Source organism: Aliifodinibius sp. S!AR15-10, from assembly GCF_031569985.1.
In the GTDB taxonomy this organism is placed as follows: Bacteria; Bacteroidota; Rhodothermia; order Balneolales; family Balneolaceae; genus JAMQKA01.
In genome coordinates this window covers 1-230,686 of the sequence record NZ_JAMQKA010000002.1, presented here as the reverse complement: position 1 = coordinate 230,686, position 230,686 = coordinate 1, and the positions used below count along the sequence as shown (strand labels likewise).

Here is a 230,686-nt window from a genome sequence, read left to right as displayed (position 1 = left end):
GTTGAAGATCAACTGTAAATGAAGATTTGATCCATATAACAGTTGGACAAAATCAATTTTAAAACCTGAACTAAAAAAGGGCACGTGATGAACTTTACAATATACACAACCGAAAATGCACCGAAGAGATCAAAATCGTTATTGAAGTCAGCTAAAAAGTCTAATGGCTTTCTACCAAATATATTGGGGGTAATGGCTGAATCCCCCGCTGTGTTGGAAGGGTATTTGAAACTCAGCAAAATAGTCAGCAGGTCTGATTTTTCGCCACAAGAGAAAGAGCTCGCTATATTAGCTGTAAGCGAGGAAAATAAATGTGAGTACTGTACTGCCGTCCATTCAACAGCTTTAAAAAAACAATTGAATGCCGATGAAGGAATTGTAAACGCCGTTTTTAAAGGTGAAGAATTAGCTAACCCCAAACTTAATATTTTGGTGAACTATGTCCGAAAAGCAGTGAGGAGCCGTGGACATGTTCAGGAGGAAGACATTCAGGAATTTCTCAAAGCAGGATATAGTAAACAAAATGTATTGGAAATTAACCTGATCATAGCCCTGATGACGATCAGCAATTATACGAACCATCTGGCTGATACACCCCTTGATGAGGTTTATAAGTCCGAAAAAATTGAGCTTGAATCAGCCTAATGTTAGGCCAGAGTAGTTCTCTGTTTTGGAGTCTTGATCAATATCAAGGCTATTTCTTATCAAATGTCAATGTATTACGGTTGTAATTCAGATACATTACTTAAAAGCTTGAAAACACAATTAAAAAGTGAGGTAAATATTATGTCAGCAATAACAAAAATAGCAAATGAAACAAATGTCGATATTGGAATCAGTACCGAGAATCGGGAAGTGATTGCCGAGGTGTTATCAAAAGTATTGGCAGATTCCTATGTGTTGTATTTAAAAACGCATAATTATCACTGGAATGTAACGGGCAAACTGTTTCACTCATTGCACGAGCAGTTCGAAGAGCAGTACACCGAATTAGCCGAGGCCATTGACGAAATTGCCGAACGGATACGGGCACTGGGGTTTCACGCGCCAGGGACCTACAAAGAGTTCCAACAGTTGGCCTCCATTGAAGAAGAGGGCGGTCAGCCCGATGCCATGGATATGGTTAAAAGACTGGTTTGGGATCATGAACAACTGTTGCGTACGGTGCGCAAAGCATTGAAACCAGCAAAAATCGCTGATGATGAGGCGACCATTGATCTGCTTACCCAGCGACTGAATACCCATTCCAAAACGGCGTGGATGTTGCGAAGTCATTTGGAATAGATTATTGTAAACTCATGACCAATTAGTAAAAGCCTGTGTAAATTTCACAGGCTTTTTTTATTGTTGCTACAGTAATCGCTTCGCATACCTATTCGACAGATAAACATTTGGATACGGATCATAACATTCTTCGCAAATGATTACCACTTAATGTTGAAAAATGTGCCAAATCAATCTGGAGTTAAGTCTCCTATTCAGTAGCCGAGCGCATAGATGACCGGTCGGGAGAAACAGTACGGGTGCAGGGTCATAGGAGCGAAGAAAACGTGATAATTGAAGGGACTCATTTGCTTGCTGCCACCGGGCGAATCCCGAATACAGACGACATCGGGCTCGATGTCACCGGGGTGGAAGTGAATGAACGTGGATACATCCTGGTCAACGAGCATTTGCAAACTACCGCTGAAGACGTGTAGACCATTGGTGAATGCGCGGGAGCGTGATATCCCTAGCTAGTCTAACGGGTGCTCCCGGTCATACCCTTTATGGAGCAAGCAAAGGTGCAGTGCGCGTAATGAGTAAAGATGCCGCAGCAGAGTATGCTTCTAAAGGAATACGAATAAATTCAATTCACCCGGGGTATATCACAACGGGTATGGTTGATGCTTCAGAAGTAACAAATCTGTCAAAAGAAGAACTTGATTCTACTTATCCACTAGGCCGAATGGGTAAACCATCAGAAGTAGCAAATATGGTTTTATTTTTGGCCTTAGATGAATCTTCATTTTCTACAGGAGCAGAATTCGTCATAGATGGCGGGTCTTCTGCTATTCAGTAAGAATAGCATCCCGCTGCTTTAAAATTATTAAAGCAAAAAGCCTGTGAGTAAAAAGCTCACGGGCTTTTTTATTGAGAAATATCAAGGGGTTTTCTTACCAAAGATCAATGAGTTTACTGCGGCAAAAGAGTTAATTAAAGTAGTGAAAGAAATTAACCCTAAATAAAAATAACAGGTGACTATAATGAAACTATTGGAAAAGAAAGTGGCATTGGTAACAGGCGCAGCTTCGGGAATTGGAAAAGAAACCGCTCTGCTGTTTGCCAAAGAAGGAGCAAAAGTATTAGTCTCAGATATTGATGCCGATGACGGCCGCAAGGTAGTAGAACAAATCAAAAATAATGGTGGAGAGGCTTCTTTTTTTAAAGCTGATGTTTCAAAGCCTGAAGAGCAAGAAGCACTGGTTGAGGCCGCCAGGAAGAAATATGGAGCGCTTCATATCGCATTTAACAATGCCGGAATTGTAGGACCAGTTGGACCGGTCGCCGACATACCGATTGAAGAATGGGATCAAGTAATCAGTATTAATCTTTCTGCAATTTTCTACGGTATGCATTATCAGATACCGGCCATAATTGAATCAGGAGGTGGAAATATTGTAAATACCGCTTCCATCATGGGGCAGGTAGCTGCCGCAAATCAGTCGGGCTACAACTCTGCAAAACACGGAGTGGTTGGACTTACCAAATCAGCCGCTCTCGAGTATTCCGACAAGAAGGTTCGAATCAATGCCGTAGGTCCGGGATATATCGATACCCCGCTACTGGACTTCCTGGATGAGGAGCAAAAACAGCATCTGGTAGGTCTGCACCCAATCGGCCGGCTGGGTAAAGCCGAAGAGATCGCCGAGCTGGTACTGTGGCTGGCTTCTGAAAAATCCTCCTTTGTCACGGGTGGCTACTATCCCGCCGATGGGGGGTACCTGGCGCAGTAGCGGCAAAGACAGCCATCAACCTTCTCCCCCTCCTGGACCGTCCGGTGAGGGCCGAAGGTATTCAAAATCTCAATACTCATTGATCATCCCAAAAAATAGAAATAAGAAACCAAAGTTGGGAGGTAAGCCATGAATAAAGAAATTGTCATTATCGGCGGCGGATTTGCCGGGGTAAACTTGGCAAAACAGCTGAAAGATAAAAAGGAATTTTACATCACACTGGTAGATAAAAACAACTACAATTTTTTCCCACCCCTGCTGTACCAGGTGGCTACCGGTATGCTTGATGTTTCAAGCATCAGTACACCTTTCCGTACCATCTTTAAAGGTGTTGATAACATAAGTTTTAGGATGGGTGAGCTGCAGAAGGTCGAGCCGGAATCCAATAAGGTGCAGCTTTCTACCGGTGAGCTAAAATACGATGGGCTCGTCATCGCCACAGGCACCAAAAGCAACTTTTTTGGGATGGAAAACATCGAAAAAAATGCTGTGCCCATGAAAACGATCAACGATGCGGTAAAAATGCGTAACTATCTGCTGCAAAAAACTGAAGAGGCAACATATACTGATGATCCTGTAAAGAAAGCCAAGTTGCGCAATGTTGTTATCTCCGGGGCGGGTCCCACAGGGGTGGAGGTGGCCGGTATGCTGGCCGAGATGCGCAATAATATGCTGGAGAAAATTTACCCGGAGCTCGCTAATCAGGAGCTGAATATCTTTTTGGTTGATGCCGCTCCTACAGTACTTCCTCCTATGCGAGAGAGATCACAGAAATATACCCATGAGGCATTGGAAGAAATGGGCGTCAAAGTAAAGCTTGAAAAGATGGTGGAAGACTATAAAGATGACACCGTTTATTTCAGAGACGGTGATACCATCGAAACCGAAACCCTGATCTGGACAGCAGGGGTAACGGGTCGTATGTTTGAAGGGATTCCTGAAGAGAGCTACGGTCGTGGAAACCGCCTGCTGGTGAATGAATTTAACAAAGTGAAGGGTACCGAAAATATCTATGCCATCGGTGATGCCTGCCTGCAGAAAACCGATGAAAACTTTCCCGAGGGGCATCCCCAGTTGGCAAACGTAGCTATGCAGCATGGAGAACACCTGGCTAATAACTTTTTAGCAATGTCCAATGGTGAATCACTGGAACCCTTCCACTATTTTGACAAGGGTTCCATGGCTATTATTGGCAGGAGCAAGGCCACTGCCGACTTGACAAATCCCTCTAAAACTGTGACTGGCTGGTTAGCTTGGGCCATGTGGTTGTTTGTGCACCTTTTCCAGTTGATTAATTACCGAAATCGAGTAAAAACGATGTGGAACTGGACTACGGCCTATTTTATCCAGGATCAATCACTGGGGATGATCATACGACCATCGGAAAGGGTGGGCACTGCAACGATCGAAAAAGAAATGGCCCGAGATGAGGAATGGTTAGTAGAGCTTGGAAGTCGGCATATAGAATTGCAAATTAATGGAATTCCAACAAGGGGTAGTGATTATGGCTGACAATGAAAAAGAATCAGCACCTGAAATTCGTAAGCAAGATCAGGCGGCGTCGGGTGCCCCTCATTCAGGCTGGGCAATTGGTGATCGCTTCTCATGGCAAGAAATTCAGGACCGCTTACTTGCTTCTGCCAGCGAAGAAATTACCAGTGAAACTCAAGAACTTATTCTCAGTGGAATTACTGCCGGTATAGCTATTACACTAACGCTGATAGGCTATGCAGTGGGTACCAGCCATTTCCCAGACAATGCATTTATGGCTGCGATATTATATCCACTAGGATTTATCTACATTATTCTGGGCCGATTTCAACTCTATACAGAAAACACTCTGCCTCCGGTGACGCTGATTCTGACGCGGCTTGCCAGTATTCCCTTATTACTTAGAGTTTGGGGGCTCGTGATTATTGGCAATCTCATAGGGGCAATTGCAGGGGGATACGTTTTGGCGAAAACCTCTGTTCTATCGCCAGATGGCATGGAGGCAGCAACAACTTTCGTTAGCCATGGACTAGAACTGGAGTGGTGGGACGTGTTTTTTAGGGCTATGTTTGCCGGTTGGCTGGTAGCTGGTGTAGTATGGCTCAATATTGCTGCAAGGGATACTATATCGCGTATCATCATTGTCTATCTTGTGTTTTTTATGATTTGTGCCAGTAATTTATTTCATGTGGTAACGGCTGCAGCAGAAGTTTCCTTCTCTATTTTTCACACAACCGAATATGAAATTTCGTCTCTAATCATCAATTATTGGATTCCTGTTTTGTTAGGTAATACGGCTGGAGGTGTACTGCTTTTTGCAAATATGGCTTATTTTCAATCGGAACGTAAGCGTTATCCTGAATTCAGAATACTGAGTATCCGTGACTGGTTGTTTACAAAAAAAGGAGGGCGCCAATTTGGAACGCCTCGTCCGCGTCCGCCACGAGATAGTGATTAACAATGTTGAGTGGAATAAGTATCATTAAAAACCAGTTTAAAATGAGCAGAATCAATAAACAAAATCCCTTTTTCCAAAAATTGCTGAAAGATGGGCCGGTAACAATTCTCAAGGTACAAGATCAGCAATTCATCTTGGAAATAGTCGAGGTTGGCGAACCCGAAACCCTTGACACAATTACGGCAGGTGATATTCAAACCATTCTTGTAAATCTGAAACGCGAACCGGCTGAGACTATAGAGCTGGAAGCTGCTATAGCGGATATCGAAGATCAGTTGATGCCCATCATCAGTGAACTGCCTAACCGCCGCTGCCTAGCAACATACGAACAGGCATTTTGGAATATTGCCAAGGTAGCGGGTTTTGGCTCGGACGATAAGCTCCAATTGAATGTTGATACCGTTGAAGAGGTTTTTAATCGATTAGTTGATGTAGCCTATGGCACTCCCGCTCACTGGCTTGATGTACCAGAAGACCGTGAATTTGCTGCTACCGTTCTATTTCTTCGCGAGTTGATGCACCATGCCAGCTTTAATTCTATAATTCTCAGACATTAAGTTTCGCTATGGCACATTCACACAGCCATGCTAATCATGAGGAACATCACAACCACAAAGAACATACTCCGTCCTGTAGACACGCTGATCACCATGAGCATATGCTGGATTTCAAAAAACGCTTTTGGATCTCACTCATTGTGACGATTCCGATCCTGGCACTGTCTCACATGATCCAAAGCTTCCTGGGATTTGGGGATTCGCTGCATTTTGACGGTGATCTCTATTTATCATTCGCTCTTTCTTCGTTTGTGTTTTTCTACGGCGGCTGGCCTTTCTTGTCAGGACTGATAGATGAGGTGAAAAAGAAAGAGCCGGGAATGATGACTCTCATCGGTATCGCTATTACTGTGGCTTATGTCTATAGTACGATTGTCGTGTTTGGCGTGGAGGGAGAAGTCTTTTTCTGGGAACTGGCTACTCTGGTGGATATCATGCTGGTGGGGCACTGGATTGAAATGCGCTCAGTGATGAGTGCTTCTCAGGCCCTCGAAGAGCTGGCCAAGCTGATGCCCAGCGAGGCACATCGCATAAACAATGATGGATCTACCAAAGATATACCTCTGGAGGATATCCAAACCGGAAATCAACTGTTGATTAAACCGGGAGAAAAAGTACCGGCTGACGGCATTGTCGCTAAAGGTAATTCTTCGGTTAACGAATCACTAATGACTGGTGAATCTAAGCCGGTTTCAAAAGAGCAAGGCGATGAAGTGGTTGGCGGCTCGATTAACGGAGAAGGCTCACTGACTATTAAGGTTTTAAAACGGGCGAAGACTCTTTCCTGTCGCAGGTTATTGAGCTGGTGAGACAGGCGCAAGAGAGTAAGTCGAGAACGCAGGACCTGGCCAACCGCGCTGCTTTCCGGCTGACCTTAATCGCACTGGGAGCCGGCGCTCTTACTTTTTTCGGATGGACATTTTGGTCAACCCAAAGTTTTGTATTTGCCATGGAGCGTACGGTTACCGTAATGGTCATTACCTGTCCTCATGCGCTCGGGCTGGCCGTGCCGCTTGTCGTAGCTGTATCCACATCGCTTGCCGCTCAGAACGGTTTCCTGATTCGAAACCGGGCCTCCTTTGAACAGGCACGTAGCATAGATGCGCTTATCTTTGATAAAACCGGAACGCTCACCAAAGGTGAATTCGGAGTTACGGATATACTTGTTTTTAGTGAATCCTATAAAAGGGAAGAATTGTTAACAATCGCTGCGTCAGTTGAACAAAACTCAGATCATCCACTTGCAAAAGGGATTCTGAATGCTTCTGAGGAAACCTATGGGGTTGATGATTTCAAGTCCCTCACCGGCAAGGGAATAAAAGGAATTGTGAAGGGTAAACAGGTACTTGTAGTAAGCCCCGGCTACCTGCGTGAACAGAAAATTGAGCTACCGCGCAAGCAGTATGAGCAGCTCTCTGAACAAGGCAAAACAGTGGTATTTATAATTATAGATGATCAGTTGGAAGGCGTCATAGCCTTGGGCGACCAGATTCGTAAAAGCTCCTATGATGCTATTGAGCAACTTAAAGAAATGGGCATCCGCTGCATGATGTTGACTGGCGATAATAAACAGACTGCAGCATTTGTGGCTAATGAATTGGGCCTCGATAATTTTTTTGCCGAGGTATTGCCCGATGAAAAGGTTGCTAAAGTAAAGGAAGTACAATCACGTGGGTTCAAAGTGGCTATGACTGGTGATGGATTAAATGATGCGCCAGCGTTGGCCCAGGCTGATGTTGGTATTGCTATTGGTGCCGGTTCAGATGTAGCAGTAGAGACAGCCGATATTATTTTGACGGACAGCAATCCCAAGGATGTGGCGGCCGTTATACAGTTGGCCAAATCGACGTACCGGAAGATGACTCAAAACCTGTTTTGGGCTACCGGCTATAATGCTTTTGCCATTCCGTTGGCGGCTGGTGTATTTACGGGTTATGGTATTGTACTCAGTCCGGCGGTTGGTGCAGTACTGATGTCACTAAGTACGGTAATTGTGGCTATCAATGCCCGGTTCCTTACGGTTCAGCGCTAACAGAAATATTCGTACTTCAGTGCAAAAGGTTAATACACTATTCTTCTGAAACAGGTTCTGCAGTTTTTTCTCCGTTAGTAGTTTTAGCCAAACCCAGCTGAAAATCCTCCATCGGCTTATGATAGTCATAAGGACCATGGACTATCACAGGGGTATATTCGAAATTATGGGGAGGTGCTGGGGAAGGGATTTGCCATTCGAGTGCCCGACTACCCCATGGATTAGCTCCTGCATTTTTTCCTTTATAAATTGATCTAATCAAATAGTACACAACCATCAAAAAGCCAATTCCCAGTATAAAAGAACCAACGGTTGAGACTTGATGGTAAGCTGTAAATTGCTCAACATAGTTGTAATAACGACGAGGCATGCCCTGCGCACCCATGACGAATTGGGGTAGGAAAGTTACGTTGAAGCCTACAAAAATGAGGAAGCAGGCAATCTTGGCTAAAGTTTCGTTGTACATAACGCCAAACATCTTTGGCCACCAGTAATGCAAGCCTCCTAAAAAGGCCATTACCATACCGCCGACCATTACAAAGTGAAAGTGGGCAACTACATAGTAGGTGTCGTGAAGGTGGATATCGAGTGCAATTGTTGCTAATACGATGCCTGTTAGTCCACCAACCGTAAACAAAAAGAAGAACCCCAAAATATATAATAATGGTGTATCCAGTTTAATGGAACCTTTATGCATGGTAGCCAGCCAGTTGAACATTTTTATTCCGGTAGGGATACCCACCAGGAAGGTCAGGAATGAGAAGATCGTGGATGCCAGTGAAGCCTGACCTGAGGTAAACATGTGGTGTCCCCAAACTAGGAAACTAATGAAGGCAATAGCTAGGGATGAAAGCGCAATGGCCCAGTATCCAAATATCGTTTTTTTGGAGAAAGTGGAAACGACCTCGGAGACAATTCCGAAGCCAGGTACAATCATAATATAAACGGCCGGATGTGAGTAAAACCAGAAAAAATGCTGATAGAGTACGGGATCGCCGCCAAGTGCAGGATCGAAAATACCGATTCCAAGGATGCGCTCCATTCCGACTAGTGCGATCGTAATAGCGAGAACCGGGGTAGCCAGAATCTGGAGAATGCTTGTTGCATACAATGCCCAGCAGAAAAGAGGCAGCTTACTCCACGTTAGGCCGGGAGCACGCATTTTATGAATCGTAGTAATAAAGTTGACACCGGTAAAAATAGATGAAAATCCAATAATAAAGACGCCAAACGTCATGGCGGTTACAGCACCGCCAGTTGAGGAAGAATAGGGCGTATAAAAGGTCCAACCTGTATCTATGCCACCAGCGAAAAGCACATAAATAGATAAAAGCGCCCCGGTCATAAGAAGATACCAACTAGCTAAATTAAGTCTTGGAAAAGCTACATCTTTGGCACCCAGCTGGATAGGTAAGAAAAAATTTCCTAAAACTGTTGGAACCGAGGGTACAAGAAACAAGAAAATCATAATAGTTCCGTGCACCGTGAAGAGTTGATTATAAATATCGGCTTCAACAATTGTTTTGACTGGAGTCCAAAGCTCAGCACGTATCAGAAGGGCTACTAATCCAGCAAATAAAAAGAAAATCGTAATACTTATGAGAAAGAGAACCCCGATCCGTTTGTGGTCACGGGTGTTCAACCATGACCAAATCCCCTTTTCTGCATTAAGATAATTATCCTTAAGATATTCGACCGGTATATATCTTTTAACTTGAAGCGTTTTAAAACTAGGCTTTTCCCCTACGTCAGCCATAACAGTAGGATGTTTTTTACAACATGCTTAATACATCTTCATATTTATGGTAATAAATATTGAGTTTAATAACTATTTTTACAGAATTTAATTGATATCCCTCAAGGATATAAAATATGGAGGGAAGCTTGGACTTCCCTTTAAAAATTAATTATCTCCAAATAATTTATTGTAAAGTGTCCGTATTCCTCCTATACGAATCAATACTTTGCCACCAAATTGGTTAATAACAATTCGCAATTCATGGAGAAAAAGATCCAAAAGGCGTTCTTTTTCTTCTGGAGAAAGTTTGCTCCCTTCTTCACTTTTGGGATCGGTGTATTGAGCATATAATCGCAGTATATTTTGGATTTTTTCAATTAGCCCGTGGATTTGTACTGAAGATGTTTAACCAACTGTCCATATTTTTTTATAGCAATTCCAGTAATCTAACTATGTCTATGAGACCATTATTCCTATCTATGCATCGTCGTTGGAATTATTCTGAAGGGATGCACTACCAAAAGAGCAACGGATGATTCTGCAAAAAAAGACAAAATCATTAGTCAAGAACGTCACTGAAAGTTGGTCCGGAGTTATTCCCTGTGCCGACTGCCCCGGTATCAATTATAAGCTTATCCTTAATTCTGATTACCACTATACCGAACGCAGGCGCTATCTCGAAAAAGCTTTTACGGAAACTGGTCAATGGGCGATCACTGTCGACTTCATTGTTAAAATCATCCATAAAGAATTAGGGTTACTTTAAGTTTACCAGCACGCAATTGAAGATGCTCGATCAGGAAGCCCAATCGATCACTTCTCAATTAGCCGAGCACTATATCCTGAAACGTCAACAGTTTCAGTTATACAGGCTTGATGACGTATTTTTAATGAACCAGCTTAATCAAAAGAAAAGAAATAATAGCTTTGTCAGATGTAATAGAATGAATAGTACGGCAACCGATGGCCTCGACTTTCTCCAAGTATCAAAAAGCCTGTGGATTAACCCTCACGGGCTTTTTGATTAAGATATATCAAGGGGTTTTATTAGCAAAGATCAATGAATTTAGGAGGTATAAAGAGTTACTTAATAGTAGCACAACAAGGAACACTCAAAGAAAGACAGGTGAATATTATGAAACAATTAGAAGATAAAGTCACTTTCGTAACTGGAGCAGTTTCTGTAATCAGATTGAACTATTTAAGTTAACAAAATATTTGAATAGACATGGATTTTATAACTACAATTATAGGTATCGCTGCATTATTAATCTTTTTTATCCCCATAGCCTATGACTATTGGAAAAATAAAAAGAAGGACGTTATACAATGATTTTTTTGCTTTCAAGTAATTTTAAACTACCCAAACAGTTTATTGAATACCTTCCGAATAATGCCACCAACTCGTATCAAAACTCTTCCGCCAAATTGATCAATAACAATTCGTATCTCATGGAGAAATAGATCCAAAAGGTGTTCTTTTTCTTCTGGAGAAAGTTTTCTCCCTTCTTCACTTTTGGGATCAGAATACTGGGAATATAATCGAAGAATATTCTGGGCTTTTTCAAATAGACCACGGATTTGAACCGATGCCGACAGGACGATCATGCTGAGGATAACTACACCAATTTCAGCTAGGTTATTCGGCGCCAAAAACCCCGTTAGCCAATCGGTACTTAGTAGAATTAATACTGTAGAGGATATAATTGATAGAAATGTGATCATGGGTCTTTTTCTTTGGTTGATGGTTTATATATTTGGAAATATTTTTAGCTTCGATTTTTGAGATCTGAGTAGTCATCATCAAACAAGGAGTTTGCGGAAAGCTTATAATCGTTGTTCTTTTGGATTTGTTTAAGCCACCCTTGCCCTAACACCTTAGCTTGCTGATCTGATAATCCTTCCCCCTTTCCTTTAGCAGGTCATTAACAGGATAGGTCTGCGTGGCCCCCGATGAGATGGCAACCATTCCGTAGAGATATCCGACCATTTCCAGGATGGAGAGAAGGATCAGCAGGGTCGACTCAATACCAAAGGTAGATAGCCTGCCGGTCGACAGGAGCCCGGATATGGTGAGGCTTGCGATCCCGCTTTTTACAATGCCCCTCCCTTTTTCAGAGGTTTTGCTTTTCAAAAGGCCAAGTAAGGTTGGGACAGCCTTAATAATCGGCGATAGTATCTTTAGCATCAGTGGTGTCTTTTTTGGTTTGAGATTGTAATCGGTTGATTTGGCGGGGAATAACTTCAAATTCAATCGACCGGATTCGGCTGTTATGATCTTTGAAACGCTCGTCCGTACGCAGGGCATGAGTTTCCAAACTCTTTTCCAATTTGTTTAGGTTGTCAGCCTGAACTTTTACTTTTTCATTGATACCAACCATCAGCTCATACCACTTCTTGATCTCAGCGGTCTGGTTATTGATAGAATCGTAGATGCCGGTCAGAAATAGACAGATGATCGTGGTGACGATCAGCTCCTTGTACTTTTTAAAAAAGCCATCTGTTTGGGAGTTGCTCATGGCCCATACCTCCTGATCGCCTCATCCAGCATTATAGATTGCTTGTTCGATTTGCAGTAAAAGTGGCCACTGGCAAGCGATTGGTAGTAATACTGACCGTCAATCCGGAGCCACCGGAGCGGACGCTGGGAGTGGGTGTTCCCGGACCATCCGTCCACATGCAGTCCAATGGCAGGTACTTTTTCTCCTTTCTTGTTGGTAAAACTCCAGTCGAAGTACAGGCCTACGCCCCGGAATCCCCAAGTAGTAGCCAGCAGCCAGTGCTGGAGGGCGGATGGTTGTTTGACCAGCCACTGGTCAAACAGCAGCACATCCAAGGCAAATCCATGGCCGTGGGCTTTGGGGTCTCCTTTGCGCCAGGCCGAGCTGATCAGGGTGGGTAGCCCATGCCATCGGCGCCAGGCCAGGAAGGACCGCAAGAAGCCGACATCCATCCGAATGATGGTAACTGGGCCTTGGATTTCAAATTCGGATATGGAAAAGTGGTTCCCATAACTATCTAAAAGAGCGGTATAATCGTTTTTGTTCATATCAGTTTCCTCTGGTGGCTATGGTGAGAAGGAGAATGAGGGCGATTCCGCCTGCAATCTTATAGCTGGTCGGGATCTCCCCATTGATGTATTTCTTGGCCTCGCTGATGAGGTCTTTTTGAGTCTGGGGGGCTTTAGCTTCTCCCAGTCCCCCGGTGCAACCGCATCCACAGGACTCTTGGTGTGTATATGAGGTTTCCATGTTACTTATCTTTTCTTGTTAGTGTTGTTAAAAAAATATTTTCCAAAGTAGCAGGCTTCCTATAATTCCGCCTCCAGCTACAGCCGCATGTGTTTTCTTTACTTCCAGGCCGCCAACGGAAAAGGTTCCTTTAAGGGTTGGCAGGTGCCCTGTTGCATTGTCCCCTTTCGGTTTGGTTGGCTTTCGGGGTTTACTTTTCAGGGTAGCTTTGGGTTTGGGTTGCGGCTTGGCCAACTTCTTCGGAGTTTTTACCACCGGAGTGGCTTTGTTTGTAGGGAGCAGGCGGGATCTATTAGTGATCTTAAGCTCTTGCTCTACCCTTCTTCGTTTGGTGGGTTCGGCCGGCATCAGTCGCAATGGAATACGACCTAACCCTTGGTGGGTGTTGGGAGTATCACTAACGTAGTGAGAAAAGGTGTTCATCGGGGACGGGTGGTTAGGTAGTTATAGGTTAACAGGAGAAGGAGACCTGCGGGAACCAGGTAAACGGCTTGGGAGGCGGCTGCAGGCATTCCGAGCCATCTACGTATCAGGTTCGCTCGCTTTTGGATATCACTAGCGTAGTCCCCGCCGGTGGTAACCACATCCGGCGGGAGGCCAGTGTGGACTGCCTTTCGGACATTGGCTGGTCCCGCGTTATAGGCTGCAACTGCTTGGAGGATATCTCCGCCAAAGTCACGCAAGAGCACCCCCAGGTAGCGACCACCGTAGTCAATGTTGGCCTGGTGGTCGAACGGGTCATGGGCCCGGGTAAAGCCGGGATGGTAGCGCTTGTCGATCTGCATAACCCCGATCCCATGACCCCGGTCGCCGGTGCCATCGGCCGAAAGGGCAAGCCCCATCCGGCTCTCGCGGGAGGCCACCGCCAACAGCAGTGCGAGCGGCAGGCCGTACTTTTTAGAGGTTGCCTGGAAATATCCCATCAGCCCCCGGAGGCGCACGTAGGTTAACTCCACCGATATCGAGAGCGGGCTACTCATCAGATCACCGCTTTTACGCTGTAGATGATCTTGATCATCTCCCCGGGTTGAATGGTAAACTCCTCGCCCGCATCCAAGGCCGTTCGGGCGATAAGGACCGGGCTCGGATTGACCATACTTTTGGCGCCATTGGCAAAAAGCCCAATCTCCCGGACGGGCAGCGCCACGCTTCCCCGGTTTTCCACAATCCGTTCAATAGGAAACCAGGCCTGGTTCGCCAGGTCATCAATGGCCAGTTCCCCGATACTGGTGCCATGGTAAAACAGCGTGCCATCGGTATCCCCCTGGGAGTACCCATTGTCGGTGTCGTCGGCCGGGGCCAGACTGTTGTCGGTCATGGAAACGAACTTATTGGAGCTGCCCAGGCGAATGCCGTATTCCCACCCAAAGGAGGACTCATCATGCTCCCCTGCCTTGCACCATCCCCCTCCGAAGGACACCAACAGCCGGTAGTACTGCTCATACCACCCGTTACTGTCATGGGCGGCATTGGCCCGAACATAGGAAAGAAACTTTTCGACAAACCCGCCGTTGGTTCCGTTGGCAAGAGTGTCCTGGGAGAAATTCTCGATGTCGGTACGCACCTCATAGTCCAGGGTCAGCGTCTTCCCGTCGGCCAGCGTCAGGGGAGCGCCGAGTAGGTCACGGGCCATCAGCGTGTATTTTTCATGTCCGTCAAACCCTGTTTCAATACCGATTTCGGTGACCTCAACCGAGGATCCCCGCTGGTTGGTAAAGCTTCGGGACAGGTTGAACTTGGAGCTTTGCTGGTCGGTGATCAGGGGAGCAATCGTGGTCCCGCCCAGAAAAAACCCCGCCTTCAGGGCCCCTTTCAGGACCAAATCAGAGGCCTTCACCGGGTCGGTGCTATCGCCGATGACCGGATTCCAATACCGGCCGGGGGCGTGTTGGTTGAAGGTTTGCGGGCTGTAGATCCCGTCACAGACCCACCCGGTGCCGGTGGTTCTGCCCGGATACAGCGTGCCGGCCCCGATGATATCAAAATACTCGTAGTCCCGGCGAATAACAGTTAACCCTTCGGGATTCCTGGGGTCCTCACCCTGGTGCCAGATTCCATTGAGTTCCGGTATCCCCTCGAGGCCAAGCAGCAGGATGACGGAAGCATCGGAGCTCCAAATATTAGGCCCTCCATTTAATCCTACCCGTATGTTCTCGTCGCTGCCCACATAGGTTACGCTGGTAATGGCGGTGGGCTGGTACCCATAATTAAAATCATAACGGGGAAGATCATAGCGCCCGGACATCTGATGATAGAGAGACTGGACAAAATGGCCGACCAGGCTTTCGCATTTCATGCGGTACAGGGTCTGCCCGGAAAGCCCCACGCTGCAATACATATCGAGGCCTTTTCCTGTTTTTCCAATAGATAATTCGCTGGCAATAGTTCTCATGTAATGGTGATGGTATTAGCGGTGGATATATTTTTTGATTCGATAGGTCTGGTTTGATCCGGGGCTGCGGCCGGGCCGAGCTGAAGGGCCAGCGCGGGGCTCCCGACCCATTCGGGCTCGGTGCTGACTGAGAGCAGTTGCGCCCGGTAATTGCTTGTGCCTTCCTGCTTTTCCCCTGCGGGCGTGACGTTCAGCCACGCAAACGGGGCAAGCATCTTCCCGGCCAGCAGGGTTCGCAGTTTTTCGGGGACAATCACCGAATAGACGGGGCTCTCCCCGGTCCTGCCGGAAGCGGTTCGCGATCGCACCCGGAAAAAATGCTCGGTGTCGGTCAGCGTCTTTGGAAATGGCAGGGTGTGATAGCGCACCATATCCGGAGGCTCCCTGTGGTATTCCGGGGTGGTAAACGGCACCGAGGGGTCATAGCCCCAATCCAGCTGGCTCGAGGACTTCTCCCCGGTGGCCCAGCTAATCTGAATGGATCCGCCCACCAGCATGCCACTTACGACGCGCATTTTAAAAGCCTCACGAAATTGTTTACCGGTGATCTCGCTCATGCTACCTACTCCAGAAGAGTTCGGTTACGAGGGCTTTTGAGGTTTCTCCGGCACCTGTAGCCTCATCCCAGAGCCCCATCATGCCGCCCTTGTAGAGTTCCTTGAAGTGGCGCTCGTCCATGTGCAGGGTTTCGCCCGGCTTCAGCCGGAAGGTGTAATAGCGCTCGTCGATGCGATTCTCGTCCAGGGCGATCATGAATTCCCCGTCGCTGCTATTTTGGATGATGACGCCAAGGCGCATGGGATTTGGGTTAACCAGCTTTACGGGGTCGGCAGCTTGTTTCAAGACCGGTGAAATCGATGTTCCAATCCGTCTGCCTTGTTGCGAAGCCATCGAGGTAGTACTACCTCGGAGTTCTAACAGCAGGGCGTCCATTTTCTGGGTGAGCTCGCAGAGGGCCTGAATGAGGCTATTCCACATAACGTTACACCTCCAGTGGATTCGGTTCAGACTGCTGAACCACGTAGGCTTCACACAGAAAACTTACGTTGGCCTGAGAGGGGCCTTTGTTGGACGCATACACCTGAAACGGCATGTTGGAGCCAATGATAAAGGGGACGTTGGCATAGAACTGGCCGAACTCATCGTTAATCTGCTCCAGATACACTTCGTTGCGGATGGTCGTATTATAGACTTTCAGGCTGGCGGTAATATCACCGGGTCGGTCACTGCTCATGGCCACCCGCCGGGCCTCCACGTCAATGCTTTTGGTTTTGACGCCCATATCGATATTGACCGCTCCAGCCGCCAGCGTGGCTTGTCCGTAGAGGAAACGGGGCTGTGGCATCGGACTGCCAATTTCAGAGTAGATGTTTATCAGTTTGGTCAGGCTATAATGATCGTAGCCAACCAGCTGGATGTTCACCGTCTGGGCCGCGTTGTGGGTGTTGGTCAGCTCGAAGACCAGGCTGTTACTTTTTTGAATGATGAACGGGGCTAACAGACCATCAATACGGCGGAACAGCTGATGAACAACCGATAATTGGAGGTCGCGAAACAGATACAAGTCTTCATTAAGTCGAGCCGAAACAAATACCTTGTTCATGTCAGCGGCATAGGGCAATACTTTTCGGACGCCGAAACTTTCCCCGCCCATGCCATTCATCATGATATGGCCGGTGCCGCCAGCTGGGATTTCAATGGCTTTGGCCGGATTAAAGGGCGTAGACTCGGTAGGTGGAATAAAATTGGTTACAATTTTCATATTGGTCAGCTAGGAGTTAGGTCAATAAAAAGCCGGCAACGGCCCGATGGCCGCTGCCGGATCTAGGGATTATTTTTCGGGCTTCATTTCAGCCACGACGATGCTGGCTCGCAGGTACAGTAGGCCCTGGCCTGAGGTCGTCCAATTTTCGTCACTCGGGAACACCGAGGCATCCTCAAAGTGGACCGACAGGGACAGGGTCTGATTGACCGCCAGATCAAAGGGGTCGGCCAGGCGGTACTCGTCCGCTGATTTCAGGGAGGCAATGCGCTTGAAGACCACCGGGGCATCTACGGTATTGGCCGTACCGGCGACCATATGCATGCCGGTTCCCGAAAAGTTGGAATGCTTGGAGATCGGCACCCGCAGGAACTCTTTGTTGTCATTATCGGCCTGCAAAATGACACCGGCATCTTTCAGGGAGTTGACGATCCCGCGGGCATCGATGCCGTTGGCCTCATCGTCCTCGATGAACTGTTTGGTCACCTCGAAAGAGAGAGCTAAGACACGTCTTTTTAACTCACCCGGAAAGGGATTACCGACGTAGTTATTACGGGTGATTTTACGGGTCGAGTTTGCCGGAAAGAAGTTGACGACAGCGCCGTTTTGGGTGACTTGCTGGGTATCAAAATAAGTTTTGATGCGCGCGCTGGCGGGGACAATAGCTTTTTTAGAAATTTGGTTGCTCATAGCTTGTTATTTGTTAAAAGGGTTGTAGGTGGGGCCGTTGTGGCCTACTGCTTGTTCCCGCAGGCAGTCCCTTGGCCAGTAAGAGCTATGAGAAGAATGGTATGCCAGTTACACCTCCACGGTATCTTCAAACAGGGTTTCGATTTGAGAGACGTGGCCGGTTTCTTTTGGTAACTGGACCGGTGGCGCTGGCTCAGGGGATAGGTTCTGCTCATTCCACAGGTACTCGCTGCCTTCCATCAGGCCCTGGGAGGGGGTCCAGTCGGGCATGACGAACTTGATCAGTTCCATTACGCCTTGCACGCCGAGCCCCATGGCCAGACCGCGAAGGTGTTTGTTTTTGGTGAACATGGTAAAGGCCATGCCGAGGGTGAGCGGGAGGCCAACGCGGGCCGCTTGCTGGACGGTAGCCGAGCTTCCGCCAAGGATAGCGGGTACGGCCAGCCCGTTAAGCTGCGCACCAATTGCCTGGCCGCCCACAATATATCCGGCAGTGATAAGCTGCTGCTTAAATTCGCTGACAGCTTTTTCGGTTGTTAGTTGTTTTGCCATAGTTGCAGGTTTTGGGGTTGTTGGGTTTTCGATTACATCCAAGTGAGTTGGATTTTTTGCAAATATTCGTTGGGTCATAAGTCGGTTCGGTAAGGGTTAATTAAGGATGCCTCGGCCGTCAATATTCAGGTTGGTGACGATATACACGTCCCCATAGGAGAATACAGGACGCTTCCCGTCGTCGAAATAGTGGTAATAGTGATGGTCGTCTCCTTTCTGGTCGCCGGAGTAGATCACTTTGTCGCTACTGTACATGATGCGTTCGGCGTGACCGATGGTAACCAGCTCGGTGCCGACCGGTGGAAACAGCTCGTAGTCGTAGCCGTCGGCCGGGAAATGGTGGAACTCCTCATACATTTGTTCGGCCTCGCCGCTGGCGTAGGCCCCTTTGATCAGTTTCATGCAGGTGGTCGGAAAGGCAAACAGCGTTGTGCCTTCGGCGTCGATAATCATCGCCAGATCCTCATCCTCCGAGTCGATGCGCTGCATAAATCCCTTAGCGTCGATGAATTCTAGTTCACCGACGGTGCCAGCGTAGACCAATGGCTGGCCGTACAATGTTTTTAACGGCGATGGGAGTTTGTCCAAGGGTTGCTTTTTCTTTGGGCCGGTAGAACGGTTGGGACGAATATCATCCCCCGCCGGTTGGTCGCGATAAATACCGACCTCACGGACGCGAACGGTTCCTTTTACCCCATAGGTGGGCGCAATGCGGTTGAGTTCCTGGTAGAGCTCCGAGCGGTCGGAAAATTTGGTCTTGACCAGCTCGTTGACCACATCTTGCAGTTTGGTTACGGTGTTTTGGTTGGAGGAGAGGTCCAATTGAGCCTGCTCCAATTCTTTTTGGGTTTGCTGGTGGGTAGCCTCCAGTTCCCGCAAGGTTTTCTCCGAGCGTTTCAGCTCGGAGGTAATCTGCTGAATACGGGCATCTGCTGATTGTTGCCACCCTTGTTCCAAGGCCAGGAAGAGTTCGGCCAGTTTGCTTCGGATGATCGGCAGCCAACGCTCGGTGCTGTACATGCCGAGCTGTTGCTTGATCTGATCGTAGGTTACTTCGCTGCCGTCCGGGCTAGTTTTGGCTTTTTCTTCCTCAATATCAATTCCGTAGTGATGGTAAAAGTCAGATTCATCGGCGATGATATTGCCTTTGTTGCCCGCCAAGCTACGGCCCGATTGAACCGACTCATTCATGCTCCAGCCAAATTGCCCGTTCAGCTGGTCACCCGCCATCTGTTTAATTGAGCTCCACTTAATCTTGTTGTAGAAACTACTGCTCGGAGCGTTCGGGTCAGGGATAAGGTTAAACAGCACCCGTCCGTTCGCATTATTTTTCGGCACTTCCAAGGTAAGCTCGTGGCGGAATCGGGGGATGCGCTTACCTTCGGAGGAGAGGTTGTTTTCGATGGTCCCAACCTCTCCGCTGTAATCCAGCCAGCCGATGCGGATGTATCCTTCGCCGAGGGCCTGTTGGGCCGATGCCGGCAGCTCCGAATCAATAAGGGATTGCTCTCGGGCAATAGCGGACTCCATACGCTCGGAGCGTTTGGTTACGTCCCCGCTTGCTTGCGCCAGGGAGGACTCCAGTCGCTGGGTCTCGCTAAGTAATGAATCAATGCGAGCCTTCAGCACCTTGGTTTGGGCTTTGGATTGGAAGAATTCTTTGACTCGGGGATCGGAATTGGTGGCGGCCACCATCTGCTCGTATTCCAGGGACTCTCCGTCCGAGTCGGCCGAGGTTTCCCGGCCGTCGCCAAAGAAAAGCTCATCAATCCAGCTTTGTTTCTTGCTGACCAGCTCCAGGCGGTACTGATCGAAAGAGTCTTTCATCAGGTAGAAATGAATATTGACCTTTCCGTGCTGGTTGCCCTGCCGGAGCCCGCGCCCGTTGCGCTGCTGAATTTGCGAGGGCGTGTAGGGCACGTCCATATGATGTAGATCGGTGGTCCATTTTTGCAGGTTCATCCCTTCGGCAATGGATTGATTGCCAATAAGCACGCGGTATTTGCCGAGGTTAAAATCGTCCTGCACCTGTTTTTTAAGGGCTTCTTTGTCATCAGAGGAAGAGACAAAATAGTCTTCTCCTTTAGAATCTGTACCAATAATCGAGCCGTTAATAATGGCGATTTCGATGGCCGGAATACCTTTTTTTACTAATTCCTCCTTAATCAGCTGGTGATAACTGCCGCCTTTTTGTCCTTCTACCGAGATCCAGTCGCAGAAGATGATTTGATTGCGGAAGGTTCGGGCAGTCGGGTTTTCGCGGTCCCCATACAGAGCCTCGACAATCAACACCGCTCGGTCGAAGGTTTCTTCCAGTTGGTCACTGCCACCCGAGAGCTTTTCGCGCTGCTTCTCGATTTTATTCAATAGGAACTGCTTGCCTACCGGTACCGCGTGGAGGTCGCCTTCGGTGGCTTCTATTTCACGGGCTACTTCCTCGAAGTATCCCAGGGATTTGAGCTCCTTAATAAGTTTGGGGCGGGACTGGCCATGGTATGGGTTCGGGTTTTCTCTTACGGGGGATACTTTTGAAAAGTAATCGCCATAAATACTTTCAGGTACCCTGCTTGGAGCAGGATTTTCGCGGTAGGCGTAACTTACCGCAACGTTATCGACCAGGGCTCCGAGCTTCAGGAACCTCCCATCTACACCCGCGAAACTACTGTCATAGACGCGCAGGTCGGTCGCAATCTTGCTGCCATCACCGGTAATCACCAGGAAATTGTCTTTGGTCTGACATCCGCGCTGGCGCATGCAGTCCAGGATGTTGTCCGCCCGGAGGATAATATCGTCGAATAACAATTTGTGGATTTCGCTGGGTTCAATAACCTGCTGTTTAGTCTCGGATTCGGGGCGCTTAAATCTCGGCTTTAGCGCTTGGGGATCACCATCTTTGTCGGTTACAATTTCGCCTGATTTATCCCGGAGGTAGTCCGGAAACTTCTCGTAGAATCCCACTAGCTGGTCATAGCTTTTGATGTCCATGACTTCATCAATGATGGCCCTCATTTCAGGCAGGTTGTAATAACCGGCCACTACGCGCTCGGTCCGGTACTCCCCGTTGGTCTTTTTGACGATTTTTTCTTCCTCGCGGACAAACTGGTTGATGAAGTTATCGAGGTTGGCAATCTGGTATTTTTCGAGCAGGTCCGGAGCACAGAGGTTGAGCATGTGCCATACCTCTACCGGAGAATTGACGACCGGGGTAGCGGTCAGTACAAAGACATTTTTAAAACCTACTTTTGAAAACAGCCACTTCGTTTTTTGGAGGGCGTCTTCGGCTCTCTGAGAGGGTTTGTTTACGGCGATGCCCAGTTTAGCGGCTTTGGCGCTGCCCAGTGCATTTTTGTAGAAGTGTGCTTCGTCAAAGAAGAGGGCGTCCACGCCGAGCTCGTCAAAAAAGATATCGGTATCCAGGCGTTTGGCACTGGCTACGTTGCGCAGCTTGGCTTCCCACTCTTCTTTCATCTTCTCTAGGCGCGTGACCATCGACTTTTTGGCCGTGGAGCTGAGGGCATCATCTTCTTCGATGAGCTCGTCGAAACTATCAATCATTTGATCGAAGTATTCCACGCGCTCAGAATACATTTGCTGTTGGACCGCCGGGGACAATGGCAGGCTCTTGAAGGCGTGGTCAGCGATGAAGATCGCATCCCAGTGGTAAAGCTGGGCCATAGTGAGTTCCTTGTGGCGTTCGGAGCCCGTCATTTTCATGTTGAGGATTTTAGCTTCGGGGAACAGCATGGCATATTCCTCAACCCACTTTTCCTGTACTTTGCCAGGCACAACAAACATGGGCTTGTTGCAGGCTCCCTGTTGCAGGAGAATCTGGGAAGTGATGATAGCCGAGAGCGTCTTACCAGCGCCCACGTCGTGGCAGTTGGCTCCGCGCCCGTTCCAGACCAGCTTCTCGGCGACCGCGCGGTTGTGTTTGTATACTGCAAAGTCTTTGACGCCGTAGAAGGTGTCGGACATGCCGCGCACGCGAAGGGTACTCCCATCGAATTGCGGGTTGATATGAGCATTGTACTCGTGGTTGTAGGCCTGCTCGATGAGCTCGCGGATTTCCGTAGAGGCTTTGGTACGGACCCACTGGTTGAATTTTTGGGGCACGCGCGTGAGCATCTGGTCGTTATGGGTGCGCTGTTTGGCGCGGGCCCGTTCGATAAGCGCTTGCTGGCCGGTTTGCTCGGCTCGTTTAAGCGTCATATTCGGGAGCACGTTGTCGTCCTCATCGTAGAAGACGAGCGGGAAACTGGAATCTTGAATATAGTTATTAATAATCTTGCTAAACGGCGTCTCGCCCCAACCTTGGTTCCAGTCGTCGGCCGTTTCCTCGCCATTTTTGATGTATCGCCCGCCTTTGCGGAGCTTCATATAGAACCGGTTGCCGAGGTCGGCTTTATCTTTGACGAGCCCAATATGTACATCCCGGTAGCCCAGCTCATCTTTTATCCACTGGGTAAGCACTTTTGTGGGCAAGTAGGTGAAAATGTGGCGGGGATCTACGGTGATGCTGTAGGCATCAATCCACTCAGGGAGGACGGCCTTCAAGGCCTCAATATTTTTCTCCAGCTGGTTGTCTTCGGCCAGCTCCAGCTTGCGCCGGACATTGCCGGACAGGTACTGATAACGAAACTCATAGCGGTTGGACTCAGGACTATAGAAGAAATCCGGGTGCCGGGTAATGGCTTTTAGCAGCTCGGCACGACTGGCGGTCCCGCCTTTGTAGGTGGACCCGTAGAAATCAAGCGACAGCTCTTCGCTGATGGAGCGACCGTACATGGCAATTTCGGCCAGGTCATCGGAGTCGGAAACCGCCGGTACGTAGTTGCGGTTAAATAGGGAGTCCGCATCAATGATATCGGCATATACGAGCTGGCCGCTAATAGGATCGCGCTTCGCAAAGGTCGTAAGCTTATACAACCGGTTGTCGTAGCGGAATATCTCGCGGATATCCTCGTCTTCATCGGGAATGCCGTAGGCGTCGATATGGCTCGTGAGTAACTCTTTAAACTCTCCGCGGAGCGGCTCTTTTTGCTTGCTGTCTTGAGCCAGCGCCGTGACGAAATCATCGTATTTGTCCAGCATCTGGCAAGCTGAGCTGATCTTGGCACGTAACCCTTCGCCTGCTTTGTCGGCGCTTCCTACAGCAACGGGTTTAAAATAGTGGCGCTGTTTTTCGTAGAATTTCTTCCCGTGCCAGACAATATTTCCGGCGTGGTAGTCGCGGGTCGTCTCCAGCCGCACGCCCTCATCGGGGATCCGGTAGAACGGCATCTTCCCTGGAAGCGGGTATGGGAAGCGAAGACCATCTCCAAGAACCTTACCGGTCAAAGCCTCATCAACTTGACCTTTTACGCCCATGCGGGTCAGGAATTGCATGTCATGCCCTTGAATATGCTCACCTAATACCTGTTGGGGATATTTCTGATAATAGGGGTTATAATAGGCCCCGTAGGATTCGCCGTTATGTTCAGTGATACTGACAGCCAGTTCCTCATAGGCAAACAGCTGGTTTAATCCACTGCTTACGTCAGGATGGGTTTCCCCGTCAACATCGGGATATTTCTGAAACAGGATGAGATCCGTCGTGACCAGCGTATCGGCATTGTCCTTGAATGCGGTCGAGGGCAACCGGTAAGCACCTACAAATCGGGCCCGCTGGACCATGGCCTGTCGGATGGCCGGATCCTTCTTGTCCATGGTACCGACCGAAGTAATCACGGCTAAAAATCCGCCGGGCTGAAGGGCGTCCAGGGATTTTAGGATAAAGTAATCATGGATGCGTGGATTTAGGGAAGCCAGCGGGTCGCGCTGGGTGTGAATTTTGATATCGCCAAAGGGGACATTGCCTATGGCGCCGGTCAGATTATATAGCGACAGTTCGGTCTGGGCAAAGTTTTCGTGCCGGACCAGCTGGCTCGGGTATAACAGCCCCGCAATGCGGGAGCTTACTGCAGACCGTTCAACCATCAGCATGCGATAAGCATCACGGTTGGGAAGAAAGCCTGCAAAATTGCCGACGCCTGCCCCTGGCTCTAAAATGTTGCCACCATCCACGCCCATGGCTCCGAGTTTATCCCAGATGAGTTTCACCAACGGGTAGGAGGTGTAATGTTCGTTGAGCAGGCCACGCTCAGTTCCGGTTGCGTCTTCGCCATATCCGAGCCCGCCGGCGCCGGTGTATTGTCGGAGTAGATCCAGGTCCGATTCGGTAATCGCGCGGTCCTCTTTTTCCAAGACGGCCAGTGCCGCCTCGTTGGCTTTCCGGCGTTCGGACTTCGATAGTTTGACAGGCTCAAAATTCTTCAGATTGATGCCGGAAAAACGGCTTCCAAATCCCGCTTCTCCCGGCCGATCTCCGGAAGGTTGGTATGATTGATCGTCTTCTTTTTCAGGTTTTTTTGCTTCCTGTTGGGCCGCCGAGAAAATCTGGTTAAAATCGACACCGATGACTTGCCCGTGCCCCCGAAACAGTTCCAAGGCTTGCTCGCGATGCTCTGTGGGAAACTTATCAAGCGAAAAGGCCAGGGCCAGTTTCTTTACGGTTTCAGTGAATAACTCCTGGAGCTGTTGCAGGTCGCTCGAAGGATTCTCACGGGTCGTCAATTCGCTGGTCAGTTTTTCTGGATTTCCAAGGAGGGAGTCGATACTACTGGCTGCCTGCTCATCACCTTGATCAGCTTGCCAAGCCAGGTCAGTGAGCTGGTTCATTCGCTGGGTATTGAGCTTGCCATTTTTGTACGGGGTGTGGGCGGCAGTTGCGATTTGTGCCATCCGCTGGGTTTTTACCTGAATTTCGACGGGAATATCACCGGCGGTGCCAGCCATCACGATAAAATGGTGCGCTCGGTAGCCACCAACGGGTTCGGCGTATTTATCTTCATGTTCAAATACTTCTCCGATTGCTCCTGATGCAATTTGTTTTACCACCTGGTCCAGATCCTCTTGCCCAGATAGCACGATCATGCACCCCGCCATATCGGTTAGGCCTTGGGTATAGAGCTCATCTGCATTAGCCTGCTTGATATCGGTTTTAATGCGCTTGCGACGCAATTTGTTGATGACCGAGTACGGAGATTTTACACGGCCCTTTATGGTGGCTTTCGGATGCGACTCTTTGAGTTTGTTGGTTACCTCGTCCAAAGCCTGCTGGTAGTCGCCTCGTAAGTCGATCAGCTGTTTGATTTCGTCGGTAAGCTTGGTCTCTTCGACGGTATCGATGTCGCCAGCCAGTTGTGGGTTGGGGTCGTCAGCATTGGGGATCCCGTCCCCATCAAAATCGCCAAAAATGCCGGGGTAGTCCTCAGTTGTAATTTCTTCAAAAGGAGTAACAGTCGGATTGTCTCGCATGGGGTTAGCCTAATAGGTTGGTTAGGAAGGCGTCCAGCTTAGCCTGACTTGCTTTGGCCGCTTCAATGTCTACCTGCTGCTGAGGTTTTTCGTTAGATGAAATATTCTTCGTCGTCGGTTGTTCTTTCGACGACGTTTTTTCTTGTTTAGTAGAAGCTGGCTTGGGTTTAGTAGCTGGTTTCTTCTTGGTCTTTGGCGTAGGTGAGTTGGTCGCAGTAGATTTCTCCTCTTTCCCAAGCGCGCGTTCCTGGCGTTTGTACTCTCTAGCGCCTAGCACGACTTTGGCGTGGTCTTGTTTGTAAATCCGTATTTCCAGGTCGCCATATTTGTTGACTAACTTTTTCCAGCACGCTTTTAGCCCGCCCCCTTTGCCTTCCGTGCATGCTTGATATTCCAGATGGCCGTCCAGCAGTAAGTCCATGATGTACCGCTTCTTGGGATAGTCGGCTGTGTATCGGATAGACAGGTGGGCGTTTTCAGATTCCCCGGAATGCTTGGGCGCGTAACATGGCATTTTGCTTCCAAACATGGAGTTGATGCGTTTCCAGGATCGAATCTTGTGGAGCTTGTCGATCTCTTTGAGGGTAATCTTAAAAGGAGTATCTACGGGATTTTCTCGGGTGTCCGATTCGCTTTTTTCTTTAGTGGCAGGATTAGCCGGTGCCACCTCGCGGTCTTCCGCTGAAAAGGGCACGGCGATAGCGGTAAGTTCGCGGTAGCGGTTCTTTTCGGTTTCAGCCCCGCCTTCTTTGGTGACTTTAATCTCGATGTCACACTCATGGGCGATGCTGGTGTTGCCTTTGTACTGCCCGTCCTTGGTGGCATGGGAGACCATGACAAACATGATCCCGTTTTCGCGACACCATTGGGCTAGCTCGACCGTTTCCTTCGCGTTGGCATCAATCACTGAAATGGAATCCAAGATGCAGGCGAAGGACCGGTTTTTAAGCAGAATTTCTTTGAGGGCCTGAATTGATTTCCATTTGGTAAAATTCAGGTTCCGGTGGGTGGCTCCGAGTCGCTTGACGCGGTCGACTAGCGTTTTCCCAAAATGCTCTTCGGCGGGGATATATTCGATACGGCCATGTTCGGCTAAGGCATCGGCCAGTCCCAGGCTCATCGTGGATTTTCCGGAGCCTTTTTCGCCCCAGATAAAAATAACGGCATTCTTCTCGGGTTCGCCGAGCAGTCGCCCGTAGGGTTGGACTATTGTTATGCCTTTGATATTCAGTTTTGCAAGCTGCTGGGCAGTCATGGATTCCATATTACTTCTGTCTGGTTTGTTTAATTGCGATTCCAATTCCAATAATGGCGATGATCCCTAGTGCAAGGAGTGCTGTTTTGGGCAAAGTGCTTTTCGGAGTTACCTGAAGAGAATGCTGGTTAATACCGAGCCTGCTTAATAATACCTCGTCAGCTGTTCCGCTGGTCGGGAGTCCCAGTTGTTGCTGGGCTTGCTTGACGGCTGCCTGCGTTTCTGGACCAAATATCCCATCGACGCCATATTTGGGAAGCCCAATACCCAAAGCTTTCAGTGCTGATTGCAGGTGCATCACCTGGGGACCTTTGTCGCCTATTTTGAGTATCATTTTGAAGATCGTTTCCTGTTATATAAGGAGAGGCCGGCAACACCAATGGCAATACCGACTGAAAAAATACCTGCATGTTTGATTATAGACACAGTTTTGCTTTTAGCGACCGAGTCCTGGAGTCCAATCATATCGCTTACTGCCTGCAGATCTACGTGCTCGAAGTACTGGTTGATGACATCGGCGTTTCGGTTGAATATCTGCTGGAAAGAGCGCCTGTCTTTAGTGAGATCTGCCAAGACAAGGGCTGTAGTAACAGCTTGTCCTTTTCGACCGCTCAGGGCGCGGTCGGCAAGGCCGATGGCTTTCTTGAATGCATTGCGACTGGTCTGGCGTAGGTAACTGCTGAGGTTGCCCATCCCGTCATCAACGATCTGGTAGTCTCGGCCTTCAATAAGCTCATCCATTGGGCTGCTCCTTTTGTTTCTTGTTGCGCCCGGCCAACTGCTTTACGCTGTCTCGAAGTCCGGGCATGAGGGGAGCCAGGAAGTAGGCTCCGGCCCCGAGGCCGATCAGCCATAATACCTTGGAAAGCGTGCTATTGACCCCGCTTAGTGCACCCTGGGGGTCCGGCAGGTTGATTTCATACCAGGACTCGGTGGGCTGGGCGTACACGCCACTTTGCTGACCTTGCTCGATATCCAGATCTAACGTCATCACCTTCGAGGAGGCCAGCGGCGTAGCTTGAGAGACATTCGCTTCGGTAACGTTGCTGTAGTGAAGCTCAAAAATGACAGGATGGTTTCTGTCCGGCCGAAATGAGCGCCCGAAAACCAGTCGAGCTTGACCGCGACAGCCGTCCCACATGCTGGTAACGATGCGTGAAATAGCTAAGACTTGTCTGGACTGGGGATCCAGCGCTGCGACAACCACGTCCGGGCAGACGACAAAAAGGAACGAGTTCCAAAACGTGCGATAGATATCCACTTCCACATCCACCGAAAAGGGTACTCCGGATTTCGGCAGCCCGCGCTCAGGGTGTCGTCCGATGATGCGCAGCTCTCCGGCCTCCGAGCTTATGATGTTGCCGGATATGGCTGGGGAGCCTAACCCGGTTCCGGTATATATAGAATGGCTCACTGGTTACCTCTTTCTGGTTATGATTCGCAGCGCCAAGTATCCACCAGCGATCCATCCCAGCGTAGCTTTGTTCTGGTTAAACCACGCGCGAATTCCTTTGGTGGGATCCTCTTCGGCCAGGCGCCCGCAGAGGGTTTGTTTGGGTTGATCCGTTATCTCCGCACCCTTCGCTACTTCTTGCAACTGGACGGTGGGTTGCAGATACACGGTCTCTTGCGAGGTCGTTGGATTGGGATACCGTCCATTAGGGATATGCCCATCGATAAAGTGAGAAATCCCAACGGGATGGGTTGTTGTTTGGATGGCTTCTGTCATATCAAGACTTCTTTTTTAACAGTGTGTACATAACAGCTCCGCCTACGACGACAACGCCGCCAATGAGCAGGAAGGAGGTCATATTTCCGCCCGACTTTTGGGATTGCATCAGCGCCATCTGTTGCTCGGGCGTCAGGCTATGGCCCCCAGATTGGGGTTTCCCGCCATTGATAATCCCATCCACGGTAACGGCGGTATCCGCCGCAGTCGTCAGAAAACTGGACAGATCATCAAGGACACTGCCAAACTTGGTTTTCTTCGAGGAGGCAGATGATTGCACTGGGGGAAGCAAGGGATTGGTTAAGCTGTAGTTAAACGGCCGGGTTGTTTGCAAGAAATCTAACTGGTCGTAGGAACTGCTGTTCATAGGGAGGGGCTTAAGCTGTTTTGGATTTGGCTTTTTTCTTTTTGGCGACCCGAGAGACTAGAGCCCCCAAGATGGCTACCCCGCCAATGGCGGCACCCGCAATCATGGCGGTGCTGGCCGTTTGCTGTTTGGCAGCAGTATCGGTCACGTTATGCTGTAGGGCCGTCAATAGCAGCTGTTTTTCCTGCTCCATCTTTTTGGTCTCGGCAAGCTTGCGATCGTGTGCCTTGCAGAGCGCCTGGGATTTTTCTCGTTGCCGGCGGCAGCTTTTGAGCTTTCCGAACATCTTGCCCTTACAACTCTGGTTGGCATACCGGCAGGGATCATTCTCCTCCCAGCCTTCTAATCCACTAGGTGATGTCTGATTAAAGGAGATGACCAGTTGATCGTCTCCCATTTCTATGGCTAGGGGGCGTAGATAAGAGCTACTCATAAAATTATCAGTGGTTTAAGGCCCAGTAGCTGATTCCGCCAAGCGTAAGGAGCCCGGCCGAGAGTCCGCCATACAGGAGCCATTTTTTGTGTTGGGATTGTTGTTGGCTGGCCAGAAAGCTGCTGTCCAGGCTTCCGAACCGGTTCAAGTAATCGATGGCCGGTTGCCCATGCTCTTGGATAACTTGGGCGTATTGCTGGAGGATGGCGTTATCCTTTTGGGAAAAGGATATCACATCCGAGCGGACCCCTCGCGCCATCAGGTAGTCCCGCCATTGCCCGCGTTGGATGCGCTCGCCTTTATCTTTGGCGCCAAACCACTTGGAAAACAGGGGTTTCATAGCGGCTCCCGTTTTTAGGGCCGTCGTGGCAGCCGCCGTCAGGGTAATCGGGTCGATACCTAAGCCATCTGGCATCCGGTTGGGCAGGTGCTTGGACTTTTTGATCAGTCGCTCATCAAACCCGAACCCGGGATATTTGGCAACAGTCGTATCAAAGGATTTCCACCCTTCTGGGGATCGAAAGACCGTATAAATGTGATCATAGCTGCGTCCGGTGCGGCTGACAATACGAAAACCCGTTTGGATACCCAGGCTTTGCAGCAGGGCCGCCGACAAGATCGCGTGATCGTCACAATCTCCGGCTTTTTGCCGAATGGTCACGTCCGGCGACTGGATCCGCTCGATATTCCATGGGTCGCGAACGTAGTTGATGTTGCTTGTTATCCACTTGTAAATAGCCGCGGCAATTTGGTCTACATTGCGCAGGTCAGGCAGCCCCGTACGTATATTCCTGGGAACCCGGCGGGTAATTTTCAGAGCAAGGCTACGAATGTCCTCACGACCGGTGTAGGTGGTGACCAGCTGAGAAGCCAGTTCCAGCACGCCTTCGATTCCCGGGTAACGTCGCCGGTGGGCAATAATAGAGGCGGCAGCATCTCCACGGGGGGAGCCTACTACCGCCTTATTGCTCATCACTGAACCATGGGTCGTGACTGCGTTGCGGGAAATCGGTATAGTGGGGTAGCTGCTACTCAATTGTTTACGGTAACCCTTTGGATTAGGAGTTGTATGCCATACTGAGGATTATGCTTAATGACTTTGTGCAGGTGCTTGGCTCGTCTGGAATCGACATTTCCCAGACTAATGAATACACCTGCAAACCGCCCGGACCGGGTAAAGCTGGTCACCCCGGGTCGGGATACTTCATCGTAGATGTTGTCCCGGAGGTTGGTTATTGCTTGCGTTTTAACATTCGACATGGCAAAGGGGGATAAGTTACCGATTTGCTTTGACAAGCTTTTGTAGCTCGTCGATGACATCGGTGAGCAGTCGCCGGACCTGCGGGCTAACGCTGGTGCCCGTAAAACTCAGCAGTTGGTTGCAAGCGAGGTGGGCAGGGATATGGGATACCGCAACAGCGTATTGCCCTAATCCATCCACAAGGGGATATATCGTTTTTGCAATGCGTGCGGGGCCTATATCCCTGCTTATCGCCTCTACCGAAAGTATCTTTGCCATCCGTACCCAGTCGCCCATGGTGATCGGCTCCCCGCCAGCCTGCATTAAAGCCACCTGCGATTTAATGCGTTTGGCATAGCACCCATAGCCGCAGGGCTGGTCGGCCAGGTATTCCAAGGCCATTTTCAGGAGCGTAAGTTGTCCGGAGTTCATCGGGATCTTTTAAAGGCTGATGGTTGGTTCAGTGTGGCCGTTGGTGTGGGGTGGGCCGAACATGCCATTCAGGGTTGCATGTGTTTCAAGTTCATGGAGATCTTCCGAGTTATCGTCGGCGGGAAGGTGCCGGGGAGTCCCCTCCGCGGCACCTTTGGGATGGTTGTCTTTGTTGAGGTGGGCATCAGGTTGTTGGGGTTGGGGAGAGGTCGGTTCTAGTTGGTTTTTGAGAGACTCGGCCAGGGCTTGGGCCTCCTCTTCACTGATATCAAGGGCGGCAGACGGTTGATTTAATTGTTGATTTCGAGCTGTTTGACCAGCAAACAGCTGAGAAACCACGGTGAAAAACATGGGGGCATTCTCCTGGAGCATATCCAGCATGCGACTGCCGGCATCACGGCCGCCGGCCCGCTGCTCCATCTCCATGCGGAATTTCACCTTTTCCAGTTCTCCGAGCTCTTTTTCGAGGGCCTTGAGGTCACTTCGTTGAATTTCTTTAAGGCGGTCAATTTCGTTGCGATGGGATTCCTTGAGGTCGGCCAGCTCTTTTTGATGGGTTAGCAGGGTGGCCGTTTTGTCCTCGGAGAGTTGGCGCTTGAGGCCCATGATTTCATCGACGAGCTGGCGAATCTTGCGGTCCCCGTCATGCAGCTCGCCTTCCAGCCGGAGGGCCCGTTGCTGGTAGTAGTTTTCAGGAGCGGTTCTACTAGCAACAGATTCTTCTTTAGCTTGAGCATCTGGCTGCTCCCCGGGTCCGTCAATGCGAAAGCCAATAACAATATCTTCGTCGATGCCGGTGTGAAGGGAGTACAGCCCGGGTTCTAATTTGAAAATAGCTTTCACCACATTAAAGGGCTGCCGGAAATTGAACGGAAGCTCCTTCTCTACTTGCTTGAGCCCGTCGGTGGTGCCGCTGATGCGGCCAAAGATGGGCAAGCCCTGCTCCAGCTCTTGCAGGCAGGTGGCGTAGTCCCGGTCTTGGGTTTCGTTTGGCTTATTTTCCAGCGTTTCAGGCATCGGGGTAGCGTTGGTTAGCGTAATGCAATAGCACCACTGTGAATAACAACTGATGCTAACGTAACACTAATTCAAATCAGGGAAAATACCCCGGGATGGGCTGGGATAGGGTGCAATGGGCTGCCAGAGGATGGGACGGATTGGGATAGGTTGTTATTGTATAGTCTTGCATAGAATTGCTACAAAATAAATATCTGAGTTTCCATACATTGATTTGAAGCTTTTTTAAATAAGTAAAGATAAGCTCAGTAAGGTCATTAAAAGTATGCTTAGCGCCATATAGACAGACATTTTATGGGCCGTCATAATTGGTTTGTTGGCCGGAGGCATTGCTACAATCTATTATTTGGTTCTCAACGTCGGACTATACCTCGTATGGGATATCATTCAACCTGCGATGAAAGATATTTTAGGTTGTTCTTTGGCAGGTCTAATCTCAATTGCTCTATTAACAATAGTCGGATTACTAGCTGACCTTTTAATCAAATTTTTGCATCCGCCGCAGAGAAATTTCTGTGATCGTTAATAACATGAACGGGATAAGCAGAAGTTGATATGAAATCCATAAACCCGGCCTTTCGAAATTTTTGTTGATCAAGAGAGTGGAACCGGAGGGTGAAGAAACCATTTCTGTTTGAGGTCCGCGTAGTCCAGCGGATCGAGTTAAATGGTTTTAGCAACAAAAAATTCACCAGCTTGTGCTATGAAGCCTCGCGCGAAGTAGTGCCGGCGATTTTTTTGGTTCATTTTTTCATCGGTGAAAAAATGAACACCCCTAAATCCTTAAATTCAGTAAATGAAGTACTATTTTGGCAATTCCTTAAACCGAGCTGACGTTAAATAATAATATTCATGTTAAACAAGGTCATATTGATTCTAAACAGAATCCTTCTATGTTTTAAATCGTCTACGAGTATAGTATTTGGCAGTCAGTGCTGGACCGGAAGCTCCACTGGTCAATTTATAGGAAAATTAGGAGAAAAGTTATGACTTCATGGTGATCTAACTCGAACGTTTACTTTTTGTGGAATAGCTGTGGTATTGGGAGCTTTCTTTCTCCAAAAATGCCCTGCCCTATTCTAATCATATCGGCGCCCTCCTCGATGGCGATCTCAAAATCGTAGGTCATTCTCATCGACAATATCTCATTTCTATATATCAGCCCATAAGAGATCAAAAGAGAATTATGAACATACCATAAGCTAAATTTCTGACTTTCTTTGAAAATATAATTCATGACCATTGTTTGTTGTTTGTGTCCAACTAATAATAGATTCATTATTTGTTAACTTAGATAAGTATGGCGCATTAGCTTCGACACTAACAGAAGTTATATAATTTATAAATATTTTTCCCTCCGAACTTATATGGCCAAGTTTTATTCTTCTATATACATTCTCTTCAGTCTTGTATCTTTCATCCCATACTGCAACTGTTGTAGAACCAATTGAACCAACATATGGATGCATTGCAGATTCAGCCAACTTTTTTCTAGCAGTAAAACTATCCCCATCGTCTTCAGACGCGGCATAATATAGCCCTTCTTCCCCGCCTTGGGTATACCAGACTATATAGAGTTCGCCATCACTTTCAGTAATAGAGGGGCCATTATGAGGACATCCCATTATCTTCCAATTATCTTTGCTGATTCTTGTAGGTTTTGAAAAACTAGCTCCATTATCAGTTGACTTGAGATGCATAATATCTCTGATATTATTTTGGCTTAAGCCTCGATAAACGAGATGTAGTATTTTGTCACTATCCACATACATATCAAGTTTGCAGCATTGGCAAGTTGGGCCACCAATTCTTTTATCCTCGCCAAACCCAAGTTTTCCATCTGTTTTAGAAAAATAGATGACCGAATGGTCCAAATGATGACGTCCATCTAACCAAATCGCCCCAACCTCCCCATCTGGTAATAAAATTACGTCAGGGAAACCATGACTATTATCTTGATCAGTATCGGTATGTATCAATGCAGGTTCAGACCACGACTTGCCCTCATCAAAAGATTGTGAATAAAGTACACTACTGGCAAACTGAGCGTTAGAGTCCTTATTCCGTATGGCAAATACTAATACATAGGTTCCATCTGCCTTGATGACCAGTTTAGGCATATGTTCACCGCCAGCATTTACACCTTCACTAGCGGGTATGATATTTTTACTATTAAAGTTGAGGTTAGAGTTTCTAGATCTGGAAAAATAGACATACTTTACTCCACTCTTTTGATCAGTTTCTACCCACCAGGCGATGATATTTTCGTTTTGCCTACTTGTTAGCTGTAAATAATCGGCGGTTTTATTGGCCACTGATATTCTTTGAGTACTTTGGCCCACTTTACTGTTATTTGAACAGCCGGCCAGTAATACAAATAAAACAGGTATGAAAGTTAATTTTCTCATTACTAAAATAGTGTCCGGTTAAAATATGTAGGTCACTGCAAGGCCCGTGAAAAAGTTACGATCAGGCGCGGGGTTAAAGTAGGCAGGAGGTCCATTCCCAAATGATCGCGCATTTAGTGCTGCATGAGAAGTGTACATTTCATTCAGCAAGTTATTAATACCCGCAGTTAGATTTACCTTTAGGAAACTTCTGATCTCTTTCTCAAATCCAACTTTAGTATTTAGCAATGAATACGCTTTTTTATATGCGGTATTACCATCAGTTAAAGGAGCTTTGTCATTAAAGAACCATGTCGCATTAAGAAATAGCCCCATTTTTGTGGTAAGATCAATCCCCGCTGAAAGGACGTGTGGCGAAATGCCGGTTAGATCGTTACCCGAGAAATCCGAAACTATCTCTCCAATTGGGCTAAGGATTTTATAATCCTCAAAGGTGAAATTAGAGTATGCATAACTGATAAAAGGCCGTATGGTATTGATAGAAGATGTTTCGCTCGACCAGAAGTACGATATGGCGACCTCTAAACCTTGTCGCGAGGTTTTTCCCGCGTTATTGAAAATGGTATTATTCTGGCTCACTGATTGCGGTATTAATTGATCCTTCATTTGAAAAGAGAACAGGGCAATATCATAATTGAGGTTTCCACCTGCGATATTTCCCCGAGCTCCTAACTCATAATTAACGCCTTTTTCGGCTTGCACTTCCTCCCGAATTTCCCCATTGGCATCTTTTATCTCACTAGTCGTAGGTGGTGAAAAACCAAAACTGACTCCAACTCGCAGAGCAACCATTTCGTTGAACACATGACTTAAAGCTAATCGAGGGGTAATTTCAGCATCGAAATCTTTAGAACCACTTGCAGTAGCATTCATGAAGTCGATAACTTCGTATTCTACATCATTCAGGCCTACACCAACTGTCAGCGTTGTTTTGTTACTAATATTGGTTTCTGACTGGTAAAAGATAGAATATTGCGTATTATCTAATTCCTGGTTAACAATCAGCTTCCCCTCAGTTCCTTCAACATTTGCAAATCTTTTTGCATCGGTTCGTCCATTTAAAAATTCCGCACCCACAGTGAATTTTGTTTTTAAAAAATCCATCTTGGGAATAAACGAAAATCGCGTGCGCCCGCCGTAGCTTTGATATGGTTGTCTCAGATATGCAAAGCTTAGAGGATGATCCAGATCATAAAATGAAGTATACAGGCTCGTTGAATTATTTATTTGATCTGAGAAATTATATTCATGCGCAACCCCAATTCTTGTCCAGGTCTGAAACCTCCCGGCTTGTTGAGTCACATTACCTTCACTGGCCTGACGTGGATCATTTTTTAGTTGTTCTGCATTAATATTTCCCGGTATCAAGGTTTCTTGTCTGGAGCGGTTTAATAGAAGCGTTAACCTTTGTTTCGCGGAAGGGAAAAACTGCAATGAGCCCGTAAAGAACTTACGTTCATCCCTATTGTGCCTTCTATAGCCATCATATATTTGTTGACCAGCTGTTATCGATGCGTTAAAGCTATCTGTTCCAGTTCGGAAGGTGGTTGATAACCTGCCAAGTCCGTAGGAGCCAGTCAAACCATTTGCTTCAACACTGCTTTGTCCGTATGGGGCTTTCTCAATTTGGAAATTAATAACACCGCCAGTCCCGGCACCGTAAATGCTGGATGCTGGCCCCTTAATGATTTCAGCACGGCCTAACGTAGATACGTCAAGACCCTCAATACGCGTAAAGCCGTCCGCCTCTGTCAACGGGATATCATTAATATATACCTTTATATTTCTGATCCCGAAGTTTGACCGTATGCCTCCACCCCTTATGGAAATACGAGCGTCTGTCAGGTTGCTTTGATCCATTTGCACCCCTGGAATAGTATTTAGAACCGGTTGCAGGCTCATCTTGCTAGTTCTGTCAAATTCTTGAGAGGTAACCAGTGCAATAGACGCAGAAGCCTCTTGGAGCTTTCTGTTAGTATCAAAGCCAACAACGTGGACTTCATTTAAAGCAATGTTATCTGGCTGTAATAATATATTGAGAAAGCCCTGTGATTCCTTTAGGTTAACTCGTTTTTTAACATAGCCGATATGGCTGACATGTATTTGAGAAATTGCCGCGATAGATTTTAGCTCAAAGAAACCGTTATTGTTGGTTGAGGTTCCAATCTTTGATCCAGGTATGAGTAAGTTAACTCCACTAAGCGGTTGGTGGGTTTGTTGATCCACAACACGTCCTTTAATAACCTGTTGTGCAAATAAGGTTGTAGCAGTTAAAAGAAATGCAACTACTACTAAAGTAAATTTGGTAATGTTCATAATGTTCTCCTTCGCTCCAATTTATAAACAAAATTTACAAGGAGCTTTTGTTTCAATTTTAAACGAAAATGAAATCGTAGAATATGTGCTGAGCACTTCTAACAGAAGTAAACTTATCTATACTTTTAAAAGCATAGTTTGCTCTGCAAAAGAAATTAAACAAGTACTCTTTGAGGAGGTGGAGAAGGGGGCTCCTTAGACCAAACCGAGTTCATCCTGTCAACATAATTGAAGAATCCGCTAAATGATGGGATTGAACCTGAATTGAAAAAAGTATCACTATAGAAAAATAAAACTAGCTTGTATTCTTGTATCGAAGGAGCGGCTGGTTTATTACGATTTTTCTCTTGTTCTTGTACCTTAATTTTAAGTTGACATACCCCATTACATTCTATTTCAGAATTTTCCCTGTTTTCACATAGTTCATTGGCTATATGATGATAGTTTGAATAATACCAAAGATAGGGTAAAGTAAATTTTATCTGTGTTCCCAGAATAGTACATATAACTAATATGAAAACTGATTTTTCAAGCATGTAAAATTGAGGTTTTCATATCCTTAGTAAATCAGTTATTAGATCAATTTGCATTAATTAGGTTACATAGAACTTTATTTTTATTGAGGAGAATCTTAATCATCTGATTCATACCTATTCAAAAATTTCCCTTTGGTTGTTGAATAAGTGAATAAGTTTTATAAGATTTATCCTAAATTAAGGATGAACTTGTCTTAAACAGTTTATTCTGTAGAAACGAGTTTAAGCCCAATTATTCCAACGATTATGAGTAGAATACAAGTGATTCTTAGTAAATCTTTGGATTCATTGAATAAGATGATTCCCAATATGGCCGTACCTACTGCTCCAATACCAGTCCAGACTGCATAAGCAGTACCAACTGGAATAATATTCAACCCCTTCGATAAAAAATAAAAGCTGACAATCATTGCAATGATTGTTCCGATGCTGGGGTAAAGCCTGGTAAAGCCTTCTGAATATTTTAATCCTATAGCCCATATTATTTCAAATAATCCGGCAATAATAATGTAAATCCAAGCCATGGTTTCCAAAAAAGTAGTAAGGTTGAAGTTAAGGTTACCAATAGATCGACATAAACCTCTAAAAGGCAGTTGTACATATTACTACTGTAATTTAGAAAAAATAGAGGTACTGGAAGGATAACATGCAAATCTCATATCTTGGACGGTATTGCACAAATACCCTAAAGATTATTCCACCTTTCCATCGGATCTACATCCAGTGTTGAAGCTAATTTTCGAATGGGTATAGATTGCTTATCGGTATCTTTTTTAAGCTCTTCATAGATATGTGAAACGCCTAATCCCACTTCCTCTGCTTCTTCTAATGTGCCAGTATAATACACCTCTTGGATGTTAGCCAGATAGATCGCTGATAAGCACATTGGGCAGGGGTGCCCACTGGCATAAAGTGTGGCCCCATCCAGCATATCTGCTTTCCCAGCCAACCCTGCCTCTCGAATCGCTTCGATTTCGGCATGAGAGGTTAAATCTCCACTTTGTGTAGCCTTATTAATACCCGTGGCAACTATAATACCTTCCTTTACAATTACGGCTCCAAAAGGTTTACCACCCTGTTCAGCATTTTCATATGCTAGTTTAACAGCTTGATCAATGTAGTTTTGATGATTCATAAGTTAAATCCCAAGAAATTATAGAATCCTATATTTCAAATATATTGAGTATATTCATATAGACAAGATTCCTTTCTAACTTTACAAATAACCACAAATAAAATCGCTTTTTATCAAGCAAGATTATCAGAAATAAAGTTATGAACGCAATTACAATAAGCACGTTAGATTATCAACGAATTTACAAAAGTATTAACGAAGCTGAAGACTCCAATTCAATAACTGAAAAAGAGGCTCAAGCTTTAGCTGGCGAATTGGAAAAAGCAAAAATTGTAGAACCTCAGGAGATGCCGAATGATGTAATCACAATGAATTCAAAAGTTAAGATTACTTTTGTGAAATCAAATAAACAAATTGAGCTAAAGATTGTGTATCCACATGAGGCTGATATCAATCAAAACCTAATTTCGATTTTTTCTCCTATTGCGGCAGCGTTGATAGGATACAAAGTCGGGGATACCATAGACTGGATTGTCCCCTCAGGTCCAACCAGCATTAAGATCGATGAGATTATTTATCAACCTGAAGCTGAGGGACAGTTTGATCTGTAATTCGCCTATTTATTATTTGTACCCTGATAATCTGAGGCAGATCTTATACAGGTACTTGTAATTTGTTATCCGCTATCCTTGAAAAGACATTTTGCAAGTACCTGTAATCAATAATTCTACCGCTTTGTTGTGCTGGCTGATACTGTATTTACAAGTTTCATTGATATATTAGAAATGAAGATATAATTGCAAATCATTTAAAGTAGTACTACATTAGACTTAGCAAATCTACCAGCTACTAATTAAGTTAAGTTTACGGAGATGACACCAACAGAGTAGTTCTTCACATATGAGAAATGAGCTGAGATATAAATCCTTCCTATGATTTAGCTCAAGTAAATTTGTTATCTGAATACAAATTTATACTACTCTATTGCAGATTTGTGTGAATCTCATTTTAAGAAGCTTAACAAATAAAAGTGGTTCTACTTTTCTATTAGTTTGTGAAGTGAATTTTAGTTGGTTCCCCATTTCTCATGAGTCAGTTAAACTATTATTCAATAGCTAAATCTACTTAGCAAGGGTTTACTACAAAAATGGGTGCAGGATAGCCTCGGTGTATAAACACTCCAGTAGTTTAAGCACTAGTTAGCTTCCTCATTGAAGATGATGAGGCTTTACATAGTGTTTAAATAAATTACTCCAGGCTACTCTCTGCACCCTTCAATAAACAATTCTATCAATCAACCCTTGGCCCGTGTAAGAACTATGTTTAAATCAGGTGTGTATAGAAATATATCAACTGAAATAAACTTGGCATTTTTACTTATGATCATTGCTTCAAGTTTATTTGTCGGTTTAGTTTTCTACCAATTAGAACTATTACTTTATGGCTCAGTACGCCTAAGAGCAGATATCATATTAATGATTAATCTTGGGGTGGGAGTATTAGTTAGCCTCAGAAATTCATTAACCCTCAATGAAAGTTGGACCTGGCTGGCACCTCTTTTTATGGTATTCTCCATAATTTTGATCTTGTTAGATTACTCGATTCTGGGGAAATATTTATCAGTAGTGGCAAGTATTTTCTTATTTTTTGTAGCTACTAGAAAGTTCCAATCTGAGGTAAGGTTGGGCACCTTGATTTATGTTTTAAGCTCATTTTCGCTATTTATTGGAAATGTATTATTTAAAGAGGAACTGCCTTTAAATGAAATAATTGTATGGTGGATCGGCTTTTCTATTTTATCAGTATGTGCTGAAGAATTATTAAGTGATCGATATTCTCGATATAAAAATAGACAGCCATTCTTAGCCATACTGGTTTTCATGTGGCTATCGGGAGCAGCACTAACACACATCCTACACACTTCTGGATGGGTAATTGTCTTTTACATTCTATTAATCCAAGCTCTATATTTATTAAAAAAAGAGCTGCAAACCGACGGTATCGGGCTATACTCATATAGTAGTTTATTTAGCATGGCCTCATATTTCTGGCTTGCTATTAGTAGCATTTCTGGGCTTTACTTTAAATATCCTGGAAATACTGATTTTGAGGCCGTGTGGATTGAAATGATCTTTCTGGGATTTGTATTGAATACTTTAGTTGCTTTTTGGAATAGATGGTATCCTACAAGTAAAGGCCAAAGGGTAAGTTTTAGCGAGTATCTACTCATTCCTTTCGTATTATTTCAAGTTTCCTTGATTGCTAATGTTATAGGAAAGGTATGGGATGTTCCAATACTGGTTGTACCAGGGGCTTATGGGATTACCGCTTCTATAGTAATATTATTTGCTGGATCATTTATAAGCTTTATTAAGACCTTTTTTAATGCAGATCCAATAGTTTTTTCCAAGAGAACTCGGTAAGCGGGTTTACAACAGCACCTCTCTTAAATATATTCTCAATACTTATTTAATACCTATAAATTATGCCAATACGAATATCTAAAGCTACTTGGTCATATGACCTCTATAATGGAATTGGGTTTGCAAAGTTGAATAGCAATTCTGACGGAAGTTATTATACACATTCATCACGGTTTAAAAATGGAAAAGGCACTAACCCTGAAGAATTAATAGGGGCTGCTCTGGCAAGTTGTTTTTCTATGACATTAGCAAATGTGCTTGAGGATGAATCACATGAACCTCACAATATATTAGTGAAGGTTTTAGTAAAATTTGAAGTAATAGAAACTGAACCTACTATTAGTAGAATTGGAATGTTTATTGAAGCTGAAGTTCCAAATGTAACTGATAATAAATTTGATGAATGCATCAAGATAGCTGAAGAAAAATCACCAATCATCAAATTTTTTAATAAAGCAATGGTAATGACAGATGCTAAGCTAATATAGCTGGGTTAAATTAATCAACTTGGCAATATAATGGTTACATGTAGCATCGGTGAACATAATATCGAGCGTTTCCAGAATGTGGGTGTCTATATTAGCAAATTAAAATGGCAGAGAAATAATACCATCAAAATTTGATCTATCGCCCCAATTCAATTATATCCTCCCATACTGACGCAATAACCGGAATGCCATGCTCCAGATGATCCTTCCGGGTAGCCAGCGTACGCTCCCCGGGATAGTAGGTACGGTCTCCTTGATTCATCGGAGACACATCGTGAACATGATGAATAATTTCATCCAATAATAGATCCTTTACATTAGGATTCGAAAACGTTGAAGGGTCGATACAGATAAAAATCTGAGAAATACCGATCTCCTTATCTTCATCAATTTTATGGGTTGGTTTCCCATCAGAAAGAAGGGCGGCTAACATGTCCAATACGATTGTCAGTGCTGAGCCCTTCCAGTAGCCAGTTGGCAGGGCATGGCCCGTGTCAAGTATTTTTTCTGGATCTTTCGTTAGATTCCCATCCTCATCCCAGCCGCCAGCAAAGGGAAGCTGTTTGTTGTTGAGCTTATAGGCATTCATTTTCCCCAGTGAAAATTGAGAGGTAGCCATATCCAACACTACATGTCCTTCTGTTCTAGGAATGGCAATAACGAAGGGATTATTTCCAATCCGGTTTTCCCGGCCTCCCCAGGGGGGCATATTGGGTTTTGTATTTGTGAAGCATACAGCAATTTTCCCTGCATCAGCTGCTTGCCATCCGTAGGTACCGCCGCGCATCCAGTGGTTGGTATTCCGAAGTGCAACACAACCCAATGTATAGTCCTTTGCAAGTTCCATTGCACGCTCCATACACTGATGGGCATTAGAAACACCGGGGGCCAGTTTTCCATCCCATCGCTCAAGGGCCCCAAAAGAGCCCATTTTTTCCGGCTCGGCAGCTATGTTGATCAGTCCACGTTCAACATAATCTATAAAGAGTGGAAAGCGATTGAGTCCATGCGAATAGACGCCATCACAGCTCGATTGGGTATGCGTATGGGCGATCAAGCGGGCTCGGTCTTCAGGGAAATCAAATTCCCTTAAAATTTGGAAAAGCTTCTCGTAAATTTCTTTAAAACTTCGTCTCATAATAGAATGATTGGATTTTACAATAGCTTATACTCAAATGGTTAATCGCTACTTAAGAACAAAATTTAGAATAGAGAACGCTACAGCTAATCTTTAGGTGGCTTGGGATTTAGCGGCCGCATTGTAACTTCATTTATCAACATATTATCTGGTGTTTCTAAAATATGTATAATTGTGTTGGCTATATCCTTAGGCTGAAGCATATGTTTATGAGGCGTAATTCCTGCATCCTCGAAAAAATTAGTATCTATAGATCCAGGATTGATGCACGTAACTTTTATCCCATTGTATCTAAGCTCTTTAAAAAGTGCTTCGCTGAATCCACGAACTGCAAATTTCGATGCGCAATAGCCTGACTTTCCAGCATTACCCAAAATGCCCAAAACTGAACCAATATTAAGGATATGCGAGCCCTCAGTACTTCGTTTCATTAAAGGAACAATACAAGAGGTCAGATCAAGTATACCATTGATGTTTGTATCGATTAGCTGGCGCCATTGTTCAGAGTTCATTTCATCGACCTTTCCGAAATGACCGCAACCCGCATTATTGATCAATATATCTGGTAGTAAATCATCAGAAAAAGTCTTATCCACCCAATGCCTGATTGACTTCGGGGCAGTTATATCCATTTGAACAGGTATAAATTGGCTGCCAAGCATACTTTGAATATTTTTTAGGGATTCAAGGCTTCTGGCCAATCCAAAAACGGTAGTTCCTTTACGGACTAGAGCTTTAGAACAGGCCGTCCCCAGTCCTTTACTGGCACCAGTTACAATAGCTGTATTTGACTTTAGATTCATAGTAAGATTAGGGTTGTCTTATATTCTTTTAAATTTCCCATAACATCTGGTAATAAAATAAATGATCATGAATCAAGATGTTCTTTTCTACGACGATACGCCTTTAAATACCGCTCATCTTCATCATAGGTAGAAGGATATACTTTGGGCACAGGTTGTGGTTGCATATTCTCATCTACATTTACAAAGGTAAACACGCAGGTATTCGACAAGGCATGCGTCTCCTCATCCATACTGGTACGCTCTATATCAATTTCTACTGTCAACGAGGTATTGCCCGTATAGACGATGCGGCTGGTAAAGTCCAGCTTGTCGCCAATACGAATGGGTTGCAGGAAATTAATTCGGTTCACACGTACAAAAACCGGACGATCAGGTGCCAGATTCTCAGCATGCATTAGTGCCAGTTCAAACGCACGGCGTATAACATATCCACCAAATATTTTTTGGGGTACATTCTCCTGTTCGGGATACATACGTTCCCAGTTGCTGCGCACCAGCTCCCCCGCCAGGAGTCCATCAAAATCTTCTTTCTGCTGAGCATTATGTAGGTCCCGCAGGTGGTTGAATTCTTCTTTACTCGGCGGTTCTTGAAGGGCATTCATCTGGGCACGGTAGGCCTCGCGCCGCTGAATAGCTCTTTCATAGCGTTTCTTCTCCAGCTTACTTTCATAATTAAGCGAAGGTATTGGCAAGCTTTTCGCCGCCTCACCATGACCTTTCCGGGCAACCATGGTAAAATAGCAAGCTGCCAGCGAGTGTTTGGCCTCTTTATCTTGGTCCACACGAATACCTACCTCCATGGAGGTGCGTCCCACATAATTGATGCGGGCACGCAGATAGGCATCTTCATTTATATCACCCGGGACGTGCAGGGCAATATCATCAACCGCTGCGGTAACGACCCGACCTTTGGGATCGAACTGGCGTACATATTTTAAGGCTACATCTTCGGCCATTTTGTCCAACTCTTCGAGCAGGCGTCCCCATCTGATATTTCCCGGAATCTCTTTATCCAGGATCATAAATCTGCGCCGAAGCTTTGGATCTTTGCTAAATGGAAGTGTTCGTTCCATGGCAGTGTCAATCGGTCTCATCGCTTTATCTTTTATCTTATTCGTCATAATAATATTGGATAGAATTATTCCCCATATTTATAGAATTACTGAACAAGTTCAGGCTTATAACTACCGGGGATATTCCGAAAGCTAATGGTTAATCGATTCCAGCCGTTAATAGCGATAATCACCATTGTCAGTGCGATAAGATCGGATTCAGCAAAATATTTTCGAACCGACTCATACAGTTCATCAGATACATCTGTTTCTGAAATTCGAGTCAAGGCTTCAGTCCATCGTAGGGCAGCACGTTCACGGTCACTAAAGAATGAGGTTTCCCGCCAAACATTCAGGGTATAAAGTCGCTGTTCAGTTTCTCCAGCTTGTCGTGCCTCTTTGGTATGCTTGTCAATACAATAGGCACATCCATTAATTTGTGAGGCTCGTAACTTTACTAGTTCGACGAGTGGAGTTTCTAGCTCTGAGTTGGCGATATATTTTTCTATTTCGTACATACCCTTCAGTGCTTTTTGTGCAGTTTTCTGATAGTTAATTCGCTGTTCCATTATATTTCCTTATAAACCGTCTATTTTTTCAATTTCTTCGATAGCTAGTGCTGCATGCGCATATGAACCACCTGCTCTCATTTCTGCGGCCACCCATAATGCTTCCATGAGCTCTTCATTCGTGGCTCCTTTTTGTTTTGCCTGCTTTGTATGTCCTTTAATGCAGTAGGGACATTGGGTGACATGGGCCACTGCTACAGCGATAAGCTGTTTGGTTTTCTCATCTAATGCTCCTTCTTGAAATACTACTTTACTAAAGTTTCTGAACGCTTTGACCTGGTCAGGGGCGAGGTCTGCACGCTTTTTAGACATTTCCGGTGTTGCGGGTGGAAATACTTGGTGATTATTACTCATTGTTTTTAATGTTTTGAATTATTCAGATTAGGATTTGTGAATGACACATACTCGCGTTCTTGCGAGATTCATTTTATACCTTGGATAGTTTTTCACGCATCTTTATTGCTGCTCGTACCATGTTCTTAAGAGATGGAAGGGTTTCTTCCCAACCACGCGTTTTAAGGCCACAGTCTGGATTTACCCACATTTGTTCGGGTGGAAGAACATTTACAGCTTTTTCTAACAGGGCTACCATCTCTTCGGTAGAAGGTACACGGGGTGAATGGATATCATAGACACCAGGACCGATTGCATTGGGGTAATCAAAGTCTACAAATGCATCCAGCAGCTCCATCTGGGAACGTGATGTTTCCATGGAAATGACATCCGCATCCAGGCGGGCGATATGTTCAATAATGTCATTGAACTCTGAATAACACATGTGGGTATGGATCTGCGTGCGATCATCCACTACGGTTGATGCCAGACGGAAGGCATCAACAGCCCAGGTCAGGTAATGATCCCAGTCAATGCGACGTAATGGTAGCCCTTCCCGAAACGCAGGCTCATCAATTTGAATAGCTGAAATACCTGCTTCTTCAAGGTCGGACACTTCGTCACGGATAGCCAGCGCAATCTGTTTAGCCGTATCAGATCGGGGCTGATCATCCCGCGGAAAAGACCACTGTAGAATAGTTACCGGACCGGTCAGCATTCCTTTTACCGGTTTATCTGTTTTTGACTGCGCATATGTTGACCACTTTACCGTAATCGCCTCAGGTCGATTAACATCACCATAAATAATAGGAGGCTTTACACCCCGGGTTCCATAACTCTGAACCCAGCCATTTTGGGTAAAGGCAAAGCCGGAAAAGTGTTCGCCGAAATATTCGACCATGTCATTACGTTCAAATTCCCCATGGACTAACAAGTCAAGCCCTAGTTTGTCCTGTTTGTGAATGAGATCCTTCGTAGCCCCTTTAATTTTTTTTTCATATTCTTTTTGAGATAAGTGCCCTTTACGATAATCAGCTCGCCACTGGCGAACCTCTTTTGTTTGCGGGAAAGATCCTATGGTGGTAGTCGGGAACTGTTCGGGGAGATTCAGATGTTTTTGTTGTTTCCTTCTGCGCTGTTTGTAAGGACTGTTGCGATGCAGAATATCCTCATCAAGATTCTCCATCCGCTGTTGTACATCGGGATTATGAACCAATGTTGAATTCTGCTTATTTGCTAAATCAGTTTGATGTTCTCGTACTTTACTTCGCTCCTGATCCGTCAAGTCTTTTGCGACTATTTTTTTCAGGAGAGCTAACTCCTCCAGTTTCTGATCAGCAAATGCCATCCAGCGCTTCACTTCAACTGGTAGCGTTTTCTCGTCAGTCTCTTTCTCTAAATCTATCGGACAATGAAGAAGTGAACTGGAAGGTCCAATCAACAGGCGGTCACTTCCAATCACTTTTTTTGTCCGCATAATAACGCCCACAGCTTGTTCAAGGTCAGTTTTCCATATATTCCGACCATCAATCAGCCCAAGGGATAGGTTTGTCGAATCACCAATATTCTTCAGTACGCTATCCAGCTGGTTGGGAGCTTCTACCAAATCGATATGAAGTCCTTCTACTGGCAGCCCACATGTTAGATCAAGGTTATCGCCTAATCCTTCGAAATAAGTTGTTAGCAGCAGTTTGAGGGGTGTTCTATTTTCAGCGAGTTTTCTGTAAGCTACCTCAAAAGCATTCTTAATTTTATTATCCAGATCTAAAGACAGGAATGGTTCTTCTATTTGAACCCATTCTGCTCCGATCTGTTGAAGTCTGGATAATATGTTTTGATAAACAGGCAGTAATTTTTCCAACAGATCCAAACGGTGAAAATTGTCAGCGTTGTTCTTCTCTTTGCCCAACAGTAGAAAACTAACAGGACCAATAAGTACTGGTTTTGTTATGATTCCTTTTGATTTTGCCTCCTCATATTCATCAAAAATTTTGGTCGAGATTGGTTTGAATTCTTGATCAGCCGTAAATTCAGGCACAATGTAGTGGTAATTTGTATTGAACCACTTGGTCATTTCCATCGCAGATAGATCATGAGCATCGTCTTGAATCCCGCGAGCCATAGCAAAATAGGTATCGATAGGATAGCCTTGGCCTTTATCATCCTCACCACCCAATAGATCCTGGAAACGATCTGGAATAGCACCAACCAGCATTGCTGTATCAAGCACCTGGTCATAGAGTGAAAAATCGTTTGACGGCACTAAATCAATTCCGGCCTCCTTTTGCCGGGCCCAGTGTTCAACCCGAAGCTGTTTAGTAGACTGGACTAATTTTTTCTTCTCTATTTCACCCTTCCAATATGATTCAACTATTTTTTTTAATTGTCTTTCAACGCCTATGCGTGGATATCCTAGGTTATGAGTTAGCATATATTACTCTAAATATTATCTGATTGAGTTGTTCAAATGTATCCAGATCTACCAGATAGAAGTGATCTGACAGATCTGAGAGTTAAATTAGAGACCTAAATAGGAAAGAGTGGGGTTAGTCTTTATATGTTAGCACGCGGCCCCACAGGCTCTTGGCACCCCAAATGCCGCGGCGCAGCGTTTCGAGCTGAACAATCTGACTGTGATCGACAAAGATGTTTACCTCTGGCCCATAGTTTTTGATGTACCATGCAAATACTTCTGGATCAGCTGCCTCAAACATTAATTTCTCAAGGCCAATCTCATTAATAAACTGTGCGGGAACGTCTGTTCGCCATGGATCCGCATTCTCTGTGATTCCCTCTGACTCGATCATGATCATGTACGCTCCGGCATCCACAAAGCGCTTAGCCTGCTTGATGGCGTAACCGGTATCCAGTGTGCCTTCGGATTCCAATTCTCCTTTGGCTGTATCTCCACCGGCACCAAACTGAATGCCAATCTCAGGTTTGGCTTTAAGTCCTGCTTGTTGGACTTTTTCAATCAGACGAAGCCAGTCGTCTGTGGGAAGGGTTATGAATCCTGCCGAAAGTTCGATGATATCAAAACCGTAATCCTTACAGGTATTGATGTACTTGTCCACGGCCTCTTTGCCCTGCGTAAGCACGTATTCCATAAAACCACCGGTAGAAACCAATACATCATGTTTATGGGCAATACTAATAAGCTCGGTAACGGATTCTTTCGGCATGATGGAAAATGATCCACCGGAGAATTTCAGCGAATCCACATGTTCACTCATCGTCTCCATAATATCTTGAAGATATCGTTTGCCCATGACGGCATAGTATGGACCGCGTATTTCAGTAACACCGGTTGTCCGGGGTTTGGAAGCTCGTTCATTTTTGTTGAGAAAGTCGAATGTCTTTTCTTCGCTCAAAATGCTACCTCTTTAATTCTTCTTTTTGATTTGTGGAAACGTGGGATACGAGCTCAACTTTTTGCAGTAAATTTGTTAGTTCCCTAATTGAATGATTTTCGAGATCCTGGACGGTGTTAACAATCCGTTCTCTCAGCTTTTGAGAGGTATAAGGTTCGGCAAGACCAATAAATTTTTGGGTGACCGTATCCCAATTCATTGGACGCGTGTGAAAGCCTTCATAATCTTGCTTTTCTATCTCATGTTTCTGACCATTCATCAAGTGCACGGTGATTTTTACAGGCATTTCATCGGGAAAACGATCACTATATTCCTGCCTGGGAGTGACCTCTACTTTTTGCAGCAGCGACTGGATGTCAGCGGCTTCAATGCGGTTTGGTCGATATTGTTCAGGCAAAACCTGCCCATCCAACAAGGCGGCAGAAACCATGTACTGCAGGCTATGGTCGGCTTCTTCTTTAGTCCGGACAACAGTCTTGTCACCTTCTTCTCCGCCGCCGATGATGTGATAGGCCACATCAAAGATCTCGATATCAATTTTCATGACTTCCTCAGCCGTAAAGCAGTGCTGCTTTTTCAATTCTATCATTCCCTCAATAGATGATTGGGAATGAATCTCGGCGTTGTATTTTTTAATAATCGTATTGGTAACACGCTCCAGGTCCTCATTTTGCCAATCAATGGAGAATTTGCCGGCAATGGAATCCATAAAGCCCTTGTTGCCTTCAAATACGGCTGGTGGTCCGGTAATCCCGTGCTTTGCCATCAGCGCTGCATGGGTTCCCCCGAAGGCGGTATGCGGGTACGCCAGTCCTTTCCAATTGGAGAGTGCTCCCGTGCGGGTTACCCGCAGGGCATTTAGTGCCGTTCCGGCTATCGCTATGGCATTGGCCGTTTGCTCTTCATCCAGTCCTAATGCCCGGGATACTCCCGCGGCCACGGCATAAGATCCTTGCGTGGTGTGATCAAAGCCTTTGTCCCGGACCGGTGCCTCATCACTTAACCGGCATTGTATTTGGTATGCTATAGCTAACGATGTTAAGAACTCTTTTCCGATTATATCTGTGTTTTCTCCAGCCGCCAGAATTGAACCGATGTTATCACTGGGATGGCATGTTTCCCCTTTGGCCAAATAACTGTCGTTAAAATCCAGGTAGCGCACGAGAGCGCTGTTGTATAGCGCCGCACGTTCAGGGGTTGTTTTTCCTCCTCCGATAAGCGTAGATAATTGTGTACCGCCCAGGTAGTCATCGATCATACTCCGTATAGCTTGAACGGGAGGGCCTTCTATTGCTCCGATTGCAGTGCCAAGGGAATCGAGCAATCTTATTTTTAGCTGTTTAACAGCCTGTTCGGATAAATCTTCGTAGTCTGCGTTTTTAACAAATGTTGCTAAATCATGTACCACCATGACTTCACCTTTGCCAGTTATCTGATTAGAATTACGTTAATTTTCTTGGTCCGATTTGATAGTATTATTATACTATTCAGCCATTTGCGTGCTTCAGCAATATTTTCAGGGGTAAAAAATTTAATTTCGGAAGAGGTAAACGAGCTAATGAGAGTAGTCAGCCAAACCTTCCATATTCGATCTCCAATTAAAGCGATCCTTTGAAAGCCCACATTGCAGTCGCATTCGTCATCCAGTTTTAGATCACTCCACCACGGACCAGCTCCATACCAGCCCTGGAAGTCAGTTGCAGTTAGCAGAAGACGGGGCTTAACCGAGTTCCGGGCATACTTCTTAAGCGTTGGAGCAAGTTGATCTATATCTCCACGGCTGAATATTTCGGAGAGGTTTACTTCCAGTACTTCAGAGGACTTTTCATCAATCGCAATCATCGTATTGGATATTTATTATTGGTTTAAAAGGATCGCTAGAATTGCTAAACCAATCCCTGTTGAAGCATGGCATCAGCTACTTTAATGAAGCCCGCTATATTGGCCCCTTTGATATAATTGATAGACCTGTCTGCTTCACCATGGGTTATGCATTTCGAATGGATATTGCTCATAATCTCCTGGAGCTTGATATCTACCTCTGCCCGTGACCATTGCGTATGCATACTATTTTGAGCCATTTCTAACTGCGAGACGGCTACGCCGCCAGCATTAGCTGCTTTTCCCGGTCCGAACAGCAGATCATTTTTCAGGAATACCTGCACGGCTCCCGGCTGGCAAGGTTTGTTGGCGCCCTCTGCTACACACCGGCAACCGTTTTCGACCAGCGCAATGGCATCTTGCTCATCAATTTCGTTTTCCGTAGCACAGGGCAGGGCAATGTCACAGGGAATATTCCATGCGGTTTGATTCTCCAGGTAGGTGACATCGTATTTTTTGGCATATTCGCTTATGCGACCGCGTTTCTCATTTTTAAGATGCTTGACAAACGTCAGCTTCTCTTCATCCAGCCCTTTTGGGTCATAAATGGTTCCATCAGAGTCCGAAAGCGAGACCACTTTTCCGCCCAGGTGAAGCGATTTCTCTGCTGCAAATTGGGCAACATTACCAGAACCGGAAATGGCAACTGTTTGCCCCTCTAAACTTTTATTATGGGCTTGAAGCATCTCATTAACAAAATAGACCAGCCCATACCCTGTAGCCTCTGGGCGCAGCAGGCTGCCGCCGGACTCTGCACCCTTGCCTGTCATAACGCCGTTAAACTCATTGCTCAACCTCTTGTACTGCCCAAACAGATATCCTATTTCGCGCCTACTGACACCGATATCTCCGGCGGGTATATCGGTGGCCGGACCAATATACCGATACAATTCCGTCATAAAGGACTGGCAAAAACGCATGATCTCTGCTTCTGATTTTCCCTTTGGGTCAAAATCGGCACCACCCTTGGCGCCCCCGATTGGGAGCGTAGTTAAACTGTTTTTGAAGGTCTGTTCAAAGGCAAGGAACTTGAGAATGTCTAGATTTACTGACGGATGGAAGCGCAACCCACCCTTGTACGGCCCAATGGCAGAATTAAATTCAACCCGGTAGCCACGATTGATATGAACATGTCCCTGGTCATCGGTCCACGGCACGCGAAACATGATTACCCGTTCGGGCTCGGTAAGTCGTTCTAATATATTTGAATGCAAATATTTAGGATGCCTTTCCAACAGCTCCCATACGGAATCGATGACTTCCTTAACCGCTTCATAAAATTCAATTTCACCAGGATTTTTTTCTTTTACTCTTGTCAAGAAGGTGCCTATAGAATTGTAATTTACCGTCCCATTTGTTTTAAGCGCTGATTTATCTAAAATATTGGTCTTGAATTTGTCTTCCATCAGGAGAAAGTGATCTTGGGATTATGTATTAGTAATTAGCTAGCTTGCCTTCAAAGAAATATCATAGGTACAAGAATTATCACCTTCTGCGATGTAAGAAGTGCGTTCGACATCGCCTTCAAACAATTTTTTGTAAAACATTGCCTCTAGTTTGCATGGCAGTTGGGTTTCTTTGACGACCTCACTAAAAGGACAATTGCATTCCTTAACAGTAAGCGCTTCATTTTCCTCATCAATATCGAATTCGGGCATAAAACCTTCCTCTTCCAAGATTTGCTCTAAAGCCTCAGCCCTTGATTGGATGTCAGAGGCTTCATCCATAGATTTCCTAGCTTTCTCGATTCGTTCTTGCCAAAATTCCTGGAAGAAATTTTCTATGGTTTCATCATCCCCTTTCGATTTGAGATATTTAATCATTTTCCTCATCATAACTGACTCATAAGACGGGTACAGGCTATTTCCTTTTTGTGTAATCTGGTATTGAAGACTTGGCCTACCTGGGCCGGAGCGAACATAATCCCGCTGGATATACCCATCTCGTTCAAGCTGCAAGAAGTGCTCTCGAACTGTTGTTTTTGCCAGCTCAACCTGATCAACCACATCATCAATAGAGATAGCTCCTTCTCGTTTAATTAGATCTAACAATTCTTTTTTTGAGCCGGTAAACATGATAATCTTATTTGAGTTATAAGTATGATTAAGAGAGGCTAAATGGAATTTAGCCTCTCTTTAATAAGCGGGATGATAATCTCCTGCTCAATGGCAAATTCCTTTCTAAGGGTAGAAAATAGTTTTCTTAAGTTGTAATTGAGGATACGCAGTGTTGAACAGGCCCCCACTGGATTTTCTAGATGATTTCCTTTCCGTTCAATGGTATTCATTAAGTTCAACAGAACCTTCTGGTCTTCCTTAACTATCTCTATGCCACGCTCTAATTTTTGTATAGTACCATCCAAGATATCCCGTTTCCCACCACTCAGACTATTAAAAATTGGAAATAATTTTTTGTGCTCGAAGTAGGTATAGAACTGAAGTTTATCATCAAAATTCTCAAGCGGCCATTGCATATATTTCAGCCAGATGTACTGATTGCCGTGCAACTGGCTAATTCGGGGGAAATCACTGGACACCTCACCAAGCAGAGAGAGTAGTTGGGGATGATATTCATCCACGAGGTAATTACACCAATGGTTAATGTCTTCACCAAAATCTGGTTTATCATCAGATATCTGTTTTTTATTCTGATCCTTTCTTGAAAGTCGGTTTTTCTTAACCCAGTTTAACACCTCTACTTCGCTCCATTTCAGCTGCTGACACACCGAACGTAACGTTTCTTCTTTGTGGCTTGCCGGCTCCATACCAATGGATGCCAGCAACTGACCTGCCTCCTGATCTGCTGAAATAATTTCCGCAATAGTGGCATCAGGTGTCAGGCTTGCTAGGGTAGAATGTGTATTCATAATGATCGGATTCATTTCCGTTGCTTTCTTTAAGACAATTGGAAAGTAGGGATAATAGAGTATTAAATCAATAAAATTGGTTTAAACCGTTTTTATAGTTGAAATTGAGTTGGTAGGCCACTACCTTTCCACTGAAGCAATTGAGAATCGTTTAATACTTACTGAAATGGCGTACGTTGTTACCGACCCATGTGTCCAGTGCAAGCACACCAATTGTGCTGCCGTCTGTCCCGTGGACGCCTTCCGCGAGGGGCCTAATTTCCTGGTGATCGATCCCTTTGATTGCATCGATTGTGATGCCTGCGTGCCGGAATGTCCTGTGGATGCCATCTATCCCGATGACGAAGTGCCGATGAAGTGGGAGGAATACATCGAACTCAATGACCGTCTTTCTGAAGAGTGGGCAGCCCATATTATCAATGAAGTAAAAGACCCCTTGCCCGATGCCGAAGAATGGGGCCAACGTAAGCATAAGCGTGAGTACTTGGTCGAAAGCTGGAATGGTGAGGCAAAGCCCGTAGACTAAAAATATACTCGAAGCTTCCTAGCATACCATATCGTATTCTAATCGATTAAATTCTAAACCCTAAAACAATGATAATAACCAAAGAAGAACTAGATATACGTACAATTCCACTTCGGGAAAAATATTCTACAATTTCTAAAAGATTCAAAGACCTAAAAGTGGGAGAGTCTTTTGTAATTATCAGTGATTATGACTCTAAACAGTTTCGCAACCAAATGGATACTGAATATGGGGAGGCTAAATTTAGCTGGGAATACTTGGAGGACGGTCTCGACAAATGGAAAATACGCATCCATAAAAAGGCTGGTTGCCACCAATGACCCCCGCGGCGGGTACTTTTCCAGATAGAGGTCAGCTTTTGCAAAGGTGCTCGCTCAGGGGGTTCCTCCCTTCTAGTCAATACTGTTAGAAAGATTATGGATTTATCAGCTTTAGATCGAACGACAATTGTTCTTCACGGATTCCTATTGGCCCGAGTGATTGGAGATCTGATTTGGTGGCCGGTAGTCCGAAAAATCGGGAGCAAGGGTAACGTGCTGGGGATTCTGCTTTTCCTGGGGGCGTCCTCTTCCAATTGATCCTTACTATGCTTAAGCAAAAGCAATCCGTTATGCAATCATTATAGAATCTAACTCTTTGATGATAATAGTTTACCATTATGAATAAACCGTCTGCAGTACTTTCAGTTGAACGACCCTTAACGGTTGAAAAAGCCAAGGCCGGTGAGCGAATTGACACCTCGCTGCAATCGATCCGGCTCATTTTTTCCTATGTTGCTTTTTCCGCCTTCTGGTTGGTATTCGGAACACTCGTTGGAGAATATGTAGGATTTAAATTCGTCTGGCCGGAAATAGATACTATTTCCTGGCTTTCCTTCGGAAGACTTCGTCCCGTACATACCAACGTTTTGTTCTGGGGATTCCTTTCTCAAGCCATGATTGCACTAGCCCTGTATGTAGTACCCAGAACCAGCCAGCGTGAGCTCTACAGCTACCGGCTGGGGTGGACGAGCCTTGGCCTTATGAATATAGCCGTGTTTTTTGGCGTAATCAGCCTGATGGCCGGTATTAACAACGGCGCGCAGGAGTACCGCGAGATCATCTGGCCCATTTTTGCGTTCTTTGCATTCGGGCTTATCCTGGTGGCTTATAATTTGTATAAGACAATTGCTGATCGGAATGTGAAGGAAATTTACATTTCCAACTGGTATATCCTGGCCGCCTGCCTCTGGACCATCATCCTGGTGAGCATTGCCTACCTACCGGGTTATCAAGAGGATGGGATAAGCCAAACGGTGATCCAGGGCTATTACATGCACCAGGGCGTGGGACAGTGGTTTACCCCGATGGTGCTGGGCTTGACCTACTACTTCCTTCCCAAACTGCTGAACCGGCCGATCTATTCCTACTCGCTGGGTGTGCTGGCATTCTGGACGCAGATGGTATTCTACACGATGATCGGGTCACACCACTTTGTCTTTAGCCCCATCCCCTGGTGGATCCAGACCGTGGCCATAGTATTCAGCGTAGGCATGATCGTTCCCGTTACCGCAGGTACAGGGAATTTCCTGTTGACGATGCGCGGCAAGTGGCGGTCCATCGCACGAAGCTACTCACTTCCCTTTATCCTGGTTGGGGTCATATTCTATGCAATTGTCTCCTACCAGGGAACCCTGGAAGCATTTCGATCCCTGAATAAGGTCTGGCACTTTACCAACTTTACTGTTGCTCACTCACATATGAGTATGTACGGGTTTGTCGCTTTCCTGATTTGGGGAGGAATCTATGGTCTTATCCCCAGGATGACCGGCAACGAACCTCCACAATTTGCGGTTGGGGCTCACTTTTGGCTGGCCCTTATCGGCGTGCTGGTGTACAGCATCCCCCTGATGATCGGAGGTACGCTGCAGGGACTCAGCTGGATCGCCAGTGAATCATTTATGGAGTCGGTCACGCTGATGACCCCGTACTGGGTGTGGAGAGCCGTAGGCGGCACCATGATGTTTATCTCTCACCTGATATTCGCCTACAACGTCTGGAAAATGCGACCTACCGCCCAGGGCGAAATCGCAGAAACTACCGAATCGAAAACTGCCTAACTGATTATGAAGCTCAATTTCCATAAAAATCACAAGCTATTGTTTGGTGTTGTATTCTGGGGATTCATTTTCCTCAGCCTGCTAATTGCCGTATTTCCCGCCCTGTGGGTGCAGCAGCAAAACGAGCCTCTGCCGGCCAGCGAACCGATGACCGAGCTCCAGCAGAAGGGCCTCAACGTATTTATCAGCGAGGGGTGTGTGTATTGCCATACGCAGCAGGTGCGCCCTATTGAAATGGATGAAAACTGGGGACGCCCTTCGGCTCCCGGCGACTATGCCCGTATCGGTCGGCAGGACCTGTGGCGACAGACGCCCGCCGTACTGGGGAGCGAGCGAACCGGTCCCGACCTGAGCAGTGTGGGGCAGCGCCAGCCGAGCGCTGTATGGCACTATATGCACCTGTACAATCCTCGGTCGGTCGTCGAGGAATCGATCATGCCATCCTATCCCTGGCTGTTCAGTATTGAAGAGAATCCTTCCGAAGATGCGACGGTGATCTCCATGCCGGGCAGATATGGCCCGGAAGAAGGTCAGGTTGTCGCCACCGAACGTGCGGAGGCGCTTGTTGCCTATCTGCAATCCCTGGATCAGGTACCAATGGATGCCGAGCCAAGCGCAGCGCAACAAGCAAAGGCAGACTCAGTTGCAGCCCAGGCAGCAAGAAAGAAGATCGACGGAGCAACGATATACGCCAATAACTGTGCATCCTGCCACCAACAGAATGGGCAAGGCGTGCAGGGGGCCTTTCCCCCGCTGGCCGGCGATCCGGTTGTTACGGACGAGGATCCCACCGATCATATTCGCATCGTGCTATACGGCATGCAGGGGGTACCTATCGAAGGGACAGAGTACCAGGGCATCATGCAGCCATTCGGTGAAATGCTGTCCGACGAAGAAGTAGCGGCCGTAATCAACCATGAGCGGACCAGCTGGGGGAACAACGCCCCGACCATTACGGCCGAGGATGTGGCAGAAGTGCGCAATGATGAAGACTTAAACCAAATACAAGCTGACGAATAACCGATGATACCGCTGATAATAACACTCTTGCAGAAAGCCACAGAATTTTCCACTTCCAGTGAAGGCCGGGAATATGCCCCGCCGGACGGACCGCTCTATTACCTTGTACTAATTATCTCTTCACTAATAGTGATCGGAGTCGTGTACTACACTATCAAATGGTTTATCTGGCCGGGGGAACAATCGGAAGATCATATAAAGCGCAAGATTTTAGAAGATCAATCCAACTGAAGATACTATGGCTGAAGACAATAGTAACTTGATTCATGTATATCTGGATGACCAGGAAGAACCCATTGTCTCCTACCGCCCCCCGGTGCGGTTTGAGCTAGACACCACGCAGCTGGAAGATGGGCCACACACCCTAAAAGTGGTGGCCACCGACGCCACCGGCCACAAGGGGGTTCGAACCATACCGTTCGAAGTGCGGAACGGCCCCGGTATAGATGTTGAGGGACTGCAGGACAATGACACGCTGGATGGAAAGGTCCCGATCCTGTTAAACGCGTATGGAGGAGCCAAAGAGCCCTACTGGGAGCCCTCGCGCGCCGAGACACCGGCCCCGGTCCCGACCTGGGCGTGGGTACTGCTGCTTGTGGTAGTGGCATGGAGCACCTTTTATATCGCCCAGCAGTGGAATGCCCCCGATGAATTTGCCAATTCTCCCACGTACAGTCTTTTTTACGGGGATCAGGCGACTCCCCAACCATCCGGTGAAGTGGCCCCTCGGTCAAAAGCCAATATTGGAGCCACGCTGTATCGTACCAGTTGCTCCAGTTGTCATCAAAACAATGGAGAGGGAGTAGCCGGAGCCTTCCCTCCGCTGGCGGGCGATCCGGTCGTGACCGACGAAGATCCGACGCGCCATATCGAAATCATCCTATTTGGCATGCAGGGAGAGCCCATTGATGGAGTGGAGTATTCGGCCGCAATGCCGCCCTTTTCCGAGCAGCTTTCGGACCAGGAAGTGGCTGCTATCGTAAATCATGAACGGACAAGCTGGGGCAACGATGCTCCAACGGTAACAGCTGAACAAGTTCAGAAGGTAAGAGCAGAAGGAACTTCAAACTAGTTATTACAGACTTATAACCTCAATTATTAACTCTAAATAAATAGTACTATGCCTACAAGTAAAGCAAATGCACAATGGAACGGAGATCTGAAAAATGGAAACGGCGTCATGCAATTTGACAGCGGTTCCTATCAGGGAGAATACACCTTTACCTCTCGATTTGAGAATGGTAAAGGGACCAATCCCGAGGAGTTGATCGGAGCCGCCCATGCCGGGTGCTATTCGATGGCCCTCTCCAACGAATTGGCAGAGGCCGGTCACGATCCACAGTCAGTTGACACGCGAGCAGAAGTCACCTTTGAAGTTACCGGCGATGGACCAGCTATTACCGGGATAAAATTAATTACTGAGGCGAATGTCCCTGGTATCGACAATAGCACATTTCAGCAATTTGCTGAAGGTGCCAAAGAAGGATGCCCGGTATCGAAAGCGCTAGCCGGAACGAATATTACACTAGAAGCGACATTAAAATAGGTGCTTAACTTCTTATAGATAAGCTCCTGATACTAAGTGAAATTCTAATTTCAAATCTATCTCATCACATTATGCGTTATCTGACTTATCTATTCCCACTTGTTTTATTGTTTGTTACTGCTTGTGGGGGCTCTGAGAACCAGAACCAAACCCAAGAGAGTCAAACAGCTACAAATCAATCATCCGATGTTCGTACGATTAATATTGTCGGTGTTAATCAAATGAAGTATGTCGTCAAAGATGAAAACCAGCAAGGGATCACCACCGGTACGGAGGTGGGCAGTGACGGCATGCTTGAGCTGGAAACGATATCGGCAGAACCCGGCGAAACGATTCGTATTCAACTGACAACCCAAAGTCAGATGCCGGCTACCTCTATGGCACACAATTTTATATTGCTGACACTCTCGGCAGATGTTGATGCTTTTAATAGTGCGGCAATTAAAGCTAAAGACAACAGCTATATTCCTTCCGATTTGACCGATCAGATTATAGCTCAAACTGATCTGGCTGCCGGTGGCGAAACCGTTAAAGTTACCTTTACGGTTCCAGAGGAAACGGGTGATTATCCGTTTATATGTTCATTCCCCGGCCATTATGCAGCCGGCATGGAAGGTACTCTAAATGTTGAGTGACTATCGAAATAACCACGACCGGGTGATCGGTTATTTATCACCCGGTTGTGGTCTTTATAAATGAAAAGGACAAACCATGAACCAACTAAAAAATCAGACCATTGGACAATTGGTTGCGGAAGACTATCGCACCGCACAAGTGTTTCGCTCTTTTAATCTCGACTTTTGTTGCGGCGGCAATAAAACCGTTAAAGAGGCTTGTAAAGACCGCGGTGTAGATTACCAGGAAGTACAGCAAGCCCTGCGTCAGCTAGATGAAAAACAGAACGGGGCACAAGACAATTACAACCAGTGGTCGCTTGACTTTCTAATCGATTACATTGTCAATAATCATCACAAGTTTTCCCGAAATAAGCTACCCGAGATTGGAGCATACACGAAGAAAGTAGCCAGTGTACACGGTGAGAACCATCCCGAACTGAAGCAGATCTACCACGAGTTTACCATGCTGCACGGCGAAATGATCAACCACCTGGACAAGGAAGAAGAGATCCTGTTCCCATATGTAAAGCAGCTTGTTGAGGCAAGACAACAAGGGCGAAAGCCGGACCGACCTGACTTTGGCCAGGCCGCAGATCCTATTGCCATGATGGAGCAGGAGCACGACGATGCCGGCGCTGCCATGAGGACGATCCGCGAGCTGAGCGATGATTTTACTCCGCCGGAAGATGCCTGTACCACCTACCAGCTGCTGTTTGAAAACCTGGAGGCCTTCGAAAGGGACCTGCATAAACACGTCCACCTGGAGAATAACATCCTGTTTCCAAAGGCGCTTCAATTGGAGAAATCGCTTTATCAGAATAGAAACTAACGTTGACTCTATATTATGGATGACATCCAAAATGAACGGGACGTAGAACGGCTCGTCCACAGTTTTTATGAAAAAGTGCGAAATGATGAACGGCTGGGATATATCTTCAACGATTTTGCCGAAGTTGACTGGGACAGCCATCTGCCCAAGATGGTTGCTTTTTGGTCAAACCTGCTGTTTCAGACAGGCCGGTACACCGGACGCCCATTTCGTCAGCACCTCCCTTTGCCCATCGAGGAGGGAGATTTTGACCGGTGGTACCGATTGTTTGAAGAAACCGTAGATAACCATTACCGGGGAGAAAAGGCCCGACATGCCAAAAAACTGGCCCACAATATTGCCTCATCTTTTGAGCTGCGTATGAAAAGAGACGGGCTTATAAATCAAAAGAAGGAATAAAGGAATGGATAGTAGTGATCAGAGGGATTTTGCAGATCGAATGGAGGTCGCGAAAAAGGTCCGCAACGCATGTATTAAAGCCGCGCAAGAAGGGTTCCGGGATGCCTCGATGAGCGGGCTATGTATGGAAGGGGCCATCGAATCAGCGGTTGGATCCATACAGTCGCTCAACCTTGAGAATATTTTGAAAAAGCAGGACTAAAAAGGAGTGGAGCAACCAATCATAGGATATCATACCGACGAGGAGGACCACTGGGTTGCCCGATTAGGGTGTGGCCATAACCAGCATGTACGGCACGATCCTCCATGGCAGCTACGTCCCTGGGTCACGACCAAGTCGGGAAGAGAATCTCATATTGGAGTAAAATTGGATTGTAAGAAATGTGACCGCGGTGAACCAAAAGACCATACAGGATAATGCCACACGTAGCACGAACGTTTATCAAAACCGGATTTGTCTTCTTCATGGTGGCCCTGATCCTTGGTGTTGCACTTGAAATAAAATCGTTACCCCTTCCACGCCTGATGCCGCTATTCTGGCACGCCCTGATGGTAGGATGGATTACTCAGATCATATTCGGTGTTTCGCTCTGGATGTTTCCCGGGCGTACCCGGGAGGAGGGATTCAAGGCCCAAATCTGGGCATGGCTCACCTACATTTTTTTGAATACTGGTTTGGTGCTACGCTTTATTGCTGAACCGATGCTCCTCTATTCCACACTCACTATTTGGGATATTCTGGTAGTAGGTTCTGCCATCTTGCAAGTAAGCGGCGGGGGGACCTATGTGATTGAAATGTGGCCGCGCGTTCAGTCAAAGAAGCAGCGCATGCGTAAACGCAAACAAAAACGAAACCGATAGTGTTATGCCTGCTCCAAGCCGATGGCTCATTCGTTCTTCTTTTGGGTGCCTCTTGGTTGGGATGATTATTGGAGCCCTTCTGTTGATACACAAATCATACCCTCTGCATCCGGCTATGTGGTCCCTGCTTCCCGTTCATATTGAGCTGCTTATCTTTGGATGGATTATTCAGTTCACAATGGGTACCGCCTACTGGATATTGCCCAGGTACCTGGAAGATTCTTCGCGTGGTAATACAAAAGTGGCAAAGCTAATCGTCGCTATATTTAATATTGGGATATTTTTAATGATTGTAGATGCCATCCTACTGACTAAATTGCCATTGGCACTGGCGGGTAGAGGATTTGAAGCTGTAGCTGTACTTCTGTTTATAATGCTACACTGGCAGCGTGTTTTAAGCTATAATTAGTATTCGTATAGTCTCAATAGGGTGGTTGAACTACCACTTTCGCATCTCTTCAAAATAATTTCATTTTTTTTGTAACCCCACCATTAAAATTCAGATCTATTAAATAGCTCACAAATGAAAAAGTTGGGTGAACTCAACAACTGACTTCTTCCCCGCCTTTTCTGCATTCAAAATTTACAAGATTATGAAAAAGATAAGTACCTCTATTTTACTATTAGCTGTAGCCATATTTTTGACACAGTGTGATGTTTTTGACCCATCTGAGAAAGAGACTGAAACACTTGACCCTCAACTTATTGAAGAAGGCCGGGAAATATTCAGGTACGATACTTTTGGAGACGAGGCCTTTTGGAGTGGAATATTGCATATAGATAAAGCGATCCTTGGCAAAGATAATGGGGGATACGGGCCGGGGGTAAGTCCAAATACCGCTTTAAGCGTAGGCCTGAAAGTAGATTCAGAGGCTCTGCCCCCTGAATTGGTAGCAGCCATTAATGCTGGAAAAGTTGACTTGGATGATCCCGCAACTACGGTGGCGCTTTTGAAATTAGATGCTGTTGTAGGAGTTAAAGGAACATTCAGTGAGCAGGGTGAAATGACTAAACTGGGTATAACCTGTGCGGTCTGTCATTCCAGTGTTGACAATTCTTTTGCCGCTGGCATTGGTAAACGTCTGGATGGTTGGCCCAACCGGGATTTAAACGTTGGTGCCATTATAAGTTTAACCGACAATGCCCAACCAGTTGCAGACCTTCTGCATGTGGATGAATCTACATTACGAACCGTTCTGAGCTCGTGGGGCCCGGGTAAATTTAATGCAGGTCTTATGGTAGATGGTATCGCCCTTCGACCCGACGGAAGTGTTGCGGCCAACCTGTTACCGGCAGCTTATGGCTTGACAAAGGAAAGCCGTGCAACGTACACAGGCTGGGGAGATGTTAGCTATTGGAATGCATTTGTAGCCAACATTGAGATGCACGGCATTGGGAATTTCAATGATCCCAGGTTGAATAATTCGGAACAATTTCCGATAGCTACTGAAAATCAATTCTATGATATCCAAAATGATGAAGATCTGATCACTTCAAAATTGCCAGCTCTTCTCGAATACCAAGTTTCACTGGATACCCCGGTTCCTCCTGAAGGAAGTTTTGATGTACAGGCTGCCAAAAGAGGGAAAGGCCTATTTATCGGAAAAGCCGACTGTGCTTCATGTCATACAGGACCCACGTTTTCTGATTCTGAAAGAAGATTGCATAGCCCTGAAGAAATTGGCATAGATTCATTTGAAGCTGACAGATCACCCACTGGCATGTATAGAACTACGCCTTTAAGGGGAGTCTGGGCCCGATCAAACGGTGGTTATTATCACGATGGACGTTTTACAGATTTGCTTGAGGTAGTTGATCACTACAACAATCATTTCGATTTGAATCTATCAGCCAAGGAGAAGTCTGACTTGGTTGAATACTTAAAATCACTCTAGGAATAAACATGAACGGGGGTACTCTGGGTTACTAAGGTTCACTACCCTGGCTTTAGCTAACCTTGGGTATCTCTATATCATCTCTGGGTCATTCCATTTTTCATCTCTCCTTCCCTGAATAATAATATACCGTGATGACGAAGAGACTTTTATCGCTTTTTATTTCTACCCGTTTAATGGCATTGCTCTTCATTCTCTTTGCAGTAGCAATGGGATACGGGACCTTCATAGAACACTGGTATAATACGGAAACTGCCAGAAAATTGGTCTATAACTCTTGGTGGTTCGAGGGTATTATGGTCCTGCTAATAATAAACTTTATAGCAAATATCGGGCGTTACAATTTACTAAAAAAAGAAAAATGGCTGGTCCTTCTCCTGCATTTAGCTCTTATGCTAATCATTGTTGGAGCCTCTTGGACAAGATATCTTGGATTTGAGGGAACAATGTCTATAAGAGAGGGAGAGACAACAAACCGTGTGTTGTCAAAAAAGAATTACCTGATAGCCGTTGTTGAAGGAAAAACCAACGATCAACTCCAACGGACAACCATTCGACGACCTATTCTATTATCTCCAGTTACAGATAATCATTTCAAAATACAGGAGCAGCTCGGGGATAAATCATTTCGGATCTCATTAAATAGATATGTAATGAATGCCAAGCGTATCATACAGAAAAATCCGGATGGTGATTTATACCTAAAAATGGTTATCGCTCATAATGGTTCATCTGGCGAGTATTTTCTGCAAGAAGGAGAGCCACAGCTTATTAATAATGTGTTGTTCTCATTTAGCAAATATGTCAATGGGGCAATCAACATAATTAAAGATGGAGATTCATATTCAATAAACTCACCAATTGAGGGGACCTTTACTCGCATGTCTGATGAACTGCAGAAGCATCTGCATAGCAATGAACCAGCTAGACTTATGTACAAATGGGTGTATGACTTAGGCGAAATGCAACTGGTTGTGCCGCAATTGCCCAAGCAGGGATTTCTGGATTATGAGTCGAATAATGATTACACGGATAATGAAACGGAAGATATACTCATATTAAATATCGAATCAGGTGATAGTAAAAGGGAAGTAGTTGTAAAAGGCAATAAGGGAAAGAGGGGCTCTCCTATAATTTTTGAGCACAATGGGCTTACATTTACGATCTCCTTGGGTAGTAAGGTGCATGAACTTCCCTTTAAACTAACACTTCGTGACTTCACCGCGAAGAAGTACCCGGGAACCGAAAAAAGCTATTCGTCCTTTGAGAGTGAAGTTACTGTTATAGCTGGTGCAAAAAGTTTCGATACCAAAATATTCATGAACAATGTGCTGGATTACGATGGATACCGCTTCTTCCAGGCATCCTTTCATCCGGACGAACGTGGTACCATTCTTTCAGTTAATCATGACTTTTGGGGTACATGGATTACCTATACTGGTTATTTCCTCCTTTACATCGGGCTAATATCAATCTTATTTGACAATAATTCCAGGTTTGGCAGGATTCGTAAGAAATTAAAGGTCCTGTCTTCAAGAAAAGTCGGCTTACCTTTATTCTTTATTGTTCTGTCGAGTTCAGCTCTGGGAGCTCAAACGCCTGGTGATTTCAATATTGAAGATGATGGACTTAGATCATCCCTTTCAGAACATATTGTTAGTAATGATCATGCGGAGAAATTTGGAAGATTGGTCATACAGGATGGCGGAGGCAGAATGAAGCCTGTTAACACCTTTTCATCCGAACTGCTGCGCAAGGTCTATAACGCCAGCTCTTTTAAAAATTATGCTGCTGACCAAGTATTTCTGTCGATTATTCAATTCCCAGAGTTTTGGTACGAAGTTCCCTTTATCAAAATTAAAAATAAAAACCAGCAGCTGCTGCGGATGCTGGGACTATCCCCTCAAACCGAATATATAGCCTTGGAAAATCTATTTGATGAGGATGGGCGCTACAAATTATCAATGCTTTTGGGTGAGGCTTATCAGGCGTTCATACCAAATCAATTTCAAAAGGATGTCATTGACTTAGACAGAAAAGCAAACCTACTACATTTCGTCTTGAGTGGTAAAATTTTGAGAATTTTCCCCATTCCAGAAGATTCCAACAATAGGTGGGTTTCATTCTCCGAACTAGAGCAGTCTGCGTTGAATAAGTCCGATTCTCTATTCATAAAAAACATTTTACCATTGTACCTCTCTTCACTTTCTGAAGCCGTCTCAACAGGTGACTACAATGAAACCAACAATTTTCTTCAAAAGATCGTGAATTATCAAAAAAAGTATGGATATGAGGTACGCCCAAGTGAAAGCAAAATATCGGCTGAGATAATATATAATGAGTATAACATTTTTGAGAAGCTGTTCCTTTGGTACCTGTTATCCGGGGCAGTAATGATAATCATGGGAGTACTGCGTGTTTTTTGGCGTAGCAAATGGGTTACAGTTAGCACTACAATACTGCACTGGAATATAGGGCTCCTGTTTTTATTGCATAGTATAGGTTTGGTTATGCGCTGGTATATAGCAGGACATGCCCCATGGAGCGATGCGTATGAGTCCATTGTATATGTAAGCTGGGCTACGATGCTGTTTGGATTGTATTTGGGGCGGAAGTCACCTCTCACGCTGGGGGCAACAGCATTCGTATCTTCAATAATACTAATGGTTGCCCATTGGAATTGGATGGACCCAGCCATTGCAAATTTACAGCCGGTTTTGAACTCCTATTGGCTGATGGTCCATGTGGCGATTATCGTCGCAAGTTATGGCCCTTTTACATTGGGAATGATCCTGGGATTGATTACGCTGTTTTTTATGGTTTTTGCCAACAATAAAAATAAGGCCAGGATAAAAGTTGGAGTCACCGAGCTTGTTTACATTACTGAACTATCCCTTACTATCGGGCTGGTTATGCTTACAATTGGGAACTTCTTAGGGGGACAGTGGGCTAATGAAAGCTGGGGACGTTATTGGGGTTGGGATCCCAAGGAAACCTGGGCACTGATAAGTATCATAGTCTATGCCTTTGTTATTCACATGCGCATAGTGCCAGCACTAAAAGGTAAATGGCTGTTTAGTTTAATGAGTGTGTTGGCCTACTATTCTATTTTAATGACTTACTTCGGAGTGAATTTCTATTTAACCGGTCTCCATTCGTATGCAAGTGGTGATAAAATCGTCACTCCTAACTTTATTTACTATTCCATCGCAGCAATAGCACTGCTTGCTTCATTTGCCTATCTAAAAGATAGAAAGTACTTGAGAAAAGGGATCTACGGTACCAGGTGAATAATTAAATTTTAAACTTTAAGACAAATATTATGGAGGTTTACCACACAATACTTTTGGTCGATAATGATATCGAACAAGCAACAGAACTTTCTATTTTTCTTGCGAAGTTCCATTACAATGTATTGCATGCCCCAACTGCACGCAGTGCTTTAAAAATAATAGAGAAACACTCTGATGAAATACATTTGGCAGCACTGGATGCGCTACTACCAGATGCAGATGGCAACAGCATCTGTAGGTTTATTAGAAAACATACTCGACTAAAGCATATTCCGATACTATTTGTCTCCTCCTGCACTCAGGAGAACAATGAAATTGAGGGACTAAAGTCTGGAGCAGATGCCTATATCACAAAGCCTGTTGGTTTAAAGCTGATAAAAACACGAATTGATGTACTTCTCAGGAGACAAAATCCTAATAAGACCACGTGGTTGGAGTATGGAGATATCTATGTAGATCTTTACTCCAAAAATTTGTTTATCAATGATGACAGAGTAGCACTCACGCACACCGAATTTTACCTAGCCGAACTGTTTTTCAAGAATCCTGGAAAAGTTTTTTCCAGACAGAAAATTTTAAACTCCGTTTTTCCCGAAGACCGTTTTGTCTTTGATCGTACTGTAGATGCCCATATTAAGAATTTGAGACAAAAACTGGGCGATCTAAGCAATATTATTAGAACATATCGTGGTTTAGGCTATGGATTGGACAAGAGTAAGTTATAAGATAAATTACACATTGTTAGTGCATTGAACTGTATTGGAATAAAATATTTATCCATATACCAAAAAGTTTGTAACCGGGGCCCCTGTTCGGAGATCAAACGAAAAGATAAACAGGAATAATGTCTAAAACCTTTCAATTTCCAGGGTAGTATCATGCTTAAAAAAATAGAAGATGATTCAGGATTTAGTGATCATACATTTGTCTCCGCTGCAAAGTATAGTCATTTAACAGATTCCGAAATTGTTAAAAAAATTATTGGTGGCAGAAGCCAACTTTTTGAAGTATTAATGCGCAGGTATAACCAGCGCCTGTTCCGAGTTCAACGATCGTACATTTCCGATGAAGAAGCCATTAAAGATACCCTTCAAATTACCTACATGAAGGTGTACGAGAATCTCAATTCTTTTCGTGGAGAGGCCCAGTTTTCGACGTGGATTACACGAATAGCTATTAATGAAGCGCTCAAATATCTTAATAAACAGAAACGCTATTCTAACCTGCAATTAGTAAATAGTGATATGGCTATAAATGAGTATATGGTAAACGAAAAAAATACACCAGAAAACGATACCATTCAGAAGGATTTCAAAAATCTTTTGGAGAAAGTGATAAGTAATCTTCCGCCTAAATATCGTTCTGTATACCTCATGCGGGAGATAGAACAAATGGATACCAAAGAGACGGCTGAATGCTTGGAATTGACCCAATCAAATGTAAAGGTACGGCTTCATCGTGCCAAGCAGATGCTCCAGGAAGAAATTGAACGGAAAGTTTCAGATACCGAGATTTTCAATTTCCTTGGAGAACGATGTGACAGGTTGGTATTCAGTGTTATGCAATTAATCAATGAGGCACGTAGTAATAAGTGATTACACAGGCATAACTCTCACTCCTGCTTGTCAATACCAAGTTTTTTTGAATAGTATGAAATTCCGGCAAACACGACACTTAGTAAAATAAGAAGCTTTGGTGTCCCACCTGCCAAAATGATATAAATGAAGATATTTTAAGAAAACTTAAAAGTGTTGATCCTAAATTATTTATTAACAGATCGAAAGAATTAGAATACCCGTCAACGTCTGATAGTGAAAATAATTTGGAAAAGCAGGATACTTTAACCCACAAGAGATTAAAATTTTATAGCAACTCATCACACTGATTTGTGGTGAGGCCTTTTTTATTATAACCTCAACCAAAACATGAATACTATGTCTGGTACATGCCAAACACTCGATATCGAAACCTATTCTCAAACCAAAGAAGCTGTTTCTGAGGATCCTGAAAAAGGGAAAGGTAAATTTGAATCCGTAACCATCTGGAAGGATGGGGCGGTGGCCGTCAACAAGGCCCGCAGCTTTGAAATAACTACGGATGAACCAAAGCCCCTGGGCGGCGGTGACACCGGCATCGACCCGATGGAGCTGTTGTTAGCCTCCCTGGGCTCTTGCCTAACTATAGGCTGGGTTACCAATGCCAACTTTCACGACATCGACTATAAAAACCTCAAGATCAAGGTGTCCGCACCGTATGACCTGAGAGGATACCTCGACATTGACGATGGGGTCCGTCCCGGATTCCCAGAGATCAACTACGAGGTAGAAGTAGAAACCGATGCGGATGAGGAGACCCTGCAGCAAATCAAAGCGGCAGCCGAAAAAAATTCTCCCATGTTCGATAATGTCGCCAATGGGGCTCCCATCTCCGGCACCGTCAATCACTCGAAAGCCGTTTCCAGCTGACTGATGTCCTCTATTATCCTGTCCGGATATATTAGATTTCGGGCAGGATAATTTTTTGTACAAAGGTAAGTAAGATCTGTACTACTGAAGCCATCAGTAGTACTTTCATCGACAGGTGAAGAACTGAACAGATTCAAACACCATATATAAACATTAATAGATCTATGATCATAGGACAACTCGCTTTAATCTACCCTGGGTGCTGGGGATATAGGTGATGTCGCTTACCCAAACCTGACCTAATCGGCGGGGGGGCAAACTCCTGATCCAACCGGTTTGGGGCCACCGGCAGGGTGTGTTTCGAATCGGTGGTAGTTACCCATTTCGGGCGAATCTGGCTCTGGATGCCTTCTTTTCTCATCAGCCTAGCCACTCTTGGGCGGCTGGCGGTTTCCCCGTTCCGCAGCAGTTGCTGGTGAGTACGGGGACTACCATAGGTCTTCCCGGAATCCAGCCAAATCTTCTTTATTTTCTTCTTTAGACGCTTGTTTTCTTTGGCGCGATCAGAGGGCTCGCGGCCCGTCCAGCTGTAATAGCCGCTTCTGCTTACCCCGAATACCTCGGACATTCCCGCAATGGGGAATATGTTCTTGCAGGTAGCCATAAATCCGAAGATTACCCGTTTTTCTTGGTGAAGATGCCCATCGTCTTTTTTAGGATATCCCGCTCCATCCGCACGTCAGCCAGCTCTTTCTTTAATTCGGCCAACTCCTTCTTTTCGGGCGTTCGGCTGGGAATACCTTTGCCCGGAAAGGACTGTTGGGGTTGTTGTTTATATTTCGATCTCCAAGCGTAGATAAGCCCCGGGTCAATTCCTAACTCATCAGCCAACTCGCGTATATTGTCCCGTTGGTAACTTTGCTGGATCACGTCCAGTTTAAACTCTTTACTGTAACTTCGTCTTTTACTCATAATGGTTATTGGTCATAAATTGCAGCTGACAATCTATGGCTTAACGGGGTGTCCACCAAAATGTAGCAGGTTCAAGTTCAGTATAGCTCTTAGGATAGCTCTTAGGCCTAAGAGGGAAACATGCTAACATTTGGCTTTAAGCATAAGATCTATTGCTACCCCTTATACATAAAAATGGCCCCGACAAGTGCGGGCTGCCGGGGCCGGGGACCTTCACCATGGAGTCGAGGTGAAGGGAGGTGAGCTGTCGCATGGGAAATCAATCACCTTTCAATATTATTCTACCTGTCATTACGGGATGTAGTGTGCATAAATAGGATTCAGTGTTATTTACTTGTAAAGTGAATGATTCGCCTATTTTAAGATCTGGCGATTTCCAGTCGGTTGAGAACTCCTCTGTAACATTATGAGCAACAATATCCCTATTGATCCATTGTACTGAATCACCGGGTGCCACCGTTATTTCGGAGGGGATAAACTTCATCTTCTTTATCTCCACAATATGTGTTTTACCGGCTTTATCAGGGGAGTCCCCTTTTGTCTTTGAGCAACCAGTCAGGGCAATGAGCAATATCCAAATTGTTAACAATACATAAAATCGCATACTATAAATCATCCAACTATCTTCTTTTGAACTGACTCCGCATGTTCCAGATGGGTTTCAAGTGCTGGTAGCACCACTTCAAGCAAATCTTTCAGCTCTTTATTTTCGGTGTCCGGAATTAGAACATTTCGCACGGCATTAATTACCGCTTTGTGATAAGCCACCTCATTTTCTATGTATGCCTTGTCAAATGCCTTACCAGATTTACCTTGTAGCATTTCCCTGGTCTTTTGGGCGTCTTCGTTTAATTTTTTGCTCAAAGCGTTGGGCTGTGGTTCCACTCCGAGCTTTGTTACCAGTTCCACAGCCTGATTTATAACCGCTGTGTGGTCATTGACCATCGTATTCGCAAAATTCAATATCTCTTTATTGCTGCTTTTATCCTTTGCTATTTCGGCATACTTGATATCTATATCGTTGGCAGCTACAGCTATGGCAGCAATTTCTGCATCATTAAACTGTTCACCATTTTGTGCATTCGTATTTAAAGTCAATACGAAAAAAAGAATTGCTATTAATGAGGGAAGACGGTTTAGTACTTTCATTATTGGATTGGTTTTAATTGAGCTTAAAATTCACCCATTAGATCTAAGTAAATTCAGATTGGTTACAAAAAAGATTGGATTTTATTTCAATACTTAAGACAGCGGAAGAGAAAGCGCTAAAAGGTTACCCTGATAAACCAGCATGACTTTAAGCTGGGAATAATAGACTGATGGCCATACTAGTTAGATAAGCCGTTTCGACTTTTAGAGATAGATATGATTTATTTACAAACCAACTACGATATGATCTAGAAAAATATTTATGTCAATAAATAAGTTGAGGTAAAAATTTGGACATCATTCAGAGAAAGAACCCATTTCTGTTATTTTTTTAATTTTTTCACGAAGAATAGATAAAATGAGATCTACTTCTTCACGATGTGTTCTAAAATTCAATACGGCAACCCTAAGATAAAACCTCTCTTTTAAATGCGTTGATGAGAGGAATACACGTCCATCCCTATGGATTTCATCAACCAGTCTTTTATTGAATTGGTCAGGGTCGCCTTCACCCGGTATATATCGAAAATACATTACTGAAAGTTCAGGTTCAGGCCCAACTTCTATGCCGCTGATTTTCTGTACTTCTTGATAAAAATAGCGCGTCAGCAAAAGCTTTTCCTTCAGCGCTGCTCGAAAAGGTTTAATACCAAAAAGTTGCAGAGGAAGCCACATCCGTAACCCCCGGAAATGCTTAGATAATTCTGGTGATAAATCAGCAGGCGATACTTCTTCAGTAGCCTTGTAAGCATCCTGCATATAGTGTGCTGTCATATGCTGGGATTTATATAACTTTTCTCCTTCTTTAACGAGTAGTGCACCAGATCCATAGGGTAAAAACAATCCTTTATGTGGATCAATAGTGATAGAATCTGCTCTTTCGATACCTGCCAACTTTTTTTCTCCATGTTCTGTAAGCAGAAAAAAACCGCCATAAGCTGCATCCACATGGTACCAAATACTTTCTTTTTCAGAGATATCAGCAATTGCATTTATTGGATCAACAGCCCCAAGGTCAGTTGTACCTGCAGAAGCAAAAATAACTAACGGTATTAATTCTTCGTTACGGTCAACTTTGATCTGTTTTTCGAGTTTCTCGACCCTCATTCGAAATTGTTCATCCATTGGAATATTATGCACAATAGCATCATCAAGACCAGCGAATTTAATAGCTTTCATTACACAGTGATGCACTTGTCTCGTAGTATATATCACAGTACGGGCAAAGTCTTTAGCCTGTATTTCAGCATTGTCTCGGGCCATAACCAATCCGATTAGATTGGCAATTGACCCTCCTGATGTCAGATTTCCAGATGCCCCCTCAGGATATCCAACAAGGTCATTCATCCACCGAATACACATATTTTCGAGGCGTACGGCACCAGGGGCGGAAAAGAAAACACCAGCATAGCGGTTCGTTACTGCCGCCAGATAATCGGCAATAGCTGAAGGGTAAAGCCCCCCACCTGGGATGTAACCAACATGCTTGCCGGATGCGGGATTCAAACCGGGTGTATCTACCTCCGATTTTAAGACATCGAGCAGGGTATCCATATCCTTGGAATGTTCCTCAAACGGCAAGTCATAAATATCACGCCCCATATCTTCTGATTCTACATAGGCTGGAAGAGTGGAAATATTTTCGATAAAGCTTTCTCCATATTTTCGAGCCTTTTGTAAAATATTACTCTGTTCTTCAGCCCTATATTCAAGTTTGCGAGCTTCATATTCCAATTTTTTTAGCTGTTGATCCATATTTCTTATAACAGATTAGTTTTAATTGAACTCGAACTTTACAAAGGCTGTCGGGAAGCAGTTTAATATCAAAAAAAAAGTAAATCCCACAAAAATGGGAAATGATACTTTTAGAATGGGCTTTCAGACATTCCGCGCATTATAATAGCCCTTTAACAATTTTCGAATACATTGAGAAAGTTTGTAACCATAGGTTTGGTTTTCCGATCTAATGGGCTAGATTAGTCAAATTTATAATACAAGCGACCATGTCATACACACTTCCCATTTTAGATATTCAGACAATTACTCACGATGTAAAGCAATTTACCCTGTCGAAGCCCGATAACTATTCATTCATCCCAGGTCAGGCAACCGAAGTTTCAATAGACAAGGATGGATGGAGAGAGGAAAAGAGGCCGTTTACATTTACTTCTTTACCTGAAGATGAGAAGCTGGAATTTGTTATTAAGACTTATACTGATCATGATGGTGTAACAAATCAATTGAGTACTCTCACAACTAATGATTATCTTATCATTAATGATCCTTGGGGTACTATACAATACCAGGGCAAGGGCACTTTTTTAGCAGGCGGTGCCGGCATAACTCCATTTATCTCTATCATCCGTCATCTTTATCGACAAGATAAGTTAGACGGGAATACGCTTGTTTTTTCAAATAAAACAGAACAGGATATCATCCTCAGGAATGAGTTAGAGGAGATTCTGGGAGATAATTTCATCAATGTCATTACAGGGAATGGAAGAAATAAAAACAACGATTCTACATTTTGTTACCTGGATGGATTCATCGATCAACAATTTCTGACTGAGATAATCGACGATGTAAGCCAAAAATTTTATGTATGTGGTCCTCTTCCTTTCAATAGGTCCATGTTGAAGTACCTCAAAGCACTTGGTGCCAATCCAGAGACCCTTGTTTTTGAACAGTAAGAAGCATTATTCAGATAAATATTAGCTATACCCTATGGAAGCTATTTCAAAAAATATTGATAAAAGTTTTGACGACTTAACTGAGAATGAAAAAATTGAGCATATTCAATTCTATTTTCTGAGAATCATGCAAGTGCTTGGGCTGAATTTAAACGATAGCAGCTTAAAGGACACCCCACAGCGAGTAGCCCAAATGTATGTAAATGAGATCTTTAATGGCCTTAATGAGAACTCATTTCCTAAGATGACAGTATTTGAGAATGACTATGGCTATGACCAAATGTTAATTGAAAAGGATATCACATTATACTCCTATTGTGCCCATCATTTTGTACCGATTATAGGCAGGGCCCATGTTGCTTACTATCCTTCTGATTATGTTGTTGGCCTGTCAAAAATAAATCGGCTTGTTCAGCATTTTGCCCAGAAACCTCAGGTGCAGGAAAAGCTGACCATGGAAATTGCCGATGCCCTGAAAGAGTCCCTGCATACTGATGATATTGCCGTGTTCATTGAAGCGGATCATTTATGCGTAGCTTCCCGGGGTATAAAAGATACCAACAGCACTACTCAGACCAGTTTTTATGGAGGGAAGTTTAAGCAGGATCAATACAAACGGGAATTCCTGGAATCGATGCGATAAATTATCAATAACCCATTTATTGCAAGATATCATGATATTCTGTCTTGAACGGAAAGCCAATTCTACAATTTGTGCCCAAAAAATGTGGCTTAAATCAAACCTACAGGGAGGATTTAAACATGTTAGCTAAGATCAAGCTCTCATATCTAGTCTCCATATCCCAATCACAGAAATTAGACTACCTGACCTTTGTAGAATCTGATGGTTACTAAGACAACTACGATTACACAATCTGGTTTCAAGAGATTTACATTAATTGCCGGAATAATTCTTATTGCTTTAACCCTGCGTGCACCGCTTGCTGCCGTAGGCCCTCTGACTGGAGCTATTCAGAAGGCAACCGGCCTCTCTCATGGGATGGTCGGCCTCATCACTACTCTTCCATTACTTTGTTTTGGATTCCTTTCCACACTTACGCCGCTTTTTACCCGAAAATGGGGCATTGAAGGCACATTGGGCATAGCTCTCTGCTTACTTTCTGTGGGTATTGCACTACGATCAATTGTTTCTATATCCGCTTTATATGCTGGAACCCTACTGTTGGGTATAGGAATTGCGTTGGGTAATGTATTGCTACCAAGCCTGGTAAAACGCGACTTCCCGAACTATAAAGGATGGATGACCAGCCTCTATTCAAGTTTAATGGGAGCTGGTGCTACACTGGCAGCAGGTATTAGTGTACCACTGGCAAACGATCTGGGTTGGGGCTGGCGCTATTCTCTTGGTTGTTGGGCAGTGCTCTCTATAACTGCATTTTTATTCTGGATACCCCAATTGCAGGATCATACGCTTCCAAAGCGAACAATAAGCATTCGAAAGTCGCTGCGTGACTTGGGGCAATCACTTCTAGCTTGGCAGATCGCATTATTTATGGGGCTGCAATCCTTCATCTTTTACGTCGTGCTGGCCTGGCTTCCCGAAATGCTGATAGGTCAGGGCATGGATGTCAATACGGCCGGGTGGATGCTTGCACTTTCTCAGGGTATGGGAGTACTGGGCACCATTGTACTACCAGCCTATGCCGAACGCCTTAAGGATCAACGAGGTATCGTTTGGATAATTGGCATTATTGAACTGGTAAGTATAGCAGGTCTTCTGATGCCTGGAACAAGGTTCGTACCCCTTTGGGCAGGTCTGATCGGATTTGCATTAGGATGCAGCTTTGGCCTTGCACTATTATTTATGGTCCTACGAACACAGAACTCAGAAACGACTACTGAACTTTCAGGAATGTCACAGTCACTGTGGTACCTAGTGGCCGCAACCGGGCCAACGTTATTTGGGTGGATTCATGATGTAACGCAAAGTTGGACTGGTCCCATTATCCTCTTGCTGGCAGTTGCCTTTTGCCAATTGTTGGCCGGGCTTGGAGCTGGGAGGAATACAACTATCTCGAAATAAGAACTTTATTCAATCATTAAGTTGCCAGTTCGGCATCTATCATCTCATTTTAACATCTAAAACAATACTTATTTATGAAACCAAATATTGGAATTGTAGGCGGAGGTGGATATGCAGCAGGCGAACTCATTCGCTTGTTGGTTAACCACCCGGGAGTAACTATCGAATTTGTCTATAGTCGTAGCCAGGGAGGGAAACCGATCACATCGGTCCATCAGGATCTGGTCGGCAAGGTAGAAATGGACTTTGCCGAATCTGTGAACCCAGAGGTTGATGTCATCTTTCTATGTATGGGGCACGGTAATTCACGGTCATTCTTGGAAGATAATCCCTTACCCGATGATACTAAGATTATAGATATCAGTCGCGATTTTCGTCTATCAAAAGATGCTGAGTATAAAGATGGAAAACGGTTTGTATATGGATTACCCGAACTAAATCATGAAAAAATTAAAACAACTGATCTAGTTGCAAATCCCGGTTGTTACGCCTCTGCCATAGAATTGGCACTGCTTCCCCTTGCCAGTGAGCAACAACTAAAGCAGGATATTCATGTACAAGCCATAACCGGCTCTACGGGTGCCGGTCGGAAACCGAGTAAGTCGTCACATTTTAGCAGGCGTGACGGTAATATTTCGATTTACAAGGCCCTGAACCATCAACATGAAGGGGAGATCAAAGAATCTATTCGATCATTACAGAATGACTTCGATCAAAAGTTAAACATCATCCCAATGCGTGGGAATTATACCCGGGGCATTTTTGTGACAGCTTACACGAAAACTGATTTGGAAGAAAAGCAGGCTATTGAGCTGTACAATGATTTTTATAGCGATGCTCAGTTTACCTATGTGAGTTCAGATCGAATTCATTTAAAACAAGTCGTAAATACGAATAGATGTATGCTCGATCTTCAAAAATTGGGCGATAATCTGCTAATAACCAGCACTATTGATAACTTGCTGAAAGGAGCATCCGGCCAGGCTGTACAAAATATGAATCTGATGCTTGGCCTGTGTGAGGATGCAGGATTACAACTTAAAGCGAGCTATTTCTAATTGTATAGATAATTCTAAAGTGTTCATTTAAGGAACATAAGAACTACCAACCTAACGCAGTCATCCCAGACTTGTTTAAGGATTTCGTAAATAAAAGCATTGATATAAATAGAAGCTGAATAAGCGCTACGATGCTAGACGAGATCCCTCTCCGAGCAATGTTTGGGATGACCAATTGGCTTTGCTCACCTCTTAATACGCAACATTTTAGATTAGATAACCGATAGCTTATACAATCCTAATAGTTGGCTTTTCTTTATTATATTTTGTCTCAAAATTTGTTTTATGGAACCAATTAGTTGGCTTTTATGCAATTAGAGACACGAACGCTGCGAAAAAGTATTAACAAAGCTTTTCTCAAGGAGACGGTCGATCGGTCCTCATTTAATCATTTCAAAACAGAATTGGGCCAACTACTTAAAGCTATTGAGGTATCCAAAAAGAAGGAGGAATTGGAAGAGCACTATAAAAAGCCATTAATCTCTTTTTTGGAAGAGGTTGGATTCAAAAATTATAACATCAATACGAGTGATCGTATAGATCTGGCAATACATACCGGACCTAAGGGTAAAGATCCTGTTGGGGTATTATTTGAGGTGAAGAGCCCCACTAAAAAGCAGGATATGGTTACCAAAACCAGTTTTAACCGTAAAGCCTTGCACCAAGCCGTTCTCTATTATTTAGTGCAGCGACTTGAAGTGGAGAACACGGATCTAAAGCATGTCATTGTCACCGATATGTTGAACTGGTTCGTATTCGACGCCCAGGAGTTCGAACGCTGTTTCTACAAACCCTCTGCGCTACGTAAAGTCTATAAAAGCTGGAAGGAGGACCAGAAGGTCTCTTCCAACAAGGATTTTATGTATGAGGAAATTGCAAAATTTATTGATGAGCAAGACTCAACTATTAGGGGCCTGCATCTATATCTTGCCGAATATAGCCAACTGCTTGAGGCTAGGGAAGGCAGCGACCATGAAAAGAAACTTATCCCGCTTTACAAGTTCTTTTCTCCCATTCATCTGCTCAAAGAATCCTTTGCCAATGACAGCAATACACTGAACCGGGAATTTTACCGCGAGCTGCTCTATATCCTTGGGCTGGAAGAGACCAAGGACGGAAGTACCCGATACATCGAACGGGCAACTGAGGAGAACCGGCAGGCCGGGTCAATGATTGAGAATACGATTCGTATTCTGGATACGGAGAATCACCTGAGCACCGTACGGGAGCCGGAAGTCCGGTATGGGAAAAACAAAGATGACCAGCTATTCAATGTAGCACTGGAACTGGGTATCACCTGGATGAACAGGATCCTGTTTCTGAAGCTGTTGGAAGCCCAGTTGTATCGGTACCATAGGGAGGATAACCATTTTAAATTTCTGGAGTACCAAACTATTGATGAGTTTGACGAGCTCAACAAGCTCTTTTTCCAGGTACTGGCCCGGAAAGAAGACGAACGCACCGAGGATATAAATGAGAAATTCGGGCATATCCCCTACCTGAATAGTTCTCTTTTTGATCCAACAGCTTTGGAGCACCAATCTGTGTTCATATCCAACCTGGATGATAAGAAAACCATCCCGGTGTACAGCCGAAGCGTGCTCACCGGAAAGCGCGGAGATGAGCTGAATACCCTGCAGTACCTGTTTGCGTTTCTGGAAGCCTACGATTTTGCAGCCGAAGGGGGCGAAGAGATCCAGCAGGAACGCAAGACGTTGATTAATGCCTCGGTACTCGGGTTGATCTTTGAGAAGATTAACGGCTACAAAGATGGATCCTTCTTTACGCCGGGATTCATTACCGAGTACATGGCCAGAGAAACACTTCGTAAAGCGGTAACCGACAAGTTTGCCGAGCATTGGGATGAGGAAGAACTGACATTCACCGATATTTATAACCGGATTGGCCGCAAGCAGGCCAATATCGAGAAGGCCAACGAGATTGTTGATAGCATCACGATCTGTGATCCGGCCGTGGGATCCGGGCACTTCCTGGTTTCGTGTTTGAATGAGCTGCTGGCTATTAAGTCTGACCTGGGGATTTTGTGTGGCCGGGAAGGTAAGCTCTTTCATCACGTGAACATAGAAATTGAGAATGACGAGCTGATTGTGACCTGGGGCGATGAAGAACTGTTTGAATATGAGGTATCTCCCACCTGGCAGGGAACAAGCCTGGCAAAGCGAAAGATCGCCTCGGACCGGCAGCGCATCCAAAAGGCCCTGTTCCATGAGAAACGGCATATCATCGAAAATTGCCTGTTCGGAGTGGATATCAATCCCAATTCAGTCAAGATCTGCCGCCTGCGACTGTGGATTGAACTGCTCAAAAACACGTATTACACCGAACGCAGCAATTACCGGGAACTGGAGGTGCTGCCCAACATCGATATCAATATCAAGACGGGGAATTCCCTGGTCAGCCGGTTTGAGCTGGACAGCGACCTGAGCTCGGTGTTCAAGAATAGCGACCATTCCCTGGAAGATTACAAAGGGGCAGTCCGAAACTACAAGCATACCGGCGACCGGGAAGAAAAGCAGCGGCTGCAGAAGCTGATCGATGATATTAAAGAAGAATACAGTACTACCCTGCTCAATAACCGCCCCATTAACAAAAAGCTGAGCAAGCAGCGCGGCCGGCTGGAAGTGATGCAGAATTCCGACCTGTTTGGAGATAAGAAATTCACTCAGAAAGAGATCAAAAAGCAGAAAAAGAAGGTCAGGAAACTGGAGGAACAGAAGGCAGAGGAAGAGAGTGGGGTTTTTTATAACCAGGCGTTTGAATGGCGATTTGAGTTTCCCGAAGTGTTGGATACCGGTGGCGGGTTCACTGGCTTTGATGTGGTGATTGGCAATCCGCCGTACATACGGCAGGAACAGTTGAAAGATCTGAAAGAGTACTTCAAAACCAACTATGAGGTATATCAGGGTACGGCTGACCTGTATTCCTATTTTATAGAACAGGGCATGCGGTTGTTGCACCAAGGTGGGCTGTTCCACTACATCGTATCCAACAAGTGGATGCGGGCCAATTACGGGAAACCTCTACGCGAGTGGATGCAGCAATTCCAAATTGAGTCGATTATTGATTTTGGAGACCTGCCCGTTTTTGAGGAAGCTACGACGTACCCTTGCTTATTACAATTAAGAAAAAATGACCACCATTATGATTTCAAAGCAGTTGAAGTAGAAAATTTAGAGTTTGATGATCTGGAGCTATTAATAAAGGGTTCCTTCTTTGACGTTGATCAGTCGATGTTAGTAGCTGATGGTTGGACCCTTATAAATAAGAGAGCTCAAACTTTACTAGAAAAAGTTAAGAACCAAGGGGTTCAACTTGCAGAATATGTGGATGGGAATATATATAGGGGCGTATTAACTGGGTTAAACAAGGCATTTGTAATTAACAATCAGACAAAAGAAGAGTTGATTTCTGAGGACTTATCGAGTAAGGAATTGATTAAGCCCTTTTTAGCAGGAAAAAACATAAAAAGATATCAACCTCCATCATCTGATTCATATCTTATTTTGATTCCAAGTGGTTGGACTGACAAGCAAACGTCGTCAGAAAACAAATGGGAGTGGTTTGAATCTAATTATCCAGCTATAGCAAAGCATTTATCACCATACGAAGAGAGAGCACGAAAAAGATATGATCAAGGAAAGTATTGGTGGGAATTGAGGCCATGTGATTATTACGAGGAATTTGCAAAGCCTAAAATTTTATTCCCAGATATATCAAAAGAAGGGGATTTTACTTTTGACAAGGAAGGAACATATTACATGGTTAATACAGCCTATTTTATTCCCAAGGATGATTTATATCTATTGGCTTTGTTGGGATCAAATTTGATAGAATTCTATTATCGTGGAATACTTGCAAGTTACAGAGGGGGCTATCTGAGATTTTTTACTCAGTATTTGGAAATGATTCCAATTGTAAATGCAGAAGACGACGAACGAGAAAAAATTGAATCGCTTATCTCGCAAATTCTTACTGCAAAAAAAGACAATTCTGATACTGATATTTCAGAGTTGGAGTCGAAAATTGATAGGTTGGTATATGATCTATATGGCCTTGATGAGGATGAGATTGCGATTGTAGAAGAGAGTGTAGGGTAGATCTAATTCAAAGATAAAGTCGACCAATCATGCATTTAATAGATACAATTGAAATCTACTATTTTCGGTCCATATATCAGCAAACAATATCAAATATTAATGAACTGAATATTTTTAGTGGTAATAATGATGTTGGTAAATCGAATATTTTAAAAGCGCTAAACTTATTCTTCAATAATGAATCTGAATGGAATGAACCTTTTGACTTTTATACTGATTTTTCTAAGGAAAGATTAGAGATAGTTAGACAAGAAACAATTAAGGGGAAACAGCAAATTTGGATAGCCATTACATTCAATAGGCCAGACTCCTATAGTGGAAGTTTACCCGAAAAGTTCAGAGTTAAAAAAACATGGACTAGAGATACTGAATATCCTAGTGAAACCGATAATCTTGATACCTATGATCGTAAAAACGAATTACCAAGTACATTAGAAACTTCAAGAAGATTTTTATCAAAATTCCTTAACAAAATTCATTATGAATATATACCGGCGGTTAAGGACAAAAGATACCACAACAACTTATTGCTAAGATTGCAAAAATCACTACTTAATATTTCAACCGATTCGGATCATGACATATTGAGAGTAAGTGATAATCTAGCAGAACACATCGAAGATAGAATATTATCTTTAAAGAAGGATTTTGAAAGAGCTACTCAATTAGAGTCTAAAATAAAACCACCCGAAGAACTCGCATCCTTATTTCAATCATTTTACGTATCAACAAATTCCCAAAACATATCTATTCCATTAGAGTATAGAGGAGATGGAATACAAGCCAGATTTATTCCTTCTGTTCTTAAATATATCTTTGATAACAATTCCAATTATTTCATTTGGGGATTTGAAGAACCTGAAAATTCCCTCGAATATAGCTATTCAACTAAATTAGCTAATGATTTTATACAGGAGTATACAAAAAGAGCACAAATTTTTATTACTTCGCATTCCCCTGCATTTATCTCATTAAAGAGTGAGAAGAATAATACCTACCGTGTTGTAAAAGAGGATAATAGATCAGATTTACTTCAAGTTTTTCCAGAAAAAGAAGCACATTCTGAACGTGAGATATTAAACAATGAACTGGGTATATATGATATCGCAGAAATAGTCCATGAAAATATAAGTGAGAGGCTAGCCGAGTTTGATAATCTCAAAAAGAACCTTAATGAAATTGAGAATAAACTTGAAGAAAGTGAGAAGCCATTTGTATTAACAGAGGGAAAAACAGATGCAATGATTTTAAATATGGCTTGGGAAAAATTATATGAGGACGAAAATCCTTATAAAATTATGCCTGCTGATCCTGTAATGGGATTTGATGAATCCGGTGCAGCAGGTGCACCAACTTTAAAAAAAATGATAGATTCTATTCATCCAGAATTAAACAAAAAAGTTATTGCAGTATTTGATAGAGATGACGAGGGGATCAAACAATTTAATGACTTAAGCAATAATTTTAACAAATGGGACAACCGAGAAGATGTAAAGATGCACAAAAATGAATTAGCATTTGCTCTACTACTGCCCCCAATAGATGATCGTCAGAAGTATGCAGAAAATAATAACCTAACAATTGAATTTTATTTCTCTGATGAATTACTGAAATTAACGGATGGACAAGGGCATGGCTTAAAATTTGAGGATCCTCAAATTTTGTTCAAAATTGGAGGCAAACGATATGACTCGGATCAACTAGATTTGTCTGAAAATATTGATTCTGAAGAAATTGATTCTCAAAGGAAGATTTTAAATGGTAAAACAACATTTGCTGAAAATATAGTCCCTACAATCGAACAAGATGGTTTTGAAAACTTTATACTGATATTTGATTTAATTGATGAACTTTTAACGGATTAAACTCCTAATTAAACCAATAAGTCTATTTCTGAATGTGGTTCTTGTCTTTAACTTTATCAGTTAAAATGTTCTAAAATTCGGTTCCTGTCTTCATTTTGTTTCTCTCCCTTAAAATAGAGTTCGACAAACACAATTTTCTCATCTCCTTCAAAATGGGCATAAACAACACGTAAACCGGTGTTAGCTCCTCTTCCAGGGAGAGAACGACACGCCATTTTCTTAACTTTAATTACACAGGATTCGATTCCAAGCCCGCCGATTTCAAAGCTAAAAGGGGGACGAGCCTCAGGGGAAACACGTAGCACTTTCTTTAAAATTTCTAAATCATCTCTCAGTGTTCGGTATCTTTTGGAAAGTTTTTTTAAATCTCTTTTGAACGGTTTTAGCTCCTCAAACGTCACTGTTCTCCGGTTTTTCGTAATCATAAGTCTTAGCAGAGAAAGGGGGCTCGCGATAAAAAGCCAACTCGTAATCTATTACTTCTCCATCAGATGTAGCTTTCCAAGGTATATCTTTATGAGAAAAATCGCTTATCGAAGAAGCTGACCAATCAGAGAATTGTTCAATGACTTGATCGAGTGTTTCCTTTTCTGCACCACTTATTTTTTCTAGATCGGCTTTATTAAGTGGTAGATAGCGTGTCTGTGGATAGCCGTAATATTCGGTTTTTATCCTTTGGAGTTCGCCTTCATCAATCATTTTATCGAAAATCTGATCAAGATAAAGGGGTACTGGCCCATAGGGTAGTTTCCGGTAGGTTGCACCTGTTAAAAATGATTCTCGTTTTTCGAAATGATTGAAATCAGCAAAATAAAGCAATTTGTAAAGTACCGTTTCACCTACATTGGGCTTGCCCGCACACTTTTCAAGAATGTAGAGTAAGATATTTTTAAACCTCTCATACCTAAGTTCATCCGAAGGTACAGAAACTCGCTCTTCAATTTCTGGTTCTTCATCACTCGATAAGTCAATATTTGACTTTCCGGAAGAAGGCTGGTCAGAAAAGAATTCAGCTACAGGAAATTCCAATTTTTTTGAAAATTGGAACAATTCTACAGCTGTAACATTTCTTTTACCCTTTTCTATTTGAGTAATTGAACTTCGGGACATATCCATGCAGTCGGCCAAGTCTTGCTGGGTCCACTCTTTGCGTTTTCGGTACTCCTCAATTCGTTTCCCAATCTCAATATTATCAAACATGTATTCCCATATTTGTTATTTGGATTAATTCAAAATTAACGAAAGTTAGAATAAGGCACAACAAAATGTTTGAAATTACACCATAAATGTTATAAGTTCTAACATAATATTGATTTAAATTCTAACATTTAGTTGAAAGGAGCCTCTTATGGGGTCTAAACAAGACAAATCAAAATCTGACAAAGCATTGACTTTAACTGTCATTACAACTCGGGGTGAGTATGAAGATACTTTTCCCAAAACTACAAAAGTTCAGGAGGTCATCGATAAGATAAGGGATCATTTTGATCTTACCGGGACAGGTACATTTGAGCTTATTATTGAGGGAAGTGAAGAAGAATTAAATCCTAATCGTCCCTTAGTGAGTTATGGCTTGGAAGACGGCGATGAATTAATTCTCACCAACGACGGTAAAAACGTATAAATGTCGGTTTCAAGTGAAATATCACTGGATCACATTTCGAGAGAACTGGAGGAAGCTTCGTCTTTCTTAGAACGGACGAACATTCAGTTGGATGATTCAATGCTAAATGAAGACAACTTGGTATTCCGAATTAATATTCGGGCTACAAAGGATGATGAATTATACATAGTTGAATTCAAGTGCGAGAATTATCGGCATGTCCCCCCTTATGTTGAAATGATTGATCCAAATACTGAGGAAGCTGGTGTTAAGAGTGCATATCCAAATGTTTTTCACTCCCATCCCTGTATTTGTGCCAGGTTCAATCGGAAAACTTATGGAGAGCACTCAGGCCTCCACAAAAAGTGGAGTTATGGTGACTGGCAAAATGAAGTTTCTACAAATCATCTTGGCGGCATGATTTCACATATTTACAACGCCATCCAAGGTAGAATGAATGGCAAACCTTACAATGGTAGAATGCAATGATTTTTGATTATTTGCGAAGATTGTGGGATTCAATATTTAACCCATCTAGTGAAAGTGTACAGTCTAACGGTATAGAGAATAACTATTCTCTATACCCTGTATACCTTCCGGAGAATCTAATGCGGAAAACACAGGAACTGCTACGATCCTTTTCCAATGGTGAAGAAGAATGTGAAGGATTGGTTTATTGGGCTGGTTTTAAGGATGGAAACGGTGGAGTAGTCACCACATTGATAGTACCAGATGCCAAAGCTACTCCCGGTAGTGTTGAGACTACTGCCGTTGAAAATGCTAAAATTGTCAAGCTGCTTAATACAAATGGGCTTGTGCTTTTGGGGCAAGCTCATTCACATCCGCCAGGCTCGGGGAATCACCATTCACAAGGTGATGATATGCTTACATTTTCACCGTTTGAAGGTCATATATCAATAGTAGCTGCTAATTATGCCCGTCCACAAGAGAAAATATTAGAAACATGGGGTGTCCATAGGTTTTACAATGGTCGTTTCAAAAAAATTGATCATGCTCTATCGAAAAAACATTTAAGGATAATCCCACCAGTAGTTAACCGAAGAATGAAGCAGAATTAAGTTATGATAAGTGAAGAAGAGTTTTATAAAAGACGTGGAGATCGCACAAGAAGGATAGCAGGTACCGACGATTATACTAAAGTAACGACAGGTATTACTACTGATAATCAGTTGGCCTCAACCTATGCCGGTCAAGTCATGTTGATAACGGCTGCGAACCTACTGTCACGATGGTCTAGAAAGATTGAAATTGATATACCAAACGTTGAGTTAGTTAATCAGCTGAGGGGAAATATCTACAACAGTTTAATCGATCGGATCCAAACTGAATGTAAAGAAGCAAATCCATTTTGTGATTTAAGCTTTAAAGAGGTGAACTCAGATACGTTAACTCTTTTTATTGGATCTGAATATGAAAAATCGCTTTCCCCCACCTATTGTATAACAGCTGATGGTTGGGATGTTGTCGGATGGAAACCTGAAGATTATAAAAATATCATAAGGTATTCTGACACCAATTTTGTTCCTTCTGCTCAGTTAGCATCGTGTTTGGGAGTCGCGCAGTTGTTTAAGATTACAGTTGGTCAAAAAGAAGATAAACTATTGGGAAGTTTTAGATGGTCATTATGGGATTATAGCTTGGGATCTTTAAATCGAGGACCAAATGACACTCCTTTGATACTACAGGATCAAAAAACTATTGGAAATATTTTACAGGTAGGTATAGGAGCCGTCGGATCAAATGTGCTATACTTTCTATCTATGGTGAGTCCTAGTGCACATGTTGAAATAATAGATTACGACAAGGTTGAAGTGGAAAATTTAGACCGAACGTTATTGTTCGGTATATCGGATGCTAGTCCATCTCAGGGAGATAAAGTCTATCGTGCCAAAAAGATATTAGAAAAAATTGGATTAGTAGGTGTAACTCCTTTTAAAGGTAGCTGGAGTGAATTCGCTGAAGATAAGTTGGATGGGAATGGTTTTGATGTATGGCTTGCATTAGCAAATGAAAATAATGTATGGCAGGCAATGGCAGAAAACTTGCCTCCATTGGTTATTCAGGCAACAACAAATGATGATTGGGGGATTACGTTAGGTAGACATATACCTTTTAAAGACTACTGCCTGCGTTGCAGATTTAAACCGGATAACGGTAATATCAAAACACTTTGTAGTCAAGGTGACATTGAAATTCCTCAAAAAGATGATGAATCAGAGAATAACAGAGTCCATGCCTCTCTTCCATTTTTGTCGGCTTCTGCTGCTGCCCTCATTGTTTCTGAATTGTGCAAGTTAAGTTATATGAACTATGCGGGCCTATCCAATTATGTTGCGGCGAACTTAAAGTTTGATTTGTCTCATATATTAACCCTGACAAAAAAGCCAAAACAATCATGTCCTGTGTGTGGCTTTCAATCAAGATCATTGTGGGAAAAGCGAAATAGTAATACAAAATATTCTTATTTGAGTAACTAAAGTTATTAGTATGAATGATACCAATAACTATAATCACAGTTACTAATTATGGCTAGAAGAGAAAACGCTAAACAATCTAAACATGATTAGGCAGTATGGGCAGCAAAGGACACATATAACAAGAAGGGAAAGAATGCCAACCGAAATAGATGTTTTTACATTTTTTCCGTTATATTGAATAGCAGTTACTTCATTAATAAATAACGCTATGAAAACAAAAGAGTTAATAGAAGAGATATCCTCCCTGCCCGTGGAAGATCGGGTCCTGGTGGCCGATTCTGTCCTGCGCTCGCTTAATCCTCCAGAAGCGGAGATAGATAAGAAATGGGCCAAAGTGGCTCAAAAACGTCTAGACCAGTTGCAAAAGGGAGAGGTTGAGACTATTCCAGGGGACCAGGTATTCAAGAAAATTAGCCAACGGTATTCTAAATGACCTACCAGTTTCACCCTGAGGCAGAGCGGGAGCTGTTTGATGCTGTTGACTATTATGAGGAGCGCGAAAAAGATTTGGGATACGACTTTTCTAATGAGGTGTATTCCGCCATACAACGTATTCTAGCTCATCCCCAAGCATGGCCCTTTATCGCAGAAAATATTCGCCGGGCTCTCCTAAAACGCTTCCCTTACGGCATCTTATATCACTACGACATGCAGAAAGAGCAAGTGTTTATCGTTGCCGTCATGCATCTTCATAGAGAACCTAGGTATTGGCAGGATCGCTCTTAAACTAATTGTTTAAAGTACATCTTATTGGAATTGCCTGAATTCCTATCTGTTTTGCCATGAAGTAGGTCGAATTCCCATCCAAAATAGAAAACTTCCCGTTTTCATCTATCCCTGGAATCACTTCCAAGGGTTTTCTCCTAGGCCTTTTCCCGTAGTAGGTTGCCCTCATATTGAAGAACGCCCTCGTAATCCCACCTCGTCGCTTTCTGGTTGGGGTAAGCATTTCAATGGGCAGAATGATCGAGGCCTCGGACAGCTCAAAAAACCGGTCCAAACGGGCCGGATCCAGGCAAAACAGCTGCTGGAAATTGTGCAAGTACCGTCTTGTCTCAATCGGTTCCAACCAATCCGTAAGTGGAGCCTGGTGGCCGTTTTCATCGGTATAGCACACTTTAACTAGTTGTCCAGTCTCATCGAGTCTCAGATGCAACTCGCCATAATCATGATACTGGCGGTTAATGCGGGCCAGCTGTTTGGCAAATAGCCCCATCGATATCGACGGTTTACTCACGGTCACCACCGGTAAAGAAGCTCTAAAGGTCTTCGGCATGGGGATTCTCCCGGATGGTCTGAATGATATAATCCACTTCTGACTTTCGGCATAGCTTAACGGCTTCACGCCCATTACTCTTATTCCGCCCGTAACTGCGCACCGTCATCATTTTGCGATAGCCGCACCGGTAAAAGGTGGTCCGGGAGATACGCCCCAGCTGCTCGCACATATAGCTGATGGCTTCTCCGATAGTCATAAGTACCTCATCCGGTGGTTGGCCGGTTCCGCTTGCCAGCGGGGTGTTGGTCGGGTTGTGTTGCGTGTTGTTTTCCATGATTTTGTGATTAGAAGTTATCTTTCTTAGAATCTTATGAGCCCCTGTCAAGTTTCGTAATTTCAGTGGGTTAACCTGCTAAGAAACCTCATAAGATCGTTCTTAGTTTTCTTAGCAGGTTCTTAGGTTTCTTATGGTGTTCTTATCGTTTTTCTTAACAGTATTATTATTAGCTAACTAACTAATTATATTATATATAGATGGTGGTCAATGCGGGCCGTTTTTAGCAGCTAAGAACATAAGACGGTTTCTTATAGTTGGCCGGTTTTGGCTTATTTCCACCAAATAAATCTAAAATGGCGCATCCCCTTCCTCCGTGGTATAGGCATCTCCATCGGCTGCTTGCCCGGACTGGGCGTTGGCCTCAGCCCGCCGGCCGAATGCCCGTAGCCAAGCCCCGTTAATATGATGCTGCGGGATGCGGTATCCGTGCCGGACCGCCTTCTGGGTGCCAGCGATCGGATCATCGTAGTTGTAGTAATGGCTTTGGGCCTTCCCGTTGATATCGATGGCTTCGATCTCCTCCCGCACCGCATCTTGGCTAACATATTCCCGTCCTTTGTTGTAGTTGGTATAGGCGTCCCAGATGCCACTCCAATAGATGATCAGCTCTCCTTTAGCCTCGTTCCACCCGTAGTACCGCTTGGGAAGCGCCTTGTTTTCTTCCATGACTTCCAGGCTGGCTAGGAACTGCTGCAGGGGCGTCTGTTGGACTTCCCGTTCGGCAGAGTTGGCCAGGAACTCGACCCCATACCGGAAGATTTCCGGGGCCATGCGGGCCTCTTTGAGCAGCTGGTTCATTTCCGTCAGGTCTTCATCAGATATTCTGCCCGCCTGTTGCCCCTCGCCCCTGGATTGGTGGACAAATTCGGCGAACTCCACGTCACTCGGTCGGCATACAAACAGATCCACCGTCAGCAGGGCCGCCATATTTTCGATCTGCCGGTCCTTCACCTGAAATCGGATGCCTTCCTTGTCGCTTCGACGCTGCAGCTCCTGCTCGACCGCCTCGGTGAGTAGTCGCTTGGTCCACTGAAGCTCTTGCTTGAACAGGGCCCGGTTAAAGTCATTGAATCGGAATAGCAGTGAGAGGAACAGCCCCTGCATGTCGGTTTTATGGCCATCAAACCACCACAGGTGATGCACTTCCCCCCGCTTGTCCTCGGCATATTCGATCATGATACAGCGGGACCGAAAGTGGTCTTCGGTGGGTTTGTAGTTGGAGATAAACATCAGCTGGGAGCGGACCGGACTCCAGGCGTTCTTGGATCGGTCATGGGAGGCACTCACGCCACGTTGCCGCAATTCGTACCACATGTTAAATACCTGGGGCGTAATCTTGCCTTTGCCAGGAACAAACTCATCCATGATGACGGGAATCTTGCTGTGGTTGGCCAGCTTGTTTTCGGCGGATTTTAGCGTAGGATTGGAATCCACATCGTTAAACGACTGACCGAAAAAGTTCAGCATGATTTGCGAAAGCTGTCCCTTACCGGTGGAGGGATCCCCGTACAGGTAGAGAAACACCACGTGCTTGAACACATCATAAATTTCATCGAAGAACAGGAACGAACACATAAAGGCAAAGATCAGGTAGCCTTCGGCTTTCTTGTCCGGCTGCTGGCCGGCTACCAGCTCCCCGAACTTTTCCCGAACCGTATCGATAAAATATCGCAGTTGGTTCCCGGTTAGGATGTCTGCTTCCCCGGTGGGATAGAAGCCGCCAGCAGGCGAGGGAAGGGTCAGCATGGGGGCCGGTTCGATGCGTCCCGGCTTGACGTAAAAGCTCGTATCGGCCGGGACCATTGGGAACATCCCTGAGCCCGCCTCAGGAGCAATAATATACTGCGGCTCCTGCTGGTGGTCCTTCGGGATGGTGATGAGCGCATTCCGGGTCAGGTAGAACCGGAAGCCGTGGTGCTCGATGAACCCGTAATAGTCGAACTCATAGACGGTCCGCGGCTGCCAGCGGTTGCACAGAAAGCTCATAAAGTACAGGATCTCATCGTCGCTCTTGAATCGGGCCGACTGGTAGGAGTGTTTAAAAATTTGGACCTGGAAAGCTTTCTTCGAGAGCAAATCCTCCGGCTCCAGGATAAAGTATTCACTGCAACGCTCTTTGCCCGTTTCGGGTGCCAGCCACATCACCTGGCACTCATAGAGGGTCTGGTCCCACTTGAGGCTTTCCGGGTTATAGCGGATGATCTTCGAGTGAATCAGGATGTCAAAGGCCCCGATCCGGCGGCTGGTCCCGTCGGTCTCATTGCGGTACCAGCCGTAGCTTCCACCGAAGAGGGTATCATCAAATTCGAACGGGGCATGCCCGCTAGTGTTTTCTATGAGGTCTTGGCCGGTCGAAGGTTGAACCTTTCCACCTCTTATGGGAGATCCTGCAACCGATCCATCTCCGTTTACTGAATGGTGCATGCCTTCCGGGTTTTGGATTTCAGGATATAGTGTTCGCTCACGTACCGGGGCTTGTACAGATCGCCGTATCCGTACATGACCCACAGGCCAAATCCTTCCACCAACTGGGTTTCGATAAGTTTGACCGTTTCCCGGCGCCACTCTCCATCCACGTCGGTGAATTCAATGGTATCACCCAGGGTAAATTTTGTTTTGATGGTTGCCATGATCTCGTCTGTTAAGAAATTTGTGACTGTGCCGGTTGGAGTTGTATGCCTTTGACGGCCTGCAGGGCCTGCGAGGAGAGTCCGAACGCTTCTTCCAGGCGGGCCTGCAGCTGGCCGGTGGTGATGCCAAGGGCCTGTTCCATCGCGCACAGGCGCCCGTCGGAGATGTAGTAGGGCTTTTTAAACCACTGGCGGAAGGCATTGAGCCGGACGTCGGGGAACACCTCGCTACGGAACTCATTATAGGAGTCGTGCTGTCGAAAGATTTCTCGTTTGATGAGTCCCAGGCGTATGCGGTTGATTTCGAATTTGGTTATCGGTCCGTTCATCGGTTAATACTCTTTTAAAGTTTTTAGGTAAATGGTATAATTATGGGGGGCATCGGCTCGGAAAACCGATACCCACAGGGGTAAGGTAGTGACGGGATAACATCAAAAACAATTAAAATTGTTGCGGTAGGAACTATTGCGAGAGGGGGCTTGTTCCATTTGCAACAGAAACAACCACTTGCGGAAAGGAAAAAGTTGAAAAAAGATTCAGGCGAAATACTGCAGGAGAATGTCCAGTATCTGCTGGAGGAGTATTACGAGGGCAATGTCTCCAAAATGCAGCGGGGCACGGGCGTCAACCGGTCGGTCCTTTCCGAGCTTAAGAACGGGACCAAGACCGAGGTCAACAGTTCTACGCTGGTCCGCTTCGCCCAGTCTGGAATTAACCTCAATTGGCTGCTGACGGGAACGGGAACCCCATTCACCGCCAGCGACCAGGAGGAAGCCGCCGAGCTGGGTGCCCGGCAGCTGCTGGGTAATCGCACCACCCAGATCAAGAAGCTGACAGGTGAGATTGAAGCCTTGCTATCGGCCGAAACAGAGCTCCGGCTCGATCGGGATGTTCAGACTGCACTTCTTGAACTACTGAAGACAGCCGTTCGATAAGAGCGAGGAGTTCTTGTTTACGCTTCACCGGCCGTGGGCCGGTTACTTGGTTTACTAAACGAGAGGATTTGACACTGTTAGTCATTGCCATTTGCGCTCCTGTAAATTTACTTTTTGTCTATTGTTGTACCCACTAACAAAATTAAAGAAAGAGTAACTCAACTGAGGTTTGTTACACACTTGGCGAAAATATTTTTTCTATTACTTTACGTTCAAAATATTTTCTACGGCCACCAAATCTCACGCTTGGAATATAATTTTTATTGACGGGAGAAAGGTTGCTACGGTTGAGAATAGTCCGTTGATCAATGCCAATTTCTTTATCTACATCTTGGGCAGTCATAAATTTAGAGCGATCCGGCGTGGCATTGAGGGCACTTAATACAAAGTCCATCTTCAATTCTAACGTGGCAATTGATTCTAACAGATTGGTTTTTTGGTCTTGTGGATTCATGCGAGGTTGTTCTATTGAGTTGAATTCTTTTTAGACGCCGACAAAGAAAGGGCAATTGGGAATAAAATTCACTTAAATGGAAAATCAGATTTTGGAAAATCGAGGCTAAAAACGTGGGGTAAATCCAAAATTTGTGATAATAGAGCAAAAATGGTTATTAGAGGCTGGAATAGGATATATTATCGCTCAAATTTTAGCTTTAAATAAATTAATTTCTTAGATATATGTCAGGAACACACAACATTTTAATGATAATGAGTAGAGTGCTCATAGATAATATGGGCCACGGAAAGGGAATCAATACTATCACATAGGTACCCTTACTTGGACAGAGTACCCAGCGGAAGTGGGATAGCAGCTAGTTCCACTGCTAGCAATTTAGACAACAATGATTATCTTTCTGAGTGAATTCTTTTCACAGTATTGCTTACCTGTTGTAACAAATGATGTTACATTTTCTCTCAAAATCCTTATTTCTGGTGTGAATGCCTAGATATCATCATGTCTTCGGATCAGAAGGTTGAGGGTTCGAATCCTTCCGGGCGTACTCCTCATAAGCCCATGACTCGCAATGAGTTATGGGCTTACTTATTTTATAGAATCCTTATCTATTTAGATTTTAAATTCTAATTTGGGTAACATTTGGGTAACATAACTACTTGCTAAAGACATTCATTAATTAATTAGTCGATCCTTAAAAACTTGGTTTTAAGATTATTCGGTGATTCATCGGGTTGACACATCGCAGCAAAATCCTGAGCCAACGAAGCAGCTGGCGCATCCACAGCTGCAGGTTCCAAGCGGTCGCCGCCAGCAGCAGGTTCATTTGGCTCCCGGCGGAGCCTTTCAGGTAGCTGCGGGACAGCCCATAGTCGCTCTTTAGGTGGCCAATGATCGGTTCGATGGCGGTACGCTTGCAGAACCAGCGCCGCAGCCGGCGCTTCTTGTTGCGATCGTTGCCTGCCTTGAACCGATCGGGATACCACACCTGCACGCCCAGCACCTCCGTCAAGCCCCAGTAGCCGCGATCGACAATGGTTTTTTCCGGCAGGCGACCCGTCAGCCTCTGGTATTGCCGGAGGGTGGCCTCCAGCGTTTTCGAATCATGGGCATTGCCTTCGGCCATGGTGGTGCCCACCACCTGCAAATTAGCGGTGATGGCCAAGCTCACCTTTCGGCCAAACTCACAGGTTTGTGGGCCTTGCCTTTGGCAATGCAGGCGGTATGCGGCTCGTGGAGGCTGTAGACTTTGTTTTTGTCGTGACGACGTTGCCCGAGCACCTGCTGGCACAATTATAAGACAGGCTGACAGGTGGCGGTAGCCTCCTCAGGTAGTTTCCGTTGGACCTCCCGCAGCAGCCGTCCGGCGCAGGCGGGGAGCTTGCGAGTGGACTTGCGAGCCGCCTTGGCCCGCTTGGGATGAGATCCGTTATGGGTGGCTCGCAACAGTTTCTTCCCCACAAACCGGTACGACTGCTTGAGCTTGATGTCAGCAGCTTTTGCAATCCCCCGCAGCCGCTCCATCACTTTCCCGTAGAGCTTGGCGTCGGTGGGAAACGTGATATTGGTTTCCTCCCGCGGTCGTGTCCACACACAAGATCTTCTCGTGGGCTTTTTTCCCATGCAGGGCCACCGACCAGCCGAAAATTTTTTCCATCCCGCACGGGCCCAGCCGGCCCCGGAAGTGCAACAGGTCGCTCGGGGCAACCGGAAACCGCCACTGGAACCGATCCATGCCCGAAAAATACTGGTAGTACGGATTCTGGACCCATACCCCGGGCAGGCTCTCATCGCCATGCCCATACATCTGTTTGAGCAACAGCAGACTCACCATCAGCCGGATCGGGTAGGCCGGGCGGCCGGTCTCGGAATACAGCTCGGCGAACTCGCCCTCCAGGAGGCTCCAGGCCAGGCGATCAGCCAGCTGTACTAAGGGATGCTTCGGATCGGTAAAACTTTTTAAAATGGGACTGAACATATCCCATTGCGATTGGTCTCGGGGAGCTGAAAGCATGGCAAAATCCGTAAGGTTTTAAGTGTATTTCGTCCAGAATCTAAGGGATTGTACCATAACCTTATCCACAAAATGCTGTGAAGAACGATTATTTTCGCCGATTTTTATAGTTTATAAGGAGCGAGTATTTAATTTGTAATCGGATTATTTCATACTACAGTTTAAAAATTTAGTGCTCATTAAGTGAGATAATCCATTCGGCAATTTTGATTGCCTCTTTCTCCGGAACATTGGTCATCGGTGGCATTGCCGTGGCAAAATCAGGCCAGTTGGAAAGGTCCGGGTTGTAAATCAGTTCTACCATCTCCTCTTCGGTATAATTTCGCTGCGCTATTTCGGAAAATGCCGGTCCGACCTGGCGGACGTCCCTGTTATGACAGGCTGTACAGGTATATTTTGTCAATAATGGCTTAACAGATTCATAAGTAGGTGCTCCCTGGTTTGATCCCTGATCCTTAGTTTCCCTAACCATCTGCTCGGTCTCTGAGCCGGAATCATATATACTCACTTCGGTCATTGATAATTCAGGGCCATCAGGAATTTTCTTCAGTGTATAATAGGCTGAATTATGCAATAATGGCTGACCGTCTACCACCGATCGAACCCCATCGACTACTAGGTAATGAATGTAGTTTTTCTTCAGGTTCTCCACTTTCAGGCGAATGGTAGTTCCATCTTCTGATACTTTTACCCCTAACACTTCAGATTCTCCCTGGTCAACCATCGGGCTTCCATATACCGGGTGGTACTTGTAGATAAAGGTCGAAACCGAGTAGGATGCCAAATCTCTTGCCGTCTCCGGATCCACTGGTTTCGTAAAGGCGATTTCAAACCCGTCTGGGGTGGCCCAGATGGTTTTCATCTCAAACGGGATCTGCCCGTTCCATACCAGCCGCTGTAGGCCTTCGTTGGACTCTCCGGCTGATCCCCACCCACGGTTCGTTTCACCAATAAAAAGAGATCCGTCATTGGCCCAGGCCATCCGTAGGACTCCCGACTTGAAGCCACTTCGGAAATCAAATGCAGCCCCTTGATAGGTTCCTTTGACCTTTTCCAGGGCGATTCTCGATATTTTGCTCTGTCCCTGATCACCAACCAACAGCTGCCCTTCAAACGGGCCAAAGTGACCTTCCGGAATTTTCTGGATATCCGAATTTGAGATTCCCAAGATACCGTGCGGCAGCCAAACAGCCGGTGTTTTCAGGGCCGGAAGTTCTTTCTGGAGTTCGAACATCGTCTTATAATCCTCCTCGTCCTGGATATTCTCAGGCTTTATATATTTGCCTCTTTCATTCTTGTTGATGCGGGGATCAATATGTTTGTACAGGTCCTCGGTGGTCATACTCAACGGCGAGTTGGGTTTATCCGTCCATCGCAGCCCGGCGGGGTGCCCAGTGAAATCTCCTTTTTCCACATGCCAGATTCCCCCGGAGCCTATCCAGTCCCCCTGATTTTCGGCATAAAACAGTTCTCCATCCACCATGCCCAGTCCAGCCGGGGAGCGCATGCCTGTTGCCCAAGGCTCCATCTTCCCGTCCTCCGAGATATGCATCAACCATCCTCTCCACGGAACCCGGCTCTCGCCCCGCCACCATTCTCCGGCACCAAAGGCCACATTGGCCGACACAAAGAACGAGCCGTCAGGGGCAATCAGCGGGCCATAACTGTACTCATGGTAATGTCCCGATAATGGCCAAGAATAGACTGTCTCTATGAGGTCGGCTTTGCCATCGTTGTCGGTGTCCTCCAGACGTGTCAGCTCGCCCCTCTGAGAGCAATAGAGCGCGCCATCTTTATAGGCTAACCCCAAGACTTCGTGCAGTCCAGTAGCAAACTTCCGGAAATATGGGTTCGTACTGGTCGGATTCTCCACGATAAAGATGTCACCCCTGCGCGTGGCCACTCCCAGGGTCCCGTTGGGCAAGACTGTTAAGCCTCCTACTTCCAATAGAAACTCTTCCGGGCTGGTAACATCCACAATAGTAAAATAATCCTCCTCGGCTGGCATATTTTGACCGAAGGCCGCAGTACCGATAGCAAAAAGTATAATCAGTACAAATATCCAATAACGTATGTCATTCATATAAAACCTCATCTTATCCTTAGACTTAAAACAGAATGGTATAATTTATGGTTGGTCGGGCCAGCAGAATAAGCTCCTGGTGGCCATCAATTTCCCTAACAAATGGATCAGAACCAGCAAGGCTCTCCGTTTGGATATAATAGGATTGGTCATCAATTAAATACCGGTTCTTCTCCACCTGTTGTATCAATTGGCCGGTAGCTATTCGTAGATAGACATCCTTAAGATTCCCCTTCAATCTCATTGTTCTTTTAAAACCGCCCCCATCACGGACCGTACGAACCTTATCTTCAACTGTTGTTTCAAAAACCGTGTAGGTGAATCGGGGATTCCCTCTGTCGTCTAGGGTATAGCCTTTGGTTTTAAAACCGGTTCCAGTCGTATCGGTTTTCCAGATTGCCTGTTCATTTTCCAGTTTGTTAAGTACCAATGCCGGTTCCTCCAGCAGGTGTTCTACCGATCCATTGGGTAGCGAGGAACCATCGCCGCGATCGTACCACATGGGGGTCACATCTAAAAAGTCGCCCCGCCACAGCTGGACCACATTACCGTGATTGAGATCATAGGTATAATGAAGCTTATCGAGGCTGCTTACCGACACCGCATGCGTAATTCTACTACCACCCGGCAGATCCATGAAACTACGTAGCACCGGCTTCTCACTTGCATGGACGTAGATGGGATTAGGATCGTTTTGCCCTGCCAGCTGACGTTCGCTTAATAGATGGCGTTGCATGCCGTCGGAGGATACCATCAACTCAAATCCCGGCGCTTTCCAATCTGACCGTCGAGCATACAATAGTTCAAAAGACTGACCTCCTTTGGGTAGAGCTACGCTGCCCTCGTAAGTGTGCATTCCGATGATTTCTTTATTTGCAACCCGTAACACACCATCACCATCTGCGACGTCTAAATCAAAATTGTATTTGCCAGCCTCTTCAATATGAAGCGTTCCGGAATAATGCAGCAAAAATTGCTCGGGGAGACTTCCCAAGTTAGGGGTTAGCAGTTCTGAAGTGCCTGATTTAGCAGTCGTTAGGGTGTTCAGGTTGGGCTCTTCGGTAAATACGCCCTCATACACGTGGTACTCAAGATCTTTTACCGAAGGGACCGGTCGATCATACCGCGTGATCTTAATGTTACGGAACGCCACCGGACCATGATCCCCCTGGAATCGCAGCGGACCCTCGGGAACCTCACCATCTCCATACACTCCGGCTGTAGGACCCACGAGTTCGACATCTTCATGGATGACGACGCCATTGAGCTCCGCCCGGAGCAGACGGGCATTGGCCACTTTCAATCCTTTCTCGTTAAACCGGGGAGCGCGAAAGGAAAGCTCAAGATGTTGCCACAGCCCCGGTGCTCGGCTCACATTTTGCCGGGGGGCTTTACCCTGACGAGGTCCCTTCGCTTCCGCCGGGCGCTCATAAATCCCGCCGTTATCGCTGGATGAGGGTACTTTAACGGTCCAACTATCATGCAGTTGGAGCTCATAGCGGCCCTGTAGATAGATACCTGAGTTAGATGCTTTGGGCATCAGGTAATCCAGGGAAAGATCGATATCGCCGTGTTCCAGCTTGGTATACAGGTCTTCTCCCCCATGGGCATTCTGGGGATTGTTGACCAGAATACCATCGCCGTTAGATACCGTAATTGTGTTATCGCTATCCAGGGAAGCCGTTACCCTGCCCGCCGTTTGCCAACTGCCGGCGGGAGCTTTAAAGTGAGACCAATCATCAAGTACTATCGTATCTGAATCCTGGGCGTGGGCATCCGAAAAAAACAGGATAAACATCAGGACGACCATCCCTATAAAAGGACTAAATGAGTATTCTTTCTTCTTCATATTATTAAGTAGTCATAATTAGGATGTTAATGATCATTTTTTATGGGATTAAGGTTTAAGAGTCATTAGGAATCTTAATTTATTTCAATAATTATTTCGCACGTGCCTAGAGATAATTTTTTTGTGTCGGCTCTTTTCTGCGAGTTCTAAATCCGATGTCTAGAAACTTGCTCCATACAAACTATTTTAACCTATTAGGGCTGTCCTTTTCCAGGTTACGCAACGGAGGTATTTGCTTGGAAAACCATACGCCTGTAAGGCGGTCGGTATGATCGTCGCGCACCCGAAGGTATGGGGGGAAATCCCCCGTTTCTTCTATCCAACCATCCAATACACTTGCCAGCTCTCGTGCCTTTTTCCAATAATCTGGATTGGCGGCCACGTTATCAACTTCCCATGGATCCTCTTTTAAGTCATATAGCTCAATACGAGGCCTCGGCACCTTAAATAATTGCGTCTGTGCGGTGGTAAGTACATCTTCCTTTTTGCGTTGGATCAGACTTCGAAATGAAGGGCTGCCACCAATATCGGCGGGTGTTCCGTGTGGAAGATGGATGTAGGCATTTTGCACAAGTTTATAACGATCTGTACGTAAACTTCTAATGTGTTCATCTGAATCGTGCCAATTACGTTCACTAAATACAACGTCCCGGCCCGATATACTTTGATCAAAGAAAACGGGCAAAATGCTTCCTCCCTGCATCGCATCCGGCACCGGGTAATCCACCAGATCTAACAAAGTCGGTGCAAGGTCAATTACACTTGTAAGCCCGTTATATCGACTCCCCGCTTTAATACGATCGGGCCAATTAACAATAAGCGGCGTTTTTACTCCTTCATCATATACCGTCCCTTTTGCCCTTGGAAATGGGGCTCCATTGTCGCTAAGAAATATCACGAGTGTATTTTCGCGCTTCCCTCGGTGCTCCAGCTCCTCCATAAATCTACCAATCTGACCATCCATCCGACTGATTTCATCATAGTATCGGGTAATATCGGCCCGGGTTTCGGGCGTATCAGCTAAATAGGGGGGGACAAATACATCTTGCGGGTCATGTTTAGCAGGAGCATTTTCATACGGACGATGTGGATCTGAAAAACCTACCCAAAGAAAGAAAGGATTGTCATCTGTTGAATCAAGAAAGGTGGGAAATTCCTCCGCAAGCTCACTACTATACCAATCAAACTGAGCATTCGCATGAGGACCGTAGTGCCTCTTTTTCATATGTCCGGTATAAAATCCTTTTTCACTTAAATAGTGTGGAATAATGCGGGTACCCTCGGGTAAAGGCATGTGCAAATCTTCTGCCCCTGTAGCATGAGGATACAGTCCCGTGAGGATAGATATTCGGGAGGGACTGCACTGCGCAGTTGTTAGAAATGCTTGTTCAAACTGTAATCCCCCTTCAGCTAATGCATCGATATTTGGGGTCTGAATGGTTTCATTACCATAGGCCCCAAAGTCTCGCCACCCGGCATCATCCGCCACGAAAATCAATATGTTTGGGGATATATTCTCTTCAATAAACTCAGGAGTACTACCGGTTTCAGACTGACTCTTAACATCTATTTGAGCTAAACTCAGGTGAGCTATCCCGAACATTGATAACAGCAAAAGAAGTACATTCCACAACTTAAAGCCTCTTTTTTGCATAAAAAACATATCACTCAAAATTTTATATATTATCTTTGTCATTTGGGAATTGACTAAAGGGTTTCAAACCCAAGCTATTTTTTTAAGTAATTGAGTGTATAAAACAGTCGATTGTGGCTGAGAGTATCTCCTTGCTGGGACGATAAGCCATTAATCCGCAAACCGTAAATAAAACCCGGATCAAGCTTTTCGAGCGTTAGCTTCACTGTTTTATTATCACGAGCTACCTCAGCATCAGTCACGTTGATGGTTTCTATACCATACCGGTCGGAGCCGTAGGCCTGATGGTATTCATAGTAATATCGCTCAAATATGAAGTTGCTGGGATTTTCTGCGGCTTCGGAGTTGACCGGCTTGGTAAATGCCAGTTCAAACCCTTTCTTCGTCAGGCTCATATTCAGCACTTCCATCGGCACGATGCCGTTCCAAGTAATACGCTGGATGCCCTGTTCCCCCGACCAGCCGTGATCGTTTTGGCCTACCCACAAATCGCCCTCCGGAGAAAAGGCCAGCCTGTTGTTGCCAATGCTCAACCCTGTTGAATCAATAAAAGATACAGCAGCTCCCTGGAATCTACCCTGTACTTCTTCCAGCATTACGCGCACAATGCGTTTGTGATTCATCTCCCCGATGAACATCTGCCCGGAAAACGGACCAAATTTTCCGCCAGTTCGGTCGATGAGCGGCTGGGTTGGGGAGTTCACAAAAAATCCATGCGGAAACTGGACAGCCGCCTTAGTACGCATTTTATTTAACACGGGCACCGGTAGTTCCAACGGTTCAATATCCTCAAATCCCTCCTCCCAGACCAAGCTAGGGGCGTGCCCGTAAAAATTATCCCGTTCAATATGGTAGAGCTTGCTGGTTCCGAGCCAATCGCCCTGGTTATCCGGAACGAACAGGTTCCCCTCGTCATCCATTTCGAGTCCGTTGGGAGAACGAAGTCCACTGGCCCAAGGGATCGTTTTACCATCCGGGGTAATCTTCAGTACCCAGCCGCGATAGGGGACGGCCGAGTACATCCGTCCCTTCCGGCCAGCAGGTGAAAATTGCCCCCGTATAATATCGTACACTCCGGCCAGTGCCGAGGCGGTGTTCATTGCGATATAATAATTGCCATGCTTATCAATTTCCGGTCCATAGGCAAATTCATGATAATTACCTGACATGCCGAAATCGTCGGTAATTGTTTTATAGAGATCGGCTTTGCCATCCTTGTCGGTGTCCGTAATCCGGGTCAACTCCGCGCGCTGCATAACCAACATCTCATGGTTGGAAACCGCAGTAATCCCCAACGGGTCCTGCAGCCCATAGGCGAACAGATCCCACTGTTTGGTGTCTTCATTATAGACCATTACCTCACCGCGCCGGAAGCAGGCAACCAGTCGGCCGTCAGGGAGAAAATCAAGTCCGCCAGTCTCTACACTTAGACCCTCCGGTGTTTCAATCGTTTCCACACTGTAAGCGGTGCTCTCCGCAGTAGTAGCTTCCTGCTGGCAACCCGCAAGGGTGACAAAAAACCATCCCAGCGTAATTATTACGAGTACAGTTCGTTTCATTCTGCAGTTCACTTTACTCTTCTGAAATAATTGAGATTGTAAATTCCTGCGCCTGGTCCGGGGTCAGCTTCACCATATCTCCTTCTATCGTCCCTTTTGACACCTCAACTCGGATCTCATCATTATCACTTAACGCATACCAGATCGGCTGATCCACATTTTCGAGCACATATTCTATTCGAAAACCGGGGGTAGTCTGGGCCGGAAGAATTAACTCGCTCACAGTAATATCACCCATGTCGTACTTGAAACGCGGGTATCCGTCGATCATGCGATATCCCTGGAATTCGTGTTGGGGAACAGAATCCTGGTGGGACACCCGAAATGGAAAGCCGGTGGTATTCCGATAATAGATATCGCCCTTAATTTTGGCGACCTCATGGGCTTTGCCGTCCCACTGATTGGCAACGTCAATATAACCGCCGTCCCAGACATATCGGAGGAAACTGTAACCCGCATCCCAGTTGTAGGATTGCTCCTTCTCCATGCCCACGGCAATGGCGGCCGGACTCGATTCTGGCATAAAAAGCCGGGTCAGGGTCGGCATGTCCCGAGGGTAGGGATGCAACGACATAGACGCGGCCATCTGATTTCGCACTTGTTCCGGGATGTTTGGGTCCTCATCCAACGGGGGCAGGTCATCCGGGCTTCTGGTCGCATAAATGGCCCCATACATGACCATACCGTGGGCTGGATAGGTGCACACATAAGGATAGACAGTTTCTTTATCCGGGACCTTAAAAAGGATAGATGCTTGTCCACCGGGGCCCAGCAGGGGTGTACTTTCCAGTACATTGGATGATTTAGGAATAAAATCATGCTCTACCCCCCGCTCGCCCATCGTTTCGGCCGCTTTGACTACACTAACCCGGGTCTCAGGCTTGACGATGAGCATGTTATGCATCATCTCATCTACATTTTCCAAGGTGATACGAACGGTAGACCCCGGACTAACCATAAAACGGACCTTGTCATATTTCAGTCCGGCCACTGCTTTCAGCTCTACCGTTCTGTCGACTAAAGAACTACTTTGTCCATAAATTATAGCAGGAGATAAAATGTAAGTAGCAAAAATAAGGTAGCATAATAATATGAGGGCTAAACTTCGGTTGGAGCTTTTATTGAATTTCAATATCTCGTTATGTTACAATTATTCATTATTATTTACGAAATGGTAGGATTGGTTCCTGTGCAAAGGTAGAGAACGTCAAAAGGTGTGTATACACCGCGCTGTTCCTACTCACAATCCTTTACAAACAACTTTATCAACTTTCGATTATTAGTGGCGAGTACATTGGTATATTTTTTAAACAAAACACACTGTCAATCCACGTTTTAATGAGATACTGTCTTTTGATATAATCTCTTCGCGGTCGCATTAGTAGTATGTTGGATTAAGTTATTCGGTTTTTAAAATTCGCGTACTTTGATACTGTGGAAGTGAACCTCGTTGCCGTGATCCTGCAACAGTAGGTGTCCCTGTGGCCACTGGCCGAACCTGTCCCATTTCTGGTACTTGCTGTAAGCCACCAGGGCCGAAAACATTTGGGAGAAACGGTCATACTCCACCACCTTCACATTATTAAGCCAGTGCTCCACGTGACCGTGCTTGGATACGATACGGGCTTTGTTCCATTCGTCTACACCTTTAAAAGGCTTACCGTGGTAAGGATACTCTAGATTAGTAGCCGGGATCAGGTCATACAGAGAGGCAACAGTTCGATTGCCTTCCACGCCCTTTTTCGCATCGGGGTGACGTTGGTCATCCAGCACCTGAAATTCGGTACCGATGGCCGAGCCGGTGTTCTTGTTAAGATTCGGGTCCACAAAGTACTTAATCCCACTGTTGGCGCCTTCGGTAATCTTAAATTCCACTTCTAGCTCAAAATCGCCGTATTGTCCCCGGGTGATAATATCACCGGGACCAGTAGCTTCTTTCCCGTCGGTTTGCTCGATCGTTAGCACTCCGTCGTCGATGGTCCAACCGTTTTCGGGAAAGTGGTCGATCTTGGCCCCGCGCCAGCCCTGACTGGTCTTCCCGTCCCACAGCAGCCGCCACCCGCGGGACTGCTCCCAGTCGGTCAGCTGGTTTTTGAGGTAGCTGATCTGTCGTACCTGCATGTCAGGTGTCCTGCGGTGGCCCTGCAGGTCCTCGGTGCGGATGCGGATGTTCCGCCACTTGACCTCGGCTCCACTCAGGGACTCATTATCCCCAATCGAGTGGACCTGCAACCCGATAAATCCCTTAGCTGTCAAGTCATCGACCAGCCGTGCGCACTGCACCCCGTTGATCCACGTGTTGATATGCGGGCCGATCGCCTCAATCCGCACGGTGTTCCACTGCCCGAGCTGAAGTGCTGACCGCGCCATCGGATTGCTGGCCAGCGGATACAGCCACCCCCGACGGGCCTCATCATAAATACCACCACTCCAGGCTCGCCGGGAGGGATCCAACTCAACCTGGTAGCCGTGCACACGGCTATCTCGGTAGTCCGGTTTACTGAGGCTTCGGATCTGCACGCCCGTGTTCATCTGGGTGTCCATGAACACTTCAAACTCCAGGATGAAATCTCCGTATTCCTTTTCAGTTGTTAAAAAGGAGTTGGGGGTATTGGGAACCGCCCGGCCCACGATTGCCCCATCTTCGGCGCGGTACTCAGACTGCCCGTTTAGCTGCGTCCACCCATCAAGGTTGTCTCCGTTGAACAACTGCTGCCAGCCATCTTGGGCCAGAAGATGAGCGGGCAGCAGTATTAAAAAAAGTAATAGTGCTTTTAAATATTTCATACTGTTGATATGCTTTTTAACGGAATACATCATATAGGTGAAGCTTAATATTCAAAATTATATTCTCCTTGTGTTTTAAATCCCTCAAAATCACGCATGTGACTATACCGTGGATAACTCTCAAAAATTTCATACCCATAGGCTCGAGGATCGTTTTGAGCCTTCAATATGCTGTCTAGTTTGGTACTTAGGTGACTACGAAGCGAGGCATACTCCGGATTTTCAGCAAGATTGATAATACATCCTGGGTCTTTCTGAATATCATAAAGTTCTTCTTTGGGACGTTTTTGAAAACCCAAATGAAATAATTCGTGTGCACGAGGTTTATCCTTATCCTTGAGCATATACGCTTTTGACGGGGAATCATCAATGTCATGATAATGAGGGGGGTCGCCCGAATCCGACGGATTCCCAGCAGGCCAGCGTTCCGGTTTGGGATTCCGTATATACAAATAGCGCTGTGTCCGAATGGAGCGGGAAGGATAACCTAAATTTTCAGGTCGTGCATGGGTATGCCGCTCCCGGCCAGTTAACACCACTTTTCTCGAAGTATCAACTTGTCCGCTGCTATCAGATTTCAAAATATTTAACAAACTGCTTCCTGTGGTTTGTTCTGGAATCTCCACACCAGCCACCTGTAAAAAAGTGGGAGCAAAATCAATAGAGCTGGTTAGATCGTGTACCACGCGTCCCTTCGGTATCTCATTGGGCCAGCTTATAGCTAAAGGAACGTGCGTACCATACTCATATAAATTGGCCTTAGCGCGTGGAAAGGGCATCCCATTATCTGAGGTTACCACAACCAATGTATTATCTAATGCTCCTCTCTTCTTTAACAGATCCAACATCTGTTTAAGATGATGGTCAAACCACTCAATCTCTAGAAAATAGTCCAGAATATCGCTACGTATCTGAGGAGCATCCGGCAAGAAGGAAGGGACTTTTACATTATCAGGATTTTTTCCTGCCTTAATCCCAGATCCTTTCTTATATCCGCGATGCGGTTCATGGGTGCCTACCCAGAAGAAAAAAGGTTTACCAGGCTCTCGGGAATCTAAAAACTCACGAAAGTTAGCTGCATAATTGACTTCACTTACCGATAAAGACGGTTTATTCTGTAGTAACACATCTTTGTATTCCGGACCCGCTGGATTTCTCGAGCGGTCATTATATCTCCAATTGCCAGGCCCCCATCCTTTCCCGGTATATCCTATTTGATACCCTGCACTTTCTAACAGATCCGGGAAAACCTGAAACTTTTTGGGGAAATTACTGGCATGAGTTCCGGCTTCTTCAAGCTCCCAAATATTTCGCCCCGTTAGAATGGCCGCCCGATTGGGACTACATTGTGGAGCGCCAGCAAAGGCATTTGTAAATAAAACTCCTTCTCGTGCTACCTGATCAAAAGCAGGGGTATTAATTTCCGGCGTTCCATATGCACTAGCATGTGGCCATGACTGGTCATCAGAGATAACAAACAGGATATTCGGAGACTTATCCGACTCTTCATTTGTCCCAGAATAGATATTTTTTTCTCCAATAAATGCAGATAAAAGGATTCCTCCCCAAAGAACTACTAACGCTGATAACCAATACTTCATATGAATCTAAAGTTGATATAAGACTTCGGTTAAAGTCTAACTGATTATGTTTTCGGCTGTCTGGGCTCTAGGCGAGCTTTTTTACATCAAATAAAACGTTTGTATCATGGATATAAATAACCTAAATACTCTCAAAGTTATACCTGCTAGTAAAACTAAATTATTTTCGTATTATGCAGTGGCTATTGAACTCAAAAATTGTAGAGTTCTGCCGATTCATTGGGGAAACTGTAAGTTTCACCATGGGCTTTGAGATAACTTCCCAAGTACCCTTCCTAAGTCATCTTGTTTTGAAAATGGATTTAGAGAAGGACTCGGGAAAAGTCTCTATGAGACTTTTCGATATTTACTTCCTTCTTGAATTGATCCAAAGACACACATTAAATTCTAATTTTGGGTATAGCCATTAGAACATTACTAACAACTTTACACGGTTAGATTTTTAAGATCGAATATACTAGAGCCTAGCCTGTTAACACTATTTGAGTACTGATGAAATTGGGTTAATAAAGATGTTGTAAACCATGGTGTAGTCGTGCTACTGTAGCTACTATAGTAATCGACAATGCAGGATGGCAGGAAGTATAGGCCCATTTTGGGCATAACCCAAAGGAATGTCCCCTGGATTACCTAAAATGTGCTCCGTAGGAAAAACCCAGCTAACGTTAACAGGCCCCTGCCCTAGCATATACTACACTGCGCAAATGATTTTATTATGATCAGAAAAATAATGTCAAGCGCCCCCCTTAAACCCTGGGTTTCCAACCTGGCTCATACTCTCGCTCCCACAGGGCCATAGCCTCGTGATCATCAATAATATGACCATTCTCAGGATTACAGTTAAGATTTCTGCCTACCCGCTGAGCTATATTTCCAAGATGGCATAATAAAACACTTTTATGCCCTTTTTCTATTTCTGCGGTAGGTTCAGCCTTACCACGGATACTTTCCAAAAAGTTGTGGATATGGTATGAATCCAAATCTACCCCAGGGCCTGTAGTATCCAAGGTATCAGTATCTTTTTGGCTGTCACTTACCTCTTTTACCAACTCATTATTTTTGTTGTATACAGAATATTCGTTTCCACCAGTAATCACAATAGTTCCCTTTTCTCCAAAAAACTGAACTCCGCGACCACTTCCTTCTATTGGATAGGAATTACAGCTTCGACCTTCCCAAGTAAGAGATTTTTCACCCTTAAAGTCGAACCCGATAACTTGAGTATCCGGTGTTTCCCAGTCATCAGAGTAATGATACCTACCACCAGAAGAGCTTACCCTTATTGGATAATCCACGTTTAACCCCCATCGCATCACATCAATTTCATGAGTCCCGTTATTACAGGCCTCACCAGTGCCCCAATTCCAGAACCAATGCCAATTATAGTGAATCAAATTATCCTTATAGGCTCGACGTGGTGCAGGTCCTTGCCAGAGCTCATAATCTAGATTCCCAGGCACAGGAACCTGTTTCCCGACACCAATAGGACCTCTATCATTTGCATACCAGCCCTTCGCAAAATAAACATGTCCGATGATACCATCTTTAATATCTTCCATACACTCGATCATGTGAGGCCAAGAACGACGCTGGTTCCCCATCTGCACCACTCTTCTATTTTTTCTGGCTGCCTGAACTAGTAACTCGCCTTCTCCTGGATTGTGACTACAGGGTTTCTCTACATACACATGCTTCCCAGCATCGCAAGCCAAAATACCAGCCGGGGCATGCCAATGGTCTGGTGCAGCAATTACCAAGGCATCCACATCACTATTATCAAGTATATTACGAAAATCTTTTACAGCTTCAGGTTTCGATGATTGTCCATTAATAACCCTTTTAACTCCTTTAGCCAACGCTTTTTCTTCGACATCACATACGTGAGTCACCCGGGTGTTTTTTTCATTAACAAAATTCTCTGCTAAGGAGCTCCCGCGACCATTCACTCCCATTATGGCGACATTTAGGCGATCATTTGCCCCAATGATATTTCCATAGCTCTTAGCGCTAAGTCCAAAGGAAACACCTGCAGTTCCTAATGCTATTTTTTTTAAAAATTCTCGCCTTGTATTCTTTTTGTTTTCCATTTTCATCCAATTATTGGTTATTAATTTGATTTTCTAATAAGGGACACTCAGAAATCAATTACTCGGAAGTACCCTTAGCTTTATGTTGCGAAATGAAATCGGATCACCATGAGCTTGTAAAAGAATATGCCCCACTTCAACTTCACCAAAATTTTCATAGATATGATATTTGCTTTTCGCAACTAACTCCTTATACCCTGGACTCCCTAAATTATAAGAAACCACTTTATCTCCATTTAACCAGTGCTCACACTGGTTTCCATCCACAACAATACGGGCATTGTTCCATTTACCTTCAGGATACACCTGCTTTTGTGACGAAGCGGGAATCATATCGTAAAGTGAGGAGATCGTTCTATTACCGTCTTGCCCTCTTTTCGCATCTGGATGGTGTTCATCATCTAGAATTTGATATTCGAGACCCAGATAATTGCCTTCATGCCCTGGATAGTTGTTTACCACGTTATACTTTATCCCACTGTTTCCCCCTCTCTCTATTTTAAACTCTAAGGATAGCTCGAAATTTGCATATTGCTTTTTAGTAATGATGTCCCCACCTCCATGGCCGTTTTCTACTGGTACAAAGGATAGGATACCGTTTTCAACTCTCCATCCCTCTTTGGGGAATTCTTGACTATGGGTAGATCGCCAAGATTCAGTAGACATACCATCAAAGAGGAGTTCCCAGCCATTCTTTTGCTCGGCTTCCGTTAATACATTTATTTGATTTGATTGATTGGTTTCTAATTGGCCATCATCAAAAGACTTCTTTTCACAGGAAGTTGTTATGAATACAAATACACCAAATCCGAAAATGATAACTGAATACCGTAGAAAAAAGGTTATTGTAGTTTTCATATAAATTAAATGATCAAAAGTTAGACATACATCTCAAACTGACTTAGAGATTAACCCTTATTTTAAATTATCAAAGCACGAGAGCACCTTAGTTCATACAATGAATATGATCACTCTCAGCTTTTCCAAAGTTTTATCGGGTTTATTATTAAAGGTGGATCTACTTAAACTTTATATAATTAACTACCATAGCATTTAGAGATAAATTACTCTAAATGCTATGATTGGATAAGAACTAATAGCCAGAATTTTGTTCAAAATTTGGGTTAGCCTCCATAACTTCTAGGGGAATAGGAAACAATAGTTGGTGCTCTTGTATCTGATCCGGAATTCCCAACTCTTCTCGCTTTGAATTCATCACCTCTAATGCCCTTTGGGTTCGAACCAAATCAAACCACCGATGATTTTCAAATGCAAGCTCTACTCTTCTTTCCTGCTCTACAGCTAAACGAAATTCTTGTTGATTCTCTACTCTGAGATCTGGATTGGAGTTTGTCGATGTTTTGTCTGGAAGACCAGCTCGATTTCTTACTCTATTTAGAAGGTTAAAGGCTTCACCATCAGCTTGATACTCAATTTCATTTAAAACTTCTGCATACATTAACAGAATATCAGCATACCGTAAAACAGGCCAGTTGTTATCAGAATCTCCATCTTGAAATGGTACATCCATATACTTTTTTACATATCTCCACGGAACAAAATTACCCTCCTCATCGGTATATCCAGGCTCCATCGAGATATCTTTTCTTAAGTCTCCGTCCTCATAAGCATCTTCCATGTCTGCAGTAGGTGCATTCACAGAACCTGTCCCCCCAACTTTAACAATAGTGTTACCAGAAAATCTGGGAGCAAAGGCATTTGCAAAAGGACTACCGGTCCCGGTCCCACCTTTTTTATATTGTACCTCAAAAAGAGATTCCTTACTGTTTTCATGTTGAAGATCCCACAAATGGGCATAGTCTGTGAGTAGATCATATACACCAAGACCTATTACTTCTTCTAATTTCTGCTTCGCGTTTTGATAGTCTTGCCTGGTAAGATAAACCTTAGCCAAGATCCCCAAAGCGGCGCCCTTTGTAGCCCTACCTATATTTGCTCCTGAATAAGAAACAGGTAGTGATTCTGCAGCAAATTCTAAGTCCTCAATAATTTGTTGGTATACTTGTTCTTTAGCAGTTCTACCCATTTCATATGCCTCAGTGGGAGATATTTGTGTAGCTACCATTGGTACATCCCCAAAAAATCTTACTAGGAAAAAATAATCTAATGCACGTAAAAAACGTACTTCTCCCTTATATCGATTTTTTAAGTTAGCATCTAGCTCTACTCCGTCAATTTTATCCAGAACTACATTACAACGCAGAATGGAATTATAAAGGTCATCCCAAGTATCATGGAGATAGCTATTAGAAGAAGCTAACCTAAAATTATAAATACTGGTTAGATCAAAAGAGCTTCCAGATACCCATGTAGCATATGTATTGTCTGATCGCATCTCTGCAAATCTATAGAAAGCAGAATTAAACATCCCTCCACTACGCAAAGACGCATAGGCCGCATTAACTGCGTTGTTTATATCATCCGCAGTCTTATAGTAATTCTTTTCATTTATCTCTGATTCAGGAGCTATATCGATTGGCCCCTCACATGCAATCATCAATAAATTTACAACACAAAGTAGAAATATTGCCTTTTTCATGGTGAACATCATTTAAAATTGAAATTTATTTTCTTACCTAAATTGAGATATTAAATCCAAGTGTAAATACTCTTGCCGGAGGATAACCAGTATAATCTCCCCCTCTAGTAAGTCCAGTCCCTGCAGTACTCACTTCAGGATCAAATCCAAAGTAGTTTGTAAATGTATATGCATTACGAACAGAAAGATATATTCGACCGGACTGGAAAGGAAGATTAGATATTTGAGAAAAGTTATATCCCAAAGTGATATTACGAACACGCAAATAGCTCCCATCCTGTACCCAATAACTAGAAGGCTCCTTTTGAAGGCCTTCGTATAACCTATTAGCGATAAAATAATGCCCGTCACCAGGCTCCTCAGGAGATCTGTATCGATTTACCGCGTTTTTCCTTGCATTTCGATCACCATGATACCACTTGGTAAATCTTGAGGACGTGGTAAAAACTTCCCCCCCATATGACCCTGTCATTTGGACACTTAAATCAAAATTATTGTATTCAAAGTTATTATTTATACCAAAGGTAAAATCAGGTTGATTATTACCAATTATTGTCCGATCACCTGTATTTATAACTCCATCTCCATTTACGTCCCTAATAATAGGATCACCTAAACCATCAGTAGATAAATGAGGATAGTTTTCTAGATCTTCTTGTGTTTGAAATACACCGATGAAATCGTATCCATAATAATTTGCAATAGGTTCACCAACCATTGTAACAAAGCCATTTGGTACGTTGGGTGAGCTTGCAAAAATAGGCTGGTTATTAGGGCCAGTAGATAAAACAGTATTTTTATTGAAGGAAATATTCAAATTGGTTTGCCAATTAAAATTCCCTTGTATATTTCGGGTGTTGAGATCAAATTCCAATCCTTTATTTTCAACTTCTCCTATATTTTGAAGCTGACTATTGTAACCTGTAATAGTTGGTATTGGAACAAACAGTAATAAATCATTAGTGATAGTATTATAGTAATCCGCCTCAAAAAATATTCTATCTTCAAACAAACCAACTTCTAATCCTATATCATATTGACGTGCCTTTTCCCACGACAAATTTGGATTAGAAATCGTCTGAGGACTCACACCAGTGATTACACTGCCTGATCCAGAGCCAAATACACTATTAACCGTTGACAAAGTACCTATCGATCCATAGTTAGGAATTGCATTATTCCCTGTATAGCCAAAACTAGAACGAATCTTTAATTCACTGATAGATTCTATATCTTGTATAAAGCCTTCTTCTGACAGACGCCATCCTACTGAAATAGAAGGGAAAAAGCCCCACTTATTATTGTCTCCAAACCTAGAAGATCCATCGGCCCGTATAGTTGTAGTTAAGAGGTACCTACTATCGTAGGTATAGTTTACTCTTGCTAGGTAAGACATTAATGAAAATTCAGAAACAGATGAGTACCCATCAGTTACCTGTCCTGCATTTAAAGTATGTACTTGATCATTAGGGAAGTTTGTAGCTTCAAGACCATTAAACTCACTTCTCTGGGCCTGATAAGTAACTCCTGCCACAGCATCAATCGAGTGTTTATTGAATTGCTGATTGTATGAAAGCGTATTCTCCCATAACCAATTAGCGGAACTAGAGGTACTAGATTCAGCTTCCACTGGGTTAGGTGCGGGATTTGAATCAACATTTACAAAAGAGGGCTGATAAAATGAATTTCGATTTTGACTAAAAAAACCGCCCAATGATGTTTTGAAATTTAGGTGCTGGGTAAGTTCCCAATCAACATAACCTTGCCATAAAGTTCTATAATTTTTAGTAACATCATCAATCTCCAACGCAGACTCTACAGGACTTGGATCATCCCCATCCCAGAGAGAAGTAGTCAGGGGACTTCCGTACCAATCTTCATCTGCATCCCAACTAGGATATATCGGAGGAACAACCAAAGAAAGCTCAACAGGACCGTATTTGCCATTCTCCACTTGATTGGATTTGGAATACGAGGCGGTCATATTCAAACCCATTTCTAACCTATCTGCTACAGTCCCGGAAACATTTGTACGAATATTCATCTTTTTATGATCCGTTCCAATAACGATACCCTGCTGATCGGTATAACTCCCTGAGACCAGATACCTCGATGTTTCAGTACCTCCAGAAATTTGTGCCTGATAATTTTGTATAGGTACTGTTCTAAAAATTTCATCTCCCCAATTTGTATTTGGTAGGGTAGAAGGGTCATTAAATTCTTCAGGGATCATATAATAAGTTTCGGTTCTCTCACTATTGGGATCATCCGCTTCACCTCCTGCTTGTATCCAAGCATTATTATGAGCATCCTTAAACCACTCTACATATTCCTGTGTATTCAACATTTCTGGCCTTCGTTCTACTTGCTGTATTCCAGTGTAGGCACTAATCTCAATCTTTGTATCTCCAGAATGTCCTTTTCTAGTCGTTATTAAAACTACACCGTTATTACCTCTAGAACCATATATAGCCGTTGCGGAAGCATCTTTCAATACTTCTATGGATTCAATATTATTGGGATTAATCATATTTACATCACCCTCATCCTCCAATGGGAAGCCATCTACAACATATAATGGTGAATTCCCAGCTGATATTGAACCTGTCCCACGAATCCTAACCATAATTCCACCTTCTCCAGGAGCGTGGCCGGTTTCCTGCACATGGACACCTGCTACTTGTCCTGAAAGCCCCTCAATAAAATTGGTTATGGGCTGCTCTTGCACCTGCTGAATCTTTTCAGAAGATACTCTCGAAATAGAACCCGTTATATCATTCTTCCGCTGTGTACCATAAGCCACAACAACCATTTCTTCACCCATAATTGCTTGGGAAGTCAATTGAACGTCAATCACTGTCCGTCCATTAATGGGAACTTCCATCGTTTGATATCCAATAAATGAAAATAACAGCGTGTCTTGCAGGCTCTTAACATTCATACTATAAGAACCATCAGTATCGGTGGAGGCACCCGTTGTTGTTCCCTTTATGACTACATTAACTCCTGGTAGAGCCTCACCGGATGCAGCTTCAGTAACTGTTCCGGATACCGTCTCCAGCTGGTTAGTTGGTTTCTCTTTCAGCCTTTCAAAAAAGAATAGTTGTCCACTTGCTGAAACACCGAATCGAAGGGATGTACCTCTCAGGACATTCCAAAGTGCCTGTTTTACCGTAACAGTTGAAGGGCGAACATTCACCTTTTTATCTAATGGAATTAATTGCTCGCTATAGGATAGCTCCAATTCGGCTTGATCTGCAATGTCCTGCAATGCTTTCTCTAAGGGCTTTTTGCCTTCTTCAAGATGAATCATTTTCATCAATTTATGTGAATACCCATCTTTATCGCCCAGATTGGTGAACTTCTGTTCGTTTTCTCCTAGATCAACAAAAATGTCTTGGGGATTCTGTGCAAAAACAGCACTTGCATTTATGCTTAGCATCAATAGCAGAAGCCCGAAAAACTCCGACAATTGTATACTTAGTATCTTTTTTCCCATCATCATACATTTTCTCCGTTTAGTTTATCTTAACTTGTCCTTTGTTTTTTAACTTGTTCCCTTCATAAAAAGTAATCGTTCGTCCTTGGCGTGTGTAAGAAACATCCATTGAAATTGAGAGTACATCTAACACCTCACTCATTGGCATATTATCATACGTAGCCGTTAAAGTGCGCTTAGCAAAGCTAGAAGCATCTCCCTTTACTTTACAATCTATATCGAACCAACGCTCCAAGCGTTTTAGAACAACCGGGAATGGGGCACTGCGAAAAGCAAGTTCCCCCTCTGTCCATCCCACGTACTGGTCCATATGATCAATATCAGATACTGTCAACCCTCCAACATCTTTTAATACTCCCAGCTTATTGGGTGTCAACTCTACAATATCTTTTTGTAATTCACCCTCTTTTACCCTACCCATTGACACCAATCCCTCTTTTACCGCTACCTCTATGCTTGTGGAATCATACGCCGTCACATTAAATTGGGTTCCTAAATCTTTCGTATAGGTATCATAAGAAACAACAATAAAGGGGGCCTCCTCATCGTGCTTTACCTCAAAAAAGGCTTCCCCAACCAAGTAAAGCTTGCGGACTCCTGTGCCATAGTTTTTGGGGATCCGCAAGCTACTGCTTGAATTGAGGATGACTTTTGTTCCATCGCTCAATATCAAATTCGTGCGTTGCCCTCTAACAGTACTAATCTCTTGGTAAGATGATTCTTTTTCTGTTACGGGCATGCTTTGAACCTTGAATTGTTCAATGACAAAAATCAAAGCCAAAATTAATAACATGACCGCAGCCGCTGAATACGACCAGAAGGCAGGGCTACGGCCTCGTTTTATGTACTTTATTGAATATGGTTTATCAATAGCCTGCCCTGTGAATCTTGACGAATAGTCAGTATCCTGGAGATTATCAGGTTTCAAATTATTTTTTTGAAACTGGTCCCATGCAGCCCTAGCATCTGTATCAAATTCAATGTTTTCTTCTTCGCTCCACTCTTCAATAAAGGATATAAAGAAATCTTCATTTGCAGGATCTTTCTTAAGCCAAACCCCCACTTTTCGGAGTTCCTCTTCATCACAATCGCCTTTTACATATTTGTATAATATTTTCCAGTTCATACGACCTTTTTTGCTTTGGTTCACTAGGATTACGATTGAAAAATCGGTTACCCTTACATTTTTTTTAAATTTGGGGGGGGGGACTCAACACTTTTTAGGAGTGCATTGGGGAGAGATCAGCAATGAAGATTTTCAAAGTGAACCTGCCATAAACCCTCAATTGTATATAATAGCAGAATTCAATGGTGAATAAACCTAAAGATACTCAGATAGACTCACTCTAAGTTTCCTTAGGACCCTTCTCATATGAGTTTCAACAGTTTTTACAGAAATGTCGAGATATTCTGATATTTCTGTATACGTCAGCCCTTCTTCGCGGTTTAGCTTGTAAATTTGACGGCCTCGTGGTGGTAAATCACTAATTGATTTTTTAACAGCTTCTCTAAAATCTTGATAATCATCTACTTCCCGATGATAGGATTTATTAAAACTTTTCCTCTTTTTTTTCTGTTTAGACTCAGATATATATTTTTCAACAATTCTTTGGTGCTTAATGTGATCAAGGGCCTTATTGCGAGCCGTTTCAAACAAAAAACCACGCAGGTGTCCCAATGGATTTAGACTTCTTCTATTTTGCCATACTTCGGTAAATACCTCTTGAACAATTCCTTCAGCAACCTGCTTAGACCTCACATATTCCCATAGATATCGACAAAGTGCCGTATGATATTTTAGGTATGCAATTTCAAAAGCATATTCTTCGCCATCTCTTATTCTTTCTATTAGTAACGATTCACTACTTCCCTTTACATTTCCCTCACTCATATCAAAATTTTATCGTGTATTATCTTTTCCTCTCAGCCCAATTTATAACTGCATTTCAAAAAGACGCCCAAATTAACATCTACTAATTAACCCTTGAACTTCCCTTAAAAAATTGATTATTCCAAGATAAATAGATCCCCGCCTTTTCATTACGGGGATCCTTGGTAGGGAAACCCAAGCGACAATATGGGAATATTAAATCGCTCAGATGGGGATAACTATCCTGATAAAAATTATTCAAACACTATACGTTTTTTAATTAGAATTTGTCTTCTATCTATCATTCATTAAGATTACGATTGAAAATTTGGTTACCCTTACATCTTTTTAAAAAAATACTAATCGCGGTCTACTATAAATCAGTGTTCATACAATAACCAAGAGATTATATTCCTCTTCTGTATTAATTGTCGTTGGCAAGAAAGTCCCGTTTGGTGCCTTAGCCTCAAATTAGCCCAATTAGGACTAATCTATATATATTTTTAACTTAGTTAACAACTAAGATGATTTTATTCCGAAAATTTTGTATGTTATTCCTGTTATGGAATCAGAAGACATCAGACAATTGCGACAACGATTGGGATGGAGCCTGGCCGACTTCGGTCGGTATTTTGGTGTGACCGCCCAAGCAGTATTGAAGTGGGAACGAGGCACGGCCCAACCTAATGATTTTGCGCTGGCAACCATGATACAGCTTAGAAGTGGATTGGACGCGGCAGTAGGGGAGCAACAGAAACAGCAATTTATAAATGGGCTTAAGCGAGCACTTCTCACTGGTGGCATCCTTGCCTTATTAGCCTATTTGTTTAACCAAGAGGATTAATCATGAAAACAAATACAACTACAGAGACCCTTTCGACAGACAATCGCATATTCTTAAATGGCAAACAGCTGGCCGAAGTGTTAGACGTTTCGCCGCCTTCTTTATCTGAAGCCGTTAAAAAGGGATATAATTGCGGGGGCTATCCCGTTGGTGAATGGGCAATCGTCTCAGATTCCGGGCGCATCAAAGGATATGACGTTCCCGAATTTCTTGTTTCTTGCAATCACCAAAAGTCAGAAAAACGACCGAATCCTGAGCAAAACGTACCTAATGAGGTTAATATTAGCCCTAATAAGGGTCAAAAACCTGCAAATCAGGCTCAGAACATCACACATAATTATTCCCTTTTACCTGAAGGAGAGGATTACGTTCGACCCGTTGGAATGGCAACCTTGCCATTAGTTATTAAAAAGGCATTAGAGCAGGATACGCCACAGAGCAGAGCAGTGATTACCGGAGGATTGACGGGAATAGGGGCCATCATTGGCCATGCTATTACCGAAAGTTCTGGTGGTGCAGGTATTGGTGCTGTTGCCGGTTTAGGTATTGCCTACTTTGCGTACAAATACTTTAATCCATATAACAATTTGAGCCAACAGCCAGCCTTGCAACAGGAACTAGTTAGACAAAAACTGCTAAACGCTGCTAATAAGGCTAATCAATCAGGCTTTTTGGCTAATTAGGGCTAATAGCTCAGTTAAAAGGTTTCGCTGAGGTCCCGTAACATTTCTATGGTATTTACACACGGTATATTAAAAGCGTTGCAGACGTCAGGGATCTTAATTTTTGTCTGACTATTTGGCGAGCTCACCTCATAGGTTACCAACGTTTGATTGGTAACCTTAGCATAAGCTACAAGCCAGGCATCCGCATTATCATATTCCATGAATTCCGTTATCGCTCCAGGCAGATACTGGTCAGACTTGCTTTGCGCCCAGCTCACCACTTGTTGGTACTGAGCAAGAACCGAATCCGTTTCGGTTTCTCTAAAAAATGAATCATCTAAATGGGTATCTATCCAATCGGTCAACTCATCTTCATTCTCAAATAATTCGTCATACACCTTGTCTATACTTACTATGATCTCTCTGTCAGCAAGGTCCTTAAGTTTTTCCCAAAAACTACTGGCAACATCAATGGGATAAATGGACCGGTGGGCTTGAATAAAGCAGTTCGCGTCAAGTACAAAATTCGACATTACAGCTCGTACTCTTTTATAGCTTTATGATACGTCTCACTTCGCAGGCCAGTAAGCTCGTAAGCATCCCGATAAAGAAGATTGTTCTCTTTCGTTGCTCTGTGAACCTCGGCAATAAACCGTGGATTTAATCTTTTCCGAAGCGTGGCATAAAAATTACCACCAGAGCTGCCTTCTTCTTTCTTCCTGTAAAACCCCTCCATGTAGCTATTGTAAAAGTCGAAAAAGGTGTCCTTTGTAATTTTACCTAAATCAAGCGCTCTCCGGCCGACCACAATAGGACTCACCTTAAATTTCTTTGCTAAAGTCTTAAAATCCTGATGCTCATCCCATAAATCATGAAAGACATCCTCGGGGACCAAAAACTCGGCAGCAATTTTATCACACAGGCGCTCAACCTCGTTTTCCGTGGGTTGCATGTTCCGAAAATCAAAACCCGCACTTTCTCCAATCCAAACATGAGCCAGCTCATGAATGATCGTGAACATTTGAGCAGCTTTGGAGTCGGCAGAATTAATAAACAGGAATGGGGCGTAATCATCCACAAGGACAAATCCCCGGCATTCATCTACCGGTATTTTTCGGTGTGTATTGTTGCCTACGATACTGTTAAATGTGACAATAATTCGATGTTCTTCAATCGTGCGTGTCAGCTTATCTAACGCATCCTCCCAATTAGTGGCATCAGTTGCCCAAAGTTTCGTTAAGCCAAGAACGTCTCTAATGCTATTGGTTATTTCACTAACATCATTGCTACCCTTGTACTTACCGACAAAGTCCAATGCTTCATAATCATTCTTCTCGTAGTACTCACTAAGCCATCGTTGCCGTTTTTGAAGGGTCAGGATGGTATCTCTCACATTCAGGCTAACCTCACTGGTCTCACCACCAAGTGTCCTAAAAAAGGGAATAGGCAAAGGTTCATCAGGTGGTGCATCCAAAAATAGATACCCAAAAGGCAGGTTCACTTTATTAGCGAAATCCCTGAGTTGAGGAATGGTAGGCTCTTTTTCGTCATCAAGCCAATCCTTGACCCTTGGAAATTTTTCTTTAACAAAGGTGTTCATCTCAAAGCCAGCCCTGGAGATAGCCCAGCTTAACATCTCATTTTTTATGTTGATGCCACCTTTCATGTAATTGTTAGACTATTGGGTTTATAGCAAAATCGATTTTAACAAATTTCTTGAATCTTCAACAGCACTAAAATATAAATCTTTCACAAAAGACCATATGTAATGACAAAAACTACAACAATTACTCACCCTTGGGAATTGCAAGACAAAAAGCCCGATTAAACGCCATATAGGCCGATCTTGGACCCCTCTTCCAAATTTCGATTCTAAGCGCCTATCTCGGAAAGGTTAATGGTTTATTTTACTGATTGAAAAGAATATTTTTGGGAATTATCCCAAAGCCTTTAAATCAAAAGCGTGTAAATAGTTTATCAGCTTTTTTTCTTCATTATTTTCTACCCACGCATCTTCATCATGACTAATATTTGATATTTCAGATGTTTTCTTTCCGTCAAACCGACGAACGACATCCTCTAGAGTCTTCAGCTCATCATCGGTAAATAAATCAGCATTGAAAGATTTGTCGCCCGGAAAAAACTGCCTGCAAATACTATCCTCATAGCGCGTTTCATCATATTTTATATTGATAAAGCCCTTTTCCTCAGCCTCTTCAAAAATGGCACCGTACTTTTTTAAAACGGGCCCGTATTGGATAGCTCGATATTCCGTTCCAGAAATTGAAAAACAGGTTCGCTTGAAAAAGGTAAAATCCGAATAAAACATCAGCTTATTCATGCCGGTCTCCCACGGGTTCATCTGCTCAGCAAAGAACAATATCATATTCATCACCCTTTCAAGATTCGGCTCCCGAAATCCATTGTATTCATTCGGCCTGCGATCCCCTAATAAATATTCTATCAGGTTTAACTTGGGGGTAGTCGTTTCTTCGTAAATAATCTTTTCAATCTGACGAATTTTTTTATCAAGTGTCTTTCCTTCTAATACATTACTTGCCTTCAAAAATTCAAGGAAATCCTCCGGATCCTTGGCCGCCTGAATCAACCGTGCATTGGACAGGCTCGGCATAGAGCCATTTTCATATTGGTTGTACTGGTTCTCCCCAAACTCAAGAATAAGCGACATTTTACGAGCACTTAACCCATATTTCTCCCGAATACTCCGCATCTCCTCAGGGAAAGGGATAGAGTGGGTCTTTCGGTACAGGTTGTGCACCTGGGTAATATTAATCTCATCAAGTTCATCAGTTGTAAACTCCGTTCCGGTATCCTCACAGATGTAGTAATGGTACTTGATTGTAAATTTCTCCTTGCGGAATTCCAGATCGCGTTGCTCTGTCTCCAGCCGTGCGGGTCCACCAGTAATTGGGCTTTCCATAGGATTGCTCATGATTTTTTTAAAGGATAGTTCATTTCGTATTCAGCAATGTGAAACGAAATACATATCACCGGTTTACTCTCTTTGCCTAATGTTATCTTAATATAGACTTCTTCGTTTTTCACGATTTTTCCGAAAACCCATAAATTGGATCCCCAATCAAATTCGTCTGGTTTTGGGCCTTCGCTGTAGTCTTCAACCTCCAATTTTAACAGGATATCCTTTCGCTCCTTGGGTGTGATTTCCAGGTCTAACAGTGCCTGCGTGTTTTTTGACCTGTCATCCAAGAAGACAATTCGCCAGGTTTTTACCTTTTGTTTGAAACGTTTTAAGAATTGTTGAACGGCTTTTCTTTGATTCATTAATTATATAACAAATTTCAACGTAATACAACTTTATAATGTTGTTTATTTAACAAATAAGCCTTTAATACAATGTTATAATTGCACACGTGCATTTGGCACTTAACCAAAGACTGACCTTAAGGATTCCATTCGATAACATCTTCTTCCACCCCGGCATAGACCTCATCAATCTCCTGCTGTAGCTCAATGGTATGATAGATGGCAGTAGCCACCTTGCAGTAGTGTTGAATTTCATCATTGGTGAGCTTTCGTTCCCTGCGGTCATAGAGATACTTATCCAGCACCTGGTAGCCACCGACCTGGTAATTCCAAACCTCCTCGGGGATCCCCTCAAAGTATTGCCCGTCCTTGTTGATATAAACGCGCTCGTCTTCGGCTTGGTAATTTCTACCAATCCTTTTCTCTTTAGCTACTACTTTTGAACCCTTCCCCTCAAATTTGACGATAGGCGTGTTGAGTTTGTCGGATTTCATCAAGTGCAGACTCCCTAATTGCTCACCTAATGAGGCTAAATCCCTGAATAATTCATAGTCTGTGGTAAAAGGTATTCTTGGAAAGTCACCTTCCAAAAGCTCTGCATAAGTTTGGCGGTAGGCTGGAGCATATAGAACCCCATAGATATAAAAAAGAAGTTGTTCTGGGTTTGGTCGCTCTCCATAAGTGTGTTCCAGAAGTTTGTAAAACTCTTTATTTAGATTAGGTTTTCGCTCGATGCTATCAGAATTTTCTTCAAATACCAGTGACAAAGTACCGCCCGCATTTTTTCCATTATTTTTGGAATAGAGATATAAAGGAAATAGGTAGTTAGTTTCTTTAATTGAGACAGTGTGGTGTTGCATTAGACCATCCATTATAAATGCATGCTCCCATAGCATATCTATTTCAACACCTCTGCTTGTAGATATTGCCAGATTATCACCGGCAAGCATGTGTTGCATTATGTCCTCCCTTCCTCTATCAACCACTGCAGGATGGTAGAAAAACTCTCTCTTATCAAAAGGACGGTATAAAATTTGCTCAAAATGGTTAACCAATTCTACTCCTTTCAGCTGCTCCCTTGCATCTTTAATATTCCAAGCTTTGGTCTCATTTAGATTAAACCTTTCTTTAATCCATTGGTCCTCCTCATTTGAATGAGCAAAAGTCTTGATTCGGGCTTTAAGTGTATTAGCATCAACATCGATAACAAAATCATCCCTATGTGTTTTTATACCTGTAGAGTAACTCTCAAAAATATTTGTCAACTTCGCATATTGCTGATATTTCTCCCTCAAATCATAATCCAACTCGGTAAAGAGATAGAATTCTGATTTGGGAGTTATTTCCGTCCATTCGGTATTCCTGAGATCATGCTTTTCCAGCCAATCATATTTCTCGCTACGCTTGCCGTACAGATCACCTCGTAATATTCGTTTAGGCTTATCAGCTTTTTTGATCATGCTGTGGATGGCCACGCCCTGTTGGATATCAAATACATTTTCATCTTTGGACCCGTCGGGAGCGGTCTCTTTTTTGCGGTAATTGCCGTGCAGATCCAGAACGGCAATCTCATCAAAACTTTTCATCAAGGACTCCCGCATGCCCCGGAATGTGGGATTGTCGAGGTACCCGTGGTTGGTAATCATGCTGACCACCCCCTGGCCCAGCTGATCGATCTTCCATTGGGCAAAGCGGATGAACTTCACATAGTCATCTTGCAACATCTTCGGGTTGCGCTCTCCCAGGGGCTTCCCATCTACTTTGTAATAACCGTCATCTTTGTGACCATTTTCATGCGTATATCCCTCTTTAAGCAGGTTATCAATCCATTCATTGTCATTGAAGGAATTGCCGGAATAGGGCGGATTGCCAAGGATAACCAGTACTTCCTCATCTTTTTTCACCTTGCCAGCAGCCTCACTTTCTTCACTAAGGCTGTGCATGCCCGGAAGCTCGGTTTGTTCCAGATCCTCCATCTCCAGGGTATTGGTCAGATAGAGCTTAAACCGTTCATCATCACTCATTTCATATCCCAGCTCGTCCAACACAAAGCCCATCTTCAGGTGGCCGATTGCATAGGGAGCCATCATCAGCTCAAAAGCGTAGAAGTGTTCCAGCAGGTGCTCCTTAATGAGGCCCGAAATATCTCCTGACCCGTAGTGCTCTTTATACTCTTCCACAGCCACCCCCAACGCCTCGGCGATAAATGTCAATGTCCCGGCAGCCGGATCCAGCATCGTAACAGATTTGTCAGCTAACCCCAACGGCTTGTCAAAATCGTCTTTCAGGGTTTGGTGGACCGAACGGACGATATAGCTAACCACCGGTTCCGGCGTATAGTACACGCCGCGCTGCTCCCGCACCTTGGGATTGTATTCCGTCAGGAAGGTTTCATAGAAGTGAATAATCGGGTCATTGCCCCGCCCTTCCTCATAGAACCGGTTCAAGATTTTCTGGATATCAGCCACGTTCAAAATCTCTGACAGATCATCAACGATCCAGCTGATATTCTGGGGCAGGTCGCTGTACGAAATGAATTGGAAAACGTCTTTAAGGATACCGATCGTGGATGGAATAAACCTTACGGCATTCTCACGGGTGAAGGTCTCATTGGCCCGTGTCCGGGCTGCAAACAGGCCGTAAGTCACCGTTTGAGCATAAAGGTCTGCAAATTGCTGCTTGTTGAGCCCCGCAATCAAATACTTTTGGAATGCCTGGAAGAAGCCCTCCAGTTTTTGATTTCCCTCATCCAGCAACTCCCGTTCGATGACGTGCTCTAAAAATCGCGTTCGCTTGGCCAGTTCTTTGGCAAGGGAAGATGCGTGATGGGTCTTGGGAGCAGAATGGGACAGAAATGTTTCTACTAGCTTGGTGAAATCATCCTGGTTCTCTACCGGTGGCTGTTCTCCCAGTTTCTCTGCAACAAAGGGTCGTCCAATGCTCACTTTATCGACGAGATCCCCATCTTTATAGAGGCGATATTCGAAGAAGTCAGTAAGAATCACATTGGGAAATGCGGATCGGTAGCGCTTGAGTTGCTCGGAGCGCTGAATCTTATCCAGGTTTTCTCCCGGCTTTTTAGCCTCAATATATCCAATCACCTTGTGGCTGCCATCCCACGCACGGAAATCCGGGTTCCCGGCCTCTGTTCTTTTGGGAAGGGCGGTAACAGTGGCATTCCTGGCATCCAACTGGTGTGAAAACCGCTCTAAAAATCGTTCAAAAACTCCATAATATGTTTCTTCCCGCGCATCTCCCTGATACATTTTCTTAGCGATGTCCCCGACAAATGACTCAATCATCTGAATAACCTTGGTTCGTTATAATAATTCTGATGAACTATAACGACCTAAAGCCTATGCTGCAAATATTATACGGCAAACTACATCTCGGTATCCCATGAGGCTGGATACCCCTTGTCATTAAGCTCTACATTGAATTTTGTGGTTGAAGGACCTCCATCATTTACAAACTCTCTAACTCCAAACTGCACAAGATAATCTGCCAAGTCATATCCCTCTTCTTTATCGCGGAGGGAGGCATTCTTTTCCAAGAGGTCCGAAATTGTAATGTCACAAAAATAAGATAATCCTTCAGCCTTATCTTGCCAATCCTCTAACGCTCCCAGATCTGGAAATAACGTCACCCTTCTGCCCATCAGGGACTTGCAGCGTTGCGGTTTAAGGTTGGATTTTGCCCCCGCTGCCAGCCATATGAATTCAGGAAAATAAGCGCTACTGATAATAGCCGTTTTCTCACTTTCCACGATAGCAACGGGAACAGTTTTATCGTCTGTTAGCAGATGTTCACCAAACAGGCACTGTTCAAGATGGAAGGAATTGTAAATAATGCTATGCACCCAATTGATATGGTTATAAGGATGCTTCACGCGGTGCCCACAGTCATCGTAAAGCATTACTTTGCCCGTGCGAATATTGCCTTGAATATCTATTTGCCAAAAAACGGTTGCCCCTTCCCAATACCTGGATGTTCCAATACTATACGTGTCAATTAGGTTGCGAACTGTATCTATATCAAACAGGGAGCGTAAATACTGTATAAATTTATTTCGCTTATACCCTTTCAGGCTGGCCCTGAAATATTTTTGGGGTATATAGTCGGTGGAATTTGGTATTTTCTGAAATTTATGTTCAGACTTCCCAAATGAAGAATTCCAGTTAGCATACCCATGGTTATAGGGATCCTTGAAATATCCACAGCTGCTTTCCCGGTCACAACGTCCATAATCTTCGGGGAGGTAAGTACCTTCTTGAAAGTCTTTATACCTAACAAACCGCTTCTTTCTACATTGCGGACACTGGAACTTTTTACTGCTCTCATCAAGCCTATAACGATATCTTTTAATCTCTTGGCTCATAAATAAGTTTTTTCTATAACTGCATTTGCTACATCTCCTGCATCCAAAAGGCTCTATTAGCGTTAAATGAAGGTTCTATGTAGCTGATGTAGCAAATGTAGCTTCTAAAGAAAAGTTTTAAGGCTGGGGTTTCTGCAGATATACTACATTACCTACCGCCTTTCGCGTAACTTTAATCCCACTATTTATAAGACGTTTTTTAAATTTACTTTTGCCTACTGGGTAGTACCCATCTTCACCACAAAATCCTTTATACTCACTAAATATTTTGGAGAGTCTCACATATAATTCAATGGATTTTTCGTATTCACTCTCATTTAGAAATTTCAACACTGAATCCGATTCAAGGCGGTATATTTCATTCTGTTTCTCTACCGCTTCACAAGATGTGAATCCTCTCTGCCTTAGCAGCCTTTGAAGTCCTTCCAAGACCCAATTAAACACTCCTGAAAGCTCATTTCTAATAATCTTTGCAGCTAACTCTTTATCCTGTTCGGACTCCGGGATCGTTTTATCAAAAGGGACAATCATAAATCGCCTAAAAAAGGCGTTCGTATGCTCTACATCTGATGGTAGCTCGTTGCAGTTAAAAATGAGCTTTGCATATTCGGTAAGGGTAAAAGGATCACCGTAGGGCAGACGAGCTTCAACAGGTTCGCCAGAGACTAATTGCTTAAATAATGCCGTCTCCATATTGCCATTTATTTCACTGGCATAGTTTAATAGGCGGTTTGCCAACTTAGCTCGGTAATACCCTGACTTGTCTGTTAATGACTGAAGCGTGTACGTTGAGACGTTTTCGCTGCCAAGAAGGGCATTAACGATCTCAAAAAACACGCTCTTCCCATTCGCCCCCGTACCGTAGAGTATTAGGGCTTTCTCAAGTTTAAGGGCAGATGAGCTAACAAAAACGTAACCTATATACTCTGCAAGCAATCTCTGAATTTCCTCATCAGGTAATACGTCATCCAAATATTGACTAAACATGGGCGCAGAGGCATCCTTGTCATATCTAAATGGTAATTGATAGGTAAGGAAATCTGTTTGCTTAGGTTGACGAACCTTAACAGGCTCCTTTCTCGCCGGATTAATCTCGACAGTCCCATTTTTAAGATTTATAAGGACAAGCTCATCAGGTTTTTCTGGAGTTGGCAGGTAGGCAATACTCATAAATTGCTTGAGCAGCTTCTCCCGGAACTGGTAGTAATGGGCATCAAATTTATTAACCCCCATTTTTCTGGCTGCCTGGCCTAGAAAGTTTTCCAATTGTTCTTCCGCAAGCTGACTCCAGTAGGCGCCATTGTATAGGTAGATAAAGTCATGCTTCTTACACAGCCCCCAATTATTGTCAACAGCAAGTTCGAATATTTTTTCAATTGTAATTACTATGAAGTGTTTATTGTTGAGTTTGTCAACCCCGGCCTCTCGGTAAAAATTTACCTCTTCAACCATTTGAAGTAATTTCTTTAATACCTCTTCATGAGGATTAGAGGATGGCGGATTGGCGTGTTTTAGCACACCGTTTTTTAATTTCTCTGGTGTTATAAAATCCATTTTATTCCCCGTCCTGTCCCTTTACTTCTGTATTGGCATCCATCCACTCCATAACTTCCGATTCACGGAATCCTACAGCGTTTTTAGAGATCTGGACTTTGCGGGGGAAGTCAGGCTCCTTCATTCTATCATAGAGTGTTGACAGTCCAATTCCTAAGTATTCGGCAAGTGCTTGTGGTCGTATTAATTTTTCCATGACGGTCAGTAGATTTATTCGTTCTTGTTTGTTACTGACCGTAGTTTAAGAGAATTGCTCGGAACCTGTTAACGACATAATATAATGTCATTGACATAACTAATTATGTCATATCATTTGGGAGAGCTTCTACTATTCTTCTAATAAGATGTCTTTTCCCAATACCTTTTTCGGAATTTATTCCCACCCCTTTTACCATTACTGGATGGTTGGTTTTAATATACTCGAAAATCTGACTTTGATTAGCTTTCCCTTTATAGCGACCTGATTGATGAATAAATCTTTTACTTGATTTATCCTTAGTGCATTCTCGAACAATTTCTTCAATTTTCTCTTGTGGAACTTCCTCTCGTAAAGGTGCACCAAGACCTTTGTTAGCAGTTTGCATTTCATTTTTTTCGTCTTCAGGTAAATTGTTGTAATACTCTAAGATTGGAGGGTAGTTTTCATCAATAATTTTACCGTTCAAAAACCATAGCGCTTTATTGTGATTAACAGCTATCCTAAGCCTAGGAAGTATTTCTGTAAAAAAATCAAACAATAATAGTGCTAGTTTAGCCTGCTCATCGAGTCCTACAATTCCATAAAATCTTTTAATTTTTTCTTTGATATCACTAAGCTCAACTTCACGCTTACTGTAATAATCCGGGTTTTCAATGTTCCATTTTATTGATTGTACTATCTCATACTTTAAATTCTGAAGCTCTTCTACCTTGTCTGTTTTTAATGATTCACTCTCCTCTATAGCTTTTTCTAGACTCTCATCGGCTTCTGCCAATGATCCATTTAAATTTTCTCGGATATCATCAGCTCGATTTTTAGTCTTTTCTTCAATGATACAAAATTCAGCTAGTATCGGTATATGGTCAGCTTTCTTCTTACCAGCTTGATTATAGTATTCCACATATTCATCATATCTATCTCGCATTGTATAACTATCTAATTCACTCATGCACTTTCTATATTGTAAATTTTAGCTTCTGATTTCTCACCTGAGATTATACTTTTAACCCGCCAACTCCAACGATTTAATGCTTCAAGCTTTTTATCGGTATAGTTATACCACTGGTAATGCTTGCCAGTAACTCCCTCAACCTGATGATTCAAGATTTTTTGAATTACGATTTGATCAACGAGACTTTCTTCCAATTTAGTAGCAACTGTCCGTCGAAGATCGTGAAGCCTAAAATCTTCAACTGAGGTTTCCTCTTGAATTTTCTCCGTGGCACTCTTGACGCTGTTTAATGGCTGACCGTCAATCCGTGGGGACTCGAATATGTAGTCACTTTTACCTGTAATTGGCTTTAGCTTCTCTATTAATTTCATGACCATTTCAGACAATGGCACCTCGTGTTGCCGAGAACTCTTGGTATTTTCCTCAGGTATTGTCCAAATATCAGCTAAAAAAGCTTTAGGCTTTGGCCTTCCATCTTCGTCTATCTCGATGCGCTTACAGGGCTTATCTCTTTGTATATCCGACCATTTCATTTGCATCGTTTCAGTCCTTCGTTGCCCGGTCAGCAATAGGATTTTATAATAAGTTTGAATGGGTTCAGGTGTCGTTTCCCAATACTCCCAAAGCTCTTTTATTTCATCTTCATTGTAAACTCGATTCCTCACATTCTCACCTTGGTCAAAAACAGGCGTGTTAGCTACCGGGTTGGCTTGTAGCTTTATTCCAACATTCTTTAATCCGAAATCGAAAATTTTGGATATCGTTGATCGAATCCGATTAGCCATAGTAAATGCATCCTCTTCAAAGGCTTTGTGATTTAATACCTCACGGACATGATGGTCTGTCATTTCCGAAACATATAATTCGCCCCAATTGTGCTTCTCTAATAGCTCCACATCTATTATGCGTTGATATTCATCCCGAGTGCGTTCAGCAAGCTTAGGTAGATGTTGCTTTGAAAAAATATCGGCAAGTTCCTTGAACGTTAATTCCTTGGGCTTGTATTTCCGTTTCTTTTTCTCCTCCTGCGGATCGATCCCATTATTTACTTTAACTTTTAACTCCCGCACTCGTGCTCTTGCATCAGATAAGCTATAACCTGGAAACTTTCCAATTGTATATCGTCTATTTTTACCAGCAAATCGATATCGGTATGCGAAGGTCTTAGTACCGGCTTTTGAGAGTCGTAAAATTAATCCAGACTCATTTTCATCATAGTATTCAATCGGTTTTTCGGGAGGCTGTAATCCTTTAACAAATCGGTGTGTAAGTTTCTTTCCTGGCATATGATTTTTTATTAACCCTAACATTCCTGACTACTAATCAGACATGCGAGGATATTAATGGTTGTTCTATTCTTTTGTTACCCAAACCCAAATTTGGGTAACATTTGGGTAACAAAATACCTGGCTTGGGCCGTAAATGCCCGTAACCGTACGGAATAAAAATACGCTCTAGTATTATGTGAGTCAATGACTTACCGAAAAATTCGTAAATACTCGGAAACCTTCGTAAATGCTTAAAATCTGACTTCGGATCAGAAGGTTGAGGGTTCGAATCCTTCCGGGCGTACATCTCTAAAACAGTACATAAACCCCGCTTATTTAATTATAGGCGGGGTTTTTTTGTTGTATTTGGCCCACCTTTCTACCCCTTCTGCATGAAATATTTTCATAATTCATACATATTTTACTGGACTGATGTCACATATGATGTTACATTACTCTCCAACCTTAACTACTCATATGAAAAAATATGGCCAGTCTAAGAAAACGAAATAACTACTACTCTATCGTTTTTGCCACGCGGGTTGATGGTGAACTCATTCAAAAAACCTATGCTCTTGGGACCAAGTACAAAAAGATAGCCGAGCAAAAGAAACACCAATACGAAAAATTATATGAAGCCGGTGAGATAAATCCATTTGCTGATGATTGGAATCTGCAAGAGTATGAAAAGATGCAGGAATTGAAAGGCACTTCTGTAATAAGTCCCATCTTAAATGAACTTCAAAAGAAATTTTTAAGAGAAAAGACAAACGTAACTGCTAAAACCAAGAAAACTTATAAGTACATCATACGTCAGTTTATGGAGGGAGTGGGCTATACAATGCCCGTCACAAGAATTGATGCTGATGATATTCGTGCGTTTTGCCTGCGAGATGACCTAGCCAATGCTTCAAAAAATAATTACCTAAAACACTTGAAAGTATTCTTCAATTGGCTGGTAGCGGAAGAGTACATAGAAACCAATCCCTGCGATAAAATTGCCTTGCCTAAGGTACGAGATAATCTCGTTGATAAGATTATTGAAGAGGATGACCTTGATTTAATTTTTAAAAAATTTCGAGAGTATCAATTAAAGCACAAAAAGGCTCGTGCTATCCAATCCTCAGATCAAATGCAGCTTTGGTTTAAGCCACTAATCACTCTGGCTTTTTATACTGGTATGAGACGTAAAGAAATCATCCAATTGAGGTGGGAGCATATCAACCTTAAAGAGGGATTTATTAGAGTTACTGATACTAAAAACGGTTCTGAACGTACTATTCCAATTTTTGAAACTTTATATTGGCGTTTAATTGCCTGGAAAAAACTTATGGGCAATCCTAAAAAAGGATTAGTTTTCCCGAGTCCAAAATCAACGCCTGATCGAGAAATTGCAATGACGGGGGATAATGTCTCCAAACGTTTTAAATTCTATGCCACTGAAGAAGCCGAATTAAAGGACACTATTAACTTTCACGGGCTTCGCCACTCTTGTGCAACTTATTTATTGCGCATTGGTTTTAATGTCATAGAAGTAAAAAATATGCTTGGCCATAAAAGCCTTGAAGTTACCAATCGCTATGTTCACTTGGTTGCGAAAGATCTAATGCGTTCTGCCAACAAAAATGGTAAAATGAATTATCTGAATGAAGCATAAGATACCGGCTACAAGGTTTGACGCCTTATCAAAGAGAGATTTGCTACTTAAGCTTACTGCTGATCGGTTTTCCAAACTCTCCAATGATTTAAACTTTGAATCAGATATTAAACGCTATCAGGCTACCAGTATTACAGCCATAGCATACTTGAAAGAGACCAATCAATATCGCAGGCAACTTCAGCTCTGCCTTAAAAATTTCGCCGGTAGAACAGCCGAGACCTTTCGCCCGGAGTTTATTTCAGCCGTTAAAAAACTATACCAGCAGCATTTAATAAATCTTGGCCGGAGCATTATTGAATTTTCAGAGCAGAGAGTAAACCGAAAGAAATTCCTGGATTTAGATTTCAGTGGTGCTGAGATTAACAATGCCCACTTCTCCGGGATCTTGGAGAATCTTTTTAATGAGTATGGGGAAGGCGTTCTTAATCTGGACCATGCTCCCTGGAGATGTAGAATGGCCCGCATCTATAATTGCTCAAAAGATACCATGAACCGATTGGAAGGCAAGCTTCGGACCATTGGGCAATTCGGTTGCCTCGATGATGCTATTTCATTTTTAGAGGTCCGCATAGGCTTGCACGGCAAATATACCTTTAAGGTGTTAGTTGATAATTTGGATGAACTAATCAATGATTTCCTTATTGACAGCTCCAACGGACATATCAATAAAGTGAAAGCCCAAAAACCAGTTGATGAACTTGTAAAAGAAGCAGCCGGGAAATACGAAGTTCTGAATTCGCCTACCTATCTCGTAAATCCAAAAGCTTACAAGTCAATTCTCAAACACCGGATCAAATCCACTCTGAAAAACAGATAGTTTTCATAAATCAGGTGAAATCTGTATAAACAAACCTATCCTTCTGTCAATGAGAGCCTGGTTTTTCAAGAACAATTACAGATTTTGATTTTCAGTACCAAAATCCCCCTTTGATTTTCAAAATCTGTTTTTTCCTTGAAGTGTTTTTAATTAGGGATTGCCTTTTCTTTAGCGCCATAAAATTTTTGCAACCCCAAAGATATCATCTATGAATTCTCCAGACCCCAAAGAAAATTTAATGGCTACCATTGCCATCCTCGACGCCAAATTAGATACCATTCTTAACAAGCTGAACGCAGAACCTGACAAATCAAAGTTCATGACAGCGAAAGAAGTTGAAGCTCTAATTGGATTACATCATCGCAGTATACTCAATAGAAGCAACCTCCCTCCTGAAGACAAAAACTTTGTACCATTTCACCGGTTTGGAACACGCCGAAAATATTTTGAGCGCAAAGTCATAGAAAAAATATTTTTGCCATAAGTGTAACAAATCACGACTAAAATACTCTTGTATCTATTTATTTTTGTAACTAAAAAATAAGTCAAGTAGGAGTGACCTATGCTCAATACCAGTGAACCAACATTACGGGTACCCAATACAAAACAGATCAACAGTAAAAAGAAAGTGCTTACTCTTATCGAACAGCTTTCTTCAGTAGTTCAAGAAGTGCGCTCTGAACATCCGGATCAAGTCGCAGGTGCGGTTGCTCGGATAGCTGATCTTCGATATCACTTACAAGCTTCTTAATCTCTTTCATGCGGTTATCAAGCAACTGCTTTTCTTTCAGCTCTTCGCTAATATCGGCCATTTCATTAACGGTAAATGGTGAGCCCTCTCCCGTTAATAGCCAATTAAGATTTATCCCTGATTGTGCAAACCGTATTAGCGTGGAGCTGTTTACTTCCGTCTTCCCTCCATTTTTTATTTCTGAAATCACAGACCGATTTACGCCCGTCTCCCGCTGCATTTCAGACACATTTCCATCGTAATACTTCTCAAGCAGATACCGGACATTATCTTGTAATGTTTCGCCAGGTTTTTTCTCCAACATTCCTCTTTTCCTATCCTATTAGTTTTATTGTGATTGGAACAAATACCCTTCCTAAATATTTTCGATCACATCATTATTTGTTGTTTCGTTACTATCACATCACTACATTATCCCTGTAGGTATCGGTAACGTTTAACTGTAACCATCCGATTATACTACTTACCCATAAATTTTAAAAGACAGAATTACGCTTGTGAACGGACCAATAACAAAATATGAAATTAATCGATTACGCTTAGCCGTCATAAAAGGCCAGATAATGGAGCAATATGATACCTATGATGATTTTCGGAAAATCCTATTTCCCGAAATAAAGCTAAACACCTTCCGGCAATGGTTCAAAAAACCATACTACATTTCAGATCATCGCTTGTGCAAAATGGAACAAGAGTTAGGAATTTCGGAGCAGGTTCTCACCCTCATTCTCAACAAGAAATTTGATCTTCCCATGGGAGCTCTTTGTAAGATCAAAGGCATTCGACTAACCCTTTAACCAATCGCAACCTATGGCCAAAATACGTACGCGCTATACCCTTGGGGATACAATCCAGTTTATTGGCAGCGATGGCAAGCCGCGCAGGGAAATCGTCCGCATGATCGAAACACAGATCGTAGAAGGTTACGACCTCTGGGTGATTTATGGATATGGAGAGAACCTCTATGATCTGAACCACGTGAGTGAACAAAAAATTTTAATATCTCAACGACAAATAAATGAGCAGCAACACCCGGGAAGAGTCCCTAACACTCCTGTCGCCAAACAACCGGCAACAACCCGATGACTACGGGCCAGCAGTATCCAATTCTCAAAATGAACCGTTCGAATATGTCGACAGCTCCGATCCCCTGGATTTTGGTTGGTATCGCAATGAAACCGATGGCACCAGTCGCAGGATCGGCACCTTCGATATCGAAATACACTCCAAGATCATTCGCTACAATCCCGAAACACTGAAGTGGGATTCGACGCTCTATGAATGCCAGGTGAGCTGGCTGACTCCAGAAACCCGAAAACTTACACAAAGCGAGCTGTTCGTGCTGGAGCCGGAAGACCTACTATCAAAGAAAGCCTTCCAGATTCAGATCTTTAAACATTCCTACCAGTCGGCTCGGTTTAAGTCGGATGATGAGATTCTCTTTTTCATGAGTTTCCTGTGTAACCGCTGGCAGCCGCAGACGGTCTATGAGTTCAATTACTACGGATTTATCGAGCACCACGGGTACACCTTTTATCTGACGCGCAATGCCTTAATCAATATTCCGGATGACCACCTTCGGGAACCCCAATACATGATAGCGCCCGACAAAGACTCTGGCCTATTTCCCATGGTAGCTGCCGACACTACCTTTTACGTGAAGCCCGGACGGATTGAACCGGCGCCGCTGTTTGACCTGCCGTCGCCCACGGATGGATTTTACAGTGAAGAGGAGCATCATTTGTTTACCGGTAAAGAGCTCCAGTACTTCATCGAAAACGTACGTGACAAATTTGGGGAGCTCATTGCCGGCCAGCAACCCGAAAAGAAAGCCGAGGGGTACTTTATTTTCTCCTATATGCTTTCCTTTCTGTTTTTTGACGAGATCTACGATGTGTTTAAACATGTCGTGTTTCTGTACCTGTTTGGCGAACCCTCAACAGGAAAAGGTCAGCTCTCACAGATAATGCTCAATTTTTTCGGTCAGTCGTTTACGGACGTAGATTCCAATCCTACGCTCAAGTCCGCCGAAAACAAGCTAGCCAACCATAGTAAGATCCCAGTGATCATGGATGAGTTTGTGCCCGGGAAAGGCAAGATCACGCCACAAGTTTTTAACATGTGGTACGAATTGAGACAACGTGGGGTAAGCGCCTCCCACGATCGGACCCAAAACGCCTGGAGCCCGGTGCGGTCGCAGCTGATGTTTATCTCCAACTACAAACCGACCGAAGATCACTTTCGCTCGCGGTGTATTATGATTGAATACGGGAAAGACAAACGGGGTTCGGTGGATAATCTTTGGTGGTTTGATAGTCATAAAAAGGATATGCAGCGACTTTTCCTGTCGCTGCTTTACACCTTTAATGACTTTAATCGGGAGTTGTTCAAAAGTGAGCTACTCTGGACCAAGCGCCTGCTTACCGAAGCCGTTGAGGAAGAACTGGAGCGTAGAAGTGACCAGGAAGGCGTGCGATTTCAGATTAAGGACCGGCAAATCGAAAATATGGCGGCCCTTATTACCGTGGATCTATTTGTTTGTCGTCCCAGTGACGTGCAGTTCGCGGAATTTGTGGGCCAGTCAGCTCAAGAAAATCAAAACTCCAAGGTAAGCGAAGAGGACCTCAAGGAGATGCAGAATCTGCTTCGGGATTCGCGCGTATCCACCGAAATATTTCGTTATGGAGTGGAGTTTCTAGCCAATTCCGCTGAGCGTGAAGTGCACCAAACACCACTTCAGCAGTTCTTGGCCAGTATTGAGATCATGAACGATAACGGGGAGCTACCGAAACGATACTACGGCTGGAATACGAAAGACGGGCTGGTCATGTACTGGAGCGGTATTTGGGATGCCTACACCAACTATAACAAAGGCCGGGAGTATATCAGCCAGGATATTATTCGGGAAGAAATTGAAGCTCTTGACCTCCACGGAAAAGCCAAAACGAATTATTACAGTTACGAAGATCCGGTGAAGGGTACCGTCAAAGAAAGTCGACATGGCTACCATATTCCCCGCAAACATCTAACGCCAACCTGGCTTCGCGCCTTTGGCAAGCGGGAGGAGGCGAACATCATGTTGGAAGAGCAAGGCCGCCAGCCGGCCACCGAATACCAGACAAGCACCGGTGATAGCTCGCCACCATTTTAGGTGAAATAGGAGAAATCTATGATTTTCTAAGAATTTAAAAACACCGTCTTATTTTCTTAGAACTTCCATTTCTCCCCCAAACAACACCCTGTAGGTATAATAATAATAGTTAGTTAGTAAATAATAATATATCTAAGAAAACCACTAAGAAATGACTAAGAAGTCTAAGATCGGTCTAAGATATCTAAGATGAATCTTTGCCAATTTCTTAGACACTTAACTGGTAGTTTTTACTGCTCTTAACCTTGGCCTCTAAGAAAATAAGAAAGACTATGTCTAATTTTGAAAATCCTGAAAATACCACCAACCCGATGGGAAGCATGTCCTCCAACAATGAAGATTTCATGACGATTGGCGAAGCGATCAGCTACATGTGTGAAAAGCTGGGACGCATCTCACGGACCACCTTCTACCGGTGCGGCTATCGTAAAATGATAACCGTGCGCAGTTACGGGCGGAATAAAAGTACCGGCCGTGAAGCCGTTAAGCTGTGCCGCAAATCAGAAGTCGATGAAATCATTCAGACCATTCAGGAGAATCCCCATGCCGAAAACATCTAACCGCGTAGATGAAATGCCGATTAACCGACAAAAAATGGTAAAATCATCTATATCTACTGAACCTCTGGCAACAAAAGTAGATGAAATCAACAGCCAGTATCACGATTACAACAGACTCCATCTATTTGTAGATGAAACCAGACAATTCATTCAGGTGAATTATATAAATGATGATGGTTTTGATGTCCCATTGACCGGTTGGCTTGATATGGGACAAGTTGGGACGTAACTCCAAAACTTCCAGCGTATGTTTTGCCTGGATCCCAACCGTATAGATCATTTTTTCGAAATAGATGAGGCTACAGCTATTGTAGCTATAAGCTGTCTTCGGCCTACGAGAAAACGCCCGAGGGGAATTGCCAACGGGTTTACCTATATGCGTCAGGCTTATCAGGGAGTAATACCCCGGCGAAAACCTATTTCTGTTAAACCAAATAAAGGAGAAAAAGGGCTTTTTGATATTATGGATGGGAATTCGACCTATTTTGTCGCGAAAAAATTGGGAATGAAATTTTTGCCTGTATTAATTCAAAATTAATAGGCATTATCCCAATACTCTTTACCCTTCGAATGACTTGAAAGCTTTATGATAAGATATGACAGATTTTAAAAAACCCTGACACGACGATGTCACAAGGTGTATTATTTTAATCATACGGAAATTTTTCTCAACACTAATACATGCAAGAATTCATCAGATTTAAGCCTATGTAATTTGGATTAATAATTAATCTAAATTATTAAAATTCATCACTTTTTACTGCTACAAAATATATTTAGTTTTTTAGCGACCATTAGATATTATGGAAATAATAATTAGAATATATAACTTTTAAAATTTGACTCCTTCAATTGGAAGATAAAGCCCTAAATATTAAAAAATTATTAGGCTTAGAAAGAGGTACTATTTCTATCCAAGATGAAGATGATAATATCCCCCATCCAAAACTTCATTATAAAAAACTTGGCTCACAGCTTGATATTGACGAAATCTACTTTTCAGGAGACTATCCTACGATATATATAAAGCATGTAAAAAAGTTTGATAAAGAAGTTCAAGGCAAAATTAGGGAACTTCAAAAAACAATTTGGAATCAGGGAAAGGTTGCCTTTCTATATGTTTCAAGTACAACAGAAATAAGGGTTTATAACTGTTATCATCGACCAATCAACCCTAATGATGAGAACCAGGATATAAATGATACTTTACTAATCAGTGCATCAAAAGATGATAACAAAGCACTTAAAGAATTAGTTGACGTTTTTGGGAAAGTTTCAATTGATACTGGCACTTTTTGGAAAAAAGAAGACTATGCCAAATCTCTCACAAACCAATCACGAGTAAATGAGGCGTTAATTAAAAATCTACGATATACTCGTAATAAATTATTTAATGAATTTGATGTCCCCCTAAGTATAATACATGACTTACTTCTTAGGTCGCTATTTCTTTTATATTTGGAAGATAGAGGGGCCACTAATAAAGAATTTTATCAAGATTTCCATTCCGATGCTAAGAGCTACTATGATATACTAGATTTAGGCCCTGATATAACATATCAGCTATATGCAAAACTTGAAGCATCATTTAATGGAAACTTATGCCCAATTACTGAAGATGAAAAGAGTATAATAACAAATGAACACCTTAAGTTTGTAAAGAACTGCTTTTGGGATGAGATAGAAATAAATGGACAAAAAAAGTTATTCGACTGGAAGGCATTTGACTTCAAACACATTCCAATAGAGCTCATTAGTGAAATATATGAGGACTTTATTTTAAATGAAGAGGGAACAGAAAAAAAATCAAAAGACGGTGCTTATTATACTCCACATTCTTTGGTTGAATTTATTTTGAATAAAGCCCTTCCATGGGGAGATCCTTATAAAAATCACAATGAGACAAACGTTAAAATATTAGATCCAACATGTGGATCAGGTATTTTTTTAGTTGAAGCTTTTAAAAGATTAGTTGATAGATGGGAATGCAATAACCCAGGAAAGAAAAAAACTTTTGATGTCTTAAAAAATATAGTAGAAAACAATATCTATGGGATAGAATATAATCCTGAGGCAATAAAAGTCGCGGCATTTAGCATTTATTTAGCAATGCTTGACCAGCTAGAACCAAGATCATTATGGAAGGATAAAAGGTTTCCATATTTGATTTTTGATCCCGAAAATGAAAATAAAAAGACAACTGGGGCCAATTTATTCTTGATGAGTAGTTTAAAAGATGGGCCCTATTCTGAAATTGATTTTGATCTGGTAGTTGGAAATCCTCCTTTCAAAGAAGGTGATTTAGATAAAGAGACCACACGTTATGTAGATGAAAGAGAGTTTCCAAGGGAAAAAGTGGTCGCATTCTTACATCGCGCCGCAAAATTATGTCCAAATGGTCAGATAGCCCTTGTTGCAGGTGCAAAACCTGTATTGTTTAACATGGGAACCAAATATCAGTCATTTAGAAGATATTTGTTTAATGAATGTGATGTTAAAGAGGTTTATAATTTTGCAAGTCTAAGAAAGACCAGTAAAAAACATGGCGGAAATTTATTTGAATCTGCTGTAGGGCCTGCATGTGTGTTATTTTACAAAGCAACTACAGAAAATTTAAATACTGATAAAATCATCTACTGTTCACCTACAACTGCTATTAGAAACAATTTAATTGATGGAGTGGTTATTGACCAAATTGATCTGAAATATTTGCCAAAAGAAGAATGTCAGAAAGGTGATTCAAAAATTTGGAAAATAGCCATGTGGGGAACTAGTCGGGATTTCCATTTGATCAGGTCTTTAAGTAGTAATCCCAGTCTAGAAAATGAGTTTGAGAAATTTAATTGGTCATGGGGTAATGGGTATCAAACTTCAAAACCCCAGAATAAAACTGATAAAGAAATTTCCAAAATTCCAACGCTAGATACCAGATCAATCAAGAGATATAAAACTGGATCTGATGGATTAGTTAAAACACCAGATCGATTTAGAAGATTGGGGGCTAAAGAGGCTTATTCCGGGCCACACGTTGTTTTAAAAAAGGGACTAAAGAATAAGAAGTTCTGTGCTTCTCTAGTGGAATTTGATAGTGCTTTTAGAGACGGTGTGTATGGAATTTCTGCTCCTGAGAAAGAGATAAAACATCTTAAAGCTTTAACTGCATATATCAATTCAAAACTATCTAGCTATTTCTTGTTTTTGAGTATTTCATCATTAGGTGTTGAAAGAGAGCAAGTTATGCTTGAGGAGTATCTATCCATGCCAAGTTTCCTCGGAGAGGTAGAAGAAGCTAAACTAAATAAATTAGCTTCTTTATACGATGAAGTTGTTACTGAAAAAGAGAATATCATGAAAACCGAAAATCAAATTCAGGTTATCGAAGAAAACATAAACCAAGTGATTTTCGACATTTTTGATATCTCCAAGGAAGAAGAATATTTAGTAGAAGATATGGTGGAGTATTCTTTGGATCTTTTTCTGAATGGTGAAACCTCCCGCGCTTTGAAACCCAACAATAAATCAGACACTCAAGATTACCTCAAAGTGGTGTGTAACAACATCAATGAGCTATTAAGTAATAATCAGGAAGAAATAAGAGCAACCGGCAAAATTTTTAATTTACCCAAATCCTTTCCGCTTAGCCTAGTTAGCGTGGTATTTGATAAAAATTCAAATGATAAAACTAATAGGATAAAAGGAGCTGAGTATAAGCAGGAAACTAGTGAAATTCTTAAAGAGATTGAGGAGTACACATATGAAAAATTTTCTGAAAGCATATTCTTTAGAAAGATAGTCAAATATGAGTCTGGGAATGCAGTTTATTTAATAAAACCTAACGAAAAACGCTTTTGGTCTAAATCTCAAGCTCTAAACGACGCTGATAAAATTATTTTTGATATCTTAGAAGAGTGATTCAAATGGGAATATTTGACGGATCATCAAAGAAAATAAAACCTCAAATACGACAGGGGTTAATCAACAAATGTTGTGAGCTATTATTAGAAGGGTATGAGGCCATGGTAAAGGCAAAGGAATATGAATTATCATGGGATGAGGAAAAGCTCACTGCAAATTTGATTTCACATATGCAAAAATCTGAGATAATTACAAGATTCCAGATCGACATCACTGCTGAGTCCCGTGATTATGATGAAAAAATAACCAAAGGCACTAAATCGGCTAAGAAAGCTGGAAAATTGGATATACGGATTTCAATCTGGGGAGGGGGCTGGTTCAGCAGTAAAAAGAAGATGATTTACGTGATTGAAGCTAAAAACTTATCTCAAAGTGATTGGAAAAAAAAGACAGGTGCACACGTAAATGCTAGATACCAAAAGAAGAGATATATAAATAAGGGAATAGATCATTTTATTTCAGGCCATTATAAAAATGGTTGCCTATCAGGTTACGTAGTTCAAGGAAAATCAAAACAAATAGTTAAAGATATAAATACAACCTTAAAAAATTCGAATCCTTCAAGAGCAGATGAGGTACTATTACCTAGCGACAATATAGATCAGTGCTATATCTCTACTCATGACAGACAGGATAAAATGGAACTAGAACTTAAACATTTTATGCTTAAGCTTAACTAACTCTGATAGGACAGCTGAGTGAGTTCTTCTACCATCATGTTCACTTCTGTTATGAGAAAAAATAATAATTGAGCTGATGTAACACAGATTGGCTTGAATACATCCCAAAGCTCTAGGACCTGTTCTTTCAATAAGACTAAAAAGTCTTTAAGGTCTTCGACAAAAATCTGGAATTTTTCAGTTGCGCTTCTCAAAGCCTCAATACTTTTATCTCTAAAGTCATCAGAAACAAATAACCCAGTTATTGCTGTTAAAGCAAGCCCAATTACAACTTCCTTTGGAATTTTAGAAGCAGAATTAAAGAATAGTTCAACAACACCAATTATTGCATTAATAAAGTCTTTTAGTACATCAATTAAGGCTTTAATAACATATGCAATCAGTTTATATAACATCAGTACAGTTGCAGTACCTGTACCAATCAAGCCGATAGAAAAAGTACCTTGATTAAGATTTGCAACAATTCTACCTGCGTCATTCATCTCCCACACTTTTACATCAGACTGGTGATCAAACACCTTATCCAAAGACATAATAGCATGACCATCTAAATCAATTGCTAAAGCCAAGTAGGGAACATCATCTCTGTCTATTTCACCAATTTGACGACTGGCTTTTACCCACGCATCAATAAAATAAGCATCCTTGATTGTAATTTTTGACAAAATATAATCGACATAATTTATAGCCTTGTCTATACTATCGGGAAAATGCTTCACAATTTTCTCATATAGCTCTTCCTTTAGTTTCACAGGACCATAAGCATCAACAAATCCAGAGTTTAATAACCTATATATAAACGATTCTTCAAATTTATCATCGTTTTTTATAAACCCTCGTAATTGAGCAAGTACAAAGTTATTATCTAAAACTACTGTTATAGTAAGTCGAGAAAACCCATCAATTGAAGGTAAAAATTTTAGAAATTCTTCTTTCATCTCTTCAGACATATCACGCCCGAATTCTCGATAAAGTGATTTCCACTTTACGCTTATCCCAGGAAACTTTTCTTCTAAAGACTCTGATAAATCACTTTCTATATCTTCTAAAGTTATTTCATTGCTCATTTTTTGATTATCCATTTCAAATTTTGATGTATGTAATAAAGGTTAAATTTCTAACCTTAGAAATCAAAAGCGTAATCTTTGCTATACATTCAGTAGAAAAATGGGGAAATAATCATGGGATCGGTTAATTGTGATATAAAAAAGCCTACTTCTCTGAAGAGAACAAGGCAGTTAAATCCCAATTATTTAATTTAACTATTTATTAAGTCCCGAAAGTTTAATAAATTGCCTCAAAAAGGTAGCTTAAATGGCAAATTTTTTAGATGTCCTGCCGGAAGTATTTGTATCACACACGGATATTTCTTCCCAGGTATCGCAGGCAGCAGCACGCGGGGAACTTAAAAAAATCGGGTCCCGTCTATACACAAAAAACCTGACAGATGATCCCGAAATTATTGTCAAACGGCATTGGGTCGATCTGCTATCTGAATATTATCCCGATGCGCTGATTGCCGATCGGACGGCATTGGAAAACAAACCGGCGGAAGATGGATCGGTCTTTATCGTCTCATCCAAAAAGCGCATCACGGAAATTCCCGGCATAATTTTCAACCCGCGAAAAGGACATGAGCCGTTAGAAAGCGACCGTCCTTTTATTAATGGTCTCCATATTAGCTCCGAACCCAGAGCCTATCTTGAAAACATGCGCCCTTCCCGAGCCCGCAAAGGATCCGTTCCAAGGACGCTTCGGCAGGAAGAGATGGAAGAGCGCTTGGACAAACTCTTTCGGGTTCGCGGGGCTGACCATGTCAACAATATACGCGACCGTGCCCGAGAAATAGCACTGCAGCTGGATATGCAAGAAGAATATGAAAAGCTGGACGATCTTATTGGCAGCTTGCAGGGCACGCGCGATTCCAATATTAAATCAGATGTTGGAAAAGCCCGGAAATCTAAAAAGCCGTATGACCCCGATCGCGTAGATCTGTTTCTCAAACTTTTTGAAGATCTGTCGGATTTTGCTCCTCACACTCGTTCTGCGTCCAACCTTTCGCAGGACGAACGAATAAACCTCTCATTCTTCGAAGCATATTTCTCTAATTTTATTGAAGGAACCGAATTTGAAGTAGATGAGGCTGCAGATATCGTTTTTAACAATGCGATACCAGCTGAACGTCCCGAAGATGCCCATGATGTAATGGGGACCTTTCGCATAGTTTCCAACTATTCAGAGATGGCAAAAATACCTGAAGATTTTGATGAATTTATTGCTTTGTTAAAGAATCGGCATTCTACTATAATGGCTCTGCGGAAAGACAAAAAGCCGGGCGAATTTAAGACCAAAATGAATGTGGCCGGTAGCACCCAGTTTGTGAAACCCGAGCTTGTCATGGCCACCCTGGAACGAGGATTCGAAATGTATCGCGGATTGGAATATCCCTTCCAGAAGGCGGTATTTATGATGTTCTTGGTTAGCGAAGTACATCCTTTCACTGACGGCAATGGTCGTATTGCTCGCATTATGATGAATGCAGAACTCGTTGCTGCGGATCAACAAAAAATTATTATCCCTACGGTTTATCGGAATAATTACCTGGCTGCATTAAAAGCTTTGACTCACAACCGGCAACCAGACGCTTTGATCCGAACCCTCGATTTCGGTCAAAAATATGTACAAGCTATCAATTGGGACAACTACGATGAGGCACGTACTGAAATGGAAGCCACCAATGCCTTTATGGATCCAACCGAAGCTGACCAAGAAGGTATTCGATTGCGTCTGCCTACTTAGCCCCCCCCTTAAATCCCGATAGTTTAAATTAGTCGAGTATTAAAACCCGAAAAATTAATTTTATTCACTTGTCCCCCCTATTAAATCGGGGTTCTTACTTAAGAATCAATTTTGGTATAAAAAGAATATAAGGGCAAATGAGGTACGAGGCCTAGCAACAAAACGCTGTTTATAGAGCTAATTTATTTCCATTATTGAAGCCTGTTTAATAAAATTTACCAAGTCATTATCGTAAGACTTTAAATACTGGTTAATAAACTCCTGAATTGAGGGAGCAATATTATACTGGCTACCTTCGGGAGGCGTCATGCCCATCTCCATATGATCGATATAATCCGTGGACATCACCATCGTAGAATCTATTATTAATAGCAAGGATAAGAAGTAAACAGATAGATATTTCAAGTTCTTATCTACCTTTTCAAAACCTGAGGATAAATCATAATTTCTTTTATAGTTTGCGTAAGCATTATCTACTCCTTTCACATGAACATAGTCGTTTAGTTTATGCCTCAATGTTTCCCAGTTATTTTGAAGCCCATATTTATTGATGATTTTATGAACATCTGGGTCTGACTTTAAATATTTAAACATTTGATCAAAATCGATAAACCCTATTTTACTATTGTACCAATCGAATAAGTATTCAAAATGCTTATCATAATTTTCATCGGGATAAGCATTTCTTTTGACTATAGCCAGAAAGTATAGAAACATTAGAGATTGATCGCGGAATTTCCGTATTAAAGCATAAGCATCACTTAAACTGCCGTACTGCAAACAACCTTTAATGCTCTCTAGAGTTTCAATGGAAGAGTCTAAAAGTGCAGTATTTAAGATGCATGTTTTTTTATTAGCGGTGGCTACGAAAATGGTTCCATTGAAAGTTTGTAGCAAGGAAATTCTTTGATACAGATCTTCTATCTCTTGGAGACTTTTAGTTACTTTTTTAAAACTGTTAAGGTCCTTAATCCTATCTTTTCTTCTTTCCCTATCATTTTTATTAAAATCGAAACTTTTCATTGTGCTTAGTTAAGCTGTTAGCTTTCTGATGACACAAAAAACTGCTGCCATCCTGCATTTAAAGCAAACTTTATTACAGAAATTGAGAAACTAAAAACCAACAAAAAGGGTCAGCCTAAGATGATTGCAAATCTGTAAGCCTCTTATCCTCTTCATCAAAATCAACTTCCTGCCTTAGTAATGGAGCAAACCACTTTTGTAGTTTGTTAATATCATTAAATTCAGGTAGATAATTATCTTTCCATGGATCAAGTTGCATAATCGATTCGCCCCAAGCGACGCAACTTCTTCTGGGATATCTAAATATGAGAGAGTCTCGGATAGATTCCCAGCACGAATAATGATGACTTACAATAAAATCTGACCAAGTAGCATGTAACTCTTCTTCAGATTTAATGTCGATTATCTCAATTTCATTAAATTTTTTCTTGTCATTAATATCCCACGCTTTTCCCATCATCTCCTTGGCAACTACATCTGTTTCAGGTGCACTGTAACCAAATATTGTTAGCATAAATGACCTTTCAAGAACCCATTCCAAGTGTTTCCATTCACTACTAATGAAGGGACTAGAATCATAGTCTTTATCAGCAACAGGATAAAGTAATCTGACAGGAGAGTAAGGATTATCACATTTTGAGCAACAACCTTTTATATAGCCAACTGTTTTATGGTTTTTACAAATACCCACAGCAACATTGCCGTGTAAGAAATGAATACTAGGCAACTTTTTTATTTTCGAATGCCTACGGTAAGCCTGTAATAACAAAGGGTCCCAATTAAAAGTATATATATGGTCTTTTTCTCGAAGACTTAATATCAATTCATCATACAATGTAACCCTGCTGGGTATTTCAAATTTTGAGAAGTACTCTCTTACCGAATTTTCAACATATTTAACAAGTTCAGGATGATCATTACTTTGATATAATTCATCATATATTTTTTCAAAATTAACTCCTTCATATTCTATATCGTACTCAGACAAAGCAGGGCCTAAATTCAAAACCTCAACAAAATCCTGCATTAAAGGTAGTTCTCTACCATTTTTGTCGCCATTTGGAAATGCAGCTTTACTAGCTCCTGCACCAAGAATTACAACGTGAGGAGCTACGTGCCAAAATGGATATCTTTTTTCTTCTTTATGGCTCATATCTAAGACTAGCTATCTATCGAATGAATATCGCAACATTTGCGATTACTAAATTTTTATTAATTAGTTTCTAGTTTGGCAAATAGCGAGCAAAGACTCAAACAGGTATATGCTTTCTAGATATTATATCAACCTCAAAGATATTTTCTTCCAATCCCAATCTGTCCCATCCTTTAACACACTGTTGCACCCTATTCCAGCCCATCCCGGAGTATTTCCCTTGATTTGAAATAGTGTTACGTTGACATCGGTGATTAATCAAAATGATTCTATCACGACATATTAACCAAGCCTGGCCCGATGCCTCAGCACTTGTCAAATACTGTAGAAACCCCGCAACGCGATTATGCCACCACGCTCCAGGAACTGCGAGAGGGTATGCCTATTTTCGGGCGTATTACCGGCCGGACCGATGATTTCATCGACGTCGAAAAGGATATTCCGTTCAACATTCGTTCTCCTTTTAAGGTGGCCAAGGCCATGTGTCGCCTGGAGCCCGGAATCTATACGCTGCATACCGGCGACGACCATGATATCGAAATCAATTTTCGGATTGACGATCCAAACAAGCAGGCTGAAGTAGCTGCTGACTTCTTTGAGCAACCATCCAGAGAGACCAAAGACGAAGACTATTACAGCAATCGTATTCTTCGGCTGGAAGGAGAGCTCCATGATGCGGACCGCAAGATCCGCCAGCAAGTTGATGAGATTATGAATCTGAAGCGGGAACTTGCCGAAGACAAAACTACGACCCTGCTCACCCACCAGAAAGAGTTGGCCGACCTCAAAGAATCCCACCGCAACGAGATTGACCGGCTCAAAGAAATGCACCGAAGTAACCTCAAAGCCCTCGAAAAAGAGCTCGCAGAACTGGAAAAGCTGAAGTTCCGCATGGAGATGGAACAGCGAGCGGGCGGTCGAGATGCCGGAAGCCGCATGCTGGATATGCTGGAGGAAAATGCTCCGCTGTTCTTTAGCGTCATCTCCGGACTATTTGCCCAACGGGCTGGCAGCCAAGGCCAACTAACCCCCGAGCAAACCGAGGCTTTTAAAGCCGCAGTAGCCCAAAAGATTCAATCGCAGAACAAGTCTGACCTACCCCAACACGATGCCCTCCTCAACGACGAAGCCGAACAACCCAAAGGTGCCGGGGAGGAGACTCCTCGGCACCTTCCCGCCGACGGAGCCGATATCCCAGAGACCCTGCTGGACGGCGCAGGCGGGCCAACTCTGAACGGCAGCTTTTCTTCACCCGAGGCAGGTGGCCATCCCGAATCACCCATGACCATATAACCAACTTTGAACAACCCCGCCATGAATCCTGATCATATTCCCTTGCTCAAAATGGCCCTCGAATATCTTGGTGACCACCCGCAGCCCTACGGACGCTATGCCAAACGCATCAGATCACAACTGGCACTGATGCAGTCTTACGGGCGCCCGATTACGATACAGGACTGGACACGCATGGCCAAACTACTTTCTGAAGAAGCGATAAGCAGGGATATCGGAGCCGAACGCATTGCAAAAACGATATATCCCCTTGTGGATGGATTAGGGCAACACGCAACTACGCTCTGTTATATCCCTGCCCCTTTCGCTTGCAGGCAGCTACTACACTTTACCGGCATGAAGGTAAGTAATCAAATAAAGGCGCTCCTCACGGAAGTCATTATCGAACTGCAAAAACTTGTCACATCCAACGGACCCAAATCTTAGTTAACCCCTATGCCAACCATTACCCAACAACCCGTCACGAGCCTTCGGGATAATATCTACAAGGAATTGGATACCGCAGGAATAACGACCATCACGCGCTCCCGGCAATTTGCAGGCGTACTTATCAGCCTGGGCGATCTTGACCCGAAACTGGCGAAGCGGCTCGGTGATGTAACAACGCGCAACCCCGAACATGGCCTGCAACTTCTGCTTGACTATATCACCTACCGCTCTTGAGCAGTCATTATCCTCATATCACCCCTTCCCGTAACGCAGTCACTACCGACGGTTTAGTGATGAGCAATAAGGCGGCAGCAAATCCCCTACAAGGTGATGCTGCCGCCCCTATTATTTCCCGGCGCAGGACGTATCCAGGTATTGAACAAGTGCTTAAGGTAGCCTCCCAGCTTGTAACCAAATATACCGGTCGGGACGATATCCGAAAGCTTGCCTTAAAAATCACTCGTAGGGTTCCCAGGAATATTAGCACCGGCCTTCCTAACCTACGAAATGCAGATCAGATTGCCGATTCTATCTACAAGTGGATGACCCGCAATATCAACTACGTTCGGGATCCCTGGAACATTGAACGCATTCAATCCCCGGATGTCACTCTCAAACAAAAGGCCGGAGATTGCGACGATCACGCGATCCTGTCGGCGGCCCTGCTGCAAAGCCTGGGCATTCAAACCGGATTTCGGATTGTGAGCCGGACGGGACGAAACTACGATCATATCTACACCGTCTTTCGCTCCCCTGATGGATGGAAATCTTTTGATACGACTGTCGCCAAATATCCAGGATTCGCCTTTGACGAAACCCTCATCAAAAAATCCAAGCACCTGCCGAACCGGATGCCGGACGGATTAGGTATTGACCCGATTACCCTGACCGCTGCTGCAACGACAGCTCTGCAAACAGGCGTCACTATGAAAAGCATGTTTTCCAAATGGTTTGGCGCGAAAGATAAAGACGAGCGTATCCAGCGCGGGCAATGGCGAGACTATCTGATGGCCCGAGGGGTCCGCTCGGATGTTATTTCGTTTTCCCAAAAGGATAACGCAGTCCTCCAGCAGTATGCTATGATTATCCAAGAACATGGCCAACCGGCCGTTGATTACCTGAATAGGTTCGGAAGCCTGGACAACAGCTTTCTGGCCAGCCAACAACAATCTCGAAACAAAAAATGGCTCCTGTACGGCGGACTCTCGGCCGGGCTTTTGACGCTTGGCGGTATCAGCTACTGGACCCTTAACCACTCCTGACCTTATGAGTAGTGCTTACTTACAACCTATAGCGATAACAAACGACGATGATCAGTTGATCATACCTAATAGCCTACGTAGTGGCTTAGACGGTTGGGAAGAAGATGATCCCTGCCGATATGCCAACCAGAGCTGTAAGGGAAAGATGTTCGGCAAGCTCAAAAGCTGTCGGCGCAAGCGCGAAAAATCGCAGGCCCTCTGCAAGGCCCACGAGCGCAAGCTGGCTGAAAAGAAGAAAATAGAGCAGGAAAAACAGCAACTCATGACGGCCCTACAGCACAACGTCACCGATACAGCTGCCAAACAAGAGACCGCAAGCACGGCCATGATTGCGGGCGCAGCAGTTGGTGGAGTTGCTATTCTGGGAGCTGCCATACTGCTTGTTGCCAAAAAGAAAAAAGCCAACGCTAAATCCACGTAGAGGTACACCTATGAACAACAGCTCTTTTGATCAAGTCGATTTCTTGCAAACTACTCGACCATTTAATTTTACTTCCACCACTTTTCCTACGGCCCCTCCGGAGTCAAAGAAAACCAAGTTTGGCAGCATCCTGAATGATTTGTCCAGCTTTTTGACCACCGCGGCCGATACCGCCGTGACCGTGGACGGGGTTATCAATGGCGGCAAAAATAACCCCAGTGGCAGTAGCCTAACACCTGAGCAGCAAATGGCGCTGACGGGAGCCCAGAAATCGGGCGGCCCCAATATGACAAGCATGTTGCTTATTGGCGGCGTCGTTGCCGTTGGGGGAGGACTCATGTACACCTTACTAAAAAAGAAATCGTAATATGATTGAAGCCACTTATCCCGCCCATCCGGTAGGAATTTCTCATTATCTCGATGGTCATATTCCCAACGGGCGCTACCCAAATCCCTCTCCATCGGAGGAAAAGGTGTACCTGCAACCGACCATCCAGCTACAGGAAGTCCCAAAAGGGGCAGAGGTTGAAGCCCCTGAAGACCAATCGATCTGCCAGCGACTCTCTGGCACCCGACCCTCCGAAGAGCTCCGAAATTGGTTTAACCAACACAAGAAAACCCTGGGATGGATTGCCGGTGGATATCTTGCTTTTCGAATCTTAGCCAGACGAAAATAACATGACCCAGACCCAATCTGCATATAGCGACAACGGATTAGGATCCGCTGGCATTACAGGAAATATAATTAGCTCTGAGGCTGGCGAAGTTCGCATTATCGGCCGGTATCCCGAGCGCGGGGTGCCCAAAAACGGGGTTCCCTTCTCCGTTGATATCGAAATCGACCGGTACCGCAACTTCTGGAACTCGTTTCTGCTTATAGCATGTCCGGATGCGGTCATCGCAGCCCTCGATCCGCAATCCCGAAAGGTGCTGGCCATATCCCGAATCCTGACCAGCATGTGGGACGGCTGTCGCGGGCAAACCCGGCTTGTGTTCGGGCGCTCTTTTCGTCCGGATCGTAATCACCCGGTCATCTTTGAACTGCACCCCAGCAATGTTACTGAAGCCAATATATCCGAGGCCAAACCGCTTGCGGCCTCCAAGGTCATGACGTTGGATCTGGATATCGAGGAAGGCCAACAGAGCGGGGTATATGCTCCACCCACCGAGCCGTGGTATCAGATTAGCTTGCCCAGTCCCCAAAGCGCATTCAGCGGCGTCAACAGCACGCTCACCAAAGTATTATGGCTAGTGGGCATCGGAGCCGGGGCGTATTTCCTTGGCCCGCTTATCCCCGGCATGCGAGACAGCTTGAAAACCATAGCCAACCCTGACACCGGCCGAGAGGAACAGAAAAATGCGTGAGCTCATTGAAGGTCGTGATTATCAGATTGTGGACGACGGTATGGGCGGGTTAAACAGCTACCTGCGCCAAACCGGGAAAAATGCGTTTCGCAAAGCCATTAGCCTAGCCGACCACGCCCTAAGCGGCAAGAAAGGAAAAGCCGCAACTACCGCCATCATCATGGCCGGGCTTACAACCGATAAAGATGGATTAAATAATGTCTACCACCAACATGCCGGGGTTATCAACCGGTACTTCGAATATGTGGACCTACAGGCGGTAAGTGATCTTATCGGTCTTGAAGAGACCATTGCAAAAAGCAAATCCATGGACACACTTAAACAGGCCGGTTTTCTCTCCATGGGCATCGCCATCGGAATAGCCGGTCTCACCTTCATAAACCGAAAACGATCTTCCCAATGACTCTCAAAATAGGTGACAAAGGTCCGCAGGTCATGCACCTGCAATCGGCACTGAAAGCCCTTGGCATTGGGCTCCCCAAATATGGTGTCGATGGGATATTTGGTCCCGAAACCCAACAGGCGGTCAAACAAGCCCAGCAAAAATTGGGACTACAACCGAATGGAATTGTCGATGGGATACTGCTTAACAAGCTCGGTATTAGCCAACAGTCTTTACAAGTACCACGAAACGCTCCCACTGCGAAAACGGGTATTCTCGTATTAGGGACTATCGCCATTATTGGAATTGGAATCGCAATCAAAAAAACTAGACGAACCTGATATGGAATCAATGACTGCCCAGCAGCTTTCTAAACTTAATATCAAAGGCATAAAAATAGCACAACCTTACGGGAGACTTCTCGGTGAGCCCGAAAAGAATGCCGTCATTTTTATTTGGGGCGAAAAAGGCGCCGGTAAATCCACCATGAGTCTGGGACTCGCTGACGCATTAGCCGAACACGGGCGCATCGAGTATATCCCCGCCGAAGAGCATTTTGGCAAAACATTGGTCGACCGCGTCAAACGCCTGGAAGCGACCCACCCGAATCTCAATTTCACCAAATGGAAATCCATTCAGGCACTCAAAGAAATTCTGCTTAAAAACCGGTCCTTCGCCTGTATCCTGGATTCGATTTCCGTGATCGATGCCAACGCCAAGGAAACCGTAGAGCTGGCCCAGTGGTGCCGCGAAAACGGGATCATGTTTGTGATGGTATCCCACGCCACCAAGGACGGGCAATATAAAGGCAACACCAGCATCGCCCACGAGTGTGACATCGAGATCAAAGTTACCAAGGAAGGCGGAGCCGAAACCGAAAAGAATCGCTACCGGGAACTGACCGCTATTGCCGTGCCCTTTACGGCCCAAGACCGCGAGGTGACACCAGCTAACCCTGCTGCCAAAGAAGAAACCAACCCAGACAAACGCGAAAACCCAGTGGATACTCCTTTTAAGATTACCCTCAAAGAGATCGACACCCTTCACAAGATTCGATCCTGGAAACGGATCAACTCGATGTTTGGCAGCAAGATGCCCTGCTACGGGTCCAAGCATTCCGGGGAGTCTGAAAACGCCCACCTCTCGATCCGATACACAGCAGACTATCCCAAGAAGCGGTACATCATGGATCTACTGCTGGACGGCCATCTGGAATATCAAGCCTGCACGGAAGGCAAAGGGGGCGGGCTAAAAGCGTGCTGGAAAAAGTTAGTCAACAAATATGGCGATCTGGAAATCCGAATTTATAAGCAGGACCACGCCAAAGTCGTGCTGGGCGCCAAAGAGTACAAGCGCCAGGAACGCGCGCTTGGCAAAAAGGAAAAATCTACTGTGACCAACTCACCTGCGCCAAAGACCAAGAAGAAACCGGCTACTAAACCCAAGCCCGCTTCTACCAAACAAGAAAAAACGTCGTCAAAAGAACAACCGACGACGAAGAATATTTCATCTGACGAAAAGCCTCAACAGCAAGTAGACATTGAAGCGGCCAAAGAAAGTCAGGCTAAATTGGACGCCTTTCTAACCAAAGTATTAGGCTAACCCCATGCGAGACAATCCAACTGTTACCCCTTTTGAAGACATTACAACCGAGGACTATCCCGGTATTTTTGGCGACTTTGACGGGGACGGGATTCCCAACGCCGACGACCCCAACCCGCAGCTGGCCGGCGACACCGATACGGTCGAGGAGACCAAGCTCACCGACGAAATCAAACAGTTGATCGACCTTCGAGGCGACTACCAGCAGGCCTTGGACCAGGTAATAGCAAAGCTCACCGGCATGCAACCAAAAGCTACGGTTAAGGGCCGCGTGAAGTCTCCCTATTCGGTTATCAACAAATTGCGTCGCAAACGCATTAAGACTGATATCAAGCAGGCTAATGCAAATCAGCTTTATACCCAAGGCCTGACCGATATGGCCGGATGCATGATCGTGTTGTCTGATCAAAAGGATCTGGATCAAGTGGTAAAACAAATTGATTCAGGAGCAATCGGAGAAGTATTTGAACATGAAGACAAATACGCCGAACCGGTCGGTGGCTACCGAGCGCATCACTTTATCGTGATGGCTGGGGAGGCCGGAGATATTCCGGTCGAGATCCAGGTAAAGACCCAGCGTATGGCACAAATAGCAAAAGCCGCTCACACACCTTATAAATCAGGCACCCTTAACACCAAACGCATGCAGCACCTAACCGATCTAGCCTGGAAAGCAGACCAGGGAAATGAGGAAGCTGCTAAGAAAATAGATGATCTTCTGGGCAACCCCACGAAATTGAATCAACAGCTGACGAGTCGTAACAATCCTACCAACCAGTTGCAGGCACTCCAGAACTCCTTTACCGAGACAGCTAAGAAACTGGCCTTGGCTTTTTCGCTTGACAGATTTCCTCAAGAACATCGCGAGCCAGCACTGCAGCTGTTTCGCCAGCATGGGAATATTATTGGCGTCGACTTTGACCAAATTTTTGAAGATGCCACAAATGAGGACCTATCAGCCAAAATTGAAGACAACCAATCATACCATGACTCTGAAGATCGTGCGGGAGAGGCGAAATATGGAAGCGATTTTTCTGACCTTGCATTAAAAAATTACGATCCGATCCGTTTAACAAAATCCGAACGTCGCCGGGCTAATGAAGCAGCATTGGCCGTCTTGGAAAAAGAAGATCGTGCTATCACCGAATCCGACCTGGACATTCTTCGTCGGTATACCGGAGCCGGTGGATTAGGGTACGGGGAAGATCGCACCGGCACCGAGCGCGGCCTACTCAACGAACATTACACTTCTTACCCATTGGTCAAGCTCATCTGGGATAAACTCCGGGCCATGGGCGTGGACGGAGGCAACATCTTAGAACCCGGGGCGGGCGTGGGCAACTTTGCAGGCTTCATGCCTACCGGCGGAGCCTTTCGCATGCTGATGGTTGAACGGTCTGCAGTGAGCTCTCGCATTGCCCGGCTGCTGCATCCAAGCCAGCTGGTCCGCCACGAAAACTTTGCCCAGACCGACCTGTCGCTATATAATCTGACCGGCGCCATAGGCAATGTCCCTTTTGGGGATATCAAAATTCACACCCAGCGCGACCCGCTGGCTTCCCTGAATCCCCGCATCCACGACTACTTTATCCTGAAGTCTCTGGACGCCCTCCAACCCGGCGGGTTTTTGGCCGTAATCACTTCGGTTGGCACTATGGACAAGAAGGATCCGGCCATCCGCCAGGCGATGGTCCAGCGCGCCCGGTTTGTGGGTGCTTACCGGTTGCCCTCGACCGCATTCAAGGACAATGCCGATACGCTGGTCACGACGGATCTCATCCTGTTTCAGAAATACCCCGATGTTGACGGCGAAACCCATCCTGACGTAAACAGTGAATTAAACCAGCTGTTTGCCTATGAGGATCTCGCGGTAAGTATCACCGAATATAAGGACCAGTCTTACGGGGCCTACTACAATCCCTATTATCAGAAATATCCCCAGCAGGTACTAGGCGAACATATTCAGGGACACGACATGCAGTTTTTGACCCGTATGGGCGTCAAAGGCCAATTGGATGAGGCTTTGACCGGTAAGGTTCTTGGAGATGATCTTCGCTTCCCATACCCGCTTCCGGGGCCGACGGGTTTCTACCGGATCCCCGATGAGGGCGTACGCCTGGAGACGACCCGCGATTACCACGCCGGGAATATCGTCTGGCATGACGAGAAATTTTATGAAAAACAGCGCCACTACTTCAAACCTATTACCGTAGGTGGATCGGATAAAGCGGGTGACGGGCTTCGCGCCAAGATAAGCTCAGCCTGCCAGATGCTCGATACCTATGATGATTTTGTCACGGCGCTGGCCCAGGACAGCGAGCAAAAAGAGCCGCTTCACGGGGAGTTTAAGGAGTTACTTGAAAGTCACATCAACAGCTACGGCATTCCCGACGAAGACGATGATATTCGCCAGGTTTTCCGTTACGACAACCGGCTGTACAAACTGACGACCTTTGTGAAGCGCGATCCGATCAGCGGCCAGCTCGTCTATGCCGATATCATCGATGCCGACTCGCTATTCAACCGCAACTACGTGCCTGCGGTCTCCGACTCCGATGATCTGGCCGAAATTGCCATGTACGGCCGCTCCATCGGCGAAGAGCTTACGCTTGATTTCTACCAGTCCACCTACAAAGGAGGAACAGCCAGCCGGAGCGATCTCACCGAAGCGATCAAGAATCACCCTGACTTCTTTTACAATCCCGAAACCAATAATTACGAGTTTCGTTATCAATACCTGGCCGGTAATGTCCGCCGCAAGCTGGAAATAGCCGAAGACAACCAGCTGGAGAAAAACATCCAGGCCCTGAAGGCCGTTCTCCCCGAGTGGATTGATGCCTACAGCATTACCGTAGATCCCCGTCACATTTTCACCTATCTGCCGACGAAGGTGCTCACCCAGTGGATTAAAGATGAGCTGGGCTATCGGGACGTACATCTCGGCTTAGTCAAAGATAAAGCCGACCTCGGTAACCGCTTCTATATGAAGCTCCGCAAAGGCGGGCGTTATATCAAAGGTGGCGAGGAAACGGCGGGCGACTGGAACCAAGGATGGGGCGAGACGCCGTTCAGCAAAATCATCAAAAATTACATTCAGGATTCCAGTTTCCCGTTGGTCTTCTATGATGAGGACGACAACGTGCTACGGGATATGACGCTCAAACGAGCCGAGCAAACCGGCCAGCAGGCGCTTATCGAACGAGCCCGCGCCAAACAGCGCACCCACAACGACCAGATGCTGACGCGCGTGCCTCAAAAATTCAACCAATGGGTACGCACCAAGGCCTCCACGGAAATCCGTGAGCTCATCGAGCAGGCGTATAACCACGAGTATAACGCTCATATCAACCCGCAATTCGATGGGGCCACCCTTCGGGTTCGGGGCATGTCCGACACCTTCTATGGCGTCAAAGACTTTGCGGTCTACAAACACAACCGCGCGGTCGCCGAGAAGCTCGTATGGGGTGGCCGCGGAGCCAACTGCCACGATGTCGGCGCTGGAAAAACGCTTTCTTCTATTATCACCTCGCAAGTGCTGTTGCAACAGGGAGCCTGTAGTAAACCCATGTTCGTAGTACCCGGGAAAGTACAGGAAAAGTGGGTCGAGGAATATGCGATGCTGTTCCCGGAAGCCAAAATCCTCAATATGAAAATGACAGGCACCGAGCGCCACAAGGAGCTCACTATGGCCCAGCTCTACCACTGGGACGCGATCTTTATTGCCGATCACGCCTTCAAGAGCCTGCCACTGTCCCCGGCCGTCCAGCAGCAGATGTATTCCGAGCGCGTGGAATACTTCGATCAAATGATTGATAGTTTCGACGAGCTCATCGAAGAAGACGATGCCCTCAGCTCTACGGCCAAAAAGTCGATGGTCACGCGGCTGGAAAAGATGAAAGAAGAGTGGGAGGCCAAACTACGCAATGTAGCAACTGCCACAAGATTAGAAACTGACATCTTTTTTGATGAGCTCGGCGTGGACGCCCTGTTCTTTGACGAGGCCCACTTCTACAAAAATGCGTTGGGCAGCGCCAAAGCGGCGAAGCTCGGTATTGCAGCCAATAAACCGTCCCAACGAGCCGAAGACGCACTCCAGAAAACCAAGTGGCTGTTTTCGAAAGTGGGCTACAAAAACGTCTTTGTATTAACCGCTACCCCGGTCGTCAACTCTCCGGTTGAGGTGTGGCACATGCTTAACCTATGCGCCCCGGATCTGCTCGAAAAATACCAGATTGCCAACTTGGACAACTTCATCAACCAGTTTGTCCGCGAGGAGGAAAAGATCGTCAAAAAGACCAACGGCGAATACCGAACCGAGCGCGTAGTGGCCGGTTACTACAATCTCCCCGAAATGCGGGCGATTATCGATGAGGTTATGGACATCAAAAGCTACGACCAGCTGGTGGGGTTCTACGAGAAGTTTCCCGACCTGCTCAAAGATGAGTCTGGAAATGTCGTGACCGACAACCAAGGCAATCCCCAAGCGCTCAAACCGAAATTCAAGCGCCCCGAGGCCGAGACCAAGCAACAAGTCATCGAACCCAGCGAAATTCACAAATTGTTATTCGATGATATCATTCTCCGAGCGGATAACATCCTCGATTGTATGCGCCAGCGCGGATGCCAGACCAAAGACAATTTCCTGGTCATTACCGGCGATGGCAGTAAAATAGCTACGGATCTTCGCGTATATGACAGCAGTTTCGCAGGCGTAGATGGCAAGTTCCTGAAGCTCGGGGCCCTGGTCGATAACGTAGCTGAAAGTTACGCCTACCGCGAAAACCCTGCTCCCAGCAGACTGCCGGAAAGCATCTATGGCGATTTCTTCTCAAAAGCCAACCAGCAGGTGAGGCAAAATCCGAACCCATACGAAGGCCAGTCCCGCCACAAACTTATTAAGGAGCTAAAAGCACTAGGTTACTTTGAGGAGGTTGCCCGAGAAATCGAAGCCACTGAAGGAGACCTCCACGCAGTACCCGTTGGCAAGCAGTTCCTGCTTAACAAGATCGAAAAACAGCGGGAAAAACACTCCGACGGGCCGGACTCGATAGAAGAAATCTTCGACCGAGCGGTCATGATTGTTGAGGCTTTGTATAGTAGGCGCAATAATCCGGCGACTCCCGCAATTCGCAACCAGATCATCTTCTGCGACTGGATCTCCGTGGAAGGCCAAAAAGGCGGGAGCTATCACCAACTTATAAAAGAAGAGCTGGCCGAAGCCGGGATCCCCAGCGGAGAAATTGCCATTATTAACGGCTCTATTATTGGCACCGACCCCAAGGGTGAGGATTATTTCGTCTCCTCCTCCGATGACAAAGAAGCGCTCAAAAAGCAGGTGCAGGATGATTTCAACCTGGGCAAATACCGCGTACTGATCGGCAACCAATCCATTGCCGAAGGCATGAACCTGCAAAAATGGACCACTGATCTGCATCACATGGATGTGCCTTACACCCCTTCGCAGATCCAGCAGCGCAACGGGCGCGGGCTCCGGCAGGGAAACCAACACGGAAAAGTGAACATCCATTTTTATCTGATGAAGGATTCTTTTGATCAGTACCGCCTGGAGCTGGTCAGCAAGAAACAAAGCTGGATCGATGAGCTCTTCTTTGGTGACGGACGGGAAACCTCTGCCGATTCCGAGGGAGAATCCCTGGAATACGAGCAGATGGTGGCCGCCACCAACTCCGATCCCCGAGTCAAAGAATTTTTCCAGTCCAAAGCCCAAACGAAGGTGCTGAAGGCACGCATTGATTCATTACTTAGCGAGACCCAGCGCCTGGAATCTTCCCTGTCCCAAGCAAGCCGGGATGTGACCAAGCGCTCCGAGCGAATGGAGTCCGCGATCCAGCGGGAGCAATCCCTTATTAATTCGGAGTTGCCGGAATCAGCCCAACAGGCCCTCGGCGAAGGACTCATCCGCATTGGCTGGCTGGACTACAGCGGGGAGATCGGCACCATTGAAAACAACCTCTCCTCAGACGGCAAACGTATTCCTCGGTTCCGCCACGAGCTGCAGCTCGAAGTGCCGAAAAATAACGCCAACGGTCGGGTCCTGTTTAACCTGATACCTGATCCGAATGCGCCCAGTCGAAGTTTCTACAACAAGATTAAGTGGAGCTCCATCAAGCAGATGGCAGGCGACCAGCTAAACGGGCAATTCGGCTGGAGTATGGACGAGCCGGTCCAATCGGGCCGAAGCCTGGCGGGCAACAAAGGGAATATTATTGCCGATGAGTCCGACTTTTACAGCCATTACGAGGTAGATATCGAGGCCGAAAAACAGAAAACGGGCCCGGACGGCAGCGAAGTAACCTACGATCAGATGAAGCAACGGCTCGGCATGTACAAAATCCAGCGCTGGCTGCCAATCATAAAGCAAAAACTGGCCGAACTCTTCCTTGCCCTCGAAAAAGGATGGCAACAGTCCGCCCCGGTCCGTATTCAGCAGATTACCTTCGAGCTGGAACGCTCGAAGAAAACCCTGCGCGAACTGGAGACAACCCACCAGCAAACCCAAAAAGAATTGGAGCAGGCTCAATTGGACCTCACCTCCAACCAAAACACCGTAACCAAACTGCAAGATGTGGTCAACGAACTGGTCAAAACCAAATTTACCGACCGGTCGGAATTGTACGAAGAACTCAATCGCATTGCACCTAAATATGGGGTGAAGGGAACCGTTCGCGCCCGCGAGGTTGGTATTTATCGCGACAGTTCACCAGATGAAAAAATACGCCCGAATCGGTCTGGTAAACAGACAACGAAATCTCTCCCCATGCCTCTGAAAACCTTATTTGGCGACCCATTGGTGTACGCGGGCTCCGTTGGTGAACTGGAGTTTATTGACACCAAAGGATTTTTGCAGCGCATACTTTCTGAGGATGAGGATTTAGCTATGATTATCGACGCCGAGGGCACCACGCTGTTTGCCTTTCCGACAACCCGCATGAAATTACTCAAAGGAGCCTACGCCAGCGACCAAGCCGAACAGATGTACGAAGAGTTCCATCATTTTCCGGCCGACGGCTATGACTACGAACTGTTTCCACCGGCGGGCGGGGAGCTGGTTTCCATCGGTCACGCCGAGCGCATCATGTACAGCAGCGACAAGGTCATTTACCCGGGCGACCAGAAAGGAGACGACCATCACTACTACCACTATTTCGACGATGGCAAGCGCCCCGTGTTCTCCTACGGGGACATCTATATCATAACCAACCTGAATATTGACGGCCGAGGCATCCTTAATTAACTCTCAGCGAACCCACCTATGACCCAACGAATATTTGCAAAAAATCCAACACACTTGGACCTAATCGAAAACCCAACAACCCCCAAACCTGCAACTATGGCAAAACAGATAACTACCGAAAAAGCGGTCAGTGAATTTAAGCAGCAGCTGATCACGGCCGGATACATTGTGGGCGGCCAGGCAATTGGTGCGCAGCTGAACGGGCTGGCCGTACCCGCTATCCTTGGCGGCAGCTCGGCAACTGTCCAGCAAGCGGCCCGCGTTGGCCTGCCCCTCACCCTGGGCATGGTCTTTACCATGTTCACCAAAAACAAACACCTTCGCGGTCTGGCCATGGGGCTCGGCGTGCAGGGCGTGATGGAACTGATCAAATTTGTCATGCCCGACTGGACGCCCTCCCAGGGCCTGATGGAAGGCAGCGAATACCTGTGGGACGACGGCACCCTGCCTGCCCAAGTCACTCCTCAGCCTCAGCTGCCGAAGGAAACCGGACACGTCTCCCAAATCGAAACCCTGTTTGAAGACACCGTGGAGGTATAACCCACCCTTTTACTCATAGCTCTCACTGGCCGGAGACTGCTTACGGGAATAAGCGAAATGGCCATACGGCCCAACCAAAATCTCTATACCACAACAAGCTATGAGCAACCAAATTACCAAAAAAGCAATTGTCCCCGCCAGTGCGCGCATCAAAACCTATTTTGACACCCAAAAGGTGGAACAAAACGGCGCTGTCGTCAACTTCTTTCCGCCCAACTCCACGCGGAAGATTACCCGTAACAACTACGTGGGCAATCCCTTCCCGGGCGAGCTTAAGCGACGCATCCTTGCCCTTTCCTTCGAGGTGACCAAGCAGTTCATCGAGGACGATGAGGCCAACGGCATTGATGCCCGCGCGATCGTCAACTCCCTGAAGGATGCGGGCGTGATCCTGCAGGCCGACAACGACAACAAAGAGTTCCTGCGGGTGCCCATCTCCAAACATTCCAACTTCTCCGGCACGGGCATGCACATGGTCGCGGGGACGGCCAATACCACCGATGCCCCGGTGGTCTTCAAGCGCATTGCCTCCCTGAAATCCGCCGATGAGTACCGCCTGGCCGACCCATTCGATCTGGCGGTCAATCAAACCCTGTCGCTCTCGGTCCATTTCGAGGATTCCTCAGTGTTCCCCAGTGACGAGAATTGGACGACTTCTGGCCAAGGCCTCCTCTACCTGCGAGCCAGCATTGTCGTCGCTGAAATGAAGCCCGAAAAATAGCCCATCTTCCCGGCAGCGGCCATCGGGTCGTTGCCGGCTTTTTTATTGCCCTAACACTTATCTGAATGCTAATGAAGATTGTTAAAAATTTTATTCCACCAACCCAGTCCAGCCCTTTTAATCCGGCCAAAGCTGTTGAACTACAAGCGGGAAGCAAAGGACATATCATGATGAATGGCATGGGCGGGGAAAGTTTCGGGGTCCGAAAGATATTGCCCTACGCCTTGGACATGAACAAAGTTTTCGTCTCCGCTCGACTTAATGAAGACCTCTATCTGTTTCGTGACCTCCAACTATCGGTTGTTCATCAACTGTTCCGCCGTATTGATGGCCTCTTAGCTCCATTCATCATTCAAAAAAGTAATAGCCTGGTCTTCGAGCTGACCAATACCGGTAACACGGCCCAGACGGTCAACATCCAGCTGGTGGGCTACGATCATTACAGTCTGACCAAACTGATAAATATCTATGCCGAAATTGGCAGCCCGATGCCCCAACCGCGCTTTCTCTACGGGCAAGCTACCCTGGCCCCGGGTGCGGTTAATATTGATATGGGTGTCAAAGCCAAAAGCATCGACGTGGAAGCCCGACGCCTGGCAATGATCAGCGACCGACCGGGCGATATCACTGCCAGCCTGAAAGTCTATAATACGACTATCCGCAACGAAGTTTATTTGGAACAGATTAACGACGAATTCGGCCCCTTCTATGCTAACGTCCCCTTTATCATTGGCTCCAACATGCCGTTTCAAGTGTATGCCTCTAACAAAGGAGCGCAGCAGGCTGGCGTAAGTTTCTTGTGCGAATCCTACGTGGTTCAGAAGTCTGATGCCAACCCGCTGGAGGTATAACCATATGTGGAACAGCCTCATCCAGTCGCTTTGCGAGCTCACCCTGAAAATGGATGCCCTATTAGATCAACTCAAGGTAAATGCACCTTCCATCGGGATCGGACCCGCCGGACGTATCGGGACCTCTATTTCCCCGGTCCTCAAACAGGGGACGAGTCCTGTCAAACTCGTGAATGGCAACCCTATGCGCCTGGGCGTCATCATCCATAACCACAGTGATGGTGAGTTTATGATCGCCCTGGACGAAGCACGCATCGACGAGCGCTATTACACGTTCCGGCTGAAGCCCGGGGAAACCCTCCACATGGACGAGCGGCAGTTCAAAGAGCTCTACAAAGGCGGCATGATGGGCCTGTGGGATGAGGCCTCCGGAGCCTTGGAGACCTCGAAAGCCCTCGTAACCGAACTCTTCTGGACGCAATAGCATGAGCGAGATCACCGGCAAATCCTTCACCGAACCATTTAAAATGCGCGTGGTCAGCGGCATGCTGGTCCGGGGCTCCATCCTAGTCAGCTGGGCGACCGGCACCAAGGCCTCCAGCCAGCTCGACTGGGGCTTTGACCCCTCGGTGCCCTATTCGACCCCGGAGTTTCACGGCTCCCCGGCCGAGATGATCCGCTACCACCAGGTGTACCTGCCCACCACCTACCTGGACACCGAGCATTTCTTCCGGGTGCGCTCCCGTACCGCTTCCGGCAAGGTGGGAAAGTCCCCCGTGTATTCGGTCATTGTCCCCAGCAAACTGCGGGCCGGAAGTGATCTGGCTACGACCCGGTTCAAACTGGATATCAAACCCATTACAGGCCAACAGGTTGAACAGCTATTGGATCTGTCCGGCTCGTTGCGGGCCGACTCGGAGCCGGAAGGTACTGGGGAGTTCAGTGCAACTACTACGACCGTGGAAAAAACCACCCAAGCGGCGGCCACCGGCAGCAAAAACATCACGACCAACTATAACCTAACCATCACCTGACGTGCAGCACATCCAACACGAACTTTCGGTCGGGCTCCCCCAACGGGGGCTAGACCTGTATTGCAACATCGGCCTGGGCGGTCGCCACCTGTACCGCATGAAATGCGACTCCTTTGTGGGCCAGTTTATCCGCGACCTCTATGGCCACTTCACCGGCGGGGCCTACGATGCCCTATACAATCCCGACTGGAACGGGCGGATCTACCCGCGAACCGTCGAAAACATCAGCTGGGATCCGGCCGCGTCCATGATGAAAATTCACGCCTCATCCAGCCTGTTTGACTGGGAGGACTCCTCGGAGTTCGCCTGGGATCCCGGGGAAGATCCGGTCTACGCGCTGATCTGGGGGTGCGCCAGCGTGCCCGCCCTGAACGGGTTTTGGCAGATCGGCCAGCGCAGTGGCACCACCGATTGGTGGCTTTCCGGGCTCACCACCGACATTTCGGCCGGTCACCTGGCGGGTGACGGGCAGGTCATCCTGAAGTGATTTGGACGGCGGGCCGTCTCCAACCAGGTGTACCCGTTGCGCAACTGGGAGGCGGTGATCGGATCCGGTACGCGCCCGGTATCGGCCGAGGATATGTCTCTGGCCTCCCACCTGGGCGGACTCTCGAAGGGGGCGGTCACGATCTCCCCGCTGATCACCGACCAGCAGAGCAGCAAGTTTAACATCTCCCGGGCTTTTACGAACACCGGCGGAGCCGACCTGTCTGTCAATGAAATCGGCATTCAGACCGGGCGGCAAGACGAGTTTACGCGAACCCCATACACGCTGCTGGCCCGGGACGTGCTGGAAGCCCCGCTGGCCCTGCCGGCGACCAAAACGCTAACTCTCGACTACGAGATTCTCACCCAGATCGAAAACTTCAATCAGGATACCGCCCTCCATGGCAGCAATGGCGGCTTTACCGAGGCCTTTACCAGTATGCTGCGGAGCCTGGCGGTGAGTGACAATTCCGATTCCTATCACACCCAATACTTTCTGAGCCTGTTCCCCGGGGGAGGTGGTGGCTACATGGAACGCAGCGGGAATCCGATTCCGGGCTGGAAATTTGGGATCCGGCTGGGCGCCAGCTCCAAGTTTGTCTCCATGACTGACACCGACCTGTCCCCGGACGCCACTGACCAGACGCCCTACGATGTAGGAGGAATTGCCCATGGGACCGGCGATGGGCTGCTGGTCCATCACGGGATGGTCGCCGATGACGCCCCGGTCATTGACCTGGAGGCCAACCAGGCCTGGTTCAATCTGCATCGCATCTTTGAAAACAAGGGCACAGTCCCGATAACGGTTAAAGAGATTGGCATCTACGGCAACAGCAAATCGACCTACAACTACGATTTCACGCCCACGCTGATAGCCCGCCGGGCGCTGGCCCCGGCCGACCAGTTTACCATCCAGCCAGGTCAGGCCATTCAGGTGACGTTCACAATTAAAGCGGTCGTCTGATGGCAGCCTCCTGGTCGATACCTGCCGAACTTACATACATCCGCCTGCGTGGGGTGATGGGGTATTTTTCCCAAGCATCCAGGCGGTATGGCTTGCCACTGACCCTGCTGCTGGCGGTCGCCTCCCGCGAGAGCCGGATGGGGCTTGCCTTGGATGCCAAGGGTACTGGGGACCACGGTAATGGGATCGGCATCATGCAGATCGACAGGCGGCATCATCCCGGGTTTACCGGCGCCCACTCTGGGCTGGACCACGCCCCCAACATCGACTACGGGGCCAAGTACCTGGGGCAGCTGATTGGCCGTTTCGGCGGGAACCTCCACCAGGCGGTGGCCGCCTACAACGCCGGGCCAACCCGCGTGGCCCAAGCAATACGGGCAGGACAAGATCCCGACCGAGTTACCACCGGCGGGGATTACGCCCGCGACGTGCTGGCCCGCCGGGACCTCATCCGCAGACTGCTTCCCGTGGCCCGCCCCTCCATGCTGGCGGTCCCGATCGGGCTGATGCTGCTGGCAGGCTACCTTTTTATCACTGAAACTCGAAGTAACCAACCAAACTAACCTAACCAACGAGGTACAACTATGTCGAATTCAACCTACGTGAGCTGCGGGTGCAGCCAAAACCCAGGCCTGGGCGAGGCCGTGGCCGGAATACCTGTGGCCCGGCTCCGAAAATGGGTGCAAGGCCTAAAACAGCAAGAAGGTGGACGCGTCCCCACGGTAAGTAAATTAAACGGGAATATGGGATGGTACAAACGCACCAAAGGCCCCGGCAACGAAAAGTACGACCTGTATGCCCATTTCGGATGGTCTGCCAGCAAGGTGCTAGACTATTTGAAACAGGCCGTACCCGAAGAGTTCGGTCTGGCCGCGAAAAAAACAGTGACGGCGACCAAAACGAAAGTCAGCCCTCCAACTGTAAAAGTAGCCGACTCTGCTGCTCCCACCCAATCCGAGAAAGCCCCTGCCGCCCCGTCCATTGGTGGGATCGGAAAATCCAAGCTCATCATCGGTGGGGGCGTGCTGGCAGCAGGCCTGGCCCTGCTGGTAATGACTCGTAATTAATCCGCAACAACCGAAAGGAAACCCGCTATGACAGACTCTTCATTTACCCCTGCCGGGTGCAATTGCGGGGCAGGCCTGGGAGAACCGGCCGCCCCCGATGCCCCGCAAACCACCCAAGACCTTATGGAAACAGCCAAAAAATATGTCAACAGCGAAATTCCGATGGGCATCAAAATTGCCGCCGGTCTGGGCGTGCTTCTATTGCTCGTCAAAGCATCGGGAGGTAGCTGACATGAACCGACATGATTACCTCGCCCTGCTGGACAGCTACGGCAATCACTTTTCGCCGGGCGAATTTGAAATTCAGGGACCCGGCACCCTGGCTCGCTTGGACGTGGGGTTCCTGCGCTCCTTCCTGGCCTGGCGAACATGGCATGGCCTACCGACCATGATCACATCAGCCTGGCGCAAAGGGGACCCGAAATCGCATGGACGTGGCCTGGCTTTTGATGTGCTCTTGTTTGAGGAGTGGCTGGCCGGTCAACCTTCGGCCCTCCAACATTGGCTACTCGCCACAACCTGGGGATTCCAGGGCGTGGGCTTGTACTTTGATTGGACCTATTCCAACAAGAAAGGAGAACAAGTACCTGCCATTGGGCTGCATGTGGATGGATGGTCTGGAGGCGGCCGGTCCCGGCGTCCACTCCGGTGGCTGCGGATAGATGGATTGTATTATTACCAATCACTTACTCGCGGTGATTTCTATTGCAAGACCAACCGGAATACCATAACCCTTGATGATGCCATAAAGAGGTACACCCCATGATCAACTCAAAAGCTGACAGCTTTTTCAAAAAGTACAAGGAACTGATTGTCACTACCATCATTTGCCTGTTTTTGACTGGTATCTACGATTCCATTAACAACCAGACTGCTGAAATCAAAAAGTGGTATGAGCTGATGATTGGAATCAACGAAAAAGTAAAAGTACAGGCTGACAACCTCAGCAAATTGGAAAAGAGCCTGGAAACGCATGTCCAGCGTACGGACGGGCGCTTTGACGAGCATAACCAGCGGATTCGATCCATCGAATTTGAAATTATCCCCCGCCGGATCAACCGATTTAAACCTTTAACCGAAGAGGACACGACTGATGCTGAAGATACTAACACCCATTATTAAGGCGGTTCCCACCTTAATTGGGCTTTTCAAAAGCAGAACCCCTAAAAAAGGCCGAGGAATCGTAAAAAGTGGCATCGCTAGCCTAACTATTTCCGGGCTACTATCGACCGGTCGGCTATCTGCCTCTGGTATTGATACAACTCTTTTGCTCACTCTCTCCATCCTGGAGATGATCGGTTACCTGTACGGGATGATCGCGATCTCATCTGGGGCCACGCAGACCAATCCTGTTGATGAATTGCTAAAAGGAAAAGGGGAAGGGTTATCAGACCTGCAGGCAAAGGTTTTAGGTCGGAAGTGGCTTCAGCAGATACAGGAGAATCAAAGTCATAGGATTCCCGGAAACTCCAGACTTGATAATGACCACTCCGAACTCAAGATCAAAACCGATAAAATTTTCCACTACAAATCCCATAAATCAAAGAAAAAACGATGATTACAACGCTATCTTTCTTATTCATTTCCACAATAGTTCTACTCAATACAGATTGGCTATCAGGCCTACTGGCTCCAAATAATTTGGCTGAAATTGGGGTGGTTATCCTTGGCATAATTGCCTTGTCAGCCTCAGTTCAAATTCGCGGGCTATTTGAGAAAGCCCAAGACATTCTTCGCTTGTATGCCCAATACACAGATCCTAAAAGCGAGAAAGGAAGTAAGCTCTCTCCCAAAGAAAAAGAGCGCCTGCTAGATCTTTTCTTGCATGAGCTGCGAATTGTTATTGATCAGTTTGGTGGGAAAATATTGATCCGTGTGGGGGGATTTATTCGGAAGGTATTCAATAAATTTGTTGAGTAGCATAATCCCTTCTTTAAAAAAGCAGTCTCAATTAACAAAGACTGCTTTTTTTCCTCCCAGCTATTCCCTAACTTTGGATTTGATTTTAAAGAGTTTCAAATGCAACAGATACGATCCACATACAAGAAAAGCCTCAAAGGCACCACGCTTGCCCTACTTTTCCTGTTTGGACTTCATTTTCTTGCCATTCATGGGCTTGTTGACAATCTTGTCTATTGCTTTGAGGAAAACGGGCAGATCAACATAGAATCCAAGGCCGGTTCCATCTTCAGCATCCCTTCGGAAGAGGTAGTACATGCCGAAGATCAGCATGATCATGAAGAGCCTACCTTTGATAATGTTGAAGACAGTCACCATGATGTCTCCCTATCTCTGATTTGCTCAAAAGAACAGCAGACTACACGTTTCGATCAGGAACGCACGCTCAAATTCCTTAATGGTATTCTTTACAGCACAGTTGAAAGCCTCCCGCAATCACAGGTCTTTCAACTTGTTTCGTACACGCCTCCCTTGATTGAGGATACGATAACAGCTTCGCTCAAGACGGTTGTCCGTATTCTCTACAACTAAGTAGTTCCAGCCCTTTCCATATCGCCATTTCACTTGCAAGTAATGTAACCAGATAAGGAACAGTTATATCCTGGCGGTTCTGCTTGCCCCTCTATAACAGCAAAATTTGGCTGGAAACACATGAAATTATTAAAACCACTACTACTGGCTCTCGGCATGCTCGTGCTTGCTGCCGGATGTGCCACAGAAGAAACCGTTATCGAAGCACCTTCAGAAAGCACGCTGGGAGACCAAACCTACGATACGTCTCCCGCCTTAAATCAGAATGTGAACCCGCAGGATACTGCAACCAAGGTCACCATTTCGGATACGCTGACCTTCTCAGATGCACTATCCAAAGCCCTGCTCGAAAATCCTCGACTGCAAAGCTACGGTTGGAAGGTGCGCGTGAAGGAAGCCGAACGCATTCAGGCTTCGCTGCTTCCCAACCCGCAGCTCAATGCCGAAATGGAAAACTTTGGCGGGACAGGTCCCTTTGAAGGCTACGGCGGCCGAGAAGTGACCGTCAAATTGGGACAGAAAATCCTGCTGGGTGCTGACCGTCTCAAGCGTAAACGATTGGCCGGTGCCACCAAAGAACTGGCCGGATGGGATTATGAAGCCCAACGGCTGGATGTGCTGACCGGCGTGACCAAAGCTTATATCTCAGCACTGGAAGCTCAGCGCCAGTGGCAGCAGCAAAAAGAGCTGGTTGATGTGGCGCAAAACCTGTACAACTCTATCTCTGCCCAGGTGAAGGCCGGTAAAGTCTCCAAGCTGGCGCAGACCAAAGCGCAGGTTGAGCTTTCCCGCGCAAAAATTGACTTGGAAAATGCTCGCAACCAATGGGAGTCCGCTCGTAGTTCACTGGCTGCCTACTGGGGAAGCGAGCAACCAAAGTTCAAGCAGTTAAAAGGTGAGCTGAGTATGCCTTCGGCTATTCCCGAGTATGCCAAGGTGCAAGCCTATATTCAGCGAAATCCGGATGTGGCACGGTGGGCTACCGAACTGCAGCAGCGCGAATCTGCTCTTGATCTTGAACAGGCAAAAGGCATTCCCAACATCACTGTGAGCGGCGGATACAAACGTGCGGAGGATTTAGGTGCCAGCGCTGCTATTGTAGGCGTATCTATCCCACTGCCTTTCTTTGATCGCAACCAGGGGAATATCAAGGCGGCGAAGTATGAGCTCAGTCGCGTGCAGACCCAACGGGAAGCGGCCGTCACCCAAACCTACAAGGCCTTGCAAACGGCATACAACCGACTGGATGCAGCTACCCATGAAGTCAACCAGCTGCAAGAACAGGTACTACCCGGAGCTAAAACAGCTTTTGAGGCGGCCCAAACCGGTTACCGACAGGGCAAGTTTGATTACCTGGAAGTACTGGATGCTCAACGCACGCTTTTTTCGACGCGCACCCGCTACATCCAGGCCCTGGCCGAATACAATCGGGCCGTAGCCGAAGTAGAACGCCTCATCGGCACGCCTCTCTCTGAAATTTCTGCAAACTAATTTTTGAACGAATACAGAATCACCAACCATGAAGAATCTAACTGTATTAACACTTACCGGACTTCTATTAGGAAGTCTTTTGACAGGCTGTGGATCTAATTCTAATTCCCAAGCCAACACGCAAACCCAGCAACATCAACCCGAATCGCAACACAGCGAAGAAACCGAGCAGCATACTGAGGAAGGTGGACAACACAATGAAGAATCCGGACAGCATGCCCGTGAAGTGCATCTTACTGAGCAGCAAGAAGGTAACCTCGGCATCAAGGTGGAAACGCTGTCCGAGGGAAGTGCTTCCTCAACCATTTCACGTCCCGCCAGCGTCGGATACGATCTGGATCAAATTGCCAAAGTTGGTCCCCGGATCGAAGCAAAGGTTGTGAAAGTCATAAAGGACTTGGGAGAACGAGTCCAAAAGGACGAGCCCATTGCACTCATGAGCAGCGTGGGCCTGGGAAAAGCCAAAGCTGAATACATTCGACTTCGGGCCCGGCTTAAAGCCGAGCAGGCACGCTACAAACGCGAGCAGTCGCTGTATGACCAGGAAATATCCTCTCAAGCCGAGCTGCTGGATGCCGAAGCTAACTACCAAGAGGCCAAAGCCGAACTGAATTCTGCGGCGGAAGCGTTACGCCTTTACGGGTTGTCGCAAAACGACATTAAAAATATTGAGGCGGGCACCGATCAGCCCTTATCCCACTTTTATCTGACAAGTCCGCTCGACGGGGTTATTCAAGAGCGGGATATTTCGCCCGGACAAACCATCAGCCCTAGTGAGACGCCCATCCACGTAGCGAACCTCTCCAAAATGTGGGTGATGATCGATGCCTACGAGCAGGATATCCGGTATCTGGACAAAGGCCAACAAGTAAGCCTCTCGGTTAGAAGCATCCCTGGAGAGACCTTTGAGGGGAAGACAGACTGGGTTTCATATAGCCTGGAAATACAGACGCGAACCATGCCGGTTCGCGCGGTTGTTGAAAACCCGAACCGAAAGCTACGGGCCGGAATGTTCGGTACCGCTCGCATATCAACAGGGAAAGAACGGAACGTTGCCATGATTCCCATTGATGCGGTACAAACGATTGAGGGTGAGCAAGTGGTCTTTGTCCCCGGCAACGAGGACGGCAGCTACAAGCCTGTCGAGGTTATGCTGGGCAGTGAAAATGAGGGCTATGTGGAAATTGCATCGGGCCTGAAGCCCGGCCAACAAGCCGTCATTGCCGGAGCTTTTGACCTGAAATCAGCCCTTACCGCTCAGGGACGAAGCGCATCCCACGGACATTAACTGCTCGTTGCAATATCGAATTTCTTAAATGACAGACTTATGCTTCAACAAATAATTGACAAAGTATTAAAGAATCGTTTGACGATCCTCATTCTGGTGGCGGCCGTTGGCGTCTATGGATACTTCTCTTTTGAGGATGTCCCTATCGACTCCTTCCCGGACGTATCGCCCACCATGGTGCAGGTGTTTACGTCCAGCCCCGGTCTTTCCCCGGTGGATGTTGAGACGCAGATCAGCTATCCTATTGAAATCTCGATGTATGGGCTGCCTAAGCTGGATCGCGTGCAGAGTACCTCCATCTTCGGGCTTTCGCGCGTAAATATATACTTCGAAGACGGCACCGACATCTATTTTGCCCGTCGGCTGGTCATGGAACGACTCTCCAAAGCAAAGGAATCTATCCCCGATGGGCTGGGACAACCGCAACTGGGTCCCATTACTACGGGACTTGGGACCATCATGATGTACGAAGTAACCAACACCGATACCGCCAACCATTCCCTGATGGAGCTTCGCACCGCCCAGGACTGGATCGTAAAACCCCAGCTGCGAACTGTGCCCGGGGTTACCGGTGTGCTTTCTTTGGGTGGCGATGTCCGACAGTTCCAGGTCAATGCCAATATGAACGCATTGATTTCACGCGGGCTTACCCTGGAGGATCTGGAAAAAGCCATCAACAGCAACAACCGCAATGTAGGTGCTTCCTTTTTGGAACGAGGCGGCGAAGAGTATCTCGTCAGGGGCTATGGTTGGATTAATCCAGACAAAGAAGGCCTACAGGATATCCGAAACATTATTGTAAAAAACTCTGGTGGCACACCCATTTATGTCAAGGATGTCGCCAAGGTGGAATTCGGCTCCGAGATTAAACGGGGCACTCTTATTAAAGACCAAGAGGAATCGGTTGGGGGCTTTGTGCTCAAGCTCATTGGCACTAATACCCAAGACTTGCTGGCCCAAGTGGATCAGAAGATTGATGCCATTAACAAAGCTCTGCCCGACGGTATGGTTATGAAGCCGTTTTACTCGCAAGGACAGCTCGTTAGTAAAGCCGTGGGTACAGTCAGCAATGCCCTGTACATCGGGGCCATTCTCGTGCTGGTCATTCTCTACTTTTTTATGGGGGACCTTCGCTCGACGCTTATCATTATATCCACCGTTCCTATTGCCTTTCTCATCGCCTTCATTGGGATGAACCTCATGGGCATTTCGGCGAACTTGATGAGTCTGGGGGGCTTGGCGATCAGCATTGGTATGATCGGGGACAGTGCCACCGTGATCGTGGAAAACACCTACCGCCTGTTGGAAGAACGAGATACCGAAAACGTATCCCTGGTGCGGGTGGTAGGCGAAGCAGCTCGGGAAGTGATACGTCCGGTGATCTTTGCGACTAGCATTATTATCATCGTATTTATTCCCCTCTTTTCGCTGGAAGGCGTCGAGGGTAAAATGTTTAAGCCACTGGCTTACACCATTACCTTTGCCTTGGCCGGAGCCATCTTTCTGGCCTTGACCTACATTCCGGTCATTTCCAGTTTTATCCTGCCGGATAAAGGGATGGACAAAGAGCCGTGGTTGGTCCGCAAGGTGAAAGGGTTCAGCCGTCCGCTAATTGAAAAAGCCACGAAATTCCCCAAGATGGTCTTTGGTGGAGCCTTGGTGCTGTTTGCCGCAAGCATGGCGGTATTCCCATTCCTGGGAACCGAATTTCAGCCGACCTTGCGAGAAGGGACCTTTGCAGTACGCTCTGTACTGCCTCCGGGCGCTAACCTCCCAACCACCAAGGAATACACGAAGCGTATTCAGGAGTCGATGCAAACCTTTCCCGAAGTGCAGGGGATCTATTCCCGCGTGGGACGTGCCGAAGTAGGCGGCGATCCCGAGCCGGTAAATGTGGTGTTCAATGTAGTAAACCTTAAACCACTTGATGAGTGGGAAGCAGGACGTAGCTATGAAGAACTACAGTCGGCCATGGCTGAAAAACTGAATGAAGATCTCCCGGGCGTGGCTTCCAACTTTTCTCAGCCTATCCAGCTTCGTACGGATGAGCTACTCAGCGGCGTTCGCGCCCAGGTCGTTGCCAGCTTGTATGGTGATGATCTGGATACCCTGGCTCAAAAGGCCCAAGAGATTGCCGAGGTCGCCAAAAGCGTAGAAGGAGCGGTGGATGTCCGCGCCCAGCAGCAGGGTGGCAAACCGCAAATCCTGGTACGACCTGATCGCGGGCAGCTGGCCCGACTGGGCATCAGTATCGATGACTTTCTGAATACCGTAGAAACCGGTATTGGCGGCTCGGTTGCCGGGCAGGTATTCGAGGGCATTCGCCGCTTCGATATCTTCGTGCGCCTACAGGAGAACCAGCGCAAACGCATTGAACAAGTTCGGGAGTTGCCCGTGCGCACGGCTAAAGGTTCCCTGGTACCGCTCTCCCAGATTGCAGATGTGGAGGTCTTTACCGGTCCCAAACAAATATCCCGCAACAAAGCCAGTCGACGTACATACGTGCAACTGAACGTACGCGGTCGAGATATGGGTAGTGTCGTGAACGAGATCAGCCAAAAAGTCGAAGAGCAAGTAGATCTACCGGCCGGATACTTTACCGAATACGGCGGACAGTTTGAAAACCAACGGCGTGCGATGAACCGGCTGATGGTCGTGGTTCCCATTACCCTGGGACTGATCTTCTTTATGCTGTTTTCCACCTTTGGCAGCTGGCGCTATGCCGTGCTCATCTTTCTAAACATTCCCTTTGCTACCATCGGGGGGATCTTTGCCCTCTGGATATCCGGACTGTACCTCTCGGTACCGGCAGCGGTAGGGTTTATCGCGATCTTCGGAATTGCGGTACTCAACGGGCTGGTCATTGTATCCTACATCAATCAGCTGCGGGAGGAAGGAATGTCCACCGAGAAGTCAGTCGTACAGGCTTCACTGTTACGTTTGCGTCCCGTACTGATGACTGCGCTAACCACCGGCCTCGGACTGTTGCCACTATTGCTGGCCAATGATATCGGCTCCAACGTTCAGCGTCCGCTGGCAGCTGTGGTTGTAGGGGGACTGTTTACCTCCACGCTGCTTACGCTGGTCGTACTGCCGACCATCTACAAGTGGTTTGCCGAACCAGTCACCCACGCCGAACTGTAAATTTCTAATACAACTTGGCCAGTTTTTGAAACTGGCCAAGTCTAAACCAAGATTATTATGAAAGAGATCAAAGCTTTTATTCGAACCAACATGATCGATTATGTTATTGATGCCCTTGAAAACCTTGAGAATGCCCCCGGCATCACGCTCAGTGACGTGCGCGGTTGGGGACATGCCCAAGAAAAAGAAGCGGCTCAACTGGTCCAACGCATTAAGCTGGAAACTGTCGTACCCACAAATAGAGTTGATGAAATAATTTCGGTGATCGTTGAAAAGGGGCACACCGGAAACTACGGAGACGGAAAGATATTTGTATCCAACGTAGAACAAGCTGTACGAATCCGCACGGGGGAAACCGATAACGATGTCATACGATAACCAACGTCCCATCACTATCCCCGAGACTGTCACTGTTTGACCGCAGTGACAGTTTTCTCAAATTATCATACCTTTTAAGTTATGGATCACAAACATTTTCATATCAAAAACATGGTGTGCAGCCATTGCGCTGAAGTTCTGCAGGAAAAACTCACCGATGCCGGCTTCGATGTTCAAAAGATTGAACTTGGTGAGCTGTACCTATCCGAAGCTGTTACCAAGAAAGATTATGAGCGTTTGGTATCCATTATTCGCAATAATGGCTTTGACATCATCGATGATGAAAACAGCCGCACCGTAGAACAGATTAAGCAGCTTATTATCCAGCAAGTCCGATCAGAGGAACCATTGGAAAAGAACCTGTCGGATTATCTCTCTGAGAACATTCACAAAGACTACCAGCACCTTAGCCGCCTGTTTTCGGGAGTCGAAGGCAAGTCTATCGAGCGGTACTTTATCCTGCAAAAAATTGAACGGGCCAAAGAACTCATCGTTTATGATGAAAAGACGCTTGGCCGGATCGCATTGGAACTTGACTATAGCAGCCAGCAACATTTCTCTAGGCAGTTCAAAAAAGAAACCGGGTTGTCGCCGTCCCATTTTAAAGAGATCAAGGAGAACAAACGAAATTCAATTGATCGGCTATGAGCAAGGTGCAATTAAAATCAACGATTACCTGCCCTGAATGCGGAGAAACAACAACCGAAATTATGCCAACCGACTCCTGCCAGTATTTTTGGGAATGCCCCAATTGTGGCAACCTACTAAAACCCAACAAGGGTGACTGTTGTGTGTTTTGTTCGTATGGTGATATTCCCTGTCCACCTGTTCAAAAGAATGAACAAAATTGCTGTTAACATAATATTCTAACGCTGATCCATCCACTGTCGGATCTGCTGACTGCACGACAACTTTATAACCGCTGTCCCACACTCATTTTCCGCATAATTTTGCACAAGATTCACATAAAGATGCAAGCACTCTTTGCGACCGGCATTTATTTTGGGAGTAGAAATTGAAGGTCGAAGAAAACACGTAGTGTATATGATTGAAGTGAATGCTCATACTGATGACGATATTCTTACCATCAAAGCATCCGGCAAGCTTTCAAAAGAAGATCTGGATGACCTCGAACCGGATTTAAACAAGTTTGCAACTGCATCTGATGACCCCCATTTAATCATGATACTGGAAGATTTTAAGGGATGGCAGGATACCGCAGCATTTTGGAAAGACTTGCAGCTTGATGCCGAATACATTGGATATTTTGATCGCATTGCGGTAGTGGGAGATAAACAATGGCAAGAGTGGGGTACGAAGCTTGTCGATCCCATTACCAAGGAAGAAATGCATTTCTTCCCCATTGACAAGGCCGAGAACGCGTGGGAATGGCTCAAACAAAATCACAACTGATTAATGATGACATTTATAAAAAGATATAAAGATGCCGTAGCCAGCGCCCTTTTTTTAGCAGCGGCCTTGATTGTTGAACACGGGTTTTCGTTTGCTGGTCAGCCCTACGTGTACTTGCCATTGTATGGGCTTTCCTACATCGTTGTGGGTGGACCTGTGTGGATGAAAGCATTCAAATCGATAAAAGGGGGTACCATATTCAGTGAGTTCTTGCTGATGGGCATTGCCACTGTTGGTGCTTTCGCCATTGGCGAATATGCAGAAGGCGTGGCTGTCATGCTCTTTTACATGGTAGGCGAATATGCCCAGGATGGAGCGGTGAACCGGGCAAAGCAATCCATTAAGAGCCTGATAGATCAACAACCGGATACGGCTACGCTAGAACGCAATGGATCAACGGAAAGCGTTCATCCCTCCGAAATTGAAACAGGTGAAATCATCCAGGTAAAACCCGGCGAAAAAGTACCACTGGATGGCGAGCTCCTTACCGAAAAGGCTTCCTTTAATACCGCAGCACTGACCGGTGAGTCAAAACCCATGAGTCGGGAATCCGGGGAAGAGGTATGGGCCGGCTCAATCAACCAGGATCGACCGGTCCGCATTAAAGTGACCAGCGGCTATGAAGATACCAAGCTATCCAACATTCTGACGATGGTCCAGGAGGCCTCCAAGCGAAAAGCTCCTACGCAACGGTTTATGACGAGGTTTGCCAGCATCTATACCCCCATCGTCGTTTGGCTGGCGGTAGCTCTTACGTTCGTCCCTTATTTAGTAGTTGAAAACTATGTCTTTCAGGATTGGTTCTATCGCGCTCTTATTTTCCTTGTCGTCTCTTGTCCGTGTGGATTAGTTATTTCCATTCCCCTCGGTTATTTCGGTGGTATCGGTGCAGCCTCCCGAAACGGCATTCTGCTTAAGGGTTCGAATTTCCTTGATCAGCTGCGAAAGATGAAAACCTTGTTCATGGACAAAACAGGCACGATGACCGAAGGCAGCTTTGAGGTTCGCGATATCCATCCCGTGAATGGATATAGTCAAGAAGAGTTGCTTACACTGGCCGCTTCCCTGGAACAGGGCTCCACCCATCCGATAGCAAAAGCGATCCTCAACCGTACCAATGGGCAACAGCTGCATCCCGTAGAAAATCAGCAGGAAATTTCCGGCAAAGGATTGAAAGGTACAGTCAACGGGAAAACTGTTGTCGTTGGAAACGGAGATCTGTTAGAACAGCATGGTATCAGTATATCTTCCACCGACCTTGATGATCCTTATACCTATGTGCATGTGGCCGAGGATGGCACCTACGTTGGCACCATCAGCATTGCGGATCAGATTAAAGAGGATAGTAAGCAGGCTATTGCGGGCCTTCGAAAACATGGAGTCAACGAAATCGTGATGCTTTCCGGAGATAATCAAGAAGTGGTTGATCATGTATCTCGAAAGCTGGGCTTAGATCGGGCATATGGAAGCCTGATGCCTGATGAAAAATATCGCCACGTCGAGCAAGCGCTAAGCCCATCCAAAACAGTAGGATTTATCGGAGATGGGGTCAATGATGCCCCAGTCATTACGCTGGCTGACATTGGTATAGCCATGGGCGGCATTGGATCGGATGCTACCGTTGAAACCGCTGATGTGGTTATTCAAACCGACCAGCCCTCCAAGATACCTTTAGCTATTGACATCGCTAACTTTACGCATCGCATCGTATGGCAAAACATCGGGTTTGCGCTGGGGATTAAAGTCTTGGTAATGGTGCTCGCTACCATTGGCATGGCCACCATGTGGGAAGCTATATTTGCTGATGTCGGTGTGGCCCTTATTGCTATCGGCAATGCGATCCGCATACAAAATAAGTACTCGGATAAGGAGTTTAGCCTTACTGCTAAAAACCATTCTACAAGACAAGTGAAAGAAGCTAAATCCTGTTGTGAGGACTAAGTTCTAAGCTCAGGTATCAGGAAACCTTTTCATAGCTTTCATATTAGTTGTTACATATGATGTAACATGGACTTCCAAAATCGACCTCTATGAATCAGAAAGCCATATATCAGTTTGGCTTCGGAACAGGCCAGTCAGACAATCCAGTGGCAATACTTGCAATTGGGGGCGCTTAGAATAGGATTACGGTTGGTATTTTGTTCTTTGGTTTTACTCAGTCAGACACACTTACAAAAGTTGTACAACTGACCTGACACATCTGTAAGCGCCCGTAGCTCAATTGGATAGAGCGTTTGGCTTCGGATCAAAAAGGCATAAAAGGCAATTACTACCGTAAGAAGGCTAATTTTCAGGCGAAATATTGTTCTCCATGGACTGGAAAACGTTAGAAAAATTCCTGCCGCTGGGTTCCTGGAAAATATCGAGGTCAAAGAATGCTACCGTCGCATAGAGGTGGTCAAAAATATCTGCCTGAATGGTCTCATACTCCAGCCAGGCGGTGGTATTAGTAAAACAGTAGATCTCCAGGGGGATGCCCCGGCTCTCCGTTCCGAGCTGGCGAACCATCACGGTCATATCCTGGTTAACTTGGGGATGGTTTTTCAGGTATAATTCAACATACTTTCTGAACACGCCAAGATTGGTCATTCGCCGTCCGTTGATCAATACAGACGTATCCAGATTATGTTTTTCATTGTATTCTTCAATCTCTTTCTGCCTTGTTTCTAGGAACTCTTTGAGCAGGTGGTATTTTTTGAGCTCCTCGCGCATCTCCGGATCCACAAATTTTACTGTCTGCGAATCGATATAGATCGCCCTCTTGATTCTCCGGCCGCCACTCTGCTGCATGCCTCTCCAGTTCTTAAAACTGTCAGTGATAAAATAATAGGTCGGAATGGAGGTAATGGTTCGGTCCCAGTTCTGAATTTTTACCGTGTTTAGATTAATTTCAATCACATCCCCGTCCGCGTTGTATTTTGGCATCTCTACCCAGTCGCCCACCCGCACCATATCATTGGACGACATCTGCACGCTGGCCACCAGCCCGAGAATCGTATCTTTAAAGATCAGCAGGACAATGGCTGTCATCGCGCCAAATGCACTAAGGAAATATACGGGTGACTGCTCCAAAATCAGGGAAAGGACCAGAATACCGGTAACGATATACAGGATGATTCTTGCCAGCTGAAAATAGCTTGCAATCGGTTTATCTTTAAAGATGGGATGGGAAGCAAGCCCGTATTGCGCAACCCTGAGAAAGGCAAAGATAATGGTCATGCCCACAATCAGCAGATAGCTGTCCGTTATTTTAATGATAAACGGAAGGGCCTGCTCAAAGTCGGCGAAAATAACGGGGGCCATGATGCGGACTAAAATGGCAGGAATGATATGGGCTACATTATTGAATACCTTGTGATCGGCCAGGGCATCATCCCATGTTAGAGATGACTTCCTTACAAACTTATAGAGATAGTGGATGATAATCCGCTTCGTAATAACATAAGCGATTCCCGAGAGCAGGATCAGAATCAGGATAAAAAGTATAAGCCGCAGATAGACCGCCCACTCTTCGGGAATTCCTGTATTTACCAGTAGTGATTCAATCCACTCTTCAAGGTGATTCATGGTTTCATTTATTATTTTATAAAATATGAATTGTTGCCCTTCAAATATCCGAGCTAATATATCACATCAACAATATATTGCCTGAGTTCAAGTAATAAGTGCAACACGTAGAACGACCTCAGGGGCGCGTCCCTGAGGTCGTCGGCCAAGCGGGTTATGTTCGTGTTGCTATGCAAGAATACACCCAACTCAGTGAAGACAATCGTCATCAAATCAAAGCTCTGTTGGAAGCAGGTCATACCAAAAGCGAGGTGGCCCGGACCATCGGCGTGCATCGCTCGACCATCGGCCGGGAGCTCAAACGTAATGTAACCACCGACAGCCCGGAGGGCAAAGATTATTGCCCGAAGCAAGCCCAGCAGCTGACCGACCAGCGAAACCCAAGGCATGTCGGTTTACCGAGGCTCTTAAAGATCAGGCTCGCCGCTGGCATGTCATGGGCATCGATGGGGCTTCCCATGAGACGATCTACCAGTGGATCTGGGCGGCGAAGCTTTCCGGGAATTCCCAAGACAAGGACCTCTACAAGCAGCTCAAACATGGCCAGGGTAAATCCAGGCGGGGCAACCGGCAGGACAGCAGGATATTGCCGAGGCGCTGGGGGCCAATTACGTACTTTAACGCCCGATTCTCTACTTCTGACTGGGTGAATTATCGGGAGGGGCTCAAAATATATCTCAGGTCTCTAAATATCATTTTGACCCAGTAATGATATGAGCCTCTTCGGAACTGCTGTCGTTCTTTTGGTGGCGTACATTCTGTAAACCCCCTTCCTGGAATAGTTTTATTACTTCATCAGGCTGATAAAGATTTTGAAACACCTCCCGATTATCAGTTACCGCTGAGCCCTTACTTTCCATCAGCTCCTTATCCCGGAATGCACAAAAGAATTGGCCATTGGGTTTGAGCACCCGTTTTACTTCCCTGATGTTTTCCACGGGATCAGGCCAGAAGTAGATCGTATTACAGGTAAATACTTTATTAAAGTAGCCCTCGGGATAAGGTATATCGGCAATGGAGGCTTGTTTGAGGACAAGTTTCCCATTCTCAATCCATTGCCTGTTTCGATTGGTGGTCACCTTGACCATTTGCTCGGAAATATCAATGCCATGCAGCTTGCCTTCCGTAATTTTGGGCAGCATTTGGGAAATTAACCGACCATGACCAAAGCCAATTTCCAAGATATGATCGTCCTGTTGAGGGTCCATTAGTTCCAGGCCAAAATCCTCTATATGCTGGTTTTCATGATTAAACACCAAAGGCGCCATAAGACGGCCAAACCACCCGAAAGGATTTCGCGCTTGTCGTGCCAGATAGTTCTTGATTGTTGATAACATCGTGTTCAAAACTTTTTCGTTACAATTCTATTCAATTATCAATCAGTCTCGCTTCTGTTTTGCTATAGGCGTGCGAAGCATGCCGCTGACTGTTTGATCGTCTTCCCGGTCAAACTCATCCAATCCTAATTCGATGTTCTCTGGGTGCGGATTATGCCGGAAGGTTTTGGCCAGCCGATCCCAAAACGAAAACAGCGAGCTGTAGTTGGAGTCGGTCTCTGGCTGCCAGCGGGAGTGGTGCACGCGATGCATATTTGGAGAAACAATAACGGCACGCAGCATGCGATCAACCTTTTCAGAAATGTCGATATTGGTATGGTGGAACTGGACTACCGCAAACATGAGCGTCTCGTACAGGACGAGTTCCCACAGGTAAACCCCAAGCAATCCGATGATGAGAATACGGAACGAGGAGGAAAAGAATATTTCCCCGATATGAAAACGGTTTGCCGTCGTCACGTCCATGTTGGGATCGGAGTGGTGAACCCGATGGAATCGCCAAAAGAACGGGATTTCGTGGTTGATACGATGCCAGGCGTAGCTCCAGGCATCGAACAGCAGTACGGCGCCAACAGCATGGGCCCAGGTTGGCAGCCCAACCCCATCCTGCAGCCAGTGCAGGAGTCCGAATCGGTATTCGTCAGCCCAGACCGAGGCAGCAAACCAAAGTCCTACAAAGACAATAGCTACCAAGGCTGAGTTGAGCGCTCCGAGCGTGAGGTTCCGGACGGCATGTTTGCCACGATCTTTCCATGATCCACGGAAATGCTCATAGAATGGATGCAGGCTTTCCCATAAAAATAGCAGAACCAGTCCTGCGAGCATGGCAATAACTTGCGTTTGTTGTAGGGCGGAAAGGAGTGCTTGCATAATAATAGGTCTTTTCTGTTAGGATTCTGATGCAAACTCGACATCTCTGCCGGCCGCTTCGTCGTTCGCTATGGCCTGTTCTAAATTATCTAATAGCTCATCTTCCGGAATCCGGTGAATACGGGCCGCATTGCGAATACTCATAATGCGAGCCATCAGTGAGAAGAAGCCATCACGCATATCCGGACAGCCGTGTTTGCGAAATACCCGGTAGGTCTGCGGATGACGATCCAGTAGTTCGGCTACTTTTTGGTTAGGTGTGATTGAAGAACTCATAATCAATAGACTTTTTAGGTTATATTTACTACGCGAGCATCCAGCTTTGGCAAAACCGTTTCCTTTATATAAGGCTTGACGCCTTCTCGACCAGTAAGGGTCAGCCACACCGGATCCTGCTGGGGCGGAACCGTAATGCTAAACTCAAAAAACGGACAACACTGGCGTTCTCTGGCGATAAACGATCCCGCCTTGCTGATTAGGCCGGTTTCCGGAGGAAGCCGAAACGCATATCCGTCTTCGGTTTCCCGAACTTTGGTTATGGCGTTAAAAATGGTTTCTGCGTTGTGCTTGTGATCCTCAATGTTCTCTTCTGCAATGGCTGAGAGATCACAGGCTATGGGTGTTGTATTGCTCATATCTGAATAGGTTTTATTGGATTACTGTTTCAGTGAATAAAAACATAACAGGTTTCGATAAACTATTCAATAGAATAATTGATTAGTTGTATACGAATTTTTATCTTAATGTTTCACTGAACGGAAAAAGAAATATTGAGATATGGAAAAACGGACGTTTAAAAACAAAGTGTATCAGCAACTGGCTAATATTGTAAAGGCCATGTCGAACCCACATAGGTTGGAAATCTTGGAGCTGTTGGCCCAGGGACAATTCTCGGTCGCCGAAATTGCCGAGGAAACCGACATTACTGGGGCCAATGCCTCCCAGCACCTGCAAGTGCTCAAGCAAGCCCAGTTGGTTGAAACCCAGCGTGATGGAAACCGGGTGTATTACCAACTCGCAGGACAGAGTGTATATAAGGCTTGGAAGGCCCTTCGGGATCTGGGTATTGAACGGATTGCTGAAATAGAACGGGTTATCCAACAGTTCCGGGAGTCCCGGCAATCCCTGGAAACACTGTCGAGCGACCAACTGGCCGAAAAAATGAAGCAGGAAGACATTACCATTGTGGACGTGCGCCCGCAGCAGGAATTTGATGAGGGACACATTGCCGGAGCACTCAATATTCCGGTGGGAGATTTATCCGAAAAGATGGATGAACTTCCGAAAGACCAAGAGGTGGTGGCGTATTGCCGAGGGCCTTTCTGCGTCTTCGCCGATGATGCGGTTGAGCTGCTTCGCAACAAAGGATTTAATGCGAAACGCTTAGATGAAGGGTATCCGGAGTGGATGATTGAGCAACTACCCATAGAACAATCGTAACATTAATACCAGAGCAATTGTAACATTAACACGAGAATGCTAATAAACAAGTACATCGAACTGTTATGAGATCTTTAACTATAACATTCGCATTACTTTTCATGATAACACTAATAGAACCACTTCATGCTCAGAGCCAGAGACAGGTTCAGAAATTCAGTATTGAAACAGAGCCGGTCGCCTATATTCTGGGTGGAGCAGGAATCACCGGCAGTTACCAACAGGGCTCGTGGACCTATAGCATAGAGGCCTATGGGGAACTCACGGTTCCGGAATCCCAACACGGAAACGAGGGCTTTACCGCTGGCCTAAAAGGCGTGATTTTCCAAGCAGAGCGGTTTATCACCGGAACGGACGGGTTCTATATCGGGCCTGAGTTTGGAATAGCTTCTGCTGACATAACGTTAAAATCTACCAATGAAAGCAGAACTTACACGGGCTATTCGGTCGGACTTCGAGGTGGTTACCATTGGAATACCGGTCTCGGTAACCTGTACCTGAGCCCTGTCGTCGGTCTCGGATATACGTTGAACAACAAAGACATCGAGATCGGAGGGCAAACATTTGAAAGCGGGCCTTTCACGCCCTGGGGCACCGTTGGCATAGGATGGAGCTTCTAAAAAGTAATCACAAGGTAATCCTCAAGGATATAGAATACTTATTCCTTCAAAGAGGTGGATTTCTCCCCAATTAGAATATGACATATATCAAAAATATCTTTGGGAAACTAAATAAATGGCTCTCCATTTCGGGAATAAAGTGAGATATGCCATAAGAAGGTCTGGTCTTGGTTCTGTATTACAAAGCCCTGATCTCGAATTATCCTATCAATGTAGTTCCTCGCAAATAGGTACATTCGAAAATCATTGTTCCAAAGCCTGGACCATAGATTTCCCAGTTTTAGTCCAATCTTTGTGATAAACCGGACGCGGGGATATACTACCCCGTAGAGTTGTGTTGCTTTGGTTGAAGTCGCTTCGATTAGGGCTTCGGGATCCGGGTAACAACAAATCACCTTGTCCAGGGTGACAATGGTAGCATTCGACAGCTCTGGAGCCAGCTCTACGATGTCGCCGTAATGATAGCTCGTTCGGTCGGTAAGTTTCCGGCGCCGGGTTTCCTGCTTCGAGGTTTCTAAATAAGGAGTGGACGCCTCAACATTGGTAGCCCGGGTCAGTCCATCGCCAAATAGCTCATACTGTATCGCTCCTATCCCACTGCCGACATCCAACAGCGTGCTCTGGCCGATTTTTACCTCCGATGACCGTATCATCTGTAACAAACGCTCAGTAGATGTTTCGGGTCCTTTTTTCTTGTACTTCTTAAGATCTTTTTGAGCTTTTCGATTACTAAATAAATTGCCGGCATCTTGACAATGATTGCAACAACTCATCTCATAACTTTTATCGATTGAAGATTTAAAATGAAGCCTCTCGACACTTTGCTATGCTAGGAGTTCATCTACAAACAAAAAATTGCAATTTTTGATGCTATTCCAAATACCCCCTTATATGGACGGTGTTATTACCGGCTTGTTTGCATCCAGTCTCTTGTTTTTTGATCTATCGACACCTCAAAAAACTCTTTAAGCTCTTCCAATCGATCAGGATTAACCTGCAGAGCTACCTTCCGGCCGTTCTTAATTTTTTCCACCAAACCCGCGTGGCGCAACTCTTTGAGGTGAAGGGACAGAGAGGACTTCGAGATTCCCAGATCTTCTTTCAGCGCCCCAAAGTCGCAGGTGGGCTCTTCCATGCAGCACTCTTCCTCCCTGTTGACCATACAACAGGTGTGGACGCGGCGGATCAGTCGTTTAAGAATCGCAAGTCGTTTGGGGTGCCCCAGTGATTTAAACGCTACATCAAGGGATTGGCTCATAGCAGCATTTTTGTTAAACTTAACTCATTAATTTAAGAGTTTTTAATTATTTAAACAATCATCATGGTTTACCTGAAATCCATCTTCTATTTTATTCTTGCCGGACTTTTTGAAATCGGTGGGGGCTACCTGGTATGGATCTGGCTTCGGGACAGCAAAAGCTGGATATACGGACTTTCGGGGATGGTAATACTTGCGTTATACGGATTTATTCCGACCCTGCAACCGGCCCACTTTGGACGGGTGTATGCGGCCTACGGGGGCGTATTTATAATACTGTCTCTACTTTGGGGATGGAAGGTGGATGGGATCAAGCCAGACAGGTATGACCTGATCGGTGCCCTGTTTGCCTTGGCAGGCGTAGCCATCATGATGTACTGGCCACGAGGATCATAACGAATATACCCCTCCTTTCATATTTGACTGCCCCTGAGATAGTTTATATGTTTTATTGTTTGAAAATTTATAAACAGTAAAACATAGGCGTTATTTCAACACTACTTAAGAATCCATTCTCGAAGCAGGGAATGGGGTACGGTCTGCTTGGCACCCTCATTATGTCCATCATCATGCTGATCGGCACGGGCACCGGCATTAGTCCCCTTCCCGAACCTGTTCCCCTGGCCATTGCCAAAGGACTGCTCGGCAGCCTTGCCAAGCCAGTTCTGATGCTATTTGCCGTCATTACCCACTTTGGGTATGGGGCTTTATGGGGAGCAGTTCTGTTCAACTGGGTAAAAGCTGACGGAACCATCTGGCACGGACTCGGATGGGGCGTGATGCTGTGGCTTATCATGGAACTCATCGTACTGCCACTGCTCGGATGGGGCATCTTCGGCTCTGCAATCACTCCTAAAATTGCCATAGCTACTCTCGTGCTGCACGTAATCTATGGCGGCACGCTGGGCTGGGGATTGAATCGAATGAAGAGTTCACAGGTAAATCAATAATGAACACAACGTAGATATTATGGAAGAACTAACTGCCAGGCAGGTAAAACAGCAATTGGATTCCGACACCGATATCGTACTCATCAATACACTTGGCCCCGACAGTTTCCGCGCGAAACGGATTCCCGGGTCGATTAATATCCCAACTGGACAGATCCAACCGCGAGCAAAGCACGTACTGCCGGACAAGGGTCAGCAAATCGTTGTTTACTGCGCCAGCCCCGATTGCACGGCGTCTTCAAAAGCAGCCAAAAAGTTAACGCAGCTTGGCTATAACAACGTGTATGACTTTGAAGGGGGATTGACAGGCTGGCTCAAAGAAGGTTTTTCACTCACGAAAGGTAATTCGTAATCACAGCTTTCGAACTAAATCTAACATAAATAAATCGTACTCATTATGTCTGACAATCAACCTATTGCTTGTGATCTAACATCAATCGACAATAATGAAAGAGAACAACACAAGACCAATTCGGAACAGCTGTTCACTTCTATTGAAAAATGGCAAGAATTGCCTGATGGTTACCGGTTTCGTGTTCCCACCGAAACCGAGATGATCGAAAAGGCGGGATCCTTTATGGCCCGAGAGCGACAGTGCTGCCCGTTTTTCAAGTTCAACTTAGAGGTAACCCCTGATGGTGGACCCGTATGGCTGAAGCTCAGGGGGAACCGGGAAGTGAAGCAGTACATCAAGCAAAACGTCATTCCCCAGCTGGAAGAAAATGGACAAGAGTCTTGGGAACTACCAGAAAATACCAGCTGAACCTAAAAATTAATCTTAATATTAATCAAAAAGCTATAAGTAATTAACCAATGAAGAAATTGAACATCTCATATTGGATATCTACTGCTATCTTTTCGGTACTAATTTTGATACAAGGGTCAATGTACTTTTATAGTGATACAATTGCTCAGAACTTTCAAGAACTTGGATATCCCGATTACTTTCGCCTGCAACTGGGCGTAGCAAAATTGATAGGTGGAACGTTACTCTTGATCCCGTTTTCTGGAAGATTAAAAGAATGGGTTTATGCAGGTTTCACCATTAATCTTATTTCCGCATCAATAGCCCATACGGTAACCGGCCATCCCATACATAAAATTGTAATGCCTCTAGCTTTTCTCACTGTATTAGGTTTCTCGTATGTATTAGGACATAAAAGTAATAAAATCTGATTTTGGGGATCAGGTTATTTTTCGGGAGACTGTTTCTCACAGTCTCCCGGATCATACTAATAATCTCCAAATATAGATTCATTACACACGAAAAAATCCTGTTTAGATTACAGATTAGAAGGTAAGATAATTCTAAAGAATTTCAGTCTCAGTTTTCACAGTGGTTGCTCCATATAATGTAACATGATATGTAACAACTAACTCCTATGAACTGTAACGTTATATGTCGTCAAGTCTTCGGAGCGGAAGGTTGAAAAGCGAAATCTTTAGTGGCAAACCTATAAATAACTACAAAAATTAGTCCCACTCTTTCCTTCGATTCCATTCCCTATCGAATGAATTCCCTTTACTCAAAGCATCCGTGACGGGCCACAAAAAAATTGCTATACGGGCAACTACTGTTTCCAACTCTGAAGGAACCAGATCATCAGATACCTTTCCGATAAATGCTTTCCATTGTTTGATCTTTGTCTCATCCTCGTAGAATGACCTCGTCAAAGCAAGGGGGACCTCTTCTGGAATACCCGTTTTGCGACGTTGAAAGGTTTGCTTAATGGCACTTTGTAGTTGAGGTCCATCAAACGACCTATGTTCGGTTACATAGTATATATCGTAATAATCCTTCATCCGACTGTTAACGATTCCCATATCTACCATCGCCTGGTATTTTTCCGCAATAGCACTTTCCAGGGTATAGGCCCTGAGCCGTGGACGTTCCTCATCCATTATGGTAGGATATTCAACCCACAACGGTTCGGGCGTTACTACATCACCAAAACCCATATCAATCTGAAGATGGACACGTGCAGTCCCCAACTTACCTTTTACGCTTATTCTTATGCCTTGATACGCTTGTTGCTCCCGGATTTCCTGACCACTCACACTTTTAGGATCAAATTCCAGTCCGTCTTCTTCGACCTCTAACCTGCAACATTCGGCAATCACCTTTTCAACTTCTGGAATGGCATGATCCCCATATTTCAGCAGATCGATATCACGGGTAGGCCTAAATTCTGCTATTCCAAAAGTCCGCAGAAGCAGCGCCCCTTTCAGTACGAAATCCTCCGCAAATTGAGACCGGCTCATCCGCAGCAGGAATTTTTCCATGGCGTAGTACTGCAATAGCTCGTTAAATGGCCGCTTCGTCTCTCTTGCTTTGTTCAGCAACCGTTGGTGAACAGATGCTGCTATAGCTTTCTTTTCTCTATTCATGGGCAATCGTCTCCAGGTAGGGTCTGATGACGTTTTCTACTCGGCAAATGTCAGCATATTTTAGGATCTCCGAATAATTGGCTTTACCATCCTTTATCCCTTGCTTTAGAGCTTCCAGAGCGATATCCAGCCCGATTTGATTACGGAATTTAAAACAATCGGCAATAGTCTTTGCCGGATTGTACACCTGGATTTCAATTCCATCAATTTCATGTTTCCCAACTCCTTCTGTCAGGCTCTTTCCTGAGAAGCGATAGACTTGTATCGGAGGGTAGTCTAGCTTTGGTTTCCAATGTTCACGGGGAAGTGCTATGTGAACCTTGTGGGGAATTTCGGACGTCATGTTGTGAAAATCGAGTGCCGAAATTAGACACACCTTTGCGTCAGGTATCTTAGTGCCAACTACAGCAAGGTCAGGATTGGAAAGTTGCTCCTTATCTTTAACCTGATAAACACCCCGTTCAAGTTGGTTGAGGTATCCATGATCTCGCATCCAATACAGCGTGCGACTATGGATCCCTTCATCCAGTGCCTCCGAAGTACGCATAATCCCTCCATGCTCTTTAAAAAGAGCTATCGCTTCATTGATCTTTTGATCGGAGACAGACATTTCCTTTGGGATAATATTCTTTACAGTTAATAATAAGTGTAAAGGTTTTTATCCATAACGGCAAGTTATTACAGCTCCCGAAGTAATGTGTAATCCAATTGTAATATACTTTTCCAATTCTTTATTTATCAAAAGATTTAATTCCAGAATAGTGCCTTATCGGGGTACAAACATCACTTATTACATGTATTTATCTAAAGTCAAGATCAAGAATTATAGAAATTTCAAAAATAAAACTGTTCTGCTCAATCCTGGTTTAAATGTAATCATTGGTCATAATAATTCAGGAAAGACTAATCTAATCAAAGCACTAAAGTTGGTTTTTGATAGATCTTCTCATGAAAAACCAAGTATTGATGACTTCTGCAAGAAAATTGAAAATTTTAGTACTCCTCCATCAATAGAAGTATCAGTTTTTATTGAAAAACATGAAGATTCAAAGGATGACCGAAACGTTGTTTATGATTGGTTAATCAAAGATTCTCCAGACTATTATAAAGCTCAATTAACTTATGTGTTTAAGCTTCCTTCTAAGCACCATGAGGAGTATGAGAATGCCATAGAAGAATTCAAAGATGAGGATGGATACGATAAAGAACTATGTCTCCAAATGTTAAAAAGGAAATTTTTGCCTAAATATGTCTCTCGAATTTATGGCGGGGATCCTTCCAAACAAGAGAGAGCCAAGACTGATAACTTAGATAGGTTTGACTTTCAATTTTTGACTGCAATTCGAGATGCCGAACGACAAATGTTCTTTGGCAATAATACTTTACTAAAAGATGTACTCAATTACTTTTTGGACTATGATATTACAAAAGGGAAAGGATTTGATGATTTAGAAGAAGATAAACTTGAAAAAATAAAAGAACGAGAAAAAGAATTCAGAGAGAATTCAAATAAGCTTTTGGAAAAGCTCATTAAAAGAATTGACGACGAAAAAATTCTAGAATATGCTAAAAGTACAGGTGCAGATAAAGGAGGGAAACCTGACTTTGATGCAAATGCTACTGAGGATGATCTTCTATTTGCGTTACGATTGATCGTAGAGAAGGCTGGATTGAAAATACCTATTAAGAATAACGGGCTAGGATATAATAACCTGCTCTATATTGCCTTAATACTCGCTAAAATGCAGATGGAATCATCAAGCTACATGGGAGATAATGCTAAAGTATTTCCCATTTTATCCATTGAGGAACCGGAAGCCCATTTACATCCGTCTCTACAATCAAAATTTTTAAACTTTTTAGAAAGCAACCTCAAGAAAAAGGAACAAGCACGTCAAATATTTGTCACTACTCATTCTACTCATATAACTTCAGCTGTAGAATTAGAATCCATTATTTGTCTATACAAAGATATTAACTCTAATTTTAGAATAGGATATCCGGCGAAAGTATTCAGTGATACAAATGATGATAAGAGTTCAAAAATATATATTGAACGATTTCTGGACGCTACTAAGTCAAATATGCTTTTTGCTGAAAGAATAATTTTTGTTGAAGGAGTAGCAGAACAACTTCTCCTGCCATGCTTTGCGGAATATCTAGAATTAGAAGATAAATTAGTTGATGAGCACACATGTGTTATTAGCGTAGATAGCAGGACATTCAAGCATTTTTTGAAGATCTTTTCTTATGACTCAGATAGCAAACCTTATGCTATAAATAAAAAAGTCGTATGCATTACTGATGCTGATCCGTCAAAAAAGGTTAATAATTATTGGGTTTCGGCCTACCCTTTTGAATTGGAAAATCATGATGATGAAACGCAACCTTTATCTTCTCATGTAAATAATTTGATCAAAAATTATGAAGATAATTTTGATAATGTTTTTGTGTTCCATCCACAAAACAAATTGGGGAAAACTTTAGAATATGAAATTGCTAGGTCTAACCCTTCCTCTGATCTACTAATAACGAAATCATTCCCAAGTCAAAATAGTGCTCATACAGAGGAAAATTTCAAAGGTATCCAATCTAAGTATGAGAGCTCCATTGACGAAATGATCGAAGAGTATCACCTTAAACTTGGTATAAATGATTTATCAGAGAATAAAATACTTAATGGTATTAGCCAATCGACCTGGGATGATGAAGAAAAAAAGAAAGCTCTAATTGGGGCTATCTATTATAAAATTATCAATGATACCAAAGGAGAACATGCCTTCCATTTCGAAAAAAAACTGAGGAAAAACTATCAAGCTGAGGAGAAAAAGGATTTTAACGTACCTGGCTACATCAAGGAAGCTATAGAAAAAGTTGTCGAATAAAATGATAGATGTTAACGAATTACCTCACATTGACACGCTTAAGGATATTGAATCTAATTTCAAAATCTATGCAGGACCAGGGGCGGGAAAAACAACATGGTTGAGTTCACATTTAGAACGAGTGCAAAAAAAATCGAAGCGTTTAGGGAAGACAGGGCAAATTGGCTGTATAACATATACTAATGTTGCAGCCGATGAAATAATTGATCGGCTAGAATGCGATCAAACTCGTTTTGACATTTCTACTATACATAGCTTCTTATACCGAAATATTGTTAAACCGTTCTCATATCTGATTGAAACCGATTTAGATGGAAATGATTTATTCAATATCTCAAAATTGAATGGTCATGATGAACATTTTGTGCATGGATCACGTCTTAGTAGGTGGGTTAATACTATTAATAAAAATAATAAAAACTATTGGTACTTATTATCACCAAATAATAGAGATGATGTAGCCACCGAACTAACAAGCCTCAATTATGAAATTGAAGGAAAAGAAGTTCAACTATCTATTAATCAACACAGGGGAGCTAGAATACCCAGATCAAATGGTGAATTATGGGAATACAAATTAAAGTACTGGAGTGATGGAATCATGCATCATGAAGATGTTTTGTACTTCTCATACTTGATTATAAATAAATCAGAAGAAGTACTTAAGTTTATACAAACCAAGTTTCCTTACATATTTGTTGACGAATTCCAGGATACGACCCAATTGCAAACTTGGATTTTAGATAAAATTGCAGAACAGGGTACAAAAATCGGGATAGTTGGAGATTTGGGGCAATCAATATATAAATTTGCAGGCGCAGTAAGGACCGATTTCATAGAGTTTAAAGAAGGTGAAATATCAAGTTTTAAGCTTGATCATAATCATAGATCTTCACACAAAATCACAGATTTCCTTAATGAGCTTCGTAATGATATTAATCAATCATATGGAGATGACACGGGTGAAGGCTCTACAGTAAAGGTGTTAATTGGTTCAATTGATTTAGCAAAAAAATGGTTTAATCAAAACCATCCAGATAAAATACTGTATATACTAACTAGAAGTAATGCTTCAGTTTCTACATTTAAAGGTCATCTTGGAATAACAACAGATGATAAGATTAATGAGATGTATGCTAATGACTCCAATGGCCATAGAAGCAAATTAATCCATTCAATTTTAAAAGGTGTGAAATATCGAGAGAAACATGATTTTAACAATTCAATCAAAGAAGTATTGAGACCTTTAAAAAGAATTGGAAGAGACGAACTAAGAGAATTAGATCTAAGAAAAATTGCAATTGAAATACTTGATAACCTTTCTGTTAAAGAGAAGCGTAAACAATCTGTCTATAATTTTTATATGGAATTAAAGAGCCGTATTTCTGAGGAATATAATCTTAAAATTGGAGCTGCACTGAACTCCGGAAATGCCAAAACCTTCTATGAAAATAATACACTTACTGAATTGTTACCGTATGTTAAAGTAGATACTAAGTCAGATGATAGAATTAGAACAATTCATAGTGCAAAAGGTACAGAATTTAAAAACACTCTTGTTCATTTTGATACCATTGAAGACTTTAGAAATTACATATTAAATGCTCCATCTTACATTAATGCTTCAGAAGATGATGGAAGAATTTATTACGTGGCTTGTAGTAGAGCCGAAAACAATTTATTCATAAATATACCTGAAGCAACTCCTGAAGATGTAGAACTTATAGAAAGTATGAACCTTGAGCCTATATCAGTTTAGCTAAAGTATTCACCCAAACATGGGCTACTATGTAAATCCATTTCGGGAAATCATTTCCCTTACTTCCCCTTCGGTACTACAAAAAGTACTACATGAAATCCCAAAATCGCGGCCCATTTCGCGCACAGGAATATCTCGTACTGGCTTCGGATCAGAAGGTTGAGGGTTCGAATCCTTCCGGGCGTACTCAGCAAAAACCCCGCTTAATTCATTTTAAGCGGGGTTTTTAGTACTTAAGCCTCATTTTTGATGATCCTCTCAGTTAAAAGTTTTCACAAAACAGACATTTTTTCTTGATTTGGTGATACATTGAGGCGAATATTAAATCAAAATGTATCACCATGGCAAGTCTTAAAAAGAGAGGAAATTATTGGTCAATTGTCTTTAAGAAGCGTGTTAATGGGAACGTGACTACTTCATTTTTTATGCCCAAAAGTTGGTTACCAAGTCAAACCTAAAAAAAGGGAATTTTCCGGAACGAACGTGGATTTCTCCAACGCTCATCCAGCCTGTATAGTCCTGCTTGCCGTGCCGCATTTTTTGCTTTCCTAAACTCTTTCCGGCTGGTCCTCCGGCTGATTTTCTCGTAACGATCTGGTTTCTTTGTAACCTGTGCGTCGGGCCGGTACTGGTCCATCACCGTAACATAGGTGTCTTCTGAAATCTCTTCGGTCAGGAACCGGAAGATCTCTTCGGCGCCGCCCGTTCCATTTGGCATCACCAAGTGACGGACGATCAGCCCCCGAAGCGCGAGCCCGTTCTCGTCGAATTTCAGGTCGCCAACCTGCTGGTGCATCTCTTTGACCACAGCTCGGGCTACCTCCGGATAGCGCCGCTCGGTGGTATAGAAACGGGACAGATCGGGATCCCAGAATTTGAAATCGGGCATATAGATGTCCACGATATCTTCCATCAGCTCCAGGGAATGAAGCGAGTCAAACGCGCTGGTATTGTAAACAATGGGCAGCCGCAAGCCTTTCTCTATGGCGGGTGGAATGGCCTCCAGCACTTGGGGCACCACGTGTTCCGGTGTCACAAAATTGATGTTATGACACCCTCTTTCCTGAAGTTCGATCATCATGTCGGAAAGCCGGTCGGGTGTAACAGTTTGTCCGGCTCCCTCCCAGGAGAGCTCGTGATTCTGGCAGAAAACACACTTCAAGTTGCAGAACGAGAAGAAAATGGTCCCAGACCCGTTCCATCCGCGCAGGCAGTCCTCTTCCCCAAAGTGTGGGAAATAACTACCGACATACGCAAACCGCCCAGTTCTGCAAATGCCATGCTCGTCGTTAGTCCGGTCGACATTGCAGTCCCTTGGACAGACTTCGCAGTTTTTCAAAACCTTCAGGCCTTCCTCAATGCGCTCTTCAAACACCGAGCGGTTGATTTCATAGAGTTTCAGATAGGCAGGAACAAAATCATCCCTTGAAAGCTGCCACCGAGGGTCTTTGATATATTCGGGTGCTTGCTGAAGCATCGGCACCTCCGCTAAGGTTTCATATCTCTGGCTTCTTAATAATTTAAGGATACTAGAAAATACTTCAAGCTAAATATCTAATGCATCAAGAGGATGGAATGCAGATAAATTCGGAGTAAAATTGGATAGTGAAAAATTAGATGTAAATGGTCAATATACCGTAACGGAATAACTGCCACTAAGTGTATAGTCTCTCACCTGTAATATGAAAGATGAGAGAATTCGAGAGATAATTCCCAACTGTACCGATAACTGAATTCGTTTTTGCACTTGATTTTTAGCGCATATAGTTATCAGCTGAAAAGAGAAAATAAAGAGTAGTCGTTTCTGTATTTCAGTCCCGCCCGTTGATTATAAATAGCTATCGCATCTGTAGAGGCCTTTGCAGAAACTATTATACACAGCGCAGTGCGAAAGTGTAAGGCATTTTCTTCAACTCCAACTATCATCAAACAAAAATTTCTTTCCCACTTGTCTTCAGTGTACTAGTCTGAATCACACCTATTAAGACATTTCCCCACAGATAATTATCGAATCTCCCGCCACAGTAAATTCCCGTAAATCTTATACTGTTTTTAGTTGCTAACACGAAAGGCCTGATCAAATGGGAGATTTGCCGTTTACTTTTGATCAATTTTTACGGGTATTTACCGACTACAACCAAGCCATTTGGTCCTTCCAGCTGTTTGTCTATTTGTTAGGAGTGGTTGCACTTCTGCTAATCGTAAAACAGAGAGAAACGACCGATAAGGCTGTTGATCATATGGATTGGTGTAGAAATAGCCATGATTGGTTACCATTCGGAACCTCCTCTTCAACTCATCTATGGATCGGTTGGAATCCTCTTATTAGTCCTCACACAACTACCGACAGTACAAATTGCGCTTCAATCAAAAAATATGGACTATAAATCAAGCTATGACTAAAATTTTATTCTTATCTGTTGCTGTCGTTCACGGCTTAATTCATCTGCTGGGGTTCGTTAAAGCCTTTAATTTAGCATCGGTTGAGCAGTTAACCCAGGAAATATCCAAACCGGCTGGGATGTTTTGGTTATTGGCGGCCTTACTTTTTCTTACCACAGGGATCCTTTATGTGCTTAAAAACGATTCTTGGTGGATGGTAGGAGCAGCTGCCGTTATTATTTCACAGGCCCTCATCATCAGTTCGTGGAGAGATGCCAAATACGGGACGATAGCTAATCTGATCCTGATAGTGCCCATAATTATTGCATTTGTTGGTCAACTGCCGACCAGCTATGAAAACCGGTTCAAATCTGAAGTAAAAAAAGGGCTCAGCCGATATTCCACTCCGGAGTTACTTACGGAAGACGAGTTAGTCCATCTTCCGCCGCCCGTTCAAAAATACATCCGGTACTGCGGTGCCATTGGAAAAGAGAAACTGCATAACTTCAGGGCCGAGTTCCAAGGAAAGTTCAAAACAAGTCCGGATTCTGATTTCCAGGATATCCGAGCTGTCCAGTATAACTTTTTCGATGAACCAACGCGAGCGTTTTATATCGAGTCGAGCATGTACGGGCTCCCCATCAGCGGACTGCACAAGTATGTCGGGCCCAATGCAACCATGCAAATTAAGGTTGCCTCCCTTCTGCAGGTAGTGGACGCCAAAGGTCCGGAGATGAACCGGAGTGAGCGTTTATTGCAATTCCAATATTTGAAAATCGTGGATTCCAAAAGTGGGTCAGATATTCCTTTATAGCTCACACACTTACCACCCCCTTGATAGCATTTGTTTATTTCTATCCCGACTTTTCTGAACAATTATTGCTTCTTGCAACTCCCTGGGCGATTACAGCTCCATTATTTATGCTATTAATTGCTTTAATGATGAAAAAAGAGATTGGCAAAACTGCTATTGAAGAAGCCAATTAAAATTATGGAGGTGCCAATAAGAATGGTCAATCAAATAGAATCAAAAAAGCACCGCTTGCAGCAATTGCTTGAAAGTCTAACCTCCCGAAAACCAATCAAGCAGGCTATCATAGCTCTGGAGAGTATTAATAGATCATTTCAATGGATTGGTACAAAAGGGAAGACGGATGCGGATGATAAGAAGGTAAACCAGGATACGCCCTTTTTTCTTGCCAGTATTGATAAAATGTACAACGCTGCCATTGTTATGAAGTTGAGTGAAACTGGAGCGTTGAATCTCAATAACAAGATTTCCACCTACCTGCCGGATACACTCACCAAGGGACTGCATAACCTGAATGGAGTTGATTATACAGAAAGGATTAGAGTCAGGCATTTGCTCTCTCATACATCTGGCCTGGCGGACTGGCTGGAAGACAGTCCCAAAAACGGCAAGAGTCTGGTTGACCAAGTGGTCGAGGAAGGCGATAGGGAAGTTACATTAGAAGATATGGCGGCGTTGGTCCGAAACCGGCTTCAGCCCCATTTCCCGCCACAAGACCTTACCGCGAAACGACCAAAAGTTCGCTATTCAGACACAAACTACATGCTACTCATAGCAATAATTGAGGAAGTTACCGGACTGACATTGGCTGAGGTTCACAGGAAGACGTTTATCGAACCTATGAACCTTACGCATACCTACTTTCCTGGTCATTCTGGGCCCATAGATCCAACGCCAGACCCTATGATTCTTCGTGCTAATGGGCAAGAAATTCAGATTCCTCACTTAATTCACTCAATCAGGGGCATATACAGCACGGCAAGGGATACATTAACCTTTCTACGCCATCTTGTGCAAAACGATATATTTCAGAATCAAAAGACGTTTAGCTTGATGCAGGAAAACTGGAATCGATTTGGCTTTCCTCTCGATCGGGCAGCGTTGCGTGCACCCAGCTGGCCCATCGAGTATGGACTCGGTCTCATGCGTTTCCGCCTTCCTCGAATCTTCTCCCCGCTACATCCGATGCCGCCAGTTGTAGGGCACACGGGCTCGACTGGTTGCTGGCTGTTTTATTGTCCTCAAATGGACGTGTTGACAGCTGGTAGTGTAGAAGAGGTTACGGCAGGGGCCGTGCCATTCCGAATTGTACCGAAAATTCTAAATATTCTTCGCTCGTAGAAAGAATACTCTGGATTCCTGAATGTGCACCTAACCATTATCTTACCACCAGTTCACCCCTCCTCACAGTTCCCCAAAAGTGGTCCCCACCCCATGAAGTCATGCTGCAGCTTTTCTGCGAAAACAGGGCCTTTACTGTACCGGCCTACTACCTATTCCCCCTAACCAGTGATCAGTTTTATGCTGGTCGTACTCCTGCTTTATAAGACTCCCGGTTTTGAACAATCGACCGCCGGCTTCCTCGCAGTTGTTTTCGGGTGGTCTATGCAGCCATGTAGGGGGGCTGCGATACTTAATTACGTGGAAGTCACGACACTAACGACGCCGACTTGAAGGCGTTGGCAACCGACCAAGTATGGCATCTTCTTCATGCCTTTGATGATACCTGGTCGATGGGCTGATGGTGTTTGGATTTCATATTCTGCTTCTTGGTTATCTCGTGTATATCTCGGGTTACGTCCAAAAATGGCTGGGGATATTGCTCATCATTTCGTTCGGCAGTTATCTGCTGATCAATGCCACTCATCTGTTCTTCCCGGGCTATGAAAGTTTAAAATCCATCCTTTGTTGACCCACCCGTATGGAAAACCCAGGTTCCAGATGTTTGTCGATAATCTCGTAGAGTTCAAAGAATGGTTCAGTTGGGGCGTATTTGGATTCATTTTGAAGAATATCCTCGATCCTCAAATGAGAAATGGCCTTAGGAGGCAAGCCTTCTTTTTCAGCCTGGTCCACAACCTTTTTAAATATGCTTTTTATTACAAAACTCATCTGTCTGGTATTACTTTGTATCTAAGGATAATTCCACTCAATAGCAGCTTGCTAGATTTATTCTTTTTATTTCCCAAGGCAAGGATAATAAATACAAGAAACAGCCCTTGAAAAACGCCCGCTGCGCTCAGTACTATCGCCCAGTTAATTGATGAAGTCAGGGCCATGTTGCGTTAATAAGCAATCAGAAACTATCTCAACACTGAATATCTATTTGTAAAACCAATTAAGTAAGAACCTATATATTTCGATTCAAAATTTTTTTGGCCCTATTTGTTCTAATTTAGCACTTCAATATATTAGTCATAAGCTGTTGTTTTAGCCTATTTATTGCATCAATAACAAAAGTTCAGAGAGGGAATTGATGCAAATCCTTTTCGTAAAAAACATGGTGTGCGGACGGTGTATTCTGGCCGTCGAACACATACTAATTTCCCTTGGCATTCCGCATCACGACATTCGGATTGGGGAAATCCATCTTTGTAATTCACTGGATGAGGAAACGAAACAAAGTCTGGGCACCGAACTGGAAACAATCGGCCTGGAAATCATTGACACCCGGCTAAACCAGCTGATTGAGAAAGCCAAGCAATTGATAATCGGAAAGGCCCGGAATGAAGTCACGGGAAGGGATCGAGATAGCACTCTTTCCAAATACCTTTCCCAAAAACTGGCTATCGAATACACTTACCTGAGCAGCCTGTTTTCCTCGGTTGAGGGACGAACGATCGAAAACTATTTTATCGAGCAGCGCATCGAAAAAGTTAAGGAGATGCTGGTCTATGATCAGCTCAGTCTCTCTGAAATTGCCTTCCTGCTGGACTACAGCAGCGTAGCCCATCTCTCGTCACAATTCAAAAAGACGACGGGACTAACTCCTTCCCATTTTAAGAAGATAGGAGACGCGAGGATGAAAGCCCTGGATCTGGTATAAAACCCAAAAAGATATAATTCCATCCCAAGGTTCTGTAACAGGGAGTCACCCATGCCCCTGTATATTTGTATCAACCTTTAACTAACAATGGGTGATACCATGAAAAATTCAATGCCTAAAACCAACACCAATTATAGCAGCTGCGCGAGCTTTTCTTGCGATTGTATAGAATGCTCATGTGAAGCTGCTTGCACGTGCGGATGTAGATGCTGCCAGTAGTAAGTCAATAGGCTGCCCGTAAGTGGGCAGCCTAATTTTCTAACTAACATGAACGAGCGAGAATAAGGCGATGAAAACGAATTTAACAAGCAAAAAAATATTCCTGGCCGGCGCCATGATAGCTGGAATTACGTTCCTCTATCAGGTTCCTACGGGGAAAAATGTGGCCAGCAGTTTCGGAAATTCTGTGGTTAATTCGGGAACCACATACTTTCAAAATCAACAATCAAATAGTGAGAACACAGCAATGAAACCTAAACCCGTAACCTACAAACTTGAAGCCAGCCGGTTTGAATGGGAGCTGGCACCCGGTAAAGTGAATCGAGGCCTGGGGATATAACCGGCAAGTGCCCGGACCGGTACTCAAAGCCCGTAAAGGTGATACCCTGGTGGTAAGCTTTACGAACAGTCTGGGTGAACCCACAACCATCCACTGGCACGGGCTGAGAATACCGTCGCTGATGGACGGCACTGAAGATGTGCAGAAACCGGTTCAACCCGGGGAGACCTTTGAGTACCGGTTTGTCCTGCCAGACGCTGGCACCTACTGGTACCATCCCCATTTTAATGAACCGACGCAACTGGAGCGAGGACTATATGGTGCGTTGGTTGTGGAGGATCCAAACGATCCAACGGTGGATGCCGACCGGCTGTTTCTGATTGATGATATGAAGCTGACCAAGGGCAACAAATTTAAACAGCCCGGCTGGTTCCTGGCCCGCTGGATGGAACGCCATGATGGCCGGGAGGGTGAGACCCTGCTAATCAACGGGAAGGAGCAACCCGTCATTGAAGTCAATGCCGGACAACAAGAGCGTTGGCGGTTCGCCAATACTTCGAGCGCTCGATATATCTTGCTGCACCTTGGTGGAGAGCCATTCCAAGTCATCGGAACGGACGGGGGACTGCTGGAAAAGCCCTATTCCGTCACCGAAGTGCTGGTTACTCCGGGTGAACGCTATGATGTTATTGCCGGTCCGTTTGAGGTAGGCGAAACCTTAGCCATTGAGGCGCTTCCCTTCAACCGGGGACCAAAGGAAAGTGAGCGCTTGAAATTGGCTACTATTTCCGTAGGAGACCGCAAGCCTTCGATTGCCTTTATCCCTGAAAACCTGCGACTAATAGAACCGTTGGCCTCACAGGATACTTCAGCCAACAAAACGATTTAGCTCCACGGCAAAAGAAGCTGGACAGACGGTGTGGACTTCACCATTAACGACGTGAGTCACCTGCATGATGCGCCCGTGCAATCGGGTGAACTGCAGATCTGGGAGATCAGCAACCCCAGCATGCTTGACCACCCGTTCCATCTGCACGGGTTCTTCTTCCAGGTGCTGGAGGTCAACGGGCAGGCCCCGGCATTCAACGCCTGGAAAGATACCTTCAATATACCACGGGATGGTAAAGTCAAAATCGCATGGCTGCCCGACCATCGCACCGGCAAATGGATGTATCACTGCCATATCCTGGAGCATGCAACAGCAGGCATGATGGCACATTTTGAAGTGGTAGATAGCCAGTTGGCCATGGATATGGGGGGTATTCCCATCATCATTAATGAGGATTCCGAAATGAACGCCTCATTTTTAAAAGAGATCTTCCTGAATCTTCTGCTTGTGGCCGGGCTTGGTGGTCACCTCCAAGCACAGCCAACCATTGCCAATTTCCCAGAGATCGATCGGTACCTGCAAGGCCAGATGGTTGAGGCTGACATTCCGGGGGCGGCCCTAGCTATTGTCAAAGGAGATCAGATCGTGCATTTGAAAGGATATGGACAAACTGACCTATCGGGTAATGTGGTTACCCCGCAGACACCCTTTATGCTGGGATCGACAGGAAAATCAATCACCGCATTGGCTATTATGCAGCTTGTTGAAGCAGAATTAATTGATGTGAACGCGCCGGCAACCCAATACCTGCCTTGGTTCCACACTTGGCAGCCTGAAGTTTCCGGCCAAATTACCTTTCGTCACCTGTTGACCCATGCCAGTGGCATCTCTTCCTCCTTCGGCCTTGCTCAAATGAGCGATGGGGATACGACTGGCTATGCAATCGAGAAACAGGTCCGGAACCTGGGAAAATTCAACCTTACTGTCCCACCCGGCAGTCGGTTCCAATACTCGAATGCCAACTACATTATACTCGGAATGGTGATTCAGGAGGTTACCGGAGTGTCGTACGAAGAGTATATCCAGGAGCAAATATTTGATCCCCTGGAGATGACCCGATGCTTTACTTCTCGACCCAAGGCAGTGAAATTCGGTCTGGCAACTGCCCACCGGAAGTGGTTTGGGCAGTCAATGCCGTCCAGCGGTCTGCCCTTTGTTCGAGGGGCGATTTCGGCCGGTTACCAGATGTGCTCGTTGGAAAGCATGGCTCATTATCTTATTGCCCAGCTAAATGGTGGCCGATACCGGGACCATCAGGTTCTGTCGGTGGCAGGGATGGAGATACTTCATCAACCTGCAGTAGAGGCGCCAGGGCGAGGCCATTACGGAATGGGATGGGCGGTCACAACGCTTGATGGGACTCCGGTGGTAGTCCATGGTGGTGCAGCTCCGGGATATCTGTCGGATATTATCCTTGTCCCCGAGCAAAACCTCGGCGTGGTTCTGCTGATGAATACCTACACCCCATTGTTTAGCAAACAACAGATGGAAATAGCCGATAACATTATCCGTATGCTGTTGAGTAACAATCCTGTTGAAAGCACATTAGACCTGGCGTCGATATCAGTAATAATGGTTTTGATTGTGATCCTATTGCTACAAATAGCAGGTGTGTTCTTCACCTTGAGACGGTTAAAACGCTGGAAGTCTGGCCAGTCCCCGCTTCCCCAAAACCTTTGGCAACAGATTCGGTACCTGGTCCTGCCCCTGGCGTTAAATGTAGGATGGGCGGTGTTGGTATTTATCGCTATTCCCAAGATCTCGCAAATTCTCTGGCCCGTCATTTTACTTTTTCAGCCCGACGTGGGATGGTTGGCAATGTTGAGCGGTTCAATTGCCTTGTTAGCAGGATTAGTGCGCACTGGTTTTGTTGCCAATAGTTTTTCCAAAAGAAAGGGACTTCAAAAGGTAGTAAATACATCGATCCGGTGAATATTCGTCCCGGTTCTTATTCAAGAATTAATTGTTTCTGAACAGCCCGCTTGCAGCTCTTGCAGTCCTTCATTAATACTTCAGCAATAACCCTGAGTAGGATCTTAATACCGGCTTCTATATCAAACTCGTTGGCATAGGAGAGAAATCGTACAAGAGATTCCTGGTCATTTGCCTGTTTGGGTTATGAGTTTACTTCTTTTTCGACCCAGTTTTTCCACCGAAGGTAACGCTCTTTTATCTCAACAGAATTGGGGATGGGCGAATACTTTTTTTCTTCTTGCCGAAGCTCTTTGAGGTTATCCAAACTTTTAAACATTCCATGCTCCAACCCGGCAATTGTTGCAACCCCCCAGGCGGATACATCCTCAAACCCGGGATTTTTCACCTTAATTCCCAGAAGGTTCGAAAGCATCTGCATGATTATTTTATTCTTGGAGATGCCTCCATCGGCGTTTAGTTCTTTTAATTCAATGCCTGTGGCCTGTTTGATCGTATCAATAACAGCCCTGATTTGAAATGGGATGGTTTCAACCGCTGCGAACAAAAGGTGTCGTTTGTCAGATCCGAACGTAAGGCCGGCGATTTTTCCGCGTACTTCCATATCCCAATAGGGAGCACCCATCCCACTAAAGGCGGGGAGGATCATAACACCGTCTGAGCTTCCAACATCCACAATGAGATCCTGGATTTGGGAGGTATCCTCGAAGATCCCCAACTGGTTTTTCAGCCACTCCAGCGTAGAACCGCAACTCACAATGGCGCCCTCAAGTCCATAGGCTACCGTTTCGTGGGTACTCCAAGAGATGGTTCCCAACAGGCCATCAACGGTCGGGTAACGTTCATCACCAGTATTCATCAAAATGGATGAGCCCGTTCCCAGTGTGGCCTTGGCCGTACCTTTTTCAAAACACTGCTCGCCAAATGCTGCGGCGTGACTGTCGCCAATCATTGCTTCAATGGGTATTGGTTGTTCCAAAAGACCTTCGAAATCGGATTCGCCGAAATCGGATCCGGAATGCAGGGCTTCGGGTAGATTGAGTGATTCTAAACCAAATTGATCCAGTAAATATGAATCCCATTGCAGATCATGAATGTTGAAAAACATCGTCCGACATGCGTTGGTGACATCGGTAAAATACTGCTCTCCACCGGTTAGCCGATAAAGGAGCCAGGTATCTACCGTCCCGAAACAGACTTCCCCGGCTTTCATTTTTGCTTTCAGATCGTCATCATTTTCGATCAGCCAAAGCAACTTTGTGCCGGAAAAATAGGGATCAATCAGGAGACCGGTCCGCTCCCGAAACTCCTGCTCCCATCCCTCTTCCTTCAATCGCCGGCAGATCTCAACAGATCGTTTGCACTGCCACACCACCGCTTCCGTCAGGTGATTTCCGGATTGATCCCACAGCAAAAATGTTTCGCGCTGATTGGTAATTCCACACGCTTGAATGTCGGATAATTGATATCCCTTTCCGGTAAACTCTTCCAGGCACTCTGCAACAGATGACAAAACAGTTTGGTAAATCTCATCCGGCTGTTGTTCTACAAACCCGGTTTGGGGATATTGTGAATTCAGCGCCGCGTGCCCTTTTGCAACCGGCTTTCCTTTTGAAGAAAAGATCAGCGACTTCGTACCGCTCGTACCCTGATCAATGGCCAATATGTATTTCTCTTCCGAGTTCATTCCGTGCCCTCCGCCTGGAACCGGTCTAGACCAACAGCGATCAATATCACCAATCCCTTGATCACCTGCTGCCAAAATGGTGATACATTCAGCAGCACCAGCCCATTGTTGAGAACGCCGATCAGGAGAGCTCCCAACACGGCCCCCATGATCGTTCCGCGCCCGCCGTAAAGTGAGGTGCCCCCGATCACGACAGCGGCAATAGCATCAAGCTCGTAGCCAAAACCCGCGTTGGGCTGTGCAGAATCAAGTCGTGCTGTAACAATTAATCCCCCGACGCCCGCAAGCAGACCGCCCAATGAGTACACAATCATCTTCACCCTCTTGACATTGATACCAGACAGGTAGGCGGCTTCCTCATTGTCTCCGATGGCATAGATATACCGCCCGAGTTTGGTTTTATTGGTTAAAATCATGGCCAGCCCCACTACAACAGCGGTAATCCAGACCGGCATCGGCATCCCCAGGAGCCAACCTGTTCCGATGAAGGTAAAGGAGTCGCCCAGCCCGGTGATCGGGAATCCACCGGTCCACAGCATCGTCAGGCCACGGGCCATGGTTAACATTGCCAGCGTAGCTATAAAAGATGGAATCCTCAATTTGGTAACAGCAATGCCGTTGATCCATCCCAGAAAGGTGGATACCGAGAGACCAGCGATGATGGCACCCATCACTGTAAATTCAAGAAAAAGGTTGAAGGCCGGAACTTCAACGCCGTTTTTCAACAGCCCCGCGGTCACCGCTCCGCCGAATGCCAGCACCGAGCCCACCGAAAGATCAATGCCCGCCGTCAGGATAACCAGGGTAAGCCCCACTGAAATGCACACATTCACAGAGATTTGACGGAGTACATTCCACAGGTTTTCTGTGGTCAAAAAGTTGTCGGTCAGCATTGCCAACAAGGCACTCAACAAAAGAATGGCGATGAGCGACTGAAATTTTTGCCATGAAATACCTGGTATGGAAATACTGAGACTATTGTTATTCATACTTACCTATTTGGAATTGCTGCGTGCATAATTTTTTCTTTGGTAGCTTCCTCGCGGTCCATATCGGCGGTAATGGTACCATTGGCCAGTACGAGAATGCGATCGGAAAGGGTCAAAATTTCAGGTAGTTCGGATGAAACGAGTAGAATACCTTTTCCTGCTTCGGCCAGCTGGTTGATCAGCTCATACACTTCTCGTTTGGCGTTTACATCGATACCGCGGGTGGGCTCGTCGAGGAAGAGGATATTGGGCTGAGTGGCCAGCCATTTACTTATGACCACCTTCTGCTGGTTACCGCCGCTAAGCTGATTGATTGGTTTTGTTGGGGAGGGTGTATCAATATTCAATTTGTTTATATAGTCGGTGACTAACTCTCGCTCACGTGCTTCAGGGGCCATGACTCCCGGAAACCGACTGACAAGGGCAGCCAACGTCAAATTTTGCGATACACTCATCCCCAAAAATAACCCCTGAGTCTTTCGGTCCTCCGGAACCAGGGCCATTCCTGCACGGATTGCCTGTTCCACAGAACGGATCGCCACCTGCTGCCCCTCGATAAAAATCGTGCCCTTGGACTGTTTCGGAAAAGCTCCAAACAACCCTTCAAGAAGCTCGGTACGCCCCGCTCCCATTAACCCAAATATTCCGACGATCTCTCCCCGTCGGACTGAAAAGCTAATATCATGCAGGTTGCAGTCCCCCGTTTCCCGCTTAAGGAAAAGCTCAAAATCAGAGACCCGGAATACTTCTTCGCCATAGTCTGCTTTTTTACGGATAAATACCTTGCGAGCTTCACGTCCCACCATCCCCTTTACAATGCGGTTTCTATCAAACGATTCGGTATGACCCGTGTCCACAATTTCCCCATCCCGCATGACTACAATCTCATCCGAAATTTCAAAGAGCTCTTCCAGCTTGTGAGAAATGTAGACCACCGCGCCGCCCTGTTTCTTGTACTCCCGGATTATATCGAACAGGATCTCAACCTCGGTATCGGAGAGCGCCGATGTCGGTTCGTCCATAATCAAAATCTTGGCATCGTAGGAGAGGGCACCTGCAATTTCCACCAGTTGTTGCTGGGCCACCTTCAGGCTGGAGACCTTGGTTTCTGGAGTAGCTTCCATTTTAAGCATCTCCAGGTATCGCTTCGAATCTTTTCTCAACTGCTGCTTGTCAACCGTTCCATAAGCAGTTTCCGGTTCGCGACCCAAAAAGATGTTCTCTGCTATCGTGAGATTGGGCAGCACATTCAGCTCTTGCAGTATGATGGAGATACCGGCTTCCTGGGCTTGCCGTGGATTGTCAAACCGTACGGGATCGCCTCTAAGCACAACCTGTCCCTCATAATCGGTATAAACACCCGACAGAATTTTCATAAGTGTGGATTTTCCCGCTCCATTCTCACCGATCAGGGCGGTCACTTTGCCGGGATATACGCTAAAATTCACATCCTTCAGGACAAGCGGACCTGCAAACGATTTGGAAATGTGCTTTGCCTCTAGTATCGGTGTCTCCTGTGTGCCTTTCCCCACAATTAATCCTCCATATCTATTCTTAGAGGAATAATGCGCAGAGAATCCAGCTCGCGGCTTTCAACGTTAATGGAGAGCGCTCCTGCAAATGATACGTTTTCTCCAATACCGGCCTGTTCAGTGAGGGTGGGGACGACCTGCTCTTCCACCAATTCGTTAATTTGAATCGATACCTGGTTAAACTGCGTCATATTAACGAACTCACCAATATCGATCTGCGGGACCGCATTTCGAATAGTATTCCCAAAAATAAATCCCGTTGCAAGCCTTACGTTGTTGGAGCCATCCAGGCTGACCAAGACATCATCTTCCAACATTTCCTGGATTGTCCCCTGACCTCTAACCAGAAAATAGCGGTAATCGGAGATACCAACCTGTTCCCCGCGGGCGGCCGTTGAATCAAAATTTTGCTCTAAACTGTCCAGCAGCCTTTCAATATTTACCGCTTGTTCCAGGGATGAGCTTCGCTGTTGCTCCCAGAAGTTCTGTGCATAGGTAGCCGCATCAAAGTCCCCCTCATTTGCTTCGGAACGCACTTCCTCCAGGTTCCTGATGTTTATTGAATTGACTAGGATAATTACAACAGCAATCCCCAATATCCCATATTTGACGAATCTATTCATGGCTGACTATCTATATTCTTCAATATTTTGCTGGGTAACCAACTCCACATCGATCGGGATTTTGCCGGCGATATCACGATCGCCATCCAGGTATTGATCGGCAAATTCGGCTGCCTTTGTGGCTATCATTTTGGGAAACTGCATGCCGGTAGCTGTGATATTGCCTTTCGCTATGGCATTGAGCACGTCGGTAGCCCCGTCAAATCCAAACACCTTCACCTGGTCTGCTTTCCCAGCGGCAACCAAGGCTTGGTAGGCTCCCATTGCCATGGCGTCGTTGCCACAAAATATGGCGTCGATATTGGGGTGGGCCTGCAGAATCGATTCGGTCACTTCCATCGCTTTGTTGCGGTCAAAATCGGCACTTTGCTGGGCCACCATCTCCAGGTCCGGGAACTTATCGACTACGCTGTGAAATCCCATCGACCGGTTCCAGGTATTGTTATCGCCCACCAGGCCCAACAGCTCTGCATACGTTCCCGAGCGGTCCAATTCCCGCACAAAATATTCTCCCAACTTTACACATCCAGAAAAACTATCGGACAGCACCTGTGAAACGGCCGCATCCCTGGAATTGACCTCCCGGTCCATACAGAACGTAGGGATTCCGGCATCCTTCGCCATCTCCACATTTACTACCGACCCATCAGCATCGGTAGGGTTCAGCAGGATGGCATCATAATCGGAAGCGATGATATTCTCAAAATGCTCAGCTTCCTTGGCGGAGTTGTTTTGGGAGTCAAAAATAGTGGCTTCATAGCCCATCTCACGGGCTTTCTCTGCCGCAGATTCCGCCAACACCACAAACCACGGGTTATTTAGTGTGGATATCACCACCGCCATTTTCGGTTTCTCATTTTCGGCAGGTTGCTGGCTGCATGAAAACAGCAGAAGTCCGACCAGGGCAAAGACGAGATGTTTCATAGCGTACTGACTTTCGTTTTCAGGAATTCTAAGGCTGTTTGGGTTAATCCCTCTTCGGAAATTCCGTAGTGTGTTAGAATATCATTTTGCGGACCTGTTACCGTGTATTCATCGGGTATTCCCATCCGTTTGAACGGTACCGAATAACCCGATTCCAGCAAATGCGCCGAGCAGGCTTCCCCGAGTCCGCCGTTGATCATATGCTCCTCGACCGTGATGACCCCCCCACATTCTTCCGCCGCTTTTGACACCGCATCAGTATCAAACGGTTTTATGGTGTGCATACTTATGATCCGGGCTTGTATCCCGTGCTCTTCAAGCTTCAGGGCGGCCTGCATAGAGCGATATACCGTTTCGCCATTAGCGATAAACGCCAGGTCATCGCCCTCCCGGACCGTAATCGCTTTTCCTACTTCAAACTTAGTCCCTTCGGCATGAAGGGTGTACATCGGTTTCTTCCCGAATCGCAAGAATACGGGTTTATCGTGGTGATAGGCAAACTTTGTTGCCTCACGCGTCTCAAAATTATCGGCCGGCACAATGATCGCCATGTTGTTGATGGCCCGGAGCACCGCAAGATCGTGGATGGAGTGGTGCGTTGAGCCAAGATCCCCGTAACTGACGCCGGCACTGATCCCTACCAGTTTTACGGGGTGATCGGAGTAGGCCACATCATTTTTGATCTGCTCGAGTGAACGCGCCGTTAAAAAGCACGAGGGCGATATCGCAAACACTTTTTTACCGGTGGAGGCCAATCCCGCTGAGATACCCACCAGGTTCTGTTCCGCAATTCCTACTTCTACAATTTGATCGGGATATTTTTCCGCAAACGGTACCAGCTTGCCCGAACCCCTGGAGTCACTGGTGGTTATTATAAGATCGGAATCGTTTTCCGCCAGCTCTTCCAGGGTTTCGGCAAATACGTACTGGTTCGCTCGTTCCTGTTCAAGATTTTTCATATTCATTATTCGCAGTTATTAAAAATCTTATGTGACTTGGCTGAGTTCGGCGATGGCATCTTCATATTGCTCATCATCGGGCACTTTGTGGTGCCACTTGTAATTACCTTCAATGAAGCTAATCCCCTTACCTTTAGTGGTATGTGCAATCACCATGTTGGGTTTATTTTTCTCAAACGGGGCGCTTTTGAAAAGCTGCTCCATGGCGTCAAGGTTATGGCCGTCAACCTCCCGGACATGCCAGCCAAAGGATTCAAATTTTTCCCGTAAAGGTTCGACATTGCATACATTGCTGACCGGACCTGTAATCTGAAGTTTGTTGTAGTCGACGATAGCAACCAAATTATCCAGCTTGTAATGAGAGGCCGCCATCAATGCTTCCCAATTTGATCCTTCAGCAAGCTCGCCATCACCGAGAAGAGTGTATACCTTGTAAGGCGCCTTATCCATTTTCCCAGCCAGCGCTATACCGACACTCATAGAGAGTCCGTGCCCGAGTGCACCGGTATTGTGCTCCACACCCGCTACTTTCCGGGTAGGATGTCCCACATAGTGCGACTGGTACTGTGAAAACGTATCGATATCGGCATCGGGGAAAAATCCCTGGTCGGAAAGGGTGACATACAGGGCTTCCACGGAATGGCCTTTGCTTTGGATGTACCGGTCGCGATTTTTGTCGCCAAAATTCTCTGGTGATACATTCATCACCCGGTTGTATAACACATTCAGGATATCGATACAAGACAGGCTACCGGCTGTGTGACCGGCCCCTGCATTTTTGATGCAGGACAAAATACGTTTCCTGTATTCAGCAGACTTCTTTACCAGATCGACTTCACTGCTCCTGGTCTTAGTCATAACAAATACTCTTATTTCTGTTGATTCGAATTATGATTGTAAACTTCCCAACCAAGGTAATTTGAAACGGCTTCCTCCAGTATTGCTGATGTCTTGGACGCATTCATCACCACATGGTGTTCAAACCCGTTTCTACAGACAAAATGCATAAGGTCCTGCAGATTGGGAATACTGGCAACGGCTCTTGTTCCAAATGTGTTGAGGGGATCATCGGTAAGTTCTCCCTCACCAAAGTAGGCTCTTATCGTCCCTTCGTTATCATCGGTTGACAGCCGGCCAAATGTGAGCTCTGAAGCCGGCGTTCGACCTTCCAGTGCCCCCACGGTGTTCTCTTCACCAACACTGGTTCCCAGGATGGGAGCAGTGCTGATCGTCACATCAGGCAGAAAGGATTTGGCCCAGTTGCCGCAGTGAAATAGCACGCACTTTTCTTCGTCATCGGCATAGTTGTTGTTCCAGTCCACCAGCGCACTGGGACTGTCGGAGGCCAACTGCATAGCGTACATCGTCAGTGTCCCTGTCACGTCCACCTCGCAGGCACTTGGCAGCATGTTCTCACTCATCATCGACATGCTGGTGCAGACGTTACAGCCGTAGTTTTCCTGAACGGAAGTCCAGCACTGTATGGCGGTGGCGTCCAGCTTGTGTTTATTCACAAAATCTTGTAGTACGATATCCAGCTTGGCAATCTGCTGCAGGCTCTCCTCGGTTGTCAATCCCGTATTGGAATACTCCTTAATCTTCTCAATCGTATTCTTAACCTTCGCATCACTGGATTCAATCTTTTCTGCCATCCCGAGGATTTCAGAAAGGTCGGCTGTCACAACACTGATATTGTTGCGCTCAAGTATCTTCTCGCTATAACGGACGGTATTAAAGGCTGCCGGCCGTGCACCGATAGCCCCAATACGGACACCACTCAATCCATTTACCACCTTGCAGACCTTGGCAAACTTTTCGAGATCGTTTTTAAAGGTCTTGGATTCCGGGCGATCGACATGCTTCTCCGTCAAAGTGAAGGGGATGCCGTACTGGTACAGGTTATTGCAGACCGATATTTTACCGCAATACGCATCGCGCCGCCGGGCCACATCCATCTTATCAAGATCATCTGGGTAGGCCATAATCAGCACCGGCACCTCCAGTCCCGACAGCCGGAGGGTATCGGCAATGCCCTTTTCATCCCCGAAGTTTGGCAGCACTACAAGTATGCCTTCGATCTCATCCTCATGCCTTTTAAATAGGTCGGCACATTTCTCGGCATCCCGGTACGTTTCGACGTCACCGAGCTTGGTTTCTTCCTCAGCCAGCATGATACCGCCGATATCCATCTCATCCAGCAGATCCTGTATCTCTTCGCGGGCATCACTGACCAGCTGATCTGGAAAGAAATTTCTGTTGCCAAATATTACACCCAATGTTGTTTGTTGTTCATCCATATCGTAGTTCTATTAATGTTCTTGTTTTATTATAAGAAAATTGGCTTTATGTATAAATATTTTTTATTGAATATATATTCAAAACCTTCAGGCCACATAAATTCAACTGAATGGCTCGACTAACCAATCTGCTTTAAAATTTCACAAAGCGTTTCCCAGTCCGACCAGTGACTAAATTAAGGTGCCGCTGTTTGCCCAACGCTACATCGCTCCATACGTTCAGCAAAGTCTCGCAGGAATTCTTCCCGCCAGCGGTTCACTGTTTTAGCACCGATATGCCCATCCTCAATGAACTGTTTTGCAGGATCATCAGTCCACCAGTTGGGGTACTTTTTTGAAGGACGATCTGCAGCAGCGGGAGGCGCCGTAACAGCAGTAATTCCGCCCGCCTGACCATCAAGTGAAGGCACATTGCTTTTAATCTCAAAATCATAGGGCTCCGCTGATTTGGGAGAAAAACGGAAACGCACCGTCCTGTCGCCAGGGAAATATCCGCCAAGCGACTGGTTCGTTACTTCCAGCCAGGCTTCGGGGTTCTCCGGCAGGTCGGTTTCAAGTTGTAGTACCAGTTCCATGATGCCGAACTCCTGCATGCTGTCTTCTTTGGAGGGAAGCTGTCCAAACTGGTAATAGGGTCGATCCCACGCGCGCACGAATCGACCGCCCCAACTGGGTTGGGACGGATCTTCAGGATTCCCCTTTAGCAGCCAGGCCACCGAGGGCGTGTCACCCATCTTGATCTCCCCACCAAGTTGAGTGGCAAAAAATGCACCAAGCGCCCCCTTGCCGGCCACATGCTCCTCAACAAATCCCGTGTTGCTCCACTGTCCAGCCTGATTCCCCCCGACAAACCAGCCGCGGTACGCGGCATTAGTCTCAATAATCTGCAGTTTTGGGTGATTTTCTACTATATACTGGTAGGCATCGGGACTCCATTTTTTATTGGGCCCGCCAATCCAGTACACTCTCAGCTTTGGCAAGATATCCGGGGCATCGTGCAGGGCCTGGGCAAGGTCTTCGATACCGCCCCATATCAGCACATGCAGCGGTCGCGGGTCCTCAGCTCGCGCTCGCTCAATGATCAATTCAGAGCCTGCCGTGGATTCCCTGTACCCTTGATAACCAGCACGGTCAATGGCTCCCTGCTTTGTAATTGCCCGCAGCGAATCGGGTGAAGGATACCTGGGAGAGTAGCTTTTAAGATTCGAATAGTCCCGTTCATAATGGTCAATTACCTCAAGAATATCGGCCTTCCTTCCGGGTCCGTATGGCGAAGAAATCAGTCCCTCGATTTCGAGTAGATCCGCATACAGAAGCAGGTGAACCATGGACTGGAAATCATCGGGATCGGTTCCCCCAATATCTGTTGAAACGACGACGCGGTAACGCTCACCGTAAAGGGCGCCGCTATCGGCAATCGTTGCTTGTTTCTGCATTGTTTCTTCAGCACAGCCAATAGTCAACGAAACTCCAATCAATGCCAGAACTATATGCTTTAATGCGTTCCATTTAGTCATAATGACTTCCCTATTTTATTTGAGATAAACGTGTTTACCACGTTTTAAAAAGGTATTCAATCTCCCTATTACCGCCGGTAGTCGGTCACGGCTCCAAGAGGGACTTTTGAGAGCTGCCTAATGCGACCAACGAGTCCTCTTTGGAGAATAGCCAGTCCGCCCACTGGCGGAAGGACAGGAGGATTGACCTTTTTGATATTTTCAAATGAGTTTTGCAGGTAAAAGAGTTTTCATTGTTCAAAATTTAATTGCTCGATTTAACATCGACGATCACGCGCTGGTAGCGTGTGAGTTGAGGTTCCCCGTGGTCCGTCACAGCGAGAATGATTTACATGCTTCCGGTCCCGTGAGGCATCATACGATCAGTTTTGACCAAGGCACGCTTGCCTATCTCCGCATAGCGAACTACCTCATCCTATACTTCTTTGGAGGCTTTGCAAAACCCAGCTTGTCATCCTGAACTCGTTTCAGGATCTCCCTTTAAAGGCAGCAACCGTAGTTAGGAGATTCTTCGACAATCTCAGAATGACAGACTTTAATGGTTTTGCAATGCCTCTTCTTTTTATTTGTGTCTTCGGATTATACTCTGACTACATCTACCCCGGTACTGCAATGCTGTTGAGATACTTTTCGAGCATGGTATAGCCATCGTCAGCCGTTCTGTTCCTGTCCGATGGATTATTAGGATTTAGCCCATGTTCCTTTTCCCAACTGTCGGGTATCCCATCCCGGTCGGTGTCGGCCGGGGCGGAAGTGCTCTTTAATTCCGGCCAGCCCCCCACTTCGCTTTGACTATCGATTATTGCTCCCGTACGATTCTTAACATCATCGACCATGCGCGCATCTACCGTATCCCGGATTGGCAGGCTCGCTCCCCCGTGGGACAGGATACTCTCAAATGCTTCCCGGGGGGCATCAGTCTCAATAGGCCCTGTGGGAAACGGCTTTTGTCGTTTATAGGCTTCAACCTGCTGTTGACTCCAGTCTTCATCAAATGCTACAAGATCCCACGGGCTATCCGGTTTTTCAAAATCATAATAATTGTCATGAAAATAGGCCTTGTTAAACGGCGAGCCGGTCTCATAGGCAATACCGTTATTTTCAGAGTTGGTACCGGGAATCAAGAAGTTGCCTACATAGTTCAGCTTGGTAACGCTTTCAGAGTCGGCATTGTAGCCGGCGTGTGAACCGCCCCAATTGTAAATCACATTATTCCAGAAATCGAGCAGCAAGCCATCCGGATCTTCATCATGTGGATTGCTGTCGTAATTGCCGGGACGGGGATTGCGGCCACGATTGTGGGCATAGAGGTTGTGATGAAAACTGTACCTGGCTCCACCGGTTCCCCGAATAAGTGAGCCGAAACCATGGTTTTCAGGATTCAGGGCTTCGGTTATAAAACACCACTGAACGGTTACGTCGGTTAGGTCTGGCTCGTCGGTGGAGGCGGAGAGGACTTCGTCAGTACTCCAGCTACCAGAACAGTGATCTACGATGATATCATGCCCGCTACTAATGGAGATAGCATCGCCCTCTTCGCCCAGGTCGCCCAGCCGTGATCGAATGTAACGGATCACCACATCATGCGTTTCGATCACAAGCGAACCGTCCCGGATGGCAATCCCATCGCCGGGAGCCGTCTGCCCCGCAATGGTGATATATGGGTTATCTATGGTGAGATCGTTTTGAAGGGCAATAGTTCCCGATACTTCAAACACCACCGTACGGGGACCTTCCTGTTCAATTGCCCACCGCAGGCTTCCCTCGCCTTCATCATTTAGATTGGTCACATGGAGCACGTTTCCGCCCCGTCCCCCTTTGGCGTATGCTCCAAATCCCTCTGCTGTGGGAAAGGCTTTTATCTTTTGCTCTTCCAGCCGAAAATCTTTCGTATTTTCCTTATATCCTTCCCTGGCTAGCTGTGCCTTCAAGATACAAACATGACATAACAGGAAAACTATAGTAATATTAGTTAGCTTAGCAATTGTTGTCGATTTCACCATACCGAAGTATTTTTTTACCAGTTAATCTCTACTCTTAGTATATATCTTTGATTATATATCTATCCCTTTTGCTTTAGTATTATAAATAATCTCCGGTAATGTATAAATATTTTTTAACGAATATATATTCATTCCAATCAAAGACCATCCCTGATACTTACACAACCCTAAAACAACTCAAAAGGGATCGAATAAAGAAATTTGCATCATCTTGCTTGTTCGTATAAATTGCCAGCCAATTTTTGAATAAATATTCAAGGTCAACATGCTATCCAAGTCAAAGCTGCGGCTTGTTACCAAAGTAGCCCAGCTCTATTACGAAAAGGGGCACCTGCAAAAACAAATTGCCGAAGAGCTGCATCTTTCGCAGGCTACCATCTCACGCCTGCTGAAGACTGCAGATGAACAAAATATTGTCAAGACATCTGTCTCTATTCCCGTCGGTGTTTACAGTGACATGGAAGAGGAAATTGAAGAACTCTATGGCCTAAAGGAGGTTGTTATAGCCGATGCTCCTTCAAAGGCTAATAATGAGGAAATTCTCAGAAGCATTGGAAGTGCCGCCTCCTATTACCTGGAGACAACGCTCTCGAAAGGAGAAACCCTTGGGATCTCTTCCTGGAGCACTACGCTGCTGGCTATGGTCAATGCTATGCAGCCCATCCGTAATGTGAAGGACACAAAGGTAGTACAGATACTCGGCGGTATCGGAAATCCCGCTGCCGAAACACATGCCAGCCACCTTATTAAACGGCTTTCCTCTCTCGTGAATGGGGAAGCAATCTTCCTGCCAGCCCCGGGTGTAACGCCGAAAGGGTCATCACCTGAAATTTACATGCAGGATGAGTATGTCAAAAAAGCGGTTGAAAAGTTTAATGCAATCTCGTTGGCCCTCGTGGGCATTGGCACCCTTGAGCCCTCAAAACTATTGGCTAACAGTGGCAATGTTTTCTCAGAACAGGAGCTGAATGAGCTCGAGAAAAACGGTGCTATAGGAGATATATGCCTGCACTTTTTTGATGAGGATGGAAACCCCATCGAAACGTCTCTTAATAAGCGTGTTATCAGCATGTCTCTGGATCAAATCAAAAAGGTTGAGCGCACCGTAGGTATTGCCGGTGGAGAGCGCAAGGTAAAAGCGATTAAAGCCGCCCTCAAGGGCCAATATATCAATGTATTAATTACTGACAGGCATACGGCCGAAAACATTCTCAAATGATTAAAGTTCTTATCGGTTGCCTCCTTGTCCAAGAAACAACGATCCAGAGAGCCTTCCTAAGAAATGTAACACGTACTTTGTAATTTCTCAGGATTAAAAACTCCTTATCTTCGTTAGGGCTTTCTCATTTTCAAGCATTAAAGGATCAGGTTTCAGATACTTGAATTAGTGTTTTAAAAAACAATCATTTTCACAACTAAATTCAGGAGACTGATATGAAAACCTCATCACAGCGATCCATCATTGATTGTCTGAAAACCAACTATAGACCTTCAATTGAAAGATTATTGAAAAGCATGTATCAATCCGTAGAACGCAATCAAAAAAAGGGAAAGCCACTCAATTACTGTTATTTAATTGAACGACATCAGAACCAGTAGTTCGCAGAAAGTGACCTGAGGTGTGAGGATCATTACTGCGACATCGTAGATGGAATAGCTCAAAAAAGGAGATTGCGAAAAGTGCTTCATTTGCGCCAATAAGGGGACGTCCTAAAGTGCAGGTAAAAAAGTTCCTCCCAAAACGGCCAACGTCAATACGATAATGGAAATAATAAATTCTCCGCAGGTATAAATCTTTAAGCCTCCGGTTACGGAAAAACCACTGAGCTCTACGGTGACCCAAAATCCACTGTCATTTATGTGGCCAATACTCATTCCACCGGAAAGAGCAGCCAATGCTATCCACACCGGGTGGAGACCAACGGTAGTTGCTAAACTTGCACCTGCCATAATGTTCATCGTCGTTATCGAGGCAACGGTACCTGATCCCTGGGAGACCCGGAATATCAGGGCTATACCATAAGTGATGAGTATCGCCCAAAGTGCTGAGTTTGAAAAGCTGCTTATCCCGCTTGCCAGCGTAGTACCAATTTCAGTGCTTTCTATAACAGCTCCAAAAGAGCCTCCTGCACCTGTTATCAGCAATACAAGACCAGCTGAGCCCATAGCTTTTTGAACAGATTGCGTCATTACTTTTCCCTTCATACATCTCCCCGCAATGACATACGCCATTATAGCGCCGACAAGCATTGCAGTAACTTTATGACTTAAAAACTGAATGATACCGGGAACCTGTTCAGTAAAAGCCTGGCAAGCGGTACCGCTCAGGATCAGCAATATTGGAGTTATAATAGGGATAACGGCAACTATTGCACCGGGTGCATTTTGAGGATATTCCTCGGTGGTCTCCAACGGCTCTTTGATCTGGTCTTTTTCCTCATTCCAAAAACCAAGATCAAAAAAGTAAAACAGGATCTTTATGGAAAGGAAAACAGCCAGAATCCCAAACAACAAACCCGCTATAATCATTATGCCGAGATCGAATCCCAGGATATCCGCTGCCGCTAAAGGATTGGGAGTGGGAGGGACAAGTGTATGAGCGGCCGCTGCACCGATTACCATCGCCCCCACTGCGTAGGGGAGAGGCTTACCTATCTCTTTGACAAGCGCAAGTGCTAAAGGAATCAAAATGACGAACGTAACATCGAAGAATACGGGGATCGAAAAAAGAAATGCTGTCAGCCCGATTCCGTAGAATACAAGCTGCCCCGGGAAAATATCGATCATTTTAAGAGCTATCGACCTGGCACCGCCACTGTCATATATCAACTGGCCAATGATAACGCCGAATCCGATAGACAATCCCACGGCAGCCATAAGATCACCAAATCCCTCCGTAATCTGGCCAACGGTTTCGACTAAACCCAATCCCGAGGCCAGTCCCATATAAATACTTCCACAAATAAGGGCAACAACCGGACTCCACCGAAATACAATAATAGCCACCAGGATAACAGCAACAGCTATTATCAGATTGGTAATTAAAAGTGGGGTAGATACCATATACGGCTTATCTGGCTGAGGTTTGAAGACTGTTTAAATCTGCCATGTCATCGTTTTTTAATTTTGTCTTCCATTTCAGATATCATCGAATTGTAGGCTTGGTCAAGGAGTCTTTTCAGATTGGGCAGGCCTTTCTCCTGTTCCTCTTCCCATTCACGTGCAAACTTTCCGTTTTCAATATATTTGTAGGCATCAGCCAGTGTTTCCCGGATAAAGGATTTGTCCAGCGCTTCGATACGTGATAATTGCCCATACTGGCTGGTATGCGAATGATAGGGAAACTGCTTGAACAGGCCGTCTTCAGCCATTTTCTCAAACATATAGGCAGGTTCCCGAGACATATACATTTCGATCAGCGACGCTTCGGGCGGATGCCCCTTTTCAACTTCAAAATGAAATGCTTCCACCAATATCGATATGATCATTGGCCAGATGGCCTGCTCTGCAAGAAGATCCAGCATGGTCTCATCTTTAAACGTCACTTCAATAGATCCCATTTTTGTTGCTCCCATCGCCTTGGCAAGTGCCAGAGCCGTTTGCAGAGCCTCACCCGTAGCATCCTGCTCTACAGCAATAAATGCCGGAAATCCCTCTCCATTCAGATAATTACTGCGGACGCCATCTCCAATCATGCGAGGGGCAATCATAATGGTATCGATGCCGCTGGGAGGCACAATATGTTCAAACGTAATATTGTATCCTGAGGCAAAATTCAACACATTACCAGGTTCAAGATGAGGTAATATCTGTTCGCGATAAACCCTGGGTATGATTTCATCAGGGATCAATAAAAAAAGGATATCAGACTTACTGGCTATCTCTGGTAAATCATCAACCTCGAAACCATCTTCTTCAGCCTGTGTGAAAGTCTCATCCCTGGCAGTACCGATAATTATATCTGATACACCAGAATCACGCATGTTTAATGCCTGGGCCCTGCCCTGATTCCCATATCCAATTATCCCGATACTCTTTTCATGTAGATTAGAAATATCTGCATCCTCGTCGTAGTATGTATTTGCCATTATATAAAGGCTGAAAAGATTTTTACTCGTAACTGTTGCTCCCGTTAATACAACACATAAGAGTATTTCATTTTGGTATCTTATTCAAGATTCACTTCAAAATACCACTATGCCGTTCGCCTCGGCATTCTATACCCATAGAATTAAAGGAAAGAATCCCAGGGTGTTTAATGTGAAAAATAAAAATGGGGCAGACCATCTAAATGATCTGCCCAATCTACACTACAGTTAGAATCAGGATTAATCGACTACGGTAAATCCACCTTCAAGTACGTCTTGGGAGTTACCACCCACAAATACTTTAAATTCACCCGGTTCGACGACCTTCTCCATATCGATGTTGTAAAAAGCCAATTTCTCCGGACCGAGATTAAAGCTCACAGTTTGAGTCTCTCCCGGATCCAGCTGAATCTTTTCGAATCCTTTTAATTCTTTAACCGGCCGTGTCACGCTGCCGACCAGGTCCCGAATATACAGCTGGACAACCTCTTCTCCTGTACGTTCGCCGATATTCATCACATCTACGGTTACATTCACCGATCCAGCCACCCCAATGGAATCTCGACTTACACTCAGGTTATCATACTCAAACGTCGTATAACTCAGTCCGTACCCGAATGGATAGAGCGCGGAATTTTCAACGTCCAGGTACCGGGAGGTGTAGCTGTTGTTTGGATCAAACGGCCGGCCCGTCATCTTATGATTATAATGGTAGGGAACCATGCCCATAGTGCGGGGAAAGGTGGCCGGGAGTTTGCCGCTTGGATTGTCATCCCCAAAAAGGATATCGGCTATGGCATTACCCCCCTCAGTTCCCGCAAACCAGGTCTCCAGGATAGCCGGAATATTCTGCGCTTCCCATTCAATGGCCAGCGGCCGACCATTCATCAGGACCATCACAATAGTAGTGCCGGTTTCTTTAACCGCCTTTAGCAGCTCCTGCTGCACGCCGGGAAGGTCCAGATGGGCGCGAACGGAGGCTTCCCCACTCATCTCCCGCGCTTCGCCGACCACCATAACAGCCACCTCCGCATCCCGGGCAGCTTTTACGGCGGCATCAAATCCTTCTCTTGAACTGCTGTTGATATCTGCCCCTTTCACATAGGTGACGTCGGTGTCACCGGACACCTTGTTTTTGATGCCCTGTAACACGGTCACATTATCTTCGGCTCGCCCTGCGCCCGACCAGTTACCCAGCAGGTGCTCTTGGCTGTCTGCCAGCGGACCAATGACGGCGAGTTTCTCCACCTCTTTTGGAAGGGGGAGCAGGTCATTTTCGTTTTTCAGAAGCACAATCGACTCACGTGCTACCTCGCGGGCTTTAGCTCGATTTTCTTCGCTCAGAATCTCACGCTTTTCACGCCCTGCATCGCTGTAGCGATAGGGATCCTCAAATAGTCCCAGCCGGTATTTCATCTCCAAAATACGGCGAACCGAACGGTTGATGTATCCCTCCGGTATCTCCTCGTTACGTACCAGCTCCGGCAGCTGCTCCAGGTACAGGCCACTCTGCATATCCATATCTACATTGGCCTCTATCGACTTGAGCGCAGCATCACGACCGTCTTTGGCGTATCCGTGTGTAATCATTTCGGGTATCGAGGTGTAGTCGGTTACCGTAAACCCGCTGAAGTCCCATTCCTCGTGCAGAATTTTGTTCATCAGGAACTTGTTGCCCGTGGCCGGCACGCCGTTCAGTTCGTTGAAAGCGGTCATAATCGTGGAGGCCCCGGCGTCCAGTGCCGCCTTAAATGGCGGCAGATATATCTCCCGAAGCCGTCGCTCCGACATATTCACCGTGTTGTAGTCGCGACCGCCTTCCGGCGCTCCGTAAGCGGCAAAGTGTTTAACCGTGGCCATCACGGTTTGATGGTCCGAGAGATCATCGCCCTGGAATCCACGTGTGCGGGCAGCGGCCATCACGCTTCCCAGGTAGGGATCTTCTCCCGAACCCTCAGAAGTACGTCCCCAGCGCGGATCGTTGGTAACGTCAACCATGGGAGCGAAGGTCCAATGCAGCCCCGATGCCGCAGCTTCACGACCGGCCACCCGGGATGCTTCCCGCACCAGCTCTGGATCCCAGCTGGCCGTCTCACCCAGCGGTATCGGGAAAATGGTGCGGAATCCGTGGATGACGTCAAAACCAAAAAGGAGCGGGATGCCGAGCCGGGTCTCTTCAACAGCCGTTTTCTGCAGTTTCCTGGTATAATCTACGGTAAACGCATTGAACAGGGCACCAACTTTCCCCTCTCTGACCAGCTCCAGGTAGTTATCCCGAATCGTCGGACCGGTGCTTGTCATATCGCTGGTGAAGAGGGTCAATTGCCCCACCTTCTCTTCCAGCGTCATGATGCTCAGAAGGGAATCAACTTTGTGATTGATCTCCTGCTCCGTTAAGTGCTGCCCCAGGGCAGGAGTGCTGGCACTGATTAGAGTTGCTGTCCAGATGACAACCATTGGATAGAGTATTTTCTTGAAAGCATTCATGATCATACTGCTTTTTTATGCCTGTTTAATAATTATTCAAAATTTTGATCCATTTTTTTCTGGTTTGAAAACTCATCTTCAAGCCACCCATTCTCAAAACCGGCACGTTCCAGGCCGCGGCGGATATAAGGATTTTCTTTCATTAGTTCCCAAATTAACCCGGATCGATAATTTTCGACCATCAGTAAAATCGGACCCTGGTCGATCCCCAGGTAATCACCATTAAACCATCCTTGTTGAGAGTCTACCACATCCCCACGATCCATTTGAACATCCGTAAACCTAAACGAAGGATTAAAGGCATCCCTGAATCCGTAATCACCGTAGAGCCGTTCGCCGTAGGACTGCTTCATGGTGTAGAGGGCATCGACTGATCGGACGGGAGTGAATGGCATGGATCCACCAGCCGCGGTCGGGGCAATGGTGCCGTCATCATTGACATACAGCGCGCTTGCCCCCCGAGCCCAGTAGGTATGAAACTGTACTGATTGCCCGTTAAGCTGGCGGGTAATATCAGCCGGACCGTCGCTGGCGGTCAACCCCCAGATATTTTTGCCATACCCCCTGAACCCATTCGGATTGGCGATGGCGTACTCCCGTTGTGCAATAGTGGCCCGCCGGGAGTTTTCGAAATAATCGATGCCCGCCCTGCGCATAAAGGCATCCTGAATGCCACGGAAATCTACCCAAATATGGGAGTATTGATGTCCGAAAAGGGGCGTGAAGTTGACATGCGGCTGCCCGTGAAATGTCTCCCACTCGTAAGTGTCGGTCCAACGGTTCCAGGCCTCCGCCTTAATGGGATGAGTCGGTGAGCCCAGCGCCAGGATATACAGGATCATCGCCTCGTTGTATCCCTGCCAGTGAGCATCGAGGAATCCTTCGCCCGGGCGATACCCCATGCTGAGCAACGGTTCGTGATCTTTGGAATAGAACCACGTCCACTCGGCACGGGAATAGATAGAATCAGCCAGGGCACGAATGCGTGTCTCCGTCGGGTTCTTTTTGTCAAAGTATTCCTGTGAGGACAGCATTCCTGCAAACAGCAGGGCGGAGTCAATTGTTGAAAGCTCTACATTTTGGAACCGATGCCCGGTATCCATCTTCAGAAAGTGGTAGTAGAACCCTTTGTAACCGGAGACCCCTGAAGGCTGGGGACCCATCGGGGCATCCCAGAAAAATTCCAGGGTTGTCAAGGTATGTTCGGCGGCGTGGCTTCGTGTTATGTAGCCATTTTCACTACCCACTATGTAGGAGGACAAAGCAAATCCTGTTGCTGCAATACTGGAAAAGGGCGGATTGGGTGCGCGGTCTGGGGTGAGGCCATTTTGTGGATTCGTGGTCTCCCAGAACCAATCGAAGGTATCGCGCTGAAGGGTGTCCAGGAAACGCCGTTCCTCAACGGTAATTGAATCCGAAGGGACGGTTCCGGTCGGCGGGGCTACCGTAGCGTCATCGCCACAGCCAATAATGCTGAAGAAAGCAAACAGCTGTAGGATTAGCCAAGCTCTTAGTATATGCCTGAAGTTATAGAACACTAATTTAGGATCATTTCAAAAGGCAACGTACCACAAGGACTTTTTCCGGAATGATGGGTTAGGGCCTGTTAACACTAATTGTGTGCACTGTGCCAGAGGCCATTTTTCCGTAAGCCAAGGCGCCGGGAGCGTGGTGTGGGTCCCTCACACTAGCAAGCGGGAACGCCGGATTGCGGAAAAAGGGCCCTGGCCCTTGGGGTTGCGCCCGAAATGGTCCCATCCTGTGTTGCTGATCGCTCATGTAACAAGGCTACACAACGCTCTCAGCGCCTTGGATGGTCCCATTTCGGCCAGCAACGCAGCGTACCCAGTTAGTGTTAACAGGCCCTAGTTCAAGTGTGGACTATCAAAACCGAGTTTCTCCAAGCCATTCTGCACTTCCGGCGCCGACATGAACAGGTTCCACAACAGGTTGGTCCGGTAGTTCTCCATCATCACCACAATGGGGCCCTGGTCTATGGCCAGGTACCGTTCAGGGTAGAAATTCTTTTCCACACTCATAGCGTCATAGAATCCATATTTACCAAATGTTCTGTCCCCGTAGTTGTAATACAGGTTTCGGAGTACATCCATGGAGTAATTGGGAGTATAAGGGAACGAGGAGAGAGCTGCAGTAGGCGAGATGACTCCGCGATCCCGATCTTCACCGGGCATGTGGGCTGCGTAACCCACACTTCCGTCATCATTCGCTGTATAACTGGCGGTTAGTCCCCACAAGTCAGGGCCGTATCCCTCGTAATCATTGGGATTTTGTATGCACCACTGTCGGTTAATCAGGGTATGATTAACATTGTGTTTCCAGTAATCGGCATATCGGTCGGAGAGGCCTCTCGGATCGAGTCCCAAAAAAGAGTAATGCTCCCAGAACAGGGGACCACCGTACTTCAGAGCCCCATTGTGTTTAAGAGACAGTTTGTGCCCATAGGTAAATATGGTGGTGTCTATGGCACCACTTCGCGCCCAGCCCTCGTAGTATACCTTGGCGGGAATGCCGTGAGTGGGAGATGAAGCGGCCAGGACGTATGTTATCAGCACTTCATTGTATCCTTCCAGCGGGAAATCCATCTCCCACCCGTAATCTGGCGACCAGTGCCAGTAGAGTACATCCTGGCCTCCCCGGCGGTACCAGTCCCATTCCACCTCGCGCCACAATTCGTCCATTTTAGCCGCAAGTTTTTGCTCTCTGTCATTGCCCCCGCGCAGGTACTGGCGCGCCGTAAGCAGTCCCTGCACCAGGAATGAGGTTTCGACAAGATCGCCCCCATTGTCCTTCTGGCCAAATGGTTTTACTTCGCCTGTTTCGCCATACATCCAGTGCGGCCAGGCGCCGTGGAAGCGATCGGCATTTTCCAGAAAATTGGTGATTTTCTCCAACCGTGCTACGCCCTGCTCACGTGTGATGAAACCGCGCTCCATGCCCACAACAATCGCCATAATGCCAAACCCGCTGCCACCAGACGTCACTACGTTTTTATCATCCTGGGGATATACTCCATCGACATGAAAACGCTCTCGAGCCATGCCCGAGTTGGGTTCGGCCCCGTCCCAGAAATACTGGAACGTATTGTGCTGCACCAGCGTCATCAGGGAATCGGCGGTGATACGCTGTTTTTCCGCTGCCGCTTCCTGGGCCCAAGTTGTGCTGGCCGGAGCCAGGAACAGCACACAGGTTATTACAAAGGTGAATATTGCGAAACTTTTCTTTGAATAGTCTGAAAGTACTTTTTCCATGCTTCTACAGCTTTAGTATTGGTTTTTATAAAAAGCCATCACGATTTCTGTTAAAAGTCTGGGAACAGAAGTAAATGACAAAACTCAGACAGTAAAATCCCGATGGTAATTCTGATTAATCTGGGTCACAGAAGATCTGTGCATATCCACAGCGCGGGAATTAATTCCCGCGCTAGTGATAAAGCCTATCTACTCAACCTCGTCAACTAAACACGTAGAAAAGATAACCTCAGACCCAGCCACATATTCAATTGAGAAACAAAACTTTTTAAAGCTTGAATTGACCTCCCCTTTTTGCCCTGAAAGAACCTCCACCAGAATCGAATTGAAAAAAGGAAGGCCCCTATCCACAGAGGCCTTCCATGAGTTCAGACTAATAATTTGGGTTTTGCTGCATCTCAGAGTTCAGATCGAGCTCCGACTGCGGGATGGGATAGACATTGTGTTTGTCATCCTGGTACTCCTTGCCCTGGGCTCGCAATAGCTCACCGGCACGTCCCTGCCGCTGGATATCGAAAAAGCGTTGCTGCTCCATTGCCAATTCAACGCGCCGTTCGTGCCAGATATCCTCAAGCAGTTGCTGACCGCTGGAACTAACATCAGGCAGTAGTTCTTCTGTGGTCATGGTGGCAACAACTGTTTCTGTATTGGTCGATAGCTGGCCATTGCTGAACGTTTGGGTTACCCGCTCAACTGTTACCGCTATCTGCTGCCCGGGATCTTTTGAGCTCATCTCATTGTTGAAGTCGCTCACACTGGTAACTGAAACACCATCAATTGATGTGATCAGGTCGAGGGTATTAACCTGCAGCGTCTGGTCGTTGTTAACCAGCTCCCAGTCGAGGCTTTCGAGCCCGGCTCCATCGGCGGGACCGCCAATATTGGCATAGCGGATAAAGACATGATCCTCCATATTGGACATGCCGATAGTGTCGGCCACCACACTGGAGAGCGGTTCAACAACTAACCCAACCGTTGCATTCATGTCACCACGAGCACGTTCACGCACCATGTTGACGTAATCACGGGCCGTGGCTTCATCGCCTGTTTTTTGAGCAGCCTCGGCGGCAATTAAAATTACGTCGGAGTAGCGGATGCGCCGAATGTTAGTTCCGCCGTTAAAGGTCCCGCTCGGGCTATCTAGAGGCACAAACGCCTTTTGGTTGTATCGCTCATCGTTCATACCGGAGTTGTCCCGGACAACATCTTCCTCACCATAAGGCAGTGTCTCATGCACGAAAAGCATAGTAGACTGCATCCGGTGATCACCAGCTTCAAAGGATTCCAAGAGGTCGCGGTTTGGCGTATTGAATCCCCAGCCCAGGTTGGGTGTACCCCGAGCGCTTTGGATTACGCCGTAGGGCGCTCCGCCGAGCCCCTGGGAGTTGGCAACGGCCTGGATTTCAAAGATTGATTCAGAGGAATTCTCACCTTCGGGCCTGAATATCTGGTCGAAATCGTCGAGAAGCTGGTATTCCCCGGAATTGATCACATTCTCAGCCATCTGAAGAGCTTCCTCGTTTTTATCCCGATACAGGTAAACTTTGGCTAACAAGCTCTGGGCCGCTCCCTGAGTAATCCGGCCGAGGTTAGAAGCTGCATATTCTGATTTTAGCGGAAGAACCTCGATGGCATCCAGCAGGTCCTGCTCTATCTGGTCGTAGACATCCGAGGCGGGGGCTCGCGGCTGACGGAATTCGTCGGGCTCGAGCGGTTGCAGGACCAAAGGGACATCCCCAAATGCGCGGACCAAAAAGAAGTAGAGGTAGGCACGGATGAATTTGTTTTCACCCACCAGCCGGTCCCGCAGGGTTGTGTCCATATCAATGCCCGGGATGTTCTGGATCGCCAGGTTGGTACGGAATATACCCTGGTAGTACCCCTGCCAGGTTAATCGAAACAGTCCGTTGGTGGGAGTAAACGTGAAATTGTCGATGGACAGCATTTCCGGGTTGTCCGACGGCGTACTGCCTTTTGAGGCGTCGTCGGAGGCGATATCGGTCATTCCGACCCATCCAAATGAATGGACCCAGAAATCACGCAGCTTTTCATACGAGGCGTTGGTGGCCTGTATGGCATGTTGTTCCGTTTCAAAGAAACTCTCCTGGGTGAGTTCTCCACGAGGTTTCTTGTCTAGTAACTGATCTTCGCAGCCTGAAAAGCCAACCGCTAACAATCCGACCAGCAACAGGCTGACTAGTATCTTATAACGTTGGTTTAAATATTTCATAGCTAGAATCTCTTTCACTCTTTTAAAAATTCGTTTGACAGGTTCCTTTTAACCCTCTCTAAAATTGCAGTTCCAGACCGACCATATACGATGAGGGTACGGGATAGGTACCTCTGTCAATACCGGTTGAGATAACTTCGCCTCCACCGATCTGAGGTGTATAGCCGGCATATTTGTCAAATCTTAGCACATTCGTCGCATTCAGGAAGATGCGCGCACGCTGGATATCCATCTGACCGGTAATATTCACCGGAAGTGTATATCCAAGCTGAACATTTCGAAGTCGCAAGAAATCACTGTCGTAAATAAACCGGTCGAGGACCTCATAATTATGACCCGACTCCGTGATACGCGGCTCGTCATTGCTCGTTCCCGGTCCCGTCCAGCGGTCCAGGTAGAACTCTTCATAATTAAGTAGTCGGAATCCACGTATCGCCTGACGACCATACACAACCTGGCCACCCATTTGTCCATCGAGATCGAGAGCCAGGTCGAATTGTTTGTAATTGGCCGAAAAGTTCAAGCCAAAGTTGAAGTCAGGAATCGGAGACCCTAAATAGGTTTTGTCAGCGTCATTTATTACGCCATCCGGCTCACCGGTAAGATTTCCTTCATCGTCAAAACCGTTAATATCGGCAATCTTGATATCTCCCGGCTGCTCTCCACCACGCGTGGCCGAGTTGTCAATTTCTTCCTGATCCTGGAAGATACCTGCTTGTTTCCACCCATAGAAGGCACCGATGGGATGTCCTTCTTCCGTACGGGTAACAAAACCTAGATTTCGGACGTCACCGCCAAGGATAGCCTCCTCACGAGCGCCCAGTGAAAGCACTTCGTTATGTACGGTTGAACCGGTCAACCCAATGGAATAGGTGAAATCGCCATTACTGCCACGCCAGTTTAAACCGACGTCGAAGCCCCGGTTCAGCACTTTGGCGGCATTAACAATGGGCGCCGTATTTACACCCACGATATCCGGGATCGGTACGCGAACAAGGATATCCTTCGTTTCCCTCCGGTACCAATCAACCTCTGCTGTCAGGCGATCTTCCCAGAGCCCAACTTCCAGCCCGATATCAAGCTGTTCGGTCTCCTCCCATCGCAGATCGGGATTTGAAAGAGCCGTTACCGTTGCCCCGGGACTCAGCGACTGGTCAGGACCGAACACAGAGACCAGACCGGAGTTCACTGTAGGAATCGCTTCACCTGATGGGATCTTATCATTACCGATCAGGCCCCAGCTGGCACGCAGCTTAAGGTTGTTGAGTGTCTCCACATTCTGCATGAAGTCCTCGTTGGAGATCCTCCAGCCTACGGCCACGGATGGGAAATTACTCCAGCGGTGCCGGTCCGCGAACTTAGAAGATCCATCGCGACGGAAGGTTCCCGTAAGCAGATATCGATCGTCATACACATAATTGACACGTGCCAAGTAAGAAATAATACCCCAGGAATTGGAAGTATTGAAGTTGGTCTGGCTGTCGGGATCGCCGGCATTCAGGTACCAGAATATCGGGTCATCACCCGGGAAATTTTGGCGGGATCCACCCATATTTTCAAATACAAATTCCTGGTAGGTAACACCTGCGACGGCATCTACCCTGTGAATCCCGAACTCATTATTGTAACTGAGGGTGTTTTCATTTAACCAGTTGAGTTCGCGATCTTCGGTGACATTTAAGGAGCTGTTTTGGTTACTCTGGATTGAAGAGACAAAATATTCGGGATTATAATTTTTTCGCTCATCCCGACCCCAGTCGACACCGACATTGGATTTAAACCGGAAGTTTTCCAGGAAATCGATTTCGAGGTAAGCTGTACCGGTTGTACGGTATTTAAAATTGTCGTTTCGGTTATAAAAGACCGAGGCCACCGGGTTGACATCTCCTCCGTTGACAGTCGTATTAGCGAATTCTCCACTATCATTGCGAACCGGAACGGTCGGGTCGGCCCGTAGTGCTACATTCACGATATCGCCCGGTTCATTTTTTCGATCATTTCGAATAAACGACAGGTTGTGCCCAAACGTCACATTATCGCTAAGCAGATATTCATTGTTTGCTCGAAACGTCAAGCGCTGGAAATCGGCATCTCTGAACACCCCTTTTTCATCATAAAAGTTGGCGCTGACGTTGTATGTCATCTGGTCCGAACCGCCACTGGCCGAAATGTTGTACCGTTGAAGAGGGGCGTTGTCATCAATTAGCAGGTCTTGCCAATTGGTGCCCTGGCCGAACTGGTCTGGATTTTGAAAGACCTGTGGGCGGCCTTCGTTGGCAGCAGACTCATTGGCGAGCATGGCATATTCGGCTGCATTCGCCATTTCAATTTTTTTGTTTACTCGCTGGAGTCCGTAAGAGGTCCGTACTGATATCTGTGGTTGTCCGGAGCGGCCTTCTTTCGTGCTGATAAGTACGACGCCATTGGCTCCGCGGGAACCGTAAATGGCCGTAGCAGAAGCATCTTTGAGCACTTCCACCGATTCAACATCCTGGGGAGAAAGGAATGAGATGTCGTCGAGCAGCATCCCATCCACCACATAAAGCGGGGAGGAGTTGTTTAATGTTCCCACACCGCGAATGCGAACCTCGGGTTCATCACCGGGGCGCCCGCTGGTGGGGGTTACCCGAACACCTGACACCTTGCCCTGCAGGGCGTTAGTCAGAGATTGAGTGGAAATCTTACTGATATCCTCGGAATCGACACTGGAAATGGAACCAGTCAGGTCACTTTTTTGCTGCACGCCGTAACCTACAACGACCAGCTCTTCCCCGGCCTCGACGGCCATCTCGCTCATTACGATATTAATTTCACTACGGCCTTGAACCGGAACTCTCTGAGTTTCAAAGCCGATAAATGAAAACACCAGGGTATCACTGGCATTCGGTACCGTCAATTTATATTGACCATTGGGACCTGTGGCAGTTCCCTGGTTAGTACCTTGAATTAAAATGTTTACACCCGGTAGGGTAGATCCATCACTTTCGGCTGTAACTGTACCACTGACTGTATGCTGGGCTAACGCGATTTGGCTTGAAGCAAATAGCCCGAGAGTCAGCAGTATCAGCAGCCTTTTTGTAGCTGTTGCTGACATATGACTCTCCTGTTATTTAGGATTAGAATTATGGTAATGCAGCAGGAACCAGTTTAGTTATACACTTCCTACTCTTGGAGTGCTAGTTCGTATTTCTCACGAATGTTTAATCTTTCCCTATTAGCTGATTGTAACCCACTTTTCGGTGAGAATCCGAACCAGATCATTTACATGCAATGTGGGTTCTTTATCACTGTAATCAGATTTATAGCTGACCAACTCAATTAATCAAATTGATTAGAATTCGAGCTAGCTGATATGTTTCAACATTAACGGATCGTCTCAGGTTCAAATGTATTCACCTTATTTTCCCATATAAGGCAGGTATTTTAAAACCCGGCGATCACGAATTATAAACTCAAATAGCCTGGACGAGTTCCATCCTGCCTTTTAAGGCTTTGCGAGCCCACAGTGTGGGACATTACTGAGATCGCGCAGCAAATGTGTGCAGGTTCGTGCCGGATATTGACTGCTCTAGTAACCAGATCCCTCCACATAGTAACACAGACCACTTCAGGGTAGTGAAGTTATCGACTTCACTATAGTTAAACGTTCGAATTCAAGTAACAAAAGAGCTATTGCGATCGGGTAGATAGAATTGGTATACACTAAAATTCATAATTAGTCGAGTAGCCAAGGGGAATTTCACCCCAAGGCCCTCACAGAACCGTACGTGACAGTCTCCCGTCATACGGCTCTTGTTGTTCTATCGCTATAGCGATTGGGCTCATAATCATCAATCTTCCCAAC

Annotated in this window: 227 protein-coding genes and 3 pseudogenes; 116 read left to right on the top strand and 114 right to left on the bottom strand. The window is 45.3% G+C overall.

The window, feature by feature from the left end; translation table 11 throughout:
* The first annotated feature begins 87 nt into the window (after nucleotides 1-87).
* The 10 genes and pseudogenes from NC796_RS02695 (at nucleotide 88) to NC796_RS26755 (ending at nucleotide 8,034) form a co-directional block, all read left to right on the top strand.
* A complete protein-coding gene (locus tag NC796_RS02695) occupies nucleotides 88-645 on the top strand; it encodes a carboxymuconolactone decarboxylase family protein (protein ID WP_310681887.1) in 558 nt (185 codons plus the stop codon).
* Nucleotides 646-786: 141 nt separating this feature from the next.
* The gene (locus NC796_RS02690; protein ID WP_310681884.1) at nucleotides 787-1,284 is read left to right on the top strand and encodes a Dps family protein; all 498 of its coding nucleotides are present in this window, start codon (nucleotides 787-789) and stop codon (nucleotides 1,282-1,284) included.
* Between the two features lie 209 nt (nucleotides 1,285-1,493).
* The gene (locus tag NC796_RS02685; protein ID WP_310681983.1) at nucleotides 1,494-1,700 is read left to right on the top strand and encodes an FAD-dependent oxidoreductase; all 207 of its coding nucleotides are present in this window, start codon (nucleotides 1,494-1,496) and stop codon (nucleotides 1,698-1,700) included.
* A 17-nt stretch (nucleotides 1,701-1,717) separates the two neighbouring features.
* Nucleotides 1,718-2,062: pseudogene (locus tag NC796_RS02680) on the top strand (SDR family NAD(P)-dependent oxidoreductase); the annotation flags it as partial.
* A 43-nt stretch (nucleotides 2,063-2,105) separates the two neighbouring features.
* Nucleotides 2,106-2,228: a hypothetical protein gene (locus NC796_RS02675; protein WP_310681880.1), complete on the top strand. Its 123-nt coding sequence runs from the start codon at nucleotides 2,106-2,108 to the stop codon at nucleotides 2,226-2,228.
* An 18-nt stretch (nucleotides 2,229-2,246) separates the two neighbouring features.
* The gene (locus NC796_RS02670) at nucleotides 2,247-2,996 is read left to right on the top strand and encodes a glucose 1-dehydrogenase (protein ID WP_310681878.1); all 750 of its coding nucleotides are present in this window, start codon (nucleotides 2,247-2,249) and stop codon (nucleotides 2,994-2,996) included.
* Between the two features lie 129 nt (nucleotides 2,997-3,125).
* Nucleotides 3,126-4,508, top strand: a complete 1,383-nt coding sequence (locus tag NC796_RS02665) for an NAD(P)/FAD-dependent oxidoreductase (RefSeq protein ID WP_310681876.1) — start codon at nucleotides 3,126-3,128, stop codon at nucleotides 4,506-4,508.
* Nucleotides 4,501-5,445: a formate/nitrite transporter family protein gene (locus NC796_RS02660; protein WP_310681874.1), complete on the top strand. Its 945-nt coding sequence runs from the start codon at nucleotides 4,501-4,503 to the stop codon at nucleotides 5,443-5,445. The genes NC796_RS02665 and NC796_RS02660 overlap by 8 nt, the downstream gene beginning before the upstream one ends.
* A gap of 41 nt (nucleotides 5,446-5,486) precedes the next feature.
* Complete coding sequence (locus NC796_RS02655; protein ID WP_310681872.1) at nucleotides 5,487-6,002, top strand: hypothetical protein; 516 nt, start codon at nucleotides 5,487-5,489, stop codon at nucleotides 6,000-6,002.
* Between the two features lie 8 nt (nucleotides 6,003-6,010).
* Nucleotides 6,011-8,034, top strand: a pseudogene (locus tag NC796_RS26755) (copper-translocating P-type ATPase).
* A 37-nt stretch (nucleotides 8,035-8,071) separates the two neighbouring features.
* On the opposite strand, the gene ctaD reads toward NC796_RS26755, so the two are convergent.
* Nucleotides 8,072-9,790 (bottom strand): cytochrome c oxidase subunit I, encoded by a 1,719-nt coding sequence (ctaD, locus tag NC796_RS02640; protein ID WP_310681865.1) that lies wholly within the window; start codon nucleotides 9,788-9,790, stop codon nucleotides 8,072-8,074.
* A 514-nt stretch (nucleotides 9,791-10,304) separates the two neighbouring features.
* Here ctaD and NC796_RS02635 point away from each other — a divergent pair.
* A complete protein-coding gene (locus tag NC796_RS02635; protein ID WP_310681863.1) occupies nucleotides 10,305-10,538 on the top strand; it encodes a copper resistance protein NlpE N-terminal domain-containing protein in 234 nt (77 codons plus the stop codon).
* Between the two features lie 593 nt (nucleotides 10,539-11,131).
* On the opposite strand, the gene NC796_RS02630 is transcribed toward NC796_RS02635, so the two are convergent.
* The 29 genes from NC796_RS02630 to NC796_RS02490 all read right to left on the bottom strand — a co-directional run bounded on the left by NC796_RS02630 (nucleotide 11,132) and on the right by NC796_RS02490 (nucleotide 38,643).
* Nucleotides 11,132-11,497 carry a hypothetical protein gene (locus tag NC796_RS02630; protein WP_310681861.1) on the bottom strand — a complete coding sequence of 122 codons (366 nt, stop codon included), beginning with the start codon at nucleotides 11,495-11,497 and terminating at the stop codon, nucleotides 11,132-11,134.
* 145 nt (nucleotides 11,498-11,642) lie between these two features.
* Nucleotides 11,643-11,906 (bottom strand): hypothetical protein, encoded by a 264-nt coding sequence (locus tag NC796_RS02625; RefSeq protein ID WP_310681858.1) that lies wholly within the window; start codon nucleotides 11,904-11,906, stop codon nucleotides 11,643-11,645.
* 25 nt (nucleotides 11,907-11,931) lie between these two features.
* Complete coding sequence (locus NC796_RS02620; RefSeq protein WP_310681855.1) at nucleotides 11,932-12,291, bottom strand: hypothetical protein; 360 nt, start codon at nucleotides 12,289-12,291, stop codon at nucleotides 11,932-11,934.
* The gene (locus NC796_RS02615; RefSeq protein WP_310681854.1) at nucleotides 12,288-12,821 is read right to left on the bottom strand and encodes a hypothetical protein; all 534 of its coding nucleotides are present in this window, start codon (nucleotides 12,819-12,821) and stop codon (nucleotides 12,288-12,290) included. The genes NC796_RS02620 and NC796_RS02615 overlap by 4 nt, the downstream gene beginning before the upstream one ends.
* A gap of 1 nt (nucleotide 12,822) precedes the next feature.
* Nucleotides 12,823-13,023, bottom strand: a complete 201-nt coding sequence (locus NC796_RS02610) for a hypothetical protein (RefSeq protein ID WP_310681852.1) — start codon at nucleotides 13,021-13,023, stop codon at nucleotides 12,823-12,825.
* Nucleotides 13,024-13,050: 27 nt separating this feature from the next.
* The gene (locus NC796_RS02605; protein ID WP_310681851.1) at nucleotides 13,051-13,446 is read right to left on the bottom strand and encodes a hypothetical protein; all 396 of its coding nucleotides are present in this window, start codon (nucleotides 13,444-13,446) and stop codon (nucleotides 13,051-13,053) included.
* A complete protein-coding gene (locus NC796_RS02600) occupies nucleotides 13,443-14,003 on the bottom strand; it encodes a transglycosylase SLT domain-containing protein (protein ID WP_310681850.1) in 561 nt (186 codons plus the stop codon). Before NC796_RS02600 ends, NC796_RS02605 begins: the two co-directional genes overlap by 4 nt.
* Nucleotides 14,003-15,415 carry a hypothetical protein gene (locus NC796_RS02595; RefSeq protein ID WP_310681848.1) on the bottom strand — a complete coding sequence of 471 codons (1,413 nt, stop codon included), beginning with the start codon at nucleotides 15,413-15,415 and terminating at the stop codon, nucleotides 14,003-14,005. The genes NC796_RS02600 and NC796_RS02595 overlap by 1 nt, the downstream gene beginning before the upstream one ends.
* Entirely contained in the window at nucleotides 15,412-15,972 is a 561-nt protein-coding gene (locus tag NC796_RS02590) for a hypothetical protein (RefSeq protein WP_310681846.1), read from the bottom strand. The genes NC796_RS02595 and NC796_RS02590 overlap by 4 nt, the downstream gene beginning before the upstream one ends.
* A gap of 1 nt (nucleotide 15,973) precedes the next feature.
* On the bottom strand, nucleotides 15,974-16,393 hold the full coding sequence (locus NC796_RS02585; RefSeq protein ID WP_310681843.1) for a hypothetical protein: 420 nt from the start codon (nucleotides 16,391-16,393) through the stop codon (nucleotides 15,974-15,976).
* 4 nt (nucleotides 16,394-16,397) lie between these two features.
* The gene (locus NC796_RS02580) at nucleotides 16,398-17,177 is read right to left on the bottom strand and encodes a hypothetical protein (protein WP_310681840.1); all 780 of its coding nucleotides are present in this window, start codon (nucleotides 17,175-17,177) and stop codon (nucleotides 16,398-16,400) included.
* A 69-nt stretch (nucleotides 17,178-17,246) separates the two neighbouring features.
* Nucleotides 17,247-17,867 (bottom strand): hypothetical protein, encoded by a 621-nt coding sequence (locus NC796_RS02575; protein WP_310681838.1) that lies wholly within the window; start codon nucleotides 17,865-17,867, stop codon nucleotides 17,247-17,249.
* A 108-nt stretch (nucleotides 17,868-17,975) separates the two neighbouring features.
* Nucleotides 17,976-18,497, bottom strand: coding sequence for a hypothetical protein (locus NC796_RS02570; RefSeq protein WP_310681835.1), 522 nt, complete (start codon nucleotides 18,495-18,497; stop codon nucleotides 17,976-17,978).
* Nucleotides 18,498-18,515: 18 nt separating this feature from the next.
* Nucleotides 18,516-25,775, bottom strand: coding sequence for a helicase-related protein (locus NC796_RS02565; protein ID WP_310681834.1), 7,260 nt, complete (start codon nucleotides 25,773-25,775; stop codon nucleotides 18,516-18,518).
* Between the two features lie 4 nt (nucleotides 25,776-25,779).
* On the bottom strand, nucleotides 25,780-27,039 hold the full coding sequence (locus tag NC796_RS02560) for a hypothetical protein (RefSeq protein WP_310681832.1): 1,260 nt from the start codon (nucleotides 27,037-27,039) through the stop codon (nucleotides 25,780-25,782).
* Nucleotide 27,040: 1 nt separating this feature from the next.
* Nucleotides 27,041-27,364 carry a peptidoglycan-binding protein gene (locus NC796_RS02555; protein WP_310681831.1) on the bottom strand — a complete coding sequence of 108 codons (324 nt, stop codon included), beginning with the start codon at nucleotides 27,362-27,364 and terminating at the stop codon, nucleotides 27,041-27,043.
* Nucleotides 27,361-27,771: a hypothetical protein gene (locus NC796_RS02550; protein ID WP_310681829.1), complete on the bottom strand. Its 411-nt coding sequence runs from the start codon at nucleotides 27,769-27,771 to the stop codon at nucleotides 27,361-27,363. Before NC796_RS02550 ends, NC796_RS02555 begins: the two co-directional genes overlap by 4 nt.
* Nucleotides 27,764-28,444, bottom strand: a complete 681-nt coding sequence (locus tag NC796_RS02545; protein WP_310681826.1) for a hypothetical protein — start codon at nucleotides 28,442-28,444, stop codon at nucleotides 27,764-27,766. The genes NC796_RS02550 and NC796_RS02545 overlap by 8 nt, the downstream gene beginning before the upstream one ends.
* A gap of 3 nt (nucleotides 28,445-28,447) precedes the next feature.
* Nucleotides 28,448-28,759: a hypothetical protein gene (locus tag NC796_RS02540; RefSeq protein ID WP_310681823.1), complete on the bottom strand. Its 312-nt coding sequence runs from the start codon at nucleotides 28,757-28,759 to the stop codon at nucleotides 28,448-28,450.
* Between the two features lies 1 nt (nucleotide 28,760).
* Nucleotides 28,761-29,126 carry a hypothetical protein gene (locus tag NC796_RS02535; protein WP_310681821.1) on the bottom strand — a complete coding sequence of 122 codons (366 nt, stop codon included), beginning with the start codon at nucleotides 29,124-29,126 and terminating at the stop codon, nucleotides 28,761-28,763.
* Nucleotides 29,127-29,136: 10 nt separating this feature from the next.
* Nucleotides 29,137-29,559: a hypothetical protein gene (locus NC796_RS02530; RefSeq protein WP_310681818.1), complete on the bottom strand. Its 423-nt coding sequence runs from the start codon at nucleotides 29,557-29,559 to the stop codon at nucleotides 29,137-29,139.
* A gap of 7 nt (nucleotides 29,560-29,566) precedes the next feature.
* A complete protein-coding gene (locus NC796_RS02525) occupies nucleotides 29,567-30,595 on the bottom strand; it encodes a transglutaminase-like domain-containing protein (RefSeq protein ID WP_310681815.1) in 1,029 nt (342 codons plus the stop codon).
* Entirely contained in the window at nucleotides 30,592-30,819 is a 228-nt protein-coding gene (locus tag NC796_RS02520) for a hypothetical protein (protein WP_310681813.1), read from the bottom strand. The genes NC796_RS02525 and NC796_RS02520 overlap by 4 nt, the downstream gene beginning before the upstream one ends.
* Nucleotides 30,820-30,835: 16 nt before the next feature.
* On the bottom strand, nucleotides 30,836-31,231 hold the full coding sequence (locus tag NC796_RS02515; protein ID WP_310681811.1) for a hypothetical protein: 396 nt from the start codon (nucleotides 31,229-31,231) through the stop codon (nucleotides 30,836-30,838).
* 9 nt (nucleotides 31,232-31,240) lie between these two features.
* Nucleotides 31,241-32,248 carry a hypothetical protein gene (locus NC796_RS02510; protein WP_310681808.1) on the bottom strand — a complete coding sequence of 336 codons (1,008 nt, stop codon included), beginning with the start codon at nucleotides 32,246-32,248 and terminating at the stop codon, nucleotides 31,241-31,243.
* Nucleotides 32,249-33,450: 1,202 nt separating this feature from the next.
* On the bottom strand, nucleotides 33,451-34,656 hold the full coding sequence (locus NC796_RS02505; RefSeq protein ID WP_310681806.1) for a sialidase family protein: 1,206 nt from the start codon (nucleotides 34,654-34,656) through the stop codon (nucleotides 33,451-33,453).
* Nucleotides 34,657-34,674: 18 nt separating this feature from the next.
* Nucleotides 34,675-36,972: a TonB-dependent receptor gene (locus tag NC796_RS02500; protein WP_310681803.1), complete on the bottom strand. Its 2,298-nt coding sequence runs from the start codon at nucleotides 36,970-36,972 to the stop codon at nucleotides 34,675-34,677.
* A gap of 739 nt (nucleotides 36,973-37,711) precedes the next feature.
* A complete protein-coding gene (gene sugE / locus NC796_RS02495; RefSeq protein ID WP_310681981.1) occupies nucleotides 37,712-38,032 on the bottom strand; it encodes a quaternary ammonium compound efflux SMR transporter SugE in 321 nt (106 codons plus the stop codon).
* Between the two features lie 161 nt (nucleotides 38,033-38,193).
* Nucleotides 38,194-38,643, bottom strand: coding sequence for a nucleoside deaminase (locus NC796_RS02490; protein WP_310681801.1), 450 nt, complete (start codon nucleotides 38,641-38,643; stop codon nucleotides 38,194-38,196).
* Nucleotides 38,644-38,783: 140 nt separating this feature from the next.
* Between NC796_RS02490 and rnk the strand changes: the two genes are divergently transcribed.
* The 3 genes from rnk (at nucleotide 38,784) to NC796_RS02475 (ending at nucleotide 41,494) form a co-directional block, all read left to right on the top strand.
* The gene (gene rnk / locus NC796_RS02485; RefSeq protein WP_310681798.1) at nucleotides 38,784-39,194 is read left to right on the top strand and encodes a nucleoside diphosphate kinase regulator; all 411 of its coding nucleotides are present in this window, start codon (nucleotides 38,784-38,786) and stop codon (nucleotides 39,192-39,194) included.
* Between the two features lie 690 nt (nucleotides 39,195-39,884).
* A complete protein-coding gene (locus NC796_RS02480) occupies nucleotides 39,885-41,006 on the top strand; it encodes a hypothetical protein (RefSeq protein WP_310681796.1) in 1,122 nt (373 codons plus the stop codon).
* 62 nt (nucleotides 41,007-41,068) lie between these two features.
* Nucleotides 41,069-41,494 carry an OsmC family peroxiredoxin gene (locus tag NC796_RS02475; protein WP_310681795.1) on the top strand — a complete coding sequence of 142 codons (426 nt, stop codon included), beginning with the start codon at nucleotides 41,069-41,071 and terminating at the stop codon, nucleotides 41,492-41,494.
* Nucleotides 41,495-41,630: 136 nt separating this feature from the next.
* On the opposite strand, the gene yiaK is transcribed toward NC796_RS02475, so the two are convergent.
* The 12 genes from yiaK to NC796_RS02415 all read right to left on the bottom strand — a co-directional run bounded on the left by yiaK (nucleotide 41,631) and on the right by NC796_RS02415 (nucleotide 53,510).
* Complete coding sequence (yiaK, locus tag NC796_RS02470; protein ID WP_310681794.1) at nucleotides 41,631-42,632, bottom strand: 3-dehydro-L-gulonate 2-dehydrogenase; 1,002 nt, start codon at nucleotides 42,630-42,632, stop codon at nucleotides 41,631-41,633.
* Nucleotides 42,633-42,718: 86 nt separating this feature from the next.
* Nucleotides 42,719-43,435: an SDR family NAD(P)-dependent oxidoreductase gene (locus NC796_RS02465; protein WP_310681791.1), complete on the bottom strand. Its 717-nt coding sequence runs from the start codon at nucleotides 43,433-43,435 to the stop codon at nucleotides 42,719-42,721.
* A gap of 65 nt (nucleotides 43,436-43,500) precedes the next feature.
* Nucleotides 43,501-44,559, bottom strand: a complete 1,059-nt coding sequence (locus tag NC796_RS02460) for a hotdog domain-containing protein (protein WP_310681789.1) — start codon at nucleotides 44,557-44,559, stop codon at nucleotides 43,501-43,503.
* Nucleotides 44,560-44,597: 38 nt separating this feature from the next.
* Nucleotides 44,598-45,059, bottom strand: coding sequence for a carboxymuconolactone decarboxylase family protein (locus tag NC796_RS02455; protein WP_310681786.1), 462 nt, complete (start codon nucleotides 45,057-45,059; stop codon nucleotides 44,598-44,600).
* 9 nt (nucleotides 45,060-45,068) lie between these two features.
* Nucleotides 45,069-45,413, bottom strand: a complete 345-nt coding sequence (locus tag NC796_RS02450; RefSeq protein WP_310681784.1) for a carboxymuconolactone decarboxylase family protein — start codon at nucleotides 45,411-45,413, stop codon at nucleotides 45,069-45,071.
* 73 nt (nucleotides 45,414-45,486) lie between these two features.
* On the bottom strand, nucleotides 45,487-47,823 hold the full coding sequence (gene metE, locus NC796_RS02445) for a 5-methyltetrahydropteroyltriglutamate--homocysteine S-methyltransferase (protein ID WP_310681781.1): 2,337 nt from the start codon (nucleotides 47,821-47,823) through the stop codon (nucleotides 45,487-45,489).
* Between the two features lie 115 nt (nucleotides 47,824-47,938).
* The gene (locus NC796_RS02440; RefSeq protein ID WP_310681779.1) at nucleotides 47,939-48,763 is read right to left on the bottom strand and encodes a phosphosulfolactate synthase; all 825 of its coding nucleotides are present in this window, start codon (nucleotides 48,761-48,763) and stop codon (nucleotides 47,939-47,941) included.
* A 4-nt stretch (nucleotides 48,764-48,767) separates the two neighbouring features.
* On the bottom strand, nucleotides 48,768-50,174 hold the full coding sequence (locus tag NC796_RS02435; protein WP_310681776.1) for an MmgE/PrpD family protein: 1,407 nt from the start codon (nucleotides 50,172-50,174) through the stop codon (nucleotides 48,768-48,770).
* A gap of 17 nt (nucleotides 50,175-50,191) precedes the next feature.
* The gene (locus NC796_RS02430; RefSeq protein ID WP_310681773.1) at nucleotides 50,192-50,605 is read right to left on the bottom strand and encodes an STAS/SEC14 domain-containing protein; all 414 of its coding nucleotides are present in this window, start codon (nucleotides 50,603-50,605) and stop codon (nucleotides 50,192-50,194) included.
* A 44-nt stretch (nucleotides 50,606-50,649) separates the two neighbouring features.
* Complete coding sequence (gene gdhA, locus NC796_RS02425; protein ID WP_310681771.1) at nucleotides 50,650-52,050, bottom strand: NADP-specific glutamate dehydrogenase; 1,401 nt, start codon at nucleotides 52,048-52,050, stop codon at nucleotides 50,650-50,652.
* A 39-nt stretch (nucleotides 52,051-52,089) separates the two neighbouring features.
* A complete protein-coding gene (locus NC796_RS02420; protein ID WP_310681767.1) occupies nucleotides 52,090-52,719 on the bottom strand; it encodes a methanogen output domain 1-containing protein in 630 nt (209 codons plus the stop codon).
* Nucleotides 52,720-52,757: 38 nt separating this feature from the next.
* A complete protein-coding gene (locus tag NC796_RS02415; RefSeq protein ID WP_310681764.1) occupies nucleotides 52,758-53,510 on the bottom strand; it encodes a hypothetical protein in 753 nt (250 codons plus the stop codon).
* Between the two features lie 166 nt (nucleotides 53,511-53,676).
* On the opposite strand from NC796_RS02415, the gene NC796_RS02410 reads away from it, so the two are divergent.
* The 20 genes from NC796_RS02410 (at nucleotide 53,677) to NC796_RS02315 (ending at nucleotide 69,059) form a co-directional block, all read left to right on the top strand.
* On the top strand, nucleotides 53,677-54,036 hold the full coding sequence (locus tag NC796_RS02410) for a DUF3470 domain-containing protein (RefSeq protein ID WP_310681762.1): 360 nt from the start codon (nucleotides 53,677-53,679) through the stop codon (nucleotides 54,034-54,036).
* 68 nt (nucleotides 54,037-54,104) lie between these two features.
* Nucleotides 54,105-54,356, top strand: coding sequence for a DUF2249 domain-containing protein (locus NC796_RS02405; protein WP_310681760.1), 252 nt, complete (start codon nucleotides 54,105-54,107; stop codon nucleotides 54,354-54,356).
* A gap of 96 nt (nucleotides 54,357-54,452) precedes the next feature.
* Nucleotides 54,453-54,614: a hypothetical protein gene (locus tag NC796_RS02400; RefSeq protein ID WP_310681758.1), complete on the top strand. Its 162-nt coding sequence runs from the start codon at nucleotides 54,453-54,455 to the stop codon at nucleotides 54,612-54,614.
* An 80-nt stretch (nucleotides 54,615-54,694) separates the two neighbouring features.
* Complete coding sequence (locus NC796_RS02395; RefSeq protein ID WP_310681755.1) at nucleotides 54,695-56,134, top strand: cbb3-type cytochrome c oxidase subunit I; 1,440 nt, start codon at nucleotides 54,695-54,697, stop codon at nucleotides 56,132-56,134.
* A 6-nt stretch (nucleotides 56,135-56,140) separates the two neighbouring features.
* The gene (locus tag NC796_RS02390; protein WP_310681753.1) at nucleotides 56,141-57,154 is read left to right on the top strand and encodes a cbb3-type cytochrome c oxidase subunit II; all 1,014 of its coding nucleotides are present in this window, start codon (nucleotides 56,141-56,143) and stop codon (nucleotides 57,152-57,154) included.
* 3 nt (nucleotides 57,155-57,157) lie between these two features.
* A complete protein-coding gene (locus NC796_RS02385; RefSeq protein WP_310681750.1) occupies nucleotides 57,158-57,385 on the top strand; it encodes a hypothetical protein in 228 nt (75 codons plus the stop codon).
* 7 nt (nucleotides 57,386-57,392) lie between these two features.
* Nucleotides 57,393-58,226 (top strand): cytochrome c, encoded by an 834-nt coding sequence (locus tag NC796_RS02380; RefSeq protein WP_310681748.1) that lies wholly within the window; start codon nucleotides 57,393-57,395, stop codon nucleotides 58,224-58,226.
* Between the two features lie 48 nt (nucleotides 58,227-58,274).
* Nucleotides 58,275-58,700, top strand: a complete 426-nt coding sequence (locus NC796_RS02375) for an OsmC family protein (protein ID WP_310681745.1) — start codon at nucleotides 58,275-58,277, stop codon at nucleotides 58,698-58,700.
* Nucleotides 58,701-58,771: 71 nt separating this feature from the next.
* Nucleotides 58,772-59,335, top strand: a complete 564-nt coding sequence (locus NC796_RS02370) for a plastocyanin/azurin family copper-binding protein (RefSeq protein ID WP_310681743.1) — start codon at nucleotides 58,772-58,774, stop codon at nucleotides 59,333-59,335.
* 76 nt (nucleotides 59,336-59,411) lie between these two features.
* Nucleotides 59,412-60,146 (top strand): iron-sulfur cluster repair di-iron protein, encoded by a 735-nt coding sequence (gene ric, locus NC796_RS02365; protein WP_310681741.1) that lies wholly within the window; start codon nucleotides 59,412-59,414, stop codon nucleotides 60,144-60,146.
* Between the two features lie 15 nt (nucleotides 60,147-60,161).
* Nucleotides 60,162-60,545, top strand: coding sequence for a group III truncated hemoglobin (locus NC796_RS02360; protein WP_310681740.1), 384 nt, complete (start codon nucleotides 60,162-60,164; stop codon nucleotides 60,543-60,545).
* Between the two features lie 4 nt (nucleotides 60,546-60,549).
* Nucleotides 60,550-60,747 (top strand): acetyltransferase, encoded by a 198-nt coding sequence (locus NC796_RS02355; RefSeq protein ID WP_310681739.1) that lies wholly within the window; start codon nucleotides 60,550-60,552, stop codon nucleotides 60,745-60,747.
* Nucleotides 60,748-60,753: 6 nt separating this feature from the next.
* The gene (locus NC796_RS02350) at nucleotides 60,754-60,963 is read left to right on the top strand and encodes a DUF3565 domain-containing protein (protein WP_310681737.1); all 210 of its coding nucleotides are present in this window, start codon (nucleotides 60,754-60,756) and stop codon (nucleotides 60,961-60,963) included.
* A complete protein-coding gene (locus NC796_RS02345; protein ID WP_310681736.1) occupies nucleotides 60,963-61,406 on the top strand; it encodes a hypothetical protein in 444 nt (147 codons plus the stop codon). Before NC796_RS02350 ends, NC796_RS02345 begins: the two co-directional genes overlap by 1 nt.
* A gap of 4 nt (nucleotides 61,407-61,410) precedes the next feature.
* A complete protein-coding gene (locus NC796_RS02340) occupies nucleotides 61,411-61,815 on the top strand; it encodes a cbb3-type cytochrome c oxidase subunit I (protein ID WP_310681734.1) in 405 nt (134 codons plus the stop codon).
* Between the two features lie 184 nt (nucleotides 61,816-61,999).
* Nucleotides 62,000-63,301, top strand: a complete 1,302-nt coding sequence (locus tag NC796_RS02335; protein ID WP_310681731.1) for a hypothetical protein — start codon at nucleotides 62,000-62,002, stop codon at nucleotides 63,299-63,301.
* Nucleotides 63,302-63,435: 134 nt separating this feature from the next.
* Nucleotides 63,436-66,591, top strand: a complete 3,156-nt coding sequence (gene ccsA / locus NC796_RS02330; RefSeq protein WP_310681729.1) for a cytochrome c biogenesis protein CcsA — start codon at nucleotides 63,436-63,438, stop codon at nucleotides 66,589-66,591.
* A gap of 32 nt (nucleotides 66,592-66,623) precedes the next feature.
* A complete protein-coding gene (locus tag NC796_RS02325; RefSeq protein WP_310681726.1) occupies nucleotides 66,624-67,319 on the top strand; it encodes a response regulator transcription factor in 696 nt (231 codons plus the stop codon).
* A 153-nt stretch (nucleotides 67,320-67,472) separates the two neighbouring features.
* The gene (locus NC796_RS02320; RefSeq protein ID WP_310681724.1) at nucleotides 67,473-68,189 is read left to right on the top strand and encodes an RNA polymerase sigma factor; all 717 of its coding nucleotides are present in this window, start codon (nucleotides 67,473-67,475) and stop codon (nucleotides 68,187-68,189) included.
* A gap of 339 nt (nucleotides 68,190-68,528) precedes the next feature.
* Nucleotides 68,529-69,059, top strand: a complete 531-nt coding sequence (locus NC796_RS02315; protein ID WP_310681722.1) for an OsmC family protein — start codon at nucleotides 68,529-68,531, stop codon at nucleotides 69,057-69,059.
* A gap of 190 nt (nucleotides 69,060-69,249) precedes the next feature.
* On the opposite strand, the gene NC796_RS02310 is transcribed toward NC796_RS02315, so the two are convergent.
* The 5 genes from NC796_RS02310 to NC796_RS02295 form a co-directional block, all read right to left on the bottom strand.
* Entirely contained in the window at nucleotides 69,250-69,663 is a 414-nt protein-coding gene (locus NC796_RS02310) for an IS3 family transposase (protein WP_310681720.1), read from the bottom strand.
* An 11-nt stretch (nucleotides 69,664-69,674) separates the two neighbouring features.
* Nucleotides 69,675-69,971 carry a transposase gene (locus NC796_RS02305; RefSeq protein WP_310681718.1) on the bottom strand — a complete coding sequence of 99 codons (297 nt, stop codon included), beginning with the start codon at nucleotides 69,969-69,971 and terminating at the stop codon, nucleotides 69,675-69,677.
* Nucleotides 69,972-70,230: 259 nt separating this feature from the next.
* Entirely contained in the window at nucleotides 70,231-70,575 is a 345-nt protein-coding gene (locus NC796_RS26750) for a plastocyanin/azurin family copper-binding protein (protein ID WP_409070344.1), read from the bottom strand.
* An 8-nt stretch (nucleotides 70,576-70,583) separates the two neighbouring features.
* Nucleotides 70,584-71,120 carry a DUF4142 domain-containing protein gene (locus tag NC796_RS02300; protein ID WP_310681717.1) on the bottom strand — a complete coding sequence of 179 codons (537 nt, stop codon included), beginning with the start codon at nucleotides 71,118-71,120 and terminating at the stop codon, nucleotides 70,584-70,586.
* A gap of 297 nt (nucleotides 71,121-71,417) precedes the next feature.
* Nucleotides 71,418-72,875, bottom strand: coding sequence for an aminotransferase class V-fold PLP-dependent enzyme (locus NC796_RS02295; protein ID WP_310681716.1), 1,458 nt, complete (start codon nucleotides 72,873-72,875; stop codon nucleotides 71,418-71,420).
* Nucleotides 72,876-73,123: 248 nt separating this feature from the next.
* Between NC796_RS02295 and NC796_RS02290 the strand changes: the two genes are divergently transcribed.
* From NC796_RS02290 to NC796_RS02265, 6 genes are all read left to right on the top strand, one after another.
* A complete protein-coding gene (locus NC796_RS02290; protein WP_310681714.1) occupies nucleotides 73,124-73,810 on the top strand; it encodes an FAD-binding oxidoreductase in 687 nt (228 codons plus the stop codon).
* A 34-nt stretch (nucleotides 73,811-73,844) separates the two neighbouring features.
* The gene (gene folE, locus NC796_RS02285; protein WP_310681712.1) at nucleotides 73,845-74,453 is read left to right on the top strand and encodes a GTP cyclohydrolase I FolE; all 609 of its coding nucleotides are present in this window, start codon (nucleotides 73,845-73,847) and stop codon (nucleotides 74,451-74,453) included.
* A gap of 201 nt (nucleotides 74,454-74,654) precedes the next feature.
* Complete coding sequence (locus tag NC796_RS02280; protein ID WP_310681709.1) at nucleotides 74,655-75,854, top strand: MFS transporter; 1,200 nt, start codon at nucleotides 74,655-74,657, stop codon at nucleotides 75,852-75,854.
* A gap of 74 nt (nucleotides 75,855-75,928) precedes the next feature.
* Complete coding sequence (gene argC / locus NC796_RS02275; protein WP_310681707.1) at nucleotides 75,929-76,912, top strand: N-acetyl-gamma-glutamyl-phosphate reductase; 984 nt, start codon at nucleotides 75,929-75,931, stop codon at nucleotides 76,910-76,912.
* Between the two features lie 308 nt (nucleotides 76,913-77,220).
* The gene (locus NC796_RS02270) at nucleotides 77,221-81,030 is read left to right on the top strand and encodes an Eco57I restriction-modification methylase domain-containing protein (protein WP_310681705.1); all 3,810 of its coding nucleotides are present in this window, start codon (nucleotides 77,221-77,223) and stop codon (nucleotides 81,028-81,030) included.
* Nucleotides 81,031-81,059: 29 nt separating this feature from the next.
* Complete coding sequence (locus tag NC796_RS02265; protein ID WP_310681703.1) at nucleotides 81,060-82,895, top strand: AAA family ATPase; 1,836 nt, start codon at nucleotides 81,060-81,062, stop codon at nucleotides 82,893-82,895.
* Between the two features lie 56 nt (nucleotides 82,896-82,951).
* Here NC796_RS02265 and NC796_RS02260 read toward each other — a convergent pair whose 3' ends face one another.
* Nucleotides 82,952-83,296, bottom strand: a complete 345-nt coding sequence (locus NC796_RS02260; RefSeq protein WP_310681701.1) for a hypothetical protein — start codon at nucleotides 83,294-83,296, stop codon at nucleotides 82,952-82,954.
* Complete coding sequence (locus NC796_RS02255) at nucleotides 83,286-84,095, bottom strand: type II toxin-antitoxin system antitoxin SocA domain-containing protein (protein WP_310681698.1); 810 nt, start codon at nucleotides 84,093-84,095, stop codon at nucleotides 83,286-83,288. Before NC796_RS02255 ends, NC796_RS02260 begins: the two co-directional genes overlap by 11 nt.
* A 148-nt stretch (nucleotides 84,096-84,243) precedes the next feature.
* On the opposite strand from NC796_RS02255, the gene NC796_RS02250 reads away from it, so the two are divergent.
* The 6 genes from NC796_RS02250 (at nucleotide 84,244) to NC796_RS02225 (ending at nucleotide 87,722) form a co-directional block, all read left to right on the top strand.
* Nucleotides 84,244-84,519, top strand: a complete 276-nt coding sequence (locus NC796_RS02250) for an EsaB/YukD family protein (protein WP_310681696.1) — start codon at nucleotides 84,244-84,246, stop codon at nucleotides 84,517-84,519.
* A complete protein-coding gene (locus NC796_RS02245; RefSeq protein WP_310681694.1) occupies nucleotides 84,520-84,987 on the top strand; it encodes a hypothetical protein in 468 nt (155 codons plus the stop codon).
* Nucleotides 84,984-85,577 carry a hypothetical protein gene (locus NC796_RS02240; RefSeq protein WP_310681692.1) on the top strand — a complete coding sequence of 198 codons (594 nt, stop codon included), beginning with the start codon at nucleotides 84,984-84,986 and terminating at the stop codon, nucleotides 85,575-85,577. The genes NC796_RS02245 and NC796_RS02240 overlap by 4 nt, the downstream gene beginning before the upstream one ends.
* A gap of 3 nt (nucleotides 85,578-85,580) precedes the next feature.
* Nucleotides 85,581-86,996, top strand: a complete 1,416-nt coding sequence (locus tag NC796_RS02235; protein WP_310681690.1) for a ThiF family adenylyltransferase — start codon at nucleotides 85,581-85,583, stop codon at nucleotides 86,994-86,996.
* Between the two features lie 208 nt (nucleotides 86,997-87,204).
* Complete coding sequence (locus NC796_RS02230; RefSeq protein ID WP_310681688.1) at nucleotides 87,205-87,429, top strand: addiction module protein; 225 nt, start codon at nucleotides 87,205-87,207, stop codon at nucleotides 87,427-87,429.
* Nucleotides 87,426-87,722, top strand: coding sequence for a type II toxin-antitoxin system RelE/ParE family toxin (locus tag NC796_RS02225; protein ID WP_310681686.1), 297 nt, complete (start codon nucleotides 87,426-87,428; stop codon nucleotides 87,720-87,722). Before NC796_RS02230 ends, NC796_RS02225 begins: the two co-directional genes overlap by 4 nt.
* 1 nt (nucleotide 87,723) lies before the next feature.
* Here NC796_RS02225 and NC796_RS02220 read toward each other — a convergent pair whose 3' ends face one another.
* From NC796_RS02220 to NC796_RS02200, 5 genes are all read right to left on the bottom strand, one after another.
* Nucleotides 87,724-88,272: a hypothetical protein gene (locus NC796_RS02220; protein WP_310681684.1), complete on the bottom strand. Its 549-nt coding sequence runs from the start codon at nucleotides 88,270-88,272 to the stop codon at nucleotides 87,724-87,726.
* Nucleotides 88,256-88,549, bottom strand: a complete 294-nt coding sequence (locus NC796_RS02215) for a hypothetical protein (RefSeq protein ID WP_310681683.1) — start codon at nucleotides 88,547-88,549, stop codon at nucleotides 88,256-88,258. The genes NC796_RS02220 and NC796_RS02215 overlap by 17 nt, the downstream gene beginning before the upstream one ends.
* Before the next feature lie 291 nt (nucleotides 88,550-88,840).
* Nucleotides 88,841-90,976 (bottom strand): hypothetical protein, encoded by a 2,136-nt coding sequence (locus NC796_RS02210; protein WP_310681682.1) that lies wholly within the window; start codon nucleotides 90,974-90,976, stop codon nucleotides 88,841-88,843.
* A complete protein-coding gene (locus NC796_RS02205) occupies nucleotides 90,961-91,182 on the bottom strand; it encodes a hypothetical protein (RefSeq protein WP_310681681.1) in 222 nt (73 codons plus the stop codon). The genes NC796_RS02210 and NC796_RS02205 overlap by 16 nt, the downstream gene beginning before the upstream one ends.
* Nucleotides 91,183-91,193: 11 nt before the next feature.
* Nucleotides 91,194-91,511 carry a hypothetical protein gene (locus NC796_RS02200; RefSeq protein ID WP_310681680.1) on the bottom strand — a complete coding sequence of 106 codons (318 nt, stop codon included), beginning with the start codon at nucleotides 91,509-91,511 and terminating at the stop codon, nucleotides 91,194-91,196.
* 195 nt (nucleotides 91,512-91,706) lie between these two features.
* Between NC796_RS02200 and NC796_RS02195 the strand changes: the two genes are divergently transcribed.
* Nucleotides 91,707-92,117: a hypothetical protein gene (locus tag NC796_RS02195; RefSeq protein WP_310681677.1), complete on the top strand. Its 411-nt coding sequence runs from the start codon at nucleotides 91,707-91,709 to the stop codon at nucleotides 92,115-92,117.
* Between the two features lie 172 nt (nucleotides 92,118-92,289).
* Here the strand turns inward: NC796_RS02195 and NC796_RS02190 are convergent, their stop codons facing one another.
* From NC796_RS02190 to NC796_RS02110, 17 genes are all read right to left on the bottom strand, one after another.
* A complete protein-coding gene (locus NC796_RS02190; protein WP_310681675.1) occupies nucleotides 92,290-92,571 on the bottom strand; it encodes a hypothetical protein in 282 nt (93 codons plus the stop codon).
* 694 nt (nucleotides 92,572-93,265) lie between these two features.
* Nucleotides 93,266-93,862, bottom strand: a complete 597-nt coding sequence (locus tag NC796_RS02185; RefSeq protein ID WP_310681673.1) for a transposase — start codon at nucleotides 93,860-93,862, stop codon at nucleotides 93,266-93,268.
* Nucleotides 93,863-93,864: 2 nt separating this feature from the next.
* On the bottom strand, nucleotides 93,865-94,164 hold the full coding sequence (locus tag NC796_RS02180) for a hypothetical protein (protein WP_310681671.1): 300 nt from the start codon (nucleotides 94,162-94,164) through the stop codon (nucleotides 93,865-93,867).
* Nucleotides 94,061-94,378, bottom strand: a complete 318-nt coding sequence (locus NC796_RS26745) for a hypothetical protein (protein ID WP_409070343.1) — start codon at nucleotides 94,376-94,378, stop codon at nucleotides 94,061-94,063. Before NC796_RS26745 ends, NC796_RS02180 begins: the two co-directional genes overlap by 104 nt.
* A gap of 376 nt (nucleotides 94,379-94,754) precedes the next feature.
* Entirely contained in the window at nucleotides 94,755-96,668 is a 1,914-nt protein-coding gene (locus tag NC796_RS02170; protein WP_310681667.1) for a hypothetical protein, read from the bottom strand.
* Nucleotides 96,669-96,693: 25 nt separating this feature from the next.
* On the bottom strand, nucleotides 96,694-98,517 hold the full coding sequence (locus NC796_RS02165) for a DUF1080 domain-containing protein (protein WP_310681664.1): 1,824 nt from the start codon (nucleotides 98,515-98,517) through the stop codon (nucleotides 96,694-96,696).
* 181 nt (nucleotides 98,518-98,698) lie between these two features.
* Nucleotides 98,699-100,180 carry a sulfatase gene (locus tag NC796_RS02160; RefSeq protein ID WP_310681980.1) on the bottom strand — a complete coding sequence of 494 codons (1,482 nt, stop codon included), beginning with the start codon at nucleotides 100,178-100,180 and terminating at the stop codon, nucleotides 98,699-98,701.
* 65 nt (nucleotides 100,181-100,245) lie between these two features.
* Entirely contained in the window at nucleotides 100,246-101,730 is a 1,485-nt protein-coding gene (locus NC796_RS02155) for a hypothetical protein (RefSeq protein ID WP_310681662.1), read from the bottom strand.
* 13 nt (nucleotides 101,731-101,743) lie between these two features.
* On the bottom strand, nucleotides 101,744-102,721 hold the full coding sequence (locus NC796_RS02150; RefSeq protein ID WP_310681660.1) for a plastocyanin/azurin family copper-binding protein: 978 nt from the start codon (nucleotides 102,719-102,721) through the stop codon (nucleotides 101,744-101,746).
* Between the two features lie 419 nt (nucleotides 102,722-103,140).
* Nucleotides 103,141-104,517, bottom strand: a complete 1,377-nt coding sequence (locus NC796_RS02145) for a DUF1080 domain-containing protein (protein WP_310681658.1) — start codon at nucleotides 104,515-104,517, stop codon at nucleotides 103,141-103,143.
* Between the two features lie 44 nt (nucleotides 104,518-104,561).
* The gene (locus NC796_RS02140) at nucleotides 104,562-106,118 is read right to left on the bottom strand and encodes a sulfatase (RefSeq protein WP_310681656.1); all 1,557 of its coding nucleotides are present in this window, start codon (nucleotides 106,116-106,118) and stop codon (nucleotides 104,562-104,564) included.
* Between the two features lie 746 nt (nucleotides 106,119-106,864).
* Entirely contained in the window at nucleotides 106,865-108,205 is a 1,341-nt protein-coding gene (locus NC796_RS02135) for a Gfo/Idh/MocA family oxidoreductase (protein ID WP_310681653.1), read from the bottom strand.
* A gap of 54 nt (nucleotides 108,206-108,259) precedes the next feature.
* Nucleotides 108,260-109,063, bottom strand: coding sequence for a DUF1080 domain-containing protein (locus NC796_RS02130; RefSeq protein ID WP_310681651.1), 804 nt, complete (start codon nucleotides 109,061-109,063; stop codon nucleotides 108,260-108,262).
* A 235-nt stretch (nucleotides 109,064-109,298) separates the two neighbouring features.
* On the bottom strand, nucleotides 109,299-110,765 hold the full coding sequence (locus NC796_RS02125) for a RagB/SusD family nutrient uptake outer membrane protein (protein WP_310681648.1): 1,467 nt from the start codon (nucleotides 110,763-110,765) through the stop codon (nucleotides 109,299-109,301).
* Nucleotides 110,766-110,802: 37 nt separating this feature from the next.
* Nucleotides 110,803-114,270 (bottom strand): TonB-dependent receptor, encoded by a 3,468-nt coding sequence (locus tag NC796_RS02120; protein ID WP_310681645.1) that lies wholly within the window; start codon nucleotides 114,268-114,270, stop codon nucleotides 110,803-110,805.
* 13 nt (nucleotides 114,271-114,283) lie between these two features.
* A complete protein-coding gene (locus NC796_RS02115) occupies nucleotides 114,284-115,390 on the bottom strand; it encodes a FecR domain-containing protein (RefSeq protein ID WP_310681643.1) in 1,107 nt (368 codons plus the stop codon).
* A 195-nt stretch (nucleotides 115,391-115,585) separates the two neighbouring features.
* A complete protein-coding gene (locus tag NC796_RS02110; protein ID WP_310681641.1) occupies nucleotides 115,586-116,155 on the bottom strand; it encodes an RNA polymerase sigma-70 factor in 570 nt (189 codons plus the stop codon).
* Nucleotides 116,156-116,696: 541 nt separating this feature from the next.
* On the opposite strand from NC796_RS02110, the gene NC796_RS02105 reads away from it, so the two are divergent.
* The gene (locus tag NC796_RS02105) at nucleotides 116,697-116,978 is read left to right on the top strand and encodes a helix-turn-helix domain-containing protein (protein ID WP_310681640.1); all 282 of its coding nucleotides are present in this window, start codon (nucleotides 116,697-116,699) and stop codon (nucleotides 116,976-116,978) included.
* Nucleotides 116,979-116,980: 2 nt separating this feature from the next.
* Nucleotides 116,981-117,661: a hypothetical protein gene (locus NC796_RS02100; RefSeq protein ID WP_310681639.1), complete on the top strand. Its 681-nt coding sequence runs from the start codon at nucleotides 116,981-116,983 to the stop codon at nucleotides 117,659-117,661.
* Nucleotides 117,662-117,675: 14 nt separating this feature from the next.
* Here the strand turns inward: NC796_RS02100 and NC796_RS02095 are convergent, their stop codons facing one another.
* The 10 genes from NC796_RS02095 to NC796_RS02050 form a co-directional block, all read right to left on the bottom strand.
* Nucleotides 117,676-118,176 (bottom strand): DUF4411 family protein, encoded by a 501-nt coding sequence (locus NC796_RS02095; RefSeq protein WP_310681637.1) that lies wholly within the window; start codon nucleotides 118,174-118,176, stop codon nucleotides 117,676-117,678.
* On the bottom strand, nucleotides 118,176-119,309 hold the full coding sequence (locus tag NC796_RS02090) for an ImmA/IrrE family metallo-endopeptidase (RefSeq protein ID WP_310681636.1): 1,134 nt from the start codon (nucleotides 119,307-119,309) through the stop codon (nucleotides 118,176-118,178). Before NC796_RS02090 ends, NC796_RS02095 begins: the two co-directional genes overlap by 1 nt.
* Before the next feature lie 270 nt (nucleotides 119,310-119,579).
* Nucleotides 119,580-120,584: a type II TA system antitoxin MqsA family protein gene (locus NC796_RS02085; protein WP_310681635.1), complete on the bottom strand. Its 1,005-nt coding sequence runs from the start codon at nucleotides 120,582-120,584 to the stop codon at nucleotides 119,580-119,582.
* An 8-nt stretch (nucleotides 120,585-120,592) separates the two neighbouring features.
* On the bottom strand, nucleotides 120,593-120,946 hold the full coding sequence (locus NC796_RS02080; RefSeq protein ID WP_310681634.1) for a hypothetical protein: 354 nt from the start codon (nucleotides 120,944-120,946) through the stop codon (nucleotides 120,593-120,595).
* A gap of 119 nt (nucleotides 120,947-121,065) precedes the next feature.
* Nucleotides 121,066-124,230, bottom strand: a complete 3,165-nt coding sequence (locus NC796_RS02075) for a type ISP restriction/modification enzyme (protein ID WP_310681633.1) — start codon at nucleotides 124,228-124,230, stop codon at nucleotides 121,066-121,068.
* Between the two features lie 80 nt (nucleotides 124,231-124,310).
* Nucleotides 124,311-125,306, bottom strand: coding sequence for a DUF6371 domain-containing protein (locus tag NC796_RS02070; protein ID WP_310681631.1), 996 nt, complete (start codon nucleotides 125,304-125,306; stop codon nucleotides 124,311-124,313).
* 117 nt (nucleotides 125,307-125,423) lie between these two features.
* Nucleotides 125,424-126,860 carry a phage/plasmid primase, P4 family gene (locus NC796_RS02065; protein ID WP_310681629.1) on the bottom strand — a complete coding sequence of 479 codons (1,437 nt, stop codon included), beginning with the start codon at nucleotides 126,858-126,860 and terminating at the stop codon, nucleotides 125,424-125,426.
* Nucleotide 126,861: 1 nt separating this feature from the next.
* Nucleotides 126,862-127,056 carry an AlpA family phage regulatory protein gene (locus NC796_RS02060; RefSeq protein ID WP_310681628.1) on the bottom strand — a complete coding sequence of 65 codons (195 nt, stop codon included), beginning with the start codon at nucleotides 127,054-127,056 and terminating at the stop codon, nucleotides 126,862-126,864.
* Nucleotides 127,057-127,159: 103 nt separating this feature from the next.
* Nucleotides 127,160-128,008, bottom strand: coding sequence for a hypothetical protein (locus NC796_RS02055; protein WP_310681627.1), 849 nt, complete (start codon nucleotides 128,006-128,008; stop codon nucleotides 127,160-127,162).
* Nucleotides 128,005-129,297 carry a tyrosine-type recombinase/integrase gene (locus NC796_RS02050; RefSeq protein ID WP_310681626.1) on the bottom strand — a complete coding sequence of 431 codons (1,293 nt, stop codon included), beginning with the start codon at nucleotides 129,295-129,297 and terminating at the stop codon, nucleotides 128,005-128,007. The genes NC796_RS02055 and NC796_RS02050 overlap by 4 nt, the downstream gene beginning before the upstream one ends.
* Nucleotides 129,298-129,766: 469 nt before the next feature.
* On the opposite strand from NC796_RS02050, the gene NC796_RS02045 reads away from it, so the two are divergent.
* The 3 genes from NC796_RS02045 (at nucleotide 129,767) to NC796_RS02035 (ending at nucleotide 132,240) form a co-directional block, all read left to right on the top strand.
* Complete coding sequence (locus NC796_RS02045) at nucleotides 129,767-130,936, top strand: site-specific integrase (RefSeq protein ID WP_310681625.1); 1,170 nt, start codon at nucleotides 129,767-129,769, stop codon at nucleotides 130,934-130,936.
* Entirely contained in the window at nucleotides 130,926-131,756 is an 831-nt protein-coding gene (locus tag NC796_RS02040; RefSeq protein WP_310681624.1) for a hypothetical protein, read from the top strand. The genes NC796_RS02045 and NC796_RS02040 overlap by 11 nt, the downstream gene beginning before the upstream one ends.
* 208 nt (nucleotides 131,757-131,964) lie before the next feature.
* On the top strand, nucleotides 131,965-132,240 hold the full coding sequence (locus tag NC796_RS02035; RefSeq protein WP_310681623.1) for a hypothetical protein: 276 nt from the start codon (nucleotides 131,965-131,967) through the stop codon (nucleotides 132,238-132,240).
* A gap of 154 nt (nucleotides 132,241-132,394) precedes the next feature.
* On the opposite strand, the gene NC796_RS02030 is transcribed toward NC796_RS02035, so the two are convergent.
* Nucleotides 132,395-132,811: a hypothetical protein gene (locus NC796_RS02030; RefSeq protein WP_310681622.1), complete on the bottom strand. Its 417-nt coding sequence runs from the start codon at nucleotides 132,809-132,811 to the stop codon at nucleotides 132,395-132,397.
* 506 nt (nucleotides 132,812-133,317) lie between these two features.
* On the opposite strand from NC796_RS02030, the gene NC796_RS02025 reads away from it, so the two are divergent.
* From NC796_RS02025 to NC796_RS01995, 7 genes are all read left to right on the top strand, one after another.
* Nucleotides 133,318-133,593, top strand: a complete 276-nt coding sequence (locus tag NC796_RS02025; protein WP_310681621.1) for a hypothetical protein — start codon at nucleotides 133,318-133,320, stop codon at nucleotides 133,591-133,593.
* A complete protein-coding gene (locus NC796_RS02020; RefSeq protein WP_310681620.1) occupies nucleotides 133,526-135,658 on the top strand; it encodes a hypothetical protein in 2,133 nt (710 codons plus the stop codon). The genes NC796_RS02025 and NC796_RS02020 overlap by 68 nt, the downstream gene beginning before the upstream one ends.
* Before the next feature lie 272 nt (nucleotides 135,659-135,930).
* Entirely contained in the window at nucleotides 135,931-136,218 is a 288-nt protein-coding gene (locus tag NC796_RS02015) for a hypothetical protein (RefSeq protein WP_310681618.1), read from the top strand.
* A complete protein-coding gene (locus tag NC796_RS02010; RefSeq protein ID WP_310681616.1) occupies nucleotides 136,202-136,447 on the top strand; it encodes a hypothetical protein in 246 nt (81 codons plus the stop codon). Before NC796_RS02015 ends, NC796_RS02010 begins: the two co-directional genes overlap by 17 nt.
* 147 nt (nucleotides 136,448-136,594) lie before the next feature.
* A complete protein-coding gene (locus tag NC796_RS02005; RefSeq protein WP_310681615.1) occupies nucleotides 136,595-136,756 on the top strand; it encodes a hypothetical protein in 162 nt (53 codons plus the stop codon).
* A 314-nt stretch (nucleotides 136,757-137,070) separates the two neighbouring features.
* Entirely contained in the window at nucleotides 137,071-140,130 is a 3,060-nt protein-coding gene (locus tag NC796_RS02000) for an N-6 DNA methylase (RefSeq protein ID WP_310681613.1), read from the top strand.
* A gap of 5 nt (nucleotides 140,131-140,135) precedes the next feature.
* On the top strand, nucleotides 140,136-140,813 hold the full coding sequence (locus NC796_RS01995; protein ID WP_310681611.1) for a hypothetical protein: 678 nt from the start codon (nucleotides 140,136-140,138) through the stop codon (nucleotides 140,811-140,813).
* Here the strand turns inward: NC796_RS01995 and NC796_RS01990 are convergent.
* Nucleotides 140,810-141,895, bottom strand: a complete 1,086-nt coding sequence (locus NC796_RS01990) for a PIN domain-containing protein (RefSeq protein ID WP_310681606.1) — start codon at nucleotides 141,893-141,895, stop codon at nucleotides 140,810-140,812. The genes NC796_RS01995 and NC796_RS01990 overlap by 4 nt on opposite strands.
* Before the next feature lie 232 nt (nucleotides 141,896-142,127).
* On the opposite strand from NC796_RS01990, the gene NC796_RS01985 reads away from it, so the two are divergent.
* Complete coding sequence (locus NC796_RS01985) at nucleotides 142,128-143,612, top strand: Fic family protein (RefSeq protein ID WP_310681604.1); 1,485 nt, start codon at nucleotides 142,128-142,130, stop codon at nucleotides 143,610-143,612.
* A 177-nt stretch (nucleotides 143,613-143,789) separates the two neighbouring features.
* On the opposite strand, the gene NC796_RS01980 is transcribed toward NC796_RS01985, so the two are convergent.
* Nucleotides 143,790-144,635: a hypothetical protein gene (locus NC796_RS01980; protein ID WP_310681602.1), complete on the bottom strand. Its 846-nt coding sequence runs from the start codon at nucleotides 144,633-144,635 to the stop codon at nucleotides 143,790-143,792.
* A 115-nt stretch (nucleotides 144,636-144,750) separates the two neighbouring features.
* Nucleotides 144,751-145,788, bottom strand: a complete 1,038-nt coding sequence (locus tag NC796_RS01975) for a hypothetical protein (RefSeq protein WP_310681601.1) — start codon at nucleotides 145,786-145,788, stop codon at nucleotides 144,751-144,753.
* 300 nt (nucleotides 145,789-146,088) lie between these two features.
* On the opposite strand from NC796_RS01975, the gene NC796_RS01970 reads away from it, so the two are divergent.
* The 35 genes from NC796_RS01970 (at nucleotide 146,089) to NC796_RS01800 (ending at nucleotide 177,545) form a co-directional block, all read left to right on the top strand.
* The gene (locus NC796_RS01970; RefSeq protein WP_310681600.1) at nucleotides 146,089-147,081 is read left to right on the top strand and encodes a hypothetical protein; all 993 of its coding nucleotides are present in this window, start codon (nucleotides 146,089-146,091) and stop codon (nucleotides 147,079-147,081) included.
* Between the two features lie 21 nt (nucleotides 147,082-147,102).
* Nucleotides 147,103-147,507: a hypothetical protein gene (locus NC796_RS01965; RefSeq protein ID WP_310681599.1), complete on the top strand. Its 405-nt coding sequence runs from the start codon at nucleotides 147,103-147,105 to the stop codon at nucleotides 147,505-147,507.
* 9 nt (nucleotides 147,508-147,516) lie between these two features.
* Complete coding sequence (locus NC796_RS01960; RefSeq protein ID WP_310681598.1) at nucleotides 147,517-147,744, top strand: hypothetical protein; 228 nt, start codon at nucleotides 147,517-147,519, stop codon at nucleotides 147,742-147,744.
* Nucleotides 147,741-148,772, top strand: a complete 1,032-nt coding sequence (locus NC796_RS01955) for a transglutaminase-like domain-containing protein (protein ID WP_310681597.1) — start codon at nucleotides 147,741-147,743, stop codon at nucleotides 148,770-148,772. The genes NC796_RS01960 and NC796_RS01955 overlap by 4 nt, the downstream gene beginning before the upstream one ends.
* 4 nt (nucleotides 148,773-148,776) lie before the next feature.
* A complete protein-coding gene (locus tag NC796_RS01950; RefSeq protein WP_310681596.1) occupies nucleotides 148,777-149,193 on the top strand; it encodes a hypothetical protein in 417 nt (138 codons plus the stop codon).
* Nucleotides 149,194-149,203: 10 nt separating this feature from the next.
* Nucleotides 149,204-149,560, top strand: a complete 357-nt coding sequence (locus tag NC796_RS01945; RefSeq protein WP_310681594.1) for a hypothetical protein — start codon at nucleotides 149,204-149,206, stop codon at nucleotides 149,558-149,560.
* Between the two features lies 1 nt (nucleotide 149,561).
* Entirely contained in the window at nucleotides 149,562-149,870 is a 309-nt protein-coding gene (locus NC796_RS01940) for a hypothetical protein (RefSeq protein ID WP_310681592.1), read from the top strand.
* 1 nt (nucleotide 149,871) lies between these two features.
* Entirely contained in the window at nucleotides 149,872-150,558 is a 687-nt protein-coding gene (locus tag NC796_RS01935; RefSeq protein ID WP_310681590.1) for a hypothetical protein, read from the top strand.
* Nucleotides 150,551-150,961, top strand: a complete 411-nt coding sequence (locus tag NC796_RS01930) for a hypothetical protein (RefSeq protein WP_310681589.1) — start codon at nucleotides 150,551-150,553, stop codon at nucleotides 150,959-150,961. Before NC796_RS01935 ends, NC796_RS01930 begins: the two co-directional genes overlap by 8 nt.
* Nucleotides 150,958-151,281 (top strand): peptidoglycan-binding protein, encoded by a 324-nt coding sequence (locus NC796_RS01925; RefSeq protein WP_310681588.1) that lies wholly within the window; start codon nucleotides 150,958-150,960, stop codon nucleotides 151,279-151,281. Before NC796_RS01930 ends, NC796_RS01925 begins: the two co-directional genes overlap by 4 nt.
* Before the next feature lies 1 nt (nucleotide 151,282).
* Nucleotides 151,283-152,542, top strand: coding sequence for a hypothetical protein (locus NC796_RS01920; RefSeq protein ID WP_310681587.1), 1,260 nt, complete (start codon nucleotides 151,283-151,285; stop codon nucleotides 152,540-152,542).
* A gap of 4 nt (nucleotides 152,543-152,546) precedes the next feature.
* Nucleotides 152,547-159,797: a helicase-related protein gene (locus NC796_RS01915; RefSeq protein WP_310681586.1), complete on the top strand. Its 7,251-nt coding sequence runs from the start codon at nucleotides 152,547-152,549 to the stop codon at nucleotides 159,795-159,797.
* Between the two features lie 96 nt (nucleotides 159,798-159,893).
* On the top strand, nucleotides 159,894-160,337 hold the full coding sequence (locus NC796_RS01910; RefSeq protein ID WP_310681585.1) for a hypothetical protein: 444 nt from the start codon (nucleotides 159,894-159,896) through the stop codon (nucleotides 160,335-160,337).
* Nucleotides 160,338-160,437: 100 nt separating this feature from the next.
* The gene (locus NC796_RS01905; RefSeq protein ID WP_310681577.1) at nucleotides 160,438-161,058 is read left to right on the top strand and encodes a hypothetical protein; all 621 of its coding nucleotides are present in this window, start codon (nucleotides 160,438-160,440) and stop codon (nucleotides 161,056-161,058) included.
* 71 nt (nucleotides 161,059-161,129) lie between these two features.
* On the top strand, nucleotides 161,130-161,909 hold the full coding sequence (locus NC796_RS01900) for a hypothetical protein (protein ID WP_310681575.1): 780 nt from the start codon (nucleotides 161,130-161,132) through the stop codon (nucleotides 161,907-161,909).
* A complete protein-coding gene (locus NC796_RS01895; protein WP_310681573.1) occupies nucleotides 161,887-162,333 on the top strand; it encodes a hypothetical protein in 447 nt (148 codons plus the stop codon). The genes NC796_RS01900 and NC796_RS01895 overlap by 23 nt, the downstream gene beginning before the upstream one ends.
* 145 nt (nucleotides 162,334-162,478) lie before the next feature.
* The gene (locus tag NC796_RS01890) at nucleotides 162,479-162,883 is read left to right on the top strand and encodes a hypothetical protein (protein ID WP_310681571.1); all 405 of its coding nucleotides are present in this window, start codon (nucleotides 162,479-162,481) and stop codon (nucleotides 162,881-162,883) included.
* A 1-nt stretch (nucleotide 162,884) separates the two neighbouring features.
* Nucleotides 162,885-163,370, top strand: a complete 486-nt coding sequence (locus NC796_RS01885) for a hypothetical protein (protein WP_310681570.1) — start codon at nucleotides 162,885-162,887, stop codon at nucleotides 163,368-163,370.
* A gap of 27 nt (nucleotides 163,371-163,397) precedes the next feature.
* Nucleotides 163,398-164,333 carry a hypothetical protein gene (locus tag NC796_RS01880; RefSeq protein ID WP_310681568.1) on the top strand — a complete coding sequence of 312 codons (936 nt, stop codon included), beginning with the start codon at nucleotides 163,398-163,400 and terminating at the stop codon, nucleotides 164,331-164,333.
* Nucleotides 164,333-164,896 (top strand): transglycosylase SLT domain-containing protein, encoded by a 564-nt coding sequence (locus NC796_RS26740; protein ID WP_409070340.1) that lies wholly within the window; start codon nucleotides 164,333-164,335, stop codon nucleotides 164,894-164,896. The genes NC796_RS01880 and NC796_RS26740 overlap by 1 nt, the downstream gene beginning before the upstream one ends.
* Before the next feature lie 21 nt (nucleotides 164,897-164,917).
* The gene (locus NC796_RS01870; RefSeq protein WP_310681564.1) at nucleotides 164,918-165,400 is read left to right on the top strand and encodes a hypothetical protein; all 483 of its coding nucleotides are present in this window, start codon (nucleotides 164,918-164,920) and stop codon (nucleotides 165,398-165,400) included.
* A gap of 27 nt (nucleotides 165,401-165,427) precedes the next feature.
* A complete protein-coding gene (locus tag NC796_RS01865) occupies nucleotides 165,428-165,631 on the top strand; it encodes a hypothetical protein (protein ID WP_310681562.1) in 204 nt (67 codons plus the stop codon).
* A 1-nt stretch (nucleotide 165,632) separates the two neighbouring features.
* On the top strand, nucleotides 165,633-166,166 hold the full coding sequence (locus NC796_RS01860) for a hypothetical protein (RefSeq protein WP_310681560.1): 534 nt from the start codon (nucleotides 165,633-165,635) through the stop codon (nucleotides 166,164-166,166).
* The gene (locus tag NC796_RS01855) at nucleotides 166,163-166,522 is read left to right on the top strand and encodes a hypothetical protein (RefSeq protein WP_310681558.1); all 360 of its coding nucleotides are present in this window, start codon (nucleotides 166,163-166,165) and stop codon (nucleotides 166,520-166,522) included. Before NC796_RS01860 ends, NC796_RS01855 begins: the two co-directional genes overlap by 4 nt.
* Nucleotides 166,494-166,958, top strand: a complete 465-nt coding sequence (locus tag NC796_RS01850; protein ID WP_310681557.1) for a hypothetical protein — start codon at nucleotides 166,494-166,496, stop codon at nucleotides 166,956-166,958. The genes NC796_RS01855 and NC796_RS01850 overlap by 29 nt, the downstream gene beginning before the upstream one ends.
* The gene (locus NC796_RS01845) at nucleotides 166,955-167,320 is read left to right on the top strand and encodes a hypothetical protein (RefSeq protein WP_310681555.1); all 366 of its coding nucleotides are present in this window, start codon (nucleotides 166,955-166,957) and stop codon (nucleotides 167,318-167,320) included. The genes NC796_RS01850 and NC796_RS01845 overlap by 4 nt, the downstream gene beginning before the upstream one ends.
* A gap of 99 nt (nucleotides 167,321-167,419) precedes the next feature.
* Nucleotides 167,420-167,890, top strand: coding sequence for a hypothetical protein (locus NC796_RS01840; RefSeq protein WP_310681553.1), 471 nt, complete (start codon nucleotides 167,420-167,422; stop codon nucleotides 167,888-167,890).
* Between the two features lie 120 nt (nucleotides 167,891-168,010).
* The gene (locus NC796_RS01835) at nucleotides 168,011-169,381 is read left to right on the top strand and encodes a TolC family protein (RefSeq protein ID WP_310681551.1); all 1,371 of its coding nucleotides are present in this window, start codon (nucleotides 168,011-168,013) and stop codon (nucleotides 169,379-169,381) included.
* A gap of 28 nt (nucleotides 169,382-169,409) precedes the next feature.
* Nucleotides 169,410-170,669 carry an efflux RND transporter periplasmic adaptor subunit gene (locus NC796_RS01830; RefSeq protein WP_310681549.1) on the top strand — a complete coding sequence of 420 codons (1,260 nt, stop codon included), beginning with the start codon at nucleotides 169,410-169,412 and terminating at the stop codon, nucleotides 170,667-170,669.
* A gap of 39 nt (nucleotides 170,670-170,708) precedes the next feature.
* Complete coding sequence (locus NC796_RS01825; RefSeq protein ID WP_310681547.1) at nucleotides 170,709-173,813, top strand: CusA/CzcA family heavy metal efflux RND transporter; 3,105 nt, start codon at nucleotides 170,709-170,711, stop codon at nucleotides 173,811-173,813.
* A gap of 57 nt (nucleotides 173,814-173,870) precedes the next feature.
* Nucleotides 173,871-174,191 carry a P-II family nitrogen regulator gene (locus NC796_RS01820; RefSeq protein ID WP_310681545.1) on the top strand — a complete coding sequence of 107 codons (321 nt, stop codon included), beginning with the start codon at nucleotides 173,871-173,873 and terminating at the stop codon, nucleotides 174,189-174,191.
* An 81-nt stretch (nucleotides 174,192-174,272) separates the two neighbouring features.
* A complete protein-coding gene (locus tag NC796_RS01815; protein WP_310681543.1) occupies nucleotides 174,273-174,839 on the top strand; it encodes an AraC family transcriptional regulator in 567 nt (188 codons plus the stop codon).
* A complete protein-coding gene (locus tag NC796_RS01810; protein ID WP_310681541.1) occupies nucleotides 174,836-175,048 on the top strand; it encodes a GDCCVxC domain-containing (seleno)protein in 213 nt (70 codons plus the stop codon). Before NC796_RS01815 ends, NC796_RS01810 begins: the two co-directional genes overlap by 4 nt.
* Nucleotides 175,049-175,193: 145 nt before the next feature.
* Nucleotides 175,194-175,604 (top strand): STAS/SEC14 domain-containing protein, encoded by a 411-nt coding sequence (locus NC796_RS01805; RefSeq protein ID WP_310681539.1) that lies wholly within the window; start codon nucleotides 175,194-175,196, stop codon nucleotides 175,602-175,604.
* Nucleotides 175,605-175,607: 3 nt separating this feature from the next.
* Nucleotides 175,608-177,545, top strand: coding sequence for a heavy metal translocating P-type ATPase (locus NC796_RS01800; RefSeq protein WP_310681537.1), 1,938 nt, complete (start codon nucleotides 175,608-175,610; stop codon nucleotides 177,543-177,545).
* Nucleotides 177,546-177,887: 342 nt separating this feature from the next.
* Here NC796_RS01800 and NC796_RS01795 read toward each other — a convergent pair whose 3' ends face one another.
* Entirely contained in the window at nucleotides 177,888-179,171 is a 1,284-nt protein-coding gene (locus tag NC796_RS01795; RefSeq protein ID WP_310681535.1) for a mechanosensitive ion channel family protein, read from the bottom strand.
* Between the two features lie 170 nt (nucleotides 179,172-179,341).
* Here NC796_RS01795 and NC796_RS26735 point away from each other — a divergent pair.
* Both NC796_RS26735 and NC796_RS01785 read left to right on the top strand, forming a co-directional pair.
* Nucleotides 179,342-179,425 (top strand): annotated as a pseudogene (locus NC796_RS26735) (hypothetical protein); the annotation flags it as partial.
* 182 nt (nucleotides 179,426-179,607) lie between these two features.
* Nucleotides 179,608-179,880 (top strand): hypothetical protein, encoded by a 273-nt coding sequence (locus tag NC796_RS01785; RefSeq protein ID WP_310681531.1) that lies wholly within the window; start codon nucleotides 179,608-179,610, stop codon nucleotides 179,878-179,880.
* Here NC796_RS01785 and NC796_RS01780 read toward each other — a convergent pair.
* Genes NC796_RS01780 through NC796_RS01765 form a run of 4 tightly spaced genes read right to left on the bottom strand, consistent with a single transcriptional unit; the run spans nucleotide 179,864 to nucleotide 182,013 of the window.
* Complete coding sequence (locus NC796_RS01780) at nucleotides 179,864-180,508, bottom strand: class I SAM-dependent methyltransferase (RefSeq protein ID WP_310681529.1); 645 nt, start codon at nucleotides 180,506-180,508, stop codon at nucleotides 179,864-179,866. The genes NC796_RS01785 and NC796_RS01780 overlap by 17 nt on opposite strands.
* Nucleotides 180,509-180,550: 42 nt before the next feature.
* The gene (locus NC796_RS01775; protein ID WP_310681527.1) at nucleotides 180,551-181,378 is read right to left on the bottom strand and encodes a sterol desaturase family protein; all 828 of its coding nucleotides are present in this window, start codon (nucleotides 181,376-181,378) and stop codon (nucleotides 180,551-180,553) included.
* Between the two features lie 18 nt (nucleotides 181,379-181,396).
* A complete protein-coding gene (locus tag NC796_RS01770; protein WP_310681525.1) occupies nucleotides 181,397-181,654 on the bottom strand; it encodes a DUF1858 domain-containing protein in 258 nt (85 codons plus the stop codon).
* Nucleotides 181,655-181,668: 14 nt separating this feature from the next.
* Nucleotides 181,669-182,013 (bottom strand): hypothetical protein, encoded by a 345-nt coding sequence (locus NC796_RS01765; RefSeq protein ID WP_310681524.1) that lies wholly within the window; start codon nucleotides 182,011-182,013, stop codon nucleotides 181,669-181,671.
* A gap of 142 nt (nucleotides 182,014-182,155) precedes the next feature.
* On the opposite strand from NC796_RS01765, the gene NC796_RS01760 reads away from it, so the two are divergent.
* Both NC796_RS01760 and NC796_RS01755 read left to right on the top strand, forming a co-directional pair.
* Nucleotides 182,156-182,818, top strand: coding sequence for a metalloregulator ArsR/SmtB family transcription factor (locus NC796_RS01760; protein ID WP_310681522.1), 663 nt, complete (start codon nucleotides 182,156-182,158; stop codon nucleotides 182,816-182,818).
* Nucleotides 182,819-182,919: 101 nt separating this feature from the next.
* On the top strand, nucleotides 182,920-183,438 hold the full coding sequence (locus NC796_RS01755; protein ID WP_310681521.1) for an autotransporter outer membrane beta-barrel domain-containing protein: 519 nt from the start codon (nucleotides 182,920-182,922) through the stop codon (nucleotides 183,436-183,438).
* Nucleotides 183,439-183,545: 107 nt separating this feature from the next.
* Here NC796_RS01755 and NC796_RS01750 read toward each other — a convergent pair whose 3' ends face one another.
* Complete coding sequence (locus tag NC796_RS01750; RefSeq protein WP_310681520.1) at nucleotides 183,546-184,091, bottom strand: class I SAM-dependent methyltransferase; 546 nt, start codon at nucleotides 184,089-184,091, stop codon at nucleotides 183,546-183,548.
* 251 nt (nucleotides 184,092-184,342) lie between these two features.
* Nucleotides 184,343-184,696, bottom strand: coding sequence for a metalloregulator ArsR/SmtB family transcription factor (locus NC796_RS01745; RefSeq protein ID WP_310681519.1), 354 nt, complete (start codon nucleotides 184,694-184,696; stop codon nucleotides 184,343-184,345).
* 63 nt (nucleotides 184,697-184,759) lie between these two features.
* Here NC796_RS01745 and NC796_RS01740 point away from each other — a divergent pair, with 63 nt between their 5' ends.
* The 5 genes from NC796_RS01740 (at nucleotide 184,760) to NC796_RS01720 (ending at nucleotide 186,822) form a co-directional block, all read left to right on the top strand.
* On the top strand, nucleotides 184,760-185,092 hold the full coding sequence (locus NC796_RS01740; protein ID WP_310681518.1) for a YnfA family protein: 333 nt from the start codon (nucleotides 184,760-184,762) through the stop codon (nucleotides 185,090-185,092).
* A gap of 131 nt (nucleotides 185,093-185,223) precedes the next feature.
* Nucleotides 185,224-185,646, top strand: a complete 423-nt coding sequence (locus NC796_RS01735) for a DUF6789 family protein (RefSeq protein ID WP_310681517.1) — start codon at nucleotides 185,224-185,226, stop codon at nucleotides 185,644-185,646.
* Nucleotides 185,647-185,665: 19 nt separating this feature from the next.
* Complete coding sequence (locus NC796_RS01730; protein ID WP_310681516.1) at nucleotides 185,666-185,998, top strand: rhodanese-like domain-containing protein; 333 nt, start codon at nucleotides 185,666-185,668, stop codon at nucleotides 185,996-185,998.
* Nucleotides 185,999-186,043: 45 nt separating this feature from the next.
* Entirely contained in the window at nucleotides 186,044-186,409 is a 366-nt protein-coding gene (locus NC796_RS01725; RefSeq protein ID WP_310681515.1) for a hypothetical protein, read from the top strand.
* Between the two features lie 50 nt (nucleotides 186,410-186,459).
* Nucleotides 186,460-186,822 (top strand): DoxX family protein, encoded by a 363-nt coding sequence (locus NC796_RS01720; protein WP_310681514.1) that lies wholly within the window; start codon nucleotides 186,460-186,462, stop codon nucleotides 186,820-186,822.
* A gap of 297 nt (nucleotides 186,823-187,119) precedes the next feature.
* On the opposite strand, the gene NC796_RS01715 is transcribed toward NC796_RS01720, so the two are convergent.
* Nucleotides 187,120-188,034, bottom strand: a complete 915-nt coding sequence (locus tag NC796_RS01715) for a nucleotidyl transferase AbiEii/AbiGii toxin family protein (protein WP_310681513.1) — start codon at nucleotides 188,032-188,034, stop codon at nucleotides 187,120-187,122.
* The gene (locus tag NC796_RS01710; protein WP_310681512.1) at nucleotides 188,027-188,644 is read right to left on the bottom strand and encodes a type IV toxin-antitoxin system AbiEi family antitoxin domain-containing protein; all 618 of its coding nucleotides are present in this window, start codon (nucleotides 188,642-188,644) and stop codon (nucleotides 188,027-188,029) included. The genes NC796_RS01715 and NC796_RS01710 overlap by 8 nt, the downstream gene beginning before the upstream one ends.
* A gap of 184 nt (nucleotides 188,645-188,828) precedes the next feature.
* Here NC796_RS01710 and NC796_RS01705 point away from each other — a divergent pair, with 184 nt between their 5' ends.
* A complete protein-coding gene (locus tag NC796_RS01705) occupies nucleotides 188,829-190,919 on the top strand; it encodes an AAA family ATPase (protein ID WP_310681511.1) in 2,091 nt (696 codons plus the stop codon).
* A gap of 1 nt (nucleotide 190,920) precedes the next feature.
* Entirely contained in the window at nucleotides 190,921-192,678 is a 1,758-nt protein-coding gene (locus NC796_RS01700; protein ID WP_310681510.1) for an ATP-dependent helicase, read from the top strand.
* A gap of 454 nt (nucleotides 192,679-193,132) precedes the next feature.
* On the opposite strand, the gene NC796_RS01695 is transcribed toward NC796_RS01700, so the two are convergent.
* A complete protein-coding gene (locus NC796_RS01695; RefSeq protein ID WP_310681509.1) occupies nucleotides 193,133-194,155 on the bottom strand; it encodes a radical SAM protein in 1,023 nt (340 codons plus the stop codon).
* 604 nt (nucleotides 194,156-194,759) lie between these two features.
* On the opposite strand from NC796_RS01695, the gene NC796_RS26730 reads away from it, so the two are divergent.
* The 5 genes from NC796_RS26730 (at nucleotide 194,760) to NC796_RS26725 (ending at nucleotide 197,783) form a co-directional block, all read left to right on the top strand.
* On the top strand, nucleotides 194,760-195,065 hold the full coding sequence (locus NC796_RS26730; RefSeq protein WP_409070339.1) for a DUF6064 family protein: 306 nt from the start codon (nucleotides 194,760-194,762) through the stop codon (nucleotides 195,063-195,065).
* Between the two features lie 8 nt (nucleotides 195,066-195,073).
* Nucleotides 195,074-195,874 (top strand): DUF6544 family protein, encoded by an 801-nt coding sequence (locus NC796_RS01690; RefSeq protein WP_310681508.1) that lies wholly within the window; start codon nucleotides 195,074-195,076, stop codon nucleotides 195,872-195,874.
* Between the two features lie 20 nt (nucleotides 195,875-195,894).
* Nucleotides 195,895-196,047, top strand: coding sequence for a hypothetical protein (locus NC796_RS01685; RefSeq protein ID WP_310681507.1), 153 nt, complete (start codon nucleotides 195,895-195,897; stop codon nucleotides 196,045-196,047).
* Nucleotides 196,048-196,069: 22 nt separating this feature from the next.
* A complete protein-coding gene (locus NC796_RS01680; protein ID WP_310681506.1) occupies nucleotides 196,070-197,212 on the top strand; it encodes a serine hydrolase domain-containing protein in 1,143 nt (380 codons plus the stop codon).
* A gap of 400 nt (nucleotides 197,213-197,612) precedes the next feature.
* Nucleotides 197,613-197,783, top strand: a complete 171-nt coding sequence (locus NC796_RS26725; protein ID WP_409070338.1) for a DUF4386 family protein — start codon at nucleotides 197,613-197,615, stop codon at nucleotides 197,781-197,783.
* Here the strand turns inward: NC796_RS26725 and NC796_RS01670 are convergent.
* Nucleotides 197,753-197,983: a hypothetical protein gene (locus NC796_RS01670; protein WP_310681504.1), complete on the bottom strand. Its 231-nt coding sequence runs from the start codon at nucleotides 197,981-197,983 to the stop codon at nucleotides 197,753-197,755. The genes NC796_RS26725 and NC796_RS01670 overlap by 31 nt on opposite strands.
* 364 nt (nucleotides 197,984-198,347) lie before the next feature.
* On the opposite strand from NC796_RS01670, the gene NC796_RS01665 reads away from it, so the two are divergent.
* The 4 genes from NC796_RS01665 to NC796_RS01650 all read left to right on the top strand — a co-directional run bounded on the left by NC796_RS01665 (nucleotide 198,348) and on the right by NC796_RS01650 (nucleotide 202,237).
* The gene (locus NC796_RS01665) at nucleotides 198,348-198,917 is read left to right on the top strand and encodes an AraC family transcriptional regulator (protein ID WP_310681503.1); all 570 of its coding nucleotides are present in this window, start codon (nucleotides 198,348-198,350) and stop codon (nucleotides 198,915-198,917) included.
* Between the two features lie 289 nt (nucleotides 198,918-199,206).
* Nucleotides 199,207-199,476 carry a hypothetical protein gene (locus NC796_RS01660; RefSeq protein ID WP_310681502.1) on the top strand — a complete coding sequence of 90 codons (270 nt, stop codon included), beginning with the start codon at nucleotides 199,207-199,209 and terminating at the stop codon, nucleotides 199,474-199,476.
* Nucleotides 199,477-199,483: 7 nt separating this feature from the next.
* Complete coding sequence (locus NC796_RS01655) at nucleotides 199,484-200,305, top strand: multicopper oxidase family protein (protein WP_310681501.1); 822 nt, start codon at nucleotides 199,484-199,486, stop codon at nucleotides 200,303-200,305.
* A gap of 30 nt (nucleotides 200,306-200,335) precedes the next feature.
* Nucleotides 200,336-202,237, top strand: coding sequence for a serine hydrolase (locus NC796_RS01650; RefSeq protein ID WP_310681500.1), 1,902 nt, complete (start codon nucleotides 200,336-200,338; stop codon nucleotides 202,235-202,237).
* A gap of 184 nt (nucleotides 202,238-202,421) precedes the next feature.
* Here the strand turns inward: NC796_RS01650 and NC796_RS01645 are convergent, their stop codons facing one another.
* The 11 genes from NC796_RS01645 to NC796_RS01600 all read right to left on the bottom strand — a co-directional run bounded on the left by NC796_RS01645 (nucleotide 202,422) and on the right by NC796_RS01600 (nucleotide 214,696).
* Nucleotides 202,422-203,924 (bottom strand): glycerol kinase GlpK, encoded by a 1,503-nt coding sequence (locus tag NC796_RS01645; protein WP_310681499.1) that lies wholly within the window; start codon nucleotides 203,922-203,924, stop codon nucleotides 202,422-202,424.
* Entirely contained in the window at nucleotides 203,921-204,913 is a 993-nt protein-coding gene (locus NC796_RS01640; protein WP_310681498.1) for an ABC transporter permease subunit, read from the bottom strand. Before NC796_RS01640 ends, NC796_RS01645 begins: the two co-directional genes overlap by 4 nt.
* Before the next feature lie 2 nt (nucleotides 204,914-204,915).
* Nucleotides 204,916-206,445, bottom strand: coding sequence for an ATP-binding cassette domain-containing protein (locus NC796_RS01635; protein ID WP_310681497.1), 1,530 nt, complete (start codon nucleotides 206,443-206,445; stop codon nucleotides 204,916-204,918).
* A gap of 2 nt (nucleotides 206,446-206,447) precedes the next feature.
* Nucleotides 206,448-207,068 (bottom strand): DUF2291 family protein, encoded by a 621-nt coding sequence (locus tag NC796_RS01630; RefSeq protein WP_310681496.1) that lies wholly within the window; start codon nucleotides 207,066-207,068, stop codon nucleotides 206,448-206,450.
* Nucleotides 207,069-207,074: 6 nt separating this feature from the next.
* Nucleotides 207,075-207,992, bottom strand: a complete 918-nt coding sequence (locus NC796_RS01625; RefSeq protein WP_310681494.1) for a D-ribose ABC transporter substrate-binding protein — start codon at nucleotides 207,990-207,992, stop codon at nucleotides 207,075-207,077.
* Nucleotides 207,989-208,957: a transketolase C-terminal domain-containing protein gene (locus NC796_RS01620; protein ID WP_310681492.1), complete on the bottom strand. Its 969-nt coding sequence runs from the start codon at nucleotides 208,955-208,957 to the stop codon at nucleotides 207,989-207,991. Before NC796_RS01620 ends, NC796_RS01625 begins: the two co-directional genes overlap by 4 nt.
* A 21-nt stretch (nucleotides 208,958-208,978) precedes the next feature.
* On the bottom strand, nucleotides 208,979-209,809 hold the full coding sequence (locus tag NC796_RS01615; protein WP_310681490.1) for a transketolase: 831 nt from the start codon (nucleotides 209,807-209,809) through the stop codon (nucleotides 208,979-208,981).
* Nucleotides 209,810-209,820: 11 nt separating this feature from the next.
* Nucleotides 209,821-211,248 carry an L-fucose/L-arabinose isomerase family protein gene (locus tag NC796_RS01610; RefSeq protein ID WP_310681488.1) on the bottom strand — a complete coding sequence of 476 codons (1,428 nt, stop codon included), beginning with the start codon at nucleotides 211,246-211,248 and terminating at the stop codon, nucleotides 209,821-209,823.
* Between the two features lie 176 nt (nucleotides 211,249-211,424).
* Nucleotides 211,425-212,765: a nucleoside hydrolase-like domain-containing protein gene (locus NC796_RS01605; protein ID WP_310681486.1), complete on the bottom strand. Its 1,341-nt coding sequence runs from the start codon at nucleotides 212,763-212,765 to the stop codon at nucleotides 211,425-211,427.
* 244 nt (nucleotides 212,766-213,009) lie between these two features.
* The gene (locus NC796_RS26720) at nucleotides 213,010-213,090 is read right to left on the bottom strand and encodes a hypothetical protein (RefSeq protein ID WP_409070342.1); all 81 of its coding nucleotides are present in this window, start codon (nucleotides 213,088-213,090) and stop codon (nucleotides 213,010-213,012) included.
* Between the two features lie 271 nt (nucleotides 213,091-213,361).
* Nucleotides 213,362-214,696: a hypothetical protein gene (locus NC796_RS01600; protein ID WP_310681484.1), complete on the bottom strand. Its 1,335-nt coding sequence runs from the start codon at nucleotides 214,694-214,696 to the stop codon at nucleotides 213,362-213,364.
* Nucleotides 214,697-215,033: 337 nt separating this feature from the next.
* On the opposite strand from NC796_RS01600, the gene NC796_RS01595 reads away from it, so the two are divergent.
* Nucleotides 215,034-215,987: a sugar-binding transcriptional regulator gene (locus NC796_RS01595; RefSeq protein WP_310681483.1), complete on the top strand. Its 954-nt coding sequence runs from the start codon at nucleotides 215,034-215,036 to the stop codon at nucleotides 215,985-215,987.
* Between the two features lie 491 nt (nucleotides 215,988-216,478).
* On the opposite strand, the gene NC796_RS01590 is transcribed toward NC796_RS01595, so the two are convergent.
* From NC796_RS01590 to NC796_RS01560, 7 genes are all read right to left on the bottom strand, one after another.
* Complete coding sequence (locus NC796_RS01590) at nucleotides 216,479-217,831, bottom strand: GntP family permease (protein ID WP_310681481.1); 1,353 nt, start codon at nucleotides 217,829-217,831, stop codon at nucleotides 216,479-216,481.
* 47 nt (nucleotides 217,832-217,878) lie between these two features.
* Complete coding sequence (ilvC, locus tag NC796_RS01585) at nucleotides 217,879-218,856, bottom strand: ketol-acid reductoisomerase (RefSeq protein WP_310681480.1); 978 nt, start codon at nucleotides 218,854-218,856, stop codon at nucleotides 217,879-217,881.
* Between the two features lie 240 nt (nucleotides 218,857-219,096).
* Nucleotides 219,097-221,343, bottom strand: coding sequence for a beta-glucosidase BglX (gene bglX, locus NC796_RS01580; RefSeq protein WP_310681479.1), 2,247 nt, complete (start codon nucleotides 221,341-221,343; stop codon nucleotides 219,097-219,099).
* Nucleotides 221,344-221,375: 32 nt separating this feature from the next.
* The gene (locus tag NC796_RS01575; protein ID WP_310681478.1) at nucleotides 221,376-222,881 is read right to left on the bottom strand and encodes a glucoamylase family protein; all 1,506 of its coding nucleotides are present in this window, start codon (nucleotides 222,879-222,881) and stop codon (nucleotides 221,376-221,378) included.
* A gap of 327 nt (nucleotides 222,882-223,208) precedes the next feature.
* Complete coding sequence (locus NC796_RS01570) at nucleotides 223,209-224,612, bottom strand: glucoamylase family protein (RefSeq protein ID WP_310681477.1); 1,404 nt, start codon at nucleotides 224,610-224,612, stop codon at nucleotides 223,209-223,211.
* Nucleotides 224,613-224,985: 373 nt separating this feature from the next.
* Nucleotides 224,986-226,842: a RagB/SusD family nutrient uptake outer membrane protein gene (locus NC796_RS01565; protein ID WP_310681476.1), complete on the bottom strand. Its 1,857-nt coding sequence runs from the start codon at nucleotides 226,840-226,842 to the stop codon at nucleotides 224,986-224,988.
* A 58-nt stretch (nucleotides 226,843-226,900) separates the two neighbouring features.
* Nucleotides 226,901-229,936, bottom strand: coding sequence for a TonB-dependent receptor (locus NC796_RS01560; protein WP_310681475.1), 3,036 nt, complete (start codon nucleotides 229,934-229,936; stop codon nucleotides 226,901-226,903).
* Nucleotides 229,937-230,686: the final 750 nt, after the last annotated feature.

Coding starts and splice junctions, on each gene's coding strand:
- NC796_RS02695 (WP_310681887.1), top strand. CDS start 88: ATGAACTTTACAATATACACAACCGAAAATGCACCGAAGAGATCAAAA.
- NC796_RS02690 (WP_310681884.1), top strand. CDS start 787: ATGTCAGCAATAACAAAAATAGCAAATGAAACAAATGTCGATATTGGA.
- NC796_RS02670 (WP_310681878.1), top strand. CDS start 2,247: ATGAAACTATTGGAAAAGAAAGTGGCATTGGTAACAGGCGCAGCTTCG.
- NC796_RS02665 (WP_310681876.1), top strand. CDS start 3,126: ATGAATAAAGAAATTGTCATTATCGGCGGCGGATTTGCCGGGGTAAAC.
- NC796_RS02660 (WP_310681874.1), top strand. CDS start 4,501: ATGGCTGACAATGAAAAAGAATCAGCACCTGAAATTCGTAAGCAAGAT.
- NC796_RS02655 (WP_310681872.1), top strand. CDS start 5,487: ATGAGCAGAATCAATAAACAAAATCCCTTTTTCCAAAAATTGCTGAAA.
- ctaD (WP_310681865.1), bottom strand. CDS start 9,790: ATGGCTGACGTAGGGGAAAAGCCTAGTTTTAAAACGCTTCAAGTTAAA.
- NC796_RS02635 (WP_310681863.1), top strand. CDS start 10,305: ATGATTCTGCAAAAAAAGACAAAATCATTAGTCAAGAACGTCACTGAA.
- NC796_RS02630 (WP_310681861.1), bottom strand. CDS start 11,497: ATGATCACATTTCTATCAATTATATCCTCTACAGTATTAATTCTACTA.
- NC796_RS02620 (WP_310681855.1), bottom strand. CDS start 12,291: ATGAGCAACTCCCAAACAGATGGCTTTTTTAAAAAGTACAAGGAGCTG.
- NC796_RS02615 (WP_310681854.1), bottom strand. CDS start 12,821: ATGAACAAAAACGATTATACCGCTCTTTTAGATAGTTATGGGAACCAC.
- NC796_RS02610 (WP_310681852.1), bottom strand. CDS start 13,023: ATGGAAACCTCATATACACACCAAGAGTCCTGTGGATGCGGTTGCACC.
- NC796_RS02605 (WP_310681851.1), bottom strand. CDS start 13,446: ATGAACACCTTTTCTCACTACGTTAGTGATACTCCCAACACCCACCAA.
- NC796_RS02600 (WP_310681850.1), bottom strand. CDS start 14,003: ATGAGTAGCCCGCTCTCGATATCGGTGGAGTTAACCTACGTGCGCCTC.
- NC796_RS02595 (WP_310681848.1), bottom strand. CDS start 15,415: ATGAGAACTATTGCCAGCGAATTATCTATTGGAAAAACAGGAAAAGGC.
- NC796_RS02590 (WP_310681846.1), bottom strand. CDS start 15,972: ATGAGCGAGATCACCGGTAAACAATTTCGTGAGGCTTTTAAAATGCGC.
- NC796_RS02585 (WP_310681843.1), bottom strand. CDS start 16,393: ATGTGGAATAGCCTCATTCAGGCCCTCTGCGAGCTCACCCAGAAAATG.
- NC796_RS02580 (WP_310681840.1), bottom strand. CDS start 17,177: ATGAAAATTGTAACCAATTTTATTCCACCTACCGAGTCTACGCCCTTT.
- NC796_RS02575 (WP_310681838.1), bottom strand. CDS start 17,867: ATGAGCAACCAAATTTCTAAAAAAGCTATTGTCCCCGCCAGCGCGCGC.
- NC796_RS02570 (WP_310681835.1), bottom strand. CDS start 18,497: ATGACCCAACGAATATTTGCAAAAAATCCAACTCACTTGGATGTAATC.
- NC796_RS02565 (WP_310681834.1), bottom strand. CDS start 25,775: ATGCGAGACAATCCGACTGTTACTCCTTTTGAAGAAATTACAACTGAG.
- NC796_RS02560 (WP_310681832.1), bottom strand. CDS start 27,039: ATGGAATCCATGACTGCCCAGCAGCTTGCAAAACTGAATATCAAAGGC.
- NC796_RS02555 (WP_310681831.1), bottom strand. CDS start 27,364: ATGATACTCAAAATAGGCGACAAAGGTCCCCAGGTGATGCACCTGCAA.
- NC796_RS02550 (WP_310681829.1), bottom strand. CDS start 27,771: ATGGATGAGCTTATTGAAGGCCGAGACTACCAGATCGTTGATGACGGG.
- NC796_RS02540 (WP_310681823.1), bottom strand. CDS start 28,759: ATGACAGAAGCCATCCAAACAACAACCCATCCCGTTGGGATTTCTCAC.
- NC796_RS02535 (WP_310681821.1), bottom strand. CDS start 29,126: ATGAACAGCAGTTCCTACGACCAGTTAGATTTCTTGCAAACAACCCGG.
- NC796_RS02530 (WP_310681818.1), bottom strand. CDS start 29,559: ATGAGTAGCTCTTATCTACGCCCCCTAGCCATAGAAATGGGAGACGAT.
- NC796_RS02520 (WP_310681813.1), bottom strand. CDS start 30,819: ATGTCGAATGTTAAAACGCAAGCAATAACCAACCTCCGGGACAACATC.
- NC796_RS02515 (WP_310681811.1), bottom strand. CDS start 31,231: ATGAACTCCGGACAACTTACGCTCCTGAAAATGGCCTTGGAATACCTG.
- NC796_RS02510 (WP_310681808.1), bottom strand. CDS start 32,248: ATGCCTGAAACGCTGGAAAATAAGCCAAACGAAACCCAAGACCGGGAC.
- NC796_RS02505 (WP_310681806.1), bottom strand. CDS start 34,656: ATGAGAAAATTAACTTTCATACCTGTTTTATTTGTATTACTGGCCGGC.
- NC796_RS02500 (WP_310681803.1), bottom strand. CDS start 36,972: ATGAACATTACCAAATTTACTTTAGTAGTAGTTGCATTTCTTTTAACT.
- sugE (WP_310681981.1), bottom strand. CDS start 38,032: ATGGCTTGGATTTACATTATTATTGCCGGATTATTTGAAATAATATGG.
- NC796_RS02490 (WP_310681801.1), bottom strand. CDS start 38,643: ATGAATCATCAAAACTACATTGATCAAGCTGTTAAACTAGCATATGAA.
- rnk (WP_310681798.1), top strand. CDS start 38,784: ATGAACGCAATTACAATAAGCACGTTAGATTATCAACGAATTTACAAA.
- NC796_RS02475 (WP_310681795.1), top strand. CDS start 41,069: ATGCCAATACGAATATCTAAAGCTACTTGGTCATATGACCTCTATAAT.
- yiaK (WP_310681794.1), bottom strand. CDS start 42,632: ATGAGACGAAGTTTTAAAGAAATTTACGAGAAGCTTTTCCAAATTTTA.
- NC796_RS02465 (WP_310681791.1), bottom strand. CDS start 43,435: ATGAATCTAAAGTCAAATACAGCTATTGTAACTGGTGCCAGTAAAGGA.
- NC796_RS02460 (WP_310681789.1), bottom strand. CDS start 44,559: ATGACGAATAAGATAAAAGATAAAGCGATGAGACCGATTGACACTGCC.
- NC796_RS02455 (WP_310681786.1), bottom strand. CDS start 45,059: ATGGAACAGCGAATTAACTATCAGAAAACTGCACAAAAAGCACTGAAG.
- NC796_RS02450 (WP_310681784.1), bottom strand. CDS start 45,413: ATGAGTAATAATCACCAAGTATTTCCACCCGCAACACCGGAAATGTCT.
- metE (WP_310681781.1), bottom strand. CDS start 47,823: ATGCTAACTCATAACCTAGGATATCCACGCATAGGCGTTGAAAGACAA.
- NC796_RS02435 (WP_310681776.1), bottom strand. CDS start 50,174: ATGGTGGTACATGATTTAGCAACATTTGTTAAAAACGCAGACTACGAA.
- NC796_RS02430 (WP_310681773.1), bottom strand. CDS start 50,605: ATGATTGCGATTGATGAAAAGTCCTCTGAAGTACTGGAAGTAAACCTC.
- gdhA (WP_310681771.1), bottom strand. CDS start 52,050: ATGGAAGACAAATTCAAGACCAATATTTTAGATAAATCAGCGCTTAAA.
- NC796_RS02420 (WP_310681767.1), bottom strand. CDS start 52,719: ATGTTTACCGGCTCAAAAAAAGAATTGTTAGATCTAATTAAACGAGAA.
- NC796_RS02415 (WP_310681764.1), bottom strand. CDS start 53,510: ATGAATACACATTCTACCCTAGCAAGCCTGACACCTGATGCCACTATT.
- NC796_RS02410 (WP_310681762.1), top strand. CDS start 53,677: ATGGCGTACGTTGTTACCGACCCATGTGTCCAGTGCAAGCACACCAAT.
- NC796_RS02405 (WP_310681760.1), top strand. CDS start 54,105: ATGATAATAACCAAAGAAGAACTAGATATACGTACAATTCCACTTCGG.
- NC796_RS02400 (WP_310681758.1), top strand. CDS start 54,453: ATGGATTTATCAGCTTTAGATCGAACGACAATTGTTCTTCACGGATTC.
- NC796_RS02395 (WP_310681755.1), top strand. CDS start 54,695: ATGAATAAACCGTCTGCAGTACTTTCAGTTGAACGACCCTTAACGGTT.
- NC796_RS02390 (WP_310681753.1), top strand. CDS start 56,141: ATGAAGCTCAATTTCCATAAAAATCACAAGCTATTGTTTGGTGTTGTA.
- NC796_RS02385 (WP_310681750.1), top strand. CDS start 57,158: ATGATACCGCTGATAATAACACTCTTGCAGAAAGCCACAGAATTTTCC.
- NC796_RS02380 (WP_310681748.1), top strand. CDS start 57,393: ATGGCTGAAGACAATAGTAACTTGATTCATGTATATCTGGATGACCAG.
- NC796_RS02375 (WP_310681745.1), top strand. CDS start 58,275: ATGCCTACAAGTAAAGCAAATGCACAATGGAACGGAGATCTGAAAAAT.
- NC796_RS02370 (WP_310681743.1), top strand. CDS start 58,772: ATGCGTTATCTGACTTATCTATTCCCACTTGTTTTATTGTTTGTTACT.
- ric (WP_310681741.1), top strand. CDS start 59,412: ATGAACCAACTAAAAAATCAGACCATTGGACAATTGGTTGCGGAAGAC.
- NC796_RS02360 (WP_310681740.1), top strand. CDS start 60,162: ATGGATGACATCCAAAATGAACGGGACGTAGAACGGCTCGTCCACAGT.
- NC796_RS02355 (WP_310681739.1), top strand. CDS start 60,550: ATGGATAGTAGTGATCAGAGGGATTTTGCAGATCGAATGGAGGTCGCG.
- NC796_RS02345 (WP_310681736.1), top strand. CDS start 60,963: ATGCCACACGTAGCACGAACGTTTATCAAAACCGGATTTGTCTTCTTC.
- NC796_RS02340 (WP_310681734.1), top strand. CDS start 61,411: ATGCCTGCTCCAAGCCGATGGCTCATTCGTTCTTCTTTTGGGTGCCTC.
- NC796_RS02335 (WP_310681731.1), top strand. CDS start 62,000: ATGAAAAAGATAAGTACCTCTATTTTACTATTAGCTGTAGCCATATTT.
- ccsA (WP_310681729.1), top strand. CDS start 63,436: ATGACGAAGAGACTTTTATCGCTTTTTATTTCTACCCGTTTAATGGCA.
- NC796_RS02325 (WP_310681726.1), top strand. CDS start 66,624: ATGGAGGTTTACCACACAATACTTTTGGTCGATAATGATATCGAACAA.
- NC796_RS02320 (WP_310681724.1), top strand. CDS start 67,473: ATGCTTAAAAAAATAGAAGATGATTCAGGATTTAGTGATCATACATTT.
- NC796_RS02315 (WP_310681722.1), top strand. CDS start 68,529: ATGTCTGGTACATGCCAAACACTCGATATCGAAACCTATTCTCAAACC.
- NC796_RS02310 (WP_310681720.1), bottom strand. CDS start 69,663: ATGGCTACCTGCAAGAACATATTCCCCATTGCGGGAATGTCCGAGGTA.
- NC796_RS02305 (WP_310681718.1), bottom strand. CDS start 69,971: ATGAGTAAAAGACGAAGTTACAGTAAAGAGTTTAAACTGGACGTGATC.
- NC796_RS26750 (WP_409070344.1), bottom strand. CDS start 70,575: ATGCGATTTTATGTATTGTTAACAATTTGGATATTGCTCATTGCCCTG.
- NC796_RS02300 (WP_310681717.1), bottom strand. CDS start 71,120: ATGAAAGTACTAAACCGTCTTCCCTCATTAATAGCAATTCTTTTTTTC.
- NC796_RS02295 (WP_310681716.1), bottom strand. CDS start 72,875: ATGGATCAACAGCTAAAAAAATTGGAATATGAAGCTCGCAAACTTGAA.
- NC796_RS02290 (WP_310681714.1), top strand. CDS start 73,124: ATGTCATACACACTTCCCATTTTAGATATTCAGACAATTACTCACGAT.
- folE (WP_310681712.1), top strand. CDS start 73,845: ATGGAAGCTATTTCAAAAAATATTGATAAAAGTTTTGACGACTTAACT.
- NC796_RS02280 (WP_310681709.1), top strand. CDS start 74,655: ATGGTTACTAAGACAACTACGATTACACAATCTGGTTTCAAGAGATTT.
- argC (WP_310681707.1), top strand. CDS start 75,929: ATGAAACCAAATATTGGAATTGTAGGCGGAGGTGGATATGCAGCAGGC.
- NC796_RS02270 (WP_310681705.1), top strand. CDS start 77,221: ATGCAATTAGAGACACGAACGCTGCGAAAAAGTATTAACAAAGCTTTT.
- NC796_RS02265 (WP_310681703.1), top strand. CDS start 81,060: ATGCATTTAATAGATACAATTGAAATCTACTATTTTCGGTCCATATAT.
- NC796_RS02255 (WP_310681698.1), bottom strand. CDS start 84,095: ATGTTTGATAATATTGAGATTGGGAAACGAATTGAGGAGTACCGAAAA.
- NC796_RS02250 (WP_310681696.1), top strand. CDS start 84,244: ATGGGGTCTAAACAAGACAAATCAAAATCTGACAAAGCATTGACTTTA.
- NC796_RS02245 (WP_310681694.1), top strand. CDS start 84,520: ATGTCGGTTTCAAGTGAAATATCACTGGATCACATTTCGAGAGAACTG.
- NC796_RS02240 (WP_310681692.1), top strand. CDS start 84,984: ATGATTTTTGATTATTTGCGAAGATTGTGGGATTCAATATTTAACCCA.
- NC796_RS02235 (WP_310681690.1), top strand. CDS start 85,581: ATGATAAGTGAAGAAGAGTTTTATAAAAGACGTGGAGATCGCACAAGA.
- NC796_RS02230 (WP_310681688.1), top strand. CDS start 87,205: ATGAAAACAAAAGAGTTAATAGAAGAGATATCCTCCCTGCCCGTGGAA.
- NC796_RS02225 (WP_310681686.1), top strand. CDS start 87,426: ATGACCTACCAGTTTCACCCTGAGGCAGAGCGGGAGCTGTTTGATGCT.
- NC796_RS02220 (WP_310681684.1), bottom strand. CDS start 88,272: ATGCCGAAGACCTTTAGAGCTTCTTTACCGGTGGTGACCGTGAGTAAA.
- NC796_RS02215 (WP_310681683.1), bottom strand. CDS start 88,549: ATGGAAAACAACACGCAACACAACCCGACCAACACCCCGCTGGCAAGC.
- NC796_RS02210 (WP_310681682.1), bottom strand. CDS start 90,976: ATGCACCATTCAGTAAACGGAGATGGATCGGTTGCAGGATCTCCCATA.
- NC796_RS02205 (WP_310681681.1), bottom strand. CDS start 91,182: ATGGCAACCATCAAAACAAAATTTACCCTGGGTGATACCATTGAATTC.
- NC796_RS02200 (WP_310681680.1), bottom strand. CDS start 91,511: ATGAACGGACCGATAACCAAATTCGAAATCAACCGCATACGCCTGGGA.
- NC796_RS02190 (WP_310681675.1), bottom strand. CDS start 92,571: ATGAATCCACAAGACCAAAAAACCAATCTGTTAGAATCAATTGCCACG.
- NC796_RS26745 (WP_409070343.1), bottom strand. CDS start 94,378: ATGTATGGGCATGGCGATGAGAGCCTGCCCGGGGTATGGGTCCAGAAT.
- NC796_RS02170 (WP_310681667.1), bottom strand. CDS start 96,668: ATGAATGACATACGTTATTGGATATTTGTACTGATTATACTTTTTGCT.
- NC796_RS02165 (WP_310681664.1), bottom strand. CDS start 98,517: ATGAAGAAGAAAGAATACTCATTTAGTCCTTTTATAGGGATGGTCGTC.
- NC796_RS02160 (WP_310681980.1), bottom strand. CDS start 100,180: ATGTTTTTTATGCAAAAAAGAGGCTTTAAGTTGTGGAATGTACTTCTT.
- NC796_RS02155 (WP_310681662.1), bottom strand. CDS start 101,730: ATGAAACGAACTGTACTCGTAATAATTACGCTGGGATGGTTTTTTGTC.
- NC796_RS02145 (WP_310681658.1), bottom strand. CDS start 104,517: ATGAAATATTTAAAAGCACTATTACTTTTTTTAATACTGCTGCCCGCT.
- NC796_RS02140 (WP_310681656.1), bottom strand. CDS start 106,118: ATGAAGTATTGGTTATCAGCGTTAGTAGTTCTTTGGGGAGGAATCCTT.
- NC796_RS02135 (WP_310681653.1), bottom strand. CDS start 108,205: ATGGAAAACAAAAAGAATACAAGGCGAGAATTTTTAAAAAAAATAGCA.
- NC796_RS02130 (WP_310681651.1), bottom strand. CDS start 109,063: ATGAAAACTACAATAACCTTTTTTCTACGGTATTCAGTTATCATTTTC.
- NC796_RS02125 (WP_310681648.1), bottom strand. CDS start 110,765: ATGAAAAAGGCAATATTTCTACTTTGTGTTGTAAATTTATTGATGATT.
- NC796_RS02120 (WP_310681645.1), bottom strand. CDS start 114,270: ATGATGATGGGAAAAAAGATACTAAGTATACAATTGTCGGAGTTTTTC.
- NC796_RS02115 (WP_310681643.1), bottom strand. CDS start 115,390: ATGAACTGGAAAATATTATACAAATATGTAAAAGGCGATTGTGATGAA.
- NC796_RS02110 (WP_310681641.1), bottom strand. CDS start 116,155: ATGAGTGAGGGAAATGTAAAGGGAAGTAGTGAATCGTTACTAATAGAA.
- NC796_RS02105 (WP_310681640.1), top strand. CDS start 116,697: ATGGAATCAGAAGACATCAGACAATTGCGACAACGATTGGGATGGAGC.
- NC796_RS02100 (WP_310681639.1), top strand. CDS start 116,981: ATGAAAACAAATACAACTACAGAGACCCTTTCGACAGACAATCGCATA.
- NC796_RS02095 (WP_310681637.1), bottom strand. CDS start 118,176: ATGTCGAATTTTGTACTTGACGCGAACTGCTTTATTCAAGCCCACCGG.
- NC796_RS02090 (WP_310681636.1), bottom strand. CDS start 119,309: ATGAAAGGTGGCATCAACATAAAAAATGAGATGTTAAGCTGGGCTATC.
- NC796_RS02085 (WP_310681635.1), bottom strand. CDS start 120,584: ATGGAAAGCCCAATTACTGGTGGACCCGCACGGCTGGAGACAGAGCAA.
- NC796_RS02080 (WP_310681634.1), bottom strand. CDS start 120,946: ATGAATCAAAGAAAAGCCGTTCAACAATTCTTAAAACGTTTCAAACAA.
- NC796_RS02075 (WP_310681633.1), bottom strand. CDS start 124,230: ATGATTGAGTCATTTGTCGGGGACATCGCTAAGAAAATGTATCAGGGA.
- NC796_RS02070 (WP_310681631.1), bottom strand. CDS start 125,306: ATGAGCCAAGAGATTAAAAGATATCGTTATAGGCTTGATGAGAGCAGT.
- NC796_RS02065 (WP_310681629.1), bottom strand. CDS start 126,860: ATGGATTTTATAACACCAGAGAAATTAAAAAACGGTGTGCTAAAACAC.
- NC796_RS02060 (WP_310681628.1), bottom strand. CDS start 127,056: ATGGAAAAATTAATACGACCACAAGCACTTGCCGAATACTTAGGAATT.
- NC796_RS02055 (WP_310681627.1), bottom strand. CDS start 128,008: ATGAGTGAATTAGATAGTTATACAATGCGAGATAGATATGATGAATAT.
- NC796_RS02050 (WP_310681626.1), bottom strand. CDS start 129,297: ATGCCAGGAAAGAAACTTACACACCGATTTGTTAAAGGATTACAGCCT.
- NC796_RS02045 (WP_310681625.1), top strand. CDS start 129,767: ATGGCCAGTCTAAGAAAACGAAATAACTACTACTCTATCGTTTTTGCC.
- NC796_RS02040 (WP_310681624.1), top strand. CDS start 130,926: ATGAAGCATAAGATACCGGCTACAAGGTTTGACGCCTTATCAAAGAGA.
- NC796_RS02035 (WP_310681623.1), top strand. CDS start 131,965: ATGAATTCTCCAGACCCCAAAGAAAATTTAATGGCTACCATTGCCATC.
- NC796_RS02030 (WP_310681622.1), bottom strand. CDS start 132,811: ATGTTGGAGAAAAAACCTGGCGAAACATTACAAGATAATGTCCGGTAT.
- NC796_RS02025 (WP_310681621.1), top strand. CDS start 133,318: ATGGCCAAAATACGTACGCGCTATACCCTTGGGGATACAATCCAGTTT.
- NC796_RS02020 (WP_310681620.1), top strand. CDS start 133,526: ATGAGCAGCAACACCCGGGAAGAGTCCCTAACACTCCTGTCGCCAAAC.
- NC796_RS02015 (WP_310681618.1), top strand. CDS start 135,931: ATGTCTAATTTTGAAAATCCTGAAAATACCACCAACCCGATGGGAAGC.
- NC796_RS02010 (WP_310681616.1), top strand. CDS start 136,202: ATGCCGAAAACATCTAACCGCGTAGATGAAATGCCGATTAACCGACAA.
- NC796_RS02005 (WP_310681615.1), top strand. CDS start 136,595: ATGCGTCAGGCTTATCAGGGAGTAATACCCCGGCGAAAACCTATTTCT.
- NC796_RS01995 (WP_310681611.1), top strand. CDS start 140,136: ATGGGAATATTTGACGGATCATCAAAGAAAATAAAACCTCAAATACGA.
- NC796_RS01990 (WP_310681606.1), bottom strand. CDS start 141,895: ATGGATAATCAAAAAATGAGCAATGAAATAACTTTAGAAGATATAGAA.
- NC796_RS01985 (WP_310681604.1), top strand. CDS start 142,128: ATGGCAAATTTTTTAGATGTCCTGCCGGAAGTATTTGTATCACACACG.
- NC796_RS01980 (WP_310681602.1), bottom strand. CDS start 144,635: ATGAAAAGTTTCGATTTTAATAAAAATGATAGGGAAAGAAGAAAAGAT.
- NC796_RS01975 (WP_310681601.1), bottom strand. CDS start 145,788: ATGAGCCATAAAGAAGAAAAAAGATATCCATTTTGGCACGTAGCTCCT.
- NC796_RS01970 (WP_310681600.1), top strand. CDS start 146,089: ATGCCTCAGCACTTGTCAAATACTGTAGAAACCCCGCAACGCGATTAT.
- NC796_RS01965 (WP_310681599.1), top strand. CDS start 147,103: ATGAATCCTGATCATATTCCCTTGCTCAAAATGGCCCTCGAATATCTT.
- NC796_RS01960 (WP_310681598.1), top strand. CDS start 147,517: ATGCCAACCATTACCCAACAACCCGTCACGAGCCTTCGGGATAATATC.
- NC796_RS01950 (WP_310681596.1), top strand. CDS start 148,777: ATGAGTAGTGCTTACTTACAACCTATAGCGATAACAAACGACGATGAT.
- NC796_RS01945 (WP_310681594.1), top strand. CDS start 149,204: ATGAACAACAGCTCTTTTGATCAAGTCGATTTCTTGCAAACTACTCGA.
- NC796_RS01940 (WP_310681592.1), top strand. CDS start 149,562: ATGATTGAAGCCACTTATCCCGCCCATCCGGTAGGAATTTCTCATTAT.
- NC796_RS01935 (WP_310681590.1), top strand. CDS start 149,872: ATGACCCAGACCCAATCTGCATATAGCGACAACGGATTAGGATCCGCT.
- NC796_RS01930 (WP_310681589.1), top strand. CDS start 150,551: ATGCGTGAGCTCATTGAAGGTCGTGATTATCAGATTGTGGACGACGGT.
- NC796_RS01925 (WP_310681588.1), top strand. CDS start 150,958: ATGACTCTCAAAATAGGTGACAAAGGTCCGCAGGTCATGCACCTGCAA.
- NC796_RS01920 (WP_310681587.1), top strand. CDS start 151,283: ATGGAATCAATGACTGCCCAGCAGCTTTCTAAACTTAATATCAAAGGC.
- NC796_RS01915 (WP_310681586.1), top strand. CDS start 152,547: ATGCGAGACAATCCAACTGTTACCCCTTTTGAAGACATTACAACCGAG.
- NC796_RS01910 (WP_310681585.1), top strand. CDS start 159,894: ATGGCAAAACAGATAACTACCGAAAAAGCGGTCAGTGAATTTAAGCAG.
- NC796_RS01905 (WP_310681577.1), top strand. CDS start 160,438: ATGAGCAACCAAATTACCAAAAAAGCAATTGTCCCCGCCAGTGCGCGC.
- NC796_RS01900 (WP_310681575.1), top strand. CDS start 161,130: ATGAAGATTGTTAAAAATTTTATTCCACCAACCCAGTCCAGCCCTTTT.
- NC796_RS01895 (WP_310681573.1), top strand. CDS start 161,887: ATGCCAACCCGCTGGAGGTATAACCATATGTGGAACAGCCTCATCCAG.
- NC796_RS26740 (WP_409070340.1), top strand. CDS start 164,333: ATGGCAGCCTCCTGGTCGATACCTGCCGAACTTACATACATCCGCCTG.
- NC796_RS01870 (WP_310681564.1), top strand. CDS start 164,918: ATGTCGAATTCAACCTACGTGAGCTGCGGGTGCAGCCAAAACCCAGGC.
- NC796_RS01865 (WP_310681562.1), top strand. CDS start 165,428: ATGACAGACTCTTCATTTACCCCTGCCGGGTGCAATTGCGGGGCAGGC.
- NC796_RS01860 (WP_310681560.1), top strand. CDS start 165,633: ATGAACCGACATGATTACCTCGCCCTGCTGGACAGCTACGGCAATCAC.
- NC796_RS01855 (WP_310681558.1), top strand. CDS start 166,163: ATGATCAACTCAAAAGCTGACAGCTTTTTCAAAAAGTACAAGGAACTG.
- NC796_RS01850 (WP_310681557.1), top strand. CDS start 166,494: ATGCTGAAGATACTAACACCCATTATTAAGGCGGTTCCCACCTTAATT.
- NC796_RS01845 (WP_310681555.1), top strand. CDS start 166,955: ATGATTACAACGCTATCTTTCTTATTCATTTCCACAATAGTTCTACTC.
- NC796_RS01840 (WP_310681553.1), top strand. CDS start 167,420: ATGCAACAGATACGATCCACATACAAGAAAAGCCTCAAAGGCACCACG.
- NC796_RS01835 (WP_310681551.1), top strand. CDS start 168,011: ATGAAATTATTAAAACCACTACTACTGGCTCTCGGCATGCTCGTGCTT.
- NC796_RS01830 (WP_310681549.1), top strand. CDS start 169,410: ATGAAGAATCTAACTGTATTAACACTTACCGGACTTCTATTAGGAAGT.
- NC796_RS01825 (WP_310681547.1), top strand. CDS start 170,709: ATGCTTCAACAAATAATTGACAAAGTATTAAAGAATCGTTTGACGATC.
- NC796_RS01820 (WP_310681545.1), top strand. CDS start 173,871: ATGAAAGAGATCAAAGCTTTTATTCGAACCAACATGATCGATTATGTT.
- NC796_RS01815 (WP_310681543.1), top strand. CDS start 174,273: ATGGATCACAAACATTTTCATATCAAAAACATGGTGTGCAGCCATTGC.
- NC796_RS01810 (WP_310681541.1), top strand. CDS start 174,836: ATGAGCAAGGTGCAATTAAAATCAACGATTACCTGCCCTGAATGCGGA.
- NC796_RS01800 (WP_310681537.1), top strand. CDS start 175,608: ATGATGACATTTATAAAAAGATATAAAGATGCCGTAGCCAGCGCCCTT.
- NC796_RS01795 (WP_310681535.1), bottom strand. CDS start 179,171: ATGAATCACCTTGAAGAGTGGATTGAATCACTACTGGTAAATACAGGA.
- NC796_RS01785 (WP_310681531.1), top strand. CDS start 179,608: ATGGGCATCGATGGGGCTTCCCATGAGACGATCTACCAGTGGATCTGG.
- NC796_RS01780 (WP_310681529.1), bottom strand. CDS start 180,508: ATGTTATCAACAATCAAGAACTATCTGGCACGACAAGCGCGAAATCCT.
- NC796_RS01775 (WP_310681527.1), bottom strand. CDS start 181,378: ATGCAAGCACTCCTTTCCGCCCTACAACAAACGCAAGTTATTGCCATG.
- NC796_RS01770 (WP_310681525.1), bottom strand. CDS start 181,654: ATGAGTTCTTCAATCACACCTAACCAAAAAGTAGCCGAACTACTGGAT.
- NC796_RS01765 (WP_310681524.1), bottom strand. CDS start 182,013: ATGAGCAATACAACACCCATAGCCTGTGATCTCTCAGCCATTGCAGAA.
- NC796_RS01760 (WP_310681522.1), top strand. CDS start 182,156: ATGGAAAAACGGACGTTTAAAAACAAAGTGTATCAGCAACTGGCTAAT.
- NC796_RS01755 (WP_310681521.1), top strand. CDS start 182,920: ATGATAACACTAATAGAACCACTTCATGCTCAGAGCCAGAGACAGGTT.
- NC796_RS01750 (WP_310681520.1), bottom strand. CDS start 184,091: ATGATACGGTCATCGGAGGTAAAAATCGGCCAGAGCACGCTGTTGGAT.
- NC796_RS01745 (WP_310681519.1), bottom strand. CDS start 184,696: ATGAGCCAATCCCTTGATGTAGCGTTTAAATCACTGGGGCACCCCAAA.
- NC796_RS01740 (WP_310681518.1), top strand. CDS start 184,760: ATGGTTTACCTGAAATCCATCTTCTATTTTATTCTTGCCGGACTTTTT.
- NC796_RS01735 (WP_310681517.1), top strand. CDS start 185,224: ATGGGGTACGGTCTGCTTGGCACCCTCATTATGTCCATCATCATGCTG.
- NC796_RS01730 (WP_310681516.1), top strand. CDS start 185,666: ATGGAAGAACTAACTGCCAGGCAGGTAAAACAGCAATTGGATTCCGAC.
- NC796_RS01725 (WP_310681515.1), top strand. CDS start 186,044: ATGTCTGACAATCAACCTATTGCTTGTGATCTAACATCAATCGACAAT.
- NC796_RS01720 (WP_310681514.1), top strand. CDS start 186,460: ATGAAGAAATTGAACATCTCATATTGGATATCTACTGCTATCTTTTCG.
- NC796_RS01715 (WP_310681513.1), bottom strand. CDS start 188,034: ATGAATAGAGAAAAGAAAGCTATAGCAGCATCTGTTCACCAACGGTTG.
- NC796_RS01710 (WP_310681512.1), bottom strand. CDS start 188,644: ATGTCTGTCTCCGATCAAAAGATCAATGAAGCGATAGCTCTTTTTAAA.
- NC796_RS01705 (WP_310681511.1), top strand. CDS start 188,829: ATGTATTTATCTAAAGTCAAGATCAAGAATTATAGAAATTTCAAAAAT.
- NC796_RS01700 (WP_310681510.1), top strand. CDS start 190,921: ATGATAGATGTTAACGAATTACCTCACATTGACACGCTTAAGGATATT.
- NC796_RS01695 (WP_310681509.1), bottom strand. CDS start 194,155: ATGCTTCAGCAAGCACCCGAATATATCAAAGACCCTCGGTGGCAGCTT.
- NC796_RS26730 (WP_409070339.1), top strand. CDS start 194,760: ATGGGAGATTTGCCGTTTACTTTTGATCAATTTTTACGGGTATTTACC.
- NC796_RS01690 (WP_310681508.1), top strand. CDS start 195,074: ATGACTAAAATTTTATTCTTATCTGTTGCTGTCGTTCACGGCTTAATT.
- NC796_RS01680 (WP_310681506.1), top strand. CDS start 196,070: ATGGTCAATCAAATAGAATCAAAAAAGCACCGCTTGCAGCAATTGCTT.
- NC796_RS26725 (WP_409070338.1), top strand. CDS start 197,613: ATGGTGTTTGGATTTCATATTCTGCTTCTTGGTTATCTCGTGTATATC.
- NC796_RS01670 (WP_310681504.1), bottom strand. CDS start 197,983: ATGAGTTTTGTAATAAAAAGCATATTTAAAAAGGTTGTGGACCAGGCT.
- NC796_RS01665 (WP_310681503.1), top strand. CDS start 198,348: ATGCAAATCCTTTTCGTAAAAAACATGGTGTGCGGACGGTGTATTCTG.
- NC796_RS01660 (WP_310681502.1), top strand. CDS start 199,207: ATGAAAACGAATTTAACAAGCAAAAAAATATTCCTGGCCGGCGCCATG.
- NC796_RS01645 (WP_310681499.1), bottom strand. CDS start 203,924: ATGAACTCGGAAGAGAAATACATATTGGCCATTGATCAGGGTACGAGC.
- NC796_RS01640 (WP_310681498.1), bottom strand. CDS start 204,913: ATGAATAACAATAGTCTCAGTATTTCCATACCAGGTATTTCATGGCAA.
- NC796_RS01630 (WP_310681496.1), bottom strand. CDS start 207,068: ATGAATAGATTCGTCAAATATGGGATATTGGGGATTGCTGTTGTAATT.
- NC796_RS01625 (WP_310681494.1), bottom strand. CDS start 207,992: ATGAAACATCTCGTCTTTGCCCTGGTCGGACTTCTGCTGTTTTCATGC.
- NC796_RS01620 (WP_310681492.1), bottom strand. CDS start 208,957: ATGAATATGAAAAATCTTGAACAGGAACGAGCGAACCAGTACGTATTT.
- NC796_RS01615 (WP_310681490.1), bottom strand. CDS start 209,809: ATGACTAAGACCAGGAGCAGTGAAGTCGATCTGGTAAAGAAGTCTGCT.
- NC796_RS01610 (WP_310681488.1), bottom strand. CDS start 211,248: ATGGATGAACAACAAACAACATTGGGTGTAATATTTGGCAACAGAAAT.
- NC796_RS01605 (WP_310681486.1), bottom strand. CDS start 212,765: ATGACTAAATGGAACGCATTAAAGCATATAGTTCTGGCATTGATTGGA.
- NC796_RS01595 (WP_310681483.1), top strand. CDS start 215,034: ATGCTATCCAAGTCAAAGCTGCGGCTTGTTACCAAAGTAGCCCAGCTC.
- NC796_RS01590 (WP_310681481.1), bottom strand. CDS start 217,831: ATGGTATCTACCCCACTTTTAATTACCAATCTGATAATAGCTGTTGCT.
- ilvC (WP_310681480.1), bottom strand. CDS start 218,856: ATGGCAAATACATACTACGACGAGGATGCAGATATTTCTAATCTACAT.
- bglX (WP_310681479.1), bottom strand. CDS start 221,343: ATGAATGCTTTCAAGAAAATACTCTATCCAATGGTTGTCATCTGGACA.
- NC796_RS01570 (WP_310681477.1), bottom strand. CDS start 224,612: ATGGAAAAAGTACTTTCAGACTATTCAAAGAAAAGTTTCGCAATATTC.
- NC796_RS01565 (WP_310681476.1), bottom strand. CDS start 226,842: ATGAAATATTTAAACCAACGTTATAAGATACTAGTCAGCCTGTTGCTG.
- NC796_RS01560 (WP_310681475.1), bottom strand. CDS start 229,936: ATGTCAGCAACAGCTACAAAAAGGCTGCTGATACTGCTGACTCTCGGG.